Below are 224535 nucleotides of genomic sequence, written 5' to 3'. Positions count from 1 at the left end.
CGCCGCCGGCCAGCGGGAAGAACCAGCGCCAGGATTGCCAGAACCAGCCCAGCGCGATCAGGCCCAGCGCCGAGCCTGCCAGAATGCCCTGCTCGTAGACGTCCATGTCCTGGTGATACAGCCGGAAGCTGTAGCCGGCGGCGAGCAGGATCAGCAGCGCGTAGGCGCCGTCCCACAGCGAGAGCCGCTTCCACAGCGGCGTGCGTGCAAAGGAAGAAGTTGCCAGTTCCATCATGATCCCCGTGTCAGCTGTTTGATGGCGTCTAGATGACGCTGGAAGTCGCGGTCGAGATCGCGGTTATGCCGGTTTGAGGTCATCGCCACCCTGAGCTGGCGGCCGTGGATGCGCACCCACAGGCGCAGTTCGCGCACATAGAACATTAGCACGATGCCCAGCACCAGCAAGATCGAACCGAGATAGACCAGGGTCTTGCCCGGCGAGCGCGTCAGCTGCAGGCCGGACGACTGCACCTGGTCGAAGCTGTCCAGCTGCAGGAAGACCGGCGCGCCGTAGTCGCGCAGGCCGCTGCTGGCCACCAGGCCGTCCAGCAGGAAGCGGTAATGCGCGGCGTCGGCGGCCAGCGGCTTGGCGCCGGCTTTTTCGTCGGCCACCGCCATCACGTCCACCACCGCGGTCTGCAGGATGCGGATATAGGTCTGCGCCACCGCCTGGCGCTTGTCGGCCGGCACCTGCTTTTCCAGGAATTGTTCCAGGCCGGCGAAGCCGCCGTCGGCGAAGCGCTGCAGCATCACCTTGATGCCGTCCTTGAAGTCGCGCGCCAGTTTCTCGTCCGGCTTGCCGCCCTGCATGGCCTGGCGGGTGGCGCGTTCGGCGATGGCGTCGTACAGCGTCGGGTCGCGCAGCGCCGCGTAGAGGCGCATGAAGCGTTCGAGGCCCATGTCGTCGTCCAGCGGCAGGCGCAGGTACTGGAAGGGCTCGGCCGGGGTTCTGCGCACGCCGGCCATCAGGTAGCTGGCGCCGTCCTGCTGGATCGGCGACATGTAATGCATGTATTCCACTGCCTGGCCCTGCTTGTCGCGCAGCTTGAAGCTGATCGACGGGCCGAAGTTCTTCAGCTCCTTGCTCTGCTTCACTTCGCGCGCGTCGTGCATGCGCTGCAGCAGGGTGGGGTCGGCGGCGCCGGGCTTGCCGACGTTTTCGATGTTGAACACCCGCAGTTCGCCCAGTTCCAGCGTGTAGTCCTTGCCGCCGGCCTGCAGCGGCTGGCTGGCCAGCGACACTGCCCGCAACGGCTCCGGCGCGGTCTGCGGCTGCTCCAGGTTCCACTTGCGGAACAGCAGCGGCGAGCCGCCGTCGCCGAACGAGGACTGGTAGATGGCGACGCCGTCGACGATCAGCGGGTGGTTGACCTTGACCGTGGCGGCGGTGCTCTTGCCGCTGGCCTTGTCGGTCACCACGATGTCGCTGGCGAACAGCTTGGGCATGCCGCTGCTGTAGTAGTCGACATGGAATTTCTTCAGCGTGACGACGAAGGGCAGATCCTGCACCAGGTAGCCGTTGCCGGAGTCGATGAAGCCGACGTCGGCGCTCTTGCCTTCGGCGATGTTGACGTTGCCGCGGAAGGACAGGTTGGTGACCGGCAGCCGGCTGTGCTCGGGAATCTGCGCCTGCGGGATGTTGCGGGTCTCGGGCACCAGCCGGCCGGCCAGGATGCCGAGCTTAAGCGGCACGTTGCCGTCCATCAGGCCGCCGACGCAGATCACGATCAGCGCGATGTGGGCGAAGAAGTAGCCAAGCTTGCCGGCGGCGCCTTTTTTGGCGGCGATCAGCAGGCTGCCGTCGGCCTGTTCGCGCTGGCGCAGCCGGTAGCCCTGCGCTTGCAGGTAGGCCGCCAGCGTCTGCGGGTCGGCGGCCTCGGCCTCCAGGGCCTGGCTGTGCGACATGGCCGCCAGCGAGCTTTCGCCGGCCTTGTCGCGGTAGGAGCGCATCTGCTTGATGAAGCCGGGGCCGTTGCGCAGCACGCACAGGGTCAGCGACAGCACCAGGAAGACCAGGATGGTCAGGAACCAGGCGGAATGGTAGACGTCGAACAATCCAAGCTGTTCGAAGGCCTGGAACCAGAACTGGCCGAACTCGAAGGCGTAGTTGGGGTAGGGCTCGTTTTGCTTGAGCACGGTGCCGATGATGGAGGCGATGGCCAGGATGGTCAGAAGACCGATGGCGAAGCGCATCGAGCTGAACAGTTCGTACAGCGCTCGGCGAGTGGTGTTGCGGCGATGGTTTGTCATGAATAGCTAACACAAAAAGGGAAGCCGGTCCGGAGCTTCCCTTTTGAACGCGCCTGGTCGGCAAAGTTGCGTCGGCGCGCCGGGCCGCATGGCGGGCATGCGGCGCGCGGCTGGCCGGCGGCTGGCGTCACGGCTCAGCGCAGGCCGGAGATGTATTCGGAAACCGCCTTCATCTCGGCATCGGTCATGCGGCTGGCGATGTCGGCCATGATGGTGTTTTTGCGGTCGGTGCCGGCCTTGAAGTCGGCCAGCTGCTTGGCGACGTAGCCGGCGTGCTGGCTGCCCAGGCGCGGGAACTGGTCGGGCAGGCCCTTGCCGGCCGGTCCGTGGCAGGACATACAGGCCGGCACGTGGGTGGAGGCGTTGCCGACGCGGTAGATCTTGGCGCCCAGCGGCATCTGCTGCTTGTCGGCCGCTTCGCGCTCTTTCGGTTTTTGCTGGCTGAAATAGGCGGCCAGGTTGCGCATGTCGTCGTCGGACAGGCCGGCGCTCATGCCGAACATGGTGGGATTCTTGCGTTCGCCGCTCTTGAACGCCTTCAACTGGCTATACAGATACTGCGGGTTCTGGCCGGCCAGGGAGGGATTGGCCGCCGCGACGCTGTTGCCGTCCGCGCCGTGGCAGGCCGCGCAGACGGTATCCACGATCTGCTTGCCTTTTGCCGGGTCCCCCTTGGCCGCCGGAGCCGCCGCCAGCGCGGAGCCGGCCAGGGTTAGGGTTGCCATCGCCAACAGCATTTTACGTCTCATGGTCGCTCCTTTAGGGCGTTGCCCTAAAATATCTGTAAAAGTAGCAATTCCAAACCTGTTATTCTATACCAACTGATTTCAACCTTACTACCATGTCGATTTTTCAGAACGCCCGATTTTATACCACCGTCAACCACATGAAAGACCTGCCGGCCACCCGCGCCGAGGTCGCATTCGTGGGACGCTCCAACGCGGGCAAGTCCAGCGCCATCAACACGCTGGCCAACCGCACCCGGCTGGCCTATGTGTCGAAAACGCCCGGACGCACCCAGCATATCAACTTCTTCGAGCTGGGAGACGAGTGTTTTCTGGTGGATCTGCCCGGCTATGGCTACGCCGAAGTGCCGGAAGCGGTGCGCGCCCACTGGGTGGAGCTGCTGGGCCGCTACCTGCAGACGCGCCAGAGCCTGATCGGCCTTCTGTTGATTATGGACGCTCGCCACCCATTGAAGGAGCTGGATCGACGAATGCTGGAATTTTTCCGCGTCGCCGGCCGTCCGGTGCACATCTTGCTGTCCAAGGCCGACAAGATGTCGCGCCAGGAGCAGAGCAAGGTGCTGGCGCTGGTGAAGCGCGAACTGGCCGACTATCCGTCGGTCAGCGTGCAGATGTTCTCCAGCCTGAAGAAGACTGGAGTGGAGGAGGTGGAGCAGGTGGTGAAGGGCTGGTTCGACGCGCTGGAGCCGCAGCTCCCGCCGGCGGAGGAACTTTAAGCCCGGCTTGCCGCCTAAACAGCAGGTGTTCACACCTCCCGCTTGGCTCCCTGAGCGGGGCCTGGGTCGTTGATCGCCAGGCATTGCCCCGGACCGAAAGGCCGGGGCTTTTTATTGGCCGGCGGGCATGAAAAAAGGCGAAGGATGCATCCTTCGCCTTTCGCCCTGTGCCATACGGTTCAGCTGCCAGCCGCTACAGGCTGGTGATCACGGTCTCCACGTGCAGATTCTCGGCCGCGTTGCGCACGGCGTCATCCGACGGGAACGGTCCCAGGCGCACTTTGTACACCCCCTGCTGATTGACGATGCCGAGCTTGGAATCGTAATGATCGTCCAGCTCGCCCAACGTCTTCTGCAACAGCGCTTCGGCATTGGCCAGCGTGGAGAAAGTCCCCAGTTGCAGATACTTCGGATTGTCGCCTGCGCGCAACTCTCGGCTTGCCGGCTGGGTGGCCGGCTGCGCGGACGCGGAGTAGGTGTTGTCGGCTGCGGGCCAGACGCGGTCTACCGCGATCTTGGCGCTGCCCTGCTGGATAAAGCCCAGCTTGTACGCGGCGGCGTACGACAGATCCATCAAACGGCTCCTGTGGAACGGTCCGCGGTCATTGACGCGCACCACCACGGACTTGCCGTTGGTCAGATTGGTCACCCGGGCATAGCTCGGGATCGGCAGCGTCGGATGCGCCGCGGTCATGGCGAACATGTCGTATCGTTCGCCCGAGGACGTCTTGCGTCCGTGGAACTGCTTGCCGTACCAAGAGGCACGGCCTGTGGCGTGGTAAGGCTTTTCTCGCACATCGGGACGGAAGCTCATGCCCAGCGCCGAGTAAGGCAGGTTGGCCGATTTGATCAGCGGCTCATCCTGCGGCACGGCGTCGGGCACCAGATTCAGGTTGACCGGGATATGATCGGCCGGACCGTCGTTCTGGAAATAAGCTCCGTTCTTGGCGACGGTCTTCTTGTTGGTCGGCGAAGCCGACTGGTTTGTGGCGCTGGCCGTCTTCACGGTGGAACAGGCCACAAGCACGAGACTGACGAATACAAGCCACAGCCATCGGAGTACAGGTTGCATAAACCTCCCTATGCTGTTGGGCCAACCTTGCGAACTGCTATACCCCCCCTGCGAAATCGAGCTGCCGCCATGCCTCGTACACTGTCACCGCGACAGCGTTGGACAGGTTGAGGCTTCTCGACTCGGGACGCATCGGCAATCGAATCCTTTGCTGCGCCGGCAGGGCAGCCAGCACATCTTGCGGCAAGCCGCGGGATTCGGGACCGAACAGAAAAACGTCCCCGGGTTGGTAGGAAATCCGGTCATGGCGCGTAGCGCCCTTGGTCGTCGCGGCGAAAATCCGTCGTCCGTGAAGGGCCTGCAAACAGGCAGGCCAGTCTTCGTGGACCACAACGCGGGCATACTCGTGGTAATCGAGTCCTGCGCGCCGCAACTTGGCGTCCTCGAGCGGAAAGCCCAAGGGTTTGACCAGATGCAGTTCACAGCCGGTGTTGGCACATAAACGAATCACATTGCCCGTGTTGGGCGGGATTTCCGGCTGAAATAGAACAACAGTGAACATCGTTGGCAGGCTGGATTGTTCCAAGGAATCAAAATCTTGGTCAAGTTTTTGGGGAAAACGCCCGGGCCAGCACCCATGCATCGACCCGTTCCGCCCCCTGTTTTTTGAGCGCTTTGGCCAGGGAGGAGAGGGTGGCGCCGCTGGTGGCGACGTCGTCTATGATGGCAATGGAAAGCCCGTCGCAGCGGCGTTTTACGCCGAATGCATGACGCACGTTTCGCAGTCTTGCGGCGCGACCGAGCGAGGCTTGCGGCAATGTGTTGCATTTTCGCCAACACAGGTCGTCCGAAAAACGGCTGTTTATTGTAACAGCGAACGCTTTGGCAAGCTCGGAACTCTGATTGAAGCCTCTTTCCGCAAGTCTTTCATTTGCCAATGGAACGGGAATGACAAGGTCGTATTTGCAGGCTTGACAAGCGGCGAAATCGGTGAGCAGGCCGGTCAGCGTCCCGGCCAATTGTAAGCGTTTGCCGTACTTGAATGCATGGACCAGGCCATTCAGGGGGTAGCCAAACAGATAGGGAACGTGTAGCGCGTCGAAGGCCGGCGGATGACGCTGACAGTGGCCGCACAGCGCGCTGTCCGGGGTCGGTTCTGAGCAACGCGGGCAATGCGCGGCGGGCAGCCGCGGCAGCATCTGGCGGCAGGGCGGACAGAGCGCCTGCTGGCTGTCGGCCGCGCCGCACAGCGCGCATTTTTGATTAATAAATGAGCAATTGTCAATTAAGGCATTGAGCAGGTTTGACAGCATCGCTTCCGGGCTCCAAGATTTTGCGGTTCCTGCCCGAGTAGGCAGGGTGACGAACGATCCGGTTCGCCGCCAAAATGACAAACACATGTTGGAGCATAAGATGCATTCAGTGACGATGGAGTTCAAGCGCCCGGCCGCCCCGCATCCGGAAAAGGCCAATTGGAGCGTCGACGAGGTGGAGGCGCTGCTGGGTCTGCCCTTCATGGAGCTGGTGTTCCGCGCCGCCGAAATCCATCGGCAGTTTTTCGATCCGACCCGCGTCCAGCTGTCGACGCTGGTGTCGATCAAGACCGGCGGCTGTCCGGAAGACTGCGGCTATTGCCCGCAGTCGGTGCATCACGACACCCCGGTGGCCAACCAGCCGATGATGACGGTGGACGAGGTGGTCGCCGCGGCGCGCCAGGCCAAGGCCAACGGCGCCGGGCGCTTCTGCATGGGCGCCGCCTGGCGCGGCCCCAAGGACGCCGACCTGCAGAAGACGCTGGAAATGGTCAGCCAGGTGAAGGCGCTGGGGCTGGAAACCTGCGCCACCTTCGGCCTGCTGCGCGACGGCCAGGCGGAACAGCTGAAGCAGGCCGGCCTCGATTACTACAACCATAATCTGGACACCGCGCCGGACAAGTACGCCGACATCATCCAGACCCGCGAGTACGAAGACCGGCTGGACACGCTGGGCAAGGTGCGCTCGGCCGGGCTGTCGGTGTGCTGCGGCGGCATCGTCGGCATGAACGAGACCCGGCGCGACCGCGCCGGCCTGATCGCCCAGCTGGCGAACCTGGATCCCCAGCCGGAGTCGGTGCCCGTCAACAACCTGGTCAAGGTGGTGGGCACGCCGCTGGAGGGCGCGGAAACGCTGGACTGGACCGAGTTCGTCCGCACCATCGCGGTGGCGCGCGTCACCATGCCGCGCAGCTATGTGCGCTTGTCCGCCGGCCGCCGCGAAATGGACGAAGCCACCCAGGCGCTGTGCTTCCTGGCCGGCGCCAACTCGATATTTTATGGCGACAAATTGCTGACGACGGGGAACCCGGATGTGCTGGCCGACCAGGCGCTGATGCAAAAACTGGATCTGCAGGCGCTGTAAAAATAAATCTTCGCAATTTCCCGCTGTCGGCTTAAATGCAAACATATATATAGTGTGTCGTGCCGGGGTGGCTTGGCCGCCGCGGTTTGGTCAACAACGTAAAAGAGTGCAATCGCCATGCGCCTACAAGACCTGTCCGCAGCCCTGCTGGATCTGGACGCCAGCCACCGCCGCCGCCAACGCGCGTGCCTCGAGTCGCCGCAAGGCGCCGAGATCGTCGTCGACGGCGAGGAATACCTGTCTTTCGCCAGCAACGACTACCTCGGACTGGCCGACCACCCGTCGCTGGTGCGCGCGCTGCAGCAGGGCGCGGACCGCTGGGGCGCCGGCAGCGGCGCCTCGCACCTGCTCACCGGCCACAGCCAGGCGCACCAGCAGGCCGAGGAGGCGCTGGCGCGCTTCGTCGGCCGCGAGGCCGCGCTGCTGTTCGGCTCGGGCTACGCCGCCAATCTGGCGGTGATCACCAGCCTGGTCGGCCGCGGCGACGCGGTGTTCGCCGACAAGCTGAACCACGCTTCGCTGAACGACGGCTGTCTGCTGTCGCGCGCCGATTTCCACCGTTTCCGCCATAACGATCTCAACCAGCTCGAACAATTGCTGGCCGCCAGCGGCGCGCGCACCAAGCTGATCGCGGTGGACGCGGTATACAGCATGGATGGCGACGAGGCGCCGCTGCCGGAGCTGCTGGCGCTGGCCGAACGCTACGACGCCTGGCTGTACGTCGACGACGCCCACGGTTTCGGCGTGCTCGGGCAAGGCCGCGGCGCGTTGGCCGAACATGACCTCTCAAGCGAGCGGCTGGTCTATATGGCGACGCTGGGCAAGGCGGCAGGACTGGCCGGTGCTTTTGTCGCCGGCGGCCGTCTGCTGATCGAGTGGCTGGTCAACCGCGCCCGCACCTATATCTTCAGCACCGCCCAGCCGCCGGCGCTGGCCGCCGCCGTCGGCGTCAGCCTGCGCTTGATAGAGGAGGCCGGCGACAGGCGCGAACGGCTGCGGCTGCTGGCGGCGCGCTGCCGCGCGCGCCTCGACGGCACGCGGTATTCGGGCGGGGCTTCCCGTACCCCGATTCAACCATTTATCATAGGCGGCGATGCGCATGCCATGAGACTGGCTCAAGGTTTGCGGGAGCAAGGCTATTGGGTGCCCGCCATCCGCCCGCCGACGGTGCCGGAGAATGGTGCCAGGCTGCGGATTTCGCTGTCGGCCCAGCATGAGGTGTCGCAATTGGACGCCTTGCTGGACTGCATGCTGCAGCTGGCCGAAAGCTGATCGCCCGCCGCCGCGGAAATCGCCTCGGCATGCCATCGCCGCGCTGACGACGCAAGCCCGGAGTCCCGACTCCGGGCTTTCGCATATCCGGCCGCCCAGGCGGCGGCGGGGCCGCGCCGGCCTTGGGGAAGGGGCGCGGGGCGTCGCGTGCGGATTTTCCAGCTAACTCATACTACGATAACGACATGAAGAGCACGGCTGAATACCTGGAGACTCCGGAACAGGCTGCCGGACGGGCGCTGGCGCTGCTGTGGCAGGCCGGCAGCCTGGCGGCCATCGCCGCATGGGGGCAGGCGGACGGGAAATGGCGGAGGCTGGCCAGCTTGGGGGCGGCCGACGCGCTGCCGGCGGCCGAGGCCCTGGACGGCGATCGGCTGCCGGGGCCGGACGGCGGCGCGCTGGCGTTGCGCGCCGCCGGCAAGACGCTGGGATGGCTGGTGTGGCGCGGCCGGGAGCCGGCGGGAATGGCCGATGTCGCCGCCTTGTTGACCGGCCATTTGCAATGCGCCGCGTTGCGCGACGAGCAGGCGGCGGCCCGGCTCGCCAATGAAACCATGCTGGAGATCAATCTGCTGGCCGGCGAAAGCGGCGCGCCGGAGCGCATGCTGCCGCGGCTGCACCGGCTGATGATGCGCTTGATGGATGCCAGCAATTTCCACATCGCTTTGTACGACGCCGACAATGCCACGCTGCGCTATCCCTTTTACGCCGACCGGCGTGATCCGGCGCCGCCAGGACCCGACGCGGTGTTTGCCGCCGGCGCGGACAGCGGCTCGCTGGCGGCCTGGCTGATCCGCGGCGGCAAGCCGATGGTGATGAGCCAGCAGCGGCTGCTGGAAGTGTGCGGCCAGGAGGGGCTGACGCCGCCGGCGGCGTTGCCGGCTTGCTGGATGGGCGCGCCGCTGGCCGATGCCGGCGGCGAGTGGATCGGCGCGGTGGTGCTGCAGCAGTACGATGACCAGGCGCCGCTCTCCTCGGCCGAACAACTGCTGTTCATGTTCGCCGCGCGCCATGTCGGTTTCGCGCTGGACCGGGTGCTGCATCGCGGCCAGTTGGAGCGCCAGGTCTGGCTGCGCACCAGCGAGCTGGAGGGCGCCAACGCCAGGCTGCGGGCCGAAGTGTCCAACCGCCGCCGCGCCGAGCAATTCCAGGACGTGCTGTTCCGCATCGCCGAACTGTCCAATACCAGCTTGTCGCTGGAGGCCTTTCTCAGCGGCCTGCACCGGCTGCTGGCGGAAATGGTGCCGGCGCGCAACTGCATGGTCGCCTTGTACGACATGGTCAACGACCGCATCGGCTTTCCGTACTGCGCCGACGAGTACTCGCCGCCGCTGCAGCCGCGCAAACCCGGCAAGGGCTTCATCGAGCAGGTGCTGCATAGCGGCCGGCCATTGCTGGTGGACCCGTACAGCCCGCTGCAGGCGCAAATGGAAGACGTCGGCGGCATGCGGCCGCAAAGCTGGCTGGGCGTGCCGCTGTATTGCGGCCACGAGCTGCTGGGCGTGCTGGCGGTGCAAAGCTACCAGAGCGACGTGTCCTACAGTTACCGCGATCAGGAGGTGCTGGAATTCGTCGCCAACAATATCGGCGCCGCGCTGGCCAGGGTGCGCGCGCTGGAAAGCCTGCAGCAGGCCTACGCCGAACTGGAGCAGCGCGTGCGCGAGCGCACCAGCGAGCTGGACGCGGTCAACGCCCAGCTGGAATTCGACAGCCTGCACGACCCGCTGACCAAGCTGCCCAACCGCACCTATTTCGCCAAGGCGCTGCGCCGCGCCTGGGACGCCTATGCCGACGGCGGCGACCGTTTCGCGGTGGTGTTCATCGATCTGGACCGCTTCAAGCTGGTCAACGACACCCTGGGCCACCTGGCGGGCGACCACCTGCTGTTCGAGGCCGGCGCGCGCATCCGCTCCTGCCTGCGCCATTATGATTTTCTGGCCCGCCTCGGCGGCGACGAGTTCGCGGTGCTGATGTTCGGCATGGACGCGGCGGACGAGTGCGAGGTGATCGCCCGCCGCATCGTCAGCGAATTCGAGCGCGCGGTGATCCTGGCCGGCCGCGAGGTGTTTTCCACCGCCAGCGTCGGCGTGGTGCTGGCCGACCGCGAGCATTACCACAAGGCCGACGACCTGCTGCGCGACGCCGACCACGCGATGTACTGCACCAAGCAGCAGGGCCGCCAGGGCTACACCCTGTTCAGCCACCAGCTGCGGATAGACCAGGCCGACCAGCTGGCGCTGGAAGCCGAATTGCGGCGCGCGCTGGAGGAGGAAGGCCAGCTGATCCCTTACTACCAGCCTTTCATCGAGGCCAGGACCGGCAAGCTGGCGGGCTTCGAAACCTTGGTGCGCTGGCGGCACCCGCAGCGCGGCCTGATCTCGCCGGCGGTGTTTCTGCCGATGGCCGAGGAGAGCGGGCTGATCAATCGGCTGGACCGCTACATGATCAACGCCGCTTGCGCCCAGTTGCAGGCCTGGCGCGGCGAGGGCCGGGTCGGCGAGGACATCGGCCTGCACATCAACCTGTCGTCGGCCAATTTCCACGATCCCGACCTGGTCGGCTGGATAGGCGAGCGCATCGTCCATTACCAGCTGCCGCCGGCGATGCTGCACCTGGAAATCACCGAAAGCGCGTTGATCGACCAGCCGGAAACCGCGTCCAGCGTGATGCAGGCGCTGCACGGCCTGGGGGTGAAGCTGGCGCTGGACGATTTCGGCACCGGCTATTCGGCGCTGTCCTACCTGCATCGCTACCGCTTCGACGTGCTGAAGATAGACCAGTCCTTCGTGTTCGATCTGGACCGCAAGGAGGAATCGGCCGCCATCGTCCGCGCCATCCTGGCGCTGGCGCGGGCGCTGGACCTGGACGTGGTGGCCGAAGGGGTGGAGACGGCCGCCCAGCTGGCGATGCTGCAGGAGATGCATTGCAGCAAGCTGCAGGGCTTCTATTTCGCCGCGCCGGCGCCGGCCTGGCATATCGACTGGGAGCGGCTGGCGCGCTTCGAGCAGGAAATCCGCTGTGCGGCGTGAATGGTCGACCCGCTTCAACCGCTGGCGCTACGATCTGTACGCGCCGCTCTACGACAAGCTGGCGCAGGGCTTCGCCGCCGGCCGCCGCCGCTCGCTGGGCCTGCTCAATCCGCAGCCGGGCGAGCAGGTGCTGCTGGTGGCGGCCGGCACCGGCCTGGATCTGGACTTCCTGGTGCGCTGCCGTCATCTCACCGCCATCGACATCGCCCCGGCGATGCTGGAACAGCTGCGCGAGCGCGCGCGCAAGCTGGGGATGGAGGTGCGCGCCGAGCTGATGGATGCGCAGCGGCTGGATTTTCCCGACGCGAGCTTCGACGCGGCGGTGCTGCATCTGGCTTTGGCGGTGGTGCCCGACCCGCAGGCCTGCCTGCGCGAGGTGGAGCGGGTGCTGAAGCCCGGCGGCCGGGCGGTGGTGTTCGACAAGTTCCTGGCCGACGGCGCGCGCGCGCCGTTATGGCGCAGGGCCGGCAATCTGCTGGCTCGGCTGCTGGCCAGCGACGTCAACCGGCGGCTCGGCGACATCGTCGCCGTCACCAAATTGCAACCGATTCACGACGAAGAAGCGGGCCTGGGTGGTTTCTTTCGCATCGTACTCTTGCGAAAATAGCGTCTTTGCCTCATTTGTCTGTCCATGAATCTGTTTGTTGAAACGCTGGGCCAGGGGCCGGACGTGGTCATGTTGCACGGCTGGGGGCTGCACGGCGGCGTATTCGCCCGGGTGGCCGAACATCTGGCGGGGCGTTTCTGCGTCCATCTGGTGGATCTGCCCGGCCATGGCGCGTCGCCGGCGCTGGCCGGTTTCGACGCCGACGCGGTGGCCGACTTGGTCGCGTCCCATTTCCCGCTGCCCGTGCAGGTGGTGGGCTGGTCGCTGGGCGGCCTGATCGCCCAGCACTGGGCGGCGCGCCATCCCGAACGGGTGAAGAGCCTGGCGCTGGTGTCGACCAGCCCGCGCTTCGTCCGCGACGAAACCTGGCCGCACGCGCAGGAGCGCAAGGCTATCGAAGCGGTGGCCGCCAGCCTGGACGGCGCTTTCGAGCAGACGCTGGAGCGCTTCCTCGCGCTGCAGATGATGGGCGCGCCGGCGGCGCGCGACACCCTGAAGTCCTTGCGCGGCGAGCTGTTTTCCCATGGCCGGCCGCAAGGCCTGCTGCCGGCGCTGCAGCTGTTGCTGGAGGCCGACGCCCGTTCGCTGGCCGGCCGCATCCGCTGCCCGGCGGCGCTGTTCTGCGGCGCGCGCGACGCCATCACCCCGATAGGCGCCGGCCGCTGGTTGGCTGAGGCATTGCCCGACGCCGTCCTTTACGAATTCCCGCAAGCCTCGCACGCGCCCTTCCTGTCGCATGAACAGGATTTCGTGCGCGCGCTTGCCCAGCATCTGGAAGCCCAGGCATGAGTGAAGCGTTTTATACCGACAAGGCGCGGGTGCGCGCCTCGTTCGAAAAGGCCGCGGCCAGCTACGATTCGGCGGCGGTGCTGCAGCGCGAGGTGTCCGACCGGATGGCCGAGCGGCTGGAGTACATCAAGCATCAGCCGGCGGTGATTCTCGACGCCGGCGCCGGCACCGGCTACGGCGCCGCGCAATTGCGCGGCCGCTACCCGCAGGCGCGGGTGCTGGAGCTGGACCTGGCGCATGCGATGCTGCTGGCCTCGCGCGAGCGCGGCCGCGCCGGCGACGGCCTGTTGAAAAAGCTGTTCAAGCCCAGCCTGCCGTGGCAGGTAGTGGCCGACATCGAGCGGCTGCCGCTGGCCGACGACAGCGTCGACATGATCTGGTCCAACCTGACCATCCAGTGGATCAACGTGCCGGACAAGATGTTCGCCGAGCTGCGCCGGGTGCTGAAGCCCGATGGCCTGCTGATGTTCTCCACGCTGGGTCCGGACACGCTGCACGAGCTGCGCGGCGCCTTCGCCGGCGTCGACGCCGCCACCCACGTCAACCAGTTCATCGACATGCACGACATCGGCGACGCGCTGATGCGCGCCGGCTTCGCCGAGCCGGTGATGGACATGGAAAAGATCGTATTGACCTACGACGACGCCAAAGGCGCGATGCGCGACCTGAAGGCGATAGGCGCGCACAACGCCACCGCTGGCCGCGGCCGCGGCCTGATGGGCAAGGCGGCCTGGCGCAAGGTGGAAGAAGCCTATGAAAAGCACCGCCGCGACGGCAAGCTGCCGGCCAGCTACGAAGTGGTGTACGGCCACGCCTGGAAAGGCAGCGGCAAGAAGGTGGCCAAGATGACCGACGACGGCCGCCAGGTGATCGAATTCGTCAAGAAAGCGCCGCGCGCCGATTGAGCGGCAACCAGCGGCGCGCACGGGAGAAGGCTGCATGCGTGTGGACATCCGCAATGCCTGCCGCGAAGACGCGGCGAGTTTGGCCGCCCTGTCGATCCAGGTGTGGCTGAGCACCTATGCGTTCGACGGCATCCGCCAGGCGTTGGCCGACTACGTGCTGACGGAATTCACGCCGGAAAAGATGGCGGCCCTGATCGCCGATCCGGCGCGTCAGCTGCTGGTGATGGAGAAAGACGGCCATCTGCTGGGTTACGCGCAGCTGAAACTGGACGCAGCCTGCGAGGGCTGCGATGCCCCGTCGCTGGAAGCGGAGCGGGTCTATCTGGTGGAGAGCCATACCGGGCATGGCCTGGGCCGGCGGCTGATGGACGCGGCGCGGCAATGGGCGCTGGCGCAGCCCGGCCAGCCGCGGCTGTGGCTGCGCGTGTGGCACGGCAACGCGCGCGCGATCGCGTTTTACCGCCGCGTCGGCATGGCGCTGCACGGCGAGACCCATTTTGAATTGGAGGGCGCGCGGCATCTGAATTACGTGATGCTGGATCCCGCGCCCATTGGGGCGGCCATGGCGGCCGTCGATGTCTGAAAGACTGATGGAATCATGATTAGCAAGAGCATTCTACGTCCCGCGCTGCTGGCCGGGATCGCCTCCCTGTTGTCCGCCTGCATGACCGCCACGCCGCCGGAGAGCGCCGCCGTGGCCAAACCCTTGCCCAAGCCCAGGATCGCGCTGGCGCTGGGCGGCGGCGCGGTGAAGGGCTTCGCCCACATCGGCGTGATCAAGGTGCTGGAAGGGGCCGGCATCACGCCGGACATCATCGTTGGCACCAGCGCCGGCAGCGTGGTGGGCAGCCTGTACGCCTCCGGCCTCACCGGCATGCAGCTGCAGCAGCGCGCCATCGCGCTGGACCAGGCCGATCTGACCGACTGGACGCTGTCGACCAAGGGCGTGCTCAAGGGCGAGAAGCTGCAGAACTGGATCAACGCCCAGGTGGGCAACCGGCCGCTGGAAAAACTGGGCAAACCTTTCGCCGCGGTGGCCACCGAGCTGGATTCCGGCCGCCGGGTAGTGTTCCGCACCGGCAACACCGGCCAGGCGGTGCGCGCCTCGGCCAGCATCCCCAATGTGTTCCTGCCGGTGAAGATCGGCGGCAAGAGCTATGTCGACGGCGGCCTGGTCAGCCCGGTGCCGGTCAGCGCCGCCCGCGAAATGGGCGCGCAGTTCGTCATCGCCGTCGACATCACCGGCCGTCCCAAGCCCGGCCGCGCCACCGGCTTCCTGTCGATGCTGGACCAGAGCCTGAGCATCATGAACGGCCCGGCGCTGACGCAGGAGCTGAAGCAGGCCGACGTGGTGATCCACCCGAACGTGCTGAACATCGGCTCGGCCGAATTCGAAGCGCGCAACCAGGCCATTCTGGAAGGCGAGAAGGCGGCGCAGCAGATGCTGCCGCAGATTCGCCAATTGCTGCAGCAAAAGAGCCTGGCGCTGGCTAAATAAGGGAATAGGCTGGATGATGTAGGCCGCGCGCCGATGCCTCGCCCGCATCGGCGCTTACGAACACATCGCTATTGGAGTCGGCATGATCAAACTTCACGGTATTCCGCTATCGCCTTATTACAACAAGGTGAAGATCGCCTTGCTGGAGAAGGGCGTCAATTTCCAGGAAGTGGTGACGACGCCCTCGCAAGAGGACGAGCTGCTGGAAAAGAGCCCGATGGGCAAGATTCCCTTCGTCGAGATCAATGGCCACCCGCTGGCCGAATCCACGGTGATCCTGGAGTGGCTGGAGGATGCCTATCCCACCGCCTCGCTGCTGCCGCCGACGCCCAACAGCCGCGCGCTGGCGCGCGAGCTGACCGCGATGCTTGAGTTGTACGTGATGCTGCCGGCCAGCCCGCTGATCCGCCACATGCTGAAAGGCACCCGGCCGGAGCCGGAGAAATGCGAGGAGATCCGCCAGGCGCTGGCGCGCGGCATCGGCGCGGTGGCCAAGCTGGCGCAGTGCCGTCCTTGGCTCGCCGGGGAGGATTTCAGCTTCGCCGACCTCAGCGCCGCCGGCATCCTGCCGGTGGTGGCGCGCTTGAGCCAGACTTTCCTCAGCGAGGACATGACGCTGCGGCTGTCCGGTTGCGGCGAATACCTGCAGCGCTTGGGCTGTCGCCACAGCGTGGCCCGCGTCTGGGCCGACCGCGACGCTTCGCTGGCGGCGCTGATGGCGCGCCGCGACTAGCCCGCCTATGGTTTTATTGCCACATGGCGGCGGCGGAGCCGCCATGGCCGGCGTCCGCAGTTGACAGCCGGGCAGGCTTAGAGCCTAAACTCCAATCGAGTGTTTGCTCGTTTGAGGGGGCGTCGATGAAGTTTCCGGTTGAGTTGATCCTGCTGGCGCTGGTGCCGGTATTCCTGTTGTTCGTCGCCGGCGAGCTGTGGCTGCTGCGGCGCGGCGGCCGCATCGGCTTGTATGATCTGCGCGACTCGCTCTGCTGCGCCGCGCTGGGCCTGTTGCACCAGGGCGCCGACAAGCTGGCCTGGCTGTTGGTGCTGCCCCTGTACGGCTGGATCTACCAACATCACCGCCTGTTCCAGTTTTCCGATAGCTGGCTGAGCTTCTTCCTGTTGTTCCTGGGGCAGGATTTCCTCTATTACTGGTTCCACCGCGTCAGCCACCGCGTGCGCTGGCTGTGGGCGGCGCACAGCGTCCACCACAGTTCCACCCGGATGAATTTCACCACCGCTTTCCGTCAGAGCCTGATGTACCCGTTGGCGGGCATGTGGGCGTTCTGGCTACCCTTGGCCTGGGTGGGCTTTCCGCCCGAGCAAGTGGTGGCGGTGGTGCTGCTCAACCTGGCTTTCCAGTTTTTCGTCCATACCCAGGCGGTGCCCAAGCTGGGCTGGCTGGAGTACGTGTTCAACACCCCGTCGATCCACCGCAGCCACCATGCCAAGAATCCGCGCTACATCGATCACAACTACGCCGGCGTGCTGGTGGTGTGGGACCGCCTGTTCGGCACTTATGCCGAGGAGCTGGACAGCGAACCGTGCGACTACGGCACCGTGAAGCCGGTGAACAGCTTCAACCCGCTATGGGTCAGCGTGGCGGAATGGCGCGACATGCTGGCCGAGGCATGGCGCGCCGATAACTGGCGCGACCGCTGGCTGGCGCTGTTCGGTCCGCCGGAGGCGGCGGAAGAGGCGGCTTCGCGCCAGCGCGCGCGGCTGCAGGCGCAGCGTCAGGCCGCTTGAGCGGCGCGCGGCAAAAAGGCCCGGTTTTCCGGGCCTTTCGCATGGGGCTGGCGCCCGGCGCTCACATCAGCAGCTTGCCGTCTTTCGCTGGCAGGGTCTTGCCCTCCGGCTTCTCATCCATCCGCACCGTGGCGGTTTTGCCGTCCAGCGAGTAGCGGACGTCGTAGCCGACCACTTTTTCCTTGTCTACGTTTTCGGTGTTGCAGATGGTCTGGGTGCTGGTCACCTGATCGCGCTGCTGCATGCCTTCCTGCACCTTGTTGCCGGCCAGGCCGCCGGCCAGCGCGCCGATCACGGTGGCGGCCTTCTTGCCGTTGCCGCCGCCCACCTGGTTGCCGAGCAGGCCGCCGACCACGCCGCCGATCACCGAGCCGGCGATGCGGTTGTTGTCCTGCACCGGCGCCTGATGCGCCACTTGCTCCTGATGGCAGACCTGCTTGGGCTCGCTGACGGTCTGCTTGATCGGCGTGACGCCCAGCACCTTGGCATAGCTGGCGTGAACCGGCTTCGGCCTGGGCGCCGGGGCCGGAGCAGCGGCGGCGGCGGGCGCGGCCGCTTTCGGCGCGGCTTGCGCCACCACGGCGGAGGCGGCGCTGGGCGCCAGCGCCTGCACGGCCGGCGCGGATGCCGCGGCCAGCGGCGCGCTGGCCGGGATGACCGTGGCCGGAGTGGCCGGCGCCGCCGGTTTCAAGGCCTGGATGCCGGCTACCCCGATGGCGCCGAGCGCGATGCCGCCGCCCAGAATGCTGGCGATCAATATCGGTTGTTTCATTGTTATCTCCCTGATATGGCGAACGAAGCGCCACTTGCTGCTCAGACACTGCATGTTGACAGACAGTTTCCGGCGCTGTGTTCGCCATTTGTCACAGCAGGTAACCGAACGTTCGTGCCGCGCCGGATCGGGCTAGGGTGGAAATTTGCAGCTTGATGGGGTGGTTTTGGCAATTTATGGTTTGATATTGCCAATATAAGAGAATTTTATTTTTAAAATGCAATCGAATGGCATGTTTTGGGCATATATATTGTATCCAAGGGTTTGACGGCCAGCCGCGCCGGATGGTTAGATGGCGGAGCACCTGTCAGGGTGGCCTAGCTTGCCGCCCACCCCACAAGGAGAATTCACCGTGAGCGAAACCCAAACCGGTTTGAAGCGAGAGCTGAAAAACCGCCACATCCAGCTGATCGCGCTAGGCGGCGCGGTCGGCACCGGCCTGTTCCTCGGCTCGGCCAGCGTGCTGAAGTCGGCTGGCCCGTCGATGATCCTCGGCTACGCCATCGCCGGCTTCATCGCCTTTCTGATCATGCGCCAGTTGGGCGAGATGGTGGCCGAAGAGCCGGTAGCCGGCTCGTTCAGCCATTTCGCCTACCGTTACTGGGGCAAGTTCGCCGGCTTCCTGTCCGGCTGGAACTACTGGGTGCTGTACGTGCTGGTCGGCATGGCCGAACTGACCGCGGTGGGCGAGTACGTGCGCTACTGGTGGCCGAATGTGCCGACCTGGACCACCGCGCTGGTCTGCTTCGTCGCGATCAACGGCATCAACCTCGCGAACGTCAAATCCTACGGCGAGTCCGAGTTCTGGTTCGCGCTGATCAAGGTGGCGGCGGTGATCGCGATGATCGTCTTCGGCGGCTACCTGCTGCTGTCGGGCACCGGCGGTCCGCAGGCTTCGGTCAGCAATCTGTGGAACGATGGCGGTTTCTTCCCGCACGGCGTCAATGGCCTGTTCATGATGATGGCGGTGATCATGTTCTCCTTCGGCGGCCTGGAGCTGATCGGCATGACCGCGGCCGAGGCGTCCGATCCGCAGAAGACCATCCCCAAAGCCGTCAACCAGGTGATCTACCGCATCCTGATCTTCTACATCGGCTCGCTGGTGGTGTTGCTGTCGCTGTACCCGTGGAGCAAGGTGGCCGCCGGCGGCAGCCCCTTCGTGATGATCTTCGAGCAGATCGGCGCCGGCTTCACCGCCCACGCGCTGAACTTCGTGGTGTTGACCGCGGCGCTGTCGGTGTACAACAGCGGCGTCTACGCCACCAGCCGCATGCTGTTCAGCCTGGCGGAGCAGGGCAACGCGCCGGCCGGCCTGAAAAAGCTGGACAAGCGCGGCGTGCCGGTCAACGCGACGCTGGTGTCGGCGATCGCCACCTTCGCCTGCGTGATCCTCAACTACCTGTTGCCGGGCCAGGCTTTCGGCATCCTGATGTCGCTGGTGGTGGCGGCGCTGGTGACCAACTGGGCGATGATCAGCCTGACGCACTTGAAGTTCCGCCGCGCCAAGGCCGGCCTGGCGCTGGTGTTCCCGTCGATCTGGTTCCCGGCGGCCAACTGGCTCTGCCTGGCCTTCATGATCATGATCCTGGGCATCTTGCTGTTCACGCCGGGGATGGCGGTGTCGGTCTACGTGCTGCCGCTGTGGCTGGGCCTGTTGTGGCTGGGCTTCCGCCTGAAGAAAGCCGGGCCGGCCGATGGCAGGCTGGTTGGCGAAAACGTCTGAGCGCGCATGCCGGACTTGACGCCTGGGGGCGCAAACCGGCATGCTTGAACCATCATGAAGCAGATTATTTCACTCCAAAGCCGAAATTGGTGGTGGCGCGGCTAAGCCGGCGCGCCAGGAGTGTTCGTATCCGCTTTCCGGGCCGCCGTCATGGGCGGCCTTGTTGTATCCAGCTTTTCACCCCGTGCGGCGGCAAACTGTTCTGACTCAGGAGTTGTCATGCCGCGCACGCAATGGGGTTCCCGCCTCGGTTTCATTCTGGCTTCGGCCGGCGCCACGGTGGGCCTCGGTTCCATCTGGAAGTTTCCCTACGTCACCGCCATGAACGGCGGCGGCGCGTTTCTGCTGGTGTATCTGGCTTTTACCTTCACCATGGGGCTGGCCCTGCTGCAGGCCGAGCTGGCGCTGGGCCGCGCCGCCGGCTGCGGCGCGGTGGGCGCGTTCGCCCGGCTGGGATCGCCGCGCTGGAAGCTGCTGGGCTACGGCGGCGTGCTGTGCTGCTTCCTGATATTTTCCTTCTACAGCGTAGTCGGCGGCTGGACGCTGGGCTATCTGCTGCGCGCGCTGGACGGCCGGGTGATGAGCGATGACGTCGGCGCGCTGGGCGCCTTGTTCGGCCAGTACGTCGGCAATCCGGCCGAGGCGCTGCTGACCCACGCGCTGTTCGCCGGCCTGACGCTGTTGGTGGTGGCGGGCGGCGTGCAAAAAGGCATCGAACGCATGGGCAAGCTGCTGATGCCCTTGCTGTTCCTGCTGATGCTGGGCCTGATCGCCCGCGCCTTGACCCTGCCCGGCGCGATGGCAGGGGTGGAAGCGTTGTTCCGGCCGGATTTCGCCCGGCTGACGCCGGGCATGCTGGTGGAGGCGCTGGGCCTGGCTTGCTTCTCGCTGTCGGTGGGCGCCGGCTGCATGCTGGCCTACGGCTCCTACCTCGGGCCGGGCACCAGGCTCGGCAATTCCGCGCTATGGGTGACCGGCCTGACCGCGCTGACCTCGGTGCTGGCCGGTTTGATGATCTTCCCCGCCATCTACGCCTTCGGCCTGAATCCGCAGGCCGGTCCGGGCCTGACTTATATGGTGATGCCGGTGGTGTTCAACCACCTGCCCTACGGCCAGCTGTTCGCCACCGCTTTCTTCGCGCTGCTGCTGATGGCGGCGCTGACTTCGGCGGTATCGCTGCTGGAGGTGGTGGCCATCCTGCCGATAGACGAGTTCGGCGTCGGCCGGCGCCAGGCGACGCTGGCGGTGACCGCGCTGGCCTTTCTGGCCGGCGTGCCGGCGGCGCTGTCGTTCGGCCCGCTGGCGGATTGCAGGCTGTTCGGCCGCAACGCCTTCGAGCTGATGGACTACGCCGCGTCCAATGTGCTGTTGCCGCTGGGCTGCATCGGCACCGCCTTGTTCGCCGGGCGCGTGGCGTGGCCGGCGGTGCGGGACGAGCTGCGGCTGTCCGCGCCGGCTGCGCTGCTGATGCGCGTCGCCTGCCGCTGGCTGGCGCCGCTGCTGATAGGCCTGGTGTTGGCCTACAACCTATAGCAGCCAGCGCAGCGCGCCGTAGACGGCGAAGCTGACCACGATGGCCAGCAGCGTTTTGCCGTTTTTCCAGGCCACGGCGATGGCGACGATGGTGCCGGCCAGATAGGCGTTATGCCAGGACAGGTCTATGGTTCCGGCGGGCGCCAGCGCCATCGGCGCCACCAGCGCCGACAGCACCGCCGCCGGCACGTAGTGCAGCGCGCGGTTCAGCCAGCCGGGAAAGGCCAGCCGCTGGCCGAAGACCAGGAAGCTGGCGCGTATCGCCAGCGTGGCGGCCAGCATGCCGATGATGGCCGCCCAGTGTTGCCATGAGTTCATGCCGCCTCCCGTTTCTGTCCGCGTTCCAGCAGCATGCCGGCGGCGACGCCGGCCAGCGCCGCCAGCATCAGGTCCAGCTTGTAGGGCAGGCCGCGCGCCAGCAGCGCCACCGCGCCGGCCGCCAGCGCCGCGGCCAGCGTCGGCCGCTTCTTCAGCTGCGGCGCGACGATGGCGGCGAAGGTGGCCACCATCGCGAAATCCAGCCCCAATTGGTCCAGCCCCGGCACCGAGCGCCCCAGCGCCACGCCGGCCAGCGTCCATAGCTGCCAGTTCAGATACATCGACAGCGACGATCCCAGCCAATACCACTGGCCGCCGTCCGCGCCCAGGCTGCGGAAGCGGTGCTCCACCACGGCGAAGGTCTCGTCGGTGAGCCAGAACGCCAGCGGCCAGCGCCAGGCCAGCGGCCATGGCCGCGCGTAGGGCAGCAGCGTGGCGCTGTACAGCGCGTGGCGCAGGTTGACGACGAAGGTGGTCAGCCAGATCACCGGCAGGGCGGCGCCGGCGGAAACCAGGCTGACGGCGATGAACTGCGAGGAACCGGCGAAGACCAGTAGCGACATCGCCGCCGTGGCGGCGGGCGACAGTCCGGCGGCGATGGCCAGGGTGCCGAAGATCACGCCGAACGGCGCCGCACCCACCATCATCGGGATGGTGTCGCGCGCGCCGTCCAGCAGCCAGCGGCGGCGGTCGGATAAGGAAGGCATGGATGAATCCTGCGTGCGGCGGGGCCGGACATCGGCCCTTTGTTCCTGATGATGGAGCAGGCCGCCCTGCCTGTCTTGAACGATTTTGCGGGCGGCTCAGCGGGGGCGCGCGCCCACGGCCTTCTGATAGGCGGCCGGCGTGACGCCCAGCGTCTGCTGAAACGCGCGGGTCAGGTGCGGCTGGTCGGCGAAGCCCAGTTCCAGCGCCGCCGCGCCGGGCCGCATGCCGGCCGCCAGCAGCTTGCGGGCGCGCGCCACCCGCAGCTGGTTGCGCCAGGCCACCGGCGGCAGGCCGGTCTCGCGCTTGAACAGGCGGCACAATTGCCACGGCGACAAGCCGACCGCCGCCGCCAGCTGCTGCAGCGAGTGGTTGGCGGCGGGATCGTCGGCCAGCATTTGCCTGACGGTTTCCACGGGGCCGGGGGCGGATGCCGGCTCGTCCGGGCGCAGCCGCATGTATTTGACCAACACCTCGCTGAACACCGCGGCCAGCGCCGATTCGCGCCGCAAGGCGTCGCGGCTGTCGCGCAGCAGCAGGTGCAGGCTGTCCAGCCGGCGCGCGAGGCCGGGGTCGACGACGACGGTGTCGCGGAAATAGGGCAGGCCGGCCTTGCCGTTCAGGTCGGCGGCCAGCCGGCCCATCATGTCGACGCCGGGATAGAAGCCGCGGTAGGCCCAGCCGTTTTCGTGCGCGGTCTCGCCGGTGTGCACTTCGCCGGGGTTGATCAGCACCAGCGCGCCGACGCCGGCGCGGTGCAGGCCGCCGCGGTGGCGGTAGGACTGCGCGCCCAGGGTCAGCGTGTTGACGACGAATTGTTCATGGAAGTGGGGCGGGAAGGTCCGCTCGGCGTATTGCGCGTCCAGGCATTCCAGCGCGCCGAGGTCGTCGGCGCGGAACAGCTCGGAGCGTTCGGCGGAAGAGGCGGGCATGGCGCGGACCTGCGGTGGAGATCCGCCCATTGTGGCAGAGGCGGCGCGGCTTGTGCGCGCCGGCTTGTCTGGCTTAGGAGCCGGCCATGAAGGTGCGGATGCCGGAACCGACGAACTGCACGCCGATGCAGATCAGCAAAAAGCCCATCAGCCGCGTCATCACCTCGCGGCCGCCGCGGCCCAGCCGGGCTGAGATCAGCTGCGACGACTTCAGCGTCAGCCACATGCCGGCGCAGGTCAGGCCGATGGCGGCGAAGGTCATCGCGAAGGCCAGCGCCTTGGCCGGCAGCGTGGTCAGTTCGGCGATCTCGGTGGAGATGCCGATCACCACCGCGATGGTGCCGGGGCCGCTGATGCCGGGCATCGCCAGCGGGAAGAACGCGTAGTCCTCGCGTTCGCCCGATTGCTTGGGCGTCTGGCCAGGGTCTTGCGACAGGAACAGCATCCGGTAGCCCAGCACCGCCACCACGAAGCCGCCGGCGATGCGCAGCGCGCCATAGGAAATGCCGAAGGCAGCCATGATCAGGTTGCCGGCCAGCAGGCTCACCACCATGATGGCGGCGGCGAACACGCAGGCGCGGCGGGCCTGGCTGGCGCGGCCGGCATCGCTCATCTCGCGGGTCAGCGTGATGAACAGGGGAATCTTGGACAGCGGGTTGGTGATGGTGATCAGGCTGAGCAGACCGCCAAACAGGAATTGCAGCGACAACGTTTTGAACATGATGCGGGGCCGATTGAATAGCCTGCCGATTGTAGAGCGTTCCGCCAGCGCCGGATAGCGCGCGCCCGCGCTTTAAACCAGCGGCATGGCGGGGTGTGGCAGCCGCGCCGACGCCTGCGACATTTTGCCGCGCCGCCCAGTTGTTTCGTCATGGTAAAGTGGGGCGCTATTTTCTCCCATCATTCATAACGGAGTCCGCGATGAAACGTTTCGCCGCCGCCTTGTTCGGCCTGTGCCTGTCCGGCCTGGCCGCCGCCCATTCCTTCCAGCTGGGCGACATCCACATCGGCCATCCGTGGAGCCGCGCGATGCCGGCCACCAGCACCACCGGCGGCGTCTACCTGTCGCTGAAGAACCAGGGCAAGACCGAAGACAAGCTGGTGTCGGCCAGCACTCCGCGCGCGGAAGCCGCCGAACTGCACACCCACGTCAACGACAACGGCGTGATGCGGATGCGCAAGGTGGAAGGCGGCGTGGCGATCGCGCCGGGCCAGACCGTGAAATTCGCCCCGGGCAGCTACCACGTGATGCTGATGGGCCTGAAGCAGCCGCTGAACAAGGGCGACCACTTCCCGCTGACGCTGAAGTTCGAGAAGGCCGGCAGCGTCACCGTGGACGTGGTGGTGCAGGACGGCGGCGAAGGCGACAGCCACAGCCACTGAGCGTTGGCGCATTGATGGACAGCGGCTGCCCCGGCGGGCAAGCCGCTGTTTTTATTCGTCTTGCCGCGGCGTTGCGCCGAAGTTACATGGTGCTTTGCAGCAACTGTCCGTCCCGGGAGCATTCGCTTTACACCCGCGGCGGCGCTCGGCACACTGGCACCGGGTAATGAGTTTTGAACAAGACGTCATCACCGGCCGCCGGCTCCCGAAACTGGTTTTGCGCCAAGTCTGCCTATAAAAGAGAAACGATGGAGGAGCGGGTGTTCCACACCCGACAACAAGCTACAAGACAGGGGGCCGGCGTCGTTTTTCTGCGGTATGCTGTGCTTTTGTCCCGCCATCGACTTTCGTCATGACCACCTCCGTTTCCTCCCCGCTTCCCGCCGCCTTGCCCCGGGTCGTCATCCACTATTGCACCGGTTGCCGCTGGCTGCTGCGCGCCGGCTGGCTGGCGCAGGAGCTGCTGACCACCTTTGAGAAAGAGCTGGCCGAAGTGGCGCTGCGTCCCGGCAGCGGCGGCGTGTTCCGCGTCGAGGTGGACGGCGAATTGCTGTGGGACCGCAAGGCGGAAGACGGCTTTCCCGAGCTGAAAATCCTCAAGCAGCGGCTGCGCGACCGCATCGCGCCGGACAAGGCGCTGGGCCACAGCGACCGCCAATCCTGACTTTCGCCGCGATGAACGCCCCGCTGCGCAAGATCATCCACGTCGATTGCGACTGCTTCTACGCCGCCATCGAAATGCGCGACGACCCCAGCCTGCGCGAAATGCCGCTGGCGGTGGGCGGGCGGCCGGAGACGCGCGGCGTGATCGCCACCTGCAATTACATCGCGCGCCGTTACGGCGTGCATTCGGCGATGTCGTCGGCGCGCGCGCTCAGGCTGTGCCCGGAGTTGGTGATCCTGCCGCCGGACATGGCGCGCTACCGGCTGGCCAGCCAGCAGATCATGGCCATTTACCAGCGCTACACCGAGGTGATCGAGCCCTTGTCGCTGGACGAGGCCTATCTGGACGTCACCGGCCAGCCGCACGAGCAGGGCAGCGCCACGCTGATGGCCGAGGCGATCCGCCGCCAGATCCGCGAAGAGGTGGGCATCACCGCCTCGGCCGGCATCGCGCCCAACAAATTCCTGGCCAAGGTGGCCAGCGACTGGAACAAGCCCGACGGCCAGTTCCTGGTGCGGCCGCGCGACATCGACGCCTTCGTCGCGCTGCTGCCGGTGGAGAAGGTGCACGGCGTCGGCCGGGTCACCGCCGAGCGCCTGCACCGGCTGGGCATCCGCAGCTGCGGCGACCTCAGGCGCTGGACCGCGGCCGACCTGTTCCGCCATTTCGGCCGTTTCGGCGAACCGCTGCTGGCGATGGCGCAGGGGGTGGACAACCGCCCGGTGTCGACCGACCGCAGCCGCAAATCCATCAGCGTCGAGGAGACCTACGCGCAGGACCTGCCGGATCTCGCCAGCTGCCTGGGGCGGCTGGCGGAGCTGGTGGACCGGCTGCAGGCGCGGCTGGCGCGCAACGGCAATCCCGAATTCAAGGGCCTGTCGGTGAAGCTGAAGTTCGACGACTTCACCCAGACCACGGTGGAGCAGCCCGGCTACGCGCTGGGGATGGCGGCCTTCGGCCAGCTGCTGCGCACCGGCTTCGCCCGCGGCGCGCGGCCGGTGCGGCTGGTGGGAGTGGGGGTGAAGCTGGCGGACGAGCACGACCTGCCGCGCCAGCTGCGGCTGTTCGGCCGCGACGGCCGGCCGCTGCCGGACACCCAGCCGGACGGCCAGGCCGAGCTCTCCGCCGATGCCCAGCCGGACGGCGGCGGCCCGGCTAGTCGCGCTTGAGCGCCGCCGGCGCCTTGGCGGCGAAATCGCCGGCGTAGACCTCCACCAGGCTTGCCGGTTTCAGGTAGCGGCGCAGCGCGGCGTTGACGTCGGCCGGCGTGGCCTGCTGCAGCTTCCGCTCCAGCGCCGCCTGGAACGCCATGTCGCGCCCTTGGTCCAGCTGTTGGCTGAGCATGCGGCTGAGGGTGTCGTCCTGCGCCCGGGCCAGTTGCGCCGATTGCAGCAGCGAGCGCTTGGCGTCGGCCACTTCCTGCGCGCTGACGCCGTCGCGCAGCAGCCGCGCCAGCTCCTCGCCGACGCCGTGCTGCAGCTTGGCCAGGTTTTGCGGCGCGTAGATCGCGTACAGCTGCCAGCTGGCCACCGGCTGGCGGCTGTCGACGCTCAGCGCGCTGCCGGCGCCGTAGCTCAGGCCGTCCTGCTGGCGCAGGCGTTGGAACAGCCGCGACTGGCTTTCGCCGCCCAGGATGTGGTTGGCCAGCAGCAGCGCCGGGTAGTCGTCGTCGGTATCCTGCACCGCCAGCGGCAGCGCGGCCAGGTAAGCGGCATTGGCCTTGTCGGCGATCTGCAGCAGCTGCCGGCCGGCTTGCGGTTGCGGCAGCTTGTCGTCCAGCCGGCGATAAGGCGCCGCGCTGCGCCAGTCGCCGAAGCGCTGGTTCAGCTGGCGGCCGATGGCGTCGGCGTCGAAATCGCCGACCAGCGCCAGCCGCGCCTGGCCCGCGCCGTAGAAGCCGCGGTGGAAGCGCCGCAGTTGCTCCAGGCCGACCGCGTTCAGCTCGGCCAGCTCTTCGTCCAGCGCCGGGACATGGCGGATGTCGCCGGCGGGGTAGCGGTTGAGCCGCTGGCCTAGCGCGCGCGCCGCCTGCGCCTGCGGGTTGTCGCGCAGCGCCGCCAGCCGGGTGCGGTTGGCCTCGCGCAGCTTGTCGAATTCGGCGGCCGGGAAGCTGGGCTCGCGCAGCAGCCGGGCGATCAGGTCTATCAGCTGCGGCAGGGTGTCGCGCTGGCTGGTGAAGCCGACGCGCACTTCCTGGCCGCTGCCGCTGATCTGCAGCGAGGACTTGAGCTGTTCGATGCGGTTGGCGATGTCGGCCTGGCTGAGGCCGGCCGCGCCCTTGTCCAGCATGGCGGCGGTCAGCCGGCTGGCCAGGCGCTGGCCGGCCAGGCTCTCGGCGTCGCCGAAGGCGAAGCTGAAATAGCCGCTGACGGCGTGGCCGCGGGTTTGTTTCGGCAGCAGCGCGGCCTCTGCGCCATTGTCCAGCGTCAGTTTGCGGCTGCGCTGCTCGATATTGGCCGGGCTGGGGTCGAAGTTTTCGCCTTGGGCCAGCGCCGGCTTGCCCTGGTAATCCTTGACCATCGCGGCGACGTCCGGCGCGGGCGGAATCGCGCTGCGGTCGGGATGCGGGGTCGGCAGGTATTCGCCCAGCGTGCGGTTGCTGGGCTTCAGGTAGTTTTCCGCCACCTTTTGCACGTCGGCCACGGTCAGCCGCTCGATGCGGTCGCGCTCGAGGAAGAACAGCCGCCAGTCGCCCAGCGCGATGGCTTCGGTCAGCGCCAGGCTCAGCGCCTGCGGGTCGCTGACCGTTTGCTCGAACTGGTTGAGCCAAGCGGCGCGGGCGCGGTCCAGCTCGGCCTGGACGATGGGATGGCGGCGGATGTCTTCCAGCGTGGCCAGCATGACGCGGCGCGCCTCGGCCGGCTTTTGCCCCTTGGACAGCGTGGCCCAGTACGACACGTAGCCGGGCTCGGCCAGCGCCGGGCTCAGCGCCGACACCTTGACCGCGTGGCGGCCGTCGACCAGCGCCTGGTACAGCCGGCCGCTGGGGGCGTTGGTCAGGATGTGGTCCAGCGCCTGCAGCGCCGCCCAGTCCGGATGGCTGCCGGCCGAGGCGTGGTAGAGCGCGGCCAGCAGCGTGGTGTCGCCGGCGCGGCGGACCGTCACCTTGCGCGCGCCGTCGCGCTGCGGCTCTTCGGTCCAGGTGGGCGTCAGCGCGCGCGCCGGGCGCGGCACGGCGCCCAGGCTGTCACGCGTCAGCGCCAGCGCGCGCGCCGGGTCGAAGCGGCCGCTGATCACCAGCACCGCGTTGTCCGGCTGGTAATACTTGCGGTAGAAGGCGCGCAGATTGTCGATGCGCACCTTTTCCACGTCGGAGCGCGCGCCTATGGTGTTGTGGCCGTAGTTGTGCCAGTCGAAGCTGACCGCCGTCAGCTGCTTCCACAGCGCGCGGAACGGGTCGCTTTCGCCCATCTCCATTTCATTGCGCACAACCGAGAACTCGCGGTCCAGGTCTGCGCGGGCGATGCGGCTGTCCGTCATGCGGTCGGCCTCCATCCGCAGCGCCCAGGCCAGGTTGTCGTCGTCGGCGGGGAAGGTTTCGAAGTAGTTGGTGCGGTCGAGGAAGGTGGTGGCGTTGGCCTGCATGCCGCGGCGCGACAGCTCGTCCATCACGTTGGCGATGCGCGTGGTGCCTTTGAACATCATGTGTTCGAGCAGGTGGGCCATGCCGGTTTCGCCATAGCTTTCGTGGCGGCTGCCGACCAGGTAGGTCAGGTTGACGGTGATGGCGGCCTGGGAAGCGTCCGGCGCCAGCAATAGGCGCAGGCCGTTGTCCAGCCGGTATTCGCTGACGCCTTCCACGCTGGCGTAAGGGGCGGGCAATGCGGCGGCGCGGGCGGGAGCGGCCTGGCTCACGGCCAGGACCAGCAGCAGGCCCAGGGTTTGGATTCGCATGGTCTGACTCCGCGGCGCTCCCGGCGGGAGGCCGCTTGGGCAAGTGAATGGCGGGATGGCGAAGTGTATATGATATGAAGTTTGATTTGAATAAATTGACAGCTAATTGTCATTATTATGGTGGTTGCAACACACCATATGGACGCGAAGCGAAGGGATTTGGTTCCGGCGCGGCGGCCGGAACCGGAGGCAAGCTTACAGCCGGCGCAGATTGCTGATGCCCATCAGCATGCCCATGCCGATGAACAGCGTGACGGTGGCGGTGCCGCCGTAGGACATGAAGGGCAGCGGCACGCCGACCACCGGCAGGATGCCGGACACCATGCCCATGTTGACGAAGGCGTAGACGAAGAAGGACATGGTGATCGACGCCGCCATCAGCCGGCCGTACAGGGTCTGGGCGCTGGCGGTGATCATCATCGCGCGGCTGAGGATCAGCAGGTACAGCGCCAGCAGCACCACGTTGCCGGCCAGGCCGAACTCCTCGGAATACACGGCGAAGATGAAGTCGGTGGTGCGTTCCGGGATGTAGTCGAGGTGGGTTTGGGTGCCGTTGAGCCAGCCCTTGCCCCACGGCCCGCCGGAGCCGATGGCGATCATCGACTGGATGATGTGGTAGCCGGTGCCCAGCGGGTCGGTGGTGGGGTCGATCAGGGTCAGCACCCGCTTGCGCTGGTAGTCGTGCAGATGGTTCCACACCAGGGGCAGGCTGGCGGCGAACATCACCGCGCCGGCCAGGATCACCTTCCACGGCAGGCCGGCGAAGAACAGCACGAACAGGCCGGCGGCGGCGATCAGCAGCGTGGTGCCGAGGTCGGGCTGCTTGAGCACCAGCGCGCTGGGAATGGCGATCAGCAGCGCCGCGATCAGGTAATGCCACCAGCGCAATGACAGTTCGTATTTCTGGAAGAACCAGGCCAGCATCATCGGCAGCGCGATCTTGAGGATTTCCGACGGCTGGATGCGGGTGACGCCCAGGTTCAGCCAGCGGGTGGAGCCGTTGACGGTGATGCCCTTGAAATGCACCGCCACCAATAGCAGCACGCCCAGCACGTAGATCGGCGGCGCGAAGTTCATCACGCTTTGCGGCCGCATGCGGGCGATCAGCCACATCACCAGCAGCGACAGCACGGTGTAGGCCAGCTTGTTGTCTATCTTGTCGAAGGACTGGTTGTTGGCGGAGTACAGCAGCACCATGCTGACCGCGAAGATCAGCCCCAGGAACAGCATCATCCAGCCGTCCAGCGGCTCCTTGATCTGCAGCCAGATGCGCTTAATCAGGGGTGTCTTCATGCGTGTCCCCGTTTTCCATCGGTACGGTCTTGAGCAGGCCGGCCAGGTCGGTCGGCACCTTGCCCAGCAGGTAGTAATCGAACAGGCCGCGCGCCACCGGCGCGGCGGCGGCGGCGCCGAAACCGGCGTTTTCGACGATGATGGCCACCGCGATCTTGGGTTTTTCCACCGGGGCGAAGGCGATGAACCAGCTGTGGTCGCGGTATTGCTCGGCCAGCGCGGCGGCGTTGTACTTGGCGCCCTGCTTGATCGCCACCACCTGCGCGGTGCCGGTCTTGCCGGCCATCGAATACTTCAGGCCGACGCCGACGCGGGCGCCGGTGCCCGAGATCATCACATTGTGCATGCCTTCCTTGATGTAGTCGAAGTACTCCTGCGGATAGGGCAGCTGCCGGACCGGCGCCGGTTCGATCTGGCGCACCTGGCCGGTTTTGGAGTCCACCACCTGCTGCACCAGGTGCGGTTTGAACACCTGGCCGTTGTTGGCCATGATGGCGGTGGCGTTGGCCATCTGCAGCGGGGTGTAGGCGTTGAAGCCCTGGCCGATGCCGATGCTGACCACGTCGGCCGGATACCAGCGCCGCACCTCGGGCTTGTAGCGGGCGAAACGCTTGGCCTTCCATTCCTTGCTCGGCAGCACGCCGCTGGCCTCGCCGTCCAGGTCGATGCCGGTCTTGCTGCCCAGGCCGAAGGAGCCGACCACCGGGTGGATCTTGTCTATGCCCATGTCCCAGGCCAGCTTGTAGAAGAAGGTGTCGCTGGAGACGGTGATGGCGCGCTGCAGGTTGACCATGCCGTTGCCGCCCTTCTTGCTGTCGCGGAACTGGTGGCTGGAGCCGGGCAGCGTGAAATAGCCGGGCGCCGGACGGATGTCGTGCAGGCCTATGCTGTGGGTGGTGAGGGCCGCCATCGCCATGAAGGGCTTGAAGGTGGAGCCGGGCGGATAGGTGCCGCGCAGCGCGCGGTTGACCAGCGGCTTCTGCCAGTCGGTGTTGAGCGCGGCCCAGGTCTGGCTGTCGATGCCGTCGATGAACAGGCTGGGGTCGAAGCCGGGTTTGGACAGGAAGGCCAGCACGCCGCCGGTGGACGGGTCTATCGCCACCAGCGCGCCGCGGCGCTCGCCGAACAGCTTGTCGGCCATTTCCTGCAGCCGGATGTCCAGCGCCAGCTTGAGCGTGTTGCCGTTGACCGGCGGCGTGCGGCGCAGGCTGCGCACCGCGCGGCCGCCGGAGTCGGTTTCCATTTCCTCGAAGCCCACCTGGCCGTGCAGGTCTTCCTCGTACACCGCTTCCAGGCCGGTCTTGCCGATGTAGTTGCTGCCCTTGTAATTGGTGGTCTTGTCCTCGTCGGCGAGGCGTTCCTGGTCTTTCTGGTTGATGCGGCCGATGTAGCCCAGCACGTGGCTGGTCATTTCCTTGTACGGATAGTCGCGGAACAGCCTGGCCTTCACTTCGACGCCGGGAAACTGCCAGGCGTTGGCCGCCACCCGGGCGGCTTCCTCGTCGGTGAGCTTCACCTTCAGCGGAATGGCTTCGAAATTCTTGCTTTCGGCCAGCAGCTTCTTGAACAGCTTCTCGTCGCGCGGGCTGACGTCGGCCAGCTTCTTCAGCTTGTCTATGGTGGCGGCGAGGTCGGGAATCTTGCTCGGCGTCAGCTCCAGCGTGTAGGCGGAGTAGTTCTGCGCCAGCACGATGCCGTTGCGGTCGAGGATCAGGCCGCGGTTGGGCAGGATGGGCACCAGCGAAATGCGGTTGTTCTGCGCCAGCGTGGAGAAATGGTCGTGCTGCAGCACCTGCAGCCAGACGAAGCGGGCCAGCAGGAGCAGGAACATCAGGATGATCAGGCCGTAGGCGATGATCAGCCGCAGCTGAAACTCTTCTTCTTCAGTTTGCGGATTCTTGAAACGGGCGGGGCGGCGCATGGATCAGGCGGGTCTCATACCGAGTGGTGGCGATAGGGAATCAACATCAGCTTGGTCAACAGCGGCCACAGCAGCGCCCCTATCAGCGGCGGCAGGAAATAGCTCCAGCCGACGAAAGCGGAGCCGGTCAGCATCCGCACCACCACCATGATGATCTGGTTGGTCAGCATCAGGCCCAGCACCACCAGCGCCTGCTGCCCCAGGTTGAACATCACCAGCTGGCGCTGGCGGCTCAAGGCGAGAAAGGCGGTGACCGAATAGGCCAGCGCGTGCTGGCCGAACAGGCCGGCGGTGGACACGTCGGCGATGATGCCCATCATGAAGGCGATGCCGATGTTGACGCGGCGCGGCTGGTTGATCACCCAGTACAGGATCAAGAGGCCGATGAAATCGGGCAGCCAGCGGGTGCTGCCATGCGGCAGCGGCACCAGTTCGACCAGCACCGCGGCGACGAAGGTGAGCAGGATGAAGCGGCGCTTGACCGGCTTGAGCAATTCCTTGGGACGGTCCAACGACATCGGGGTCTACTCCTCGGCGGCGGCCTTTCTGCCGCCCCTGGTCTTTTTCTCTACAATCGCCGGCGCCTCGGCCGGGCGGGCGCGGGTTTCGCGGGCCTGCAGCACCAGCACGTAGCGGGTTTGCTGCACGCCGGCCAGCGGCACGGTGCTGACGCGGGTGAAGGCGGCGCCGGGATTGCGCTCCACCTTGCTCACCACCGCCACCGGAATGCCTTCCGGGAACAGCCCGTCCAGGCCGGAAGTCACCACCTGGTCGTTTTCCTTCACATCGGAGCTTTGCGGCAGATAGCGCAGCTCGACGCCGCCACCATAACCATAGAGGATGGCGCGCTCGCCGGTGCGGGCGATCATCACCGGCACCATCTGGTTCTTGTCGATGACCAGCGTCACCTCGGCGGTCAGCGGCTGCACCCGCGTCACCTGGCCCAAGAGGCCGCGCGGGTCAACCACCGGCTGGCCGGCCTGCAGCTTGGCGTCGTCGCCCTTGTCGATGATGATCTTGTACGAGAACGGGTCGCGGCCGGTGTACAGCGTCTCGGCGATCTGCGCCGAGTCGTCGCGCTGGGCGCGGATGGCGTTCAACGCGCGCAATTCGTTCAGCTCGCGCTCCAGCGTCTGCAGCCGCGACAGCTGCGCCGACATCTGCAGCTGGCGGGTGCGCAGCTCGGTGTTTTCCTGCTTCAGCTCGGTCTGGGAGGTCAGGTAGTCGCCGGCGTGGCGCACCGCCTGCGCCGGCAGGTTGACCGCGCGCTGCACCGGGTACAGCGCCAGCGACAGGGCTTCCCGCGCTTGTTCCATCAGGCCGTAGTGGCTGTCGCCTATCAATAGCGCGATCGAGGCCACTGCGCTCATCGCCAGGCGCGCAGCCGGAGGCGGCCCGGAGCGGAAAAAGCTGGGGGTGTTGGCGAAATCCATGGCCACAACCGCCGCGCCTTGACGGCGCGGCGTTCGCTCGGTTGGTTAAGGTCCGTTGCTGAAGTTTAAGGCACGTTGGTGAAAATGGTGCCGATCTTGTCCATTTTCTCCAGCGCCTTGCCGGAGCCGCGCACTACGCAGGTCAGCGGTTCTTCGGCGACGAACACCGGCAGGCCGGTTTCCTCGGCGAGCAGGCGGTCGATGTCCTTCAGCAGCGCGCCGCCGCCGGTCAGCACCATGCCCTTCTCGGCGATGTCGGCGCCCAGTTCCGGCGGGGTCTGCTCCAGCGCGATCTTCACCGCGGAGACGATCTGGTTCAGGGGCTCGGTCAGCGCTTCCAGGATTTCATTGGAAGACACGGTGAAGGCGCGCGGAATGCCTTCGGCCAGGTTGCGGCCCTTGACTTCCATTTCGCGCACTTCGGCGCCGGGGAAGGCGGAGCCGATGGTTTTCTTGATTTCCTCGGCGGTGGTTTCGCCGATCAGCATGCCGTAGTTGCGGCGGATGTAGTTGATGATGGCTTCATCGAACTTGTCGCCGCCGACGCGCACGCTGTTGCTGTACACCACGCCGCCCAGCGAGATCACGCCCACCTCGGTGGTGCCGCCGCCGATATCCACCACCATCGAGCCGGTCGGCTCTTCCACCGGCAGGCCGGCGCCGATGGCGGCCGCCATCGGCTCTTCGATCAGCTCGACGCGGCGCGCGCCGGCGGCCAGGGCGGAGTCGCGGATCGCCTTGCGCTCCACCTGGGTGGAGCCGCAGGGCACGCAGATCACGATGCGCGGGCTGGCGGCGAAGAAGCGGTTCGGGTTCACCTTCTTGATGAACTGCTTCAGCATCTGCTCGGTGACGGTGAAGTCGGCGATCACGCCGTCTTTCATCGGACGGATCGCCTGGATGCTGCCCGGGGTGCGGCCCAGCATGCGCTTGGCTTCCAGGCCGACGGCCAGGATGGACTTCTTGTTGGTGGGCGCGTCGTTGTGGATGGCCACGACGGAGGGCTCGTCCAGCACGATGCCCTTGCTGCGCATGTAGATCAGGGTGTTGGCGGTGCCAAGGTCGATGGCGAGGTCGTTGGAGAAGTATCCGGTCAGCGAACGAAACATTGGGCGATCCTGGTCAGTTTTCGTCAGGGGCGGACGCCGGCGGCGCCCGTGAATTCCAGTTTATCTGTCATAGGCCCAAGCTCCACCCGCAGGCGGGCAAAAAGCGCTGCTGTCAGCGTCGCGTGAGGGCGGGATGTGCGCCCAATCGGCTGGCCTTGAGCAGTTCTTGCCCGGTGGTCCGGGGGGGTGGAAACTGGCCTGCGTTGCTTGGCCCCGGCGCGCATTGCCGAGGCGGCGGAAAATGCCGTCAGCGCGCGTCGTGGCGCAATCTCGATCTTGGGAGAATCAAACGGGGTATGATACCCTATAAAGCTTGAAATATTAAAGGTTTTAACGAGGACGCCATGTCGCTGACGCACCAGGATGTCGCACGGATTGCCAAGCTTGCCCGCATCGATGTGAACGAGGCGGAAATCGCCGCCACTGCGGACAAGCTCAACGATATTTTCAGCCTGATCGAGAAGATGCAGGCGGTGGACACCTCCGGCATCGAGCCGATGGCCCATCCGCAGGACGTGTCCTTGCGGCTGCGCGACGACGCCGTCACCGAAACCAACCGGCGCGAGGCCTTCCAGGCGGTGGCGCCGCAAGTGGAAAAGGGCCTGTTCCTGGTTCCCAAAGTGATCGAGTAAGCCCTCTGATCGGCCCCGGCGCGCTTGGTTCCCCATCGCGGCGCCGTCCGGGCCAGACTATCCGGATAGCAAGACCAAATCGAAATGACACAAGCCACCCTCAAGCAATTGTCGCAACAGCTGGCGGCCAAGGAAGTTTCCAGCGTGGAACTGGCCGGCCAGTATCTGGACCGCATCGAGGCGCTGAATCCGGCGCTCAACGCGGTGATCACGGTAGACCGGGATAAAACCCTGGCCGAAGCCCGCGCCGCCGACGCGCGCATCGCCGCCGGCGACGCCCACCCTCTGGCCGGCGTGCCGCTGCTGCACAAGGACCTGTTCTGCCAGCAAGGCTGGAAGACCAGCTGCGGCTCGAAGATGCTGGACAACTTCGTCTCGCCTTACAGCGCCCACGTGGTGGAGCAATGCGCCGCCGCCGGCATGGTGACGCTGGGGCGCGCCAATATGGACGAATTCGCGATGGGCTCGTCCAATGAGAATTCCTTCTACGGCGCGGTGAAGAACCCGTGGGACCTGAACGCCATTCCGGGCGGCAGCTCCGGCGGCTCCGCCGCGGCTGTCGCCGCGCGCCTGGCGCCGGTGGCCACCGCCACCGACACCGGCGGCTCCATCCGCCAGCCGGCCAGCCATTGCGGCGTCACCGGCATCAAGCCGACCTACGGCGTGGTGTCGCGCTACGGCATGGTGGCTTTCGCTTCCTCGCTGGACCAGGGCGGCCCGATCGCCCAGACCGCCGAAGACTGCGCGCTGATGCTGAACGTGATGGCTGGCTTCGATGCGCGCGACTCCACCAGCCTGGAGCGCGCCCGCGAAGACTACAGCCGCGATCTGAACCAATCCTTGGCCGGCTTGAAGGTGGGCCTGCCCAAGGAGTACTTCGCAGCCGGCCTGGATGGCGAGGTGGCGCGCGCGGTCGACAACGCGGTGGCCGAACTGAAGAAGCTGGGCGCCGAGGCGGTGGAAGTCAGTCTGCCCAACACCGAGCTGTCGATCCCGGCTTACTATGTGATCGCCCCGGCCGAGGCCTCCACCAACCTGTCCCGCTACGACGGCGTCCGCTACGGCCACCGCGCCAAGGACTACAAGGACCTGGTGGAAATGTATGAAAAGACCCGCGCCGAAGGTTTCGGCGACGAGGTCAAGCGCCGCATCCTGGTGGGCAGCTACGTGCTGAGCCACGGCTACTACGACGCCTACTATCTGCAGGCGCAGAAGATCCGCCGCCTGATCGCCAACGACTTCAAGGCCGCGTTCGACCAGTGCGACGTGATCCTGGGGCCGGTGGCGCCGACAGCCGCCTTCGATTTGGGCCAGATGTCTTCCGACCCGGTAGAGATGTATCTGTCCGACATTTATACCTTGTCGGTGAACCTGGCCGGTCTGCCTGGCATGAGCGTGCCGGCCGGCTTCGCCGCCAACGGCCGCCCGATCGGCCTGCAGATCATCGGCAACTACTTCGCTGAAGCCAAGATGCTGAACGTCGCGCACCAGTTCCAGCAGGCGACAGACTGGCACGCCAAGGCGCCCGCGCTGTAAGCCGGCGGCTGCGCGACGCGAATGCGGCGTTGGGCGCGCTTGCCGTACCAAACCCGTCTGCGCGTGCCCGCCTTGTCTTCGCGCCGCTTGCGAGCAGGCTAAGAGTTTACGTTTCCAAGAGCGCGGCTGAGCTTGCGTTCTGGCATGAATAAGGATTTTCCGACCATGAAATGGGAAGTCGTAATCGGTATCGAGGTGCACGTGCAGCTCAATACCGTCTCCAAGATTTTCTCCGGCGCCAGCACCGCCTTCGGCGCCGAACCGAACACCCAGGCTTCCGCGGTGGAGTTGGCGCTGCCCGGCGTGCTGCCGGTGCTGAACCGCGCGGTGGTGGACAAGGCGATTCGCCTGGGTTTGGCGCTGGACGCCAACATCAACCAGAAGAACGTGTTCGCCCGCAAGAACTACTTCTATCCGGACCTTCCCAAGGGTTATCAGATCAGCCAGATGGACCTGCCCATCGTCGAGGGCGGCAAGCTCAAGATTCTGGTCGGCGATCAGGAAAAGGTCATCGGCGTGACCCGCGCCCACATGGAAGAAGACGCCGGCAAGAGCCTGCACGAAGACTTCCAGGGCCTGTCCGGCATCGACCTGAACCGCGCCGGCACGCCGCTGCTGGAAGTGGTGTCCGAGCCCGACATGCGCTCGGTCGACGAGGCGCTGGCCTACGTCAAGGCCTTGTACACGCTGGTGACCTGGCTGGGCATCTGCGACGGCAATATGCAGGAAGGCAGCTTCCGCATGGACGTCAACGTATCGGTGCGCCCGGAGGGGCAGAAGGAATTCGGCACCCGCCGCGAGATCAAGAACCTCAACTCCTTCCGCTTCCTGGAGCAGGCCGCCAAGTACGAAATCCAGTGGCAGATCGACACCCTGGAAGACGGCGGCAAGGTGCAGCAGGCCACCGTGCTGTTCGACCCGGACAGCGGCGAGACCCGCATGATGCGCAGCAAGGAAGACGCGCACGACTACCGCTACTTCCCGGACCCTGACCTGCTGCCGGTGCGCATCTCCGACGAGCAGATCGCCCGCATCCGGGGCGAGATGCCGGAGTTGCCGGCCGCGATGCAGGCCCGCTTCGTGGAAAGCTACGGCGTGTCCGCCTACGACGCGGCGCTGCTGACTTCCAGCCTGGCCCAGGCCGAGTATTTCGAAGCCGTGGCCAAGGCTTCCGGCCAGGGCAAGCTGGCCGCCAACTGGATCAACGGCGAAATCGCCGCGCGGCTGAATCGCGACGGCAAGGACATCGCCGATTGCCCGATCTCGGTGGCGCGCTTGTCCGGCCTGATCGTCCGCATCGCCGACAACACCCTGTCCAGCAAGCTGGCCAAGCAGGTGTTCGAAGCGCTGTGGGACAGCGAACTGTCCGCCGATGACATCATCGAGCGCGACGGCCTGAAGCAGGTGTCCGACATCGGCGCTATCGAGAAGATGGTGGAAGAGGCGATCGCCGCCAACCCCAAGGCGGTGGAGGAATTCCGCGCCGGCAAGGAAAAGGCGCTGAACGCGCTGGCCGGCCAGGTGATGAAGGCGTCCAAGGGCAAGGCCAACCCGGCCCAGGTCCAGGATATCCTGCGCCAGAAGCTGGGCTGAGCTGATTTACTCAAACAACATGCGGCTGGTTTAAGCCGCATGTTGTTTTTTAAATACAACCCTGAAACTGCTAGCGGGTAAAGTGTTTCTTTTATTGAAGATACTTGTGCGTCAGAGAGTTCCATCGGCAATTATTGCCGCCATGTTGCATCCCCTATGATCCGCAATGTTCACGTCCCACTTTTATTGGTGATTTTAAGTCACTGATTTATCACGGATTCCATTTTTACACCCGTCCGTAAGTCATTGTCGCAAAAGGCGAATTAGAGAATTCCTATGTTGACCGTGGGGCGGTTCTTTCTTATAGTGGCGAAAAGTGGGATAAAGTGGGTGAAAGTGGGGCAAATGCCCCCCGGGGCGACGGCTCCGTTTTCTCGGTCAGCGGGTTCAAATCATGATTGGTGGCGTCAGTATCCTGTCTCTCGATAGCAAGGGGCGTTTGGCTATTCCGGCCAAACACCGCGAGACACTGCTGTCCGCGTTTGGCCACAAGCTGATCGTCACCCTGGAATCCCAAGACCACCTGCTGCTGTATCCCGAACCCAACTGGCGCCCGGTCGAGGCCCGCCTGCTTGCCCTTCCCACCGGCAATCCCACTCTGAAACGCTATCAACGGCTGGTGCTTGGCCACGCCGAAACCCTGGAAATGGATTCCGCCGGCCGCGTGCTGCTGCCGGCCCGCCTGCGCGAACTGACCGCGCTGGACAAGGACGTCGCCCTGGTAGGCATGGGCAACCGCTTCGAATTGTGGAATGCCGAGGAATGGGACAGCCAGACCGCCGACGCGCTGGCCATCGACCAGGCCGACCTGGCCCAACACCTTGGAGACTTCACGCTGTGAGCACCCCCACCTTCGTGCATCGCACGGTATTGCTGACCGAAGCGGTCGACGCGCTGGCCATCCGGCCCGACGGCGTCTACGTCGACTGCACCTTCGGTCGCGGAGGCCACAGCCGCTTGATCCTGTCGAAGCTTGGCCCGAACGGCCGGCTGATCGCCTTCGACAAGGACCCGGAAGCCATCGCCGTCGCCGACCGGCTGGCGGCGGAGGATTCCCGCTTCAACATCGTTCACAACGGCTTCGAGACGCTGTCGTCGGAACTGGCGCGCCTGGGCGTGGCCGGCGTCGACGGCGTGCTGATGGATCTGGGCGTGTCCTCGCCGCAGATCGACGACGGCAGCCGCGGTTTCAGCTTCCGTTTCGACGCGCCGCTGGACATGCGCATGGATACCACTCGCGGCGTCACCGCCGCCGAATGGTTGGCAACGGCCGACGAGGCCGATATTTCTGAGGTGATCAAGACTTATGGTGAAGAGCGGTTTGCTCGCAAGATCGCAGCAGCCATTGTTGCGCAACGGGGGGAATACCCCATCACGACCACGCGCGAGCTCGCTTTGCTCGTTGGGCAAAACGTCCGTACTCGGGAACCGGGTCAAGACCCGGCTACGCGCACCTTCCAGGCGATCCGGATCTTTGTGAACCGCGAGCTGGACGAATTGAAGTCGGTGCTGCCGCAGGCGGCGCGCCTGCTGGGCGAGCGCGGCCGCCTGGCGGTGATCAGCTTCCATTCGCTGGAGGACCGCATCGTCAAGCAGTACCTGCGCGACGTCAGCAGCGAGGAAAAGCTGCCGGCCTGGGCGATGGTGCGCGCGGCCGACATGGCCAAGCCGCCTATCGCCCTGGTGGGCAAGGCGATACGCGCCGGCGACGAGGAAGTGCGCGAGAATCCGCGCGCCCGCAGCGCCATCATGCGCGTGGCCGAGCGCACCGCCGCGCCGTGGCGGGAGGCGGACGCATGAACAAGCTCAACGCGATGCTGCTGGCGATGACCGTCTTCTCCGCCTGGTCGGTGGTGACGTCCACCCACGTGTCGCGCAAGCTTTACAGCGATCTGCAGAAGGAAACCAAGTCCGGGCAGCAGCTGGAGGTGGAATACGGCCAGCTGCAGCTGGAGCAAAGCACCTGGGGCGCGCACGCGGTGATCGAGAAGGCCGCGTCCACCCGTCTTGACATGCATACCCCGGATCCGCGCCAGATCCAGGTGATATCCCCCGGAGGGAAGATTTGATGCGAGCCGGCAGCAACTACAGCGTTCGTCAGCGGCCGATGTCGGCCAGTCCGTCCCTGCGCATGACCAGCACCCGCGTGCGCTGTGTGCTGTTGATGCTGGCGTTGCTGTTTTTCGCGCTGGTCTGCCGCGCGATGTATCTGCAGGTGGTGCAGCAGGACTTCCTGCAGAACCAGGGCGAGGCCCGTTTTCGCCGCGCGCTGACGCTGGAGGCCAACCGCGGCGTGATCACCGACCGCAACGGCGAGCCGTTGGCGATCAGCACCCCGGTGCAGACCATCTGGGCCAGCCCCGCCGACATGGAGCCGGTGCCGCCGGCCAAGCTGCGCGAACTGGCCGCCTTGCTGGATCTGTCGCCGGAAGAGCTGTCGGCCAAGCTGTCCGACCGCAAGAAGGAATTCGTCTACATCAAGCGCCAGATCAGCCCGGAGCAGGCTGACAAGGTGATGGCGCTGGGCATTCCCGGCATCGCCAAGCAGCAGGAGTTCCGCCGCTTCTACCCGGCCGGCGAAATCGTGTCGCACATCATCGGTTTCACCGGCGTGGACGGCAAGGGCCAGGAAGGCGTCGAGCTTGCCCGCGAAAAGATGCTGGCGGGTAAGGACGGCCGCCGCGTGGTGTTGAAGGACCGCCGCGGCCACATCATCGAAGACGTCGCCGCGATCGAGCCGCCGCGCGACGGCCAGAAGCTGGCGCTGGCGATAGACCACCGCATCCAGTACCTGGCCTACCGCGAGATCAAGGCCGCGGTGGAAACCAACAAGGCCAAGGCCGGCAGCGTGGTGGTGCTGGACGCCCATACCGGCGAACTGCTGGCCTTGGCCAACTACCCGTCGTTCAACCCCAACAACCGCGTCGGCGTGACGCCGGAAATGATGCGCAACCGCGGCGTGATCGATCTGTTCGAGCCCGGCTCCACCATGAAGCCGCTGTCGATCGCGCTGGCGCTGGAGCACGGCAAGGCCAATCTGAACACGGTGCTGGATACCCACAGCTACATGATAGGCCCGGCCACCATCCGCGACGTGTCGCCGCAGGCCAGCCTGGGCATTCTCGGCATCATCCAGAAGTCGTCCAACGTCGGCACCAGCAAGCTCGCGCTGATGAACAGCCCGGAAGAGTTCTGGAAGCACTACGACGCGCTGGGCTTCGGCCGCGCGCCCAACACCGGCTTCCCCGGCGAGGCCAGCGGCCGGCTGCGCGACTGGCACCACTGGCGGCCGATCGAGCAGGCGACGATGTCCTTCGGCTACGGCGTGTCGGTCAGCCTGATCCAGATGGCGCGCGCCTACACCATTTTCGCCAACGACGGCGTGATGCTGCCGATCGCGCTGTACAAGACCAGCAACCCGATGCCGGGCAAGCGGGTGATCGACGTCAAGACCGCGCACGAGATGCGCGACTTATTGATCGCCAACAGCCAGCCGGGCGGCGGCGCCGTCGGCGGCCGCATCATCGGCTACAGCATCGGCGCCAAGAGCGGCACCGCGCGCAAGCTGGAAGGCCGCACCTATGTGGCCAACAAGCACCGCGCGCTGTTCATGGGCTTCGCGCCCGGCCATGCGCCCAAGGTGATCGTGGCGGTGATGATAGACGAGCCCTCCGCCGGCAAATATTACGGCGGCGCGGTGTCGGCCCCGGTGTTCTCGCAGGTCGCCGGCGGCGCGCTGCGAGTGCTCAATGTACCGCCCGACGAGCCATCCAATAACACTTTATTGCCGGAATCGACCCCCGTTCCGGCGGATTTCTGAACCATGAAGAGTCGTCTGATCGCCTTGCCGGACTGGGATCCGGCCGCGTTGAACCAGCTGGGCCTGACCATCAAGCGAGTGGAGGCCGACAGCCGCCGCGTGCTGCCTGGCGACGTATTTCTCGCCTGCCGCGGCGAGTTCGCCGATGGCCGCGATTTCATTGCCGCTGCGCTGGAAAAAGGCGCGGCCGCGGTGCTGTGGGACGACGCCGACGGCTTCGCCTGGAATCCGGCCTGGCAAGTGCCCAACCTGGCGGTGCCCAATCTGCGCGAGCGCGCCGGCATCGTCGCCGCCCACGTGCTGGGCGAGCCGGCGCGCGACCTGACCGTGGTCGGCATCACCGGCACCAACGGCAAGACCTCCATTTCGCACTGGCTGGCGCAGGCCTTTTCGCTGCTGGGCCGCAAAGCGGCGTTGATCGGCACCGTCGGCAACGGTTTTTACGGCCAACTGACCGAAACCACCCACACCACGCCGGACCCGGTGACGGTGCAGCATAAGCTGGCCGAATACCGCCGCCAGGGCGCGCACGTGGTGACGATGGAGGTGTCCAGCCACGGCCTGGACCAGTTCCGCGTCAACGGCGTGGCCTTCGCGACCGCGGTGTTCACCAACCTGACCCGCGACCATCTGGACTACCACGGTTCGATGCAGGCTTACGGCGAATCCAAGAAGAAGCTGTTCTTCTGGGAAGGCCTGAAGCAGGCGGTGATCAATGCCGACGACGCTTTCGGCCGCCAGCTGGCCGCCGAGATCGATCCCAAGATTACGCAAGTGGTGACCTACGGCCTGGAGCAGGGCGATGTCCGTCCGCTGGCGCTGGCCGCCACGCTGGAAGGCCTGCAACTGACCGTGACCACGCCGTGGGGCGTGACCGACGTGCGCACCGGCCTGGTCGGCCGCTTCAACGCCGCCAATCTGCTGGCCTGTCTGGCCACGCTGTGCGTCAACGGCGTCAGCCTGCAGGACGCCGCCGCGGTGATGGCGCGCATCCAGCCGGCGCGCGGCCGCATGCAGAGCATAGGCGGCACCCATGAGCCGCTGGTGGTGATCGACTACGCCCACACGCCCGACGCGTTGGAGAAGGCGCTGGCGACGCTGGGCGAAATCCGCCCGGCCGGCGGCCGGCTGTTCTGCGTATTCGGCTGCGGCGGCGACCGCGATCCGGGCAAGCGTCCGATGATGGGCGCCATCGCCGAGAAACACGCCGACGTGGCGGTGCTGACCAGCGACAACCCGCGCAGCGAGGACCCGCAAGCCATCATCCGCGACGTGTTGGCCGGCATGGACGCCGCCCGCGCGCACGTGGAGGCCGACCGCGAGGCCGCCATCCACTGGGCGGTGAGCCAGGCCAAGGTGGGCGACGTGGTGCTGATCGCCGGCAAGGGCCATGAGGAATACCAGGACGTCGCCGGCGTCAAGCGGCCGTTCTCCGACTTCCGCGTCGCGGAAGAGGCGCTCACCGCCTGGGGGCAGCAAGCATGATGACGCTGAGCCAAGCCGCCGACTTTGCCAAAGGCCGCCTGAGCGGCGCCGACGGCGAAGTGCTGCGCGTGATCACCGACAGCCGGCTGGCGCAGCCGGGCGATCTGTTCGTCGCGCTGAAGGGCGAGCGTTTCGACGCCCATGATTTCGTCGCCGAAGTGACGGCGAAGGGCGCGGCCGCGCTGGTGCGCGACGGCTTCGAGCTGGCGGGCGCCAGCCTGATCCAGGCCGGCGACGACACCCGGCTGGCGCTGGGCCGCCTGGCCGCCGGCTGGCGCGCCAGCCAGCCCGCGGTTCGCGTCGGCGTCACCGGCTCCAACGGCAAGACCACGGTCAAGGAAATGCTGGCCGCCATTTTGCGCGCGCACGCCGGCGCGGACGCCGTGCTGGCCACCGCCGGCAATTTCAACAACGACATCGGCCTGCCGCTGACCTTGCTGCAGCTGAAGCCGCAGCATCGTTACGCGGTGATCGAGATGGGCATGAACCATCATGGCGAGCTGCGCTACCTGACCGGCCTGGCGCGGCCGCGGGTGGCGCTGGTCAACAACGCGATGCGCGCCCACTTCGGCCATTTCGGCTCCACCGCTGAAGTGGCCCGCGCCAAGGCGGAGATTTTCGAGGGGCTGGAAGACGGCGGCGTGGCGGTGGTCAACGCCGACGACGCCAATCTGCCCTTGTTCCGCGCCGCCGCCGGCCCGCATCGCCAATTGAGCTTCGGCTTGGGCGCGGACGCCCAGATCGGCGCGCGCGCGCTGCGGATGGATGCGCTGCAAAGCCGCTTCACGCTGGTTTCCCCGCTTGGGGAGATCGACATCGCGCTGCCGGCTCCGGGCGAGCACAACGTGCGCAACGCGCTGGCGGCGGCTGCCGTCGCGCTGGCGCTGGAGGTGCCGCTGGCGGCCATCGCCGCCGGCCTGGCGGCCTTCGGCGGCGCCAAGGGCCGCCTGCAGATCAAGCAAGGTCCGCGCGGCCTGACCGTGATCGACGACAGCTACAACGCCAACCCGGATTCGATGAAGGCCGGGCTGGACGTGCTGGCCGGCCAGCCGGGGCCGCGCTGTTTCGTGATGGGCGACATCGGCGAGCTGGGCGAGGCCGCGCCGGCCTTGCATGCCGAAGTCGGGGAACATGCGCGCCTGCGCGGCATCGAACAGCTCTTCGCGCTGGGCGAGCTGTCGCGCGGAGCCGTCGCCGCTTTCGGCGCCGGCGCGCAGCATTTTGATTCGATTGACGAGTTGTTGGAGTGCCTGGATAGCCGGCTGGCGTCGGGTACCGCCGTTCTGGTCAAGGGGTCGCGCTTCATGCGCATGGAACGGGTGGTGGAACACCTGATGCACGCAAACACAGAGGGAGTATAAGGTGCTGCTTTGGTTGGCTGATCTGTTGGGCTCGCACATCCGGGCCTTCAATGTTTTCAATTACATCACGCTGCGCGCGGTGATGGCGGCCCTGACTTCGCTGGCGATTTCGCTGCTGCTGGGGCCGTGGGTGATCCGCAAGCTGACCGAATTGAAGGTCGGCCAGGCGGTGCGCAACGATGGTCCGCAAACCCACCTGGTCAAGGCCGGCACGCCGACCATGGGCGGCTCGCTGATCCTGCTGGCCATCACCATCACCACGCTGCTGTGGGCCGATCTGTCCAATAAATACGTGTGGCTGCTGCTGGCGGTGATGCTGGGCACCGGCGCGCTGGGCTTTTACGACGATTGGCGCAAGGTGGTGTACAAGGACCCGAAAGGCGTGTCCGCCAAGTTCAAGATGGCGTGGCAGTCGGCCATCGCCATCGGCGCCGGCGTGTTCCTGATCGCCACCGCCAAGCTGCCGGCGTCCACCGAATTCATCGTGCCCTTCTTCAAGACCGTCGCCTATCCGCTGGGCGCGGTGGGCTTCTGCGTGCTGACCTACCTGGTGATCGTCGGCACCTCCAATTCGGTCAACCTGACCGACGGCCTGGACGGCCTGGCCGCGCTGCCCACCGTGATGGTGTCGGCCGGCCTGTCGATCTTCGCCTACGCCGCCGGCCACGCGGTGTTCTCCAAGTATCTGGGCGTGCCCTTCATTCCCGGCGCGCACGAGGTGGTGGTGTTCTGCGCGGCGATGTGCGGCGCCTGCCTGGGCTTCCTGTGGTTCAACGCCTATCCGGCCCAGGTGTTCATGGGCGATGTCGGCGCGCTGGCGCTGGGCGCCGCGCTGGGCACCGTCGCGGTGATCGTGCGCCAGGAAGTGGTGCTGTTCATCATGGGCGGCCTGTTCGTGGTGGAAGCGCTGTCGGTGATGATACAGGTCGGCTCGTTCAAGCTCACCGGCAAGCGGGTGTTCCGCATGGCGCCGCTGCATCACCATTTTGAATTGAAAGGCTGGAAGGAGACGCAGGTAGTGGTGCGTTTCTGGATTATCACCATGATGCTGGTGCTGGCCGGCCTGTCCACGCTGAAGCTGCGCTGAGGATAGCGACGATGGATTACGCCAATCGACAAGTGATGGTGGTGGGGCTGGGAGGCTCGGGGCTGGCGGCCGCGCGCTACCTGGCCGCCCACGGCGCACGTGTCAGCGCGGTCGACGCCAATCCGTCCGCCGAGCGGCTGGCCGAGCTGGAGCGCTGGCTGCCGGGCACGCCAGTGTCGCGCGGCGAGTTCACCGCCGCCACCTTCGCCGGCATGGAGCTGCTGGTGGTCAGCCCCGGCGTGCCGCTGGCCAACCCGGCCATCGCCGCCTTCCGCCGCGCCGGCGGCGAGGTGGTGGGCGACATCGAACTGCTGGCGCGAGCGATCCAGGGCGACGGCAGCAAGGTGATCGCCATTTCCGGCTCCAACGGCAAGAGCACCGTCACCAGCCTGGTCGGCCATTTGTGCGAAGCCGCCGGCCTCGATACCGTGGTCGCCGGCAATATCGGCCTGGCGGTGCTGGACGCCCAGTTTGCGCGCGAGCAAAGCGGCAAGCGGCCGGACGTCTGGGTGCTGGAGCTGTCCAGCTTCCAGCTGGAGTCCACTTTCAGCCTGCGCGCCGACGCCGCCACCGTGCTGAACATTTCCGAGGACCATCTCGACCGCTACGCCGACCTGTTGGACTACGCCCACGCCAAGACCGCGGTGTTCAACGGCGACGGCCTGCAGGTGCTGAACCGCGACGACCCGCTGGTACGCGCCATGGTCCGCCCCGGCCACGAGGTGAAGTGGTTCTCGTTGCAGGGCGAGGCCGACTACGCGCTCTCGCGCGGCGACGGCTACCGGCTGAGTGTGGCCGGCGAAGCGGTGTTCGACTGCGCCGACATGCAGCTGCAAGGCCTGCACAACGCCGCCAACGCGCTGGCCGCGCTGGCGCTGTGCCAGGGCATAGGCCTGCCGCTGAACACGCTGCTGGACGGGCTGAAGACTTTCCGCGGCCTCGCGCATCGCGTGGAGCTGGTAGACGAATTCGACGGTGTTGCGTTTATCGATGATTCCAAGGGCACCAATGTCGGCGCCACCGAAGCGGCGCTGGACGGCATGACCCGTCCGGTGGTGTTGATCGCCGGCGGCGACGGCAAGGGGCAGGATTTCGCGCCGCTGAAGGCGGCTTGCCGGCGCGCGGCGCGCGCGGCGTTGCTGATCGGCCGCGACGCCGGCCGCATCGAGGCTGCGCTGGAAGGCAGCGGCGTCGCGGTGGAACGCTTCGACACGCTGGAGGCGGCCACGCGCCGCGCGGCGGCTTTGGCCCGGCCGGGCGACGTGGTGCTGCTGTCGCCGGCCTGCGCCAGCCTGGACATGTTCCGCAACTACGCGCACCGCGCCCAGGTGTTCATCGACACCGTCGCGGCGCTGAAGGCGGAGCGGCGATGAACCGCAACCCGGCGCGCCATTACGTGGCGATCACCCCGTTGGACGAAGCGCTGGCCTGGGCGCTGGCGCTGTTGCTGTCGATCAGCCTGGTGATGGTGTATTCGGCGTCTATCGCCTACGCGGAAGCCGACGCGGCGACGCAGAACCGCTACTTCTACCTGATCCGCCACGTGGTATTCATGGTGATCGGCCTGGCGGCGGCGTACATGGCGTTCCAGATCCCCACCGGCTTCTGGCAGAAGTATTCGGGGAAGATCTTCCTGATCGGCTTGGTGATGCTGGTGCTGGTGCTGATTCCCGGCATCGGCAAGGTGGTGAACGGTTCGCGGCGCTGGATCAACCTGCTGGTGCTGAATCTGCAGCCGTCGGAGGTGATGAAGTTCGCGGTGGTGCTGTACGCGGCTGACTACACGGTGCGCAAGAGCCACCTGTTGCACAGCATCAAGGAAGGTTTTCTGCCGATGTTCATGGCGATGGTGGTGGTGGCTTTCCTGCTGCTGCGCGAGCCGGACTTCGGCGCGCTGATGGTGGTGATGAGCATCGCGATGGGCCTGCTGTTTCTCGGCGGCATCAATATGCGCATCTTCTCCGGGCTGGCGGTGATGGCGGTGGGCGCGATCGTGGTGTTGATCATTTCCTCGCCGTACCGGCTGAAGCGGGTGCTGGGCTTCATGGACCCGTGGGACGATCCCTATGGCAAGGGTTATCAGCTGAGTCACTCGCTGATCGCGATCGGACGTGGAGAATGGTTTGGCGTGGGCTTGGGCGGCAGCATCGAAAAGCTGTTCTACCTGCCGGAGGCGCACACCGACTTCATCATGGCGGTGATCGCCGAGGAGTTCGGCTTCGCCGGCATCTGCGTGGTGGTCGGCCTGTATGCCTGGATCGTGCGCCGCGCTTTCCATATCGGCGTGGAGTCGAAAAAGCTGGAGCGCTACTACCAGGCGCTGGTGGCGCAGGGCATAGGCATTTGGCTGGGCATCCAGGTGTTCTTCAACATCGGGGTGAACATGGGCCTGTTGCCGACCAAGGGTTTGACGCTGCCGCTGATGTCGTTCGGCGGTTCGGCGATGCTGATGAATTTGATCGCGGTGGCGGTGCTGCTGCGGGTGGACTACGAAAACCGAAGGATTATGCGGGGCTATAAGGTTTAGCCCCGCATAAAGAAAGGCTGCAAGCCTTTCCAGGCGCCTTGGCGCCGTGTCCTTTGGTTTCTGCGAGCCCGAAGGGCGAAGCAAGAACCGGCGCATGATGCGCGGCAACAAGATTTAACGGAACGGATAGAAATGGCGAATCGCACGGTCATGGTGATGGCGGCAGGCACGGGCGGACACATCGTCCCCGGCCTCGCCGTGGCCAAAGAGCTGCAACAGCGCGGCTGGAAAGTGGTGTGGCTGGGCACCAGCCGCGGGATGGAGAACAAGCTGGTGCCGCCGTCCGGCATCCCGTTGGAAAAGCTGAATTTCCATGGCGTGCGCGGCAAGGGCCTGCTGGGCTCGCTCAAGGGCGCGGCGCAACTGGCGGCCGCGTTTGTCCGCAGCCTGGCGCTGATGCTGCGCCATCGGCCGGACGCGGTGCTGGGGATGGGCGGCTATGTCTGCCTGCCCGGCGGCGCGGCGGCGGCTCTGCTGTGGAAGCCGCTGGTGCTGGTCAACGCCGACGCCGGCCTGCTGCTCAGCAACAAGGCGCTGCTGCCGTTCGCCAGCAAGCTGGCCTGCGGTTTCGACGGCAGCGCCGCGCGGCAGGCCAAGGCGCTGGTCACCGGCAATCCGGTGCGCGGCGAGATCGAGAACATCGCGCCGCCGGCCGAGCGCTTCGCCGGCCGCAGCGGTCCGCTGAAAGTGCTGGTGGTGGGCGGGAGCCTGGGCGCGAAAATATTGAACGAAACGCTGCCGCAGGCGATGGCCAAGTTGCCGGCCGACAAGCGGCCGCAACTGACGCACCAGACCGGCGAGGCCAATTTCGCCGCGGTCGAGGCGGCTTATCAAGCAGCGGGCCTGCGCGAGCAAGTGGAGCTGCTGCCCTTCGTCGACGACATGCCGAAGCGCCTGGCCGAGTGCGATCTGGTGATTTGCCGCGCCGGCGCGATCACGGTCAGCGAATTGTGCGCGGCCGGCGTGCCTAGCGTGCTGGTGCCGCTGGTGGTGTCCACCACCGGCCATCAGCGCGACAACGCCGAGTGGATGGCCGAGGCCGGCGCGGCCTGGCATCTGCCGCAGAAGGAATTGAACGCCGACGGGCTCGCGGGCCTGCTGGCGAGTTTGGACAGAGACCAGTTGCTGGAAAAGGCCGGGCGCGCGCGCGCGCTGGCCCGCTCCGGCGCGGCCGGCCGGGTGGCCGACCTGTGCCAGCAGCTGGCCGGGGATAGACCGGACGCCGTAGAAGCGTCCCAGTAGAGACACAGACATGAAACACAGGGTCAAACACATACATTTCGTCGGCATAGGCGGCGTCGGCATGTGCGGCATCGCCGAGGTGCTGCACGGCCTGGGCTATACCGTGTCCGGCTCCGACATGGCCGACGGCGCCACCACCAAGCGGCTGGCGGCGGAAGGCGTGCGCGTGTTCTTCGGCCACGACGCCACTTATATCGAAGGCGCCGACGTGGTGGTGACGTCCACCGCGGTGAAGGCCGACAACCCGGAAGTGCTGGCGGCGCGCGACAAGCGCATCCCGGTGATCCCGCGCGCGATGATGCTGGCCGAGCTGATGCGCTTCAAGCAGGGCATCGCCATCGCCGGCACCCACGGCAAGACCACCACCACCAGCCTGACCGCGTCGGTGCTGGGCGCGGCCGGCCTGGACCCGACCTTCGTCATCGGCGGCAAGCTGACCGCCGCCGGCACCAACGCCAAGCTGGGCTTGGGCGAATTTCTGGTGGCCGAGGCCGACGAGTCGGACGCCTCCTTCCTGCACCTGTCCCCGGTGATGGCGGTGGTGACCAATATCGACGCTGACCACATGGACACCTACGACCACAGCTTCGACAAGCTGAAGCAGGCTTTCGTCGATTTCCTGCAGCGGATGCCGTTCTACGGCCGCGCGGTGCTGTGCGTGGACGACCCGAACGTGCGTGAGATCAAGGAGCGCATCACCAAGCCGGTGACCACCTACGGCCTCGACGATTCCGCCGACATCTACGCCGAAAACGTGCGCGCGGCGGCCGGCCAGATGCATTTCGACGTGGTGGTGAAGAACGGCACCATCACCCGCTTCCCGCTGGTGTTGAACCTGCCGGGCCGCCACAACGTGCTGAACGCCTTGTCGGCGATCGCCATCGGCCTGGAGTGCGGCGCCAGCATCGAAGCCATCCAGCAAGGCCTGGCGGAATTCGCCGGCGTCGGCCGCCGCTTCCAGCGCTACGGCGAGGTGAAGGCCAAGGACGGCGGTAGCTTCACGCTGGTGGACGATTACGGCCACCACCCGGTGGAAATGGCGGCCACGCTGGCCGCGGTGCGCGGCGCCTTCCCGGGCCGCCGCCTGTTGTTGGCTTTCCAGCCGCACCGCTACACCCGCACCCGCGATCTGTTCGAAGACTTCGTCAAAGTGCTGTCCGGAGTCGACGCGCTGCTGTTGGGTGAGGTGTACGCCGCCGGCGAAGCGCCCATCGTCGCCGCCGACGGCCGCGCGCTGGCGCGGGCGGTGCGGGTGGGCGGCAAGGTAGAGCCGCTGTTCGTCGAGAGCATCGCCGATCTGCCGCAGGCCATCGTCGATGCCGCCCGCGACGGCGATGTTGTGGTGACCATGGGCGCGGGGTCGGTGGGCGCGGTGCCGGGCAAGGTGCTGGCGCTGGTTTGACCAGGGATTTTCCGCTCGCGCCGCAGGCGCGGGCCTGTTGAGGGTAGATAGATGAAGCAGTACGGCAAGGTGGCGGTGTTGATGGGCGGTCGCTCGTCCGAGCGCGAAGTGTCGCTGATGAGCGGCGCCGGCGTGCTCTCGGCATTGCTGGCCAAGGGCGTGGACGCCCACGGGTTCGATCCGGCGGAAAAGCCGCTGGCGGCCTTGAAGGAAGAAGGTTTCGCTTGCGTGTTCAACATCCTGCACGGCCCGTTCGGCGAGGATGGCACGCTGCAGGGCGCGCTGGAAGCGCTGGGCATGCCGTATACCGGCTGCGGCGTGATGGCCTCGGCCATCGCCATGGACAAGTGGCGCACCAAGCTGTTGTGGAAGGGCGCCGGCCTGCCGATTCCGGCTTTCGAGCTGCTGGATGAAGACAGCGATTTCGACGCCATCGAAAAGCGGCTGGGCCTGCCGATCTTCGTCAAGCCGTCCAGCGAGGGCTCGAGCATAGGCGTGACCAAGGTCAAGCAGCCGGGCGAGTTGCGCGCGGCGTTTGCGGAAGCGCGCAAGTACGACGCGGTGGTGATCGCCGAGCAGTTCATCGGCGGCGGCGAGTACACCTGCGCGGTAATCGGCGACGTGGCTTACCCGACCATCAAGATCGAACCGGCCACCGAGTACTACGACTACCAGGCCAAGTACTTCCGCGACGACACGGTCTACCGCTGCCCGTCCGGCCTCGCGCCGGAAGTGGAAGCGAAGGCGCGCGAATTGGCGCTGAAGGCGTTCAAGGTATTGGGTTGCCGCGGCTGGAGCCGGGTGGACTTCCTGATGGATGAAGCGGGCGAGATCTACCTGCTGGAAGCGAATACCAGCCCGGGCATGACCAGCCACAGCCTGGTGCCGATGGCGGCGCGGGCCGAGGGCATCGCTTACGAAGACTTGTGCCTGAAGGTATTGGATACGGTGCATGTGGGATAACCATCGGCTGCTCCGGAGCCTGGCCAATCTGATGCTGGGCGCTGCAGCGCTGATGTTGCTGTACGCGGGGGGATTCTGGCTGACGCACGCGCCGGTATTCCCGGTGAAGAAGATACGCATCCAGGGGGATATGAACCGGGTGACGGCCGAGCAGCTGAAGTTCATCGCGGAGCATGAACTGGCCGGTACCTTCTTCACGCTGGACATCGACAAGACGCGCGCGGCTTTCGGCAAATTGCCGTGGGTGCGCGACGCGCAGGTGAGGCGGCGCTGGCCGGACGCGCTGGACATCACCGTGGAGGAGCATGTGGCGCTGGCGCGCTGGGGAGAAAACGGCCTGGTCAACACCCGCGGCGAGCGTTTCGACGCCGCCAGCGACGCCAAGCTGCCGGTGTTTTACGGTCCGGCCGGCGCTGAGAAGGACATGACGGCGATGCTGACGCAGATGCGTCAGTCCTTGCAGCCGTCGGGCCTGGCGCCGCGCGAGCTGTGGCTGTCGTCGCGGCGGGCGTGGAAGGTGGTGTTGGACAACCAGCTGCAGCTGGAGCTGGGCAGAAATGACGTGGTGGCGAGGGCGGAACGTTTCGCCACCTACTGGAAGAGCGAATTGGCGCGGTTGCCGTATCACATCGAATACGTCGATCTGCGCTATCCAAACGGATTCGCCGTGCGGATGCCCGATTACAAGGCGCCGCCGGTAAAGGGAAACAAGTGATTAGGCGTTGGAGCGACAGGTGAGCAAACCAAAGGAAAGCAAGAACATGCTGGTCGGCCTGGACATCGGCACCTCTAAGATCGTGGCGATCGTCGCCGAGGTGCTGGAAGACGGCCAGCTTAACATCGTCGGCATGGGACACACGCCGTCGCGCGGCTTGAAGCGCGGCATGGTGGTGAACATCGAGTCCACCGTGCAGGCGATCCAGCGCGCGCTGGAAGAAGCCGAGCTGATGGCCGACTGCAAGATTCACGAGGTGTTCGTCGGCATCGCCGGCAGCCACATCAAGAGTGTGAACTCGCACGGCATGGTGGCGATCAAGGATCGAGAAGTCACCAAGATGGACATCGACCGCGTGATCGAAACCGCGCGCGCGGTGACCATTCCGCCCGACCACCAGGTGCTGCACATCCTGACCCAGGAATACAGCATCGACGGCCAGGAAGGCGTGCGCGAGCCCTTGGGCATGAGCGGCGTGCGGCTGGAAGCCAAGGTGCACATCGTCACCGGCGCGGTGTCCGCCGCGCAGAACGTGACCAAGTGCGTGCGCCGCTGCGGCCTGGAAGTGTCCGACCTGGTGCTGCAGCCGATGGCCTCGGCCATCGCCGTGTTGTCGGAAGACGAAAAAGACCTGGGCGTGTGCCTGATCGACATCGGCGGCGGCACCACCGACATCGCCGTGTACGTGGGCGGCGCGATCCGCCACACCGCGGTGATTCCGATCGCCGGCGACCAGATCACCAACGACATCGCGATGGCCTTGCGCACCCCGACCAAGGAAGCCGAGGACATCAAGATCCAGCACGGCGTGTCGCTGGTCGCGATGGCCGATCCGGCGCAGATGATAGAAGTGCCCGGCGTCGGCGAGCGCGGTCCGCGCCAGATGTCGCGCGCGACGCTGGCCGAAGTGATCGAGCCGCGGGTGGAAGAGCTGTTCCAACTGGTGCAGCAGGAGCTGCGCCGCAGCGGCTTCGAGGAGCTGCTGTCGTCCGGCATGGTGTTGACCGGCGGCGCCAGCCTGATGCCGGGCATGGTGGAGCTGGCCGAAGAGGTGTTCCACCTGCCGGTGCGCGTCGGCGTGCCCAAGTATGTAGGCGGCCTGGCGGAAGTGGTGAAGACGCCGCGCTTCTCCACCGGCGTCGGCCTGCTGTTGTACGGCAAGGACCAGATCCAGGGTTATGCCGGCCCGCACAGCAAGGCCGAGTCGGCCGGCGTGGGGCAATTGTTCGGCAAGATGAAGGCCTGGTTCGCCGGGAACTTCTAAATGGCGGGAAAGCGCCGGCCGCATGGGCGGCGGCGCGATGATTCGGGCGTAGTAAACACGGTTAGTGGCTCATCTTATGTTGAGGAGAGGAAAATGAGCGGAATGGTATTCGAAGTGATGCAGGAAACGGCCACCACGGCCGTGATCAAGGTGATCGGCGTCGGCGGCGGCGGTTGCAACGCCATCGACAACATGATCACCGGCAATGTGCACGGCGTGGAGTTCATCTGCGCCAACACCGACGCGCAGTCGCTGCAGCGCAACCGCGCGCCGCAGAAGCTGCAGCTGGGCACCAACCTGACGCGCGGCCTGGGCGCCGGCGCCAATCCGGAAGTGGGCCGCAGCGCGGCGCTGGAAGACCGCGAACGCATCGCCGAGATGCTGCGCGGCTCCAATATGGTGTTCGTCACCGCCGGCATGGGCGGCGGCACCGGCACCGGCGCGGCGCCTGTTGTCGCCGAAGTGGCCAAGGAAATGGGCATCCTGACCGTAGGCGTGGTCACCCGTCCGTTCGAGCACGAAGGCAAGCGCATGAAAGTGGCGCAGAACGGCATCGAAGACCTGAAGAAACACGTCGATTCGCTGATCGTGATCCCCAACGAGAAGCTGATGGAAGTCCTGGGCGAGGACGTCACCATGCGCGAGGCGTTCCGCGCCGCCGATGACGTGCTCAAGGGCGCGGTGGCCGGCATCGCCGAAGTCATCACTTGCCCGGGCCTGATCAACGTCGACTTCGCCGACGTGCGCACCGTGATGTGCGAAATGGGCCTGGCGATGATGGGCTCCGCCTACGCCTCCGGCATCGACCGCGCCCGCGTGGCGGCCGAACAGGCGGTGGCCAGCCCGCTGCTCGACAACATCACGCTGGAAGGCGCGCGCGGCGTGCTGGTGAACATCTCCACCGCGCCGGGCTGCCTGAAGATGAGCGAGTACCGCGAGATCATGGGCATCGTCCGCCAGTACGCCGACGAAGAGGCGCAGATCAAGTTCGGCACCGCCGAAGTGGAGGACATGCCGGAAGACACCATCCGCGTGACGCTGATCGCCACCGGCCTCGGCCAGAAGAAGTCCGCCCGCAACGAAGAGCGTCCGGAGTACATCAAGATCGTCAAGACCGGCACCGACGACCGCGCGGTGGAAATGGTCAACTACGAAGACCTGGACGCGCCGGCCATCATGCGCACCGGCCGCCGCCGCTCGTCGCCGTCGCTGGACTTCTCCAATCCGGAAGTGAGCGAGAGCTACGACATCCCGGCCTTCCTGCGCAAGCAGGCCGACTAAGCGGAGAGACAGGATAGAGAAACGCTATTCTTGCAAGCGAATCAATCAATAAAGCATAGCTTGCCGCTATGCTAGAATCGGGTTTTCCCGTCTGGTTGAGTAGCCTGAAATGATACTGCAGCGCACGCTGAAGCAAGCGATCAGCGCCACGGGCGTCGGTCTGCATTCCGGCGAGCGGGTGAAGCTCACCCTGCTGCCGGCGCCGCCCGATACCGGCATCGTCTTCCGCCGCACCGACTTGCCCGAGCCGGTCGACGTGAAGGTGGATCCCTCGCTCGTCAACGACACGCGCCTCTCCTCCACGCTGGTGACGGACACCGGCGTGCGTGTCGGCACGATCGAGCATCTGATGTCGGCGTTTGCCGGCTTCGGCATCGACAACCTGGTCGTCGAGGTGACGGCGGCGGAAATGCCCATCATGGATGGTTCCGCCGCGCCTTTCCTCTATCTGCTGCAGACGGCCGGGGTGGTGGATCAGCCCAAGAAAAAGCGTTTCATCCGCGTCAAACAGAGCGTGATGGTGGAAGAAGGCGACGTGTGGGTCCGGCTGGACCCGCACGAAGGCTTCAAGGCCAAGCTCGCCATCGTGTTCAACCACCCGGCGTTCAATCGCGCGCCGCAGACGGTGGAGGTGGATTTCGCCCGCCATTCCTACCTAGACGAAATCAGCCGCGCCCGCACCTTCGGCTTCATGCACGAGCTGGAATACATGCGCAACCACGGCCTGGGCCGCGGCGGCAGCCTGGACAACGCCATCGTGATCGATGACGAGTACGTGCTCAATCCAGAGGGCCTGCGCTTCCCGGACGAGTTCGTCCGCCACAAGCTGCTGGACGCCATCGGCGACCTGTACATCGTCGGCCATCCGCTGATCGCCGCCTTCTCCGGCCACAAGTCCGGCCACGCGATGAACAACAAGCTGCTGCGCAAGCTGCTGGCGACGCCGGAGGCCTGGGAGTACGTCAGCTTCGACGACCCGCTGGACGCGCCGTCCAGCTTCCACTTGCTGCCGCCGCAGGAATAAGCATGTTCGGCTTCTGGCGGCTGTGGCTGCTGGCGACCATCCTGGCCATAGGCTGGGCGCTGTTGTGCTTCGCCCTCACCCACGACAGACGCCATCTGCGCCGGGTGCTGGCCATCGTCCGCTGGAGCGCCGGCCTGTTGATCATTGTGTCCTGTTTCTGGCTGATTTTCTGCCTGCTGCGTTGAGCGCCGCGGGCGTTTTCATTTGAAGGATTCGTTATGACCCGACTCACGCATTTCGATGACGGCGGCCAGGCCCACATGGTGGATGTCGGCGCCAAGGCGGCCACCGCCCGCCGCGCGGTGGCAGAGGGCGTCATCCGCATGCTGCCGGCCACCTTTGCGCTGGTGAAGGGCGGCGGCCACAAGAAGGGCGACGTGCTGGGCATCGCCCGCGTCGCCGCCATCATGGCGGCCAAGAAAACCTGGGACCTGATCCCGCTGTGCCATCCGATCGCGCTGACGCGGCTGGCGGTGGATTTCGCGCTGCTGGATGCCGAGTCCGCGGTGCGGATCGAGGTGACCGCCGAATGCAACGGCCAGACCGGGGTGGAGATGGAGGCGCTGACCGCGGTCAATGTCGGCCTGTTGACCATCTACGACATGTGCAAGGCGGTGGACCGCGGCATGGAGATCGGCGGCGTGCGGCTGCTGGAGAAAGACGGCGGCAAGAGCGGCAGCTGGCGGGCGCCGGACTGAGCGATTACTTGCCGGTCTGCGGATCCAGCTCCTGCGGGCCGGGCGCGCCGCCGGCATCGAACACCGGCGGATGGATTTCATGCCAGCGCTGGCGGCGGTTCCACTCGTAGAGGCCGCGGCCGGACTGCAGATGCAAATAGACGTGCTGGTAGCGCGAGCGCGCCAGCATGTCGTGGGTGAGCTGGTTCAGCTCCTGCACCGACACATACAGCAGCAGGGTGGCCGCCACGGCGCCGTGTTCGAAGGTGCTGGCGGCCAGCAGCAATTGCAGCTGGTGCCCGGGCGGCACATGGTAGTCCTTGCCCACCTTGGCCTCGATGCGGCAGGCGACGTCGCTGGCGTTGGCCGGCAGCGCGAACATCGAATAAATGCCCACCGCCGCCTGGCGGGCGAGATGGGCTTCCTTCTTTTTGGCGGTGCGCCGGACATGCTCGCCGGCCAGCACCTCGGTGACTTCTATCGCCAGCAGGCGGCCGTCTGGCAACCGCACGCCGACATCGGGAGCGGGGGTTTTCAGCGACTTCAGTTCGAGCGGATGCATGCCTTTTTGCTCGAGCAATCGCCTGACCCACTCCCTTTCGCGATTTTCCTGTTGGGTTTGCTGATCCATCGGCGCTTACGCAAATGCAAGGACAGATGATTCATTCTAGAACATCATCCATCCGCATTCGCGGCCGCCTCAGGAACCCTTGCGCAGCGACTTCAGCGCTTCGGCGGCGTCGCGCGGCGCGCTGTGCGACGGGCACAGCAGTTCGCGCAGTTCGCGCCTGAGCTTGTCGCCATAGACGATGTCCTGCCATATGGGCCGCATCGGCTCGATCCAGCGGTGGTTGACGCTGTCGCCGAAGCCGTAGGCGCGGTAGCGGGCGTCCTTGCACAGAATGCCTTCCACGCTGAGGTTTTCCACGCCGTTGGGGCTGAGCACCTTGCTGATGTAGCGCACCACGCCGTCCTGGCCCACGCTCAGCGTTTTGCCATCGACGAAGAAACGGTTGCTCTGCAGCCAGTCAGGCTTCACTTCCACCCAGTCGGCGGCTTGCGGGTAGTCGGGCAGCGCGTAGGCTTGCTCCTCCCAGGCTTTTTCGTCCTCGAAGGTGATGTTTTTCTTGATCCTGTCGTTGTCGGCCAGCGCCGGCAGGCTCAGGCACAAGGCCAGCGCGGCCGGCAGGGTGAGGAATGCTTTCAAGTTCGATGCTCCGGATCAGCGCGCCGTGCCGGCGCGCAGGTTGTAATGGCGGCGGCCGGTTTCGCGGCCGGCCAGGCCCCAGCTCAATTCGGAAAAGGCGATGTCGCCGCGGCTGGACACCGTCAGCAACATCGAGGCGCGGGTGCCGTAATCGCGGCCCTGGATGAAGATCGGCGACAAGGTTTTTTCCAGCGCCAGGCCGATACGGGTGTTGGGCAGCTGGCCGGGGCCGGCCGGGGTGGGGTCGGACAGCGCCGCGTAGGCCTGGTCTTCGTTGGGCACCCGCTGGAATTCGCGCAGGTATTCGGCCAGCCGCTGGCTCTTGAACCACGGCGTATCCAGCGTGGCGTTGGACAGCGTGTGGATGCCGGGCGTGACGCGGGCGATCTGCGCGGTGCGGCTGTGGAAGAAGAACAGGTCGGAGGTATGGCCGAACAGCAGATTGAACGGCGCGTAGCGGTGATGCTCGGCGCGCAGCCAGTCGGCAAAAGCGAAGGCGTCGTCGTCGCCGCTGACGAAGCGCTCCACCAGTTCGCCGCGCGAGCGCTCGGCCTTGGCCGGAAAACCGTCGCGGAAGTTGGTGATGGCGGCGAAGCGGTTGCGTCCGTCGACCATCATCCAGCTGCCGCCGGATTGCAGGTCGCGGCCGCCCAGCGTATGCGGGTACTCCGGCCACCAGTCCAGCGGCGCCGACGGGCGGGCGTAGTATTCGTCGCGGTTGGCCAAGAGGGCCAGCTGGCCCATGCCCGGCGTCTTGTAGGCAAAAGCGATGATGCACATAGTGAAGACCGATTTGGGGAAGGCTTGACGACTGGCGTAAACTATACGGCCAGAAGGCCCGCCGCAGCGCGCGGGCCCATACCCCATTCATTGTAACGCGATATGGCTCAGGACACCGGCCCATGACTCCCGACAAGCAGATTGATCTTTCCGGCCTCAATTGCCCGCTGCCCATCCTGCGCGCGAAGAAGGCGCTGGCCGATATGGCGAGCGGCGCCGTGCTGGAGGTGATCGCCACCGATCCCGGCGCGCCCAAGGACTTCGAGGCGTTTTGCCGCCAGACCGGCAACGGCCTGCTCGAATCGACCACCACCGGCGAGGGCAAGTTCCGGATGGTGCTCAAACGCAAATAAGCATGCCTGGCGACGGTGTTCCCGTCGCCATTCTTTTATCTCTAGCCACGCCAAGCCCCGACCATGCAGACACTCACCCTGATCCGCCCCGATGATTGGCACCTGCACCTGCGCGACGACGCCGCGCTGGCCGCGGTGCTGCCCGACACCTGTCGCCAGATGGGCCGCGCCATCGTGATGCCCAACCTGAAGCCGCCGGTCACCACGGTGGCCGCCGCCGCCGCCTACCGCGAGCGCATCCTGGCCGCGCGCCCGGCCGGCAGCGCCTTCGAACCGCTGATGACGCTGTATCTGACCGACAAGACCAGCGCCGATGAAATCCGCAAGGCCAAGGCCTGCGGCTTCGTCCATGGCGTCAAGCTGTATCCTGCCGGCGCCACCACCAATTCCGACCACGGCGTCACCGACATCGCCCAGGCGATGCCGGCGCTGCAGGCGATGGCCGAAGTCGGCATGCCGCTGTTGGTGCACGGCGAGGTGACCGACGCCGACATCGACGTGTTCGACCGCGAGGCGGTGTTCATCGAACGGGTGATGAAGCCGCTGCTGGCCAAACTGCCGAATTTGAAGGTGGTGTTCGAGCACATCACCACCCGCGAGGCGGCCGAATTCGTCGCCGCCGCGCCGGCCAATGTGGCCGCCACCATTACCGCCCATCACCTGCTGATGAACCGCAACGCGCTGTTCGTCGGCGGCATCCGGCCGCACCATTATTGCCTGCCGGTGCTCAAGCGCGAGCAACACCGCCAGGCGCTGGTGAAAGCGGCCACTTCCGGCTCGGCCAAGTTCTTCCTCGGCACTGACAGCGCGCCGCACGCCAAGGGCGCCAAGGAGGCGGCCTGCGGCTGCGCCGGCATGTACACCGCCAACGCGGCGATCGAACTTTACGCCGAAGCCTTCGAAGCCGCCGGCGCGCTGGACAAGCTGGAGGCTTTCGCCAGCCTGAACGGCCCGGCCTTCTACGGCTTGCCGGCCAACGGCGGGCGCATCACCCTGGCCAGGGAAAGCTGGACCGTGCCGGCCGAGCTGCCGTATCCGGGCGACGCGCTGGTGCCGCTGCGCGCCGGGGAACAGATAGGCTGGCGTTTGCTGGACTGACGGGAAAAAACGCTTGAAAAGCCGCCTATGGGCGGCTTTTTTCATTTGGTGCGATTTTTTAATGTGAATGGAAATCCATCGCGCTTTCTGCAAATCAGGGGGCGATGATATGTAAGGCTGGCGCGGTGGCGGCGCGGGTTTTTGCCATGAAATTTGCTCGGATCAGCTAATAGCATTTCACATGTCGGCATGTCGAAAGTATAAAAAACAGCGTGTAATCAAGCCATTGATTTGCATGAGTAGTCTATTGTCTGACAAAGTTGCGATGTTGAGAAAAATGAATGGCATATTATGGGTCTTGGGGCTTGAAGTATTCAAAACCCTCTGCGCATAATCTGCGGACCCACTCTGGATACAATCGAGTGAAAAAAATCCGCCGTCTTGCGATAGACAGGACGGAGACAGAACAAGGAGAGTAGAAGATGACTGACAAGCAATCGCTGAAGGCGATCGCCGCCGCCGTCGCGCTGGCCATGGCTTCCGGTTCCGTGCTGGCCGCCAAGGTGCCCGCCGGCGTCAAGCTGGCCGCCAAGCAGGAGTTCACCCGCAATACCGGCGCCGAGCCGGAAACGCTGGATCCGGTAGTGGCGGAATCCGTGCCGGCCAACACCATCACCGCCGACCTGTTCGAGGGTCTGACCACGCTGGATGTCTACGGCAAGGTTCTCCCGGGTGTCGCCGAAAGCTGGAAGGAAGTCGAAGCCAATACTTGGGTGTTCCACCTGCGCAAGAACGCCAAGTGGTCTGATGGCACCCCGGTGACCGCCGGCGACTTCGTCTACGGCTGGCAGCGTTTCGTCGATCCGAAGACCGCCTCCCCGTACGCGTCGACCTACGGCATGTTCATCGTCAACGGCAAGGAAATCGCCGAGGGCAAGAAGCCGGCCTCCACGCTGGGCGTCAAGGCCGTCGACAAGTACACGCTGGAAGTGAAGACGCCTTATCCGGTGCTGTTCCTGCCGTCGCTGGTGGCCAACACCCAGCTGGCGCCGCTGCCGAAGGCCACCATCGACAAGTACGGCAAGGACTGGACCAAGCCGGGCAAGATGGTCAGCAATGGTCCGTTCCTGCTGAAGGACTGGCAAGTCAACAGCAAGATTGTCACCGCCAAGAACCCCAACTACTGGGACGCCAAGAACGTCCAGCTGACCAAGATCACCTATCTGCCGATCGAAGACAGCAACGCCGACGTCAAACTGTTTGAATCCGGCCAGAACGATTTCGTCTACCAGTTGCCGCCGGGCACCTTCGACAAGTACAAGGCGCAGTACCCGAAGGAAATCCGCAACACCGAATTCCTGGCCCTGCGCTACTACTCGTTCAACAACAAGGATCCGCTGCTGAAGGATGTGCGCGTGCGCAAGGCGCTGTCGATGGTGATCGACCGCGACATTCTGGCCAAGAAAATCACCGCCGACGGCCAGACGCCTGCTTATAGCGTGATGGTGCGCGGCATTTCCGGCGCCGACGCCTCCACCTACGACTGGGTGAAATGGCCGATGGCCAAGCGCGTCGACGAGGCCAAGAAGCTGCTGGCCGAAGCGGGCGTCAAGCCGGGCACCAAGGTGACCTTCACCTACAACACCAACGACTATCACAAGAAGATGGCGATCTTCGCCGCTTCGGAGTGGAAGTCGAAGCTGGGCCTGAACACCGAGTTGGAAAGCCTGGAGTTCAAGGTGCTGCTGAAGAAGCGCCATGACGGCGACTACCAGATCGCCCGCAACGGCTGGAACGCCGACTACAACGACGCCACCACCTTCTTGGCATTGGTGCAGTGCAATAACGATCAGAACGAAAACAAGAACTGCAATCCCAAGGCGGAAGAGCTGATCAAGCAGGGCAGCCAGTCGCTGGACCCGGCCAAGCGCAAGCAGTTGTTCACCCAGGCCACCAAGATGATCATGGACGACTACCCGATGCTGCCGCTGCTGCAATACACCGCGCCGCGTCTGGTGAAGTCCTATGTGGGCGGCTACGGCAAGAGCCCGCTGGATCGTTACCAGGGCAAGGACCTCTACATCATCGCCCACTGAGCGTGATGCAAGCGGCCAGCGTTCGCGCTGGATGAACAGAGGCCGGAGGCCCGCCTGGCGGACTCCGGCCTGAGATGTAGATTGGCGGCGGCACGGCCTCGCGCGTTGGCGGGCGGCCGCGCTGCGCCCGCCAAGCGGAGTTCGATATGTGGTCTTATACTTTCCGACGCATTCTGGCGACGATCCCCACCTTGCTGGCGGTCATCACGGTCTGCTATCTGTTGCTGCACTTGACGCCGGGCGGCCCGTTCGACGGCGAACGCAAGGTCTCCGCCGCGGTGCTGGCCAATCTGCAGGCCAAGTACCATCTTGACCTGCCTCCGTGGCAACAATACCTGTATTACCTCAACAGCCTGCTGCACGGCGATCTGGGGGCCTCCTTCCGCTATGCCGACTGGAGCGTCAACGATCTGGTGAGCAAGGCCTTGCCGGTGTCCGCCACCATAGGCGGCGGAGCCATCCTGATCTCGCTGGTGCTGGGCGTGCTGCTGGGCACCATCGCCGCGCTGCGCCAGAACAGCGTCGTCGATTATCTGGTTATGTTGTTCGGCAATATCGGCGGCGCCTTCCCGTCCTTCGTGCTGGGGCCGGTGCTGGTGATGATCTTCGCCATCTGGCTGCCGCTGCTGCCGGCCGGTGGCTGGGACAACTTCAAGCTGAAGTTCATGATCCTGCCGATTTCGCTGTTGGTGTTCATCAACGTCTCCACTATCGGCCGCGTGATGCGCGGCAGCCTGATCGAAGTGCTGAACAGCAACTTCATCCGCACCGCGCGCGCCAAGGGCCTGCCGCTGCGCGCCATCGTGCTGCGCCACGCGCTGAAGCCGGCGCTGATGCCGGTGGTGTCGGTGATCGGCCCGCTGGCCATCTCGTCCATCACCTCGGCGGTGGTGACCGAGACGGTGTTCGGCCTGCCGGGGCTCGGCAAACTGATCGTCAACGGCGCCTCCAACCGCGACTACACGCTGGTGCTGGGCCTGGTGGTGCTGGTGACGGTGATCACGGTGGTGTTCAACCTCCTCGTCGACCTGGCTTATGCCTTGCTCGACCCCAAGATCCGCTACTGAGGGGGCGAAGGAAATGATGAAGAGCAAACAAGCGGCTGCGGCCGTAGCGCTGGAAAACGGCCTGAGCGAGGCGGCGGTCGAAGGCCGCAGCCTGTGGCGCGACGCCCGCATCCGGTTTCTCCGCAACAAGGCGGCGGTGGTCAGCCTGGTGGTGCTCAGCCTGATCACGCTGGCCTGTATCTTCGGCCCCATGCTGCTGGCCAACGGCTATGCCGATACCGACTGGGACGCGATGAGCGAGGCGCCCACGCTGCATAATATGCACTGGTTCGGCACCGACGCGCTGGGGCGCGACCTGCTGGTGCGCTGCCTGGTCGGCGGCCGCATCTCGCTGATGGTGGGCCTGCTGGCCACCATCGCCTCGGTGATCTTGGGCATAGTCTGGGGCGCCACCGCCGGCTTCCTCGGCGGCAAGGTCGACTCGCTGATGATGCGCATCGTCGACATGATGTACGCGGTGCCCTACCTGCTGATCGCCATCCTGATGGTGACGCTCTTGGGCCGCGAGTTCTACCTGGTGGTGCTGACCATCACTGTGTTCTCGTGGATGGACATGGCGCGGGTGGTGCGCGGCCAGGCGCTGGCGATCAAGTCCAAGGAATACGTCGAGGCGGCGCACGCGATCGGCGTGTCGACGCCTGTGATCATTTTCCGCCACATCGTGCCCAACCTGCTGGGCATCGTGGTGATCTACACCACGGTGACGGTGCCGGGCGTGATCCTGACCGAGTCGGTGCTGTCCTTCCTCGGCCTGGGGGTGCAGGAGCCGATGACCAGCTGGGGCGTGCTGATCCAGGACGGCGCCGGGGTGATGGACTCCACGCCGTGGATCCTGCTGTTCCCGGCCGGGATGTTGTCGCTGACGCTGTATTGCGCCAACTATATCGGCGACGGCCTGCGCGACGCGCTGGACCCGAAAGACCGCTGATCCCGCAGGATAGATGAGGCAAGCCATGAGCATTCTGAAAGTAACTAACCTCGGGGTTCAGTTCCAGACCAACGACGGCGTGGTCAACGCCGTCAACGGCGTGAATTTCGAGTTGAAAAAGGGCCAGACCCTGGGCATCGTCGGCGAATCCGGCTCCGGCAAGAGCCAGACCGTGCTGGCGATGATGGGGCTGCTGGCCAAGAACGGCAAAACCAGCGGCGAAGCGCTGTACCACGGCCAAAACCTGCTGGCGATGGGCGCGAAGGATCTGAACAAGATCCGCGGCGACCGCATCTCGATGATCTTCCAGGACCCGATGACCTCGCTGAACCCCTACCTGACGGTGGAGCGGCAGATGAGCGAGGTGCTGGAGCTGCACAAGGGCCTGAGCCGGCGCGACGCCAAAAAGCGCGCGATCGAGCTTTTGGACGCGGTGCGCATCCCGGAAGCGGCGCGGCGCATCAATATGTACCCGCACGAATTCTCCGGCGGCATGCGCCAGCGGGTGATGATCGCGATGGCGCTGCTGTGCGAGCCGGAAGTGCTGATCGCCGACGAGCCGACCACCGCGCTGGACGTGACGGTGCAGGCGCAGATCCTGACGCTGCTGAAGGACCTGCAGCGCGATTTCGGCACCTCGATCATCATGATCACCCACGACCTGGGCGTGGTGGCGGGCCTGTGCGAGAACGTGCTGGTGATGTACGGCGGCCGGGCGATGGAGTACGGCCGCGCCGACGACATCTTCTACCACCCGAGCCATCCCTACACCATCGGCCTGCTGGGCGCGCTGCCGCGGCTGGACCACGACGGCTCCGAGCTGGTCAGCATCCCCGGCAATCCGCCTAATATGGCCAATATGCCCAAGGGCTGTCCGTTCAGCGAGCGCTGCGTGCACAGCAGCGAGCGCTGCGTCGGCGAGCTGCCGCCGCTGGCCGCCAGCAGCCTGAATCCGCAGATTCTGCGCGCCTGTCACAAGCCGGCGGAAGAACTGGTCAAAGCCGCCGAGGAGGTGACGCATGTCTGAAACCGCCAAGCAGCCGATCCTGTCGGTACGCAACGTCAAGGTTCATTTCCAGGTCAAGGGCGGCGACGCCTGGCCGTGGAGCCCCAAGAAAACGCTGAAGGCGGTGGACGGGGTCAGCTTCGACCTCTTCGCCGGCGAAACTTTGGGCGTGGTCGGCGAGTCCGGCTGCGGCAAGTCCACCCTCAGCCGCGCCATCCTCAACCTGATCCCGGCGACGGAAGGCGAAATCGTCTGGATGGGCAAGGACCTGCGCCAAGGCAGCGCCAAAGACTGGCTCAGCGTCCGCAAGGACATCCAGATGATCTTCCAGGATCCGCTGGCGTCGCTGAATCCGCGCATGACCATCGCCCAGATCATCGGCGAGCCGCTGCGCGTGCACAAGCCCGAGCTGTCGGCCGACGAGGTGATGAAGCGCGTCAAGGCCATCATGAAGCGGGTGGGCCTGCGCGAGCAGATGATCAACCGCTACCCGCACGAGTTCTCCGGCGGCCAGTGCCAGCGTATCGGCATCGCCCGCGCGCTGATCCTGGAGCCCAAGCTGATCATCTGCGACGAGCCGGTGTCGGCGCTGGACGTGTCGATCCAGGCGCAGATCATCAACCTGCTGAAGGAACTGCAGCGCGAGATGGGCCTGGCGCTGATCTTCATCGCCCACGATCTGGCGGTGGTCAAGCACATCTCCGACCGCATCCTGGTGATGTACCTGGGGCGCGAAATGGAGCTGGCGCAAAAGCACGCGCTGTACGACGTGCCCTCGCACCCGTACACCCGCGCGCTGCTGTCCGCCATTCCGATTCCGGACCCGCGGCAGGAAAAGAACAAGGTGATCCAGATCCTGCAGGGCGATCTGCCCAGCCCGATCAACCCGCCGTCCGGCTGCGTGTTCCGCACCCGCTGCCCGCAGGCGGTGGAGCGTTGCGCGCAGGAGGTGCCGAAGCTGCGCAAGCTGTCGAGCGAAACGCAATCGTCCTGCCTGCTGGCCTGACGCGGACCCGTTCCGTCGCGCCGCCGCCACGCTTTGCGCTGGCGGCGGTTTTTGTTTGCGCGGCGCTGGCTGCGGCGCGCGTCAACGATTATGCTTGTAAGCCAATGGCCAAAGGAGCGGAGCGATGAGCCAACATCTCGCGGTTTCCCTGAGCTGCCGTTTCGACGTCGGCTCATGGAGCGAGCAATTGCTGCAGCAGACCGAAGGCGCCGGCGAGCTCAAGCGCGCCAGCATCGTCAACGCGCTGAGCGGCAGCCTGGAGGGACAAGGCTGGCTGGAGTACCAGCTGCTGTATCCGGCGGACGAGGGCGGCGAGGTGAGCTTCATCGGCTACGAGCGCGTGGTCGCGCGCTGGGGCGAGCGGCAGGGCAGCCTGGTGCTGCGGCATGACGGCGTGTATTCCGCCGCGGCCGGCGTCAGCGGTTCGCTGCGGGTGATGCCGGGCAGCGGCAGCGGCGATTTCGCCGGCTTGAGCGGCGACGGGCGCATCGTGGCCCGGGCGGGGGAGCATGGCGGAGAGTATCTGCTGACGCTGCAATACCGCGACTGAATCACAGGCATCACCGGCTTGTCATGCTGCCGTGGCAGTGTTTGCGGCGCAGTACTGGAAAACCATCAGTGACGCCGCCATCAGCCTTCAAGGGCTGGTGGCGGTTTTTTCGTACAGAGGGAATGATGTATCAAGGGCAGCAGGAATACGATATTGGGCTGGAATGGGGCCTGCCGGGCGTGCGTCGGCTGGATGGGCAGGCGGCGCTGTGCGTGATTGTCGACGTGCTGTCGTTCAGCACCTGCGTCGACATCGGCTGCGGCTGCGGCGCGGCGCTGCTGCCTTTTCGTCCCGACGACGAGGGTGCCGCAGCCTTCGCCGCCGAGCGCAAGGCCCAGCTGGCCGGCAAGCGCAGCCGCAACAAGCTATCGTTGTCGCCGGTCTCGATGCGGGCGCTGAGCGCCGGCAGCCGGCTGGTGCTGCCCTCGCCGAACGGCGCCGCCTTGAGCCTGGAGTGCGCGGCGGGCGAGGTGGTGGCGGGCTGTCTGCGCAATGCCGCCGCGGTGGCGGCATACGCCGGCAGCCAGGGCGCGCCGGTGCGGCTGATCGCCGCGGGCGAACGCGCACCGGACGGCGAGCTGCGTTTCGCCTTCGAAGACTTCATCGGCGCCGGCGCCATCATTCACCGGCTGACTGGCAGCAAGTCGCCGGAGGCGCAGGCGGCCGAAGCGGCGTTCTTGCTGGCCAGGCATGATTTGCTCAGCCATCTGCGCCAGTGCACGTCCAGCCTGGAACTGATCGAGCGCGGCTTCGCCGACGATATCGAACTGGCGGCGCAGCTGGATGTCAGCACCTGCGTGCCGCGTCTGCAGGCAGGCGAGTATCGCGCGCTGTGAGGCGCGGCGGTTCCCGATTCGTTTCCGGCCCGCATCGGGCGGGCCGACTTGAGGAGAATGCGATGTTGCCGGCAAAAATGGTCAGCACGACTTTCGATCTGCCCGGCTACCGGGTGGTGGCCAATCTGGGCGTGGTGCGCGGAATTACGGTGCGCTCGCGCTCGGTGGTGGGTAATTTTCTCGGCGGCTTGCAGTCGCTGTTCGGCGGCAACATCACCATCTATACCAGCTTGTGCGAGCAGGCGCGCTCCGAAACCTACGCGCTGATGTGCGAGCACGCGGCGGCGCTGGGCGCCAACGCGGTGATCGGCATGCGCTACGACGCCACCGACGTGATGGCCGGCCTGACCGAGGTGCTGTGCTACGGCACCTCGGTGCGGGTGGAGCCGCTGGACGCGGCCCGTCCGTCTTAAGCCGCCGGCTGCAAATCCAGCCGGTATAGCTGTTCGGCGCCGGCGTCGCAGAAGCGGATGGCGTCGCCGCGCTGGCCGCGCAGAAACAACAGCAGCCAGCCGCCGCCGGCATCGGGCAGCAGGCCGCCGAAGCGGAAGCCCGCCTCTGCCAGCCGCGGACGCAGCGCCAGCGCGTCGGCGCTTGGCGCCAGCTTCAGGTAGATCAGCTGGCCGGCCGGCAGGGCGGCGATTTCCGCCAGCCGCGCCGCGCTGGGCTGCGGAACGACGACTTCCAGCCGCTGGCCGTGGCGCGCCAGGCTGAGGCCGGGCAAGCGCGTCGGCGCCGCCGCCGGCGCGCCGGGACCGAAGGCCTGGCGCAGCGGCCGCAGCCATTCTTCCCATTCCGCCGGCCAGGCCAGTTCGGGCAACGGCCGCGGCCGCAGCGGCAGGCAACCCAGCACGATGCTTTCCGGCTCGGGCTTGCCGAACGGCGAATCCACGTAGTCCAGCATCAGCGCGCTGGTGTGGAAGCCCAGCGTTTGCGCCAGGTATTGGCTTTGCGGGTGCGAGCAGACTTGCTTGATGGTGAGCAGGCCGCAGCCCAGGCTGCCGGCCGCGGCGCGCAGATGGCGTCCCAGCAGGCTGGCCACGCCGCGTCCGCGCGCGTCCGGATGCACCACGTTCAAGGCCAGCTCGGCCTGGCCGGGCCGCGCCGGGTCCAGCCACAGCGTGGCATGGCCGGCCAAGCGGCCGTCCAGCAGCGCCACCGCCGAATGCCATTGCCCGCTGGCGTTGCGTTGCTCGATCTGGCTGGGCAGGTAGACGTCCGGATACACGTAGTGGTCGCCGTAGACCGCGCGGAACAGCGCGCTGACCGCGGCGGCGTCGCCGGCCTGGTAGTCGCGCGCCCAGGCGGCGGCGGGATGGCGGGCGCTCATGGCTGCGCCTCCTCGGCTTGGTAGTCGCGCAGATCCACCACCCGCATCAGCTTGCCGGAGCGCGGATGGGTGCGCATCCGCTCCGGGCTGGTCTGGACGATGTCCAGGCGCAGCTGGCCGGCCGCGCACAGCGCGGCGATGGCCGGTTGGGCGGCCAGCAAGTCCTGGCGCAGCGCCGCGCAATCCAGCTGGCGGCGGCTGGCCAGCAGCAGGCTGAGCGCGTCCCGGCCGTCCCGGCGTTCTATCGCCAGCTGCCAGGCCAACAGCTCGGCATGCCTTTCCAGCAGCGGCGCCAGTTGCGCCGGAAACAGCGACAGCGTGCCGACGCGGACGCGGTGGCCCTGGCCGGAGCGGCCCTGCAGCGCGAACTTGCGCGCCGGCCCCGGCGGCTCGCGCCAGCAGGCCAGGTCGCCGGTGGGATAGCGGATCACCGGCATCAGCCGGCGCTGCAGATTGGTCAGCGTCAGCACGCCGCAGCGGCCGGTTTCGCTGATCGGCTCGCCGCTGGCCTCGTCCAGTATCTCCACCAGGCTGTCGTCGTCGAACACCCGGTGCTCGCCGTGGCGGCAGCCGGGCTCGGCGTAGCCTATCAGGCCGGCGTCGACGCTGGCGCAGCCCACCGAGGCGATGCGGGCCCGGGGAAAAGCCTGTTTCAGCAGCGCCACTTGCTCGCCGAACAGGCTTTCGCCGCCATACAGCACGGTATCGACGCCGGCCAGCGTCTGGCCGGCATGCGCCAGGTGGTGGGCGAAGCGCAGCAGCTGCGCCGGCACGCCGGTCAGCGCGTTGATCTCATATCGGCGGATGGCGTCGGCCAGCACGGCGTCGTCGACATGGCAGGTGAACGGGAATTCCACCAGCGGCAGCGGCGCGCGCGACAGCGCGCCGTGGATGAACAGCAGGCTGGTGTAGAGGTCGCCGGCGAAGAACAGGTTGGCGACGCGGTCGCCGGCCCGCAGCTGGCGGGCGACGCCGCCGCCGAAGGCCTGGACGAAGGCTTGCCACTCGGCGCGGCTGAAGACCGACAGCTTGCCCTCGCTGGTGGAGCCGCCGGTCTTGAAGACATGGCCGTCGTCCAGCGGCGCGGTCAGCACCGGCCAGTCGCGCAGCGTTTGCGAGCCGCGCCAGTAGTGGTCGGGATCGGCTGGCGGCAGGTCGGACAGCCGCCAGCCCTCGGCGGGCAGCGCGCGGTACAGCTGGCGATAGAACGGCGAATGGCGCCGGGCGTGGTCGACGAGTGATTTCAGCTTTGGATTCATGATTGCGGCTTCGGCGCCGGCGTCCGCGGACGGCCGGCGCAAGGTTTAACGGCGCAGGTCCAGCACCAGCGGCGTCTTGCCGCTGTGCGGATGGCGGCGGAATTCGGCCGCCGGCGTCGGGGAGATTTCCAGTTTCAGCAGGCCGCCGCCGACGACTTCGCTCAGCATCGGGTCCTGCAGCAATTGGGCGCGGATGCGGTTGGGCTCGCCGTCGGCCAGCAGGCGGATGCGGTCGCAGCCGCTGTCCGCCTGGTCCACAAGCCATTGCAGCGGCAGGCCTATTTGCCGGCTCAGCTCGCCCGGATTGACGAAAATGGTGCCGACCCGCAGCAGCGCGCCGTGGCGGCCGGTGAGCTGGAAGCGGGGCGTTGCCAGGCCGCAGGCGCAGCGGCCGGGCAGCCAGCGGCCCAGGTCGCCCAGGTCGTAGCGCCGCACCCGCTGCGCTTCGCGCTCGCGCGAGGTGAACACCAGGCGGCCGATTTCGCCGGCGGCGGCGGGGCGGTCGCTGTCCTGCTCCAACACTTCCAGCCATTGGGTTTCGGCCAGCAGGTGGAATTCGCCGTCGGCGCTGCCGGGGCAGCCGTGGCCGAGCGGGCCGGCATCCACCGATCCATACAGGGCGGAGCGGATCAGCTCCACCCCGAAGCTGCCGATGTAGGCGCGCTGGCCGTCGCTGATGTGCTCGCCGCCGAAGAACACCTTGCGCACGCCGCCGTAGCCGCGCAACAGCTTGTTCTCGCATTCGAACAGCCGGTGCAAGGTGCCGGGCATGCCGACCAAGGTGTTGATGTTCTGCTCGACGATGAAGCGCGCGATCTCGCTGAAATCGTCGTCGGACGGGCCGCCCATCGGGTATTGGGCGACGCCCATGTGGTCGAGGATGGTGAAGAAGCTGAGCATGCCGCCGTACAGTTTGCCGCCGTACAGCAGGTTCATCACCCGGTCGGCGGCCGGGTCTAGCCCGGCGGCGAACAGCCCGTCGGCGGCGGCGCGCATCTGGCGGTGGTAGTCGCGATAGCTGAAGCCGGCCAGCTTGGGCGCGCCGCTGCTGCCGCCGCTGCGGAAGAACAGCTGGGCCTTGGCGTTGGCGCCCTGGCGCTGGAAGTCGGCCTTGTCCATCACCGGCAGCGCGGCCAGGCCCTCGGGCTCGGCCGGCGGCGCGTCCAGCTGGGCGTGGCCGGGCAGCGCGGCGGCGTCCAGCGTGGCCGACACCCGGCGCGACAGCCGTTGCAGCGCGTAGACGCCGTCGTGCGGCTCGCCGTCGTAGCCGTCGTGCATGCGGCCGGCCGGCGCGACGCGGCTGACCCCGGCCGCCAGCAGCGCGCGGCTCAGTTCCGGTAGGCGCGCCGCCGGGGCGATCAGGCCGCAGCTTTGCAGGCGGGTGCGCCAGGGGCGCAGGATGGCGGAGAGTTCGGCGCGCGGCGCCGGCCGCAACTGCAGGGTGCGGAACAGCGGCGACGGCGCCAGTTCATGGCGGGCGTTCCAGGCCAGCCGCCAGCCTTCGCCGTCCAGCACTTCGCCGTCCAGGCCGGCGAAGGCCTGGTCCAGCCGTAGAAAGGCCATCTGGCTGCTGATCTCGGCGGCTTCCTGCAGGTCGGGCCGCAGCGCCGGCCACTGCGGCGCGCGGCGCGCCAGCGCGGCGGCCATCCGCGCGGCGACGCCGCGCAGCGTTTCCGCGTCGTCGCAGTCCACCAGCAGGCATTGCGGGCTGGAGCAGGCCTGCTGGTCGTGGCGGCAGACATCGTCGGCCAGCGCGTTCAGCTGCGCGTCGCCGGCTGCCGGGTCGAGATAGGCGAAGCTGACGCGGTGGCCCCAGTCTATCCAGCGGCAGCCGGGCGGCAATTGCGCGCGGATGGCGGCCAGCGCGGCGTCGCCGCCCCAGGCGGACACCGCGTCGGCCTCGGCCAGCAGCGGGGCGAGCCGGTCGCTGGCGATGGGCAGCACGGCGACGCGCCGGGCCAGCCGGCCGCCGTGGTCGTGGCGCAGGAATTCGGCCAGCAGCCGCGCGCTCAGGCCCTGGTCGCTGGCGCTGGGGCGCAGCCAGTTGACGTTGCCGGCCAAGAGGCCTTCCAGCGCCGCCATGAAGGGCAGCAGCGCCGCGTTGGACGGGGTGATGTGCAGCACCAGGCCTAGCGGGCGCCAGGCTTCGAAGCGCGCTTCGCGGTAGTCGTGACGGCGCAGCGAGAACGGCCGCTCGCCCAGTTCGCGCTCCAGCTTGGCTTGCAGCGCTTCGCGGCGGCAGAAGCGCGCCAGGGCGAGGCGGCCGGCCTCGTCCAGCAGCGGGTGGCCGCCGGCGCGCGCCAGCGCGTCGGCGAAACGCTCGGCGCAGGACAGTACGGCCTCGACATCCGGCTCCGCGGCCAGGGTGTCGGCCAGTCGGGCGCGTAGCGCGGCCAGCGCGTCGTCCGCCGTGAGCTGGGCGCGCAATTCTCCATCAATCAGATACATGTTCAGGACTCCTTGATCAGTTCGGACGCGGCCATCGCGCAGCTGCGGCTCTTGCTGGTGCCGGCGCGGCCCAATAGCTCGAACCAGTCGGTGGCCAGGCCGCAGCCGCAGCTGGCCGCCGGGTGCAGCGCCGCCAGGTCGCTCAACGCCAGGCTATGGGCCGGGCTTGAGGTGATGTAGGGCGAAACCAGGTGCAGGAAGCCGGGCTCGCCGTAGGGCAGCCGCGCCAGCGTCGCGGTGTCGCGCGCCCAGGCGCGGGCCCAGCTGGGCACGTGGAAACGGTGGTTCGGGCATTCGACGTAGGGCACTGGATGCTCGACAGAGCCGTAGCCGTCGCGGCAGCGTTCGTCCGGCAGACCCAGCTGTTCGCCCAGCCGGCGGTACAGCTCCAGTTTGGGAATCGCCTGGTCGGCATGGGTTTTCCAGCCGCCGCCGAGGAAGACCAGCGATTGCGGATGCAGGGCGAGCGGAGGCAGGCCGATGTCGCGCATCCGCTCCAGCGTGAACCACAGAAAGGCCGGGAAGCCGAAAATGCGCACCGGCAGGCCTTCCGCGGCGAATTCCTGCAGCGCGCGCATCGCGCCGAAGGGATCGAACTCGTTGCCCTTGCCGGTGTGGCGCAGCGCGTAGACGGCGCGGTTGACCGGCGCGTACTTGCACAGGAACTGGTCGGTGTAGGCGGTGCCCAGCGTGATGGCGCCCGCCGGCTCGTAGCTGAGCAGCAGGTAGTTGGCCGGTTGGTCCGGGGTATGCCAGCCGTAGTGGTCGAAGATGCGGTCCACCATGCGCTGGGCGGCGCCGATGCTGCGTTCGTCGTAGCGCATCCGGCTTTTCTGGCCGGTGGTACCGGACGAAGTCAGCTCCAGCGCGTCTTCGCCGCTTGCGCTCAGCAGCAGCCGGCGCTTGAAATAGTTGGCGAAGATGGGCGGCAGCTGCGACCAGTCGGCCAGGCCGACCAGGCGCGCCGGCGTGAAGCCGTTCTGCTCCAGCCATTGGCGGTAGCCGGGGCTGCGCTCGCAGTGGTAGTCCACCAGCTCGCGCATCGCGGCGTCGAACAGGCGGTCGCATTCGGCGTCGGCGCGGTAGGGATCGTCCAGATGGCACAGCGCTTCGACATGCTTGAGTGAGGTCATGGTGCTTTACGGTATCGATGGGGAAACGGGTATCAGGCGGCGCTGGCCTGCGGCTGCGGCGCGCGCAGCAGCAGCCACAGCGGCGGCGCGGCCAGCAGCGCGGCGGCGGTGACGCCGACGGCGAAGCTTTGCGGGCTGTCGCCGGCGTTCAGCCAGGCCAGCAAGGCCGCGCCGGCGCCCAGCGTGGCGGTGGACAGAATGCCCAGCACCGCGGCGACGCTGCCCTTGGCGCTGTCGCTGGCGTACAGGGTGAGCCGGTACAGCGTGGCGTTGCCCAGGCCCAGGCCGAAGGCATAGACGGCGAGGCCGGCGGCCAGGGTCGGCAGCGTCGGATGCAGCGGGGTGAGGATGCCGGTCAGCAGCAGGCCGCAGGCCATCGGCGCCAGGGAGAGGCGCAGCAGCCGCGCCAGGCTCTGGCGGCCGGCCAGCCGGTTCAGCGCCAGGTTGCCGGCGATCACGCCGCCGAACACCGGCAGCTGCCACAGGCCGTATTCCAGGTTGCTGTAGCCCAGCTGGCGGATCAGCAGCAGCGGCGACAGGCCGATCCAGGCGATCAGCGGCAGCGTGATCAGGCCCAGCGCCAGGCTGCCGCACAGCACGGTGCGGTGGCGCAGCAGGCCGAGGTAGTTGGCCAGCGCGGCCTTCAGCCGCAATGGCGTCGGCGGCAGCGCGGGGCCGTCGCGGCGCGGCGCGCCCACCGTCTCCGGCATCAGCCGCCACAGGCCCAGCGCCACCAGCAAGGCGGCGGCGGCCAGCGCGGCGAACAGCTGGCGCCAGGACAACAGCTTCAGCAGCAAGCCGCCCAACAGCGGTCCGGCCAGCGGCGACAGCAGCGCGATATTGGCCAATAGCGCCATCAACCGCACCGCGTCCTCCTCGGCGAAGGTTTCCTGCAGCGCTGGGTAGCTGACGACGATGACGAAGCCGAGCGCGGTGCCCTGGGCGAAGCGCAGCAGGTTGAAGCTTTCGATCTGCTGCGCCCCGGCGGCGGCGGCGCAGGCGGCGGCGAAGCCCAGGACGCCGGCCAGCAGCAGCGGCCGGCGGCCGAAGCGGTCGGACAGCGGGCCGATCAGCCATTGCAGGGCGATGCCGCCCAGCAGGAAGGCGTTGAGCGCGGTGGGCACGTGGCGGCTGTCGGCGTCCAGATCGCGGGTCACTTGCAGCATGGCCGGCATCACCATGTCGCTGGCGAGGTAGGTCAGCAGTTCGAAGGCGGTGAGCAGCAGGCAGAAGCACAGCGCCTGGCGGCGGGAAATGGCGAGCAGGGGGCGAAACTTTTCGGCGGGCATGGCGAACGGCTTTCTTGCTGCGGCGGCAAAAGGCGGTGGGCGGGCATGAGGGGAGCGGCGCTGCGGCCGGGGTTGTCATGCGATCGGCGCACAGGATAGGTCAATAATGCAGATGCAAACCCTGTACTTAAGTATGGTTTCATCATGTTTATTGCTTTGAATTTATTTTTATTGGAATTAAGCGTCGCTAATTTGTATTTTTTTGGAGGCAATGATTTTCCGTTGTCGCCTTGCTGATCAGGCGGAGCAGGCCGCGCGGCGGCGGTTCGGGCCGTGACGCGACGACAAGCTTGCTGCGACGCCGGCCGGGCTCATGCTATTTTGCGGAAGCCGCGCCAGCCTGGCCGGCGGGCTTAACCATGGAATGCGATCCGCGATGAAGAAAAGATTCATGTTGCGCGCCGCTTTGTGCGGCCTGTTGCTGGCCGGCGCGGCCTGTTACGCGATGGCCGACGGCGACGCTTTGTGGCGCATCGTCGGCGAGCAGTGCCTGCCCAATCAGCAAAGCCAAGGCAAACCCGACCCCTGCGTTGAAGTGGGGCAGGGGACGGCGGTGCTGAAGGACCGCTACGGCGCGCTGCAATATCTGCTGATTCCCACCAGCCGGGTCAGCGGCATCGAAAGCCCGCAACTGCAGCAGGACGGCGCGCCGGCCTACTGGCGCGAGGCGTGGCGCGCGCGGCGCTACATGGCGCTGAAGCGCGGCGGCCCGGTGCCGCGCAACGCGGTGGCGCTGGCGATCAACTCGCAGTACGGCCGCAGCCAGAACCAGCTGCACATCCACATTTCCTGCATCGACCCCACCGTGCGCCAGCAGGTGGACGATCTGGACGACAGCCTGCCGCGGCGCTGGCGCCCGCTGCCGGTGGAGCTGAAAGGCCACGCCTACTGGGCGCGGCGCGTGGACGCCGACCGGGACGGCAATCCGCAAGGCGATCCGTTCCGCCTGCTGGCCGACGAGTTGCCCGGCGCAGCCGAGCAGATGGGGCGCTACGGTCTGGCGCTGCTGCCGGCCAGCTTCGCCGACGGCGACGGCTTCGTGCTGCTGGCAGGCCGCGCCGACCTGCTCAGCGCGAACCGCGGCTCGGCGGAGGAGTTGCAGGACCACGACTGCAAGGTGCTGGACCACTAGGCGCGGTACGGTATCATCGCGCTGCGATCGCGCGCGGCCATGTCGGCGGCGCGGCCAAGCGGGGAGAAACGCAAATGCAGCAGTGTCTGGGGCTGGTGTCGCTGGTGGTGAGGGATTACGACGAGGCCATCGATTTTTACGTGAACACGCTGGGTTTCGAGCTGACCGAGGACAGCTACCAGCCGGAGCAGGACAAGCGCTGGGTGGTGGTGACGCCGCCGGGCTCGCAGGCCGGCCTGTTGCTGGCGCGGGCCAGCAACGAGGGGCAGGCCGCCTTCATTGGCAACCAGGCCGGCGGCCGGGTGTGGCTGTTCCTGAATACCGACGACTTCTGGCGCGACTATCGGCGCTACCAGGCGGCCGGGGTGGAGTTCGTCCGCCCGCCGCAGGAGCAGGATTATGGCACGGTGGCGGTGTTCCGCGATTTGTACGGCAATTTATGGGATCTGCTGCAGCGCAAGGGCTGAGGCAGGCCAAGCGCGCCTGGCTTATTCGGCGCAGGCGCTCCTTAGCGGCCGCCTAGGCATCGCTTATTTCTTGGCCTTGGCCAGATCGGTCAGCACCCGCGACGCGGCGAACAGGCCGAAGCTGGCCGTCACCACCATGCCGGCGCCGAAGCCGGAGCAGGACAGGCCCTGCGGACCGCGCGCGTCGTCGGCATCGCAGGCCTGGGCCTGCGGGTAGACCAGCTGCTCGGTGGAGTAGACGCAGGGCACGCCCATCTTCTTGCCGTCGCGGGCGAAGCCGTGGTGGCGGCGCAGGTTGTAGCGCAGCTTGGACAAGAGCGGGTCCTGTGTCACTTCGGACAAGTCGGCCAGCTTGATCTTGCTAGGATCCATCTGGCCGCCGGCGCCGCCGGAGACGATGAAGCGCTGGCGGTGGCGCGCGCACCAGGCGGCCATCGCCGTCTTCACCTTCAGGCTGTCGATGCAGTCGACGAGGTAGTCGTAGCCCTGGCCCAGCATCGCGTCCATATTCTCTTCGGTGACGAAATCCTCGATTTCAATCACCTCGCAGGCCGGGTTGATGGCCCGCGCCCGTTCGGCCAGTGCCGTGACCTTGGCCATGCCGTACAAGGGGTCCAGCGCCGGCAACTGGCGGTTGGTGTTGGATTCGGCGACGTTGTCCAGGTCGATCAGCGTCAGTTTGCCGATCGCGCTGCGTGCCAGCGCCTCCACCGCCCAGGAGCCGACTCCGCCGACGCCCACCACGCAGACATGGGCGTTCTGGAAGCGCGCGAGCGCGTCGTCGCCGTACAGGCGGGCGATGCCGCCGAAGCGGCGGGCGAGGTCGGCTGAGTGGTCCATCGGGATAACCTGTTGCGCAAAAACGGCCAAGGATAACCAAGGCGGCGGCCGGGTGCCAGTCCCGCGGCCGGCCGCCGCGGCATCGTTTGCGGATTGGATGGTCCTAGTGTGGCGTTTTCGGCCGGCATGAAAATTTTTTTACAATCCAACTGCTTGATTGCGTGGAACCTTTTCGCTGTTGGCCGTATCTTGATCCATACGCGTCCGGTTGCCGGTGGGCGCGCGTCAGGGACCGGCAAGAAGCGCCGACGGCGCCTCCTCTGCCGGCCAACTCTCAGCATTGGGGAGATTCCGATGAAGCAGCAAAGATTCGATATCGATCTGGACAAACACTACAACGCCACCGTGGTGATCGCCTGCGAAGAATGCGGCCGCGAAACCCGCCAGCATCTGCGAACCATCGTCCCGGACCACCCGCTGCAGTGCAGCTGCGGCGCCGACATCTCCATGGCCGCGCCCGACATCCAGAAGGCCGAACGCCAGGCCGACGCCATCAGGCAATCGTATCGGATACATTGATTCCGGCTTCCTACAATTGATTCCGCAGCACCCGCCGGCCATGGCGCCGGCCATCTCGGGCCTGGGCCCGAATCCGTGAAGCACCGATAGACGCGGCGGCCATTTGGCCGCCGTTTCGCTTAGTTCGCCAGTTGGGCGTCGTATTCGCGGAAACCGTCTTCCACCGCCGGAATGATGTCGAGAAACTCGAAGTAGGGCTCGGTGGCGATCTTGCTGTCGCGCAGCGCGTCGATCAGGTAGTAGAACTCGCGGATCGACTCGGTTTCGAACAGCGCGATGTCGCTGCAGCGGCCGGTGAAGGCTTCGGCGTCGAACCAGCGCATGCGCACCGCCGGGTAGCGCTCGTAGATCGGCCGCAGCGTTTCGGCCTCGAAGCGGCGGCGCTCCGGGCGGCTCAGCCGCAGCCAGTTGGGGTGGACGCGCAGCAGCGCGAAGAAGGCGTAGGTTTGTTGCATGGCCAGAACTCCTGTGGTGTTTGGATAGCCGCTCCACTTTAAGCCGGTTTGCATGGGGCAAAAACTCGTGTTTCACTAGGCCTATGCCCGCCATTCCCCAAGCCCGAAAACAGCCGCGCCAGGCGCGTTCGCGCCATGCCGTCGCCGCCATTCTTGAGGCGGCGGCTCGCATTCTGGCGCGCGACGGCTACGCTGGCCTGACCACCAACAAGACGGCCGAGCTGGCCGGCGTCGGCATCGGCTCGCTGTACCAATACTTCCCCAATAAAGACGCGCTGGTGGCCGCGCTGCACCGCCGCCACGGCGAGGAAACGCTGGCCGCGGTGCAGGATGCGCTGCGGCGCGGCGCTGGCTGGCCGCCCCGGCGGCAGTTGGCGGAGTTGGTGGCGGCGGTGCTGGCGCTGCATCTGCGCGAACTGGGCCTGCACCGGGTGCTGGAGCGCGAATGGCCGGCCTTCGACGAGCCGCCGGCCGTCAACCCGCAGGACGCCGCGCTGCGCGACTGCGTGGCCGCCTGGCTGGCTGGCATCGGCGCCGACGCCGGCCGGGCGGAGGTGCTGCTGAGGATGGCCGACGGCCTGATCCACGGCCTGCTGCTGGACGCCGAGCCGCCGTCGGACGCGGCGCGACTGATTACCGACGCGCTGGCGGCCTGTCTGGGCCTGCCGGCGGAAACTTGATACCACCTGGGAGTGCGAATGATGAAGTGGATAGACCTGCGCAGCGATACCGTCACCCAGCCGACGCCGGCGATGCGCCAGGCGATGCTGGACGCCGAACTGGGCGACGACGTCTACGGCGACGATCCCACAGTGATCCGGCTGGAAGCGCTGGCGGCGGACAAGCTGGGCAAGGAAGCGGCCCTGCTGGTGCCTAGCGGCACCTTCGGCAACCAGCTGGCGCTGTTCACCCACTGCCGGCGCGGCGAGGAGGTGATCGTCGAGGACAACAGCCACATCGTCTGGCACGAAGCCGGCGGCGCGGCGGTGATCGCCGGCGCGCAGCTGCGCACCATCGAGGGCCGCGACGGCGTGATGGCGACGGCGGACATCGAGCGTCGCATCCGCGTCGGCGATGACATCCACGAGCCGCGCACCGGCCTGATCTGTCTGGAAAACGCCCACGGCAACGGCAAGGTGCTGCCTTTGGCGGCGATGGCCGACACCGCGGCGCTGGCGCGCGCGCACGGCGTGCCCATCCACCTGGACGGCGCGCGGGTGTTCAACGCCGCCGCCTACCTGGGTTGCGACGTGCGCGAGATCACCCGTCATGTCGATAGCGTGATGGCCTGCCTGTCCAAGGGCCTGGCCGCGCCGATCGGCTCAGTCCTGGCCGGCAGCGCCGACTTCATCGCCGCGGCGCGGCGCAAGCGCAAGCTGTTGGGCGGCGGCATGCGCCAGGCCGGCGTGATCGCCGCGCCGGGCATCCTGGCGCTGACCGAGATGGCGGCGCGGCTGCCGGAAGATCACGCCAACGCCCGCTACCTGGCCGAGCGTCTGGCCGGCCTGCCGTGCATCGACATCCGCCCCGACGACATCCACATCAACCTGGTGTGGTTCCGCTTCAACGCCGACATCGACAGCGCCGAGCTGATGGCGGCGCTGGAGGAGGCCGGTTTCCTGGCCAATCCGCCGCACCAGGGCATGATGCGCCTGGTCACCCACTGGCAGGTGGGGCGCGACGATCTCGACCGCCTGGTGGAAGCGATGCGGCGGGTGCTTTGCGACTGAGCCGCCAGAGGCGGCTATAAACAAAGCATGATCCGACGGGAGCTGGCCGCATGTGGCGACGCCTGTTGTCCGGCGCGCTGCTGGCGGCCGGTTTGTGCAATGCCTGGTCCCAGCCCGCGCGCGCTGCCGGGCTGGACGCGGTGAGAATCTACACCGACGACGATCCGCCCTACGTGATGGTGGGGGCGGACGGCAAGGTGGCCGGCGGCACCACGGTGGAAAAGGTGACGCGGGTGATGCGCAAGCTGGGCCTGCCGTTCAGCGCGCTGGAGGCGGTGCCGTGGGCGCGCGCCTACCAGGAGGCGAAGACCCGGCCGTACGCGATGGTGTTTCCCATCGCCAAAACCCGCGAACGGCTGAAGTACCTGGATTTCACCTTCAAGATCATCGACGCAGAAGTCTATTTCTACTGGCTGAAAACCCGTTCCGACATCCAGCTGGCCTCTCTGGAAGACGCCAAGAAGCATTCGGTGTGCGTGGTGCGCAACGACTACCGGCAGGAATACCTGGAAAGCGAAGGCTTTCTGCGGCTGGACGTCGCCGGCGACACCACCGACAACGTCAAGAAGCTGCTCAGCGGGCGCTGCGACCTGATCGTCTCCACCGAAACCGGCATGGTGAGCAAATTGAAGGCGCTGAACGCCGACCGGGCGCTGCTGACGCGCGGCATGCGGCTGGACAAGCTGGACAGCGCGCTGTACGCGGCGTTCAACAAGGGCACGCCGCCCGACGTCATCGCCCGTTTCCGCGCCGCCGCCGCCGAAGTGGAGTAAGCGGCCGCGCCGGGCCATTCACCTGAGGAGGAGGGCAGCCATGATCCGACGTCTGCTGTGCCTGGCCTGCATGTGCCTGGCAACCTTGAACGCGCGCGCCGAGCAACTGGCCAGCGTGCAGAGCCGCCCCGGCGTCATCGTGCGCTTCCTGCTGCTGGAGCCGGCCGGACCGGCGCGCGCCAACCTGATCCTGTTCAGCGGCGGCGAAGGCCTGCTCAAGCTGTCGGATGCCGGCGAACTGGGCGCCGGCAAAGGCAATTTTCTGGTGCGCACCCGCCAGGGGTGGGCCGACATGGGTTTTCGGGTGGCGGTGGTGGACGCGCCGTCCGACATGCCGCGCGGCCTGCTGGGCGATTTCCGCGCCAGCGCCGAGCATGCCCGCGATGTCGCCGCCGTCGCCGATTACCTGCGGCGCGGCGCGGCGCTGCCACTGTGGCTGGTGGGCACCAGCCGCGGCACCACCTCGGCGGTGGCGACGGCTTTGCAACTGCCGGAACGAGTCCACGGCCTGGTGTTGACCTCCAGCCTGGACAGCGGCCGCGGCAGCCTGTCTGATTTCGCGCTGGAGCGCTTGCGGCTGCCGGTGCTGATGATCCAGCACCGCCGCGACGACTGCCGCGCCAGCCGCGCCTACAACCTGGGGACCATCATAGACCGGCTGCGTTCCGAGCAGCCGCGCCAGCTGATGCTGATGGACGGCGGCAAGAACGAGGGCGACCCGTGCCAGCCCTGGGCCTGGCATGGCTACAACGGCATTGAGGGCCGGGTGCTGAAGCTGGCCGGCGCCTGGATGCTGTCGCACGCGAATTGAATGGCCTATCGATATAATATCGATTGGCCCACTTGCAGTGCGTTCCCGATGACCTACTTTTTATCCCGTATAGTCGCTATTGAGCAGAACGGAGAACATCAAACTTTCTCATCCGAAGAATTGAGATCTTGCCATGCTTATATTCTTCTGGGCGATGCCGGCATGGGTAAAACGACACTGTTCGAGCAGGAGAAGAAGGCGTTAGGTGAGGCGGCGCTCTACTGCACCATTCAAGACTTTTTGGATTTTTACGCAGGTCATTCGGCTGATGACTTCGTAGGCAAAACCCTGTTCATCGATGGTTTGGACGAGGCAAGGAGCCGCGGCGATCAATCGATTACCAGTGCCTTGCGCAAGTTATTGGCCAAGTTGGGCCGCCCGCGCTTTCGCTTGTCTTGCCGAGCTGCGGAATGGTTTGGCGAGACTGACAACCGGGATTTCTCCGCGCTATTGCCCTCTGGAGAAACGTTGCCGATAGCCTATCTGCAGCCGTTCAGCCGCGACGATGTTGTCCGTTACCTGCAAGCGAAAAACATAGATTCGGAAACCTTTATCGAGCGGGCCGAGCAAGCCGGCGTGGCCGAATTATTGGATAACCCGCAAACCCTGAACATGTTGCTGGCGGCGGTGGATGGCGACCAGGGTTGGCCGCAAAGCAAGAAAGGTGTGTTTGAACTGGCCTGCCGAAAGCTGGCGGAAGAGCACAATGAGCGGCATAGGCCAAAGCAGGTGCACTCGATCGACGACTTGCTGGTGGCGGCGGGTTATTGGTCGGCGGCCATGCTGTTGTCCAGCCGGAGCTGCGCCAGCCTGAATCTACCGGATGGTGCGGACCGAGTGTCCTTGCAGGCTAGCCAGGGTTTTGAGCGGCGGGAATTGCCCTTGGGGGCAGTGCTTCGGACTCGCTTGTTCCAAGGCGATGGCCAAGGCGACCACCACTATCCCCATCGCAGCGTGGCGGAGTTTCTGGCCGCGCGCTACATCGCTCAGCGTCTGGCCGAGGGCCTGCCCTTGCCGCGGGTCTGGTCCTTGTTGTGCGGAGTGGATGGCGGCGTGGTCAGCAATCTGCGGGGCCTGTACGGCTGGCTGGCCAGTCTGGCGGGGCCGGCGCATCTGCATGAGCTGATAGAGAAAGACCCGCTTGCCCTGCTGGTGTACGGCGACGCGCGTCATCTGGGCCGCGAAGCTAAGACTCGGCTGATTACCGCGCTGCGGCAGCACATCAAGCGGCATCCCCGTTTCCGGAGTGACGCTGGCCGTTGGTTAGACCAAGAGTTCGGCGCGCTGGCCACGCCGGATATGGAGGACGTCTTTCGACAACATTTGACGTCTTTTGACTCTGCCGATGAGGGCCAGCTATTGGCAGGCTGCTTGCTGAGCGCCATTGAGTACGGCAGCCCTATGCCAGCCTTGCAAGCCTTGTTGGCCAGCATTGTGCGCAATGACGACCACTGGGAGGGCGTGCGCCGTTTCGCCTTGCAGGCCCTGCTGGCGCATGAGGCGAATACGGCGGTTTGCCTGGATGTATTGGCGGCGCTGCATCGCGGAGACATCAGCGATCCGGATAGGGAGATGTTGGGTAGCCTGCTGACCGCCTACTACCCGGACAAAGTGAAGCCGGATGCGGTGCTGAAGTATTTTCAGCCTCAAGCGGATAGCCGGCTGATCGGGGACTATCGCTATTTTTGGCCAGGGAGACTGGCGGAGCGCACGCCTTTGGAGGCTTTGCCGGCCTTGCTTACGCAAGCCTTGTTGATTGATCCAGATCAGCTGGGCGATGCGTATGGCCGGCACGAGTTCGATGAAATGGTCGGCAAGTTATTTGCTAGGGTCTTGGAGGCCTTGGGCGAGAGCTTGCCTGTAGAACGGTTGAGCCAATGGCTGGATGATAGAGCGACGGTGATGCTCGGCCAGCCCGCTCGTAATGCCGCACGCGTGTGGGCGCAAGGCTACCCTGAGAAATATCAACAGCTATTGCTGTACTTGCTTAGAAGCGGGGAGACATCCCAGCCCTTGTCTAGTTTCTGGCGCGCCTTGAATTGCATGGGCCAGCCCGAGTGGTTGTGGCCGTGGGTGATGGATAGCTTGAAGCAGGACACTTGCGCCGACATCCGCCTCCCACTGCTCGACTTGGCCAAGCAGGGACTCTACGCCCCTTTGGTTCCATACGACCTGAATGATCTGTATGCCTTGAGCCAGCTGTATCCCGAATTGGCCGAGCGTCTGGACGATTTATATTGCGACCTGATCGAGAACGAATGGCAGATAAGACATTCTCGTAGGACATCGGAGTGGCAAGCGCAGGAGCGCGGCCGTTGGGAGAAAAACCACCAAGCGATTCTGGCGGAGCGAGAGCAACTGGCGAATGGGATGGTGAGACTCGATTATCTCGACTGGTTAGCCCGTCATTATTGGCGCGCTTTCCCCTATGGGCAGCCGGCCAAGCGGACCGAAACGCCTCTGAGTATTTTGACCACGGAGTTGAATGGCGATGAGGACTTGGCCCGGCTAGCCCTGCATGCCTTGCTGCAGACGCTGGAGCGCGCCGATTTGCCTAGCGGGGATGAATGGATCCAGTTGCGGCTACAGGGACAGTTGCATCGGTGCGCACTGGCTTGCATGGCGGCGGCGCGGGAGCGCTATCTGGATTCTGCCGAGCGGTTTATGGCACTGCCGGAGCCTACGCTTGAACTGCTGGTTTTGCAGAAATTGTCAGGCGAGTACGTATCAGAAACGCCATGGCATGAGGCCTTGTTGCAGGCGCGGCCGGACATCGTGAGCCGGGCCTATCTGCGCTATCTGCTCGCGATGTTGCCGACGGGGCAGCCCATGAATGGCTCCAGGGCTTTGCTCCTGGGCGACAAATACGCTTCCGTCGCCCGATTGACTGTGCCGGTCTTATTTCCATCCTTGCTGAACTCATTGCCGCAAGCGGGATGGGATGCCGTTCGCGATTTATGGCAGGCCGGTGTCAAGCATGCCGACACCTCCAGCCAGCGGCAATGGCTGGAGCGGCAATGGGAGAGCGCCCAGGGCGGGCGACGCCGCCAGGCGGACTTGCTGGCCATGGCCTTGTCGCTCGATCCGGCGGCATACGAGTCTAGGGTGAGCGGCTTTACGCGCTCCCCCGCTCGCTGTCGGTTGTTGGCGCTTGCCTTGCTAGGGTTGGAGGTTGGGAGGAACTTTGAACACTGGCCCGAGAGCCTGCTGCTGACGCAAACCGAGAATTTGGCGGCCCTTTACCCTCCGACGGATTTTATTGGGGGAAGCACGCATCGGTCTCCCTTAAATGGACCGGGACATATTATTGGAACCATGCTCCAGACATTGGCGAGTAGAACCAGCGATTCCATGGCTAGCGAGCTTGCCCGTCTGGCGGCCAAGCCGGAATTGGCGCGCTGGCGCCGGCAGCTGACGGTTGCGTTATCCGACCATCAGGCCAACCGTCGTCACGCCTTGTTCCAAATACCGACTCCCGGCCGCGTGGCGGCGACCTTGCAGGGTGGCGCGCCGAATGGCATCGCCGACTTGCAAGCCTTGGTGATGCATGAGCTGATCAATATGGCCAAGGATATTCGCGATGGCAGCGGGGAGCGGTACAAGCAGTTTTGGAGTGAGGATAGTTATGGCCGGGTAACGGAGCCCAAGATCGAGAACAGCGGCCGCGATGTATTGTTGGCCATGCTTAGGGAGCGGTTTGCGCGGCTGGATCTAAGCATTGTGGAGGAGCATCCATATGCAGACGCAAAGCGGGCGGACATCAGTTTCGAGTGCGCCAAGCTAGGCTCGCGTCTGCGCCTGCCGGTCGAGATCAAGCGCAGTATGCATGACGAGTTATGGACTGCGGTTTCGGAGCAACTGGTGCCACGCTATACCCGCGATCCGGGCAGCATGGGATATGGCGTGTATCTGGTGCTGTGGTTTGGTCAGGATAAAGTGAAACAGCCGCCCAAGCCTTTGGCTAAGCCCAGTACGGCCGACGAATTGCAGCGCATGTTGGAGGAGGGGCTGAGCGAGGTGAAGCGGCCGCTGATCCGGATTTGCGTGATCGACGTGGCCAAGCCAGCCTGAGCTGTTTCTGGCAGCGCAGCCGAGGAAGAGGAGGAGCACGCAAAATCGCCCTATCGGCAAGAACGGCTTGGCCATCGCCGTCATCTGCTCCACAATCCACCCCCATTGCCGCTGCGCGGCCCATTTACGTCGTTTTGCCTGACATGACCGATACCCACGACCCCCATCTCTGGCTGGAAAGCCTGGACTCCAAAGCCGCCGCCGACTGGGTGGCCGCGCAGAACGCCCGCACCGAGGCCGCGCTGGACGCCGATCCGCGCTTCGCCGGCTTGCGCGCCGACATCCTCGGCCATCTGCGCGACACCCGGCAGATCCCGTACTTCGCCGAGCACGCCGGTTGGCTGTACAACTTCCACCAGGACGAGGCCCATCCGCGCGGCATTTACCGCCGCACCACCCTGGACGCCTACCGCGCCGGCAGCCAGGACTGGCAGACGGTGCTGGACATCGACGCGCTGGCCGACGCCGACGAGCGCGACTGGTATCTGGACGGCGTGTCGCACTGCACGGTCAAGCCGGAGCGGGCGCTGGTGCACCTGACCGACGGCGGCGGCGACGCCAGCGTGGCGCGCGAATACGATATCGAGGCGCGGCGCTGGGTGGAGCATGGCTTCAGCTTTCCGGAAGGCAAGAACCACATCGCCTGGCGCGACCCGGACAGCGCCTTCGCCTGCCCCGGCTGGAAGGGCGCGCCGCTGACCCGCGCCGGCTACCCGCGCGAGGTGTGGCTGGTGACGCGCGGCGAAGACGGCCAGCATGGCTGGACTCAGCTGTTCGCCGCGCCGGAAGACGCGATGATGGTGGCGGCCTGGCGCTTTCTCGACAGCGACGGCAGCGCGCTCGACCTGATCGAAGCCTCCGACGGCTTCTACCGCAAGACCTACCATCTGCTGGACGGCGCGCTGGAGACCCACGCGCTGCCGTTGCCGGCCAAGGCGGAGATCGAGGCCTACATAGCCGGCGATTTCATCGTCAAGCTGGCGGAAGACTGGGACTGGCGCGGCCAACGCTATCTCAACGGCAGCCTGCTGGCGGTCAGTCTGGCCGGTCTGCTGGGCGAGGGGGCGGCGCCGCAGTTGCTGCAGGCTCCCGAGCCGCGGCTGGCGGTGGCGGCGGTGGAAACCACCCGCAGCCGGCTGCTGGTCAATCTGCTGGACAATGTGAAGAGCCGCATGCTGTGCTTCGCCAAGCAAGACGGCGCGTGGACGCCGCAGCCGCTGGCGCTGCCGGAGGACGGCGTGATCGAGATCGCCGACCAGCCCTGGCAGAGCGACATCCTCTACTACACCTACAGCGACTTCCTGACGCCTAGCGGCCTGTACCGGCTGGACGCGGCCAGCGGCGAGGGCGAATGCCTGCGCCGCCAGCCGGAGGCCTTCGATCCGGCGCCTTATGTTGCCGAGCAGTGGCAGGCCACCGCGCCGGATGGCGAACAGATTCCGTATTTCGTGGTGCGCCGCCGCGACGCGCCGTTCGACGGCACGACGCCGACGCTGTTGTACGGCTACGGCGGCTTCGAGGTGCCGATGCTGCCGTACTACATCGAAAACTTCGGCCCGCACTGGCTGGCCAAGGGCGGCGCCTTCGTGTTGGCCTGTATCCGCGGCGGCGGCGAGTTCGGCCCGCACTGGCACCAGGCGGCGCAGGGGGCCAAGCGCCAGGTCAGCTTCGATGATTTCCTGGCGGTGGCGGAAGACCTGATCGCCCGCAAGCTGACCGCGCCGGCCCGGCTGGGGATAGAGGGCGGCAGCAACGGCGGCCTGTTGGTGGGCGCGGCGCTGGCGCAGCGGCCGGAGTTGTTCGGCGCGGTGGTGTGCGAAGTGCCGCTGTTGGACATGCTGCGCTATACCGAGCTGTTGGCCGGCGCCAGCTGGATAGACGAATACGGCGACCCCGACGACGCGGCCGAGCGCGCGGCGCTGGCCGCCTACTCGCCGTACCACCATCTGCGCGCCGACGCCCGCTACCCGCTGGCCTTGTTCACCACCAGCGGCAGCGACGACCGCGTCCACCCCGGCCACGCCCGCAAGATGGCGGCGCGGCTGCAGGAGCTGGGCCACGACGCGCTGTTCTATGAAACCGACGGCGGCGGCCATGCCGGCAACGCCGGCCAGGAGGAAACCGCCAGCGAATTGGCGCGGGTGCTGGTGTATCTGTACCAGCGGCTGATGTGAAAACGGCCCGCCCATTTCTGGGTGGGCCGTTTTTCGTCGAGCCGCTGACTCGGCGCTTAACCCGGAGACAGTTCTTTTAAAAGATTCTGGGCATGGTAAGCCTTGTCCAGCAGATGCAGGATGGCGCGGCTGTCCACGGCGATGGCGCGGGCCTTGGCGTCGCTGTAGACATGGCCGCCGGCCAGACCTTCCAGATTGCTGTCGAAGATCAGGCCGACCAGCTCGCCCTTGGCGTTCACCACCGGCGAGCCGCTGTTGCCGCCGATGATGTCGGCGGTGTTGACGAAGTTGAACGGCAGGTCGGGGTTGATGGCGCGGCGTTGTTTCGCCAAAGCGTCGGCCAGTTGGAAGGGCGGGCGCTGGTCGAAGGCGCTGGCGCGGGCGTAGACGCCGCCTATCACCGTTTTCCACGGCGTGGCGACGCCGTCGGCGTCATAGCCGGCGACTTTGCCGTAGCTCAGCCGCAGCGTGCCGGTGGCGTCCGGCGGCAGGCTGTCGCCGTATAGCTTGAAGCGGGCCTGGCCCAACTGGGCGGCGGCTTGGCGCAGCGGCGTGTGGACATGGGCCTCGTCGCCGCGTTCCAGCTGGCGGCGCAGCGGATAGAGCTGGCGCGCCGCGGCGATGAGCGGGTCGGCGCTGGCGGCGATGGCGGCCGCGCCGCCGTCCAGCAGTTTTTGCCTTTCGCCCGCCAGATTGAGCTTGCTGCCGCCGATCAGGCGGCGCGCCGCCGCCGCCGGCTCCTCCTGGCCCAGCAGAATGCGCACGGCGGGGTGCGCAGCGCCCAGCTTGGCGCGCATCTGCTCCAACTGGCCGGTCAGCCGGGCGATTTCCAGTTCGGGATAGATGGGCGTATCGGCGCGGATCCAGCGCTCTTGATCCGGCAGGTCGCTGTCGCTATAGCCGTTCAGCCGTTCGCCTTCTGGCAGCTGCCGCTCGGCCGCCAGCTCCACCAGCGCGCCGGCGCGGGACAGCAGCGTGCGGTGGCCATAGCCGACGAAATAGCTTTCCAGGAAATGGCCGCGCTGGTAGTCGACGGCTTGCTCGACCGATTGCCAAGGATCGCCCGCCAGACCCGCCTGGCGATAGGCGGCTTGCAGCCCGGTTTCTTCCTGGCGCTTGGCGGCTTCCAGCTCGGGCTGGCGCAGCGCTTTATATTCGCCGCTCATCGACTTGAGCCAGTTCTCGGCGCCGAACAGGGCGTCATTGGCCTGGCGCGCCGCTTCGGGCGAGCGTGCCGCATAGCGATGCAACAGCGCCTGCTGCATTCGGGCATCCGCCAACTGCAGCGGCAAGGTCACGTCGCGGCGCAATTGCAGCTGGGCCAGCGTTTCCAGCCGGCTGGTGCGGCCGGGATGGCCGGCGACGAACACCGCCTCGCCCTCTGCCACGCCCTGGCGGGATAGCTTGAGGTAATGCGGCGGCCGATAGGGTTTGCCGTTTTGGTAAACGCGCAGCAGCGCCATGTCCAGCGCGTGGCGCGGATAGACGAAATTGTCGGCGTCGCCGCCGAAGAAGGCGGCCTGGTATTCGGGCGCGAAGACCAGCCGCACGTCCTTCCATTCGCGATAGCGGTACAGCTGGTAAACCGCGCCGTTATACAGGCTGACGACCTCGCATTTGAGCCCGCTGGCCTTGTCGCAGGCCTGTTCGGCTGCGGCGATGGCGGTTTTGCGGCGGCTGGCCTGTTGCTCCGGCGGCAGGCTGGCGGGAGAGGCGGCCTGGATGCCGGCGGTGACGTCCTGCCACGACTCCAGCACGCGGGCGGTGCCGTTGGGGCATTTCAGCTCCTGCCGCCGCTCGCGCGCCAGATATCCCTTGGCCACCAGATCGCGCTGGGCGCTGGAGAGCTGGTTCAGGCAGCCGAGCGCGACATGGTGGTTGGTCAGCAGCAAGCCGTCCGGGGAGACAAAAGAAGCGGACGCGCCGAAATCGACTGCCGCCTGGCGCAGATTGTCCAGCCAGGCCGGCGTCAGCTCGACGCCGTAGCGCTGCTTGACCTGCGCGATGGGAGGATGGTCGAAAGTCCACATGCCTTCGTCCGCGCGGGCATGGCCGGCGGCGGCCAGAAGCAGGGGCAAGAGGATTGCTGTTCGCATGATTTCGCAATGAATGATGGGCTGATTGTCATCATATCTGAATTAAATGCTAATTGAATATGGCGGGATTGTCGCGTCCCCAGGGGGCGGGTACTATCGCTTCACCGCATTGTCATGTCCGGCGCCCCTGGGCGGGGTGGCGGCATGGCCAGAAGAAATAGAGGAAACCCATGCAAATGAAGCGACTGTTGCCGTTGAGCCTGCTGCTGTGCCTGCAGGCCGCCTGGGCGGGCCCCGCCGAAGAACTGAATTACGGCGCGTATGGCATAGATCTGAAGGGCATCGATCATTCGGTGCGCATCCAGGACAATATTTCGCTGTACGCCAACGGCGCCTGGATGCGGCGGGCGCAGATCCCGGCCGAACGCTCGTCCACCGGCATCGCGGAATATCTGTATGACTTGAACCAGCAGCGCGTGCGCGAAATCATCGAGCATGCCGCCGGCGACGCCTCTTCCCCGGAAGCGGGCAAGATCGCCGCCTTGTACCAGAGCTTCATGGATGAAGCCGCCATCGCCAAGCTGGGCCTGGCGCCGCTGCGCGCGCAGCTGGATGAGATCGCCGGTCTGTCCTCCGCCGGCCAGGCGGTCGCCTATATGGCCAAGCTGCAAGGACAGCCGGTGGATACGCCGTTCCGTTTCTATGTGCAGCAGGACCCCAAGAACTCCTCTGCCTACCTGGCGGGCATCAGCCAGTCGGGCCTGGGCATGGACCGCGATTACTATCTGGGCAAATCGGCGGATTTCGCCGCCGCGCGCAAGGCGTATCAGCGCTATCTGGCCAAGCTGCTGACGCTGGCCGGCGAAAAGCGGGCCGATAGCCGCGCCAAGGCGGTATTCGCGCTGGAAGACAAGCTGGCGCGGATGCAATGGAGCAATGTCGAAAACCGCGACATCCAGAAGACCTACAACAAGGTGGCCGTCGCCGATCTGGGCAAGCGCCTGCCCGGCTATGACTGGCCGGGAATCTTCGCTGCCGCCCAATTGTCCGCCGCCAAGAATGTCAATCTGGATCAACCCAGCTACCTCGCCAAATTGTCCGGCGCGTTGTCGCATGCGCCGGTGGCGGTGCTGAAGGATTACCTGACCCTGCGCACGCTGGACGCGTATGCCGCCTATCTGGACAAGCCGTGGGTGGCCGCGCACTTCGACTTCTACGGCAAAGTGCTGGATGGCCGCAGCGCCGACCGCCCGCGCTGGAAAAAGGCGGTGTCGCTGGTGAATGAGGGCATGGGAGAAGCGGTGGGCAAGCTGTATGTGGCCAAGTACTTCACGCCGGAGGCGAAGCGCCAGGCGGATGAGCTGGTGCGCAATTTGCTCAAGGCCTACGACCAAAGCATCGATACCTTGTCCTGGATGGAGCCGGCCACCAAGCGCGAGGCCCACGCCAAACTGGCCAAGTACACGCCCAAGATCGGCTACCCGGACAAGTGGCGCGATTACGGCGCGCTGGAGATCAAGGCGGACGATCTGGCCGGCAACGTGGCGCGCATCAGCCAGTTCAATTACCAGCGCGACGCGAAGCGGCTGAACGAGCCGGTAGACCGCGCCGAATGGGGCATGACGCCGCAAACGGTGAACGCCTACTACAACCCGGCCAACAACGAGATCGTGTTCCCGGCCGCCATCCTGCAATCGCCGTATTTCGATCCCAAATTCGATCTGGCGGTCAACTACGGCAGCATCGGCGCCACCATCGGCCACGAAATCAGCCACGGTTTCGACGATCAGGGCCATCAGTTCGACGGCGACGGCAATATGCGCAACTGGTGGACGCCGGCGGACGAGAAGCACTTCAAGGAAGTGACGGCCAAACTGGTCAAGCAGTACAGCGCTTTCGAGCCGGTGAAGGGGCATCATGTCAATGGCGAGTTGACGCTGGGAGAAAACATCGCCGACAACGCCGGCCTGGAAATCGCCTACAAGGCCTACAAGATCGCGCTGGGCGGCAAGGAAGCGCCGGTGATCGACGGCATGAGCGGCGATCAGCGCTTTTTCCTGGCCTTCGCCCAGTCGTGGCGCAGCAAGAGCCGCGACGCGGCGACGGTGAAGCAGATCGTGTCCGATCCGCACACGCCCGACCTGTACCGCCCGATCGGCACGGTCAGCAATCTGGACCCGTTCTATCAGGCTTTCGGCGTCAAGCCGGGCGACAAGATGTATTTGCCGCCGGCGCAGCGCTTCCACCTGTGGTGGTGAGCGGCGGCAAAAAAAACGGCAGCGCGAGCTGCCGTTTTTCATGGCGGGGCCGGCGCTTAGAAGCTCAGGCCGGCGCCCAGATAGGCGCCGTCGGCAAGGCGGCGGCTGCGGCTGGCGTCATCGCGGCGGATGTCGAAGTAGCGGTAGCCGGCTTCCACGCTGAACGGGCCGGCCACGTTCCAGCGCACGCCCGCGGCGTAGTCGCTGACGCGGTCGACGCTGCCGCTGGCGAAGCTGCTCGGCGCGTAGTAGGCCTGGCCGAACACCTTGACCTTGGGCGCCACGTCGAAGCTGGCGCGGCCGCCTATCATCGCCGCGGTGGCGGAGCCGCTGTCCGGCGACAGCGCCATCAGCTTGCCGCCGGCCGCCACGGTCAGCGGGCCCAGCGGCAATGCGAACTCCAGGCCGGCGCCGCCGGCGCTGCCCTTGTGGTCGTGGCGCAGGTAGTCGAGGTTGAGGCCGATGCCGAAACCGTCCGGCGTGCGGGTGAGCTGCTGGGTGCCGTTGCCGGCGCCGAAGATGTAGTCGGCGGCATGGGCGCCGCCGGCCAGGCTGGTCAGCGCCAGCGCGAAAGCCAGATGTTTCTTCATGGGTCACATTCCTGAGTGGGATCAAACCAGAACAGATAGTGACCAATTGCTAAAAAACAAGTTCAGCCGGCCAGATGTTGTTCCAGCGACAGCAGCCTGGCTTTCAGCGCCGCCACCTCGGCTTCCAGCGCGGCGACGCGGCCGGTGAGGCCCACGTCTATGATTTCGCAGGGAGCCGCGGCCTCGGCCTGCTGCGGCTCGCCGCTCAGCAGATGGCACCAGCGCGCCTCGCGCTCGCCGGGCTGGCGCTCCAGCTTCATCGCCAGCGGCGGGTATTTGTCGGCCAGCGCCGCCAGCGCGGTTTCCACTTCATCCACGCTGGCAAAGCCGTAGATGCGGCCGGCGCGGGTGCGGATTTCGGCGCCGGTCTGCGGCCCGCGCAGCATCAGCAGCGTCAGCGCCGCCAGCCGCGCGCCGTCGATATTCCATTCGTAGTTGAGGCGGTGCTCGTACTTGGCGACGCGGCTGCCGGCCGGCAGTCTCTCGCCCACCAGCCGCTTGGCGATCAGCGCGTCCAGCGCGGCGCTGATGTCGGCGTCGGACAGCTGCAGCACCGGCTCGCGGCTGGTCAGCTGGTTGCAGGCGCTGGCGAGGCCGTTCAGCGTCATCGGATAGGCGTCCGGCGTCAGCGCCTGCTTCTCCACCAGCGCGCCCAGCACGCGCACTTCGATCGGGTCCAGTTGGTGCGTGTCCATACATCCTCCACTGCGAGATTCAATACGCACATCATCGCACCAAAGCCGCGCCGGGCCTAGGCGTTCAGCGCGTCTCGCGGCGCTCCAGCGCTTCCAGCTGGCGCAGGCGGCGGATTTCGCGCTTGCGGCCGTCGCGCTCTTCCTCGTCCAGCGCCCGGTACAGCGACACCGCCATGCCTATCATGATCAGCATGAAGGGCAGCGCGCTGACGATCAGCACCGCCTGCAGGCCCTTGAGCCCGCCGCTTTGCAGCAGGATCAGCGCCACCGCGGCCAGCAGCACGCCCCAGACCAGCTTGACGCGGTGGCTGGGATTGAGGTTGCCGCCGCTGGTGAACATGCCCAGCACGAAGGTGGCGGAGTCGGCCGAGGTGACGAAGAAGATGATCACCAGCGCCATCGCCAGCAGCGACAGCGCATGGCCGCCCGGCAGCTGCTCGAACATCACGTACAGCGCGGTGGAGACGTCGCTCTTGACCGCGGACACCAGGTCGGCGCCGCCGAACAGCTGCAGATCCAGCGCGGCGCCGCCAAAGGCGGAGAACCAGACGAAGCTGGCCAGCGCCGGCACCAGCAGCACGCCGACGATGAATTCGCGGATGGTGCGGCCGCGGGAGACGCGGGCGATGAACATGCCGACGAACGGCGCCCAGGTCACCCACCACGCCCAGTAGAACAGCGTCCAGTTGGCCATCCAGGTGCCCTGGGTGAACGGGCTCATCCGCAGGCTGGTGCTGGTCAGATTGCCTAGGTAGTCGCCCAGCGTGGTGGTGAAAGTGTCGAAAATGAAGCCGGTGGGGCCAAGCACCACCACCGCCAGGAACAGCAGGATGGCCAGACAGATGTTGAGGTTGGACAGCCACTTGATGCCGCGCGACAGGCCGGTCAGCGACGACAGCAGGAACAGCGCGGTGGCGATCACCACGATGGCCACGGTCAGCCAGTCGGACGGCTGGACGCCGAACAGCATCTGCAGCCCGCTCTCGATCTGCAGCGTGCCGAAGCCCAGCGTGGTGGCGACGCCGAACACGGTGGCCAGCACCGCCAGCACGTCGATGGCGATGCCGATCGGGCCGTTCACCCGGTCGCCCAGCAGCGGACGGAAGGCGGCGCTGATCAGGCCGGGCTGGCCGCGGTTGAACTTGAAGTAGGCCAGCACCAGCGCGGTCAGGCTGTACACCGCCCACGGATGCAGGCCCCAGTGGAAGAAGACATGGCGCATCGCGGCGCGCGCGGCGTCGGCCGACTGCGGCGCGGTGCCGGCGCTGGCCGGCGCGGCGAAGTGCGAGATCGGCTCGGCGACGCCCCAGAACACCAGGCCGATGCCCATGCCGGCGGAAAACAGCATGGCGAACCAACTCAGCCGCGAGAATTCGGGCTCCTCGTCCTCCTTGCCCAGGCGGATGTGGCCGAAACGGCCGAAGGCCAGGTACAGCGCGAACACCAGGAAGCCGAACACCGACAGCAGGTAGAACCAGCCGAAGCGGGAGATGGTGAAGCTCAGCCACTGGCCGGTGGCGGCGGCCATGTGTTCGGGGGCCAGCGCGCCCCACAGGGCGAACAATACGGTGAATAACAGCGATAGTCGTAAAACCATCTGCGCTCCTTGCGATGGCGGCGACGCCGAAGCCCCGCGCGGGGCGCGTCGCCGTAAGGGATGGGAAGATGGCGGCTCTAAGGCGAGCGCCGCTGGCGGGGCCGGCTTGGGCCGGGCTTTCCGCGCCGCCCGGCGGTGCGGGCGGATGATGGATGGAGCCAGCCTGTTGGCATGATCGACTGTCGCGAGATGGCGAATGGCGGTCGATCATCAGGCTGAATCCTGATGAATAATTGAATAAAATCAATCAATTGTTATTTAGACTAACATTATTAGCATTTTCTTGTAAACCTTTGGGCGGCATTTTTTCGCCGCGCGGCGGCGCGGCGGCGCCGCTTGACAGGGCGGGGCGGCTTGTCCAACCTGTCGCGTTTCATTGCCAAGCCGCCGCGGGGAGCACGGATGATCCGAATCGATATTTTGCTGGTGGAACAAGGGCTTGCCGCGTCGCGCACCGCCGCGCAGAACCTGATCGCCGCCGGCCGCGTCAGCCATCAGGGCGCGGTGGTGGCCAAGGCCAGCCAGAAGTTTCCGCCGCATGCCGAATTCGCGGTGGTCGCCGACGCGGCCGACCGCTATGTGTCGCGCGGCGGCCTGAAGATGCAGGGCGCGCTGGCGCAGGCCGGCATCGCGGTGGATGGCTGGTGCGCGCTGGATGTCGGCCAGTCCACCGGCGGCTTTTCCGACTGCCTGTTGCAATACGGCGCGCGCCGGGTGGTGGGGGTGGATGTCGGCCACGATCAGCTGCATCAGCGGCTGCGCGACGACGCGCGGGTGCGCTACTTCGAGGGCGTCAACGCGCGCGCGCTCGACCACGCCGCGCTGCTGGCCGCCAACGACGGCGATGGCTTCGACCTGATGGTCTGCGATGTGTCCTTCATTTCGCTGAGCCTGGTGCTGCCGTCGGCGCTGCCGCTGCTGAAGCCGGGCGGCCGCCTGCTCAGCCTGGTCAAGCCGCAGTTCGAGGTGGGGCGCGAAGGGTTGTCCAAGGGCGGCATCGTCCGCGACGAAAGCCTGTATCCGCGGGTGAAAGACAAGATCAACCGGGTGCTGGCCGAGCAGAACATGAAGACGCTGGCCTGGTTCGACAGCCCGATCAAGGGCGGCGACGGCAACCACGAATTCTTCGTCCACGCCGCGCGGCGCTGACAGGGGCGCGGCCCGCGCCAGGCGGGCCGGATGGCGGGCTTAGTCGACGCGGATGTCGTCGTCGTCGGTGCTGCGCACGATCAGCAGCGGGCAGTGGCTGCGGCGCAGCACGTCCTGGGCGAAGCTGCCCATGAACAGGTGGGCCAGGCCGCTGCGGCCATGGGTGCCCAGCACCACCAGGTCGGCCTGCTGCGAGCGGGCGTAGCCTATCAGCAGGTCGGCCAGGTCGTGGCCGCCTTCCCAGCTTTTTTCCAGATGGCTCAGCACATTGTGCAGGCCGGCCTCGCGCGCCAGCAGCTGCGCGCGCGCCAGCGCCTCCTGGCCTTGTTGCAGCGCCAGGTCGTAGCCGGGGTCGCCGGCGTAGACGCCTAGGCTGTCGACGGCCAGTTCGCGCAGGCTGGCGATGTGGACCAGGGTGAGCCGGGCGTCGCTGAATTTGGCGACGCGGATGGCTTCGTGCAGCGCTTTGTCGGAATTGTTGCTGCCGTCTATCGCGGCGATGATGTGGCGGTACATCTGCAGCTCCTTCGAAAAACACCGGCCAGGTGGGATGCCTTCAGCATACCGCGCCGGGCAGGCGGCGTCTCGCCGGGCGAGCGCTGGTGTTGATCCAGGGCAATGAAACAAAGGCTGCTGCATGAGACGGGACGCATATCGATGGCGCGGTATGTCGGCAGCCGACCGAATCCCCCTTCGACCCGTGCCGGCAAAACAGTTTTGTGCCAGGAGTTGTAGAGCCGCCGTTTTCTGATCGGCGGCGCCTGGCGCAAGACTGTTTTGTCGGGGTTTCTCGGGCCGCTGGGGTCGCCTGGAGTGGTCAGGGGGCTGGCGAGACAGCCTCCTGACCCGTTCGGCGGGCGGAACCGCCGTGAAAGTCATTGTCCGCGTAGCGGACTCCGCAGCGTTGTTGTCGTGGCTTACCCAGGCAGGACTAGGATCTCGATCAGACCAGAAACCCCAGGTACTGCCGCTCCCAGGTGGTGACTTGGCGATGGTAGTCGGTCAACTCCACCTCCTTCACCGCCAGATAAGCGCGGCAGAAGTCGGCGCCGAACAGCTTTTCGCCGATTTCCGCCGCCGCCATCGCCGCGCAGGCGGCGTCCAGCGTGGTCGGCAGGCTGGCGGCCTGCTGCTTGAACACATTGCCGTGCGCCGCTTCGTCCGGCGTCAGTTTCTGTTCGATGCCGGCCAGGCCGGCGCCCAGGCTGGCGGCCAGCGCGAGGTAGGGGTTGGCGTCGCAGCCGGGCAGGCGGTTTTCCACCCGGCGCGCCTCCGGGCCGGATACCGGCACCCTGAGGCCGACCGAGCGGTTGTCCAGCCCCCAGCTGAGGTTGACCGGCGCCGCCATGCCCTTGACGAAGCGGCGGTAGGAGTTGGGATTGGGGCAGAACAGCGGCATCAGCTCCGGCAGGAAGCGTTGCAGGCCGGCGATGAAGCCGAAGAACGCCGGGCTGGCTTCGCCGCCGTCGCCGCTGAAGACGTTGCGGCCGCGGCGGTCCACCAGGCTTTGGTGGATGTGCATCGAGCTGCCGGGCTGGCCGGGCAGCGGCTTGGCCATGCACACGGCGCTGAGGCCGTGGCGGTGGGCGATTTCCTTCAGCGCGGTCTTGAACAGGAAGGTGTCGTCGGCCAGCTTCAGCGCGTCGCCGTGCTTGAGGTTGATCTCGAACTGGCTGGGGCCCATCTCGTGCACGCAGGTGTCGGTGGCGATGCCCAGCGTCTCGCAGGCCTGGTATAGCTCGTCGAAAAAGGCTTCCAGTTCGCCCAGCGCGGAAAAGCCGAAGGCGTCGAAGCCGGTTTCGCGCCGGCCGCAGGGCAGTTGCGGCGGCTGGAACGGCTGCGCCGGGTCGCCGTGGGCGGCGAACAGGTAGAACTCCAGCTCCGGCGCGACGATGGGAGTCCAGCCGTGGGCGGCGTAGCGCGCCAGCAGCTGTTTCAGGATGGAGCGCGGCGCCAGCGGCGACAGGCCGCCGTCGTGGTCGACGCAGTCGCAGATCACCAGCGCGCGCGGCGTCTTGGCCCAGGGGACGAGACGCAGGGTGTCGTAGTCCGGCGTGAGGGTCACGTCCGGATCGTGTTCGCCGTAGAAGCTGTAGTCGGGGAATTCCCCGACGCAGCTTTGCAGCGGCACCGCGCGGGCGATGCGCAGCTGCTGGCCCTGGATGAAGGCCGAAGCGGGCAGGGTCTTGCCACGGGCGAAGCCGTGGACATCGGCGAAGGCGAGTTCCACATCCCTCGCCTTGCTGTGTTGCAGCCAATCGATGCGGCCTGCCGGCATGCGGGCATCAGACATACGTTTCTCCACTGAAGCGTGCTGGGGTTCCTGTCTGTCCTCAGTTTTTTTTCTTGCTTTCATGGAGCGTGCGCCCGCAGCCATTATGCCAGCCGCAACGGCGGCGGCAAGTGCCGCGATGGGTTTACAGGCGGAAGCGGCCGACGGTCTGATGCAGATTGGCGGCTTGCTGGTCGATGTCGCGCACCGCCTCCACCGCGTTGCTGACCGAGTTCTGCGTTTCCTCCACCACGCCGGCCACCTGTTCGACATTGCCGGCGATATTGGTGCCGGCCTGGCTTTGCTCGCCCATCGCCACCACCACGTTGTGGACGTTTTCCAGCGCGCTGCTGGCCTGGCGGCTGATCGAATCCAGCGTCTGCGCCGCCTGCTGCACCTGTTCCACGCCGGCCTGCACCGCCGGGCGGATTTCGTCCATCTGGCTGGAGACGTTGCCGGTTTCGCTGATCACCGCCTGCACGATGGTGCTGATCTCGTCGGTGGCGCTGGCGGTGCGCTCGGCCAGTTTGCGCACCTCGTCGGCGACGACGGCGAAGCCGCGGCCCATCTCGCCGGCGCGCGCCGCTTCGATCGCCGCGTTCAGCGCCAACAGATTGGTCTGGTTGGCGATGTCGCGTATGGTTTCGGCGATGCTGCTGATGCTGCGGCTGCGCTCGGCCAGCTGGCCGACCATGTCGCTGGCGCTGTGGATCTGGTCGGCGACCTGGCGGATGCCGTCGGCGGCGTTGCCGGCCAGCGTCTTGCCTTCGCTGGCCAGCTGGGCGGTGTCGCGCGCGCCGCTTTCGGTGTCGCGGGTGCTGGCGCTGACATGGTCTATGCTGACCGACAGCTGCTCGATGGCGGCGGCGGCCGAGGTGGTGGACGAGCTGGCGATGCCGGACACCTCGTGCACCTTGTCCATGTCGCTGGAGAGCTGGCGGCAGGAGTGGTTGATGCTCTGCGTGGCGTGGCCGATCTCTTCTATCATCCGCCTGAGCTTGCCCTGCATGTCCTGCATCGCGCCCAGCAGGCTGCCGGCGCCGCCCTTCACTTGAATGGCTAAGCTGAGGTCGCCGTCGGCGATGGCCTTCACCACCTCGGCGGCATAGGCGGGCTCGCCGCCCAGCGACTGCAGGATGGAGCGCGACATCCAGCCCACCAGCGCGCCCAGCACCACGATGCAGAGCACCGCCACCAGCAGCAGCGTGCGCGCCTCGCTCCAGAACAGCTGGTCGATGTCGTCGATGAAGATGCCGGTGCCTATGGTCCAGCCCCAGGGGTCGAAGCGGAACACGCCGTTGAGCTTGGGGAATTCCTCGGCGCCGCTGCCGGCGCGCTTGGTCTGGATGGTCAGCACGCCGTAGTGGTCCTGCTGCATCGCGTCTTCGTAGGCCTGCACGGTGGTGCGGCCGTCCGGCAGCTTGCTGCCCATGTCCACCTTGCCGACGCGGTCCTTGCTGGGGTGGAACAGCACCAGGTTGTCGCGGTTGCGGCCGAAGAAATAGATGTCGCCGACCTTCAGCGCCGACAGCGCGGCGATGGCCTGCTTTTGCGCCTCCGGCCGCGGCATGCCCTGGGTTTCCAGCTGCTGGAAGTGGCTGAGGCTGTTTTCCGCCATTTTCAGCAGATGGACGATCTGTTCGCGTTTTTCCTGGTGCAGGGTGGCGCGGGTGGAGAACAGGGCGACCGTGGAGATGCCGAGCAGCGCGATCATGCTGGCGGCGATGATGATGATCAGGCGGGTATTCAGCTGCATTTTCAATACTCTGATGGGTGAGGAACAAGCCGCCGCAAGGCGGCGACGCCCGCTGGGATGCAGCGGCGGGCGCCGACTGGATTATGCGTTTCTGTTGTTACAGTCTAGTTCAGAGCAAGAAAATCAATATTGGAAGTTTCCCTGATTCAGCGCGCCGCCGCCGCGCACGGCAAACGGCCGCTTTGGATCGCGGCGTCGAATAGCCGGTAGTCGGCTTCCACCTGATCGGCATAGGCCTGCGCGTAGTCGGCCAGCGCCTGGTCGAACTTGTCGCTGTCGCCCAGGTAGCCGGCGATCTCGGCGGCGCAGCCGCCCGATTTGGCGTGCGCGCGCGCCAGCGTCCAGGCGCAGGCCTGGCCGTAGCTGGCCAGCTCTTCGGCGGCGGCGAAGGTTTCCAGCGTCGGCGCGCCTTTCATGTCGCGCAGCTGGCGCATGTAGAAATGGCGGCCGTCGGCGCTGTGGGTCCAGCCGAGGAACAGGTCGCTGGTGGCCTGCATCAGCCGCTGGCCGAACACCACCCGCTTGCCCTGGTTGCCGTGCACGCAGTCCTGGGTGAAGGCTTCCAGCACTGACGGCCGCGCTTCTTTCAGCTGCAGGAACAGCGGCTGGTCGTAGTCGTCCTGCAGCAGCAGCGCCAGGCAGCGGGTGCCGACGCTGCCGACGCCCACCACCTTGAACGCCGCGTCCACCAGACGGAAGCGCCGCAGCAGCTCGCGGCGGTCTTCCTTCAGCGTGGCGATGTAATGCTCCAGCATGCCTTGCACCTTGGAGAGGCTGTCGGCGCCCAGCCAGTCGTCGCAGGCGGCCAGCGGGCCGCCGGCCTCGTCCAGGTGGAAGATCACCGGCGGGTTGTCGCGCAGCCGCAGCGCGCCGTCCTCGCTTTCGGTCATCTTGGGCAGCAGGCGCTCCTGGGTCTGGCTGCGCGCCTTGTCGGCCACTTTCTGCAATTGCTGGCGCATCGCCGGGTCGGGCGCGTGCGACAGCAGCTCCTCGAAGCCCACCCGGCAGTACCACAGGTCGAGCTGGCTCATCTGCGAGAAGGCGAGCAGGCGGCGGCGGTAGGTGGCTGCCAGCTGCAATACGGTGTCGCGGGCGTCGCCGGCGCCGAAGCCGCGGCTGCGCGAGGCCAGCACCAGGCTGACCGCCAGCCGCTTGACGTCCCACTCCCAGGGGCCGGGGTGGGTTTCGTCGAAATCGTTGATGTCGAACACCAACTGCCGCTCCGGCGAGGCGAAGAAGCCGAAGTTCATCAGGTGGGCGTCGCCGCAGATCTGCAGGCGCAGGCCGCTGTCCGGGCCGGCGGCGAGGTCGGCGGCCTGGATCATCGCCATGCCGCGGAAGAAGGCGAACGGCGACGCGTGCATGCGCGCGTAGCGCAGCGGCGCCAGCGCCGGCACCCGGCCTTGCGAGGTGGACTCCACCAGCGCCACCACGTCGCGGTCGGCGGCCAGCCGGCATTCGGCCTGGCTGGCGCGTGGACAGTTCTGGCGGCGGGCTTTGCCGTCGGCGTAATGCTGGTCGTACATCGGGTGGGAAACGGCAGGCATAACGGGCATCCATGGTTGCGGCGGGTGCCGATAGTGTAAACGCAGGCGGCGCGCCGCGCCGACTGAACGGCGTCGGCATTATCCACAGCTTGTTCTTGAACTATCCACATTATGCACAGGCGCTTGTGGATGTTTTTGCTTGTCCACAGGCAGGTCACGAAATGTCACGATTCCTCATCTATTGCGCACAGGCTTATCCCGACTTATCCAAATTATCCACAGGCGGGTGAGGATTTTCCGACTTGTTCACAGCCTCTTGCCGCTGCAGCTGTGGATCAGCTTTTTCCAGGCCGGGCTCAGCGGCAGGCCGTTCAGCTCCACTTGCAGCCGGCTGCCGTCGGCCTGCGGCAGGATTTCCACCCGGGTGCCGGAGGCGTCGCTGGCGGGGTTGCGCATCGCCAGGCTGTGGCTGCCGTCGCGCTCGTCGCGGCGTTCGATGAAATCGTCGGGGATGTGCAGTTTCTGCAGGCCCTGCTGCAGGCAGTCGGTCAGCTGGGCCGGCGGGCGGGAGGAGTCCAGCGCGGGGCCGCCGGCGGGGGCGGCGCGCAGCGGCGTGGTGCAGGCGAGCAGGGGCAGGGACAGGGCGAGGGACAGCAGCAGGCGGAACTTCGGCATCGGCGCGGCGCTTGTGGCGTGAGTGGAAGATGCCTTGTTGGTGGCACGGGGCGGCCGGTGGTTCCGGCCGTCCCGCCGCCAAAATGTTAAGCGATATTACGCGAAACGCTCGCCGGCCTGGCAGCCGCGCAGGAAAGCCAGCATGTCGGCGACGCGGGCGTCGCCTTCGGCCGGGGCCCAGGCGGCCTGGTCGGCGCTGTCCAGCGGCAGGTAGGGGCCGCGTTTGACTTCGAACACCACGCTGCCTGGTTCGAGCGACACCACCGAGTGCCAGGTGTTTGCCGGCATCTCGAACACGCGCGCGCCGCCCTCTCCCAGCCGGTGGCGGGCGACCACGGTTTCGCCGGCGGCGTCGAATTCGATCCAGTCCAGCGCGCCGGCCAGCACGATCAGCAGCTCAGGGCTGCCCGGATGGCGGTGCGGGCGGACATAAGTGTCCGGCTCCATGGCGATGGCCAGGCGCTGGATGGCGTCGTCCAGCTGCTCGTGGAGATTGTGGTGGGCGCGCAGGCGCGGCGCACAGGCGGCCTTGGCGGACATGGCGGCCAGGTCTGGATTGGTCAGGGTTTTCATATTTTTGGCAAAACGAGCTTATGAGGCAAAGGGGGATTATCGCGTGAATTGAGAGGGTTGTCTGATATCGCGATGGCGGAGGCGGCGGCGAGAGGAGGGCGTGGAAGTTTCATTTAATGATTTTGGCATTGAAAATTTCAATTACAGGACAATTTGAATGCTTTCCGCTTCGGCTCCGCGAGGCGAGAAAATTCCACGCAGGCCTGAACAGGGGCTGGCGTGCCAATAAAAATGAAGAGGAACATCAAGTGAACGCAAATAAAAAAGTAGCGCTGGCGCTGTTGGCTGGTTCTTTCGGTTTCGCCTCCCCGGCGCAGTCCGCGCCAAGCGGAGCCGATTCGTCGCCGACTCCATTCAGCGTGCCTTTGGCGAAGCAAGCCAATGGCTTTGTCGCGGTGAAGGCGCGGCTCAATGGCGTGGATGGCCGCTTCTTGCTCGACAGCGGCGCGTCGATGACTTGCGTAGACCGCAAGCAGGCGGCCCGGTTTGGTTTGGAAAATCAAGGAACAACGCGCACCTCGCATGGGTCCGCCGGGGCAACCGAGATCAAGCGGGTAGCCGACAAGCGGCTGGAATGGGGCGGCAGATTGGCGGCAGACAAGTTGGCTGTGTATTTGACGGATTTCGACGCGATCAACCAAGGTTTGGCCGAAGAAGGGGTTGCCGCGGTGGATGGCGTCATCGGCATGGATGTGCTGGCCGAGCAATATGCGGTGCTGGATTATGGGCAACAGCAGTTGCGTTTGGGAAAGGATGCCAAGCCGGCGGCGGCTTTTGACCGCTTGCCTTTGACGTCGCTGGGCGGCAGGCAATTGATGGTGGAGGGGGTGATCAATGGCGTGAAAGGGCGCTTCATCATCGACACCGCCGCGGGAGGGACGTTCGTCACCGACGATGCGCACGCCGCCAGGTTCCATCTGGTCCGCCAACCTGGAGCGAATCAGGTCCATGGCGTCGGCGGCAGCGTCGAAAGTCATTTCTACTTATTGGACAGCTTGCAGCTAGGCCCGCGTTTCACGCTGCGGCAGCAGAAGGTGGAGACCATGGACCTGGCCGGCGTGAACGCCTCGTTGAAAGCCAAAGGGCTGGAGGAGGTGGATGGCTTGCTTGGCGCCAATGTGCTGAATCAGGGGGCGGCCGTCTTTGACATCGGACAACAGGTTTTGCAGCTCAAGCCATTGATTTGATTTTGAGCCCGAGCCAGCCGGACCGCATGATCAACAGCTCCGGGCTGCCGGGGCGGCGGTGCGGGCGGACGTAGGTGTCCGGCGCCATGGCGATGGCCAGGCGCTGGATCCCGTCTTCCAGTTGTTCATGCAGATTGTGATGGGCGCGCAGGCGGCCTTGGCGGACAGGTCTTGATTGGTCTGGGTTTTTGTCGGCAAACGAGCGTGTGAAGCGACAGCCAATTATGATGCGAAATGAAGAGGGTTGTCTGTTGTTGTGGAGGAAGGGGATAGTTGAGCCTATCAGTGAAATGATCAACTAAACGCTTAAGAAAGAAATTGGCAAGTGGTAGAAGAGCTAGTTAATTTCTTGGATAAGTTCAATAAGAGCGGCAGAGAACTTGGCAACATCTAAATCATGAACCCATTTTTCATTTTTATGGTTTCCTTCTAATGTGATGATGCCTGATAGGTGTGACCAATCCGTTGGTTTGAAGTTTATGAGGTTGAACTGGCAGGAGGATAATAATTCATCCTGATCGATTCGGTGTGCATTTGTTGATTTTATTTTTTTTGGAATCATCTTTTCAGCGTGAATGATCTTGTTGCATGCTGTCCTTATAAGGTTTTTATTCTCATCTCTACTTAGATTTTGAGTATTGTTTAAGAACTCTCCTGATCTGTGTTTATTATTGATTCTATCTCTAACGGATCTGTAACTTTCTATGTCCGCGTGAAGGTTATCAAGCGTACGTATAGTGATAGCGATGTTGAGTAGTAGATGTGAGATCTCCCGCGTATAAAGTTCGTCACCTAGTTTCTTTTCTAAGCTAGGATTGGCTGGGTCAGAATTGTAAGAAATAATTGAATCTGCGTAAAATATGCAAAGAAGACGATAAATATTGAGTTTTATCGTCTCTTTGTCGAGCGCGTAGCGGTCTGGCTGGCTCATGGCATGAAGTAAAACTTACTGTCTGATCTGCCCGTCGCCAAGCACGATCCACTTCTGGCTGGTCAGGCCATTGAGGCCGACCGGGCCGCGAGCGTGGATTTTGTCGGTGGAGATGCCGATTTCGGCGCCCAGGCCGTATTCGAAGCCGTCGGCGAAGCGGGTGGAGGCGTTGACCATCACGCTGGCCGAGTCCACCTCGCGCAGGAAGCGGCGGGTGCGGCCGTAGTCTTCGCTGACGATGGCGTCGGTGTGGTGGCTGCCCCAGTGGTTGATGTGTTCGATCGCCTCGTCGATATCCTTCACCACCTTCACCGCCAGCACCGGCGCCAGGTATTCGGTGGCCCAGTCTTCTTCCGTGGCCGGCGCGACCTTGTCGCCCAGGATCACGCGGGTGCGTTCGCAGCCGCGCAGCGCCACGCCTTTTTCCCAGTAGGCTTCGGCCAGGCGCGGCAGCATGAATTCGGCGAAGGCGCCGTGCACCAGCAGCGTTTCCATAGTGTTGCAGGTGCCGTAGCGGTGGGTCTTGGCGTTGATGGCGATGTGGAAGGCCTTGTCCGGATTGGCGGTGTCGTCGATGTAGACGTGGCAGTTGCCGTCCAGGTGCTTGATCACCGGCACCCGTGCCTCGGCGCTGATGCGGGCGATCAGGCCCTTGCCGCCGCGCGGCACGATCACGTCGACGTATTCCGGCATGGAGATCAGTTCGCCCACCGCGGCGCGGTCGGTGGTTTCCAGCACCTGCACCGCCTCGGCCGGCAGGCCGGCCAGGCGCAGGCCTTCGTGCACGCAGGCGGCGATGGCCTGGTTGCTGTGGAAGGCTTCGGAGCCGCCGCGCAGGATGGTGGCGTTGCCGGACTTCAGGCACAGGCCGGCGGCGTCGGCGGTGACGTTGGGGCGGGCTTCGTAGATGATGCCGACCACGCCCAGCGGCACCCGCATCTTGCCCAGCTGGATGCCGGACGGGCGGTAGCTCATCTCGCTGATTTCGCCCACCGGGTCGGGCAGCGCGGCGATCTGGCGCAGGCCGTCGGCCATCGCCAGCGTGCCCTGGGCGGACAGGGTCAGCCGATCCAGCATCGCGGCGTCCAGGCCGGCCTGGCGCGCGGCGTCCAGATCGCGCCGGTTGGCGGCCAGGAGCAGGTCCTGGTCGCGGACGATGGCGTCGGCGATGGCCAGGAGCGCGGCGTTCTTCTGTTGGGTGTCGGCGCGGGCGAGCAGGCGCGAGGCCTTGCGCGCCGCCTTGCCCAGCTGCTGCATGTATTCTTTTATGTTCATGGCGGAAGGTCCCGGTGATCTCGGTGTCGGATTGGCTAGAGCTTAAACCAAAGCGCAGCCTGCATCCAGCCGCAAGGCCGCGCCGGATTGGCTATTGTCCGGCAGGCGGTTCGCGCCAGCGCTGGGCCGGCACCGTGACCGGTTTTTCCGGCTGTTCGACGAAGTGCGGCGACATGATCTGCACGCCGAATTCGTTGAAGGCGTCCAGGATTTCGCCGTGCAGCGCGTCGCGCGCGCCGGGCGGATCGGCGTCCGGCAGCAGCCGCAGTTGCAGCTCGTACTCGATGTAGAAATCCTGCAGCGCCAGCTTGCGCACCTGCGGCGCGTACGCCGGATCGGCGCCGGGGCTGCGGCGCGCGGCGAGCTCCAGCAGCGCGGTCACCTGTCGCCACGGGGTGTCGTAGCCTATGGTGACGCGGCTGGCGATCATCGCGCCGCCGCCTTCGCCATGGCGGCTGAAGTTGCTGATCCGGCCGCCCACCGCCACCGCGTTGGGCAGGGTGATTTCATAGCCCTGGCTGGTGGCGAGCTTGGTGGACAGCGCCGACAGTTCGATCACCGTGCCCTCCACTTCGCCCACCCGCACGTAGTCGCCGCGCCGCAGCGCGCGGGCGTAGATCAGCACCAGGCCGCTCATCGCGTGGTTCATCAGCCCGGCGGAGCCCAGCGTCACCATCAGGCCGAAGAACACGCTGACGCCCTTGAAGGCGTCGCTGCCGGCGCCGGGCAGGTAGGGATAGGCGACGATCAGCGCGAACAGCCACAGCGCCACCCCGGCCAGCCGGCGGGTGGCGCCGACGGTCTCGGCGTGCAGGCCGGGCAGCGCCAGCTGGCCACGTTCCACCGCGCCGCACAGCAGCGTCAGGCCGCGGCTCAGCAGCCGGGTCAGCAGGAAGATCATCGCCACCGTGGCCAGGCCGGGCAGCGCCGACAGGATGTCGTCGGCCAGGGTGGCGAGCAGCTGGTAGAAGGAATCCCCCAGCTTGCGGCCCAGCGGCCGGGTATAGGGAAACAGGCCCAGCGCGTAGCTGAGCCAGACATAGCCGGCGAACAGCGCGCATAGCAGCGCGGTGACGTCCACCAGCTGGCATTCGGCGGCGCGCAGGAAATGGCGCAGGTCGAACTTGCCGCCCAGCCAGGGCAGCCGGCCCAGCGGCTGCCGCTGCAGGCGGCGGCGCGAGACCGCGCGCAAGCGCAGGATCAGCGCCAGCAGAACGGCGAAGGCGGCGCTGGCCAGCAGCGCCAGCAAGGCGGCCTTGGCCATCTGTTCCGGCGAGCGCTGCTCCAGCGCGGCCAGCCGCTGTTCGTTCAGCCGGTCGCGCACCCGGGCCGCAGCCTGCTCCAGCGTCAATTGATCGCCGGGGTCCAGGTCGTCCGCCAACAGCGTGAACAGCGGTTTGCCGTGGATGCTCAGCGCGATGCCGCGCAGGCTGGAGTCGGCCAGCGGCGCGGCTTGCACCGGCTGGCTCAGGTCGTCCGGCGTCAGCTCGCGGATGCGCTCCAGCGTGCGCCGCAGCCGCTGCTCCGGGCTCAGCCTGGCCTGGGGGGCCAGAAACAGGAAGATCGGGCGGTTGTCCAGCACCAGGGTGCGGGCGCTGTCGGCCGGCGACGGGTTGGCGCGCGGTTCGGCGGCCAGCGCCGGCAGGCATAGCGCAAGCAATAGCAACAGGCGAAGCAGGGGCATGCGGACTCCATGACGGGCGGGTTTCGCCCATCATCGCACAGCCGCCCGCCGCCGCGCATCCGCTCAGGCCAAGCGCATCGCCAGCCGATAGCGTTGCGGGGCGAAGCGCGCGGTGAGCAGCAGCAACAGGACCACCGCGCCGGAGAGCGCCAGCCAGGCCAGCTGGAAGCTGGCGGTGACGTCGCGCAGCCAGCCGGCGGCGAACGGCGCGCAGGCGGCGATCAGGTAGCCTATTCCTTGCACGAAAGCCGTCAGCCTGCCGGCGGCCCGGCTGTCGTCCAGGTGCGACAGGGTCAGGATCATGCTGAGCGGGAACAGGCCGCCCACGCCCAGGCCCAGCAAACCCACCCACAGCAGCATCAGCCGGTCTTGCGGCAGCGCCACCATGCCGAGCAGCCCCGCCAAGGTGAAGCACAGCGCCAGCGCCAGCCAGCCGCGCAGGTCGGGGCCGCGCGCCGACAGCGCCGGCAAGGTCAGCCCGGCCAGCACCTCCATGCCGGTCATGTAGCTGAGCATCAGCCCGCCTTGCTGGCCGCTCCAGCCCAACTGCACGAAAAACGGCGGCAGCCAGGCCAGCGAGCAGGTGTAGACGGCGGTGCCCAGGCCAAAGTAGCCGGCCAGCAGCCAGGCGCGCGGCAGGCGGCCCGGCGAGGCGGCGGAGTGGGAGTGGGAGGCGTGGCCGGCCGCGGCCGGCGCGTGCCGCCACCACAGCCAGCAGCCCAGCGCGGCGGGCAGCGCCCATACCGCTAGGCCCAGATGCCATTGGCCGCTGGCTTGGGCCAGCCACGGCGCGCCGGCCGCGGCCAGCGAAGCGCCGCCCATGATGGCGGTCACGTACAGGCCCATCAGCAGCGAGACCTTATCGGGGAAGTGCTGCTTGATCAGGCCGGGCAGCAGCGCTTGGGCCAGCGCGATGCCGCAGCCGGCCAGCAAGGCGGTGGCGAGCAGGGCGGGGTAGCCGGGCGGCGGCAGGCGCAGCGCGCAGGATAGCAGGATCAGCGCCAGCGCCAGCAGCACGCCGCCGCGCGCGCCCAGCCAGGCTTCCAGCCGGCCGCCGGCGAAAGCGCCCCCGCCCATGGCGGCGATGGGCAGGGTGGTGAGCAGGGCGGCGTCGCTGAAGCGGATGCCGGTGGCGTGGCGGATCGGTTCCAGCAAGGGGCCGATCGCGGCCAGGCAGGGGCGCAGATTGAGCCCGGCCAGAATGATGGCGCAGGCCAGGGCGAGAGAGGAGCGGGTGGTGCCGGGACTCATCGTGTTCTCCGCATCAGTGTTGGCGCAAGAAGGCGAGCAGGGCGGCGTTGAAGGCGGCGGCGCTGTCCACATTGGCTACGTGGGCGGCGCCGGGCAGCGTTGCAAAGCGCGCGCCGGGCACCTGGGCCGCCATCCATTGGCTTAGCGCCGGCGGCGACACCTCGTCGCATTCCCCGGCCAGATAGAGCGCTGGCGCGGCGATGGCGGACAGGTTCTCGGCTAGGTGGTAATCGGCTAGCCCTTCGCAGACATGGGCTTGCGACGCGCCGTCCGCCTGCGCCGCCTGCGCCTGCCACTGCCAGTACAGCGCCTGCCCGGCGGGGCTGGCGCGGAAGGCGGCGTTGAGGTTGCGCGGCCAGCTTTGCTCCAGCCGTTTCAGCGGGCCGTCCGGCTCGCGCAGCGTCTGCGCCCAGCCGGCCAGCATCTGCCTGGCTTCGTCGGTGGCGGTGGAGGGGAAGCTGCAGGCCACGGTCAGGCTGCGGACCCGCGACGGTGCGTCCAGCGCCAGCTGCTGCGCCGCCATGCCGCCCAGCGACAGGCCGACGATGTGCGCTTGCGCCAGATCCAGCTGATCCAGCAGCGCGACGCAGTCGGCGGCGAGATTGGCGACGCCGTACGAGGCGTCCAGCCGCGGCGAGGCGCCGTGGCCGGCGAAGTCCGGCGCGATCACGCGGTAGCCGGCCGCGGCCAGCGCCTCCAGCTGCGGCAGCCAGGCGCGGCCGCTGTTGCAGATGCCGTGCAGCAGCAGCGCAGCCGGGCCGTCGCCGTGAGCCAGGTAGTACAGCCGTCGATTCCGGTGGGTGTAGTAAGCCATCGCGGTCTCCTAAGTGAGCCTGGCGGCGGGCGAGCCGGGGGCGGCTGGCGCCGGCGGCGTCAGGGGTGGGAAAGCGGGAAAAGAGAGGGGCTTAGCCGGGCGATTCGCCGGGGAAGCCCTGCAGCCAGAGCTTGAGCAAGCCGGCCAGTTGAGCGCGCTGCTCGGGCGCGAGCGGCGAGAGCGCGTCTTCCATGGCGGCGACGTGTCCTTCCAGCGCGCGGTCTACCCGTTCGAGTCCTGCCGGGGTCAACAAGATGCGCAGCGCGCGGCGGTCGTCGGGATTGGGTTGGCGCGTCACCCAGCCAGCGGCTTCCAGCCGGTCCAGCCGTTTGCTGACGGCGCCGGAGGTCAGCATCAGGCTGGTGTAGAGGTCGGTTGGACAGAGGCCGTCGGCGCCGCCGGCGCGGCGCAGCGTGGCCAGCACGTCGAATTCGCCGTCTTTCAGGCCGAAGGCGGTGAAGTTGTCGGCCAGCCGGTTTTGCAGGTGGATGAGGAGGCGGCCCAGCCGGCCGACCACCGCCATCGCGGAGCAATCGACATCGGGGCGGGCCTGCCGCCATTGCTCGAGTATGCTATCTAGCTTGTCCATGAATGCATCATGGCACAAATTTATCTTCCTTGGAAGTTATTCCCTTGGAAGATAGTTTCAGTGCTGCTCCGGCAGCAGCTTGGCCAGTTCGGCGGCGCGCGCCGCGGTGGCGGCCAGCGCGCAGTCGGCGGCGGCCAATGCGGCGGCGGTGCCGCCGTCCGGGTCGGCGTAGAGACGGCAGTTGGCGTCGCGGTATTGCAGCCACAGCCGTTGCGCTGCCAGCAACTGCGGCTGGCGCGGCTTGGCCAGCGCGGCCATCAGCTTGCGGTAGTTGTCGTTGAGCGTTTTGTCCTGCTTGCCATGCTCGGCGGCGATGCAGTCCTGCATGGCGACGGTGGAGACGGCGGCGTCCATGCACTGGTCGTAGGCGCGGCTGTACAGCGCGGCTTCGTCGCCGCAGGCGAGTGCGGAGGAGGATAGCAGCGCCAGCGACAGGGCGGCGCAGAGGCGGGCGTGGGTTTTCATGGCGGACCTCTTGAAGCGGTGAAGGCTGGGAATATAGCAGAAACCAGCAAAAAGCCCGGCATCGCCGGGCTGTGGTACGGGATGGAGCGCTTAGAGCTGCAGCGCGCCGGTCAGGTCGCCCGGCGGCTGGGCGCCGCGCTGATGGAAGGCCTGGTTGCGCACCTTGACGCCCTCCAGCTCCGGCAGGCCGTGCAGGCGGCTGATGAAGCGGATGATGGAGGTGGTGTCGTAGAAGGTGTGGTCGACATGGCCCTTCTTGGCGAACGGCGACACGATGATGGCCGGGATGCGGCTGCCCGGGCCCCAGCGGTCGCCCTTGGGCGGGGCCACGTGGTCCCACCAACCGCCGTTTTCGTCGTGGGTGATGATCACCACCATATTCTTCCACTGCGGGCCGCTCATCAGGTGCTGCAGCACGTTGGCGACGTGGCGGTCGCCGCTTTCCACGTCGGAGTAGCCGGCGTGCATGTTGAGGTTGCCCTGCGGCTTGTAGAAGGCCACCGCCGGCAGCTTGCCGGCCACGGCGTCGGCGATGAAGCGGTTGCTGATCGGACTATCGCCCAGGCCGCCGTCGCGCAGGTGCTCCTCGCGCGCTTTGCTGCCGGGCGCGAAGTTCTTGAAGTAGTTGAACGGCTGGTGGTGGTACTGGAAGTTGGGGGTGTCCGGGCCGCCCTTGCCTTCCAGCGCCGCCTGCCAGCTGCCGCCGTACCAGGCCCAGCTGACGCCCTGGCGCGACAGCAGATCGCCGATGGTGTCGTAGGTTTGCGGCGGCAGGGTATTGGCGTCGGCCGGGTCGGCGTAGCGTTGGTCGCCGCCTTGGGCCGGCTTGATGTAGCTGGGTTGGAACGGCGGCGCCATGGTGTTGACCGCATAGCCGTCCGGGGTGATGGCGCCGTTGTTGACGAACTGCGGCGGGCCGTCCATCGCCGATGTCGCTTGCTTCACCTTCAGCTGGTAGCCCTGCGGGCCGTCGTCCAGCACGGCGATCTTTTTGGCCGCCGCGGTGTCCTTGGCGTTGAAGTATTCCGGCGTGCGGGCGGAAATCAGGAACTGGTGGTTCAGGTAGGAGCCGCCGAAGGCCGCCATGAAGAAGTTATCGCACAGCGTGTATTGCTGGGCGATTTTCCACTGGTTGAGGTTTTTCGCGGTTTCGCTGTAGTGGCCCATCACCAGCGCGCCGGAGTCGGCCCAGGCGACGAACTGGTCGTTCTTGCCGCCGTTGATCTGCATCTGGTTCTGGTAGAACAGATGCCACAGGTCGCGGGTGATCACGGCCTCCGGCAGCGGCTGGCCGTCGGCGTCCTTCAGCGGGAAGGGGCCGTTGGGCAGGTTCTGGATCGCGTTTTCGTCTATCAGGTAGTACTTGCCGGCGATGGTCTGGCCGCGCTGCACCATGCCGCCCCAGATCTTGGGCAGATTCTTCAGTTTGGAGCCGTCGCGGTCCAGCTGGATACAGGTTTCGGCCGGCGCTTGCGCCAGCGGATGCTTCACGCCGGGGAAGTTGCCGTACAGATTGTTGAAGCTGCGGTTTTCCAGGTAGATCACCACGACGTTCTTCACATGGTGGCGCAGCTTGGCGTCCAGCGGGCCGTGGACGGCCGGCGCGGCTTCGGCGCTTTCGCTGATGGCGGCCGGCAGCGCCGCGGCGGCGCCGATGGCTGCCAGGCCTTCGAACAGGCGGCGGCGCGACGGGTCTTGCGGCGCGGCATCGGTCGGGGGATGGAGGGGATCGTGGTCTGACATGGCGGCTGTCCTGTTTCCGTTCGCAGGGGTCAAGGAAAAACAGCCGCCACTTTACTCCGCTTCCATGGCAATTTGAAAGCGTTCAGCCCTTTTGCATGGCGGCGCGCGCCTCGGCCAGCGGGCCGCGGATCTCCTCGGGCAGGAATTCGGTGAAGCGCGCCTGGCCCTGGGCCGGGCCGCGCAGCAGTTCGATCGGATCGCGGCCGTCCACGCTGCCGAGGTTGGGCGCGTGGACGAAGTAGCCGAGCAGCCGCTGCAGCCGTTCCGGCAGCTCGCTCGCCAGCTCCCGCGGCACCGCCAGGTAGTGGTTTTCCGCCTGGCGCAGCCAGCCTAGGTTGTAGCTGAGCACCACGCCGGTGCGCGGCGCCGCGCTGCGGTTGGCGCCGCCGGCGTGGATGACCGAGCCCAGGTAGATCAGCACCGAGCCGGCCTGCATCGCGGCGCGCACGATTTCGTCTTCTTGCGCCTCGCGCCCTTCCGGCCACAGGTGGCTGCCGGGCGCGACATTGGTGGCGCCGTTGTCCTCGGTGAAGTCGTCCAGCGCGTACATGCAGTTGATCATGCTTTCCGAGCCTGGCACCTTCACTGGGAACATCAGGCCGTCGCTGTGCAGGAATTGGCGCGGCTCGCCGGGGCCGATGCGTATCGCCTGGGTCAGGTTGAGCTGGTATTCGCGGCAGCCCTTCAGCAGGAAGGCGTCCATCACCTGCAGGATCAGCGGGTGGATGGCCAGCTCGCGGCAGGCCGGCACGCGGGCGATCAGGCCGGACAGCCGGCGGGTGGCGTAGCCGTAGAAGTCGCCCTGGCAGTCGGGCGAGGCGTCCAGCAGCGGGTTCAGCTGCTGGCGGAAGCGTGCCAGCGCGGCCGGTTCCAGCAATTGGTCGATGACGACGCCGCCGTCGCGCTCCAGCGCGGCGATGATGTCGGCGGGAGAATGGTCGGGCTGGAAATGTTGCAGGGCGGGCACGGCGGCTCCTTCTATTTTATTTTGAAGGGGACTATTTGCGTCGAAATGACCTTGGCTTGAAACTGGCTATTCGTACAGTCAGCCGCGGCGCTGATGTGCGATCAGCCTGGCCAAAGCCTGGCGCACCACCGGATTGTCTATGCTTTCGGCGGCCTGCTCCATGCCGTCCAGCGCGTTTTCGCTGATGGCCAGGGTCTTGGGTTTTTTCCGCCGCGCCAGCTTCAGCATCACCTTGACCTTCACCTTGGCGGCCGGGTAGCCCTGCCTGGCCAGCTGCGGCAGCAGGCCGGGCGCGCTCATGCGCAGCCGGGCGGCGACGATGCCGTTGTCGGCGTACAGCACCAGCTCGTCGTCGCGGATGCGCACCGCGCGGCAGGCTTCGGCCATGGCTTCCGGGATCAGCTTCTTGAAGGCGCGGTCCAGCGCCATCAGCTCGTTGGCGGCGGCGGTGAGGCGGGCCAGGTGGCTGTCCTGGCGGGTGATGTCTTGCAGCGGGCGTCCGGACATGGGATGGAGAGGAAACGGTCGATGCCGCATTGTAGCACCGCGCGGCGCGGGCAAAGAAAACGGGCGCCGTTGGGCGCCCGTCGTGTTCTTGGCGGCGGGAGGGTTTACTGGCCGCCCTCCACATCCTCCAGGCTGAAGGTTTCGGTGTGGTCGTTGTAGGAGAAGATCTCGGCGTAGCGGCCCCAGCTGATCACGGTGTCCAGCGTTTCTTCCGCCGCCTGGTCGGACAGCGAGTCTTCCAGCTCCTGGGCGAAGCGCAAGCGCGGCGCGCGCTGGCCGGGGCGCTCCTGCAGCACCTTGCGGATGTGGGCGGCCATCGGCACATGGCGCAGCAGGTGTTCGGCGAACTGCACCTTACGCTCCTGGGTGCCGTAGTCGGCGAACAGCTTGCCGGCGGCGGTCAGCAGGATATCGCCGTCTTTCAGCTCGACGAAGCCGAGGTGTTCCAGGATTTCCGCCACCGGGAACAGATCATCCACCTCCAGCCGCAGCTTCTCGGCGATTTCCGGCATGTCGGCCTTGCCGAAGTAAGGCGCCTGCGCCACTTCCTCGATCAGGCCGGCCATCAGGTTGGTGGACACCTCGCCGAGGTGGCTGCCGATTTCCAGCGGCAGCTTGTGCAGGGTGTGGGCGCTGCGGCGCGCGGTCATCAGCGCGTAGATGTCGTCCACCATCTTGCGGAAGGCCGGGTCCAGCCGGTTGCGGCGGTGCGGGAACGGCACCTTGATCTCGGCCACCACGCGGCCGGGATTGGACGACAGCACCAGGATGCGGTCGCACATGAACACCGCTTCCTCGATGTTGTGGGTGACGATCAGCACCGACTTGATCGGCAACTGCTTGTCGCTCCACAGGTCCAGCATGTCGGTGCGCAGCGTCTCGGCGGTCAGCACGTCCAGCGCCGAAAACGGTTCGTCCATCAGCAGCAGCGTCGGGTTGACCACCAGGCCGCGGGCGAAGCCGACGCGCTGGCGCATGCCGCCGGACAATTCGCGCGGATAGGCGTTTTCGAAGCCGTCCAGGCCGATCAGGTCGATGGCGGCCAGCGCGCGCTTGCGGCGCTCCTTGGGCTCCACGCCCAGCGCTTCCAGGCCGGCCTCGACGTTTTGCAGCACGGTCAGCCACGGGAACAGCGCGAAGGTCTGGAACACCATCGCCACGCCTTCGGCGGGGCCGGTCAGCGGCTTGCCGCGATAGTCGACCTCGCCGCTGCTTTGCTGGATCAGGCCGGCGATGATGCGCAGCAGCGTGGACTTGCCGGAGCCGGAGCGGCCCAGGAGGCCGACGATCTCGCCCTCGTGCAGCGTCAGGTTGACGTCGTCCAGCACCTGGATCTCGTCGCTGCCCTTGGCGAAGCCGCGGCAGACGTTCTTCAGCTTGAAGATTTCTTGTCCCGGGGTGGTGGTGTCGTGAGTCATGCTTGCCCCTTAGTTGAGACGGAGTTTGTTTTCGGCGATGGCGTACATCGGACGCCACAGCAGGCGGTTGAACAGCACCACGAACAGCGACATGGTGACGATGCCCAGCAGGATCTTCGGGTAGTCGCCGGCGGCGGTGGTCTGCGCGATGTAGGCGCCCAGGCCGTGCGCGACCACCTTGTCGTTGCCCCAGGACACGAATTCGGAAACGATGCTGGCGTTCCAGGCGCCGCCCGATGCCGTTATCGCGCCGGTGACGTAGTAGGGGAAGATGCCGGGCAGCATCACCTTGCGCCACCATTGCCAGCCGCGGATGCGGAAATTGGCCGCCGCCTCGCGGAAGTCGTTGGGGAAGGCGCTGGCGCCGGCGATCACGTTGAACAGGATGTACCACTGGGTGCCCAGCACGATCAGCGGCGACAGCCAGATGTCGGGGTTCAGCTTGAAGTGGACGATGAACACCACGAACACCGGGAACAGCAGGTTGGCCGGGAAGGCGGCCAGGAACTGCGCCAGCGGCTGGATTTTTTCCGCCAGCGCCGGACGCAGGCCGATCAGCACGCCCAGCGGCACCCAGACCACCGAGGCCAGCACGATCAGCAGGCTGACGCGCACCAGCGTGATCAGGCCGAGGCCGAGCACCCGCAGCACCTCCGCCACGCCCACTTCGCGGGCGATGAAGTGCACCAGGATGTTGGCGCTGTAGATGGCCAGCATCGCCACGCCGAACCACCACACCACATCGATGCCGCGCGACACCGGGGTGTGGGCTTCGGAATGGATGCCCTTGGGCAGGCTGACATTCAGCCGCAGCCGGGCGATGGTCTTGATCAGCTTGCCGAAGGGCTTGAGCAGCTGCTGGATGAAATGGGTGCGCTGGATCAGGTTCAGCACCCACGATTCCGGCGCGGATTGGCTGGCGGTGTCCTCCAGGCGGAATTTGTCAGCCCAGGCCACCATCGGGCGGAACAGGAACTGGTCGTAGACCAAGATCACCACGGTCATGGTCAGGATCACCCAGCCGACGGCGGCCAGGTTCTTGTCCTGGATCGCCATCGCCAGGTAGGAGCCGACGCCGGGCAGGGTGACGGTCTTGTCGCCGACGGTGATCGCCTCCGACGCCACCACGAAGAACCAGCCGCCGGACATGCTCATCATCATGTTCCAAATCATGCCCGGCATCGAGAACGGCACTTCCAGCTTCCAGAATTTCTGCCACGGCGACAGGCGCAGGTTGACCGAGACTTCCTCCAGGTCGCGTGGCACGGTGCGCAGGCTTTGGTAGAAGCTGAAGGTCATGTTCCAGGCCTGGCTGGTGAAGATGGCGAAGATGGCCGCGCATTCCGCGCCCAGCACCCGGCCGGGGAACAAGGCCAGGAAGAAGGTGACGGTGAACGAGATGTAGCCCAGCACCGGCACCGACTGCAGGATGTCCAGTATCGGCACCAACAGCAGGCCGGCGCGGCGGCTCTTGGCCGCCAGCGTGCCGTAAATCAGCGTGAACACCAGGGCCGCCGCCATGGCGGCCAGCATGCGCAAAGTGGTGCGCAGCGCGTATTCCGGCAGGTTGCCGGGGTCCAGCGTGATCGGCACGGTCTGCAGCGCGGTGATCGGCGCCCAGGTTTCGCGGATGCCGCTGGTGGCCAGCAACAGAAAACCCAGGATCAGCGGAAACGCGATCAGATCCCAGCGGTTGGGTATCAGCCTCCGCGCGGTGGCGGGCATGAAATGGCGGACAGCGGTGGTCATCTGGCCTCTCCGGTTTAGGGGATTGCGCTGGCCGCGGCCGGCTGGGCGGCGGGCGGCCCGCTTGTATTATGACAACTCTGGAACGGGAGGCGGCGCCATGGCGGCCATATCCGGTCCCGGCGGGAGAGCGCGGTGTCGGTTCGTTGCCGGGAACGCCCCGGTTCAGGGCATGGATGCTACCAGAGAAGGTATAAAACGGATGTGAAAAACCGGGGCGTATCGTGGGTATTTTGTGACGAAATGTACTAGGGCAAACGGTTGGGGAGGGCGCCGCCGCGCCGGCTGTCGCCGGGCGGCGGCGCGGCCGCGTCACAGCACGTTGACCACCGGGGCGCCGGCCAGCACTTCCACGGTCTGGACGCTGGCGGTGGCGGGAGATGGCGCGACGCCGCCGACCAGCTTGGCCATCTTGTGGAAGGCGCAGCTGAGCTTGGCCGGCGTCAGCGTCACCACCGCGTAGCCCTGGGCGTCGCTGTCGGCGTATTTCAGCCAGGGGTTGAAGGTTTGCAGCGTGGCGGTGAAGGTGTTGACCGTCTGGCCGTTCGCGGTCTGGTAGATCAGCGGCTTGGCCTTGGCGAAGGCCGGCACCGTGTCCACCACGTTCTTGAAATAGCTGAAGAAGGAGTTGCTGGAGATGCCGGCGGTCACCAGGTCCACCATCACCGGGGTCGGGCTGGCGGCGTCGAAGTCGTCCATCACCTGGCCGGCGAAAAAGGCGTGGATGTCGCCGGTGATGCCCACCACATTGCCGATGTTGTTGGTTTTCAGGAAGGCCATCAGCGCCTTGCGCTCGGCGTTGTAGCCGTCCCACTGGTCGGCGTTGAGGATGTATTGGTTCAGCAGCATCGACGGCGGCAGCGCGGCGTCCAGCGCCGGCTTCAGCGCGGCGGCGAATACCGGCGCGGAAATGGCGGCGCTGAAGCCGGCGAGCAAGGGCTGGGTGTTGGCGTAAGTCAGCGCCGGGGTGGCGCCGCTGACGTCGGCGGCTTTCAGGTCCAGGTACAGCGCGCCGGCCAGCTGTTGCAGCTGGGGGGCGCTTAGATTGAGGGCGAAGTTCTGCGCCAGCGCCGGGGCCAGGCCCTGCGCCAGCATGCCGGCCACCGCCTGGGTGCCGTCCACGCCCATTCTCAGCAGCGACACTTCGTTGCCCCACAGCTTCCAGGCGCCGGCGGCGCCCTGCATCTGTTGCTGCCACCAGGCGCGCTGGCTGTCGCCCAGGATGGACACCGGCTGCAGGTCGCCGCCGGCTGCGGCGATCTTGGCGGCTTCGGTGGCCGACAGCAGCGCCTGCGGCACGAAATAGCGGCTGCCGATATTGGCCAGACCGGTATTGGGGACTGAGTCTTCGGAGATGATGTGGTCGGCGCGGTACAGCCGCTGGTCGGTCATCACCAGCGTGGCCAGCTTGCCGAAATCGAAGCTGCGGTAGATCTGGATGTTCTGGAACGACGGATTGGCCAGATCGATGCTGACATCGGCCGGCGTGTACTCGAACCAGGCCTGGTTGGCGCTGCGGCGGCGCGGTGTGTTGGGGGTGTCGTCTTCGCCCGGATAGTAGACCTGGCGGTCCTGCCAGCAGTCGTCGGAGAATTCGTGGTCGTCCCAGATCGAGATCACCGGGAAGTTGGCGTGCACCGCCTGGATGCGCGGATCGGCGCGGTAGCTCTTGTACAGGTAGCGGTAGTCGGCCAGCGTGGTGGCGTAGATCGCGCCGTCGGCGCGCCGGGTGCCGTTGGGCAGGGTCAGCGGTGGATGGCGGGTTTCGTTGCCGCCGGTCTGGAAGCCGGCGCCGACGGTTTCGTAGATGTAGTCGCCGACATGCATGACGAAGTCCAGGTCCAGCTGGGCGATTTCATCGAAGGCGCCCCAGTGGTTGACGCTCCAGTCCTGGCAGGTGATGTAGGCGAATTTCAGCTGCGCCGGCGAGCTGCCGGCCGCCGGCGCGGTCTTGGTGCGGCCGGCGGCGCTGACCACGCTGCCGGTGAGGAAGCGGTAATAGTAGAAGGTGGCGGCGGACAGGCCGGTGACCTTGTGGCGCACCGTATAGTCCCAGCCGGGATCGGCGCTCAGGCTCTGATTGACCAGCAGATTGGAGAAGTCGGCCTTGTCCGACAGCTGCACGGTGACGGCGAGCGGGTTGCTGCCGTCGCCGCCGTCGACGCGAGTCCACAGCACGACGCTGTCCGGACGCGGATCGCCGGAAGCCACGCCCAGGTCGAAGCGCTTGCCGGCGGCGTTCAGGTTTCTGCCGCCCGCGCTGCTGCCGCTGTCGTCGCCTATGCATCCGCTCAGTCCGGCGCTGGCCGCCGACACCGTCAGGAAACTGCCCCACTTCAGAAATTGCCGCCTGTCCATCGTTTCTCCAGAGAATGTATGCCGCAGGTTTCGCAAAATCGCGCATTATCGCCGGCAAATATTTAAGCAGCATGAATGGTTCGGTCAATTGAATCGAGCGTTTGCTCTATTTGCGTGGCGGACGGCGTAGCCTAAAACCAACAGTTGTTTGTTACCCTGCTCTTGATGTGGCGCATGGATGCCCCCATAACCTTGTCTGCGAATGTGCTACACTTTTCAGCATTTTTTGCGGACACACTTTCCGGCCCGCTGGTTTCTGGATTCGATTACATGATCTCCTCGCTACTCAAGAAGGTATTCGGCAGCCGCAATGATCGTCTGCTGAAGCAGTTCCGCCAGACGGTGGTACGCATCAACGCCCTGGAACAGGGCCTGCAAGCGCTGTCCGACGAGGCGCTGGCCGCCAAGACCGATGAATTCCGCGCGCGCCTGTCCAAGGGCGAGACGCTGGACGACCTGTTGCCCGAAGCCTTCGCCGTCTGCCGCGAAGCCTCGCGCCGCGTGATGGGCATGCGTCACTTCGACGTGCAGCTGATCGGCGGCATGGCGCTGCACTACGGCAAGATCCCGGAAATGAAAACGGGCGAAGGCAAGACCCTGGTGGCGACGCTGGCGGTGTACCTGAACGCGCTGTCCGGCGACGGCGTGCACGTGGTGACCGTCAACGACTACCTGGTCAGTCGCGACGCCGGCATCATGGCGCCGCTGTACAACTTCCTCGGCCTGTCGGTGGGCGTGAACCTGTCGCAGATGGCCCATGACGACAAGCAGGCCGCCTACGCCTGCGACATCACCTACGGCACCAACAACGAATTCGGCTTCGACTACCTGCGCGACAACATGGTGTTCAGCGTCGAAGAAAAGGTGCAGCGCAAGCTGGCCTTCGCAGTGGTGGACGAGGTGGACTCCATCCTGATCGACGAGGCGCGCACGCCGCTGATCATCTCCGGTCCGGCCGACGACAACATCGACATGTACCAGCGCATGAACGCGGTGCCGCCGCTGCTCAAGCGCCAGGAAACCGAAGAAGGCGAAGGCGACTACTGGGTGGACGAAAAAGCCCACAGCCTGCTGTTGTCGGAAGCCGGCCACGAGCACAGCGAGGACATCCTCACCCGCATGGGCCTCTTGAAGGAAGGCGACAGCCTGTACTCGGCCACCAACATCACGCTGATGCACCACCTGATGGCCGCGCTGCGCGCCCACGCGCTGTTCCACCTGGACCAGCACTACGTGGTGCAGGACGGCGAAGTGGTGATCGTCGACGAATTCACCGGCCGCCTGATGGCCGGCCGCCGCTGGTCCGATGGCCTGCACCAGGCGGTGGAAGCCAAGGAAGGCGTGGAGATCAACCGCGAGAACCAGACGCTGGCCTCGATCACCTTCCAGAACTACTTCCGTCTGTACGGCAAGCTGTCCGGCATGACCGGCACCGCCGACACCGAGGCCTACGAATTCCAGAGCATCTACAACCTGGAAACCGTGGTGATCCCCACCAACAAGCCTATGGTGCGCAAGGACGCGCAGGACAAGGTGTACCGCTCCGCCAAGGAGAAGTACGACGCCATCCTGGCCGACATCAAGGACTGCCACGAGCGCGGCCAGCCGGTGCTGGTGGGCACCACCAGCATCGAAAACTCCGAGCTGGTGTCCGAGCTGCTGCACAAGGCCAAGCTGCCGCATAACGTGCTGAACGCCAAGGAGCACGCCCGCGAAGCCGACATCGTGGTGCAGGCCGGCCGTCCCGGCATGATCACGGTGGCCACCAATATGGCCGGCCGCGGCACCGACATCGTGCTGGGCGGCAATCCGGAACCGGAAATCAAGGCGGTGCGCGCTGACGACAGCCTGTCCGACGCCGAGAAAAACGCCAAGGTAGAGGCCATCCGCGCCGACTGGAAGCAACGCCACGCCGCGGTGCTGGAAGCCGGCGGCCTGCATATCGTCGGCACCGAACGCCACGAATCGCGCCGCATCGACAACCAGCTGCGCGGCCGTTCCGGCCGCCAGGGCGACCCGGGCTCGTCCCGCTTCTACCTGTGCCTGGAAGACCCGCTGCTGCGCATCTTCGCCTCCGAGCGCGTCGCCGCCATCATGGACCGGCTGAAGATGCCGGAAGGCGAAGCCATCGAGCATCCGTGGGTGACCCGCTCGATCGAAAACGCCCAGCGCAAAGTGGAAGGCCGCAACTTCGACATCCGCAAGCAATTGCTGGAATACGACGACGTCGCCAACGACCAGCGCAAGGTGATCTACCAGCAGCGCAGCGAAATCCTGGTGGAAGAGGACGTGTCCGACGTGGTGGTGAACATGCGCGAAGGCGTGATCTCCGACCTGGTCGACCTGCATCTGCCGCCGGAATCGTTGGAAGAGCAGTGGGACCTGGCCGGCCTGGAGAAGACGCTGGCCGCCGACTTCCTGCTGGAGGCGCCGGTGGCGGCCTGGATGCAGGCTGAAACCACCCTGGACATCGAACATATCCGCCAGCGCATCATCGATCTGGCCGCCGCGGCCTACCAGGCCAAGGTGGAGCAGGCCGGCGACGGCGTGATGCGCCAGTTCGAACGCAGCCTGGTGCTGCAGATGCTGGACAACCACTGGCGCGAACACCTGGCGGCGATGGACCATCTGCGCCAGGGCATCCATCTGCGCGGCTACGCGCAGAAGAACCCGAAGCAGGAGTACAAGCGCGAGGCCTTCGAGCTGTTCGCCGACATGCTGGAGCGCATCAAGCGCAGCGTGGTGCAAGTGCTGATGACGGTGCAGATCCGCGGCCAGGAAGACGTGGAGGCGGTGGAGCCGCACGCGCTGCCGGAGTTTGAAATGCAGCATGCCGAGCCGGGTTCGGCGCTGGGCGACGACGAGGACAATCCGCTGTCGCCGGAAGCGCTGGCCTCGCAAGGCCTGCGCATCAACCGCAACGACCTGTGCCCGTGCGGCAGCGGCAAAAAGTACAAGCAGTGCCACGGCCGTCTGGCTTGATGGCCTGAGTGGCAAAGCGAAAAGCCGGCGCGTGTGCGCCGGCTTTTTTCATGGGTGGATGATCGGAGCCAATGGCGACGAGGCTACGGGGCGTCAGCGGCCAGAGAGCGAGAGTGGCGGGCTGAGGTTGGCTAGTGCGTGTTAGAGCCGTGGCGAATGGGCTTGGGAACGAGGGCCTAGGCAGGCCCTGCTTGGCGGGTGCTGTTGGGAGAGTGTTGTCGGGAGGGGCGGAGAGAGATGGCGGAGACCATCCGCTCTCCTGGATGCGCGTCAGGAGCTGCGCTGTGGATTGGCCGCGGTACTGGCGCCGACCGGCGATTGCTGCTTGATCTGCTCATTGATCATGATCCAGCGCGGGGTGCGGAAGCGGACGATCGATTTGTACAGATAGGTGTAGCTGAGTACGAAGAGCGCGGCGAAAGCCATCAGCACGTACTTTTGGTTCCAGAACAGCATCGCTGGCAAGACGGAGCTGGAGGATAGCGCCCACAGATACGGCGAAGTCATGCTGTTGCGCTGGGTCAGGTGCTTGGCTTCTTTGGACGCCACCATCCACAGCACCACTCTTTTGTAGATGATCTGGTGCAGGTGCAGCGCATCCGGGTGGCCGATGGAGCGCTTCTGCAGGAACTTGCGGCGGTAAATGGTGAACACGGTCTCGAAGACCGGATAAATGACCACCAGCAGAGGGAACCACGGCGAGACATTGGGATGCCTGGCGATCAGTAGGATGGAAATCTCCGCGACGGCGAATCCTGTGAGGTAGGCGCCGCCATCGCCGGCGAAAATCAGGCCGCGAGGGAAGTTGAGCAGCAGGAAGCCCGATATTGCGCCTATCATGGCGAAGCAAAGCGCGATCAGGAATGAGTCGTTGACCTTGAAGGCCACGTAAGCGAGCGCCAGCAGGGTGAGAATGGCCACCGTGCCGGACAGGCCGTTGTAGCCGTCGATGATGTTGAACGCGTGAGCCACGCCGCCGGCGGCGAAAATCGTGAACAGGAAGGCCAAGGGCGCGTAGCTGGCGAGCAGGTGGTCCAGCCAGGGGATCTCGACACGGTTGATGCTGCCGTGCAGCAGGTAAAAGACTAGCGCCGCGGAGACGAAAGTGGCGAGCAGGCGAGGCAGCGGACCGATTCTTTTGGTCAAGTCCTCCGTCAGGCCAAATGCGAAGGCGGGCAGGGAGGCAAGCATGAAGTACAGCGCCTCGACGGAGGCGTGGAGTACGCCGGCGACCGTCAGTCCGACCGAAAAGCCCAGGAAGATCGGAATGCCGCCGATGCGGGGAACAGGACAGGCGTGGAATTTCTGGATGCCTGCCATATCGCTGTCAGCCGAGTATTTGCTGTGCAGGTAGTTGTAGCGCACCACCAGTATCGCCAAGATGAACGAGGTGAATAGGGCGGAGAAGAGAATAAGCAGCATAGTGTTCTGTTTCGATATCCGACTCGGGGGCCAGGCGGACTGCTGGGCCTTGGCATAACCAAAAACATCGCTAATCTGAAAACTGCCGGCGCGCCGGACCGGGTGCGCGGATGGATGTCCAGGCAACTTCCCCGCTTGGGCGCTTCAATGGTTTGGAATGGGGCCAGACGCCATTGGTTCCATAGGCGTCATGGCATTGCCATCGGTTGGTCTCGCTTTTCACGCAGCTTGCGCGGCGGCGCCATGGCAAAGCCGTGGGCGACACAGACGCTCGATAGCGAATGGCGGCGCCATCCCCGTTGATTTTCAATTGTATCGTAAAAATCCTGTTGCAGGATGGCGCATGCCGGTTGTTTGGAGCGATCTGTGGCGCAATTCTTACAGATAAGGCTTGATGGCGGTTTCCAGCCGCTTTTCATCCAGTTTTCCTGTCAACGCGGCGGCGACTTTGCCACTGCGGTCCAGCACCAGCGTGTACGGCAGGCCGCCGGTCTTGTTGCCCAGGCTGCGCATCAGATCCAGCGTGTCGTCGTTGCCCAGCAGGATGGGATAGCCGATCTTCAGCTGCTTGACGAAGGGTTCCACCTGCTCCTTGCTGTCCAGCGCCACGCCCACCACTTCCACGCCCTTGGGCGCCAGTTTCTTGCGCAGGCCGTTCAGCATCGGCATCTCTTCGCGGCACGGTCCGCACCAGGTGGCCCAGAAGTTCAGCACCGTCACCTTGCCCTTGTAGGCGGCGGTGGTGGCGGGCTTGGCGTTCAGGTCGGTGAAGCGGCTTTGCTCCAGCGTGGGGGCGGCGTGGGCGGCCAGCGGCAGCGCGGCGATCAGCAAGGCGGCGAACAGGCGTTTTGATTTCATCGGCTTATCCTGTGATGTCATTGGAATTGTCTTGCGTTTCCGCCACTTGCGGCGGACGAGACTGCTGCAAAAATTAACTTTATGTTAAAATGGTCGATTGATTCTTTTGCGGAGTGGGCATGTCTATCCTCGTCTGCGGGGCGCTCGCATACGATACCCTGTTCTCGTTCCATGGCCGTTTTGACAGCCAGATCCTGCCGGATCAGCTGCACAAGATTTCCACCACCTTTTTGGCTCCCACCATGCGCCGCGAGTTCGGCGGCATGGCCGGCAACATCGCCTACAGCCTGTGCTTGCTGGGCGAGAAGCCGATTGTGATGGGCGTGGTGGGCGAGGACTTCGAACCGTACCGGCAGCACCTGAAACGGGTGGGCGTGGATGACCGCTTCATCCGCCTGATCCGCAAGCAGTATACCCCGCAATGCTTCGGCATTGCCGACAAGGACGGCAATCAGCTGATGGCCTTCCACCCGGGCGCGATGGATTTCGCTACCGAGAACCACGTGTCCGACATTCCGGATCCGATCGAGTTGGCTATCCTGTCGCCGGGCGGTTACACCGCCTTCATCCAGCATTCGCGCGAGCTGGCGGCGGCCGGGATCCCGTTCATTTTCGATCCGGGCCAGGAGTTGCCGCTGTTGTCGCGCGACGAGATCCACGAGATCGTCGATCTGGCCAGCTATGTGGCGATCAACGATTACGAGAGCGAGTTGATGCGCGAACGCGCCGGCCTGACGGTCGACGACCTGCGCAAGAAGGTGAAGGCGTTGATCGTCACCCGCGGCTCCAAGGGCGCCGAGATCTATGTCGACGATACCGTGCACCTGATTCCGCGTGTGCAGATGCCCATCAAGCCGGTGGATCCGATGGGCTGCGGCGACGCTTTCCGCGCCGGCCTGCTGTGGGGCATCAGCCGCGGCGTGGATTGGAAGATCACTGGCCGGCTGGCCAATGTGATCGGCGCGATCAAGGTGACCACCCATGGCTGCCAGAACCATTTCTTCGATTGGGATTCGCTGAAGGATTTGTATCTGCAGGCCTATGGCGACGAATGGCCGCTGTAAGCTGTTTTTTGCTGAAAAAGCGCCGCGTTCGCGGCGCTTTTTTCATTTTCCGGCGCGATGCCGGCGGTGTCCCCGATTTGGGTTTCAGGTAAGGCTGCTGACCTACTAGAGTATAAGCATGGTCTGCTCTACTGGCATTTATGTCAGCGTATTATTGCGGGGTCGCGCGCAGCCCCGCGCGGGGCGCTCGGGGTAAACTGCAGGCCCGGAACATTCCGGACTCGTCGCATCGGCAATGGATGCGCATTGGCCAGCCGCCGCGCGCGGTGGGTGGCGTTGCGCAATTTCTGTAATGACGATGGGTTAAAGTGACGCTGGGCAATGCTTTTCCACGCAGGTGGTCGATGCCTGGCCCGCTTCGGGCCTGGGCGGCGCGCGCCCCTGACGTCGATCGTTGCGCGGCAAGAGTGAGAGGGTGGCTTGAATATGCCGGCCGCCATCCCCACCATTAATCAATTGATCCTGATGATCGTAGCTTGCAAGGGGAAGTCATGCCACCCGTTCCGCACCTGGCCACCGCACTTACCGGCCCTCTTTACGAGTTGGAAAGCCGCATTCTGGCGGCCCAACCGCAGATCGAACACTGGTTCCGCAGCCAGTGGCACGCCCACGCCACGCCGTTCTATGGTTCGGTCGATCTGCGCAACAGCGGCTTCAAGCTGGCGCCGGTGGACATGAACCTGTTCCCGGGCGGCCATAACAACCTGAATCCGGAATTCCTGCCGCTGGCGGTGCAGGCGGCGCAGAGCGCGGTGGACAAGGTCTGCCCGGAAGCGCGCAGCATCCTGTTGATTCCGGAAAACCACACCCGCAACACTTTCTACCTGCAGAACGTCGCCACCCTGGTGCACATTTTCGAGCAGGCCGGCCTCAAGGTAAGGCTGGGTTCGCTGAACCCGGAAATCACCGAGATCACCGAACTGGTGTCGGCCAACGGCGACAAGCTGACGCTGGAGCCGCTGGAGCGGCGCGGCAACCGCCTGGTGCTGTCCGACGGCTTCAATCCCTGCGTGGTGCTGCTCAACAACGACCTGTCGGCCGGCATCCCCGATCTGCTGCAAAATCTGGAGCAGACGCTGCTGCCGCCGCTGCATGCCGGCTGGGCGGTGCGCCGCAAGACCCATCATTTCGAAGCGTACAACAAGGTGTGCGACGACTTCGCGCGGCTGATTTCCATCGATCCGTGGACGATCAATCCCTACTTCTCCAGCTGCGGCGGCCTGGATTTCCACGCCCGCACCGGCGAGGAGCAACTGGCGGAGACGGTATCGCAGATGCTGGACAAGATCCGCCGCAAATACCGCGAATACGGCATCGACAACGACCCCTTCGTCATCGTCAAGGCGGACGCCGGCACCTACGGCATGGGCGTGATGAGCGTGAAGAGCCCGGACGAGGTGATCGGCCTGAACCGCAAGGCGCGCAACAAGATGTCGGTGGTGAAGGAAGGCCTGGAAGTGTCCGAGGTGATCGTCCAGGAGGGCGTGTACACCTTTGAAACCGTCAACGAGGCGGTGGCCGAGCCGGTGGTCTACATGATGGACCGCTATGTGATCGGCGGCTTCTACCGCGTCCACACCGGCCGCGGCATCGACGAAAACCTCAACGCGCCGGGCATGCACTTCGTGCCGCTGTCGTTCGAGACGCCATGTTTGCCGGACCGCAAGGGCTTGCCGGACTGCGCGCCCAACCGCTTCTACGCCTACGGCGTGATTTCGCGCCTGGCGCTGCTGGCGGCTTCGCTGGAGCTGGAAGCCACCGACCCGGACGCCTGATGCCGCAAGGCTCCGCCGGCGCGGCGGGCCATGCCATTCGTATTGGGGTAAAATATCCGCAGGGAAAGCATGTAGCGGTCCCGCATAATATTTTCAACCATGGATGGCGGTCCGCCGGCGGCGGACAAGCAGAGGCAATATGAAAAAACTGGTTTTTGCAGGTTTGATGGCGCTGGCGAACGTGTGCCTGGCGGATGGCGTGGTGGTGAAGGTGTCGCCGGTGGCGCAATATGGCGACCCGGTGCGCATCAGCAGCAATATCCGCAACGAGTGCGCGCTGCCGGAAGCGCAGGCCGCCGCCAGCCTGAAGGGGCTGGAGGAGGCTGGCATCAGCGCTGAAGCCGCGCCGGAAGACCAGCTGAAACAGTCCGGCTATTACCTGAAGTTGCGGCTGGAGAACGTGGTGTCGATGGGCAACGCCTTCATCGGCCACCACAAGTCGGTCTCCATGATCGCCAAGCTGTACAAGAACGGCAAGCTGGTGGATACCTTCACCGGCTCGCGCGACTCGATGGGCGGCATCATGGGCGGCTTCAAGGGCTCCTGCTCGGTGCTTGAGCGCTGCACGCAAACCTTGGGCAAAGACCTGGCCGCCTGGGTGAAAGGCAAACTGGACGCCTGAACCGCGCCCGCGGCGCTTACGCCCTCCATAACTGGAAAGATTCCATCATGAGAATACTGTTCATCGCCGACCCGCTGGAGCACTTCAAGATCTACAAGGACACCACCTTCGCGATGATGGAGGAGGCGCATCGCCGCGGCCACGCCATCAGCTTCGCCGAGGCGCACCAGCTGTCGGTGGAGGGCGAGCGCATCCTGGTGGACGCGCACGATCTGGCGGTAACCGACGAGCGTCCCAACTGGTACAAGCTGGGGCAAGTGCAGCGCCAGCCGCTGACCGGCTTCAGCGCGGTGGTGATGCGCAAGGATCCGCCGTTCGACATGGAGTATCTGTACGCGTCGCAGCTGTTCACGCTGGCGGAGTCGCACGGGGTCAAGGTGTTCACCAGCGGCCAGGCGCTGCGGGATTTCAACGAGAAGCTGGCGATCCTGAATTTCCCGGAGCTGATCTCGCCGACGCTGATCAGCGGCGAAGCGCACCGGCTGCGCGCCTTCGTCAAGCAGCACCAGGACGTGATCCTGAAGCCGCTGGACAGCATGGGCGGCGACAGCATCTTCCGCGTCAAGCCGGACGATCCCAACCTGTCGGTCATCATTGAAACCATCACCTGGCGCGGCAAGCGCACCATCATGGCGCAGCGCTACATTCCGGAAATCCGCGATGGCGACAAGCGCATCCTGGTGATAGACGGCGTGCCGGTGGACCACTGCCTGGCGCGCATCCCGGCCGCCGGCGAAACCCGAGGCAACCTCGCCGCCGGCGGCCGCGGCGAAGCCAGGCCGCTGTCCGAGCGCGACCGCCAGATCGCCGAGACGGTGGGGCCGGAGCTGAAGAAACGCGGCATCCTGCTGGCTGGCCTCGACGTGATCGGCAACTACCTGACCGAGGTCAACGTTACTAGCCCCACTTGCTTCCGTGAAATCATGGACCAGACCGGCATCAACGTCGCCGGCCTCTACATCGACGCGCTGGAGCGCCACTGCCAGCATTGAGGCCGGGCGCGGTCTGGCCATCCGGTCCGCCGCGCGTTACCATGCACCCCGTTTGCCGTTAACGGCGCATGCAGGCTGAGGATGGGAGTGTGACGATGGGAAAGACGCAGGAAAGCCCGTTCAAGGGCAAGACCGGCCTGGCCAGGCTGATCAACGCCTTTGGTTATTCGCTGGACGGGCTCCGGGCCGCTTTCCGCCACGAGGACGCGTTCCGCCAGTTGGTGCTGCTGGCGGTCATCCTGATCCCGATGGCCTTCATCGTCCACGCCGCGCCGCTGGCGCGCGCGCTGCTGGTGGCCAGCAGCCTGGCCACGCTGATCATCGAACTGCTGAACTCGGCGATCGAGGCGGCAGTCGACCATACCTCGCTGGAACGCCACCCGCTGGCCAAGCGCGCCAAGGACATGGGCAGCGCCGCGCAGCTGCTGGGCCTGATCAATCTGGCGGTGGTGTGGGGCCTGGTGCTGTTCGGCTGAGTCCGGGAACCCCGGCGCCTGCGCCGGTTCTGAACAATAAGGAAGCCCCGCTCGCGGGGCTTTTTTCATGATCCGAACAGGAGGGGCGACGATGATGTCTCCGCAACAGGCTGGCGCGGAAGAGGCGGTGGCGAATCTGGTGCTGTGGCTGAAGCTGGCGGTGGAGGCCGGCGGCGCGTTGGTGATCGCAGCCGGCGCGCTGTTATTGGCGATGCGCTATTTCACGCAGCGGCTGGCCGGCGGCCCGCCCGACTACAACCGGCTGCGGCTGGGTTTCGCCCGCATGCTGGCGCTGGCGCTGGAATTGCAGCTGGCGGCCGACATCCTGTCCACCGCGGTGGCGCCCAGCTGGGACCAGATCGGCAAACTGGGCGCCATCGCCGTGCTGCGCACCGCGCTCAATTATTTCCTGGCGCGGGAAATCCGCGAGGCCGAAGCCGGCCGTGCCGCCGGCTGATCAGGGCAGGCGGCGGTACAAGTAGCCGGGATAGACGCGGATGCAGCCGGGCTCCTCGGCCACTTCGCCTTGCTCGCCCAGGAATTGCCAGCGCGAATCGCGCGCGATCAGCGTGCGGTACACCGGGCTGCCGGCGCGGTAGAACATCAGGCCTTGGCCGCGGAAGGCGTCCAGCGGCAGCAAGGGCCGCTGTGAGGCCGGGATCAGCATCGCGGTGGCGTGCAACGTCATGTCGGCCAGCTGCTCGCGGTCGGCGGCGGACAGGCCGATGAAGGCGATCAGGAAGGCGACGGGCAGGATCAGGTATTGCTGATCGGCCAAGCCGAACAAGGTCAGGATGGTGGAGCCGGTGAATAGGAAGTGGCTGCTGATTTTCATGCGCGGCGATCTCAAAAACAAAACGCCGCCGGCCGGACAAGACTGAGCGTCCAGCATGCTGGGGCGGCGGCGCCGCCGATTCATGCCCGGCGGCGGATGCGTTGCGATGATAGCGCAGACTGCTTGTCTTAATGCAATAAAATCAGTATGTTGGCCATGATGCCGGCTTGAGTCCTTGCAAGCCGCGGCTTGGCGCGCGCAGGCCAAAAACGCAACGGCAGCCGTAAAAAAACCGCCCCTGGGGGCGGTTTGCCGTCGCGCTCAGGCCTCTTCGGCCGGCGCGGCTTCCTTGCCTTCCGGCGGCGCGATCTGCTCGGCGTAGCCGCATTCCTTCTGCGGGCACACCTTCTCGGTACCGCGGCGCTTGGTCACCTTGATGGTCAGGATCGGCCAGCCGCATTGTGGGCACTTCTCCGCTATCGGCGGGTTCCAGGTGGCGTACTTGCACTTGGGATAGGTGTTGCAGCTGTAGAACAGCTTGCCGTAGCGGCTCTTGCGTTCGATCAGGCTGCCGGTCTTGCATTCCGGGCATTCCACGCCGGTGTCGCGCGGCTTTTCCAGCGGTTCGATGTGCTTGCACTTCGGGTAGTTGGCGCAGCCGATGAACTTGCCGTAACGGCCCTTCTTGATGTGCAGCTCGCCGCCGCAGTCCGGGCAGGAGCGGCCTTCGATCACCGTCGGCGCCTCAGCCTCTTCCGCCGCCTGTTCCGCCGTTTCGCCCAGGTTGCGGGTGTAATCGCATTCCGGGTAGCCGGTGCAGGCGATGAAGCGGCCGCGCTTGCCGAACTTGATCGACAACGGCTTGCTGCATTTCGGGCAGGCTTCGTCCAGGCTTTCGGTGGTGACTTCGGCGCGGGAGATGCTTTCCTTCTCGTCGATCTGCTTCTTGAAGCCTTTCCAGAAGCTGTCCATCACCGGCACCCACTGGCGGTTGCCGCTGGCGATTTCGTCCAGCTGGTTTTCCAGCTTGGCGGTGAAGTTGTAGTCGACGTACTGGGCGAAGTGCTCGGTCAGGAACTTGTTGACGATGTCGCCGGTGTCGGTCGGCAGGAAGCGCTTCTTGTCCAGGATCACGTACTCGCGGTCCTTCAGCGTCGAGATGATGCTGGCGTAGGTGGACGGGCGGCCGATGCCGAACTCTTCCAGCGCCTTCACCAGGCTGGCTTCGGAGAAGCGCGGCGGCGGCTGGGTGAAGTGCTGGTCGCCGTAGAGCTTGTCCACCGGCAGCTCTTCGCCTTCGGCCAGCAGCGGCAGCTTGGCGTTGTCTTCGTCCTCGGCGTCGTCGACGTCCTCCTCGTACACGGCGAGGAAGCCGGCAAAGGTCTGCACCTGGCCGCTGGCGCGGAACACGCCTTCCCCCACCAGGATGTCCACGCTGGTGGTGTCGAACTTGGCCGGCGCCATCTGGCAGGCCAGCGTCCGCTTCCAGATCATGTCGTACAGCTTGAACTGGTCGGTGGTGAGGAAGGGCTTCACCATCTCCGGCGTGCGCAGGATGGAGGTGGGGCGGATCGCCTCGTGCGCCTCCTGGGCGTTCTTGGCCTTGCTCTTGTAGACGGCGGGGTTCTTCGGCAGGAAGTCGGCGTCCCATTTCAGGCCGATGTAGCCGCGGATTTCCTCCACCGCTTCATTGGCCAGCGCCACCGAGTCGGTACGCATATAGGTGATCAGGCCGACGGTGCCCTGGCCGATGTCCATGCCCTCGTACAGCTGCTGCGCGGTGCGCATCGCGCGGTCGGTGGTCATGCCCAGCTTGCGCACGGCCTCCTGCTGCAGCGTCGAGGTGGTGAACGGCGCGGCCGGGCTGCGGGTTTTCTTTTTCTTCTCGATGGCGCCGACCTGGGCCGGCTTGCCGGCCAGGCGCGCCAGCACCGAAGCCTGCTCGGCCTCGTTGGGAATGGCGAACTGGTCCAGCTTGACGCCGGCGAGGGTGGTCAGCTTGGCGGAGAATTTGGTGCGGCTCTTGTGGCTGTCGAGATGGACCGACCAGTATTCCTGCTGGACGAAGGCCTTGATCTCGTTCTCGCGCTCGCAGATCAGCCGCAGCGCCGGACTTTGCACCCGGCCGGCGGACAGGCCGCGGCGGATCTTTTTCCACAGCAGCGGCGACAGATTGAAGCCCACCAGATAGTCGAGCGCGCGGCGGGTCTGCTGGGCGTCCACCAGGTCCTGGGCGATCTCGCGCGGGTTCTGGATGGCTTCCAGCACCGCGTTCTTGGTGATTTCGTGGAACACCACGCGCTGGGCGGCCTTGTCCTTCAACAGTTTTTTCTTGTTGAGGATTTCGACCAGGTGCCAGGAGATGGCTTCGCCTTCGCGGTCCGGGTCAGTCGCCAGATAGACGTGGTCTACCTTGGCGACGGCGTCCACGATGGCGTCGACGTGCTTGCTGTTGCGCGCGATCAGCTGGTACTTCATCGCGAAGTCTTTTTCGGGATCGACGGCGCCGTTCTTCGGCACCAGGTCGCGCACGTGGCCGTAGGAGGCCAGGACTTCGAAGTCCGGACCCAGGTATTTCTTCAGCGTTTTCGCCTTCGACGGCGATTCGACGATCAAGAGGCTGGTGGGCATGTTATCTTTTCAATTTCAAGCCGGGGTGACCGGCGGACACATCTTGTTATATCCGTCAAACAAAACAAGAGCGCAAGGGCGCTCTTGATCACGGAAAGCCGCTTGGCCGAACGGCGGCATGTTAAGCCTCGCCGCCTGGCCTGACAAGTTATTGCATGGTGGGCTCGCCGTGCACCGCTTCCAGCAGCGCTTCGCCGAGCAGTATCGGCAGTTCCGCCTGTTGCGCCCACAACACCATCAGCACCAGCAGTTTGGCGTTGGCGACGTCCAGGTCTTCGCCGTCCAGCTCCAGCAGGCGGTCTATCACCATCTCGCGCTGCGACGGGGTCAACGCGCCGTTGTCCTCCAGAAACTGGATCAGGCCGCGCACGTCGGCGGGCAGGTGCTCCAGCTCGCTGTCGGCGTAGACGCGCAGGCCGCTGCCTTCGTCGGCGCCGGCGTAGGCTTCCACGCTGGTTTCGCCGACGCTGTCCAGCCAGTCCAGCGCTTCGCCGATGTCGTCATCGTCGAAGCCGACGGCGTTCAGCTGGCGGGTGAGGGCGTTGCGGTCGCCGAAGGCGGCGGGGTCGCTGTATTGCTCGAATAAATAGGTGAGTACGTCAAACATCGGTATTTTTCATTGGAGAACGGCATGCGTTCAGGTTCGAGCCAGCCTTTGAAAGCGGCCGCCGGCGAGGCTGGCCACCTGGCCGTCCAGCTCCAGTTCGAGCAGCATCGCGTAAACCTCCCCGGCAGTCAACCCGAGCGCGTCCGCCAGGTTCTCGGCCAGCGCCGGTTCCCAACCCATGGCGTCCAGCAGCGGCGCGGCTTTCCCGCCGTCCGGCGCGGCTTGTTCGACCTGCCGCGCCGACAGGCGGCCGACTTCGTCCAGCACGTCGTCGACGCTTTCCACCAGCCGCGCGCCGTCCTTGATCAGCTGGTGGCAGCCGCGCGCCTGCGGGTTGTGGATGCTGCCGGGAATCGCCATCACGTCGCGGTTGCTTTCCATCGCCAGCCGCGCGCTGATCAGCGAGCCGGAGGCGGTGCCGGCCTCCACCACCAGGCAGCCGCGCGCCAGGCCGGCGATGATGCGGTTGCGGCGCGGGAAGTGCCCGGGCAGCGGCCCCATGCCCAGCGGGAATTCCGACAGCAGCAGGCCTTCGGCCGCGATGCGGTGGGCCAGCGCGCGGTTGCCGGCCGGGTAGACCCGGTCGATGCCGGTGCCGACCACCGCGATGGTGGACGCGGGGTGGGCGAGCGCGCCCTGGTGGGCGGCGGCGTCGATGCCGCTGGCCAGGCCGCTGACGATGGTATAGCCGTGCGCCGCCAGGCCGGCGGCGAAGTCCTCGGCGTTGCGCTTGCCCTGCGGGGTGGCGGCGCGGCTGCCGACCACCGCCAGCATAGGCCGCGCCAGCAGCTCGCGCCGGCCGCGGGCGAACAGCAAGGGCGGCGGCGACGCCGCTTCGGCCAGTTGCGGCGGATAATCGGGGTCCAGCAGCGTCAGCAGGTGGCAGCCTTCGCCTTCGGACCAGACCTGCGCGGCCTCCACCATAGGCGCGGCCAGGTCCTGCTGCAGCGCGTCGGCGGCCTCGCGGCCGATCAGCTTTTCCGTCTGGGCGGCGCGGGCGGCGGCGGCGTGCTCGGCCGAGCCGAAGGCGTCGATCAGCTTGAGAAAGCCGACCGGGCCGATGCCGGGAGTCAGCGCCAGCTTCAGCCAGGGGGCGCTCATTCGGCCTCCGGCGCGGCGATGCCGTCGCCGACATAGATGGCGCTGGTGCTGTCCAGCACCAGCGCGTAGGAAACCTTGTCGAACACGCGGTAGACGAACAGCTTGCCGGCCTGTTCGGTCGGCAGCTGCGTGCGGCGGGGCTTGCCGTCCGGACCGTCGATCATGATGTCGCCGCCTTTCTTGTAGATGCCGAACACCAGGCCGGGCGCCATGCCGGCCTGGCTGCCCAGGTTGACCGCGACGGTTGAGTATTGCGCCGCGCCGTCTATGCCCTGGTAGGTGCTGATGATCTTGCCGCGCAGGCCTGGCGGCGGCGAATGCGGCACGTAGTTGACGAACTGCTCGCGCGGCGCGCGCACCAGATGGTCGCCGATCAGGATTTCACCGGCCACGCGCCGGACCCGCAGCGTCTGCACGTCGCGGCCCAGCTTGTCCGCCACCAAGTCGCCGCTGTAGGCGGCCTCGACGCCCAGCACCGCCTGGCTGTCGGGGTCGAGCAGCGGTTTGCCCAGCCGGTAGGCCTGCCAGGTGCCGGTTTCGCCGACGCCGCTGGCGTAGACCTTGTCGCCCTGGCTGATGCTGATGCGCTCGTCGGGGCCGGCCACCAGCCGCGGCGCGGTGGCGAATTGCGCCGGATCCACCACCAGCGGGCGGGCGAGGAAGGGTTCTATCGCCTCGGCCGGGATGCTGGCGATGGCCTGGTCCTGTTGTTCGGGCCGCGCCTGCGGCGACAGCTTGACCTCGCGCAGGCTGTCGCCGGCCAGCGACAGCCGCGGCCGGCCGTCGACGTAATCCAGTGTCAGCACGTCGCCGGGATAGATCCAGTGCGGGTTCTTGATGTCGGCGCGGTTCATCCGCCACAGCTCGGGCCATTGCCACGGGCTTTTCAGGTAGCGGGCGGAAATGCCCCACAAGGTGTCCCCTCTGGCCACCGTGTAGCGGGCCGGCGCGTCGGGTTTGACCGTCAGTTCGTCGGAAAAGGCGGGAAGAGCCAGCCCTAGAGCCAGAGCAAGCGATATAATGCGGTTACGCATGAATGAATCCCAATCTTGGTGCCGGCAGGCCCGGGGCCCGGAGCGGGGACGGAACGAAAGCTGCGTCGGATGGCTGTATTATCGGCGCGGGCGCGGCAATACGACAACTTGGAGTGAATAAATACCAATGGCGCTGTTGAACATTTTGCATTACCCGGACGATAGACTGCACACCGTGGCCAAGCCGGTGGAGGTTTTCGACGCCGCGTTGCAGCAGCAGATCGACGATATGTTCGAGACCATGTACGAAGCCAAGGGCATAGGCTTGGCGGCCACCCAGGTCGACTACCACCGCCGCTTGGTGGTGATGGACATCTCGGAAGAGCGCGACGAGCGCCGGGTGTTCATCAACCCGGAAATCGTCGAGAAGAACGGCGAAACCGTTTACGAGGAAGGCTGCCTGTCGGTGCCCGGCATCTACGACAAGGTGACCCGCGCCGAGCACGTCAAGGTGAAGGCGCTGGATCGCGACGGCAAGCCGTTCGAACTGGAGGCCGACGGCCTGCTGGCGATCTGCATCCAGCACGAGATCGACCACCTGAACGGCGTGGTGTTCGTCGAGCGGCTGTCGCAGATGAAGCAGACCCGCATCAAGACCAAGCTGAAAAAGCGCGAAAAACAGAATATGTAAGCCAGGCCGGATGGCCAGGAGCAGGCGGCGCCGCGCGACGGCGCCGCTGTCATTTAGCGGAAAGCCCTGACGATGAAACTGATTTTTGCCGGCACGCCGGAATTCGCCGCCGCCGCGCTGCGCGAGCTGATCGCCGCCGGCCATGAGATCGCGCTGGTGCTGACCCAGCCGGACCGGCCGGCCGGCCGCGGCATGAAGCTGAAGCCCAGCCCGGTGAAGGAAGTGGCGCTGGCCCACGGTCTGCGCGTCGAGCAGCCGGAAACGCTGCGCGGCAACCTGGAGGCGCAGCAGATGCTGCGCGACATCGGCGCCGAGCTGATGGTGGTGGCTGCCTACGGCCTGATCCTGCCGCGGGATGTGCTGGAGATTCCGGCGCGCGGCTGCCTGAACATCCACGCCTCGCTGTTGCCGCGCTGGCGCGGCGCGGCGCCTATCCAGCGCGCGATCCTGGCCGGCGACGGCGAAACCGGCATCACCATCATGCAGATGGACGTCGGCCTGGATACCGGCGACATGCTGAGCATCCATCCGCTGGCGATCGCCGCCGACGAAACCGCCGCCTCGCTGCACGACAAGCTGGCCGCTTGCGGCGCGCAAGCCATCGTCGAGACTCTGGGCCGCCTGGACGCGATCGCGCCGCAAAAACAGCCGGAAGACGGCGTCACCTACGCGCAGAAGCTGGCCAAGGCCGAGGCGGAGGTGGACTGGACGCTGCCGGCCGAGGACGTCGCCCGCGCCATCCGCGCCTACAATCCGGCGCCGGGCGCCTTCACCACGCTTGGCGGCGAGCCGCTGAAGCTGTGGATGGCGGTTGCCGAGGCCGGCGCCGCGGAGCCGGGCGCGGTGGTGTCCGCCGACGCCGACGGCGTGCTGGTGGGCGCCGGCCACGGCCTGGTGCGGCTGACCGTGCTGCAGGCGGCCGGCGGCAAGCGGCTGGCGGCGCGCGATTTCGTCGCCGGCAAGAGCCTGCCGGCGGGAACCCGGCTGGGCGTTTGAGTTTCCAAGCCTCTGGACCACAAAGCAGATAAGGGTAGAACATGAACGACAACTGGCTGAAGACCACGGTGCTGATGGCCGCGATCATGGCCTTGTTCGCGTTGATAGGCGGCATGATAGGCGGCAAGGCGGGGATGCTGCTGGCGCTGCTGTTCGGCGGCGGCATGAATCTGTTCGCCTGGTGGAATTCCGACCGCATGGTGCTGTCGATGTACAACGCGCAGGAAGTGGACGCCAATAGCGCGCCCGAGTTCTACGGCATGGTGGCGGAGCTGGCGCAGCGCGCCGGCCTGCCGATGCCGCGCGTCTACGTGATCCACGAGGAGCAGCCGAACGCCTTCGCCACCGGCCGCAATCCGGAAAACGCCGCGGTGGCCGCCACCAGCGGCATCATGCGCATGCTCGACTACCGCGAGCTGCGCGGCGTGATGGCGCACGAGCTGGCCCACGTCAAACACCGCGACACGCTGATATCCACCATTTCCGCCACCATGGCCGGCGCGATCTCCGCGCTGGCCAACTTCGCCATGTTCTTCGGCGGCCGCGACGAGAACGGCCAGCCGGTCGGCCTGCTGCCGCGCCTGGCGATGGCCTTTTTGGCGCCGGTGGCGGCCAGCCTGATCCAGATGGCGATCTCGCGCGCGCGCGAATTCGAAGCCGACCGCGGCGGCGCGGAGATTTCCGGCGACCCGCTGGCGCTGGCGTCGGCGCTGCAGAAGATCGAGTACTACGCGCAGGGCATCGCGATGCCGACGGCCGAGGCGCACCCGGAAACGGCGCAGATGATGATCATCAACCCGCTGTCCGGCGGCGGGGGCCTGGGCGACTTGTTCCGCACCCACCCGCACACCGCCGAACGCATCGAGCGCCTGAACGCGCTGGCGCGCGGCGCGTATTGAACGTTTATATTTGAAACAGCCATGAGGGCCAGTTCCGCGCGGGACTGGCCTTGTTTTATCGAAAGACACGCCATGCATCATATCCAGCAGTTGGCCGCGGACATTCTGGGCCGCGTCGAGGCCGGCACCACTCTGACCGAGGCGCTGGCCGCCGCCCACCGCCAGGCGCCCAATCTATCCGCCGCCGAGCGCGGCGCGCTGCAGGATCTCAGCTACGGCAGCCTGCGCCATCTGGGCGCGCTGCGGCACCATTTGCGCCAGCTGGTGCCCAAGCCGCTGCCCGAGCCGCAGCTGGAGCGGGTGCTGGTCATCGCCTTCTATCAATTGCAGCACACCCGCGCCGCCAGCTACGCGGTGGTCAACGAGGCGGTGACGCTGGCCGGCACGCTGGCCAAGGGCAATTTCAAGGGCCTGGTCAACGGCGTGCTGCGCAATTTCCTGCGCCGGCGCGACGAGCTGGTCCAGCTGGCCGAGCGCGATCCGGTGGCCAACTGCAACCATCCCAGCTGGTGGCTGCAGCGGGTGCAGGCGGCTTATCCAGAGCAATGGCGGCAGGTGATGGCCGCCGCCAACTCCCACCCGCCGCTGACGCTGCGGGTCAACCGCCGCGACGGCGCGGCGGCCGACTACCTGGCGCGGCTGCGGGCCGCCGGCATGGAGGCGGAAGCGCTGGGCGGCGAGGCGGTGCGGCTAGCCAAGCCGGTGGCGGTGCGCGAGCTGCCTGGCTTCGCCGACGGCGCAGTGTCGGTGCAGGACGAGGGCGCGCAGCGCGCCGCGCACTGGCTGGACCTGCAGCCCGGCCAGCGGGTGCTGGACGCCTGCGCCGCGCCGGGCGGCAAGACCGGCCACATGCTGGAGCTGGCCGACATCGAGCTGACGGCGCTGGACATCGACGCCGCGCGGCTGGCGCGGGTGGCGGACAATCTGGAACGGCTGGGCCTCACCGCCCAGCTGCGCGAGGCCGACGCCGCCCGGCCCGACAGCTGGTGGGATGGCCAGCTGTTCGACCGCATCCTGGCCGACGTGCCGTGCTCGGCCTCCGGCGTGGTGCGCCGCCATCCCGACATCAAATGGCTGCGCCGCCCCGGCGATTTCGCCGCGCTGGGCCGCCAGCAGGCGGCGATGGCGGACGCGTTGTGGCCCTTGCTCGCCAGCGGCGGAAAAATGCTATACGCTACCTGCTCGATTTTTCCCGAAGAAAACCAACAGCAATTGGAAAGCTTCCTGCAGCGCCACCCGGATGCGGCGTGCCCGAGGCAGGAGCAACTGCTGCCCTGTGAGCGTCATGACGGCTTCTATTACGCGCTGCTTGAGAAACATTAGCCTGCTGCTGGGCCTGCTGTGCTGTCTGATTCCGGCGGCGCAGGCGGACGCCATCGCGCCGCGCCGCGCCGAAGCCGAAGTGATGGCTGACGGCACGCTGTCGGTCAGCACCCGGTTTCTCACCAAGCTCACCCCCAGCCTCAGCGAAGCGCTGCAGCAGGGGGTGTCGCTGGGTTTTCGGCTGGAGTTCCAGCTGATCAAGCCGCGCACCACCGCCTATTACCTGAGCCTGCGCGAGTGGTTCGACCCGCACGCGCAGCTCAGTTTCAAACTGTCCTACCAGTCGCTGACCGGCCGCTACCGCGTCAGCATCGGCAGCTTGTCCAATTACTACCCCAGCCTGCGCGAGGCGCTGGCGGCTATCGGCGCGATCCAGGGCTGGCGGGTGCTCAATCCCGGCACGCTGGACCCCAGAAAGCCGGGCCAGGTGGCCGGCCAGGTGCGGCTGCTGCTCGACATCGGCGATCTGCCCAAGCCTTTCCAGATGAACGCGCTGGGCTCCGACGACTGGTCGCTGGATTCCGACTGGGTCAAGCTCGACATCAAGGACGGCGGCTGATGCGCTACGCCACCATCGCGATGGCGACGCTGGGGGCGATCCTGCTCTACCTGCTGGCCGTGGCCACCGGCAACGCCTCAAAGCTCAACGACTACTACTGGTGGGTGTTCGGCCTCAACAGCCTGCTGCTGCTGGCCCTGCTCAGCGTGGTGGGCCGCCAGCTGTGGCGCTTGCGCCAGCGGGTGAAGAACCGGGTGTTCGGCGCCAAGCTGACCCAGCGGCTGGCGCTGATGTTCGCCGGCGTGGCGCTGGTGCCCGGCCTGTTGGTGTTCACCGTGTCGGCGCAGTTCCTCACCCGCAGCATTGAAAGCTGGTTCGACGTCCGCGTCGAGGCGGCGCTGGACCGTGGCCTGGTGCTGGGCCGCAGCGCGCTCAACTACGTGCTGGACGATGTCGGCCGCAAGAGCCGGCTGGTGCTGGACGAGGTGGAGCCGCTGCCGGACAGCCAGCTGCCGGCGCGGCTGGAGCGCCTGCGCGAACAACTGGGCCTGCGCGAGGTCGCCATCTTCAACCGCGGCAGCGGCCAGATGCTGGCCTTCGCTTCCGCGTCCGCCCGGCCGCAGGGGCCGGCGCCGACGCGCGAGGCCCTGCGCGCGGTCAAGCTGCGCTCGCCGCAGCAAAGCATAGAAAACGACGGCAACAGCGGCCTGATGCTGCGGGTGCTGCTGGCCTACCGGATGCCGGACGAGCAGGTGCGGGTGCTGCAGCTGCAGCAGGCCGCGCCCGCCGACATCAGCCGCGACGCCGAGCAGATCGAAAGCGCCCGTTCCGAATACCGCCAGCTGCTGCTGGCGCGCCACGGCCTGCGCACCTTCTACATGCTGACGCTGGCGCTGGCGGTGCTGCTGGCGCTGACCGCGGCGCTGGCCTTCGCGCTGTTCCTGTCGGAACGGCTGTCGGCGCCCTTGTCCGAGCTGGCGGCCGGCACCCGGGCGGTGGCGCAGGGCGACTTCTCCAAGCGCCATCCGGTGTACCGCCGCGACGAATTGGGCATGCTGACCACGCTGTTCAACCGCATGACGCAGCAGCTGGACGAGGCGCGCCAGGTGGCGGACAAGAGCCGCGGCGAGCTGGAGGGCGGCAAGCTGTACCTGGAAAGCATCCTGGCCAACCTGTCGGCCGGAGTGATAGCCTTCGGCCGCGACTGGCAGATCCGCGCCGCCAATACCAGCGCCTCGCGCATTCTGGGGGTGGAGTTCAATCATCTGGCGGAGCACCGCTTCCCGGAGTGGGGCGAGGTGATGCCGGCGGTGGAGCCGCTGGTGGCGACCGTGATGGAGCATACCGACAGCGATGTGGAAAGCGACTGGCAGACCCAGCTGAACTATGAAACCAGCCAGGGCGAGCGCACGCTGCTGGTGCGCGGCGCGCGGCTGCCGGAGCACTCCAGCGACGGCTACGTGCTGGTGTTCGACGACATCACCGAACTGGCCCGCGCGCAGCGCGACGCGGCCTGGGGCGAGGTGGCCAAGCGGCTGGCGCACGAGATCCGCAACCCGCTGACGCCGATCCAGCTGTCGGCCGAACGGCTGGCGATGAAGCTGGCGGACAAGCTGGAAGGCAACGACGCCGACATGCTCAAACGCGCCACCGACACCATCATCAAGCAGGTCGGCGCGCTGAAAAGCATGGTGGACGCTTTTCGCGATTACGCCCGCGCGCCGCGGATCAAACTGGTCAAACTTGATCTCAATCAGGTGATCCGCGAAGTGATGACCCTTTACGAATCCAATCCTGCTGTTAAGATTGCGCTGGACGAGGTTCCGCCGATGATCATGGGCGACGCCGCCCTGCTTCGGCAAGTGTTGCACAACCTGATGCAGAACGCCCAGGATGCAGTCCTTGACGTTGGCATCCCGATGATTCAAATTAGCAGCCGACAAGAAGAAGGAAACGTGCTCGTTTGCGTCGAGGACAATGGCGCGGGCTTCAGCCCCGACATCCTCCGGCGCGCGTTCGAGCCTTATGTGACCAGTAAAGCCAAGGGAACCGGTCTTGGACTGGCCGTGGTCAAGAAGATTATGGAAGAACACCATGGACAGGTCATTTTGGGGAATGCCGAACAGCAAGGTGCGCGCGTCCTTCTCTCCCTGCCATTGCTGGAGGCCTAATGCGTAGCAGCGATATTTTGATTGTGGACGACGAGATCGGTATCCGAGAACTGCTCTCCGAGATCCTGCAGGACGAAGGTTATACCGTGGCCCTGGCGGAAAATGCCGAAGTAGCCCGGCAGTTGCGCAACCAGACGCGTCCCGCGCTGGTGCTGCTCGACATCTGGATGCCGGATTGCGATGGCGTCACGCTGCTGAAGGAGTGGGCCAAGTCCGGCCTGCTCAACATGCCGGTGGTGATGATGTCCGGCCACGCCAGCATAGACACCGCGGTGGAAGCCACCCGCATCGGCGCTTTCGACTTCCTGGAGAAGCCGATCGCGCTGCAGAAGCTGCTGACCACCGTGCAGCGCGCGCTGAAATACGGCGACATGCAGGCCAACACCTCGCTGAACCTGGACAAGCTGGGCCGCAGCGAGCCTATCCAGGAGCTGAAACGCCAGCTGGAACGCGTGGCCAAGGTCAAGTCGCCGGTGCTGTTGACCGGCGAGTCCGGCTCCGGCTTCGAACTGGTGGCGCGCTTTTTCCACCAGGGCAACACGCCGTGGGTGACGCCGGCCAAGCTGGAACAGCTGGCCGACGCGCCGCTGGAACTGCTGCAGAAGGCCAACAACGGCGTGCTCTACCTGCCGGAGATCGGCCAGTACAGCCGCCGCGTGCAGCAGGGCTTGCTGTTCCTGCTGTCCAAGCTCGATCGCTTCAACGTGCGCCTGCTGTGTTCGTGCAGCCGTCCGCTGCAGGAGCTGCTGGTGGATCCGGAGTGCGACAACCGCCTGCTGACGGCGCTGTCCAGTGTGATCGTGCCGATTCCGCCGCTGCGCGAGCACTCGGAAGACATCACCTTCATCGCCGAGCAGATCCTGGTGGAGCTGGTGGAGTCCAAGCAGGTGCCGGCGCGCAAGCTGACCACCGCCGCGCTCAACGCGATGCGCCAGTATGACTGGCCGGGCAACCTGGAGCAGCTGCGCAGCATCATCAAGAGCCTGGCGCTGACGGCGGAGTCCGACGAAGTGGACGCCGGCGAGGTCAACAAGGTGCTGGCGCAGTTCCGCCATGAAAAGCCGGTGGAGGAGTCGGGCTTCGACTTCAACATCCCGCTGCGCGAATTGCGCGAACAGCTGGAGCGCCGCTATTTCGAGTACCACATCTCGCTGGAAAACGGCAATATGAGCCGGGTGGCGCAGAAAGTGGGACTGGAACGTACCCACCTGTACCGCAAGCTGAAGCAACTGGGCATAAAGTTCGCCCGCAAGGTGGCGGAGGAGTAAATCCGCCGCCGGCCATCGACGCCAGCCTGCCGGCTGGCGTTTTGCATTTTGGAGCGCCATGACATGGAATACCCGCGCGAACTGGACGACGAGGCGCTGCTGCGCTACGGCCGCCACATCCTGCTGCCCGAGATTGATATCGAAGGCCAGCGCCGGCTACTGGCGGCGCGCGCGCTGATCGTCGGCGCCGGTGGGTTGGGATCGCCAGCTGCCTTGTACCTGGCCAGCGCCGGCGTCGGCCGCATCACCATCGCCGATGACGACGCGGTGGAGCTGTCGAATCTGCAGCGCCAGATCGCCCATGACACCGCCAGCCTGAAGCAGGGCAAGGCCGAGTCGGCGGCGCGGCGCATGCTGGCCTTGAATCCATCGATAGAAGTCCGGCCGCTGGCCGAGCGGCTGTCCGGCGAGCGCCTGATCGAGGAGGTGGCGGCGCACGACCTGGTGCTGGATTGCTCGGACAACTTCGCCACCCGCCACGCAGTCAACCGCGCCTGCGTGGCTGCGCGGGTGCCGCTGGTGTCCGGCGCGGCGGTGCGCTTCGCCGGCCAGCTGGCGGTATTCGACAGCCGCGACGCCGCCTCGCCGTGCTACCACTGCCTGTTTCCTGAGGAGGGCGAGGCGAGCGACGGCCCGTGCGCGACCTTCGGCGTGCTGTCGCCGCTGGTGGGCGTGATCGGCAGCCTGCAGGCGGCGGAGGCGGTCAAGCTGCTGGCCGGCATCGCGCCCAGCCTGGGGCGGCTGACCCTGTACGACGCGCTGCGCGGCGATTTCCGCCAGATCCGCGTGCCGCGCGACCTGGCTTGCGCGGTGTGCGGAGAGTAGGGCGGAAGCCCGGCTTTGCCGGGCGTTCCGCCTGAAGCGTGGGGGTGTTGGTAGCGGCGAAACGCCCCGCAGGGGCTTCCGCCCTACCATGGTCTACAGCTGCTGCTCGATCAGCTGGCGCACTTCGGGGAAGTTCATCACCCCGACATAGCGCTTGATGATGTTGCCCTGCTTGTCGATCAGGAAGGTGGTCGGCGCCAGCTGGATGTCGCCGAAGGCCTTGGCCACCTCGCCTTGCGGGTCCAGCGCCACGAAGAAGGGCAGCTGGTTGTGGGCGACGAAGCTTTGCACGTAGTTGGGCGGGTCGTAGCTCATCGCCACCGCCACCACGTTCAGCCCCTTGCCGGCGTATTGCTGGTGCAGCTTCTTGATTTCCGGCATTTCTTCCACGCAGCCCGGGCAGCTGGTGGCCCAGAAATTCACCAGGACCACTTTGCCTTTCAGCGCCGCAGTGCTGGTGCTGACGCCGGCGAGCGAGGTCAGCTTCACTTCCGGCGCCGGATTGCGGCTAAACAGCAGCGAATAAGCGATGCCGGCGATGGCCAGCAGCGCCAGCGCCGCGATCAGACCCTTCTTCATGTCGCGTCCCCGTCCAAGGTTCAGGCCGGTTGGGCCATCATCTTTTGCAATTGTTCCTGCAGCGGGCCTTCCAGCGCCACCGCCTTGTTCTGCTTGGCGTCGAACACCACGAAGGTGACGTCGGCCTCGGCCACCACGGTGTCGCTGCCTTCCAGCAGCACGCGCTGATGGATGACCGCGCTGCGCTTGCCTATCGACTGCACGCCGGTCTCCACCAGCAGCTGGTCGCCCATGGTGGCCGGGTGGCGGTAGTCGATGTTGATGTTGACCACCACCAGCGCCAGGCCCGATTCCAGGAACAGCGCGAGGTTGCCCTCGTCTTCGAACTGGTTCCAGCGCGCCTCTTCCAGAAATTCCAGATAGCGGGCGTTGTTGACGTGGCCGAACAGGTCCAGGTGGTAGCCGCGGACCTTGATCCGGGTGTGATGCGCCATGTGTTTCCCCTTTTGTCGTGGTGCTGCGTTATTCGGCGTCGCCGTCCAGGTTCAGCGGCACGAAAGCTTCGCGTTCCAGCGGCTGGTCCACCAGGTCGGTCAGCACGCCGTGGATTTCCAGCTTGAACCATTGTTGGAACAGGTTGGGACTGAGATTCTGCGGCCAAAGGCTGTCGTCCTCGCACCAATCGGCCAGCTCAGCTTCGAACAGCTGGCGGTATTGCGCCAGCACGAAGGCGCGCGCGTCGTCGTAGTCGTCGACGGGCGGGATCAGCAGCGCGTTGCAGTTGGCGGACAGCTGCTCCAGGCTCAGATTGTGGTCCAGGCCGCCGGGCAGGCTTTTCAGCCAGGCGAGGAAGGGCGCTTGCGGGCGGAGCAGCGCGACGCTGCGGTTGACTTCGAACATGATGGATCCTTGATTCAATGGCTGGATAACAGATTATCGCGGGTGAAGACGAAACGCTGGCTGATCCGCAGCGCCGGTCCGCGCGAAAGCGCCGCGGGAAACGGCGGAAATGGCGAGGCCAGCTCGACAATGCGGCGCGCGGCCTCGTCCAGCACCGGGCTGCCGGACGAGCGGGTGACCCGCTGCGCCTGCAGGCTGCCGTCGGCGCCTATGGTCACCTCCAGCGTCACCGCGCCGTGCAGCCCCAAGCGGCGGGCTTCGGCCGGGTAGTTGAGGTTGCCGATGCGCTCCACTTTCAGCCGCCAGTCGGCTTGATAGCGCGCCCAGGGGTAGCCGCGGGCGGCGGCGCCGATGTCGGCGCCGGCCTGGCCGCTTTCCAGGTCGCTGTCGGCGACGGCGTTGTCGCCGCCGCTGCGGGCCAGTTCTCCGACCTGTGCCAGCAGCGAGCCGGCGCTGGGCGGCCTGGCGCTGGCGGCCGGGGCGGCCGTCAGCTTGGCCGGAGCGGTTTCAGGCTTGACTATCGGGGCGGGCTTGGCGGCTGGCGCTGACGGAGGAGGCGGCGCGGCTTGGGCTTCGGCGGCGCGGGCCGGCATGGCGCTGCGGCTGAGCAGATGCCCGGCCTCGGCGGTATTGCCGGCGCCCTGATGGTCGTTTTCGGCCACGCGCGCGATGTCCGGCGGCGCCGGCGCGGGCGTGGACTGCAGGCGGATGCTGATCTGCAGCGCGCTTTCCGGCGCGGGCGCCGATGCGCCGGACGGCAGGCCGGCCAGGCTGAGCAGCAACAGGTGCAGCAGCAGCGACAGCGCCGCCATCAGCCATAGCAGGCGGCTGTTGGGCGCGGAGAGGCGGGTGCGGTACAGGTGGTCGGCCATGGCGTATTCCGGACTTTGGCGGATTTTAGCACGGCTGCAATGGCAAACGCCGCGCAAGGCGCGGCGTTGCCGATTCGGCGCAGGCCGGATGCCGGATTATTTCTCCAGCAGGCTGCGCAGCATCCAGGCGGTCTTCTCGTGCACCTGCAGGCGCTGGGTCAGCAGGTCGGCGGTGGGCTCGTCGCCGGCTTTCTCCACCACGGCGAAGATGCCGCGCGCGGTGCGGCACAGCGTTTCGTGGCCTTCCACCAGCTGGCGGATCATGTCGTCGGCCTTGGGCACGCCGTTGGCTTCCGGGATGGAGGTCAGGCGCGCGTAGTCGGCGTAGCTGCCCGGCGCGTAATGGCCCAGCGCGCGGATGCGCTCGGCCACCAGGTCCACCGCCAGCGCCATTTCGTTGTACTGCGCCTCGAACATCAGGTGCAGGGTGTTGAACATCGGGCCAGTGACGTTCCAGTGGAAATTATGGGTTTTCAGGTACAGGGTGTAGCTGTCGGCCAACAGGCGGGACAAACCATGGGCGATGTCCTGCCTGTCTTGTTCGTTGATGCCGATATCCATGACTAAGCTCCTGAGTGGCGGCTCTGCTGCCTGGCCGCGTTTTGGACTACACTTTCCGTTTTGAGCGGAAAATGGCGATGAAAACCTGGTTGCGATGCGATGAGGGCCGGGTGAGGCTGACGCTGCACGTGCAGCCCGGCGCCAGAAAGACCGAAGCCGCCGGCGAGCACGGCGATTGCCTGAAGATCAGATTGGCCGCTCCGCCGGTGGATGGCAAGGCCAATGCCGCGCTGCTGGCCTGGCTGGCCGAGCGCTTCGGGGTGGCCAGGCGGGAGGTGGCGCTGCTGTCCGGCGACAAGAGCCGCCGCAAGGTGGTGGAAATCGGCTGCGCGCTGGACGCGGCCGCGGTGCTGAGCCTGTTCGACGTTCATTGAAGGTGGCGGCCTGGCCGCGGCTTGTCGTCGACGCGGCTGTATTCGCCTTCGATCACGTCGCCGGCGCCGGCGTCCGGGCCGTGGGTCGGCCGCGGGCCGCCGGTCGGAATCTGGATGTCGGGGCCTTTTATCGGCAACAGCAACAGCACCGCCAAGGCGTCGCTGAGCAGGCCGGGCAGCAGGAACAGCAGGCCGGCCAGCGCGTAGCGCAGCGGCCACAGCAGCGAGTACAGCGAAACCTTTTCGCCCTGGCGCATCACGCTGCCCAGCGTCAGCAGCGCGCCCAGCTTCTGGTTGCGCAGCATCCACAGGCCCAGCATGGACGACAGCAGCACCAGCAGGAACACCGCCAGGCCGCCGATGTGGTCGGCCAGCGCCACCAGCACGGCGATTTCGGCGAACGGGTAGATCAGCAACAGCAACAGGAGCGCGCGCATCTTGAATACTTTTCCATCTAGCGATTGTTTATTGGTCGTCTGCAATGTACCCGATCCGCAGTTGGCCGGACAGATTGCGGCGACGCTGGTGGCGGAACGGCTGGCCGCCTGCGTCAATATCTTGCCGCCTTGCCAGTCGGTATACCGCTGGCAGGAGGCGGTGGAGCGCGCCGAGGAAACCCCGCTTTTGATCAAGACCGTCCGCGCCGCCTATCCGCGGCTGGAGCGGCGGCTGGCCGAGCTGCACCCGTACCAGGTGCCGGAGATCGTCGCGCTGCCGCTGGAGCGCGGCTTGCCCTCCTACCTGACATGGGTATCTTCCAGCGTGGTTTCAAGTGACGATGTTTGATTCGGCTGTATTGCGACTGTTTGGCGGCGGATTTCGTTCCCGCCGCCAGGCATGCGCTGAAAATATTTTTCACAGAATGGCTTGACGCTGCGGAAGGGTTTCATTATAGTTGCGGACTCTCGTGGGTCGTTAGCTCAGCTGGTAGAGCAGCGGACTTTTAATCCGTTGGTCGCAGGTTCGAATCCCGCACGACCCACCACGAGAAGCTTGTACTGCATGTTCCGGACGGGTCGTTAGCTCAGTTGGTAGAGCAGCGGACTCTTAATCCGTAGGTCGAGTGTTCGAGCCACTCACGACCCACCATCCAGACATGCGCCGTACGTTGTGCGGGTCGTTAGCTCAGCTGGTAGAGCAGCGGACTTTTAATCCGTTGGTCGCAGGTTCGAATCCCGCACGACCCACCAATCAAGCGCTTATCTGTTGTCAATGCAGTTCAGGATGGGTCGTTAGCTCAGTTGGTAGAGCAGCGGACTCTTAATCCGTAGGTCGAGTGTTCGAGCCACTCACGACCCACCACCATCCCTGCATCTCCCCGACACGCATCCCCCATGGGTCGTTAGCTCAGCTGGTAGAGCAGCGGACTTTTAATCCGTTGGTCGCAGGTTCGAATCCCGCACGACCCACCAAGAATTCATGTATCTGGCCCGATCGATCCGATCGGGCCTTTTGCGTTTCCGGCGCGCACGCTGCGCGTGCCTGGTGGCTTTCCGCTTTCAGTATTAAATAAAAATGGTTATCATTACTATTTATTTGCGCGACGGCTGGCAGGCCGCCGCGCATGTCTTTCCGCCGCCCCCGCGCGGCGGGATTCCATTGGAAGCGCCGCAATGAACACCATAATCGACACCACCCGCACCCAGGACCTGAAAGCCCGCACCCACGCCACCCACGACCAGCTGGACCAGCGCATCATGGCCAAGCAGCCGTTCGCCAGCCGCGACAACTACGCCCGTTTCCTGGACGCGCAATACCGCTTCCTGCGCGACGCCGACGCGCTGTACGACAATCCGGAGCTGGCCGAGCTGTTCCCCGACCTGGCCGAGCGCCGCCGCTATCACAGCATCGCCGCCGATCTGGCCGATCTGCAGCGGCCGCTGCCGCAGCTCCGGGACGCGCCGATCAGCGAAACCCTGGACGTCGCCACCGCGATGGGCTGGCTGTACGTGGTGGAGGGTTCCAAGCTCGGCGCCGCCATCCTGTACAAGCTGGCCGGCAAGCTTGGGCTGGACGAGAATTGCGGCGCCCGCCACCTGGCCGGCCATCCGGACGGCCGCGCCCGCCACTGGCGCGCCTTCACCGCGGCGCTGGATGGCCTGAATCTGGACGAGGCGGCGGAAGCGCGCGTCACCGCCGGCGCGGTGGCGGCTTTCGCCTGCATGAACGCGCATCTGGACCAGGTGTACGCTTGAACGAAGCCCGCCATCCCGCCGTGCGCTGGCTGTATCTGGCGGGCGGTTGCCTGATGGTGGCGCTGGGCGTGATCGGCGCCGTGCTGCCGGTGATGCCCACCACCATCTTCCTGATCCTGGCGCTGGCCTGCTTCAGCAAATCCTCGCCGCGGCTGGAGGCCAGGCTGCTGAACCACCCCAGATACGGCCCCGGGCTCAGGCGCTGGCGCGAGCAGCGCATCGTGCCGGTCAAGGCCAAATGCTTCGCCGCTTTCGGCATGGGCGTCGGCTTCATCGCATTGCTGCTGTCGCGGCCGCCGCATTGGGTGCCGTGGCTGGTGGCGGCGATCGAGCTGTCGGTGCTGTTGTACCTGCTGAGCCGGCCGTCGCGGCCGGCCGATGCCTAAGGGACGGCCAGCGTGATGTGTTCGGCTACCGGCCCCAGCGCCAGCGCCGGCAGATAGGTCAGCGCCGTCGCCAGCAGGATGGCGGCGATCAGCAGCAGCGCGAACAGCGGGCCGTGGCTGGGCAAGGTGCCGGCGCCGGGCGCGCGCCTCGGCTTGGCGGCCAGCGAACCCGCCAGCGCCAGCACCGGCACGATCACGCCATAGCGGCCGAACCACATCGCGATGCCCAGCATGAGGTTGTAGAACGGCGTGTTGGCCGATAGCCCGGCGAAGGCGCTGCCGTTGTTGTTGGCGGCCGATGTGTAGGCGTACAGCACCTCGCTCAGGCCGTGGGCGCCGGGGTTGCCGAGGCCGGCCAGCCCCGCCGGCACGCTGACGCTGATGGCCGACTGCAGCAATATCAGCGCCGGCGCCAGCAGCAACACCGCCGCCATCATCTTGGTTTCGAACGCCTCTATCTTCTTGCCCAGGTATTCCGGCGCGCGCCCTATCATCAGCCCGACGACGAACACCACCAGGATGGCGTGGATCACGATGCTGTAGAGGCCGGCGCCGGGGCCGCCGAACACCACTTCCCCGGTCTGCATCATCACCATCGGCACCATGCCGCCTATCGGCGTGAAGGAGTCGTGCATGGCGTTGACCGCGCCGTCGCCGGAACTGGTGGTGACGGCGGCGTACAGCGCCGAACCGGCCGCGCCGAAGCGCGTCTCCTTCCCTTCCATATTGCCGCCGCTTTGCCGCGCGCCATGGCTCTGGTCCACCAGGGCCGGACTCAGTAGCGGATTGCCGGCTATTTCGCTGCGCATGCAGGCCGCCGCTCCCAGCGCCATCATCAGGCTCATCGCCGCGACGATGGTCCAGCCCTGGCGGGTGTCGCCGGCCATCAGGCCGAAGGCATGGCACAGGCCGGCGGGCAGGATCAGTAGGGTCAGCAGTTGCAGGAAGTTGGTGAGTGGAGTGGGATTTTCAAACGGATGGGCGGAGTTGGCGTTGAAAAAGCCGCCGCCGTCGCCGCTCATGATCTTGATCGGCTCCTGCGAGGCCACCGGCCCCAGCGCCAGGTATTGCTGGCGCGCGCTCAACTGCTGCAGCAGCGGCCGGCCATCCGCGTCTTTCAGCGCGTTGCCGCGCGCATCCTGCAGCGGTACCCGGTAGTGGCTGGCTTCCAGCGTGGCGACGGTTCGGCCTGCCGCCAGCGTCTGCGGCACGCCCTGCTGGACGAAAATCAGCGCCAGGATGAAGGACAGCGGCAGCAGGATGTACAGCGTGCAGCGGGTGAGATCCACCCAGACATTGCCCAGCGTCGCGCTCGACTGGCGCGTCAGGCCGCGCAGCAGCGCCAGCAGCGCCGCCATGCCGCTGGCGGCGGAGAGGAAGCTTTGCGCGTTGATGCCCAGCATCTGGCTGAGGTGGCTCAAGGTGGTTTCGCCGGCATAGCCTTGCCAGCTGGTGTTGCTGACGAAGCTGACGGCGGTGTTGAAGGCGGAATCGGGAGCGACGGAGCGGAAGGATTGGGGATTGAGGGGCAGCCAGGCTTGGCAGCGTTGCAGCAGGTAGAGGAACAGGACGCCGACGAGTTGGAACAGCAGCAGGTTGATCGCGTAGTTTTTCCAGCCCATCTCTCGCTCCGGTTCCACCGCCGCCAGCCGGTAGAGCCGAGTCTCCAGCCAGCGCCCGGGGCCGGCCAGCAATGGCGGCTTGCCGGCCATGGCCAGGAACATGTAATGGCCGGCGGGTTTGATCAAGGCCAGCAGGGCCAGCAGGAACAGTCCGAGTTGCAGCAGCGAATATGTCGGCATGGGTGGGTCTCGCGGCGAAATGGGGGGCGGTGGCCGGCAGGACTGCCGGGGCGCCTTCTTGCCGCGTACTGTAAGAAAGCGCCTGTTAAAGTGAGCTAAGAATTTGCCGGCGGGATGTAAGAATGTCATCAAGGCGCGGCTTGCCGCATAATACGGCGATTGGGCGATGTGCCCCGGAGGAATGCGATGAGAATAGATAAGGCGGGCGCGCTGTTGGCGGCGGCGCTGGCATCCGGCGCCGCGTGGGCGCAGACGGCGGACGAGCAGCTGCTGGCGTCGCAGATGGCTTTTCAGCAGGCGCAAAGCCAGCAGACGCAGGCGGACGCCAGGCTGAAGGCGGCGCAGGACGCCAAGACGCTGGCCGAGCAGCGGCTGGCCGGCGCCCAGGCGGCGCTGGACAAGGCGAATGCGGATCTGGCCACTGCAGCCGCGGCGCAGAACAGCGCGCAGCAGATGCTGCAAGGCGCGACGCAGGGCCTGAACCAGGCCTGGCAGCGCAAGGACAGCGGGCAGTAGGATGGCGGGTCAGCGGGCGTTCAGCTGCTGGTAGCGCTGGATGTCCTGCTGCATCTTGCGGCGGAAGGCGTCCAATTCGCCGCGTTTGGCGCGGATCAGCGCGTCGAGATCCAGCTGTTCGTGGCGCAAGGCCTGCAGATTGTGCGTGGTGGAAGGATGCGGCGGCTGGCGCAGCTTGGCGCTCAGGTCCAGGTCTTTTTGCAGGTCGCGCTGCTGGAGCAGCAGGCCCTGGGCGCGCAACTCCAGCGCGTGATAGGCGGATTGCAGCACCGACAGCTGCCTTTCCCGGTCGGCCTTCAGGTCGGCCAGCGAGGGGTAGCTCTGAATCAGCGCCTGGTCGTGGCGGGCGGCGTCCTGCTGTCTTTGCTGCAGCAGCAGGGCGGCGGCGGCGGACGCTTCGCGCGCCTTGCGCTGCGCGTCGCTCTCTGCCGGTTTCCTGACGCTGCCCTGCTTGTTCAGTTCGGCCACCCCGCCGCTTTGGCTTTGCAGCGGCGGAGAATCGCTGTAATGCACCCGGCCGGCGTCGTCCACCCACTTGTACAGCGCGCCGCCGGCAAAGGCCGCCGCGCACGACAACAGGGTGAAAAGGCCGGCCAGACGCGTCATCAGTCGTTGACTCCGTATTGAGCGCGGTAGGCGCGCACCGCATCGAGGTGGGCGGCCAGCTCCGGGCTATGCTCGAGGAAACCCAGCAGGTCTTTCAGGGTGGCGATGGCCACCACCGGCAGGCCATGCTGCTGCGCCACTTCTTGCACCGCCGACAATTCGCCCAGGCCGCGCTCCATCCGGTCCAGCGCGATGGCTACGCCGGCCGGTTCGGCGCCGGCGGCGCGGATCAGTTCTACCGATTCGCGCACCGAGGTGCCGGCGGAGATCACATCGTCTATGATCAGCACCTTGCCCTTGAGCGGCGCGCCGACCAGGGTGCCGCCTTCGCCGTGGTCCTTGGCTTCTTTGCGGTTGTAGGCGAAAGGCACGTTGCGGCCCTGCTCGGCCAGCGCCATGCCGGCGGCGGCCGCCAGGATGATGCCTTTATAGGCCGGTCCGAACAGCATGTCGAACGCAATGCCGCTTTCCGTGATGGATTTGGCGTAGAAGCGCGACAGGCTCAGCGTGGAGGCGCCGTCGTTGAACAGGCCGGCGTTGAAGAAGTAGGGCGACTTGCGGCCTGCCTTGGTGATGAACTCGCCAAACTTCAAAACCTGCTTGTCGAGCGCAAAACGAATAAAATCCTGACGGAAATCGCTCATCCTTACTCCTTTATCAAATCGTTAACTGTTTGAACGGCTGAAAAAAAATCGCCGCAAGCATAGCACAGGAGAGTCTCTTGCTTCGAATCGTTTCCGCCAACCTCAATGGCATCCGCTCGGCGGACAAGAAGGGCTTTTTCGACTGGCTGGCCACCATCGACGCCGATTTCGTCTGCGTGCAGGAATTGAAGGCGCAGGCGGCCGACCTGTCCGAGCGCATGCGCGCGCCGGACGGCCTGACCGGCTATTTCCATTACGCCGAGAAGAAAGGCTACAGCGGCGTCGGCGTGTATGCCCGCCGCCAGCCGGACGCGGTGGTGGAGGGGCTGGGCGTGGACTGGATCGACGCCGAAGGCCGTTTCCTGCAGCTGGATTTCGGCAATCTGTCGGTGGTGTCGCTGTATCTGCCGTCCGGTTCCAGCAGCGACGAGCGCCAGCAGGTGAAGTTCGACTTCCTCGACGTGTTCATGCCGCACCTGGAACAGCTGCGCGCCGCCGGCCGCGACATCGTGATCTGCGGCGACTGGAACATCGCCCACAACGAGATCGACCTGAAAAACTGGAAGGGCAACCTGAAGAATTCCGGCTTCCTGCCGGAAGAGCGCGCCTGGATGACCGACCTGCTGGGCCGCGTCGGCTGGCGCGACGCCTGGCGCAATCTGTACCCGGACGCGCCTGGCTACACCTGGTGGAGCAACCGCGGCCAGGCCTACGCCAAGGATGTGGGCTGGCGCATCGATTACCATATCGTCACGCCGTCGCTGATGGAGCAGGCCGAGTCCGCCAGCATCTACAAGGACGAAAAGTTTTCCGACCACGCGCCCTTGATCGTCGATTACCGCCGGGAGCCGTGATGTGGGACGACGATGATGTCGCGCTGCTGACGGCGCCGGGCTGGGGCAATTCCGGCGACGCGCACTGGCAGAGCCGCTGGGAGCTGACCTATCCGCTGGCGCGCCGCGCGGAGCAGCGCGACTGGCTGTATCCGTCCCGCGACGAGTGGGTAGCCGGCCTGGCGGCGGCGGTGGCCGCCGCGCCCGGCAAGCTGGTGATCGCGGCCCACAGCCTGGGTTGCCATGCCGCGGCCGCCTGGCTGCTGCAAGCGTCGCTGCTGGAGCAGCGCCGGCTGAAGGGCATGTTGCTGGTGGCGCCGCCGGCGCTGCCGATCAGCGCGGACATCGCGCGCGCCAGCGGCGAACTGCCGGCGGGCGCGCCCTTGCCGGATTTCGCCGGTTTCGCGGCTGCCGACGCGCGGCGGCTGCCGGTTCCCGTCATCGTCGCCGCCAGCCAGGACGACCCGTTCTGCGATTTCGCCGTCGCCAAGCGAATGGCGGCGGATTGGGGCGCGGAGCTGTTCGACGCCGGCCGCTGCGGCCATATGGGCAGCCATGCCGGCCTGGGCAGCTGGCCGGCGGGCCAGCGGCTGCTGCAGCGGTTGATCCTGGGCTGATCCCGCCAGAGACGGGGGGTCAGCGTTCCACCGGCCGAGCCGGGTCGCTGCACCATTCGCTCCACGAGCCCGGATAGAGCCGGCTGCCGGCAAAGCCGGCGATCTCCATAGCCAGCAGATTCTGGCAGGCGGTGACGCCTGAGCCGCACTGGTGGACGATGGCGGCCGGATCGAAACCGGCGCCCAGCAGCGCTTCCCATTCCGCGCGCAGCTGTGCAGCCGGCTTGTAGCGCTGGCCGGCGTCCAGATTGTTCATGAAGAAGCGGTTGGCCGCGCCCGGAATGTGGCCGGCGACCGGATCTATCGTCTCGCCCACGCCGCGGAAGCGCTCGGCGCTGCGGGCGTCCACCACGGTGAAGTCCCGGCTTGCCAGATTGGCCTGCACCGCGCCGGCGTCCACCGCCTGCTGCAGCGGCGGGCGGATGGCGAAGCGGCAGGAGCGGCGCTGCGGTGTTTCGGCGTCCACCGCGCCGCCGCCGGCCTGCCAGGCGGCGAAGCCGCCATCCAATACCGCCACTTTCTCATGTCCCAGCCAGCGCAGCAGCCACCAGGCGCGCGCCGCGTACTGGCCGGCGCCGTCGTCGTAGGCCACCACCTGGGTGTCTTCGTCCACGCCTATCGCGCCCAGATCCACCGCCAGCCGCTGGCCATCCGGCAAGGGATGGCGGCCGTTGTGGCCGTTTTTGCTGCCGGACAGGTGGTAGTCCAGATGCAGGTAATGGGCGCCGGGAATGTGCGCGGCGGAGTAGGCGGCGTGGCCGTAGTCGGGCTGGTCCAGCTGGAAGCGGCAATCCAGCACCACCAGCCGTTCGGCCGGCAGGCCGGCCAACTGGGCGGGGGAAATCAGCGTGGTGTACATGGCGTGTCCGTATCGATGGGAGAGCGGCCAGCCTAGCCGCTGGAGCCGGGCGCTGGCAAGTGTGCTAGAACGTTAACATTGATCATTCAAGCGCGGACATTACGAAGGTATGCTTCACTCCGGCGCGCCATCGCGGCGGCCGACAATAATTCAAGACAATGCGTAAACGGGGAAACAATATGTTCAGTGCATTTACCATAGGCCAGCGCATCCTGCTGCTGGCCTGCAGCCTGTTGCTGGCGCTGTGCCTGGTGGGCGGCGGTGGCTGGTGGTCGCTCAACGGCATAGGCCGCGAACTGACGGTGCTGTTCGGCGAAAAGATCGCCTTCCGCCACCATCTGGACAGCATGCAGCGCAGCATGCTGCGCGTGCGCCAGGACGAGAAGAACATTTTCATCAGCATCGGCAATCCGGCGAATACCGACCAAAGCATCCAGACCAACAAGCAGCTGCTGGACAAGGAAATCGCATTGTTCAAGGACCTGGCCGGCCAGGCCAAGACGATGCCGATGGCGGCCGAGCACCAGGCGGAGTTCGATAGCATGGTGCAGGGCATAGACGGCTACCAGCAGGGCATGGAAAGCCTGTACCAGCGCATCGCCAAGGGCGAGATCACCGCGGCCAACGCCGGCGACGCCGCCATCATCCCGTTCAAACCCAAGCTGTACGCCGCGCGCGACGCGCTGAACAAGCTGACCGACCTGGCCGACCAGACCTCCAAGGAGTCCGAGGAGCAGATGGTGGCGACGATGGCGCGCACGATACAGGCGATGCTGGCGCTGGTGGTCTTCGCGCTGCTGCTGGGCGGCGGCCTGGCCTGGCTGATCTCGCGCTCCATCACCCGGCCGCTGGCAGCGATGCAGGAGCGGATGCGCCATGCGGCGGCCAATAACGACCTGACGGTGGAAATAGACCAGACCGGCCGCGACGAAGTCAGCGAGACCGGCCGCGCGCTGGCGCAATTGCTGGGCAATCTGCGCGCTTTCATCGAGCGCACGCGCGAGGACTCGGCCCAGGTCACCAGCACCGCCCGCTCGCTGTCTCAGGTGTCGCAGCGTATCGCCGACGCTTCGCGGGTGCAGACCGACGCCTCGTCGTCGACGGCGGCCTCGGTCGAGGAGATGACGGTCAGCATCAACCTGGTGGCCGACCACTCGAATGAAATGGCCGGCGAGGCGCAAAGCAGCATGCGCGAGGCGGTGAGCGGCAGCCAGGTGGCCGGAGAGGCGGCGCGCGAGATGCAGGAGATCGCGCGGGTGATAGGCGAATCGGAGGCGGTGATCGATACGCTGAACCAGCGTTCCGACGAAATCGGCAATATCGTCGAAGTGATCCACGACATCGCCGAGCAGACCAATCTGTTGGCGCTGAACGCGGCGATCGAGGCAGCGCGCGCCGGCGAGATGGGCCGCGGCTTCGCGGTGGTGGCCGACGAGGTCCGCAAGCTGGCCGAGCGCACCGCCCAGGCCACCGGCGAGATCTCGTCCAAGATCCAGGCGGTGCAGGGCGACACCACCACCGCGGTGGCCAGCATGCGCGAGGCCGCCCAGCGGGTGGGCAGCGGCGTGGCGCTCAGCGCCCAGGTCAGCGAGCGGCTGGCGCAGATACGCGAGCTGTCGTCGCGGCTGCTGGAGAAAACCAGCGAGATCGCCGCCGCGATGCGCGAGCAGAGCACCGCCAGCAACGACGCGGCCAAGAGCGTGGAGCGCATCGCCAGCATGGGCGCGGAAAACGGCCAGTCGGTGGAGGCGTCGTCCGACATGGCGCAGCAGCTGTCCCAGCTGGCGCACGGCCTGGATCAGGCTATCAGCCGCTTCCGCACCGCCTGACGGCGCTTAGCGCGCCAGCGCGGCGCGCAGCAAGCCGGCCAGGTTCGCCTGGCCATGGTCGGCGCCGTCGCGGCGCGGCGCGGCCCAGATCGGGCTGGGGAAGTGGGCGTCGTCCTCGAAGCGGGGAATCACGTGCCAGTGCAGGTGCGGCACCATATTGCCCAGGCTGGCCAGGTTGATCTTGGCCGGCCGCATCACCGCGCGCAGCGCCGCCTCCACCCGGTAGACCCAGTCCATCAGGTGGTCCCGCTCGGCCGGGGACAGATCGGTCATTTCGGCGACGTGGCCGCGCCAGATTACGCGGCAAAAGCCCGGATAGCCGGGCTCGTCCACCAGCAGCACGCGCAGCGCGTCGTCCTGGTGCAGCAGTTCGCCCTTGGCTTGTTCACATAGTTCGCAATGCATGGTCCGCCCCTGTTTTTTGAATAGACCTTTGATTTTACTCCCTGCGCCGCCGCCGGGGCAGCGGCGCGGCTCTGTTATACTCAAAGGGTCGGCGCGGCTAAAGCGCCATGCCGATGGGCAATTTCAACCATAACAGCCAGGAATCCACGTGAGTTTCGCCAACAGTCTTTTCGTCATCGCCCTTCTGATCGCGGCCAGCGCCTTTTTCTCGGTATCGGAAATCTCCCTGGCCGCCGCGCGCAAGATCAAGCTCAGGCAACTGGCGGACGAGGGCGTGGCCAGCGCCGAGCGGGTGCTGGAGCTGCAGCAGCAGCCCGGCCATTTCTTCACCGTGGTGCAGATCGGCCTCAACGCGGTGGCGATTCTGGCAGGTATCCTGGGCGAAGCCGCCTTCACCCCCTACTTCGCCACGCTGCTGCACATGGTGACGCCGGCGCAGTGGGTCGAGCACCTCAGTTTCATCCTGTCCTTCGTCACCGTCACCTCGCTGTTCGTGCTGTTCGCCGACCTGATGCCGAAGCGGCTGGGCATGGTGGCGCCGGAGCGCATCGCGCTGTTGGTGGTCGGGCCGATGCTGTTCTGCGTGCGGCTGTGCAGCCCGCTGGTGTGGCTGTTCAACGGCCTGGCCAATGTGTTCTTCCGCCTGTTCGGCGTGCCCACTGGCCGGCCGGACGACCTCACCTCCGCCGACATCGTGGCGATGATGGACGCCGGCGCCGAGGCCGGCGTGCTGCAGCAGCGCGAACATCATCTGATCGAAAACGTGTTCGAGCTGGAGAGCCGCACCGTGCCTTCGTCGATGACCGCGCGCGAAAGCATCATCTACTTCACGCTGCACGAGGACGAAGCCAGCATCAAGCAGAAGATCGCCGAACATCCGCATACCAAATTTCTGGTGTGCGACGGCGTGATCGACTCGGTGATCGGCTATGTCGACTCCAAGGACATCCTGATGCGGCTGATCAACCAGCAAAGCCTGTCGATGAAGCGCGAGCTGACGATACGCAATGTGCTGATCATTCCGGACTCGCTGACGCTGTCCGAGCTGCTGGAGCGCTTCAAGGCCTCGCGCGAGGATTTCGCGGTGGTGATGAACGAGTACGCGCTGGTGGTGGGGGTGATCACCCTCAACGACGTGATGAGCACGGTGATGGGCGACCTGGTCAGCCAGTTTCAGGAGGAGCAGATCGTCCAGCGCGACGAGCGCTCCTGGCTGGTGGACGGCGCGACGCCGGTGGAGGACGTGCTGCGCGCGCTGGACATCGAAGCCTTCCCCGACGACGAGAACTACGAGACCATCGCCGGCTTCATGATGTACATGCTGCGCAAGATTCCCAAGCGCACCGACAGCGTCGAGTTCGAGGGCTACAAGTTCGAGGTGGTGGACATCGACAACTACCGCATCGACCAGTTGCTGGTGACGCTGATTCCGCCGGCGCCGGCGGAAATCGAATCGGCGCGCTGACATTACGATTGGTTACACCCCCTTACACATGCCTCACAGACGGGCCATCGGCGGCCTGCCTAAGATGAATTCAAGGACGCGCCAAACAGCGCGCCAGACAGCAAAAACATCTCAGACACGGGAGCATGACCATGAAAAAACTGACCGCCCTCCTGCTGGCCGCCACCCTGGGCCTGGCCTCCGTCGCCACCTACGCCGCCGACGCGTCCGCTCCGGCTGCCAAGGCCGCCGCGCCGGCGCATCACAAGCATCACCATAAGAAACACCACGCCAAGAAGGCAAGCTCGGCTCCGGCCGCGCAAAAGGCCCAGGCCGCCAAGAAGCACGGCCATCATCACCATCATCACAAAAAACACCACCGCCACGTGAAGTAAGGCGGCTCTGCTGCCGGGTCGGTCCGGATGTGGAAAAAGGAGGCTGAGGCCTCCTTTTTTTATTGTCCGGCCGGAGGCGGGCAGGATGGTCTTTTTCTGTCATTATGGATTGTCAAAACCTGTACTAAATGACAGATGTTTAAATTTCCTCTTGTATTTTTCAGCAGAGATTTCGATTCTAAATACCAATGTAATACCACATGAGGCGCTCATGTCGGTGATTGCAGTGGCAAGAGCGAGCCCTCTGCCGTTATCCATCACAAGAGGAGAACCACCATGCTGCACTTCCCCCTGTCGCGCGTACTGCTGGCCGTCGGCACGGCCCTTGCGTTGACCCAGGCGGCGTACGCCGCGCCAAGCTGCTCGCCGTGGGCCAGCGGCCAGGTTTACAACGCCGGCGACTACGCCACCTACGGCGGCAAGACCTGGCGCGCCAGCTGGTGGACCCAGGGCGAAACGCCCGGCAGCAGCCAGTGGGGCGCCTGGCAGGAGCGTCCGGCCAGCGAGTGCACGCCCGGCGATCCGAGCCAGCCCGGCCAGCCCGGCAACGGCGTGCCGCCGGAACCGAAGCCGACGGTGGGCCGCAATGTCGGCTCCTACTTCACCCAGTGGGGCATCTACGACCGCAACTACAAGGTCAGCAACCTGGTGCAGGCCGGCGGCGACAAGCAGCTGACCTTCCTCAACTACGCGTTCGGCAACGTCTACGCCAACGGCCAGTGCGGCATGGTCACCAAGGCCGAGAGCGGCAACGGCGACGGCGGCGACGCCTGGGCCGACTACCAGCGTTCCTTCGCCGCCAACGAGTCGGTGGACGGCAAGGCCGACAACTGGAACGATCCGCTGCGCGGCAACTTCAACCAGCTGCGCAAGCTGAAGCTGGCCAATCCCTCGCTGAAAGTGCTGATCTCGCTGGGCGGTTGGACCTGGTCGAAGAACTTCGGCACCTTCGCCGCCACCGACGCTGGCCGCAAGGCGATGGTCAGCTCGTGCATCGACCTCTACATCAAGGGCAACCTGCCGGTGGGCGAAAGCGCCGGCGGACAGGGGGCGGCGCTGGGCGTGTTCGACGGCTTCGACATCGACTGGGAATACCCGGGCGGCGGCGGCCTGCCGACCAATAGCGTCGATCCCAACGACAAGCAGAACTACACGCTGCTGATGGCCGAATTCCGCAACCAGCTGAACGCGCTGTCCACCGCCAACAAGCGCCGCTACTACCTGACCGCCGCAATAGGCTCCGGCGTCGACAAGATCCGCAACACCGAGCCGGCCGCCTACAGCGCCTACCTCGACTGGATCAACGTGATGACCTACGACTTCCACGGCGGCTGGGAAGCCAAGGGCCCGACCAACTTCCAGTCCAACCTCTACCGCGATCCGGCGGCGCCGGTGACTGGCGACCAGGTCTACTACACCGTCGACGACGCGGTGAAGACCCTGGTGAACGCCGGCGTGCCGCGCGCCAAGATCAACGTCGGCCTGCCGTTCTACGGCCGCGGCTGGACAGGCGTGGCGGCGGGGGCCAAGGGCGACGGCCTGTACCAGGTGGCCACGGGCCCGGCCAAGGGCACTTACGAGCAGGGCATCGAGGACTACCGCGTGCTGGTGAACCGCAGCGCCAAACAGTTCAACAGCCCGATAGCCAAGCAGTTGTGGACCTACGACGGCAACGAGTTCTGGAGCTACGACGATCCGGCCACCATCCGCGGCAAGCTGGACTACGTGCGCTCGCAGCAGTTGGGCGGGGTGTTCAGCTGGTCGCTGGATGGCGACGACGCGCAGGCGACGTTGCTGAAGACCAGCGCGGAAGTGCGGCTGGACGCCGCCACCGCCGCCAAGCGCAAGGCGGCGGCCGCAGCGGCCAAGGCCAAAGCCGCCAAGAAGCAGTAAGCGGCAGACGGCAAAACGGCGGGGCCGCAGCCCCGCCGTTTTCATTGCGCCGTCTGGATCCGGTTTACAGTTCGGCGGCGGGCTTGACCAGCAGCGGCTGCGGCGTGGCGCTGGTGGCGCGCCAGGCGGCGGTGAAGTGGTCGACCACTTGCTCGCCGCTCAGCGCGAAGGCGCTGACGGTGGTGTGGCCGTCGGCGATCACAGTGGCCTGATAGCCGCGCGACACCGCGTTGCGCAGCGTGCTGTCGACGCAGAAATCGGTGGCGGCGCCGCCTATCCACAGCTTGCTGGCGCCGTGCGCCGACAGCAGCTGCGCCAGATCGGTCTCGCAGAAGCTGTCGCCGTAGCGCTTGTAGACGATGGGGTCGCCGTCCTGGCGGGCGAGGGCGGGATGCAGCTGCCAGGCGTCGGAGCCGCGCGGCAGGTCGTCTTCCTCGTGCTGGACGAAGATCACCGGCATGCCGCGCTGGCGGGCCTTGGCAATGGCCAGGTTGAGCTTGTCGAGCACGCTGTCGAGGCGGGCGGCGCGCAGTTCGCCTTCCACGACGCCGACTTGAACGTCGATGATCAGCAGGGCGGTATCGGACATCGGTTTTCTCCTGGGTGGGGGGCGGCGGTCCGCGGTCCGCGGTCGGCGTCGGCCGCGAATGCCATGTCAGGCCAAGGCTTCCGGGTTCAGCACATGGGAGGCGTCGCCCTCGAAGAAGCGGACAGCGTTGCGATGGGCGATCTCCAGGTACTGGCGGTAGCTGGCCTGCTCGGCGTAGCCCAGGTGCGGCGAGCACAGCACGTTGGGGCGCAGCAGCAGGGGGTGGCCTGGGTCGTAGATCGGTTCTTGCTCGAACACGTCCAGCGCGGCGAAGCCGGGCCGGCCGGCGTCCAGCGCCGCTTCCAGCGCGCCGGGCGCGATCAGTTCGGCGCGGCTGGTGTTGACCAGCAGCGCGTCCGGCTTCATCGCGGCCAGATCGGCCTGCGTCACACCGCCCGCGGTGGCGGGAACCAGCCGCTGATGCAGGCTGACGACATCGGCGGCGGCGAAAAAATCTGCGCGGCAGGCGGCGGCGCGGTAGCCCAGCTCCCGCGCTTCTGCGCGCGCGCGTTCGCTGCCCCATACCAACACGTCCATGCCGAAAGCTTGGCCATAGCCGGCCACCAGCTTGCCGATCTTGCCGAAACCCAGAATCCCCAGCGTTTGGCCGCGCACGGCCCGGCCTATCGGTCCCTGCCAATGGCCGGCGCGCAGGCTGTCCAGGTTTTCCGCCAGCCGGCGCCGCGCCGCCATGATCAGCAGCCAGGCCAGCTCGGCCGGCGCGTAGGGCGAGCCGCTGCCTTCCACCACCGCGACGCCGGCCGCGCTGCAGGCGGCGATATCGATATTGCGCGCCAGCTTGCCGGTCTGGCTCACCAGCTTGAGCTTGGGCATGCGCGCCAGCAGCGCCGCGTCCACCACCGTGCGCTCGCGTATCAGCAGCAGCCCCTGGGCTTGCGCCAGCAGCGCGTCGGCTTGCGGGTCGCGCGCGAGATCGCCCAGCGCGCGGCACGGGTAGTTCGGGTTCTGATGCAAGGCGGCGATCTGGCGGCTGGCCAGTTGGTAGTCGTCGGCTACCAGCAGGGATATGGCGGTCATGGCGGCTGGCATGCGGTAAAAGTCCGCATTATAACCCAGCGTCATCTTCCTGCGGAGGCTGCCTGCCCGGTCGCCGGGGCGGGAATGGCCTGGCAGACGCGGTTGCGGCCGGCCTGCTTGGCGGCGTACAGCGCCTGGTCGACGCGGTCGATGGCGGCTTCCAAGGTCTCCGGCGGCTGCCACAGGCCGATGCCCACGCTGATGGTGATGGTCAGCTTGTCCGGCGCGCCCTGCATGAGATGGCGCGCGACGATGCTGCGCAACCGTTCGGCCAGCGAGTCGTCCAGGCCGTGGCTGGCCACCAGCACCATGAATTCTTCGCCGCCCCAGCGTATCAGCAAATCGTTGCCGCGCAGCTGCGAACGCAGCAGCTCGGCGGTTTCCTGCAGCAGCCGGTCGCCCACCTGGTGGCCGTAGCGGTCGTTCGCCTGTTTGAAGTGGTCGATGTCCAGCATCAGCAGTTGCGGGATCGCGCCGATGCGCTGGCAATGGCGCAGCCAGCCGGGCAGCAGGTCGAGAAAGGCGAGGCGGTTCAGGCAGCCGGTCAGCTGGTCGGTGGTGGCCAGTTGGCGCAGCTTGCGCTGATGGCGCTGCAAGGTGGCCAGCACCGCCATCACCACCAGCAGCAGGATCGCGCTGTTGATCGCCAGATTGGCCAGCAATGAGGCGCGCAGCGGCTGCAGCGCGCGGCTTGCGTTCTGCTCCACCAGCAAATGCCAGCCCAGTTCCGGCAGGAAGCGGCTGGTCAGCAGGTAGCGGTTGCCGTCCAGGCTGTATTCCAGCCGCTGCGGCGCTTCCCGGCCGGACAATATCGCCGGGCTCAGCGCGGACAGGCCCGGCAGCTCCTGCAGCCGTTTGCCGCTTGGAAAGGCGCGCGAGCTGCTCAGCATGACCCGGCCGCCGCGGTCGATGAAGTAGATGCGGCGGCGGAAGCGCTGCTCGTGCGCGGCCAGTTGCCTGGCCAACTGATCCAGCGGCAGGCCGACGCCGATCACGCCCAGCAGGCGGCCCTGGTCGTCCAGCATCCGGTGGTTGATGAACATGGTGGCCTGGCCGCCATTGGTCATGTCGCGGTCCAGATTGATCTCATGGTCTTGCCGCATGCCGCGGCAGCGGAAATACCAGGCGTCGTGGGGGTTGGAGGCGGAGACGATCTTGTGGATGCCGCCGGCGTAGTAGTAGCGTCGGCTGCGCTCGGAAACCAGGAAGCTGCCGCTGATGCCGTTGCGGCCGTTGATCGCGCTCAGATAGCGGCTGGCGCGTTCGGGGCTGATCTCGCCGTTTTGCATCCAGTCGGCCAGAAAGGTATCGTGCGCCATCAGCGCGGCCACCGACAGCGGTCGCAGGATGCCCTGGTCTATCTGGGAAAAAATGGTATCTCCGGTCAGAGGCAGGCCTTGCTCGACGATGCTGCGGCGGATCTCGTCGCTGCTCTGCCGGTAGTACAGGCAGGCGTTGACGACGATGCCGCCCAGCAGCAGCAAGGTGACGATGATGACCAGGCGGTAGCGGGCGAGTGGGCCGGACACGCGCTTCCCTTCAGGGTGGAAATGGCGGATTGTCCTATGAAAATAGAATGCCGCGCGGCGCGCGGCAATGCCATCTCCGGATGGGACGGCCGGGAGGCTCAGCGAATGGGGATGTACAACTCGGTCAGCGAGTCCGGGTGGTCGGGCGCGAGGAAGCGCTGATCCATGTATTCGAACTCGATGCCGTCCATCGCCTCCAGGCCGGCCGCCGGCAGCCAGCTGCCGTGGATGGCGCGGAAGGTGTCGGGCAGGCCGGCCACCGGGCCGCGGTGCTGGAAGCGGGCGTAGCGCTGCGCCGGCAAGTCCACGGCGGCCATGCCGTCCGGGACGGGCGCATCCGGCGCGGTTTGCAATGCGGCCAGGTAGCGCCAGCTCCCATCGGGCAGAGGTTGGCACAGGCCGTAGCTGCTGCCGGGGCGGGCGTCGGCGATTTCATGCTCGAGCAGCAGGAAGCGGCCCCAGAGTTCGGGGATGCCGTCTTCGTCCTGCGGGCTCCAGGCGAGGCCGATGACGCGGAAGGCGGGGAGGGTGACGATGTCGGGGGTCTGCATGGCGGGAAGGCTCCAGTCGGCTTGGTTGAGGTAGCGCGCGATCTGCGCGATCTGCCCGCGCTTTTCCTCGATCTGCTGCTGCAGGCGGGCGGCATGGGCGCGCAATTGCTCGCGCAGCGCGCCGCCATCCCGCAGGCCGCCTTCCTGGCGCAGCCGGCGGATGTCTTCCAGCGACAAACCCAGCCGGCGCAGCCGGACGATCAGGCCCAGCTCCTCCACCTGCGCCGGCAGGTAGTAGCGGTAGCCGTTGTCCGCGCCGGTGAAGGCGGGGCAGAACAGGCCGATGCCGTCGTAGTGGCGCAGGGTCTTGGTGCTGAGGCCGTGGCAGCGGGCCAGTTGTCCGATGGTGAGCATGCGATGGTTTCGCGGGCAGATGCGGCCAGTCTGGACCTTGCCCTAGGGGAAAGGTCAAGACCGGCCATTTGCCGATGGGGATGGCTTGGCGGTTACAGCAGCACTCGCTCGATGCCGCCGTCGCGCGCCCGGGCCACGTATTCCGGCAGCCAGTTCTGCCCCAGCAGGTGCTTGGCGATTTCCACCACGATGTAGTCGGCCTCGGTGCCGGTGTCGTCGTTGTAGCGCGACAGGCCCTGCAGGCAGGACGGGCAGGAGGTGAGGATCTTCACCGGCTGGGCCGGCGGCCGGCCGCCGGTCAGCGCCTGCAGGTTCTTGTTGATCTCCTCCTCCTTGCGCGCGCGCACCTGGGTGGCGATGTCGGGCCGGCTGGCGGCGAAGGTGCCGGCCTCGCCGCAGCAGCGGTCGGACAGCGGCACGCCGCCGCCCATCAGCTCGTTGACCACTTTCAGCGGCTGGTGGGTCTTCATCGGCGTGTGGCAGGGGTCGTGGTACAGGTATTGCTGGCCGCTGATGCCGTCCAGCTTCACGCCTTTCTCCATCAGGAATTCGTGGATGTCGATCACGCGGCAGCCGGGGAAGATGTCCTCGAAGCGGTAGTGCGCCAGCTGGTCGAAGCAGGTGCCGCAGCTGACCACCACGGTCTTGATGTCCAGGTAGTTCAGCGTGTTGGCGACGCGGTGGAACAGCACCCGGTTCTCGGTGGTGATGGCGTCGCCCTTGTCCTGGTAGCCGGCGCTGGTCTGCGGATAGCCGCAGCACAGGTAGCCGGGCGGCAGCACCGTCTGCACGCCGACGTGCCACAGCATCGCCTGGGTGGCGAGGCCGACCTGGCTGAACAGCCGCTCCGAGCCGCAGCCGGGGAAGTAGAACACCGCTTCGGCGTCTTCGGCCAAGCGCGGGTTGCGGATCACCGGCACGATGTTGGCGTCCTCGACGTCCAGCAGCGCGCGCGCGGTCTTCTTCGGCAGGCCGCCCGGCATCGGCCGGTTGATGAAGTGGATCACCTGCTGCTTCACCGGCGCCGGGCCGACGGTGGACGGCGGCTGCTTTTTCTGCCCGCCGATCAGGCCCAGCCGCTTGCCGACGGCGTTGCCCAGCCGCTGGGCCTTGTAGCCGATGCCGACCAGGCCGCCGCGGATGGTCTTGATGGTGGCCGGGTCCTTGGCGGTGAGGAAGGCCATGCCCAGCGCGGTGCCGGGGTTGAAGGTTTTGTTGCCGGACTTGCGCAGGAAATTGCGCATCGCCACCGACACGTCGCCGAAGTCTATCTTCACCGGACAGGGTTTGACGCAGCGGTGGCACACCGTGCAGTGGTCGGCCACGTCGGACAGCTCTTCGAAGTGCTTGAGGCTGACGCCGCGGCGGGTCTGCTCCTCGTACAGGAAGGCTTCGGTCAGCAGGCCGACGCCGAGGATCTTGTTGCGCGGCGAATACAGCAGGTTGGCGCGCGGCACGTGGGTGGAGCACACCGGCTTGCACTTGCCGCAGCGCAGGCAGTCCTTGATCGAGTCGTTGATCGCGCCGATGTCCGACTGTTCCAGGATCAGCGATTCGGCGCCGAGCAAGGAAAACGACGGCGTGTAGGCCAGCGCCAGGTCCGCGCCCGGCAGCAGCTTGCCGCGGTTGAAGTGGCCGTTGGGGTCTACTTGCGCCTTGTAGTCGCGGAAAGGCTGGATTTCCGCTTCGGTGAGGAATTCCAGCTTGGTGATGCCGATGCCGTGCTCGCCGGAAATCACCCCGCCCAGCTCCCGCGCCAGCGCCATGATGCGCACCACCGCGCGGTGGGCGGTCTGCAGCATCTCGTAGTTGTCGGAGTTGACCGGGATGTTGGTGTGGACGTTGCCGTCGCCGGCGTGCATGTGCAGCGCGACGAACACCCGGCCGCGCAGCACGTGCTGCTGCAATTCGCCGATGGCGGCGCGGATGCCGGCGGCGGCGGTGCCGGAGAACAGCTGCTCCAGCTCGGCCAGCACTTCGCGCTTCCAGCTGACGCGCAGGACGAAGTCGCGCAGCGCGTGGAATACGGTGTCGGGCTGGGCGGCGGGGTCTTCGCGCGGGGCGTCCGGCCAACGGGCGGCGTAGTCGGGATAGGGCGCGTCCATGTGGTCGAGCAGCCACTGCCAGCGGTCGCGGCTGATCGCCAATAGCGACAGCGCGGCGGCGCGCCGATCGCCGATCAGCTCTTCCGACGGCAGGTTGGTGTCCATCTTGTCCACCGGCAGCCGGCCGTGGAAGTACTCGGTCAGCGTGTCCAGTAGCTCAATCTTGTTGGCGATCGACAGCTCGATGTTGATGCGCTCGATGCCGTCGCTGTAGTCGCCGAGGCGCGGCAGCGGGATCACCACGTCCTCGTTCACCTTGAAGGCGTTGGTGTGGCGGGCGATGGCGGCGGTGCGGCTGCGGTCCAGCCAGAAGGTCTTGCGCGCTTCCGGGGTCACCGCGATGAAGCCTTCGCCGTGGCGGGCGTTGGCGATGCGCACCACTTGGCTGGCGGCCTCGGCGGCGGCGTTCTCGTCGTCGGAGACGATGTCGGCGATCAGCACCATCTTCGGCCGGCCGCGGCTCTTGGCCTTGGTGGCGTAGCCGACCGCGCGCACGTAGCGCCAGTCCAGATGCTCCAGGCCGGCCAGCCGGACGCCGGCGGCCAGGCAGGCGCCGCCCGGCTGGAACAAGTCGGTGATCTCGACGATGGCCGGCGTGGCCTCGGCGACGGTGCCGAAGAATTCCAGGCAGACGGTGCGGGTATGTTGCGGCATCTTGTGCAGCACGAAGCGGGCGCTGGTGATGATGCCGTCGCAGCCTTCCTTCTGCACGCCGGGCAGGCCGGCCAGGAATTTGTCGGTGACGTCTTTGCCCAGGCCCACTTTGCGGAAGGCCTGGCCGGGAATCGCCAGCTCGCGGCTGGACACCGCGGTCCTGCCGTCGTCGGCCAGCCGCGACACGCGGAAGCGCGCCTCGGCCACGTCGTGGATCTTGCCGTAGTTGTGGCCGATACGCTCCACCAGCAGCCAGTGGCCGTCCGGATCCACCATTTTCCAACTGGCCAGGTTGTCCAGCGTGGTGCCCCACAGCACCGCCTTCTTGCCGCCGGCGTTCATCGCGATGTTGCCGCCGATACAGGAGGCTTCGGCCGAGGTCGGGTCCACCGCGAACACCAGGCCGGCGGCGGCGGCGGCTTCGGAGACGCGGGCGGTCACCACGCCGGCGCCGCATTGTATCGTCGCCTGCGGGCCGGACAAGCCGGGCAGCTCGATATGCTCTATGCCCAGGTGGCGGTCCAGCTTTTCGGTGTTGATCACCGCGCTCATCCGGTCCAGCGGCACCGCGCCGCCGGTGTAGCCGGTGCCGCCGCCGCGCGGGATGATGGTGAGGCCCAGCTCGATGCAGGCGCGCACCAGCGGCGCCATTTCCGCCTCGCTGTCCGGGCTCAGCACCACGAACGGGTATTCGACGCGCCAGTCAGTGGCGTCGGTGACGTGGGCGACGCGCGACAGGCCGTCGAACAGGATGTTGTCGCGGCGGGTCAGCCGGGTCAGCTTCTTCAACACCCGGGCGCGCAGCTCGCGGGTTTCATCGAACTGGCGGGCGAACTGTTCCACCGCCTGGCGGGCCGAAGCGATCATCTCGCCGACGCGGCCGTTGCCGTCGCGGCGCTTTTCCACTTCGTTCAGGCGGTGGCGCATCGCCTCCACCAGCGCGGACAGCCGCTTGGGGTTGTCCAGCAGGTCGTCCACCAGGTAGGGGTTGCGGTCCACCACCCAGATGTCGCCCAGCACCTCGAACAGCATCCGCGCCGAGCGGCCGGTCTTGCGCTCGCCGCGCAATGCATCCAGCAATTTCCACATCGGCTCGCCCAGCAGGCGGATCACGATTTCACGGTCGGAATACGAGGTGTAGTTGTACGGGATCTCCCGCAGGCGCTGTTCGCTGGTGATGGCTGTCATTTGTCCGCAAGCTTTGATTTATTAGAGGAATGCCTGCCAGTGTAGCCCAATGTTGCGGCGCGAAAAACCCATCCCGGATGGGGTCTTGCTTCTTGATTTGAAGAATTTTCGTGTGAATGGATATTGTTGGACAGCCTGGCGGCGGGCGCCGCCGGGCCGGGGCTCAGCGCGCGGCCAGCTGGGCGGCCAGTTGCACCGCCTCCACCAGGCTGCCGGGATCGGCGCGGCCGCTGCCGGCCAGGTCCAGCGCGGTGCCGTGATCGACCGAGGTGCGGATGATGGGCAGGCCCAGCGTGATGTTGATGCCGGCGCCGAAGCTGGCGTGCTTCAAAACCGGCAGGCCCTGGTCGTGGTACATCGCCAAGACCGCATCGGCCTGGGCCAGCTTGTCGGGATTGAACAGGGTGTCGGCCGGCAAGGGGCCGATCAGCTCGATGCCTTCGGCGCGCAGCGCTTGCAGCGCCGGCTCGATGACGTCGATTTCCTCGCGCCCCATGTGGCCGCTCTCGCCGGCGTGCGGATTGAGGCCGGCCACCAGGATGCGCGGCGCGGCGATGCCGAATTTGCGCTTCAGGTCGGCGTGCAGGATGCGGATCACTTCGAACAGCAACGGCGCGGTGATGGCGTCGGCCACCGCGCGCAGCGGCAGGTGGGTGGTGGCCAGCGCGACGCGCATGCCGCCGCCGGCCAGCATCATCACCACTTTTTTCGTGGCGGTGCGCTCGGCCAGGTATTCGGTATGGCCGGAAAACGGCACGCCGGCCTCGTTGATCACGCCCTTGTGCACCGGCGCGGTCACCATCGCGGCGAATTCGCCGGCCAGGCAGCCGTCTATCGCCGCGTTCAGCGTATCCAGCACGTAGCGGCCGTTGGCCGGGTCCAGCCGGCCCGGCGCGGCCGGCGCCGCCAGCGGCACGTGCAGCACTTCCAGCGCGCCGGCGGGGCCGATCTGGCCGGCGCGGTAGTCGGCCAGGCTGACATCCAGGCCGAGCAGGCCGGCGCGCTGGGCCAGCAGGCCGCGGTCGGCGATGACGACGCAGCGCCGCTCGGGCAGCAAGCGCGGCAGTTGCAGCGCGAGGTCGGGACCGATGCCGGCGGGCTCGCCGGCGGTCACGGCCAGGATGGGCCGGGCCGTCGGCATCACTTGTCGTCCAGGTGTTCTTCGACGAAGGCGGAATCGCGCAGCTGGCGCACCCAGTCGGCGTAAGCCTGCTCCATCTTGCGGGCGCGGATCTGCTGTTTGATCGCCATCTTCTCGTGGTCGCTGGAAACGTCCTGGTTGCGCTTGCCTTCCACCAGGATCAGGTGCCAGCCGAACGGCGAGCGCACCGGCTGCGACACTTGGCCGACCGGCAAGGCCACCATCGCCTTCTCGAAGTCGGGCACCAGGTCGCCCAGGCTGACCCAGCCCAGGTCGCCGCCCTTGGCGTTGCTGCCGTCTTCCGAGTACAGCTTGGCCATGTCGGCGAACTTGGCGCCGCGCATGATGCGGTCGCGCACCTGGTCGATGCGGGCCTTGGCGTCGGCTTCGGACACCGCTTCATTGGTGCGGATCAGGATGTGCCGGGCATGGTATTGCTCGATCAGCATCGGCGCGCCGCCGGCGCGCTTCTCCTGCAGCTGGAAGATGAAGAAGCCTTGCTGGGTGCGGATCACGTCGGTGTGGGCGCCGGTTTTCAGCTGCTCCAGGATCTGCACGAACTCCACCGGCAGCGAGGTGGCGCTGCGCCAGCCCATGTCGCCGCCCTTGAGCGCGTTGGGCGCGTCGGAGTAGGCGGCGGAAACCTTGGCGAACGGCTGGCCGGCGTCCAGATCGGCCAGCGCCTTGTGCACCTTCTGCGACAGCGCGTCGATCTGCTTGGCGTCGGCGCGTTCGGGCACGCCGACCAGGATGCTGGCCAGATGGTATTCGGTGCGGTTGGCGCTTTGCGCGCTCTTCAGCACCTGGTCCACCTCGCTGTCGCTGACCATCACCCGCGAGCCCACTTCGCTGTCGCGCAGGCGCGAGATGGTCAGCTCGCGGCGGATGTCGCCGCGCAGGCGATCCATCGTGATGCCGTCCTTGGCCAACTGCGCCTTCATGCCGGCCTCGCTCAGCTTGTTCTGCTTGGCCAGATTGGCCACCGCTTGATCGACCGCCGCGTCGTCGATGCGCAGGCCGCCGCTGGCGGCGTATTGCAGCTGCACTTCCTCGGTGATCATCTGCTCCAGCACCTGGTGCTCCAGCACGTCGCGGGCGGGCGGCGCCACTTTCTGCGCCTCCAGCTGCTTGATGGCCTCGTCGACGCGCGCCTTCAGCTCCTGCCAGGTGATCACGTTCTTGTTGACCACGGCGACGATGCGATCCACTTCGCGTACCGGGGTGGCGGGAGCGGCCAGCGCGGCTTGCATGGCGCTGGCGAACAACAGGGCAAGCAGGGTCTTTTTCATGGTCAGGCTTTATTACTCGTTAGTCTTGGTGTAACCCGGGATGGCCAGGCGCAGCGCGCTTTGCAGGCTGCCGCTGCCCAATGCTCCCAGTCCCTTCAGTTCCAGCTGGAAGAATACCGCGTTCTTGGTGGTGGTCAGGTCGGTGGCGTAGCGCTGGCTGTACAGCCGCGCCGACCAGCAGCCATCGTTGTACTCGAAGCCGGCCAGTTGCTCAATAGGGCGCTGCTGGATCAGCGAGTAATTGTAGCGGCCGATGGCGTACCAGCGCTTGGCGATCGGCCATTGCGCCGCCACGTCCACCTGGCGCAGCGGGCCGTAGGTGCCGTTGTCGTCCTGCAGCTCGTAGATGCCGTAGCGGTAGCGGATGCTGGCGACCTTGCCCGGCTCCGGGTTGTAGCGCAGCTGAACGTTGTAGCGTTGGGTGGCGTTGATGGTCGGGTTGTACTCGTAGCTGCTGTCCAACCGGAAGGTCTTGGTCAGGTCGCCGCCGGCGCTCAGCATCCAGTCATTGCCGGTATTGGTCACCTGCGGCGGCGTGCCATCTAGAACAATACTTTGCTGGCTGAAGTAGTAGCGCTTGCCGATGGCGATGCGCAGGCGCTCCAGGCCGTTGCTCTGGTCGATGAAGCGGCTGGTCAGCGCGGTGGTGATCTCGTTGGCGCCGTTGATGCGGTCGTAGCCGGAGAAGCGGTTTTCGGTGAACAGCTGCGCGAAGTTGAAGTCGTTGACCGAGGTGTCGAAGTTGGGAAGCTTGCTCTGGTCCTTGTTGGGGATGTTGACGTAGAACAGGCGCGGTTCCAGCGTCATCAGGTGATCGCGCCCCATGAAGGTGGTGTCGCGGTCGAAATACAGGCCGGCGTCGGTGCTGAAGATCGGCAGCGTGCGGCTCAGCGTGCCTTGGGCGTTGCCCTGGTAAGCGTTCAGATTGTATTCGGTGTAGTTGACGCCGAACTTGGGCCGGATGAAGCCCCAGCTGCGGTCGAAGCTCCAGGTCACGCTGGGGTAGGCGACGAAGCGGTCGCCGGTTTGCAGCGTGGGATGGTCGAAGCGGGTCAGGTCGGTGACCAGGTTGGCGGAAAATCCGCTGGGCAGCGACTGGTTGGCGTTGAAGGTCAGCTGCGGCATCCGCGCGTAGGGGATGTCGGTCGGCTGCGGGTTGATGGTCAGGTTCTGGTAGTGCTGGGTGCGCAGCGTGACGTTGCCGCCGCCGCCCTGCCAGCCCAGCGCGTAGTTCAGCCAGGCTTCGCGGTTGAGGTTGATGTTGGAGGCGATGGCGACTTGGTCGCCGAAGTCGGTGAAGTAATTGTTGTCCGATACCTGGTTGTAGTCGAGGCCGAAGGTCAGGCCGTGGCCGAAATTCTGCTGATGGCGCGCGCTCCAGGCATAGCGCGAGGTGTTGGTGACCTTGTCGTTGGGCAACTGTTCGGTGTAGATGCTGCCGTTGTAATCGGGTTCCAGATAGCGGAATTCGCCGGCCAGCATATTGCCGTGCTTGTCGTTGAAGTGCGGCGTGATGGTGGCGTCGAGGTTGGGGGCGATGTTCCAGTAGTACGGCACCGACAGCTCGGTGCCCGACGAGCCGGTCTTGAAGGTGGGCGTCAACAGGCCCGACTTGCGGTTGCCGTTCAGCGGGAAGTCCAGCCACGGCGTGTACAGGATGGGCACGCCGTAGAATTGCATCCAGGCGTTGTGCGCCACGCCTACGCCGCTGGTGTAGTCGAGGTCGGTGCTGGCGGCCCGCAGATACCAGGCGTCGTCTCCCGGATCGCAGGTGGTCATCCGGCTGCCGTAGATCTTGTACTGATTCTGGCCCTGGAAGTCCACCTGGCTGCCGTTGCCGCGCATGGTGACGGGTTTGGCGGGCTGGCCGCCGGGCGTTTTGGCCGCCGGCGGGTTCTGCCTCGACATCGAAAACACCGGATCCATGCCGGTGCCGGTGTAGTCGTCGACGTTGTAGTCGAGGGTGCTGCCGTCGATCACGTCGCTGCCGCGCGTCATGTGGAAGCGGTCGCCGGCCTTGACGCGGTTTTTGGCCTGGTAGTAGTCCAGCCAGTCGGATTCCACCTTTTGATCGTCGCGGGTGACCACCACATTGCCCTTGGCATGCAGGATCACGTTCATTTCGCCGTCAAGCTGGTCGGCGGTGACTACGGTCTGGCCTTGTTGTTTGGGCGGGGCGGGCAGCGCGATCGGCGCGTCGTCGTCGGCGCGGGCGGTCTGGGCGTTCAGGGCAAAGGCGGTGGCGACAGCCAGGGCCAGCGGAGTCAGTTTTTGTCTGTGCATGCACAAAGCCATATCGTGGGGGCTAGTGGGCGGTATAGAATCGCCCAATTCTATATCAGTACCACGACAAAGCGACATGCAAAGACTGGAACAGCTCAAGAAATGGCTGGCGCAGCAATATCCTGGTGTTGAAATCCAGGTCGAGTTCGCCGCCGCAGACGCCGACTTCCGCCGCTATTTCCGCGCGATCTGGCCCGACGGCGCCAGCCGCATCGTGATGGACGCGCCGCCTGATCGGATGAATACCGACGCCTACGTCATGGTGCGCGACGTCTTCGCGATGGTCCGGGTGCCGCAGATCCTGCTGCGCGACCGCGAGCAGGGCTTCATGCTGCTGGAAGACCTGGGCAAGATCACCTACCTGGCCGCGCTGCAGCACGACGAGCGGCCGCAGGTGCACCAGCATCTGCTGCTGGAGGCGCTGGACACGCTGGTGGACATCCAGAAGGCCAGCCAGCCCGGCGTGTTGCCGGAATACGACGAAGCGCTGCTGCTGCGCGAACTGAATCTGTTCCCGGAATGGTACTGCGCGAAAGAACTGCAAAAGCCGCTCAATTTCGCGCAGAGGCAATTGTGGGACGCCGGCGTCAAGGCGCTGCTGCCGGCGCTGCTCGCCCAGCCCAAGGTGTACGTCCACCGCGACTTCATCGTGCGCAACCTGATGCTGAGCGCCGGCGCGCCGGGCGTGCTGGACTTCCAGGACGCGGTGTACGGCCCGATCAGCTACGACCTGGTGTCGCTGCTGCGCGACGCCTTCATCGAGTGGGAAGAGCCGGTCGTGCTCGACATCGCCATCCGTTACTGGGAGAAGGCGCGCGCCGCCGGCCTGCCGGTGCCGGAGGCGTTCGACGACTTCTACCGCGCCTTCGAATGGATGGGCGTGCAGCGCCACCTGAAAGTGGCCGGCATCTTCGCCCGCCTGTACCACCGCGACGGCAAGGACAAGTACCGCGCCGAGATTCCGCGCTTCATCAAATACCTGAAGCGCGCCTGCCGCCGCTACCACGAGCTGGCGCCGTTCTACCAGTTGCTGGTGCAGCTGGTGGGCCAGGACGAAACCGACGCCGAGCTGCAGTCCAGCTACCCGGTGTTGGGCGTGAAGGGCGGCTGATGCGGGCGCTGGGAGCCGGCCTGTTGCTGATGTCCGGCTTGGCCGGCGCGGCCGGCTTGCAAGCGCGCGTCTGCCTGCCGTCGCAGGATTTGAAAATCTGCCTGTATCAGGACGCGCGGCTGGCGCCGGCCGAATTGCGTGTGTATACGCGCGGCGGCGCCCAACTGAGCCGGCTGCGGGTGGGGCGGCTGTCGGATATCCGCCGCAGCGCGCTCGCCGACGCCGGCAAGCCGGTGTTCCTGCTGGACGAAGATCATTCCGCCGGCTTCGGCTCCTATTCCGGCGTGGAGACGCGGCCGTTCACCGTGAGCGCGCGCGGCCTGCGCTTCGCCCAGCCGCCAGGCGGCGATCCGGCCAAGCCCTTCATCCTGGCCCAGGCGCTGAAAAGCGGCTGGAAGGAGAGCCGTGATGGTTTCCTGCTGGTGTCCTGCGCGCCGGACTTTCCGGCCAAGGGCAAGTGGGACGGCGAAACCTTCCGCGTCCGCTATGCCCGGCTGACGCTGCGGGACGGCCAATGGCGGCTGAGCGAGCGCAGCGAACGCGGCTTCTGGGAGAACGAAGGCGCTTTCCCGGCCGAGCGCCTGTTCCCGAAATGAGCGAGAAGAACATGAAGGCAATGATACTGGCCGCCGGCCGCGGCGAGCGGATGCGGCCCCTGACCGACCATACGCCCAAACCGCTGCTGACGGCCGGCGGCAAGCCGCTGATCCAGTGGCACGTCGAGCGGCTGGCCCGCGCAGGGGTGACGGAGCTGGTGATCAACCACGCCTGGTTGGGCGCGCAGATTGAAGACGCGCTGGGCGACGGCTCGCGCTTCGGGGTGTCCATCGCCTACTCGCCGGAGGGCGAGGCGCTGGAGACGGCCGGCGGCATCGCCACGGCCCTGCCGCTGCTGGGAGACGCCCCTTTCATCGTGCTCAACGGCGACGTGTTGAGCGATTTTCCGGTTCAGCGTCTGGTCGAGGCGGCTGGCCGTCTGGATGGCGAATCGATGCTGGCCCACCTGACGCTGACGCCCAAGGCAGGCTATAAGACCGGCCGCGACCTGACATTGCGCGCCGACGGCCGGGTGGCGGCCTGCGGCGACGGCGACACGCCATACACCTTCTGCGGCCTGGCCGCCTATCATCCGGCCTTCTTCCGCGGCGTGGCGCCCGGCGTGGCCAGCCCGCTGCTGCCGTGGCTGCTGGCCGCGATGGAGCAAGGCCGGGTCCGCGGCGAGGTGCAGTCCGGCCTGTGGCTGGACGTCGGCACGCCGGAGCGCCTGGCCGAGGCCGACCGCATCGCCGCCGGCTGGACCGCATGAGCCGGCGCATCCTCGGCATCGACCCCGGCAGCCTGATCACCGGCTTCGGGGTGATAGACGTGGTCGGCAACCAGCGCCATTACGTCGCCTCCGGCGCGATCCGCAACAAGAGCGGCTCGACGCTGGCGGAGCGGGTCAAGGTGCTGGTTGACGGCATTCACCAGGTGGTCGACACCTACCAGCCCACCGAGGCGGCGCTGGAGCGGGTGTTCGTCAACGTCAACCCGGCGGCCACGCTGATGCTGGGCCAGGCGCGCGGCGCCTGCATGGCGGCGCTGGTGCTGAAGGACCTGCCGGTGGCGGAATACACCGCGCTGCAGGTCAAGCAATCGGTGGTCGGCCAGGGCAAGGCGCCCAAGGAGCAGGTGCAGTACATGGTGGTGCGGATGCTGAACCTGTCCGGCACGCCGCAGGCCGACGCCGCCGACGCGCTGGCGGTGGCGCTGACCCATGCCAATCATAGCGGCGGGGCGATAGGCAAGCTGGCGCTGAGCGGCCTGAAGGTGAAGGGCGGGCGGCTGGTGTAGGCCGATGCCCGGCTGCGCCGGGCGTGCCGCCACGGATAGCCCGAAGCGGGCTACAGCCGAATCACAACGAATTCACAGGAAAGAATCATCATGATCGGACGCCTTACCGGCAAATTGATCGAGAAACTGCCGCCGCAGGTGGTGGTGGACGTGGGCGGCGTCGGCTACGAAGTGGACGTGCCGATGACCACCTTCTACCAATTGCCGGCGCTGGGGCAGAATACCACGCTGTTCACCCACCTGGTGGTGCGCGAAGACGCCCACCTGCTGTTCGGCTTCGCCAGCAAGGAAGAGCGGCAGACCTTCCGCCAACTGATCAAGGTGACCGGCATCGGCGCCAAGATCGCGCTGGCGGTGCTGTCGGGCATGACGGCCGACGAGCTGGCCGTCGCGGTGGCCAGCGAGGACATCAAGCGCCTGTCGTCGGTGCCGGGCATCGGCAAGAAAACCGCCGAGCGGCTGGTGCTGGAATTGCGCGGCAAGCTCGCCACCGGCGGCAACCTGACGGTGCCGGGCGGCCTGCCTTTCGCCGCCACTCCGGATGAGAAGAGCGACATCGTCAACGCGCTGCTGGCGCTCGGCTACAACGACAAGGAAGCGGCGGCGGCCACCAAGAGCCTGCCGGCGGACGTCACCGTCAGCGAGGGCGTGCGGCTGGCCTTGAAGAGCCTGATGAAGGCCTGAGGCCGCGGCATGAAAAAGCCCGCCGGGAAGGCGGGCCGATGCGGAGCGGCTCAGCCGGCCGGCAGCAGGCTGACCTGGCTGCGCACGCTCTTCACGCCGGGCACCCGCGACACTTCCTCGGCGATGCGGGAAATCGCCTCCTGGCTCGGCGCGGTGCCGCTCAGCACCACGTCGCCGTTGCTGACCTGGGCTTCCACCTTGGCGCCCAGCTGCGCTGCCTTGGCCAGCACTTCATTGACCTGGCGGCCCAGCTCGGCGTCGGCCGGGGCGGCTGCGGCGTGGCGTTCCGCCGCCGGCGCGCTGGCGGGCTGGCTCTGTTCGGCGAAGCTGGCGCCGGCGTACAGGGCGGGGATCAGGCTGGCGAGGATCAGGGTTTTGCGCATGGCAAGAGTCTCCTTGGACTGGGTGAAGGTCACTGCCGCGGTTTGGCGGATCTGCCTGTCCGCGGCGCTTGCCGGATATTCAGCAAGCCCCGTGCCAGCCTTTGGTTTTTATTTAAAATCAAGTATTTATGGTTTTTTTACGGGGCGGAATCCCGCCGCCGGGCTGGCTTTTGTCGCCTGGCGGCGACAGCGGCGGCGGCGAGATCCGGAAAAGCCTGTCCCATCAATGGTTTGGGCCTGTCGCCATCTGGCGACAAGCTCAATCGTCCTGGAACGCGGCGGCGTTCAGCTCATGCTTTTGCAGCAGCCGGTAGAACTCGGTGCGGTTGCGGTCGGCCAGCCGGGCGGCGTCGCTGACATTGCCGCCGGTCAGCCGCAGCAGGCGTTCCAGGTAATCGCGCTCGAATTCGCGGCGCGCGTCGGCCAGCGTCGGAATGGCCTGCGCCTCGCCTGCCACCGCCTTCTCCACCTGGGCCAGGGTCAGTAAGGGGCCGGTGGCCAGCACGCAGCACTGCTCCACCACATTGGCCAACTGGCGGATATTGCCCGGCCAGCGTGCGGCGGCGAGGAAGGCGAGGGCGTCCGGGGCGAAGCCCGTCACCGTCTTGCCGTAGCGCGCTGAGACCTGTTGCAGGAAATGCTGGGCCAACAGCGGGATGTCTTCGCGCCGCTCTGCCAGCGGCGGCAGCGTCAGCGCCACCACGTTCAAGCGGTAATAGAGATCCTCGCGGAACTGGCCGTCGGCGATGCGGGCCGGCAGGTCGCGGTGGGTGGCGGACAGCAGGCGGATATCCACCGGCAGCGGCCGGGCGCCGCCCACCGGCCTCACCTCGCGGTCCTGCAGCACCCGCAGCAGCTTGACCTGCAGCGGCAGCGGCATGTCGCCGATCTCATCCAGGAACAGCGTGCCGCCGTCGGCCTGGCGGATCAGGCCCTCGTGGCGGACGGCGGCGCCGGTGAAGGCGCCTTTTTCGTGGCCGAACAGCTCGCTTTCCAGCAGGTTTTCCGGAATCGCGCCACAGTTGACGGCGACGAAGGGCCGGCCGGCGCGGCGGCTGGCCTGGTGGATGGCGCGCGCCAACACCTCCTTGCCGCTGCCGCTTTCGCCTTGCAGCAGCACGCTGGCGTCGGTGGCGGCTACCATCCGCGCTTCGCTCAGCAGCTCCTCCATCGCCGGGCCGCGGCTGACGATGCCGGCGCGCCAAGCGTCGCCGGCGGCGCCGTCGCCCGCCGACAGCGTCAGGCCCTGCGCCACCTTGTCCAGCAGCAGCTGGCCGTCGAACGGTTTCTCCAGATAGCAGAACACGCCGCGGCTGACCGCCTCCACCGCGTCCGGCACGGTGCCGTGCGCGGTGAACAGAATGACCGGCAGCGTCGGATAGCGGCGGCGCGCGGTTTCGAACAGCTGCAGGCCGTCCATGCCCGGCAGCCGCCAGTCGGTCAGCAGCAGGTCGGCGCGGCGAGCGGCCAGCGCCGTCAGCGCGGCTTCGGCGCTGGAGAGCGCCTCCACCTCGTGGCCGGCGGCTTCCAGCCGCAGCCGCACCAGGCACAGCAGGTCGGGATCGTCGTCCACCAGGACGATGCGGGCGGGGGCGTTCATCGCTTGCTTCCTTCACTCAGGCCATTGGGTTTGGGCAGATCCAGCTCCAGGCGGCGCAGCGCGTCCAGTTTGGCGGCCTGGTCGTCGATGCGTTTTTGCTGGTCGCGCAATTGCTGTTGCTGGTGCTCGTTTTGGTCCTGCAGCCGGAACTGTGTCTGGGCCTGGCGCAGCTGCAGCCGCGCCAGCGCGGCGCTGGCCGGCGACAGGCTCTTGTCGGCCAGCAGTTTGTCCAGCTCGCTGGCCAGGCGGCCCGGCTCGGCGCGATTGGCGCGCAGGATTCGCAGCAGGCGGTAGCTGTCGCAGGCTTCGTAGGCCTGCCAGCGTTGGCGCAGGGCTTCGTCCGGCCAATCCAGCGCGATCAGCAGCGCGTCGCCGCCGGGGCAGTAGCGGACCGGCGCGGCCGGCGGCCGCAGCGCGCAGGCGGAAAGCAGCGGCAGCCATAACAGCGGCAGCCAGCGGCGCGGAAAAACGGGTGGGGTCATATCGGCTCCGGTTCTGGCCAGTGGAGGCGGAAGCGCGCGCCGGGGCCGTGGTCCAGCAGGCTAAGTTCTCCGCCCATCAGCTGCGCGTAGCCGCGTGCCATGGTCAGGCCGAGGCCGCTGCCGGGGCGCTCGCCGTCGGGCGCGGGGCCGCTCCAGAAAGGTTCGAAAATCTTGTCCCGGCATGCTTTGGCCACGCCCGGGCCCTGGTCGGCCATCTCCAGCCAGACCTGGCCGCGCTCGCGGCCGCAGCGCAGCGTCAGCCGGCCGCCGGGAGGGCTGTGGCGGATGGCGTTGAGCAACAGGTTGTCGACGATGGTTTCCACTTTGGACGGATCGCCGCGCACTTCGCCCGGCATGCCGTCCAGCGCCACGATCAGCCCTTTGGCCTGGCACAGCGGCTGGCAGCTGGCGAGCCTGGCCTCCAGCAAGCGGCGCAGCGAAAATGCGGAAACGTTCAGCGTGGTGGACAGCCAGGGGCCGGCGTCCCGCTTCAGCAGCGCCTCAACTCTTTGCCGCAGCGCCAGCGCATTGTTGCCCAGGATGTCGACGATGCGCCGCTGTTGCGGGTTGAGCGGGCCGGCCACTTGCTCGCGCAGCAGCGCCGCGGCTTCGTGTATCGACGCCAGCGGCGTTTTCAGCTCGTGCGACGCCTGGCGGAAGAAGCGGGTCTGCTGCTGCTCCAGCTCCACCAGCCGCCGGTCCAGCTGCTCCAACTCCCGGCCCAGCCGCTGCAGGTCGGCGGGGCCGGCCTGGCGCCAGTTCAGCTGCCGGGCGCCGCCGGCCAGCCGGGCGATGCGGCGCTGCAGGCCGCGCAAGGGGGCGTGGATCAGCAGGGTGACGATCAGCGCCAGCAGCACGGCGGCGGCCAGCGCCAGCCAGGCCAGGCGGTTGGCTTGCAGCCGCATCCGCTCGATGTCGCCGCGCCAGCTCGCTTGCCGTTTCTCGCCGGCCTGGACCAGGATTTGCTGTTGCTGTTCCAGCACGCGGCGCAGTTGGCGGAAGCGCGCCTCGCGCTGTTGGCTGTGGGCCGGCGTCTGGGCGCAGAGGGCGAGCGCGGCGTCGATGCCGGGCAGCGCCTCGGCCGGCGCATCCTGCCGCAGCGTCCGTTGCGCGCTTTGCAATTCGGCGCGGGCCTGGCTGGCGGTTTCGTCGAGTTTGCGGTCGCGCAGGATCGCCGCCTGGCGGCTGGCGCGCTCGTACTGCAGCGCCTGCTCCTGCGACAAGCGGGCGATGTCTTGCCAGCGCTGGGTTTGGCGCTGTTGGCGCTGGGCGCTGTCGGCGGCCTGGCCCAACTCGTGGCGCAGTTGCATCAGCGCCGCGGCGGGGATCAGCGCGACGCCGAGGAAGCCGGCCAGCAGCAGGCCGCGGAAGGAAAGGAAGCGGAGCATGGCATCGGGGATGAAAAACAGGGACGCGGATGCGCCCCTGTTCAGCAGACAGGCGGGCGGCCGATTGGTTCGCGGCCGCCGCCCGGGTTCAGCGCGCCGCCAGCGCCGGCTGGCTGCGCGCAGCCGGCAGCAGCGCGGGGGCCAAGTCGTCCAGCCTGGCGGCCAGGAGCGGCGCCAGCGCCGCGAACTTGTCCTCCAGCGCCTCGCGCATGGTGTCGACCAGCACCTGGGTCTGCCGCTCGATTTCCAGGTTGATCCGGTCGCCCGCTTGCTTGCCGCCCAAGGTGGTGGCTTGGCGCGTTTCCGGGATCAGCCACACTTCGAACCAGCCTTCGCGCTTGTCGATGTCGGCGATGGTCAGGCTGACGCCGTCCAGCGCCGCGTAGCCCTTGGCGAACAGGTAGCGCAAGGCGCCCGGCGGCACGCTCAGCCGCAGGCGCAGGTTGTCGCCGCATGCCTCTCGTTCGGCGATGGTGGCTTGATAGTCGACATGGCCGGATAGCGCGTGGCCGCTGTTCTCCGCGCCGTCGGCCAGCGCCCGCTCGGCGTTGACCGCGTCGCCGGCCTGGCAGCGGGCCAGCGTGCTGGTGACCAGCGTCGGCAGGATCAGGTCGAACTCGGTGTTGTCTGCCTGCGGCGGCGCCGCCACGGTCAGGCAGGCGCCGTTTACGGCGACGCTGGCGCCCTGCCGCAAGCCGTCGCAAAAGCCCGGCGGGAAAGCGAGGGTGAGCCGCCGGCTGCCGTCGCCATCCTGGACGGCAATGACGCGGGCAATGGCCTGGGTGATGCCGCTGAACATGGCGTCCTCCTCAGGCGTCTTGCCGTTGCAGCCATTCGGCCAGCTCCGCCACCGTCAGCTGCGGCAGGCCGTGCCGTGCGGCGTAGGCGTCCAGCTGGGCGCCGCGCATCATGCTGCCGTCCGGGTTCATCAGCTCGCACAGCACGCCGGCCGGGCTGAAGCCGGCCAGCCGCGCCAGCTCCACCGAGGCTTCGGTGTGGCCGCGCCGCTCGCGCACTCCGCCGGCGCGGGCGACGATGGGGTAGACGTGGCCGGGGCGCACCAGGTCGCCGGGCTTGGCGTCGGGGGCGATGGCGGCGCGCATGGTGGTGACGCGGTCGGCGGCGGAGACGCCGGTGGTCACGCCCTCGGCCGCCTCGATGGCGACGGTGAAGGCGGTGCCGTAGCGGCTGCCGTTGTCGGCGGCCATCGGCGGCAGCGCCAACTGCGCGGCGCGCTCCGGCGTGATGCACAGGCAGACGATGCCGCTGCCGTCGCGGATCATCCGCGCCATTTCCGGCACGGTGAGCATGTCGGCGGCCAGGATCAGGTCGGCCTCGTTTTCGCGGTCGGCGTCGTCGGCGACGATCACCGGCAGGCCGCGGCGCAAGGCGTCAAGCGCGGCGTGGACGCGCAGGGAAAGGATATCGGTGTGGGCGTTCATGGAAACGGTCCTCAAATAATGGATTGAGAAACACGTCCCGTGGGCGTGAAGCGGATAGCGTACGGCTATCCGGCGCGATAAACGCGCGGATACGACACAGTTTTCCCGCCGCGGGCGCGGACGGAAAGCTGGCGTCGTCTTCTTTCATCCGGACTATTACCGTCGGCTCTGGCATTTCACCAGATCTGCTGACCCCTCGCCGTGCGGCGAAGGCGCTCGCGGGCTCGGCGCTTGCGCGCCATACCGCCGGTGGGGAATTGCACCCCGCCCCGAAGACGTTGGCCGCACAGCGCGGCCAGCGGCGAGTATAGCGCGGTGTTAGAATGTCGGCAGCAAGATTTCCCCCAAGAGTCCCCGATGATAGAAACCGACAAGCTGTTCGGCGCCGCGCCGGAGCGCCGCATCGTCACCGCGCAACGCGCGTCCGAGCAGGAAGAGGCGCTGGAGCGCGCGCTGCGGCCTAAGCAGCTGGACGACTATGTCGGCCAGAAGAAGGCGCGCGAGCAGCTGGAGATCTTCATCGAAGCCGCCAAGCGCCGCGGCGAGGCGCTGGACCACGTGCTGCTGTTCGGCCCGCCGGGCCTAGGCAAGACCACGCTGGCCCACATCGTCGCGCGTGAGATGGGCGTCAACCTGCGCCAGACTTCCGGCCCGGTGCTGGAGCGCGCCGGCGACCTGGCGGCGCTGCTGACCAATCTGGAGCCGCACGACGTGCTGTTCATCGATGAAATCCACCGGCTGTCCCCGGTGGTGGAGGAAATCCTCTACCCGGCGCTGGAGGATTACCAGATCGACATCATGATAGGCGAAGGTCCGGCGGCGCGGTCGGTGAAGCTGGACCTGCCGCCGTTCACGCTGGTGGGCGCCACCACCCGCGCCGGCATGTTGACCAATCCGCTGCGCGACCGCTTCGGCATCGTCGCCCGGCTGGAGTTCTACACCGCCGATGAGCTGACGCGCATCGTCAGCCGCTCGGCCGGCCTCTTGAACGTACAGCTGTCCGATGACGGCGCCTTCGAAGTGGCCAAACGCTCGCGCGGCACGCCGCGGATCGCCAACCGCCTGCTGCGCCGGGTGCGTGACTACGCCGAAGTGAAATCGGACGGCGTGGTGACGATGGCGGTGGCCGACGCCGCGCTGGCGATGCTGGACGTCGATCCGGCCGGCCTGGACGTGATGGACCGCAAGCTGCTCTCCGCCATCCTGGAGAAGTTTTCCGGCGGCCCGGTGGGCCTGGACAACGTCGCCGCGGCGATAGGCGAATCCACCGACACCATCGAGGATGTGATCGAACCCTTCCTGATCCAGCAGGGCTATCTGCAGCGCACCCCGCGCGGACGGATGGCCACCTCCCAGGCGTATCTGCACTTCGGCCTGCCGGCGAAAGACGCCTGAGTTTGCCCGCGCGCAAGCGCGGCCGCCGGTGGGCGGCATGCGGATCGCGTACAATGCCATTATCTGCACCGTAAGCGAGAAATCATGTTCTACGTGTTGTTCGCCACCATCCTGATCGTGGTGGTTGCCGCGGCCGTCGCCGCCGCGCGTTTCTTCGACCCGGCCGTGGCCAAGATCCTCGGCCGCACCCTGGGCCAGGAGCTGGCCGACGCCTGGCGCAAGTATGTGTTCTTCGCCATTGTGGTCAGCGGCGTGTCCGGCGGCGTGCGGCCGTGGTCGCTGGAGCGCTATCTGGCGCCGCTGCCGGGCAAGGGCAGCAGCCAGCTGCAACTGGGCGGCGAGCGCTGGATGCTGGAGCTGTACACCGCCGGCATCGAAACGCTGCGCTCCATCGCCTGGGTGGTGCTGCTGTTCTTCCTGTGCGCGATGCTGGCCTATGTGATCATGCGCGCGGTGGAATTCCGCCGCCTGGAAGCGGAAGAACGCCGCAGCCATCCGGAATAGTGCCGGCATGCTGGAAGAGCGGCTGCGGGGGCTGGTTCGCGCCAGCCCCTGGCTGATGGAGGCTTTGCGCGCGGCGCGGGCGCTGCATCTCGCCGACTGGTGCATAGGCGCCGGCGCGTTGCGCAGCCTGGTGTGGGACGCGCTGCATGGCTTCGCGTCCCAGCCGTCGGCCCTGTCCGACATCGACCTGGCGCATTTCGACGCCAGCGACCTTTCCCCCGGGCGCGACGCCGCGCTGCAAGCCCGTCTGCAAGCCTCCCATCCCGGCCTGCCCTGGGAAGTGACCAACCAGGCCGCCGTCCATCTGTGGTTCGCCGATTATTTCGGCTACGCGGTTGAGCCGCTGTCTTCGCTGGAGGATGGGGTGGCGACGTGGCCAGAATACGCCACCGCGGTGGGCGTGGCGCTGAACGCCGACGACAGCCTGCGGCTGATCGCGCCTTATGGCCTGGACGACCTGTTCGCCATGCGGGTGCGCCGCAACCCGGCGCGGGCCAGCGTGGAGATCTATCGGCAGCGGCTGGCGCAGAAGCGCTATGCCGAGCGCTGGCCGCGGGTGAGGGTGGTGGAGTCGGCCTGACGACTTTTCATGGCGGTTCCGCCAGCCGGACGGGCCGGGGGGGCTGCGCGGCCAGCCCCCCGGCACCCCCAGGCCGCCCCTGCGGCCCGAGAAACCCCGACAATACAACCTTGCGCCAGGAAGCCGCCGATCGAAAAAACGGCGGCTTAAACCCACTGGTCCAAGGCGGTTTTGTCGGCACGGGCCAAAGGGGAGGAGCGGCTGCCGATCCGCCTGTCAGGCCCAGCAGGCAGCGCAAGCTCGCTTAAGCGCTTCCTAGCGCCCGATCTTCACCTGCGTCCACAAGCGGTTCAGCTCGCGGCGCGATTTCGCGTCCAGATCCTTCAAGGCCACGTACCTGCCCTTGGCCGGGTCCAGCATGATCACCGGATTGGCCTTGATCTGCGGCTTGAAGAAAGCTTCGGCCGCCTTCACCGGATTGGTGGCGCCGATCTGGTTGGAGATCTCCGCGGCGTTCTTGCCGTCCAGCATGAAGTTGATGAACTGGTAGGCCAGGTCCGGGCGCGGCGCGTCCTTCAGGATGGTCATATTGTCTATCGCCAGCACATTGCCTTCCTTCTGCGGCTGGTAGGCCAGCTCGAACGGGCGCTTGGCGGCTTTCACATCCTGTTGCGCCTGGTAGAGGTCGTTGGAATAGCCCAGCGCCACCCAGATGTTGCCGACGGTCAGCTCCTTGATGTAGCTCTGGTTGTTGAACGCCGCCCAGTAGGGCTTGGCCTTGCGGATGACGTCGGCGGCGGCCTTCCAGTCGGCGGGGTTGACGGAGTTGGCGTCGCGGCCCAGGTACATCAGCGCGGCGGCCATCAGTTCGCGCTGGCTGTCCAGCACCGTCACCTTGCCCTTGATCTTGGCCAGCAGCGCCGGGTCGAAGACCAGCGCCCAGCTATTGGCCTTGTCGGCTAGGCCGGCTTTTTTCAGTTGGCTGGCGTTGTAGCCCAGCAGCGTCAGCGACACCACGGTCGGCGCGGCATAGCGGTTGCCGGGGTCGAAGGGCTGGTTGAGCCGCAGGTAGCCGGGGTTCAGGTTCTTCCAATTGGGCAGCTTGGCTCTATCCAGCGCCTGCAGCTTGCCCTGCTTCAGCAGCGCGTTCACCGCGAAGGCGGTGGGGAACACCATGTCGTAGCCCTTGGCGCCGGCGGCCAGCTTGGCCAGCATTTCCTCGTTGTCGCCGTAGTAGTCCTGCACCAACTGGCAGCGGCACGCTTGCTCGAAGCGCTTGGCGGTGTCAGGCGACAGCGCGTTGTTCCAGTTGTAGACATGCAGCACATCCGCGGCGGATGCCGAGCCCCAGGCTAGTGTCATCAGCGCCGCGAGAGCCAGCTTGTTCATACCTTGTCATCCTTGTGTCAGATAAAAATGAAACCCCGGCCAGACACTGGCCGGGGCGGGAAAACGCGTGTGGAGCCGGGACGGCGCTTACAGCGCCACCATATTGTCGCGGTGGATCAGCTCGGGTTCGACGATATAGCCCAGCGCGCCCTCGATCTCGCGGGTGCTCTTGCGCATGATCTGGCGCGCCTCGTCGGAACTGTAGTTGACCAGGCCGCGCGCCACCTCGTTGCCGGCGGCGTCGACGCAGGCCACCGCCTCGCCGCGCAGGAAGTCGCCCTCCACCGCGCTGACGCCCACCGGCAGCAGGCTGGTGCCGCGCTCGCGGATGGCCAGCGCCGCGCCGTCGTCCAGCAGCAGGCGGCCGGACAGCTTCAGGTGGTCGGCCAGCCATTGCTTGCGCGCCGCCATGCGGCTGGTGGCGGCCACCAGCTGGGTGCCGATGGCTTCGCCGTCGGCCAGCCGCGACAGCACCTGGGCCTCGCGGCCGCAGGCGATCACGGTGGCGGCGCCGCTGCGCGCGGCGCGCTTGGCGGCCAGAATCTTGGTGATCATGCCGCCGGTGCCGACGCTGGAGCCGGCGCCGCCGGCCATCTCTTCCAGCCTGGGATCGCCGGCTTCGGCCAGGCGGATGAATTCGGCGTCCGGATGCTTGCGCGGGTCGGCGCTATAGAGGCCTTGCTGGTCGGTGAGGATCACCAGCGCGTCCGCTTCGATCAGGTTGGTGACCAGCGCGCCCAGCGTGTCGTTGTCGCCGAAGCGGATCTCGCTGGTGACCACGGTGTCGTTCTCGTTGATGATGGGCACCACGTTGAGATTGAGCAGGCTCACCAGCGTGGAGCGGGCGTTCAGATAGCGGGTGCGGTCGGCCAGGTCTTCGTGGGTGAGCAGGATCTGCGCGGTCTGCAGGCCGAAAGCGCGGAAGGCGCTTTCATAGGCCTGGCACAGGCCCATCTGGCCGACGGCGGCGGCGGCCTGCAATTCGTGCACGCCCTTGGGGCGCACGGTCCAGCCCAGGCGCTGGCAGCCTTCGGCGATGGCGCCGCTGGAAACCAGCACCACCTGCTTGCCGCGGCGCTTGAGTTCGGCGATTTCGGCGGCCCAGCGCGCCAGGGCGGCAAGGTCTAGGCCCTTGCCGTCGTTGGTTACCAGACTGGAACCGACCTTGACCACGATGCGGTCGGATGCGTGTATCACCGAATCCATCAACAGACCTCGCTATGAAAGCAAATGATTATAGAGAGGTCAGTGTACCCGAAAAAGCGCCGGGCTTGAGCCAGGTCAAAAGTACTCGCTGGGCCGGTATTCGATCAGTTGAAAGTGAGGGGATTGCTGCAGCAGTTTGGCGGCGCGTATCAGTTTTTCCCCGGCGTCGTCGCGCAGGCGGAATTCGCGCAGCTGGCTGAACTGGCGTCCGGGCAGCAACAGCAGGTCGGGGCGGCCGGCGGCGGCCGGCAGCCGCAGGCCGCGCAGGAAGCTGTCGCCGCTATGGGTGATGCTGGGCATCGCCAGCACCGGCTGCGGCAGGCCGCCGAGGATTTCCACGCCGCATTCCACTTCCTTGCCGGTGGGTTGCATCAGCACCCAGCGCACCGCGCACAGCTGCGCCGCTTCCGGCTGGTCGGGCGGATGCAGCAGCAGCGCTTCGCCGGCGCGCAGCGTCTGTTCGCGCGGCAGGCCGCGCAGCAGATAGCCGGATTCGCTGCGGTTGACCAGGGTCAGCAGGCAGGAGGACGGCGGGCTGCGCAGGCGGGCGTTCTCCTCTTCCGAGCCGGCGCCGGCCAGCTGCCAGCTGCCGTGGTTGGCGAGGTGCCAGATCGAGGAGAGGGTAGAGACGACCTCGACCACTGCCTGGCTGTCTTCCCGGCCGTGCTTGCGGCGGCGCGGATGCTGCCATTCTTCCACCAGGCCGCTCAGCAGCTGCACGACATCGCCCAGCTGCGCGGCGGCGTTGCCGCTGGCGCTCTGCAGCTGTTCCAGGCTGCGGCGCATGGTGTCCACCGCGCCGCTCAACTCCAGCATGCTGCAATGGCCGTGCAGCGAGCCGGGGGTGATCAGCAGGTGGCGCGGCGGATTGTCTTCCAGCGGGTCCAGCAGATAGCCGTGGCGGTTGTCGTTCAAGCCCGCCACCGGCAGCAGCGATACTTGGCGCGCCAGGTCGTAGATCAGCTGGCGCGCCAGGTGCATGTCGACAACCGACAGGCGGTTGGTGGAGGTCAGGCCCAGCAGCAGGATCTGGCGGTAGATGACGGCCAGCGAGTCGTCGCCGGACAGCGCCTTGTCCTGCCAGCCGCGCTCCCGCGCCAGCGCGTAGAGCTGGTGGCAGTCCAGCCAGAAGCCCGCCGGCAGCGGGCAGTAATTCTGCTGGCTGACGTTCAGGTACTGGCGGGCGGCCATCATGGTGTACAGCAGCAGTTCGATCTTGGGCTGCTCTCGCTCCAGCAGCGCGTGGCGGCCCAGCTTTTCGTTCAAGGTCTGTTTGAAGGCGATGTACAGATTGGCGAACAGTTTGACGCTGAGCACCGCCAGCAGCCGGGTCTTGGGCGAGGACAGGATATCGTTGTGCTGCGATTCGGCTTCCAGCAGCGGGTAATAGCGATCCAGCGCCTTCAGATAGAGCAGCAGCAGCTTGAAGCGCTGCGTCGGCTCCAGCGGCGTGCGCGCCAGCTGGTACAGCGCCTGGCTGAGCAGCCGGCCGCATTCCGGCAGGTCGGTGTAGGGAAGGCGTTCCAGCCAGGCCGCGACGCTGGCTGGCTGGGTGTCGACGAGTTGCGGGTCCATATCCTTCTTCGGCAAGGCGAGTGGCGGCATCCGAACAGGGCTCCGAGGCTGTGTCGCGGGACGGCGCCCGGCGCGCCGCGCTTCAGGGCAGCGGCGTTTCCGCGCCTGCCGTCTGCGAGCCGCCGGCCAGGACTTCGTCCAGCGCTGAGCAGCTCGACTCGACCAGCCAATCCATTTCTTCGTTGTTCAGGGTATAGGGCGGCATGAAGTAGACGGTCTTGCCTATCGGCCGCAACAGACATCCGCGTTTCAGCATGGCCGAAAAAAAGGCCAATGCAAAGTCGGCGCGCTCGGTGGCCACGTCGAAGGCCCAGATCATGCCGGTGTGGCGGAAGTGGCGGATGTCGGGGCGGGAGGACAGCGGCCGCATGCGGCGGGTGAATTCGGCGGCCTTCTCCCGGTTGGCGGCCAGCACGTCGTCGGCCTCGAAGATGTCCAGCACCGCCAGCGCGGCGCTGCAGGCCAGCGCGTTGCCGGTGTAGCTGTGCGAATGCAGGAAGCCGCGCGCCACATCGTCGTGGTAGAAGGCCTGGTAGATTTCGTCGCGGGTCAGCACGCAGGACAGGGGCAGGAAGCCGCCGGTGATACCCTTGGACAGGCACAGGAAGTCCGGCAGGATGCCGGCCTGCTGATAGGCGAAGAAGGTGCCGGTGCGGCCGAAGCCCACCGCGATCTCGTCGGCGATCAGATGCACCTGGTGGCGGTCGCACAGCCGGCGCAGTTCGGCCAGATAGGCCGGATCGTGCATCGCCATGCCGGCCGCGCCCTGCACCAGCGGCTCGACGATCACCGCGGCGATCTCGCCGGCGCGCTTGGCCAGCAGGTTTTCCAGCGCCGCGGCGGCGCGGCGGGCCGGGTCGGCGGCGGTTTCCCCGGGCGCGGCCTGGCGGGCGTCCGGACTGGGCGCCCGCAGGCCGGGTTTGAGCAGATCGGCGTAGGTGGACGAGAACAGCGGCACATCGGTGACGGCCAGCGCGCCGACGGTTTCGCCGTGGTAGCTGTTCTCCAGGCTGACGAAGCGGGTCTTGCCGGGCTGGCCGCGGTTTTTCCAGTAGTGGAAGCTCATCTTCAGCGCGATTTCGGTGGCGCTGGCGCCGTCGGAGCCATAGAAGGCGCGGCCGAGGCCGGATAGCGCCGCCAGGCGTTCCGACAGCTCCACCACCGGCTGGTGGGTGAAGCCGGCCAGCATCACGTGCTCCAGGCTGTCCAGCTGGCGCTTGATCGCCTGCTTGATGCGCGGCTCGCCATGGCCGAACAGGTTGACCCACCAGGAGCTGACGCCGTCCAGATAGCGTTTGCCGTCGAAGTCGGTCAGCCAGACGCCGTCGGCGCTGGCGATCGGGACGATGGGCAGGCTTTCATGGCGCTTCATCTGGGTGCAGGGATGCCAGACGGCGGCGAAGCTGCGCTCCAGCCAGGCTTGGTTGCTCATGCGATGGGCTCCGGTAGGGGGATGGCGGATGCTAGCATAGTCCGCGCCGCGGTTCCGATGTGACGAAAAACGTCAGTTTCTGCCCAGCGGCGACAGCCAGGGCCGCGCAGGGGCGCGCCGGGGCGGGCCCGCGAAGGCCTGGCATGCTTTCTGCTGGATAAGGCGGACATGCGTCGGGCGGCACGCGCCCGGAAACCCGCAGACGAGGCTGGCGGCCGAGGCCGCCGCCATTCCATTTGGCGAAGCTTGGCAATCCGGGAGTTCAATCATGAAGAGACAGCAGATCCAGCAGGGTTTCACCCTGATCGAGTTGATGATCGTGGTGGCCATCGTCGGCATCCTGGCGGCCATCGCCATTCCGGCTTATCAGGACTACACCAAGCGGGCGCGGGTGACGGAAGGCCTGGCGCTGGCGGATTCGGCCAAAACCGCGGTCACCGAGTACTACGCATCCAACAATGCTTTTGTCGCGTCAGGCACCGCACCGTATAACACTAGCTATGGGCTTGCCACAACCATCACCGGCAGTTCGGTTGGCAGCCTGTCGGTGCTGGCCAGCGGCGTGATCCAGGTCGCCTACAACAGCACGGTGTCCAGCGGTGCCCTGCTGGATCTGGTGCCTACTGTTACTTCCGGCTCGGTTTCCTGGGTCTGCACCTATACCGGCACCGGCGGCGGCACCACCGCCATCGCAGCCGCCAACCAACTGTCGGCCAACTGGGTGCCGAGCACCTGCCGCCAGTAAGCGTGGCGGCGACAGTCGCGGAGCAAGAGGCACTGCGGTGCCTCTTGATTTTTGCGGCGGGCCCGGGTTTGAGCATCAGGAGATGCGGAAGATGCGGAACAGAACGACGCAGCGCGGCTTTACCCTGATAGAGCTGATGATAGTGGTGGCGATAGTCGGCATCCTGGCCGCCATCGCCATCCCGGCCTACCAGGACTACGCCAAGCGGTCGCGGGTGGCCGAGGGGCTGGCGCTGGCCGACGCCGCCAAGACCGCGGTGGCGGAGTACTACGCCAGCAAAAGCGCGTTCGCCAGCTCCACGCCGTACAACAGCGCGTACGGGCTGTCGACGGCGTCGTCGATCACCGGCAACGCGGTGAACAGCGTGTCGGTGCTGGCCAGCGGCGTGATCCAACTGACCTACAACAACACGGTCTCCAGCGGCGCGCAGCTGGATCTGGTGCCCTCGGTCACCTCGGGTTCGGTTACCTGGGTTTGCACCTATACCGGCACCGGCGGCGGCACCACGGCCATCGGCACGCAGTTGCAGGCCAACTGGGTGCCGACCAACTGCCGGCAGTAGGCCTATGCTGCGCCATGGCATCCCCGTGCGCGGGGCCGCTGGGTATAATCATGTCATTCGATAGCCGGTGGCGCAGATGCAAGGATCAAGCCAGTTGAGCGACAAGACCGGGTGGCGCGATGCCGCGCTGTATCTGTTTTTTTGCGGCTGTTTCGTCTTTCCCTTTTTCAATTTCGCCCGCTACACGCCGCTGCAGGACTGGTGGACCAATGCCGGCGTGGTGCTCTGCGTCGGCATCGCCGGCTTGTTCGCGCTGCGCCGCGGGCAAAGCGGCGTGCGGGTGCCATTGGCGGCGGCGGCGCTGGCGGCGCTGCTGCTGTTGCTGTCCTTCAGCAATGGCTTGCTGCTGGAGAATTACCAGCCCGCCATTCTGATCCTGGCCAGCCTGGCCGCGATGCTGGTGCTGGCGGTATTCCTCGTCAACCGGCTGCGGCCGGACCTGGCGCGCGTCTGCGTCATCCTGGCCTCCTGCCTGTTGCTGGGCAGCTGCATCCAGATCGTGCTGGGCAGCATCCAGCTGCTGGACCTGGCCCGGTATTGCCGCGGCCTGGTGACGTTGAACTATCTGAACCCGACCGAAGTGATGGGCAATGTCGGCCAGCGCAACCAGTACGCGCAGTACTTGAGCTGGGGCGTGGCGGCGGCCTGTTACCTGTATGGGCGCGGCCGGCTGCGCGCCGGCTTCTGCGCGCCGCTGGTGTTGTTCCAGCTGCTGTTGATCACTTGGTGCGGCGCGCGGCTGCCGCTGGCCTACAGCCTGGGCATCTGCGGGCTGTGCTGGTTCTGGCACCGCCGCGCGCCCGGCGACGAGGCGTTGCTGCGCATGCTGAAGGCCCTGGCGGCGGCGATCATCGTGCTGGCGCTGCTGCAATTGTTCAATGAAGAGATCGTCTGGCTGCTCAACCGGCTGGGCTTGCCCATCCATGTGCAAAGCGGCTCCGAACGCCTGCTGGACGCCGGATTCGGCGCCCGCCGCCGCATCGAGTGGACCAAGGCCTGGATGGTGTTTCAGCAGCACCCCTGGCTGGGGGTGGGGCTGGCGCGCTATCCGGCGCAGTCGGTCTGGCTGGAGGCGTTTGGCGGCCTGCCCAAGTACCCGGAAGGGGTGTTGTTCACCCAAAGCCATAATCTGATTTTCCAGCTGTTGGCCGAAACCGGGCTGTCCGGCGCGCTGGTCGCGGGGCTGGGCTTGTGCGGCTGCCTGCTGCCGTTTTTCGCCCGCGGCCGGCAGAGCCCGGAAAACCTGCTGCTGATCTGCATCGCGATGATGCTGCTGACCCACAGCATGTTCGAGTTTCCGTTGTGGTACCTGCCTTTTCTGGCGATGCTGGTGACGGTGTGCGCGTTGGGTCCGGCGCCGGTTTGGCAGGTGCCCACCCGCACGATGCTGTTGCGGCTGGCCTGCGCCGGCGGCGGGGCGCTGATGATCGCGCATATCGTCAGCGGGGTGTTCATCTTCTGGAATCTGGTGGCCTACAGCCGGCCCAGCCTGTCGGCGGCGGAAAACATCCGGCGGGTGAACTACATCGAAAAAGTGGAGCGCAATCCCTTGTGGATAGACGCGGCCTCGATGGTGATGGGCAATTACCTGCTGCCGGGCCGGCGGCAGCTGGCGGTGGTGCTGCCGTTCTACGAGCAACTGGCGCGCAACCAGCCGTATATCGCCGTGCTGCAGCGGCTGAGCGTATGCCAGGCGCTGGCCGGCCAGCCCGAGGCCGCCAGACGCACGCTGGTGATGGCCATCGCCAGCTATCCCGACGAAGTGTTGAAGTTGGACGCCAGCCTGCAGCCGTGGCAAGAGCCCGAGGTGCGCGCGCTGGCCGAACTCACCAGCCGGGTGAAGGCCATCTATCTGCGGCACGGCGCGTATACCGACGCCGCGCGGATGGCGGCGGTGACGGCGGTGGCGTCGCCGGTCACGCGCAAACCGTTGTTTTGACGGGTTTGTAACGCGCGGACACATTTGACCGGTTTTGCCGGCTGTGCGCATGCGGTATGCTGCCGGCTTTGCTGTTTTCGATATCTGGTCCGCCATGACTTTTCAGAAAATATCCGAACGCCTGGCCCTGCTGGCATTGTGCCTGATCGCCATCGTGCCGTTCGCTTCCCGCGTCCATTTCGTGCCGCTGCCGCAGTGGTTCGGCGAAATCAACGTGATCTGGCTGCTGGTGGCCGCCGGCGCCTTGCTGCTGCCCGGCGGCAAGCTGTTCGACGCGGTGCCGCGAGCCGGTTGGTGGTGCCTGCTGCTGGCGGGGGTCTGGGCGCTGCAGCCGCAGCTGGTCAGCCTGATGTTCCCCGGCATGAGCTACGCCACCGCGCTGGGCTGGTTGGCGCTGGCGTTGCTGGCCTCGATCACCGCCTCCTTGCGCGGCGCTTTCGGCGAACGCGAGTTCGCGGTATGGCTGGCGCGCGCCGTCATCGTCGGCGGCCTGGTGCAGTCGCTGATCGGCGCCGCCCAGCTCACCGGCCTGGCCGCGCCGCTGGGGCTGTTCTACGATGGCTCCCACCCCACCACCAACATTTTCGGCCACATCGGCCAGCGCAATCAGTACGCCCATTACCTGATGTGGTCGGTGGTATCCGGCGTCTATCTGTTCGCGGTGGGCAGGCTGGGGCGCAACTGGCTGGTGGCGCTGGTGCTGTGGATGGCGCTGATGCTGGCCTGGGCGGGGTCTCGCACCACGCTGCTGTATCTGGTGGCGATTTCGGCATTGGCCGCGCTGTGGCACTGGCGCAGCCGCAATGAGGTTTCGCGCCGGCTGATGCTGGCGATGTGGGCTTGCAGCGGCGCGGTGCTGGCCGGCCAGTTCGCCCTGCCGCTGTTCAATCACCTGATTTCGCTGTTGACCCATTCCGACGTGGAAAACGCTTCCGGCGTGGCGCGGCTGGCGGCCAACGGCGACGACATGGGCGCGCGCCGCTTCGCCGAGATGCACAAGGCTTGGCTCACCTTCAAGGCGCATCCGCTGTGGGGCGTGGGCTGGTCGCAGTATGCGGCGGAAAGCGTGCGCCTGCAGCCGCTGCCGCAGTTCGCCGCCGCAGGCTACAACAGCGGCCTGTTCACCAATGCCCACAACCTGGTGCTGCAATTGCTGGCCGAAATGGGCGGCGTCGCCACCGCGCTGGTGCTGGGCGGCTTCGTCTGGGCGGTATGGCCGTTCTTCCGTCGCCAGGCCGAGCCGGAAGGCGTGCTGGCGCTGGCTTGCATCGCGGTGACGCTGACCCACAGCATGCTGGAGTATCCGCTGTGGTATTTCTATTTCCTGGCGATGCTGGTGCTGTTCATGGCGATGGCGCCGCGCGGCGAGTCCAGGTCCTTGCCGTTGCCGGCGCGACTGCCGTTGCTGGCGGCGCTGGCATGGGTAGGCTGGCTGTCGATCAGCACCACGCCGATGTTCTGGGAGCTGGTCAACCTGTACACCCCCACCGGCAACGCGCAGAAGGACGCCAAGCGCGCCGAGCGGCTGATCGAAATCGTCAAGACCAAGCCGCTGTTCGCCTACCACGCGCTGTACACGCTGGACGACTACCTGCCGATCACCCGCGACAATCTGAAGCAGAAGCTGGCGCTGGAAGACCGGCTGACCGAGTTCCGCCCGTATCCGGACGTGATGCTCAAGCGCGCGCAGATGGAAGTTTTGGCCGGCGAGCAGGCCAAGGCGGAACAGACGCTGCGCACCACGCTGGCCTCGTTCCCGACCTATGCCGGCCAGTTCCTGGAAACGCTGGGCGACGCCAACCCGGAATGGGAGCCGCTGCGCAAGATCAGCCGCGAGGCCTACGACAAGCTGCCGGCCAAGTTCCGCACTTTGCCGGAGTAAGCCCATCCCCGGCTAGCGGGGGGGATGAAAAAAGCCGCTCTTTCGAGCGGCTTTTCGTTTGCCGGCATTCAGGCTGCCTGCGCGCGGCTGGCGATCCAGGCTGGGAATGAATGCGCCGCTCCTGCAGCAGATGCGCCAACTCCCGGTGGCGGGCAATAAAAAAGCCGCTCATTCGAGCGGCTTTCTGCATGGGGGCGGATCAGTTGTCCAGCACCACGCCCTCGCTGAGCGCGGCCTTCATCTTGGTCAGCGCCTTGGCCTCGATCTGACGGATGCGCTCGGCCGACACGCCGAATTCGGCCGCCAGTTCGTGCAGCGTCGAGCCGCTGTCGTCGGCCAGCCAGCGCGCTTCGACGATGCGGCGGCTGCGGGCGTCCAGCGTCGACAGCGCGTACTCCAGGCCTTCCGACTGCAAGTGGTCGAAAGCGCGGCGTTCCAGCGCGCGGGTCGGCTCGCTGTGCGAGTCGGCCAGCCAGTCTATCGGCGCGTAGCTGTCCTCGTCGTCGCTGTCGGCCAGCAGGGACACGTCCTGGCCGTTCATGCGGATTTCCATTTCGCGCACTTCCTCGGGCTTGACGCCCAGGTCGGCGGCGATGGACTTGGCTTCCTGTTCGGACAGCGCGGAGAAGCCGCTCTTCATGCTGCGCAGGTTGAAGAACAGCTTGCGCTGCGGCTTGGTGGTGGCGATGCGCACCAGGCGCCAGTTGCGCAGGATGAATTCGTGGATCTCGGCCTTGATCCAGTGGATGGCGAACGAGAACAAGCGGACGCCGCGGCCCGGCTCGAAGCGCTTCACCGCCTTCATCAGGCCGATATTGCCTTCCTGGATCAGGTCGGCCTGCTGCAGGCCGTAACCGGCGTAACCGCGCGATACCGACACCACCACGCGCAGGTGCGACAGCACCATCTGCCGGGCCGCTTCCAGGTCGTTTTCCTGCTGGAAACGGGTCGCGAGCTCGGTTTCCTGCTCCGGCGACAGCATAGGGACGCTGTTTACCGCCTGGATGTACTGCTCCAGGCTGCCGCTGGTCGACGGAACGGGCAGGGCAAATGTTGTGTTCATTGCGATGGCTACCTCCTTGGGTAGTGCTATGTTAGCACTCGTATATGGAGAGTGCTAGCAATGAAAGGTTCCCGCGTCAATGATTTTAACAATCGATGCGATAGCTGAAACCTTTCACTTGGCATATCTATTTCGGCTCTACCTTGCGCAGGTGATGGTCGGCGGCGAGGCGGGCGCCCAGCATCGCCAGGAAGGCGGCCACGCCGATCAGCGCCGCCAGCTCCTGCAGATTAAGGCCGCGCAGCTCCACCCGCTCGCCGTACAGCATGGCGAATTCGCGGATGGCCGGATTGGCCAGCGCCGCCAGCCAGCTCGACAGGCCCCAGGCCAGCAGCGCGGCGAACACGCCCTGCCACAGCGCGTGGTAGAGGAAGGGCCGGCGGATGAAGCTGTCGGTGGCGCCGATCAGCTTGGACACCTCGATTTCATCCTGCCGCGCCAGAATCTGCATCCGGATCGCGTTGTGGGTCACCAGCACCAGCGCCAGGCCCAGCGCGGCGGCCAGGAACCAGGTCAGCTTCTTGCCCATGTCCACCATGCCGTACAGCCGCTTGGCCCAATGCGCGTCGAACTGCGCCATTTCCACCATCGGCAGGCCGGATAGCTCCTTCTGCAGCATTTCCATTTCGCGCGGTTCGAGCGAAATCGGGGTGACGACGAAGGCGTCCGGCAGCGGATTGCCGTCCAAGCCGTCGGACAGGCCGGACAGGCCGTTGCGCTGCTCCAGGTCCTGCAGCGCCTTGCCCTTGCTGATAAAGGTGAAGCTCTTCACCTTGGGGTGGTGCGACAGCGTGCTGTTGACGGCGGCGATGTCGGCCTCCTCGGCCGATTGCTCCATGAACAGCGTGATCTGCGGCGTGGCGGTAAGGCGGCCGACCCAGTCCTGCACGCTGCTGACCGACAGGTAGAGGCACAGCGGCAGCGCCAGCGCCAAGGCCAGCATCAGCAGGGTCAGCAGGCTGCCGAACGGTTGGCGCAGGATCTTGATCAGCGCCTGCTTGGCGCTTTGCCAGTTCAGATAGAGAAAGTGTTTCATGCGGCGAACTGTCCTTCCCTCAGGCGGATGATGCGGCGGCCGTAGTCTTCCATCAGGGTTTCGTCGTGGGCGGAGATCAGCACGGTGACGCCCACCTGGTGGAAGGACTTGAACAACTCCATGATGTCGAGCGCGTAGGCGCGGTCGAGGTTGGCCGACGGCTCGTCGGCCAAGAGGATGCTGGGGCGGTGCACCACCGCGCGGGCGATGCACAGCCGCTGCTGTTCGCCGCCGGACAGGCGGATGGGCATCATCTTTTCCTTGCTGAGCAGCCCCACCTTGTCCAGCGCGGCGCGCACGCGCTTGGCTGCGTCGCGGCGGTCGAAGCCTATGATGTCCAGCGGCAGCATCACGTTGTCGAACACGCTGCGGTCGAACAGTATCTTGTGGTCCTGGAACACCATGCCCAGATGCTGGCGTACATAGGGGATCTGGCTGCCGCGCAGTTTGGACAGGTTCTGGCCGTTGACCAGCACGCCGCCGCTGGTGGCGCGCTCGATGCCGGCGATCAGTTTCAGCAGCGTCGACTTGCCGGCGCCGGAGTGGCCGGCGAGAAACACCATTTCGCCGGTTTCGATGGTGAAGGACAGGTTCTTCAGGGCTTCGTTGCCGCCCGGGTAGCGCTTGGTTACCTGGTCGAACTGTATCATGGAGAGGTTTCCCGCTTATTGGCTGAGAAAAGCGGCCGCCTGGCGCGGCCGCGGGCGTGTCTTATTCGAACAGCGCGTCGATGTAGTCGCGGCTGTCGAACGGCCGCAGGTCGTCTATGCTTTCGCCGACGCCGATGAAGCGCAGCGGGATCGGCCGCTGCTTGGCGATGGCGGCGATCACGCCTCCCTTGGCGGTGCCGTCCAGCTTGGTCAGGATCAGGCCGGTCAGGCCCAGCGCGTCATCGAAGGCTTTCACTTGGTTGACGGTGTTCTGGCCGATATTGGCGTCCAGCACCAGCACCACTTCATGCGGCGCGTCCGGCAATGCCTTCTGGATCACCCGCTTCACCTTTTTGATTTCCTCCATCAGGTGCAGCTGCGTCGGCAGGCGGCCGGCGGTGTCGGCCAGCACGATGTCGATGCCGCGGGCGATGGCGGCCAGGATCGCGTCATAGCAGACGGCGGCGGAGTCGCCGCCCTGCTGCGCGATCACGGTGACGTCGTTGCGCTCGCCCCAGGCGATCAGCTGTTCGCGCGCGGCGGCGCGGAAGGTGTCGCCGGCGGCCAGGAGCACGCTCTTGCCCTGGCTTTGGTAGTACTTGGCCAGCTTGCCGATGGAAGTGGTCTTGCCGGCGCCGTTGACGCCGGTCATCATGATCACGAACGGCTTCTTGCCTTCGACGTCCAGCGGCACTTCCAGCGGGCCGATCAGGTCCTGCAGCGAATCCTTAAGCGCGCCTTTGAGTTCGGAAGAATCCTTCAGGCCCTTCAACGATACCCGTTCGCGCACGTCCTTCAGCAGATGCACGGTGGCGTCCATGCCCATGTCGGCGGTCAGCAGCACCGTTTCCAGCTCTTCGTACAGCTCTTCGTCTATCTTGCCGCCGCCGAACAGGCCGGCCAGCTGCTTGCCCAGGCGGTCGCGGGTCTTGGCCAGGCCGGCCTTCAGCCGCTCGGTCCAGCTCATTTTCTTCAGCGGCGTCGGCGCGGCGTCTTCGGACGAGGCCGGCGGGGCAACCGCGGCGGCGGTTTCGGCCGGCAGATCGCCGACGGCATCAGGGGCCGGCGCCGGAGCAGGCGCTTCAAGCGCGGCGGCGGCCGGACTGGCGGGCGCGGCGATGAGTGCCGGAGCGGCATCGACGACGGCTGCCGGCGTTTCGGTTTGCGGTGTTTCCACCGGCTTCGGTTTTTTCTTGAAGAAGCTGAACATGCGTAATCAGGCCAGAGATTTCGGTAAACGGCTAAATTGTATCCTCAAATGCCCTCGCGCACCGAATCGGCGCGCATGGCATTGACTGCGGATGGTTAACTTATATAAGGAATATGATGCCGTTTGTTGGCTGGCGCGCGACACTAATGCGGCGCGAGCCCGCATGATTGAGGCGGTAAAGTCCTGATCAGGTTAAACTCTGGCGCTTGTTTCAAGAGTCAAGAGCCATGAGTCAGTCACGTAACAAGGTCAGAATCATCGGCGGCGAATACCGCCGCCGCCTGCTGCCGTTTCCCGACGCCGAAGGTTTGCGTCCTACGCCGGACCGCGTCCGCGAAACCCTGTTCAACTGGCTGGGCCAGGATCTGTACGGCAAGAACTGCCTGGATCTGTTCGCCGGCAGCGGCGCGCTGGGCTTCGAGGCCGCCTCCCGTTCCGCCCGCCGCGTGGTGATGGTGGAGAAATCGCGCAAAGCGCACGAGTCGCTGCAAGCCAATCGACAGTTGCTGCAGGCCGGCGCGCTGGACGTGCAGTGCGGCGACGCGCTGCTGTATCTGAAGAACAGCCGCGAACAGTTCGACGTGATCTTCCTGGATCCTCCCTACGATTCCGACCTGCTGGAGCAGGCGCTGCCGCTGCTGTTGCCGCGGCTGGCGGAGGAGGGCATGGTGTACCTGGAAGCCAGGCTGTGGCCGGAGCAGCTGCCCGAGGGCCTGGAGCTGGTGCGGCGCGACAAGGCCGGTCTGGTGCAGTATGGCTTGCTGCGGCGCGGCGCGGCCGCCCCCGTTTTGTTGTGATCCCTGGCCGGGTCGCCGCATAAGGTTATAACCAGCGCGAACTTGCGACCCGCCGCCGCGGGTGACAGAATTCATGTTGTGGAATACTTGAGGAATTTACTATGTCTTTGATGATTACCGACGAATGCATCAATTGCGACGTCTGTGAGCCGGAATGCCCGAACAACGCGATCTCGCAGGGCGAAGAGATCTACCAGATCGATCCCGACCTGTGCACCCAGTGCGTCGGCCACTACGACGAGCCGCAATGCCAGCAGGTCTGTCCGGTGGATTGCATTCCGCTGGATCCGTCCCATCAGGAGAGCGAAGAACAGCTGCATGCCAAGTATCTGAAGATTTCCGGCAAGGCCTGAAAATCGCAAGGTCTTGAAAGCAAAGGAAACGCCCCGCCGCTTGCGGGGCGTTTGCCGTTTTGACGCGAAATAATTCAAATTTTTTCGCGAAAGGTGTTGACGGCGGGGGAGGGCATCTATAATATTCGGGTCTCTCACGGGGGGGTTACCCCAGCGGTCAACGGGTCCGGACTGTAAATCCGGCGGCTTAGCCTTCGAAGGTTCGAATCCTTCTCCCCCCACCAGAATTTGTAAGACGTTTGGCAAGTGGCAGTGTTGTGGTGTAGTGACCAGGCGGGTGTAGCTCAATGGTAGAGCAGAAGCCTTCCAAGCTTACGACGAGGGTTCGATTCCCTTCACCCGCTCCAAGCGTTTGATAGCCTGTTTTAAGGGCCCATGTAGCTCAGGGGTAGAGCACTCCCTTGGTAAGGGAGAGGTCGGCAGTTCAATTCTGCCCATGGGCACCACCAATTTACTTTGCTTGTTTCGTATTCAGGAAATTTGCCATGGCTAAGGAAAAGTTTGCGCGGACTAAGCCGCACGTAAACGTCGGCACCATCGGTCACGTTGACCATGGTAAAACCACTCTGACCGCAGCGATCACCACCATTCTGTCGAAGAAGTTCGGTGGCGAAGCTAAAGACTACTCCCAGATCGATAGCGCGCCGGAAGAAAAGGCTCGCGGTATTACCATCAATACCGCGCACGTTGAATACGAAACCGAATCCCGCCACTACGCTCACGTAGACTGCCCGGGCCACGCCGACTATGTGAAGAACATGATCACCGGCGCAGCCCAGATGGACGGCGCGATCCTGGTTTGCTCGGCCGCTGACGGTCCGATGCCGCAAACCCGCGAGCACATCCTGCTGTCCCGTCAGGTTGGCGTACCGTACATCATCGTTTACCTGAACAAGGCTGACCTGGTTGACGACGCCGAGCTGCTGGAACTGGTTGAAATGGAAGTGCGCGATCTGCTGTCTTCCTACGACTTCCCGGGCGACGACACCCCGATCGTAACCGGCTCCGCTCGTCTGGCGCTGGAAGGCGATCAGTCCGAAATGGGCGAGCCGTCGATCTTTCGTCTGGCCGACGCGCTGGACTCCTACATCCCGACTCCGGAGCGCGCGGTTGACAAGCCGTTCCTGCTGCCGATCGAAGACGTGTTCTCGATCTCCGGCCGCGGCACCGTGGTGACCGGTCGTGTTGAGCGCGGCATCGTGAAAGTCGGCGAAGAGCTGGAAATCGTTGGTCTGAAAGAAACCGCCAAGACCACCTGCACCGGCGTGGAAATGTTCCGCAAGCTGCTGGACCAAGGTCAGGCTGGCGACAACGTGGGCGTGCTGCTGCGCGGCACCAAGCGTGAAGAAGTTGAGCGTGGCCAAGTACTGGTGAAGCCGGGCTCGATCAAGCCGCACACCGAGTTCAGCGGTTCGGTATACGTGCTGAGCAAGGAAGAGGGCGGCCGTCACACCCCGTTCTTCGCTAACTACCGTCCGCAGTTCTATTTCCGCACCACTGACGTGACTGGCGCAGTTACGCTGGCCGAAGGCGTGGAAATGGTAATGCCGGGCGACAACGTGGAAATCACTGTTAAGCTGATCGCTCCGATCGCGATGGAAGAGGGTCTGCGTTTCGCGATCCGCGAAGGTGGCCGTACCGTCGGCGCCGGCGTGGTCTCCAAGATCATCAACTAAGGTTTAAAGGCCAGTAGCTCAATTGGTAGAGTATCGGTCTCCAAAACCGAGGGTTGGGGGTTCGAGACCCTCCTGGCCTGCCAATTAAGACCAGCCGGCGCTATGCGCCGGTTGGTCTTTTGTCGCATATACGCGAGAGAAGATTCGACATGGAAATGCAAGATAAGATCAAGTTGGCACTGGCTGGTCTTGTGGTGGCGGCCGGCGTTGTCGGCTTTTACCTGATACCGGAAGGTCAGGACCTGCTGCGCGCGCTGGCTTTCATCGTCTCCATCCTGGTGGCTGCCGGGGTGGTGTGGGCGTCGGCGCCCGGCAAGGGGCTGGTGGTCTACGCCAACGAGTCCATCGTCGAGGCTCGCAAGGTGGTGTGGCCGACCCGCAAGGAGGCGACTCAGGTGACGCTGATGGTGTTCGTATTCGTCGCGGTCCTGGCGCTGTTCATGTGGCTGGTGGACTCCAGCCTGTCCTGGCTGTTTTACGATGTGATTCTCGGTCGAGGTAGATAATGGCAAAGCGCTGGTATGTGGTACACGCGTACTCTGGTTTTGAGAAAAGCGTGCAAAAGGCGCTGCGTGAACGTATCGAACGTTCCGACATCGCAGATCAATTTGGTCAGATCCTGGTGCCGGTAGAGGAAGTCGTCGACATCAAGAATGGCCGCCGCTCGATCACCGAGCGCAAATTCTTCCCTGGCTACGTGCTGGTGGAAATGGAAATGACCGACGATACCTGGCACTTGGTGAAGAGCACTCCCAAGGTGACCGGTTTCGTTGGGGGAACCGGCAACCGCCCGGCGCCGATTTCCAAGCGCGAAGTCGAGGCCATCATGCAGCAGATGCAAGAGGGCGTGGAAAAGCCGAAGCCGAAGGTGCTGTTCGAAGTTGGCGAGAAGGTTCGCGTCATCGACGGCCCGTTCAACGACTTCAATGGCTCGGTCGACGAAGTCAACTACGAGCGCAACAAGCTGCGCGTGTCGGTGCAGATCTTCGGTCGCGACACCCCGGTTGAGCTGGAATTCAGCCAGGTAGAGAAGCTGTAAAATTCTGCTTGGCAAGTTTGGCGAAGGCGTGTAAAATTCTGCGCTTTCGTCCTGGGAAGCGAACACTGCTGTTCGCGTTACACCCGTTTTAGGAGTTTTAATCGTGGCAAAGAAAATTGTCGGCTACATCAAGCTGCAAGTGCCCGCTGGCAAGGCTAACCCGTCTCCCCCGATCGGTCCGGCCCTGGGTCAGCGCGGTCTGAACATCATGGAATTCTGCAAGGCGTTCAACGCCCAGACTCAAGGCGTTGAGCCGGGTCTGCCGATTCCGGTTGTGATCACTGCCTACGCGGACAAGTCCTTCACCTTCATCATGAAGACCCCGCCGGCCACCATCCTGCTGAAGAAGGCCGCTGGCATCAAGTCCGGCTCCGCCAAGGCGCACGTGGACAAGGTTGGCAAGGTAACCCGCGCTCAGCTGGAAGAAATCGCCAAGACCAAACAGCCGGACCTGACCGCCGGCGACCTGGACGCTGCTGTTCGCACCATCGCCGGCTCCGCCCGTTCGATGGGTCTGGAAGTGGAGGGCGTGTAAATGGCTAAGATCTCCAAGCGTCTGCAAGCTCTGAAGGCTACCGTTGATCGCAACAAGCTGTACGCTGTTGAAGAAGCGATTGCCCTGGTTAAAACCGCCGCCACCGCCAAGTTCGACGAGTCCATCGATGTCTCCGTGAACCTGGGCGTGGATCCGCGCAAGTCGGACCAAGTTGTCCGTGGCTCCGTGGTTCTGCCGCGCGGCACCGGCAAGTCGGTACGCGTTGCCGTATTCGCTCAAGGCGCCAATGCCGAAGCCGCCAAGGCTGCCGGCGCTGAAGTGGTCGGTTTCGAAGACCTGGCCGAGCAAGTTAAAGCCGGCAACCTGGACTTCGACGTTGTCATCGCTTCCCCGGATGCGATGCGCGTTGTCGGTCAGCTGGGTCAGATCCTGGGCCCGCGCGGCCTGATGCCGAACCCGAAGGTTGGTACTGTTACCCCGAACGTAGCCGAAGCCGTGAAGAACGCCAAGGCTGGTCAGGTTCAGTACCGCACCGACAAGGCTGGTATCATCCACGCGACTATCGGCCGCGCTTCCTTCGAAGCTGAAGCCCTGCGTGAAAACCTTTCCGCTCTGGTTGATGCCCTGGTGAAAGCCAAGCCGGCAGCTTCCAAGGGCGTGTATCTGAAGAAGATCGCCGTATCCAGCACCATGGGTGTCGGCGCTCGCGTAGATACCGCTACCGTCAACGCCTAAGCGTTGCCGGAGCATGACGGGGCGGTGAAAGCCGCCTTGTCAAAGGCTTTGGGCTGGCAGGCTTGCCTGCCAGATTGTCAAAGACCGTAGGTGCCGCAAGGCTTAATAGCGGGCTTGCTTGTTATTGAAGCCAGCATCCTACGCAGATGGTGTACCCGAACAGGCTTCTGAAAGTTCATAAGCTCATGTAGCTCAGGGGTAGAGCACTCCCTTGGTAAGGGAGAGGTCGGCGGTTCAATTCCGCCCATGAGCACCAGTTCTTTATGATGTCTCCTGATACAGGTCGCCGCTGCAAAGCGAAGCGAAAATCCTTTCGCTTCATTTCAGTCTAGGAGGTAGACCTTGAGTCTCAATATCGAAGATAAAAAGGCGGTCGTCGCTGAAGTATCTGCTCAACTGGCAGCTGCTCAGACCCTCGTTATCGCTGAATATCGGGGCATCGAGGTAAGCAGCATGACCAAGCTCCGCGCTCAGGCGCGTGAGAATGGCGTATACCTGCGCGTTCTGAAGAACACGCTGGTGCGCCGTGCTGTGGAAGGCACTCCGTTCGCCGAACTGGCTGACCAAATGGTTGGCCCGCTGGTTTACGGTATTTCCGCCGACCCGGTTGCTGCTGCCAAGGTGCTGCATCAATTTGCCAAGGCCGACGACAAAATCATCGTCAAGGCAGGTTCCTACGAAGGCAAGGTACTGTCCGCTGCTCAGGTTGCTGAGCTGGCGTCCATCCCGAGCCGCGAAGAACTGCTGTCCAAGCTTCTCTACGTTATGCAGGCTCCGGTCGCTGGCTTCGCCCGCGCGCTGGCCGCCCTGTCCGACAAGAAGCAAGCCGAAGCCGCTTAACTTATTTGATTCTTATAGAATTCAGGAGATTTTCACATGGCAATCACCAAAGAAGACATCCTCGAGGCCGTTGCTGGTCTGACCGTGATGGAACTGAACGACCTGGTTAAGGCGTTCGAAGAGAAGTTCGGCGTTTCCGCCGCTGCTGTAGCTGTTGCTGGCCCGGCCGGCGCTGGCGCTGCCGCCGCTGAAGAAAAGACCGAGTTCGACGTTGTTCTGACCGCCGCTGGCGACAACAAGGTTGGCGTGATCAAGGTTGTTCGCGCGATCACCGGCCTGGGTCTGAAGGAAGCCAAAGACCTGGTAGACGGCGCTCCGAAGAACGTGAAGGAAGGCGTGTCCAAGGCTGAAGCCGACGACGTTGCCAAGCAACTGATCGAAGCTGGTGCTAAGGCTGAAGTCAAATAATCTTCTTTGAAAAAAGAAGGTGAGGCTGGCGGAGAAATCCGCCAGCCTTATTGCGCTTGTAGTTGGCGGAAACGAAGAAGGTAAAAGCCAGCAATATACTTGGCGTGGCTGCTGACTTTTAGTTTCTTGCGCCACCCACCTCGATGGAGACTCTATGAGTTATTCGTTTACTGAGAAGAAACGTATTCGTAAGAGCTTTGCGAAACGTGCCAGTGTTCTCGACGTCCCATTCCTGTTGGCGACCCAGATTGATTCCTACACCGAATTTCTCCAGCTGGGCAAGCCGCTGGATGAGCGCAAGGATGTGGGTCTTCAGGCTGCGTTCAAGTCGATTTTCCCGATCGTCAGCCATAACGGCTATGCCAAGCTGGACTTCGCCCACTATATCCTGGGCGAACCGCCGTTCGACGTGCAGGAGTGCCAGCTGCGCGGCATCACTTTCGCCGCCCCGCTGCGCGCCCGCATTCGCCTGACGATTTTCGACAAGGAATCGTCCAAGCCGGTGGTGAAGGAAGTGCGCGAGAATGAGGTGTACATGGGCGAGATTCCGCTCATGACCACCAACGGGTCTTTCATCATCAATGGCACCGAGCGTGTCATCGTTTCCCAGTTGCACCGTTCCCCGGGCGTGTTCTTCGAGCACGACCGCGGCAAGACCCATTCCTCGGGCAAACTGCTGTTCTCGGCGCGCGTGATTCCCTACCGCGGCTCCTGGCTGGACTTCGAGTTCGATCCGAAGGACCTGCTGTACTTCCGTATCGACCGTCGCCGCAAGATGCCGGTGACCATCCTGCTGAAGGCGCTGGGTTACAGCAACGAAGAAATCCTGTCCGAGTTCTACAGCTTCGACACCTTCTACCTGACCCGCAACGGCGTATTCATGCGCGTGGTGCCGGATCGTCTGAAGGGCGAAGTGGCCAAGTTCGACATCGTGGCCGCCGACGGCAAGCTGATCGTCGCCAAGGACAAGCGCATCACCGCCAAGCACATCCGCGACATCCAGACCGCTGAGCTGGACCGCATCGAAGTGCCGGCCGACGCGCTGCTGGGCAAGATGCTGGCGCACAACGTGGTGAACCAGAACACCGGCGAAGTGATCTCCCGCGCCAACGAGGAAGTGACCGAGGAAGTGCTGGCCAAGCTGGCGCTGGCGGACATCGACCAGGTCGACGTGCTGTTCACCAACGATCTGGACCAGGGCGCGTACATCTCGCAAACCCTGCGTTCCGACGACATCCAGGACCAGCTGCAAGCCCGCGTGGCGATCTACCGCATGATGCGCCCGGGCGAGCCGCCGACCGAAGACGCGGTGGAAGCGCTGTTCCAGCGCCTGTTCTTCAGCGAAGAAACCTACGATCTGTCGCGCGTGGGCCGCATGAAGTTCAGCTCGCGCACTTACCAGTACAAATTCGACGACAAGACCCCGGAATGGTTCAAGTCGCTGATCGGCGACAAGTTCGCGTCGCGCCGCGACGTGATGGAAGGCACGCTGTCCACTGAGGACATCGTGTCCGTGATCGCCATTCTGACCGAGCTGCGCAATGGCCGCGGCGAAGTGGACGACATCGATCACCTGGGCAACCGTCGCGTGCGTTCGGTGGGCGAACTGGCCGAGAACCAGTTCCGCGCCGGTCTGGTGCGTGTCGAGCGCGCGGTCAAGGAACGCCTGAACCAGGCCGAGTCCGACAACCTGATGCCGCACGACCTGATCAACGCCAAGCCGGTTTCCGCCGCGATCAAGGAATTCTTCGGTTCGTCGCAGCTGTCGCAGTTCATGGACCAGACCAACCCGCTGTCGGAAATCACCCACAAGCGCCGCGTATCGGCTCTTGGCCCGGGCGGTCTGACCCGCGAGCGCGCCGGCTTCGAAGTGCGCGACGTGCACCCGACCCACTACGGCCGCGTGTGCCCGATCGAAACGCCTGAAGGTCCGAACATCGGCCTGATCAACTCGCTGTCCGTGTTTGCGCGCACCAACGAGTTCGGTTTCCTGGAAACCCCGTACCGCAAGGTGGTGGACAGCAAGGTCACCAACGAGATCGACTACCTGTCCGCGATCGAAGAAGGCCGCTACGTGATCGCCCAGGCCAACGCCGAGCTGAGCGAAGACGGCGCGCTGATCGACGAGCTGGTGACCTGCCGCGAGAAGGGCGAAACCATTCTGGCGACGCCGGACCGCGTGCAGTACATGGACGTGGCCACCGGCCAGGTGGTGTCCGTGGCCGCTTCGCTGATTCCGTTCCTGGAACACGATGACGCCAACCGCGCATTGATGGGCGCCAACATGCAACGTCAGGCCGTACCGTGCCTGCGTCCGGAAAAAGCCTTCGTCGGCACCGGCATCGAGCGTTCGGTGGCTGTCGACTCCGGCACCACCGTGGTGGCTCGCCGCGGCGGCGTGGTCGATTACGTCGATGCCGGCCGCGTGGTGGTTCGCGTCAACGATGAAGAAGCGACCGCTGGCGAAGTGGGCGTGGACATCTACAACCTGACCAAGTTCACCCGTTCCAACCAGAACACCAACATCAACCAGCGTCCGATCGTGAAAGTGGGCGACCACATCGCGCGCGGCGACGTGGTGGCCGACGGCGCCTCCACCGACCTGGGCGAGCTGGCGCTGGGTCAGAACATGACCATCGCGTTCATGCCGTGGAACGGCTACAACTACGAAGACTCGATTCTGATCTCGGAAAAGCTGGTCGCAGAAGACCGCTACACCTCGATCCACATCGAAGAGCTGTCCGTGGTTGCCCGCGACACCAAACTGGGGCCGGAAGAAATCACCCGCGACATCCCGAACCTGTCCGAACGCATGGCAGGCCGTCTGGATGAATCCGGCATCGTCTACATCGGCGCAGAAGTCGAAGCCGGCGACGTGCTGGTGGGCAAGGTGACGCCTAAGGGCGAAACCCAGCTGACGCCGGAAGAGAAGCTGCTGCGCGCGATCTTCGGCGAGAAGGCCTCCGACGTGAAGGACACAAGCTTGCGCGTGCCGACCGGCACCGTGGGCACCGTGATCGACGTGCAGGTGTTCACCCGCGAAGGCATCGAGCGCGACAAGCGCGCCCAGTCCATCATCGATTCGGAACTGAAGCGCTATCGCCTGGACCTGAACGACCAGCTGCGTATTTTCGACAACGACGCCTTCAGCCGTATCGAACGCCTGATCGTCGGCAAGGTCGCCAACGGCGGTCCGAAGCGTCTGGCCAAGGGCACCGTGATCGACCAGGAATACCTGGCCGGCCTGCCGACCAAGCACGATTGGTTCGACATCCGCATGAGCGATGAAGACATCGCCAAGCAGCTGGAACTGATCAAGGAAAGCCTGGCGCAGAAGCGTGAAGAATTCGACCTCAAGTTCGAAGACAAGAAGCGCAAGCTGACCCAGGGCGACGAGCTGCCGCCGGGCGTGCAGAAGATGGTCAAGGTTTATCTGGCCGTGAAGCGCCGCCTGCAGGCGGGCGACAAGATGGCCGGCCGTCACGGTAACAAGGGTGTGGTTTCCCGCATCCTGCCGATCGAAGACATGCCGTACATGGGCGACGGCCGTCCGGTCGACATCGTGCTGAACCCGCTGGGCGTACCGTCGCGTATGAACATCGGCCAGATCCTGGAAGTTCACCTGGGTTGGGCAGCCAAGGGCATCGGCGAACGCGTCGACCGCATGATCAAGGAACAGCAGACCGCTGCCGAGATCCGCGGCTACCTGGAACGCCTGTACAACGAAACCGGCCGCAGCGAGGACCTGGCGTCCCTGAGCGACGACGAAGTGCTGCAACTGGCGCAAAACCTGCGCAAGGGCATGACTTTTGCTACACCGGTATTCGACGGCGCGAAGGAAGCCGAGATCAAGCACATGCTGGATCTGGCCTACCCGGATGGCGACGAGCTGACCGACAAGATGGGCTTCAACGAGTCCAAGACCCAGATGACCCTGCACGACGGCCGCTCCGGCGAAGCCTTCGACCGCAAGGTGACCGTGGGCGTCATGCACTACCTGAAGCTGCATCACCTGGTCGACGACAAGATGCACGCCCGTTCCACCGGCCCGTACTCGCTGGTGACCCAGCAGCCGCTGGGCGGTAAGGCGCAGTTCGGCGGCCAGCGTTTCGGTGAGATGGAGGTGTGGGCGCTGGAAGCTTACGGCGCCGCCTACACGCTGCAGGAAATGCTGACCGTGAAGTCGGACGATGTGACCGGCCGTACCAAGGTCTACGAAAACATCGTCAAGGGCGAGCACAAGATCGATGCCGGCATGCCGGAATCCTTCAACGTGCTGGTGAAGGAAATCCGTTCGCTCGGCCTGGATATCGACCTGGAACGTTATTGATTGGGAGCATGGGCGCGGCAGTTTGAGGCCGCGCCTGTCCCCTGACTGGAGACGCAATGAAAGCTCTGCTCGACCTCTTTAAGCAAGTTACGCAAGAAGAAGAGTTTGATGCGATTAAGATCGGCATCGCCTCGCCTGACAAGATCCGTTCCTGGTCTTATGGTGAAGTAAAGAAACCCGAAACCATCAACTACCGCACCTTCAAGCCGGAACGCGACGGCCTGTTCTGCGCCCGCATCTTCGGGCCGGTGAAGGACTACGAGTGCCTGTGCGGCAAGTACAAGCGCCTGAAGCACCGCGGCGTGATCTGCGAGAAGTGCGGCGTCGAAGTGACCCTGTCCAAAGTGCGCCGCGAGCGCATGGGCCACATCGAACTGGCCAGCCCGACCGCGCACATCTGGTTCCTGAAGTCGCTGCCGTCGCGTCTGGGCATGGTGCTCGACATGACGCTGCGCGACATCGAACGCGTGCTGTACTTCGAAGCGTTCGTGGTGACCGATCCGGGCATGACCCCGATGCAGTACCGCCAGCTGTTGACCGAAGAGGACTTCCTGGACAAGGAAGACCAGTACGGTGAAGAGTTCGTCGCCATGATGGGCGCCGAGGCGGTGAAGGAACTGCTGAAGAAACTGGATCTGGACAGCGAGATCGAGACCCTGCGTCGCGAGCTCGAAGCCACCAATTCCGACACCAAGATCAAGAAGATCGCCAAGCGCCTGAAAGTGCTGGAGGCCTTCCAGCGTTCCGGCATGAAGCCGGAATGGATGATCCTGGACGTGCTGCCGGTGCTGCCGCCGGAATTGCGTCCGCTGGTGCCGCTGGACGGCGGCCGCTTCGCGACCTCCGACCTGAACGACCTGTACCGCCGCGTCATCAACCGGAACAACCGTCTGAAGCGCCTGCTGGAACTGCGCGCGCCGGACATCATCGTGCGCAACGAGAAGCGCATGCTGCAGGAATCGGTTGACTCGCTGCTGGACAACGGCCGTCGCGGCAAGGCGATGACCGGCGCCAACAAGCGTCCGCTGAAGTCGCTGGCCGACATGATCAAGGGCAAGGGCGGCCGTTTCCGTCAGAACCTGCTGGGTAAGCGCGTCGACTACTCCGGCCGTTCCGTGATCACCGTGGGCCCGACCCTGCGCCTGCATCAGTGCGGCCTGCCGAAGAAGATGGCGCTGGAACTGTTCAAGCCGTTCATCTTCCACAAGCTGGAAGTGATGGGCCTGGCGTCCACCATCAAGGCGGCCAAGAAGCTGGTCGAGCAGGAAGTGCCGGAAGTCTGGGACATCCTGGAAGACGTGATCCGCGAGCACCCGGTGCTGCTGAACCGCGCGCCGACCCTGCACCGTCTGGGCATCCAGGCGTTCGAGCCGGTGCTGATCGAAGGCAAGGCCATCCAGCTGCACCCGCTGGTCTGCGCGGCGTTCAACGCCGACTTCGACGGCGACCAGATGGCCGTTCACGTGCCGCTGTCGCTCGAAGCGCAGATGGAAGCCCGCACCCTGATGCTGGCCACCAACAATGTGCTGTCCCCGGCCAACGGCGAGCCTATCATCGTGCCGTCGCAGGATATCGTGTTGGGTCTGTATTACATGACCCGCGACAAGGTGAACGGCAAGGGCGAAGGCATGGTGTTCGCCGACACCAAGGAAGTGCATCGCGCTTACGAAACCCGCCAAGTCGAGCTGGCTACCCGCATCACCGTCCGCCTGAAGGAATGGGAAAAGGACGAGCAGGGCGAGTTCCAGCCGGTGATCAAGCGTTACGACACCACCGTCGGCCGCGCGATCCTGTCGGACATCCTGCCTAAGGGCCTGCCGTTCGAGCACATCAACAAGGCGCTGAAGAAGAAAGAAATCTCGAAACTGATCAACGTTTCGTTCCGTCGTTGCGGCATCCGCGACACGGTGATCTTCGCCGACCAGCTGATGTACACCGGTTTCGCCTACTCCACCCGCGGCGGCATCTCCATCTGCGTGGACGACATGCAGATTCCGAAGAAAAAGACCGAACTGCTTGGCGAAGCCAACAAGGAAGTCAAGGAGATCGAAGAGCAGTATCGCCAGGGTCTGGTGACCCAGGGCGAACGCTACAACAAGGTGGTGGATATCTGGGGCCGCACCGGCGACAAGATCGCCAAGGCGATGATGGACGAGCTGTCCAAGCAGCGCGTGCTGGATCGCGACGGCAAGGAAGTCGACCAAGAGTCCTTCAACTCGATTTACATGATGGCCGACTCGGGCGCGCGGGGTTCCGCGGCCCAGATCAAGCAGCTGGCCGGCATGCGGGGCCTGATGGCGAAGCCGGACGGTTCCATTATCGAAACCCCGATTACCGCCAACTTCCGCGAAGGCCTGACGGTACTGCAGTACTTCATCTCCACCCACGGCGCCCGTAAGGGTCTGGCGGATACGGCGTTGAAGACCGCGAACTCCGGTTACCTGACGCGTCGTCTGGTCGACGTGACCCAGGATCTGGTGGTGATCGAGGACGATTGCGGCACCACCAACGGCTTCACCATGAAGGCCGTGCTGCAAGGCGGCGACGTGATCGAAGCGCTGCGCGACCGCATCCTCGGCCGCGTGACCGCGGTAGACGTGGTGGATCCGTCCACCGGCGAAACCGTGATCGAAGCCGGCACGCTGCTGGACGAGCAGATGGTCGACTCGATCGACAGCCTGGGCATCGACGAAGTGAAGGTGCGTACCGCCATCACTTGCGACACCCGCTACGGTCTGTGCGCGAAGTGCTACGGCCGCGACCTGGCGCGCGGCAAGCGCGTCAACGCCGGCGAAGCGGTAGGCGTGATCGCCGCCCAGTCGATCGGCGAACCGGGCACCCAGCTGACCATGCGTACCTTCCACATCGGTGGCGCGGCGTCGCGAAATGCGGCCGCCAGCCAAGTGGAAGGCAAGTCCAACGGTACCGTGCGCTTCTCCAGCCAGATGCGTTACGTGGCGAACACCAAGGGCGAGCTGATCGTCATCACCCGCTCCGGCGAAGTGGTGATCCACGACGACATGGGCCGCGAGCGCGAGCGTCACAAGGTGCCGTACGGCGCGACTCTGATGGTGACCGACGGTCTGCAGATCAAGGCAGGCACGGTTCTGGCCACCTGGGACCCGCACACCCGTCCGATCATCACCGAGTACGCTGGCCGCGTGAAGTTCGAGAACGTGGAAGAGGGCAACACCGTAGCCAAGCAGACCGACGAAGTGACCGGCCTGTCCACGCTGGTGGTGATCGACCCGAAACGCCGCGCCGGCGCCCAGTCGAAGATGCTGCGTCCGCTGGTGAAGCTGCTCGACGACAACGGCAACGAAGTGAAGCTGGCCGGTTCGGACGCTTCGGTTTCGATTACCTTCCAGGTGGGCGCGATCATTACCGTTCGCGACGGCCAGGACGTGGGCAAGGGCGAAGTGCTGGCCCGCATCCCGCAGGAATCGTCGAAGACCCGCGACATTACCGGTGGTCTGCCGCGTGTGGCCGAGCTGTTCGAAGCGCGTTCGCCGAAGGATGCCGGCATGCTGGCCGAGGTGACCGGTACCGTTTCCTTCGGTAAGGACACCAAGGGCAAGCAGCGCCTGATCATCACCGATCTGGAAGGCAGCGGCTACGAAAACCTGATCCCGAAGGACAAGCACGTGCTGGTCCACGACGGCCAGGTGGTGAACCGCGGCGAATCCATCGTCGATGGTCCGGTCGATCCGCACGACATCCTGCGTCTGCAGGGCATCGAGGCGCTGGCCCGCTACATCGTCCAGGAAGTTCAGGAAGTGTACCGTCTGCAGGGCGTGAAGATTAACGACAAGCACATCGAGGTGATCATTCGCCAGATGCTGCGTCGCGTCGTGATCTCCGACAGCGGCGACACCGAGTTCATCCAGGGCGAACAGGTGGAACGCGCCGAAGTGCTGGAAATGAACGACAAGATGGTCGCGGAGGGCAAGGAGCCGGCGCAGTACGAAAACGTGCTGCTGGGCATCACCAAGGCGTCCTTGTCGACCGACTCGTTCATCTCCGCGGCTTCCTTCCAGGAAACCACCCGCGTGCTGACCGAAGCGGCCATCATGGGCAAGAAGGACGATCTGCGCGGCCTGAAGGAAAACGTGATCGTCGGCCGTCTGATTCCGGCCGGTACCGGTCTCGCGTACCATCGCACCCGCCGTCGCCAGCAACTGGGCCTCGACGCCGCCGAATCGCAGCTGTTCGACTCGGGCATGCTCAACACGGCGCTGGAAAACGACGAATAACACCGGCCTGACGGCCTAGTGTTGAAAAAACGCTGCTTCATCAACGGTTAACGTTGCTGGGGCGGCGTTTTTTATTTGACGCTTGACCGTTGACTAAAATATAATCCTCCGTCCTTTCTGGAGGCGTGTTGCCTTCAGGAAGAATCAACTAGGAACTGATAGTAATGCCAACCATTAACCAACTCGTTCGCAAGGGCCGCCTCGCCAGCACGGCGAAGAGCAAGGTGCCTGCGCTGGAAGCCTGCCCGCAGAAGCGTGGCGTGTGCACCCGTGTCTACACCACCACTCCGAAGAAGCCGAACTCGGCGCTGCGTAAAGTGTGCAAGGTACGTCTGACCAACGGTTTCGAAGTGATTTCCTACATCGGTGGCGAAGGCCACAACCTGCAGGAACACTCGGTAGTGCTGATCCGCGGCGGTCGTGTAAAAGACTTGCCGGGTGTGCGTTACCACACCGTGCGCGGTTCCCTGGATACCGCAGGCGTGAAAGACCGTAAGCAAGCCCGTTCCAAGTACGGCGCCAAGCGTCCCAAGTAATTGGGAAGGTCTCATGGCGGCCTGAGCGTTTCGTAATGGTCGTCTAGTAAGTGGCTGCTCCATTGGGTGGTCATGAGCCAAAGCTCAACTGAATAATTTAAGGAAGTAACATGCCAAGACGCAGAGAAGTCCCCAAGCGTGAAATTCTGCCGGATCCGAAGTTCGGTTCGCAGGATCTCTCCAAATTCATGAACGTTGTGATGATCGACGGCAAGAAGTCTGTAGCCGAACGCATCATCTACGGCGCTCTGGAACAGATCGAAAAGAAATCCGGCAAAAACGCCCTGGAAGTGTTCAACGCAGCACTGTCCAACGCCAAGCCGGTAGTGGAAGTAAAAAGCCGCCGCGTAGGTGGTGCAAACTATCAAGTTCCTGTTGAAGTACGTCCGTCGCGTCGTATGGCCCTGGCCATGCGTTGGCTGCGCGACGCTGCGCGCAAGCGCGGTGAGAAGTCCATGGACCTGCGCCTGGCTGGTGAATTGCTCGATGCGGCCGAAGGCCGTGGCGGCGCGATGAAGAAGCGTGACGAAGTGCACCGCATGGCAGAAGCCAACAAGGCCTTCTCGCACTTCCGTTTCTAAGCTCACCCCCACTTATTCAAGGTGTAGATCGTGGCACGGAAAACCCCCCTTGAGCGCTACCGTAATATCGGTATCTCCGCTCACATTGACGCCGGTAAGACTACTACTACCGAGCGTATTCTGTTTTACACCGGTGTGAACCACAAGATCGGTGAAGTGCATGATGGCGCCGCCACCATGGACTGGATGGAGCAAGAGCAGGAACGTGGCATCACCATCACTTCCGCCGCTACCACCACCTATTGGAAGGGTATGGCCATGCAGTATCCGGCCCACCACTTCAATATCATCGACACTCCGGGACACGTGGACTTCACCATCGAGGTGGAGCGTTCCATGCGCGTGCTGGACGGTGCCGTGATGGTTTACTGCGCTGTGGGCGGCGTTCAGCCCCAGTCGGAAACCGTATGGCGCCAGGCCAACAAGTACAAGGTTCCGCGTATCGCGTTCGTGAACAAGATGGACCGTCAAGGCGCCAACTTCTTCCGCGCGGTTGAGCAGGTGAAAACCCGCCTGCGCGGCAACCCGGTGCCTATCGTCGTGCCTATCGGCGCGGAAGATAGCTTCACCGGCGTGGTCGACCTGCTGAAGATGAAGGCCATCATCTGGGATGAAGCTTCCCAGGGCATGAAGTTCGAGTACGGCGATATCCCGGCCGACCTGGTTTCCGTTGCCGAAGAATGGCGCGAGAAGATGGTTGAAGCCGCCGCCGAAGTCAGCGAAGAAATGATGGACAAGTACTTGGGCGGCGAAACGCTGACCGAGGAAGAAATCGTTGCTGGCCTGCGCGAACGTACCCTGAAGTGCGAAATCCAGCCGATGCTGTGCGGCTCCGCGTTCAAGAACAAGGGTGTTCAGCGCATGCTGGACGCCGTGATCGAACTGCTGCCGAGCCCGCTGGATGTTCCGCCGGTTCCGGGCGAGAACGAAGACGGCACCCCGACCACCCGCGAAGCTTCCGACGACGCTTCCTTCTCCGCTCTGGCGTTCAAGCTGATGAACGACCCGTACGTGGGCCAGCTGACCTTCTTCCGCGTCTACTCCGGCGTGGTGAAGTCCGGCGACACCGTGCTGAACTCGGTCAAAGGCAAGAAAGAGCGTATCGGCCGTATCGTGCAGATGCACGCCAACGACCGTAAGGAGATCGAAGAAGTGCACGCCGGCGACATCGCCGCTGCCATCGGTCTGAAGGAAGTCACCACCGGTGAAACCCTGTGCGCGATCGACGCTCCGTTGATCCTCGAGCGCATGGAATTCCCGGAGCCGGTGATCCACGTTGCCGTTGAGCCGAAAACCAAGGCCGACCAGGAGAAGATGGGCGTTGCCCTGAATCGCCTGGCCAAGGAAGACCCGTCGTTCCGCGTGCGTACCGACGAAGAATCCGGCCAGACCATCATTTCCGGCATGGGTGAACTGCACCTGGAAATTCTGGTTGACCGCATGAAGCGCGAATTCGGCGTTGAAGCCAACGTCGGCGCGCCGCAAGTGGCTTACCGCGAAACCATCACCAAGACGGTTACCGACGTTGACGGCAAGCACGTCAAGCAGTCCGGCGGTAAGGGTCAGTACGGTCACGCCGTGATCACGCTGGAACCGTCCGGCGAAGGCCAGGGCTACAAGTTTGTCGACGAGATCAAGGGTGGCGTGATTCCGCGCGAATTCATCCCGTCCGTGGACAAGGGTATTCAAAACACCCTGTCCAACGGTATTCTCGCCGGCTTCCCGGTGGTGGACGTGACTGTGCGTCTGACCTTCGGTTCCTACCACGACGTCGACTCCTCGCAGATCGCGTTCGAACTGGCAGGCTCGCTGGCTTTCAAGGAAGCCATGCGCCGCGCCGGTCCGTGCATCCTCGAGCCGATGATGGCTGTGGAAGTGGAGACTCCGGAAGAGTACATGGGTGACGTCATGGGTGACTTGAACCGCCGTCGCGGCATGGTTCAAGGCATGGACGACGACGGTCTGGGCGGCAAGATCATCAAGGCTGAAGTACCGCTGGCCGAGATGTTCGGTTACTCCACCGACCTGCGTTCGGCTACCCAAGGCCGTGCCACCTACTCGATGGAGTTCAAGCACTACTCCCAGGCTCCGAAGCACGTCGCTGACGCTGTAATGGCCGCCAAGAAGTAATGCGCGCTGAGGCTGGTCGGCTTTTCCAATCAAGACCGACCAGCCCCGATCTAATGTTCTTTAATTAAGGATTTGTAAAAATGGCAAAAGAAAAGTTTGCGCGGACCAAGCCGCACGTAAACGTCGGCACCATCGGTCACGTTGACCATGGCAAGACCACTCTGACCGCAGCGATCACCACCATTCTGTCGAAGAAGTTCGGTGGCGAAGCTAAAGACTACTCCCAGATCGATAGCGCGCCGGAAGAAAAAGCTCGTGGTATTACCATCAATACCGCGCACGTTGAATACGAAACCGAATCCCGCCACTACGCTCACGTAGACTGCCCGGGCCACGCCGACTATGTGAAGAACATGATCACCGGCGCAGCCCAGATGGACGGCGCGATCCTGGTTTGCTCGGCCGCTGACGGTCCGATGCCGCAAACCCGCGAACACATCCTGCTGTCCCGTCAGGTTGGCGTACCGTACATCATCGTTTACCTGAACAAGGCTGACCTGGTTGACGACGCCGAGCTGCTGGAACTGGTTGAAATGGAAGTGCGCGATCTGCTGTCTTCCTACGACTTCCCGGGCGACGACACCCCGATCGTAACCGGCTCCGCACGTCTGGCGCTGGAAGGCGACCAGTCCGAAATGGGCGAGCCGTCGATCTTCCGTCTGGCCGACGCGCTGGACTCCTACATCCCGACTCCGGAGCGCGCGGTTGACAAGCCGTTCCTGCTGCCGATCGAAGACGTGTTCTCGATCTCCGGCCGCGGCACCGTGGTGACCGGTCGTGTTGAGCGCGGCATCGTGAAAGTCGGCGAAGAGCTGGAAATCGTTGGCCTGAAAGAAACCGCCAAGACCACCTGCACCGGCGTGGAAATGTTCCGCAAGCTGCTGGACCAAGGTCAGGCTGGCGACAACGTGGGCGTGCTGCTGCGCGGCACCAAGCGTGAAGAAGTTGAGCGTGGCCAAGTACTGGTGAAGCCGGGCTCGATCAAGCCGCACACCGAGTTCAGCGGTTCGGTATACGTGCTGAGCAAGGAAGAGGGCGGCCGTCACACCCCGTTCTTCGCTAACTACCGTCCGCAGTTCTATTTCCGCACCACCGACGTGACTGGCGCAGTTACGCTGGCCGAAGGCGTGGAAATGGTAATGCCGGGCGACAACGTGGAAATCACTGTTAAGCTGATCGCTCCGATCGCGATGGAAGAGGGTCTGCGTTTCGCGATCCGCGAAGGTGGCCGTACCGTCGGCGCCGGCGTTGTTTCCAAGATCATCGCTTAATCGGACCGGAGATTTTCATGTCTAGCCAAAAAATCCGCATCCGTCTGAAGGCGTTCGATTACAACCTGATCGACCGTTCCGCCCAGGAAATCGTTGAAACCGCCAAGCGCACCGGCGCCGTGGTCAAGGGTCCGGTTCCGCTGCCGACCAAGATCGAGCGTTTCAACGTTCTGCGTTCGCCGCACGTGAACAAGACTTCCCGCGACCAGCTGGAAATCCGCACTCACCTGCGCCTGATGGACATCGTAGATCCGACCGACAAGACTGTTGATGCTCTGATGAAGCTCGACCTGCCGGCCGGTGTGGATGTGGAAATCAAGCTGCAGTAATCGCTTAAGTTCAAGGGTTTGCGAGCTAAGTGCTTGCGATTCTTGAATTTTCTGTGATACATTAGCGGACTCGCCAATTTGGCGAGTCCGTTTTTGTTTTTTATGTCGTGTTTTTTATGCCGGTCAATCGCAATCGGCGCCTGAAAAAGGAAATAAACATGAGTTTAGGTCTTGTCGGTCGCAAAGTCGGCATGACCCGCATTTTTGCCGAAGATGGCGCAACCATCCCGGTAACTGTGCTGGACATGTCCGCTAACCGCGTCACGCAAATCAAAACTGCAGAAACCGACGGCTACAACGCCGTGCAGGTTACTTTTGGCTCCAAGAAAGCCAATCGCGTCAACAAGGCAGCAGCCGGTCACTTCGCCAAAGCTGGCGTTGAGGCAGGCGAAGTCCTGGTGGAGTTCGCTCTGTCGGCCGACGCTGTTTCCAGCTTCAAGCTGGGCGACGCAGTCGCAGTTGAAACCCTCTCCGTTGGCCAGCTGGTTGATGTAACCGGCACCTCCAAGGGTAAGGGCTTCTCCGGCGTGATCAAGCGTCACAACTTCTCTTCCAACCGTGCTTCCCACGGTAACTCGCGTTCGCACAATACGCCGGGTTCCATCGGTCAGGCTCAGGATCCGGGCCGTGTATTCCCGGGTAAGCGCATGGCCGGTCAGTACGGTAACGTCAAGAGCACTGTACAGTGCCTCGAGATCGTTCGTATCGACGCCGAGCGTCAGCTGATTCTGGTCAAGGGCGCGGTCCCGGGCGCCAAGAACGGCGACGTAGTCGTGCGTCCCAGCGTGAAAGCGGGTGCGTGATGGAATTGAATGTAATCAATACCCAAGGCAAGGCTGTTGGCAGCCTGCAAGTGTCCGACTCCCTGTTCGGCCGCGACTACAACGAAGCTCTGGTTCACCAAGTTGTGACCGCGTTCCTGGCGAACGCTCGCAGCGGCAATCGTGCCCAGCTGACTCGTGCTGAAGTGAAGCACTCGACCAAGAAGCCGTTCCGTCAGAAGGGCACTGGTAACGCTCGTGCCGGTATGACTTCCACCCCGAACCGTCGTGGTGGTGGCCGTGCCTTCCCGAACAAGCCGGACGAGAACTTCACCCAGAAGGTCAACCGCAAGATGTTCCGCGCCGGCATGGCGGCCATCCTGTCGCAACTGGTGCGCGACGAGCGCCTGATCATCGTGGACGAGCTGAATGTAGCCAGCCCGAAGACCAAGGAATTCGTAGGTACTGTTCAGCCGATGGGTCTGGAACAGGCTCTGTTCATCACTGGTGAACTGAACGAAAACCTCTATCTCTCTTCGCGTAACCTGCCGAACGTGCTGGTTATCGAAGCTCAACAAGCTGACCCGTACAGCCTGCTGCGCTTCAAGAAGACCGTGATCACCCGCGACGCCGTGAAGCAACTGGAGGAGCAGTGGGCATGAACCAAGAACGTCTGTTGCAAGTAATCCTTGCTCCCATCGTTTCCGAAAAGAGCACCATGATCGCTGAGAAGCATCAGCAAATGGCGTTCCGTGTTGCTACCAACGCAACCAAGCCGGAAATCAAGGCGGCCGTCGAAATGCTGTTCAACGTAAAAGTTGAAGGCGTTTCCACTGTGAACGTCAAGGGCAAGGTTAAGCGTTTCGGCCGTTCCACCGGTCGTCGCAGTGACTGGAAAAAGGCCTACGTTAGCTTGGTCGAAGGTCAAGAAATCGACCTGACCGCTACCCCGGCCGCGGCGGAGTAAGGAGATAGAGCATGCCTATCGTTAAGGTAAAACCGACTTCCGCGGGTCGCCGTGCCGTTGTCAAGGTAGTACACCCTGACCTGTACAAAGGTGCTCCGCACGCAGCCCTGGTTGAGAAGAAAAACTCGACCGGCGGCCGTAACAACAATGGCCACATCACCACGCGTCATCGTGGTGGCGGTCACAAGAAGCACTACCGTCTGATCGACTTCCGTCGCAACAAGGATGGCATCCCGGCAAAAGTGGAACGCATCGAATACGATCCGAACCGCACTGCCCACATCGCCCTCCTGTGCTACGCCGATGGCGAACGTCGCTACATCATCGCGCCGCGCGGCGTGAAGGTTGGCGCCGTGCTGCTGTCCGGCTCGGAAGCCCCGATCAAGGCCGGCAACACCCTGCCGATCCGCAACATCCCGGTGGGTACCACTATCCACTGCGTGGAACTGCAACCTGGCAAGGGTGCCCAGATGGTTCGCTCCGCTGGTGCTTCCGCAATGCTGCTGGCTCGCGAAGGCGTATACGCTCAACTGCGTCTGCGCTCGGGCGAAATCCGCCTGGTGCACGTCGATTGCCGTGCGACCGTTGGTGAAGTGGGTAATGAAGAGCACTCCCTGCGCAAGCTGGGTAAAGCAGGTGCTACTCGTTGGCGCGGCATCCGCCCGACCGTTCGCGGTACGGCGATGAACCCGATCGATCACCCGCACGGTGGTGGTGAAGGCCGCACTGGCGAAGGCCGCGTACCGGTTAGCCCGTGGGGCACTCCGGCCAAGGGCTTCCGTACCCGTCGCAACAAGCGTACCGACAACATGATCGTACGCCGTCGCTATTCCAACAAAGGGTAATTGACAATGGCACGTTCGCAGAAAAAAGGCCCGTTCGTTGACCTGCATCTCCTGAAAAAGGTAGATGCGGTACGGGCAACCAGCGACAAGCGTCCGATCAAGACCTGGTCCCGTCGTTCGACCATCCTGCCGGACTTCATTGGCTTGACCATCGCTGTACACAACGGTCGCACTCACGTTCCCGTCTATGTTTCTGAAAACATGGTCGGCCACAAACTGGGTGAATTCTCGCTGACTCGCACTTTCAAAGGCCATGCT

Annotated in this window: 209 protein-coding genes, 10 tRNA genes and 1 riboswitch (2 of these 220 cut by a window edge); of the genes, 128 read left to right on the top strand and 91 right to left on the bottom strand. The window is 65.6% G+C overall.

The features are described 5' to 3' along the window. The 3 genes from ccsB to U6115_RS22665 form a co-directional block, all read right to left on the bottom strand. Positions 1-232, bottom strand: the beginning of a protein-coding gene (gene ccsB, locus U6115_RS22675) for a c-type cytochrome biogenesis protein CcsB (protein WP_043571959.1). It extends 914 nt beyond the left edge of the window; 232 of the gene's 1146 nt are visible here — the first part of the coding sequence; it begins with the start codon at positions 230-232; its stop codon lies off the left edge, out of view. Continuing rightward, positions 232-2250 (bottom strand): cytochrome c biogenesis protein ResB, encoded by a 2019-nt coding sequence (locus tag U6115_RS22670; protein WP_043571688.1) that lies wholly within the window; start codon positions 2248-2250, stop codon positions 232-234. Before U6115_RS22670 ends, ccsB begins: the two co-directional genes overlap by 1 nt. Before the next feature lie 134 nt (positions 2251-2384). Further along, positions 2385-2999 carry a c-type cytochrome gene (locus U6115_RS22665; protein WP_043571690.1) on the bottom strand — a complete coding sequence of 205 codons (615 nt, stop codon included), beginning with the start codon at positions 2997-2999 and terminating at the stop codon, positions 2385-2387. A 92-nt stretch (positions 3000-3091) separates the two neighbouring features. Between U6115_RS22665 and yihA the strand changes: the two genes are divergently transcribed. After that, positions 3092-3712 (top strand): ribosome biogenesis GTP-binding protein YihA/YsxC, encoded by a 621-nt coding sequence (gene yihA / locus U6115_RS22660; protein ID WP_043571693.1) that lies wholly within the window; start codon positions 3092-3094, stop codon positions 3710-3712. Between the two features lie 193 nt (positions 3713-3905). Here yihA and U6115_RS22655 read toward each other — a convergent pair whose 3' ends face one another. The 3 genes from U6115_RS22655 to U6115_RS22645 are packed head-to-tail and all read right to left on the bottom strand — an operon-like array spanning position 3906 to position 6037. Next, positions 3906-4784, bottom strand: coding sequence for a septal ring lytic transglycosylase RlpA family protein (locus U6115_RS22655; RefSeq protein ID WP_043571695.1), 879 nt, complete (start codon positions 4782-4784; stop codon positions 3906-3908). Between the two features lie 37 nt (positions 4785-4821). After that, the gene (gene trmL, locus U6115_RS22650; protein ID WP_043571697.1) at positions 4822-5286 is read right to left on the bottom strand and encodes a tRNA (uridine(34)/cytosine(34)/5-carboxymethylaminomethyluridine(34)-2'-O)-methyltransferase TrmL; all 465 of its coding nucleotides are present in this window, start codon (positions 5284-5286) and stop codon (positions 4822-4824) included. A gap of 40 nt (positions 5287-5326) precedes the next feature. Continuing rightward, positions 5327-6037 (bottom strand): ComF family protein, encoded by a 711-nt coding sequence (locus tag U6115_RS22645; RefSeq protein ID WP_076098100.1) that lies wholly within the window; start codon positions 6035-6037, stop codon positions 5327-5329. A 100-nt stretch (positions 6038-6137) separates the two neighbouring features. Between U6115_RS22645 and bioB the strand changes: the two genes are divergently transcribed. The 10 genes from bioB (at position 6138) to U6115_RS22595 (ending at position 16967) form a co-directional block, all read left to right on the top strand. Next, entirely contained in the window at positions 6138-7121 is a 984-nt protein-coding gene (bioB, locus tag U6115_RS22640; protein ID WP_043571961.1) for a biotin synthase BioB, read from the top strand. A 117-nt stretch (positions 7122-7238) separates the two neighbouring features. After that, entirely contained in the window at positions 7239-8393 is a 1155-nt protein-coding gene (bioF, locus tag U6115_RS22635) for an 8-amino-7-oxononanoate synthase (RefSeq protein WP_043571699.1), read from the top strand. A gap of 185 nt (positions 8394-8578) precedes the next feature. Further along, positions 8579-11422 carry a putative bifunctional diguanylate cyclase/phosphodiesterase gene (locus U6115_RS22630; protein WP_047237944.1) on the top strand — a complete coding sequence of 948 codons (2844 nt, stop codon included), beginning with the start codon at positions 8579-8581 and terminating at the stop codon, positions 11420-11422. Beyond that, entirely contained in the window at positions 11412-12029 is a 618-nt protein-coding gene (locus U6115_RS22625) for a class I SAM-dependent methyltransferase (protein ID WP_043571704.1), read from the top strand. Before U6115_RS22630 ends, U6115_RS22625 begins: the two co-directional genes overlap by 11 nt. A gap of 24 nt (positions 12030-12053) precedes the next feature. Further along, positions 12054-12818 (top strand): pimeloyl-ACP methyl ester esterase BioH, encoded by a 765-nt coding sequence (bioH, locus tag U6115_RS22620; protein WP_043571706.1) that lies wholly within the window; start codon positions 12054-12056, stop codon positions 12816-12818. Further along, positions 12815-13723, top strand: a complete 909-nt coding sequence (gene bioC, locus U6115_RS22615; protein ID WP_043571708.1) for a malonyl-ACP O-methyltransferase BioC — start codon at positions 12815-12817, stop codon at positions 13721-13723. The genes bioH and bioC overlap by 4 nt, the downstream gene beginning before the upstream one ends. A gap of 34 nt (positions 13724-13757) precedes the next feature. Next, on the top strand, positions 13758-14306 hold the full coding sequence (locus U6115_RS22610) for a GNAT family N-acetyltransferase (RefSeq protein WP_047237946.1): 549 nt from the start codon (positions 13758-13760) through the stop codon (positions 14304-14306). Positions 14307-14321: 15 nt separating this feature from the next. Then, a complete protein-coding gene (locus U6115_RS22605) occupies positions 14322-15221 on the top strand; it encodes a patatin-like phospholipase family protein (protein ID WP_099049597.1) in 900 nt (299 codons plus the stop codon). An 82-nt stretch (positions 15222-15303) separates the two neighbouring features. Further along, positions 15304-15954: a glutathione S-transferase gene (locus U6115_RS22600; protein ID WP_043571712.1), complete on the top strand. Its 651-nt coding sequence runs from the start codon at positions 15304-15306 to the stop codon at positions 15952-15954. A 125-nt stretch (positions 15955-16079) separates the two neighbouring features. Further along, entirely contained in the window at positions 16080-16967 is an 888-nt protein-coding gene (locus tag U6115_RS22595; RefSeq protein WP_043571715.1) for a sterol desaturase family protein, read from the top strand. 61 nt (positions 16968-17028) lie between these two features. Here U6115_RS22595 and U6115_RS22590 read toward each other — a convergent pair whose 3' ends face one another. Further along, positions 17029-17739, bottom strand: a complete 711-nt coding sequence (locus tag U6115_RS22590; RefSeq protein ID WP_052877897.1) for a glycine zipper 2TM domain-containing protein — start codon at positions 17737-17739, stop codon at positions 17029-17031. A gap of 352 nt (positions 17740-18091) precedes the next feature. Here U6115_RS22590 and U6115_RS22585 point away from each other — a divergent pair, with 352 nt between their 5' ends. After that, positions 18092-19462, top strand: a complete 1371-nt coding sequence (locus tag U6115_RS22585; RefSeq protein ID WP_043571717.1) for an amino acid permease — start codon at positions 18092-18094, stop codon at positions 19460-19462. Between the two features lie 219 nt (positions 19463-19681). Beyond that, positions 19682-20995 (top strand): sodium-dependent transporter, encoded by a 1314-nt coding sequence (locus tag U6115_RS22580; protein WP_043571718.1) that lies wholly within the window; start codon positions 19682-19684, stop codon positions 20993-20995. Here the strand turns inward: U6115_RS22580 and U6115_RS22575 are convergent. The 4 genes from U6115_RS22575 to U6115_RS22560 all read right to left on the bottom strand — a co-directional run bounded on the left by U6115_RS22575 (position 20990) and on the right by U6115_RS22560 (position 23671). Further along, positions 20990-21313 carry an AzlD domain-containing protein gene (locus U6115_RS22575; protein WP_043571720.1) on the bottom strand — a complete coding sequence of 108 codons (324 nt, stop codon included), beginning with the start codon at positions 21311-21313 and terminating at the stop codon, positions 20990-20992. The two genes, U6115_RS22580 and U6115_RS22575, sit on opposite strands and share 6 nt — an antisense overlap. Continuing rightward, positions 21310-22020: an AzlC family ABC transporter permease gene (locus U6115_RS22570; RefSeq protein WP_043571722.1), complete on the bottom strand. Its 711-nt coding sequence runs from the start codon at positions 22018-22020 to the stop codon at positions 21310-21312. Before U6115_RS22570 ends, U6115_RS22575 begins: the two co-directional genes overlap by 4 nt. Positions 22021-22116: 96 nt before the next feature. Next, on the bottom strand, positions 22117-22950 hold the full coding sequence (locus U6115_RS22565) for a helix-turn-helix domain-containing protein (protein WP_043571727.1): 834 nt from the start codon (positions 22948-22950) through the stop codon (positions 22117-22119). A 73-nt stretch (positions 22951-23023) separates the two neighbouring features. Next, on the bottom strand, positions 23024-23671 hold the full coding sequence (locus tag U6115_RS22560) for a MarC family NAAT transporter (RefSeq protein WP_043571730.1): 648 nt from the start codon (positions 23669-23671) through the stop codon (positions 23024-23026). A 200-nt stretch (positions 23672-23871) separates the two neighbouring features. Here U6115_RS22560 and U6115_RS22555 point away from each other — a divergent pair, with 200 nt between their 5' ends. The 3 genes from U6115_RS22555 to dinB all read left to right on the top strand — a co-directional run bounded on the left by U6115_RS22555 (position 23872) and on the right by dinB (position 26166). After that, on the top strand, positions 23872-24333 hold the full coding sequence (locus tag U6115_RS22555) for a copper chaperone PCu(A)C (protein ID WP_043571732.1): 462 nt from the start codon (positions 23872-23874) through the stop codon (positions 24331-24333). Positions 24334-24685: 352 nt separating this feature from the next. Beyond that, the gene (locus U6115_RS22550) at positions 24686-24997 is read left to right on the top strand and encodes an Rdx family protein (protein WP_043571734.1); all 312 of its coding nucleotides are present in this window, start codon (positions 24686-24688) and stop codon (positions 24995-24997) included. An 11-nt stretch (positions 24998-25008) separates the two neighbouring features. Next, positions 25009-26166 (top strand): DNA polymerase IV, encoded by a 1158-nt coding sequence (gene dinB, locus U6115_RS22545; protein ID WP_052257884.1) that lies wholly within the window; start codon positions 25009-25011, stop codon positions 26164-26166. Here dinB and U6115_RS22540 read toward each other — a convergent pair. From U6115_RS22540 to U6115_RS22515, 6 genes are all read right to left on the bottom strand, one after another. Further along, complete coding sequence (locus U6115_RS22540; protein ID WP_043571736.1) at positions 26153-28891, bottom strand: M16 family metallopeptidase; 2739 nt, start codon at positions 28889-28891, stop codon at positions 26153-26155. The two genes, dinB and U6115_RS22540, sit on opposite strands and share 14 nt — an antisense overlap. A 195-nt stretch (positions 28892-29086) precedes the next feature. Then, positions 29087-30184, bottom strand: a complete 1098-nt coding sequence (gene rodA / locus U6115_RS22535; RefSeq protein WP_043571738.1) for a rod shape-determining protein RodA — start codon at positions 30182-30184, stop codon at positions 29087-29089. Continuing rightward, entirely contained in the window at positions 30165-32105 is a 1941-nt protein-coding gene (mrdA, locus tag U6115_RS22530) for a penicillin-binding protein 2 (RefSeq protein ID WP_043571741.1), read from the bottom strand. The genes rodA and mrdA overlap by 20 nt, the downstream gene beginning before the upstream one ends. Before the next feature lie 14 nt (positions 32106-32119). Further along, positions 32120-32623: a rod shape-determining protein MreD gene (gene mreD, locus U6115_RS22525; protein ID WP_043571742.1), complete on the bottom strand. Its 504-nt coding sequence runs from the start codon at positions 32621-32623 to the stop codon at positions 32120-32122. A 6-nt stretch (positions 32624-32629) separates the two neighbouring features. Continuing rightward, on the bottom strand, positions 32630-33538 hold the full coding sequence (gene mreC / locus U6115_RS22520; RefSeq protein ID WP_043571745.1) for a rod shape-determining protein MreC: 909 nt from the start codon (positions 33536-33538) through the stop codon (positions 32630-32632). A 65-nt stretch (positions 33539-33603) separates the two neighbouring features. After that, positions 33604-34647, bottom strand: a complete 1044-nt coding sequence (locus U6115_RS22515) for a rod shape-determining protein (protein ID WP_011137903.1) — start codon at positions 34645-34647, stop codon at positions 33604-33606. A gap of 344 nt (positions 34648-34991) precedes the next feature. Here U6115_RS22515 and gatC point away from each other — a divergent pair, with 344 nt between their 5' ends. From gatC to moaC, 21 genes are all read left to right on the top strand, one after another. Continuing rightward, a complete protein-coding gene (gatC, locus tag U6115_RS22510; protein WP_043571747.1) occupies positions 34992-35279 on the top strand; it encodes an Asp-tRNA(Asn)/Glu-tRNA(Gln) amidotransferase subunit GatC in 288 nt (95 codons plus the stop codon). An 84-nt stretch (positions 35280-35363) separates the two neighbouring features. After that, positions 35364-36815: an Asp-tRNA(Asn)/Glu-tRNA(Gln) amidotransferase subunit GatA gene (gene gatA / locus U6115_RS22505; RefSeq protein ID WP_043571749.1), complete on the top strand. Its 1452-nt coding sequence runs from the start codon at positions 35364-35366 to the stop codon at positions 36813-36815. A 165-nt stretch (positions 36816-36980) separates the two neighbouring features. Then, positions 36981-38408: an Asp-tRNA(Asn)/Glu-tRNA(Gln) amidotransferase subunit GatB gene (gatB, locus tag U6115_RS22500; protein WP_043571969.1), complete on the top strand. Its 1428-nt coding sequence runs from the start codon at positions 36981-36983 to the stop codon at positions 38406-38408. 394 nt (positions 38409-38802) lie between these two features. Then, positions 38803-39249: a division/cell wall cluster transcriptional repressor MraZ gene (gene mraZ / locus U6115_RS22495; RefSeq protein ID WP_043571751.1), complete on the top strand. Its 447-nt coding sequence runs from the start codon at positions 38803-38805 to the stop codon at positions 39247-39249. Next, the gene (gene rsmH / locus U6115_RS22490; protein WP_043571753.1) at positions 39246-40208 is read left to right on the top strand and encodes a 16S rRNA (cytosine(1402)-N(4))-methyltransferase RsmH; all 963 of its coding nucleotides are present in this window, start codon (positions 39246-39248) and stop codon (positions 40206-40208) included. Before mraZ ends, rsmH begins: the two co-directional genes overlap by 4 nt. Further along, positions 40205-40477 (top strand): cell division protein FtsL, encoded by a 273-nt coding sequence (gene ftsL, locus U6115_RS22485; protein ID WP_043571755.1) that lies wholly within the window; start codon positions 40205-40207, stop codon positions 40475-40477. The genes rsmH and ftsL overlap by 4 nt, the downstream gene beginning before the upstream one ends. Further along, complete coding sequence (locus U6115_RS22480; protein ID WP_043571757.1) at positions 40477-42228, top strand: peptidoglycan D,D-transpeptidase FtsI family protein; 1752 nt, start codon at positions 40477-40479, stop codon at positions 42226-42228. Before ftsL ends, U6115_RS22480 begins: the two co-directional genes overlap by 1 nt. 3 nt (positions 42229-42231) lie before the next feature. Further along, positions 42232-43713 carry a UDP-N-acetylmuramoyl-L-alanyl-D-glutamate--2,6-diaminopimelate ligase gene (locus U6115_RS22475; RefSeq protein ID WP_043571759.1) on the top strand — a complete coding sequence of 494 codons (1482 nt, stop codon included), beginning with the start codon at positions 42232-42234 and terminating at the stop codon, positions 43711-43713. Then, the gene (locus U6115_RS22470) at positions 43710-45074 is read left to right on the top strand and encodes a UDP-N-acetylmuramoyl-tripeptide--D-alanyl-D-alanine ligase (protein ID WP_043571761.1); all 1365 of its coding nucleotides are present in this window, start codon (positions 43710-43712) and stop codon (positions 45072-45074) included. The genes U6115_RS22475 and U6115_RS22470 overlap by 4 nt, the downstream gene beginning before the upstream one ends. 1 nt (position 45075) lies before the next feature. Then, entirely contained in the window at positions 45076-46161 is a 1086-nt protein-coding gene (gene mraY / locus U6115_RS22465) for a phospho-N-acetylmuramoyl-pentapeptide-transferase (RefSeq protein WP_043571763.1), read from the top strand. 11 nt (positions 46162-46172) lie between these two features. Continuing rightward, positions 46173-47534, top strand: a complete 1362-nt coding sequence (gene murD, locus U6115_RS22460; RefSeq protein ID WP_043571765.1) for a UDP-N-acetylmuramoyl-L-alanine--D-glutamate ligase — start codon at positions 46173-46175, stop codon at positions 47532-47534. Beyond that, positions 47531-48688, top strand: coding sequence for a putative lipid II flippase FtsW (gene ftsW / locus U6115_RS22455; RefSeq protein ID WP_047236411.1), 1158 nt, complete (start codon positions 47531-47533; stop codon positions 48686-48688). Before murD ends, ftsW begins: the two co-directional genes overlap by 4 nt. A 132-nt stretch (positions 48689-48820) precedes the next feature. Next, a complete protein-coding gene (gene murG, locus U6115_RS22450; protein WP_043571767.1) occupies positions 48821-49930 on the top strand; it encodes an undecaprenyldiphospho-muramoylpentapeptide beta-N-acetylglucosaminyltransferase in 1110 nt (369 codons plus the stop codon). A 10-nt stretch (positions 49931-49940) separates the two neighbouring features. Next, a complete protein-coding gene (gene murC, locus U6115_RS22445; RefSeq protein ID WP_043571769.1) occupies positions 49941-51332 on the top strand; it encodes a UDP-N-acetylmuramate--L-alanine ligase in 1392 nt (463 codons plus the stop codon). 51 nt (positions 51333-51383) lie between these two features. Next, positions 51384-52295 carry a D-alanine--D-alanine ligase gene (locus tag U6115_RS22440; RefSeq protein ID WP_043571771.1) on the top strand — a complete coding sequence of 304 codons (912 nt, stop codon included), beginning with the start codon at positions 51384-51386 and terminating at the stop codon, positions 52293-52295. Next, positions 52285-53010: a cell division protein FtsQ/DivIB gene (locus tag U6115_RS22435; protein ID WP_043571774.1), complete on the top strand. Its 726-nt coding sequence runs from the start codon at positions 52285-52287 to the stop codon at positions 53008-53010. The genes U6115_RS22440 and U6115_RS22435 overlap by 11 nt, the downstream gene beginning before the upstream one ends. 19 nt (positions 53011-53029) lie before the next feature. After that, the gene (ftsA, locus tag U6115_RS22430) at positions 53030-54274 is read left to right on the top strand and encodes a cell division protein FtsA (RefSeq protein ID WP_043571776.1); all 1245 of its coding nucleotides are present in this window, start codon (positions 53030-53032) and stop codon (positions 54272-54274) included. A gap of 93 nt (positions 54275-54367) precedes the next feature. Beyond that, complete coding sequence (gene ftsZ / locus U6115_RS22425; protein ID WP_043571778.1) at positions 54368-55555, top strand: cell division protein FtsZ; 1188 nt, start codon at positions 54368-54370, stop codon at positions 55553-55555. 112 nt (positions 55556-55667) lie between these two features. Beyond that, positions 55668-56579 (top strand): UDP-3-O-acyl-N-acetylglucosamine deacetylase, encoded by a 912-nt coding sequence (lpxC, locus tag U6115_RS22420; protein ID WP_043571973.1) that lies wholly within the window; start codon positions 55668-55670, stop codon positions 56577-56579. A gap of 2 nt (positions 56580-56581) precedes the next feature. Then, entirely contained in the window at positions 56582-56764 is a 183-nt protein-coding gene (locus U6115_RS22415; RefSeq protein ID WP_043571780.1) for a hypothetical protein, read from the top strand. 33 nt (positions 56765-56797) lie between these two features. Continuing rightward, a complete protein-coding gene (moaC, locus tag U6115_RS22410; protein ID WP_043571782.1) occupies positions 56798-57277 on the top strand; it encodes a cyclic pyranopterin monophosphate synthase MoaC in 480 nt (159 codons plus the stop codon). A gap of 4 nt (positions 57278-57281) precedes the next feature. Here the strand turns inward: moaC and U6115_RS22405 are convergent, their stop codons facing one another. The 3 genes from U6115_RS22405 to U6115_RS22395 all read right to left on the bottom strand — a co-directional run bounded on the left by U6115_RS22405 (position 57282) and on the right by U6115_RS22395 (position 59243). Then, entirely contained in the window at positions 57282-57818 is a 537-nt protein-coding gene (locus tag U6115_RS22405; RefSeq protein ID WP_043571784.1) for a hypothetical protein, read from the bottom strand. A gap of 138 nt (positions 57819-57956) precedes the next feature. Further along, positions 57957-58463, bottom strand: a complete 507-nt coding sequence (locus tag U6115_RS22400) for a CNP1-like family protein (RefSeq protein WP_043571786.1) — start codon at positions 58461-58463, stop codon at positions 57957-57959. Between the two features lie 15 nt (positions 58464-58478). Beyond that, the gene (locus U6115_RS22395; protein ID WP_043571789.1) at positions 58479-59243 is read right to left on the bottom strand and encodes an NRDE family protein; all 765 of its coding nucleotides are present in this window, start codon (positions 59241-59243) and stop codon (positions 58479-58481) included. 122 nt (positions 59244-59365) lie between these two features. Here U6115_RS22395 and U6115_RS22390 point away from each other — a divergent pair, with 122 nt between their 5' ends. The 10 genes from U6115_RS22390 (at position 59366) to U6115_RS22345 (ending at position 68536) form a co-directional block, all read left to right on the top strand. Continuing rightward, entirely contained in the window at positions 59366-59596 is a 231-nt protein-coding gene (locus U6115_RS22390) for a sulfurtransferase TusA family protein (protein WP_043571791.1), read from the top strand. 63 nt (positions 59597-59659) lie between these two features. Beyond that, positions 59660-60694, top strand: a complete 1035-nt coding sequence (gene pyrC, locus U6115_RS22385) for a dihydroorotase (protein WP_043571793.1) — start codon at positions 59660-59662, stop codon at positions 60692-60694. A 422-nt stretch (positions 60695-61116) separates the two neighbouring features. Continuing rightward, positions 61117-62730: a peptide ABC transporter substrate-binding protein gene (locus tag U6115_RS22380; RefSeq protein ID WP_043571795.1), complete on the top strand. Its 1614-nt coding sequence runs from the start codon at positions 61117-61119 to the stop codon at positions 62728-62730. Positions 62731-62876: 146 nt separating this feature from the next. After that, positions 62877-63797 carry an oligopeptide ABC transporter permease OppB gene (oppB, locus tag U6115_RS22375; protein ID WP_043571798.1) on the top strand — a complete coding sequence of 307 codons (921 nt, stop codon included), beginning with the start codon at positions 62877-62879 and terminating at the stop codon, positions 63795-63797. Positions 63798-63810: 13 nt separating this feature from the next. Further along, complete coding sequence (locus U6115_RS22370; protein ID WP_080770131.1) at positions 63811-64725, top strand: ABC transporter permease subunit; 915 nt, start codon at positions 63811-63813, stop codon at positions 64723-64725. 25 nt (positions 64726-64750) lie between these two features. Beyond that, positions 64751-65752: an oligopeptide/dipeptide ABC transporter ATP-binding protein gene (locus U6115_RS22365; RefSeq protein ID WP_043571802.1), complete on the top strand. Its 1002-nt coding sequence runs from the start codon at positions 64751-64753 to the stop codon at positions 65750-65752. Then, complete coding sequence (gene oppF / locus U6115_RS22360) at positions 65745-66737, top strand: murein tripeptide/oligopeptide ABC transporter ATP binding protein OppF (RefSeq protein WP_043571804.1); 993 nt, start codon at positions 65745-65747, stop codon at positions 66735-66737. The genes U6115_RS22365 and oppF overlap by 8 nt, the downstream gene beginning before the upstream one ends. A gap of 124 nt (positions 66738-66861) precedes the next feature. Next, on the top strand, positions 66862-67287 hold the full coding sequence (locus U6115_RS22355; protein WP_052257885.1) for a DUF3224 domain-containing protein: 426 nt from the start codon (positions 66862-66864) through the stop codon (positions 67285-67287). A 122-nt stretch (positions 67288-67409) separates the two neighbouring features. Continuing rightward, a complete protein-coding gene (locus tag U6115_RS22350) occupies positions 67410-68123 on the top strand; it encodes a 2-phosphosulfolactate phosphatase (protein ID WP_197465967.1) in 714 nt (237 codons plus the stop codon). 62 nt (positions 68124-68185) lie between these two features. Then, entirely contained in the window at positions 68186-68536 is a 351-nt protein-coding gene (locus U6115_RS22345) for a YbjQ family protein (RefSeq protein WP_052257886.1), read from the top strand. On the opposite strand, the gene U6115_RS22340 is transcribed toward U6115_RS22345, so the two are convergent. The 5 genes from U6115_RS22340 to U6115_RS22320 are packed head-to-tail and all read right to left on the bottom strand — an operon-like array spanning position 68533 to position 75582. After that, positions 68533-69453 (bottom strand): GNAT family N-acetyltransferase, encoded by a 921-nt coding sequence (locus tag U6115_RS22340; protein WP_043571808.1) that lies wholly within the window; start codon positions 69451-69453, stop codon positions 68533-68535. The two genes, U6115_RS22345 and U6115_RS22340, sit on opposite strands and share 4 nt — an antisense overlap. Further along, positions 69450-70712 (bottom strand): phenylacetate--CoA ligase family protein, encoded by a 1263-nt coding sequence (locus tag U6115_RS22335; RefSeq protein WP_043571979.1) that lies wholly within the window; start codon positions 70710-70712, stop codon positions 69450-69452. Before U6115_RS22335 ends, U6115_RS22340 begins: the two co-directional genes overlap by 4 nt. A 45-nt stretch (positions 70713-70757) precedes the next feature. Further along, positions 70758-73160, bottom strand: coding sequence for an acyl-CoA reductase (locus tag U6115_RS22330; RefSeq protein WP_043571809.1), 2403 nt, complete (start codon positions 73158-73160; stop codon positions 70758-70760). Between the two features lie 2 nt (positions 73161-73162). Then, positions 73163-74293, bottom strand: a complete 1131-nt coding sequence (locus U6115_RS22325) for a LuxE/PaaK family acyltransferase (protein ID WP_043571812.1) — start codon at positions 74291-74293, stop codon at positions 73163-73165. A gap of 32 nt (positions 74294-74325) precedes the next feature. After that, positions 74326-75582: an MdfA family multidrug efflux MFS transporter gene (locus U6115_RS22320; protein ID WP_043571814.1), complete on the bottom strand. Its 1257-nt coding sequence runs from the start codon at positions 75580-75582 to the stop codon at positions 74326-74328. 391 nt (positions 75583-75973) lie between these two features. Between U6115_RS22320 and U6115_RS22315 the strand changes: the two genes are divergently transcribed. Next, positions 75974-76714, top strand: a complete 741-nt coding sequence (locus U6115_RS22315) for a CDP-diacylglycerol diphosphatase (RefSeq protein ID WP_230623317.1) — start codon at positions 75974-75976, stop codon at positions 76712-76714. A 74-nt stretch (positions 76715-76788) separates the two neighbouring features. Further along, positions 76789-77181: a VOC family protein gene (locus U6115_RS22310; protein WP_043571818.1), complete on the top strand. Its 393-nt coding sequence runs from the start codon at positions 76789-76791 to the stop codon at positions 77179-77181. Between the two features lie 63 nt (positions 77182-77244). On the opposite strand, the gene U6115_RS22305 is transcribed toward U6115_RS22310, so the two are convergent. Next, the gene (locus U6115_RS22305; RefSeq protein WP_043571820.1) at positions 77245-78021 is read right to left on the bottom strand and encodes a tRNA threonylcarbamoyladenosine dehydratase; all 777 of its coding nucleotides are present in this window, start codon (positions 78019-78021) and stop codon (positions 77245-77247) included. 294 nt (positions 78022-78315) lie between these two features. Between U6115_RS22305 and U6115_RS22300 the strand changes: the two genes are divergently transcribed. Then, the gene (locus tag U6115_RS22300; protein WP_043571822.1) at positions 78316-78540 is read left to right on the top strand and encodes a hypothetical protein; all 225 of its coding nucleotides are present in this window, start codon (positions 78316-78318) and stop codon (positions 78538-78540) included. 119 nt (positions 78541-78659) lie between these two features. On the opposite strand, the gene U6115_RS22295 is transcribed toward U6115_RS22300, so the two are convergent. Then, positions 78660-78995, bottom strand: coding sequence for a darcynin family protein (locus tag U6115_RS22295; protein ID WP_043571824.1), 336 nt, complete (start codon positions 78993-78995; stop codon positions 78660-78662). 83 nt (positions 78996-79078) lie between these two features. Here U6115_RS22295 and U6115_RS22290 point away from each other — a divergent pair, with 83 nt between their 5' ends. From U6115_RS22290 to U6115_RS22265, 6 genes are all read left to right on the top strand, one after another. Further along, complete coding sequence (locus U6115_RS22290; RefSeq protein WP_047258125.1) at positions 79079-79675, top strand: TetR/AcrR family transcriptional regulator; 597 nt, start codon at positions 79079-79081, stop codon at positions 79673-79675. Between the two features lie 18 nt (positions 79676-79693). Then, a complete protein-coding gene (gene ltaE, locus U6115_RS22285) occupies positions 79694-80725 on the top strand; it encodes a low-specificity L-threonine aldolase (RefSeq protein ID WP_230623318.1) in 1032 nt (343 codons plus the stop codon). A gap of 50 nt (positions 80726-80775) precedes the next feature. Further along, a complete protein-coding gene (locus tag U6115_RS22280) occupies positions 80776-81498 on the top strand; it encodes a substrate-binding periplasmic protein (RefSeq protein WP_080770133.1) in 723 nt (240 codons plus the stop codon). 40 nt (positions 81499-81538) lie between these two features. Next, positions 81539-82309, top strand: a complete 771-nt coding sequence (locus tag U6115_RS22275; protein ID WP_043571828.1) for an alpha/beta hydrolase — start codon at positions 81539-81541, stop codon at positions 82307-82309. A gap of 48 nt (positions 82310-82357) precedes the next feature. Next, on the top strand, positions 82358-86380 hold the full coding sequence (locus U6115_RS22270; RefSeq protein ID WP_059184234.1) for an NACHT domain-containing protein: 4023 nt from the start codon (positions 82358-82360) through the stop codon (positions 86378-86380). 143 nt (positions 86381-86523) lie between these two features. Next, positions 86524-88554 carry a prolyl oligopeptidase family serine peptidase gene (locus U6115_RS22265; RefSeq protein WP_043571833.1) on the top strand — a complete coding sequence of 677 codons (2031 nt, stop codon included), beginning with the start codon at positions 86524-86526 and terminating at the stop codon, positions 88552-88554. Positions 88555-88610: 56 nt separating this feature from the next. Here U6115_RS22265 and U6115_RS22260 read toward each other — a convergent pair whose 3' ends face one another. Further along, positions 88611-90632, bottom strand: coding sequence for a S46 family peptidase (locus U6115_RS22260; RefSeq protein WP_181243188.1), 2022 nt, complete (start codon positions 90630-90632; stop codon positions 88611-88613). Between the two features lie 194 nt (positions 90633-90826). Between U6115_RS22260 and U6115_RS22255 the strand changes: the two genes are divergently transcribed. Further along, positions 90827-92848 (top strand): M13 family metallopeptidase, encoded by a 2022-nt coding sequence (locus tag U6115_RS22255; protein WP_043571985.1) that lies wholly within the window; start codon positions 90827-90829, stop codon positions 92846-92848. A gap of 56 nt (positions 92849-92904) precedes the next feature. Here the strand turns inward: U6115_RS22255 and U6115_RS22250 are convergent, their stop codons facing one another. The 3 genes from U6115_RS22250 to U6115_RS22240 all read right to left on the bottom strand — a co-directional run bounded on the left by U6115_RS22250 (position 92905) and on the right by U6115_RS22240 (position 95730). Next, positions 92905-93438 carry a YfaZ family outer membrane protein gene (locus U6115_RS22250; protein WP_043571837.1) on the bottom strand — a complete coding sequence of 178 codons (534 nt, stop codon included), beginning with the start codon at positions 93436-93438 and terminating at the stop codon, positions 92905-92907. A gap of 62 nt (positions 93439-93500) precedes the next feature. Further along, positions 93501-94133, bottom strand: a complete 633-nt coding sequence (locus U6115_RS22245; RefSeq protein WP_043571839.1) for a YceH family protein — start codon at positions 94131-94133, stop codon at positions 93501-93503. 64 nt (positions 94134-94197) lie between these two features. Then, on the bottom strand, positions 94198-95730 hold the full coding sequence (locus U6115_RS22240) for a glycine betaine uptake BCCT transporter (RefSeq protein ID WP_043571840.1): 1533 nt from the start codon (positions 95728-95730) through the stop codon (positions 94198-94200). A gap of 402 nt (positions 95731-96132) precedes the next feature. Here U6115_RS22240 and U6115_RS22235 point away from each other — a divergent pair, with 402 nt between their 5' ends. Beyond that, positions 96133-96879 (top strand): TlyA family RNA methyltransferase, encoded by a 747-nt coding sequence (locus U6115_RS22235; protein ID WP_043571843.1) that lies wholly within the window; start codon positions 96133-96135, stop codon positions 96877-96879. A gap of 39 nt (positions 96880-96918) precedes the next feature. Here the strand turns inward: U6115_RS22235 and U6115_RS22230 are convergent, their stop codons facing one another. From U6115_RS22230 to U6115_RS22205, 6 genes are all read right to left on the bottom strand, one after another. Next, entirely contained in the window at positions 96919-97395 is a 477-nt protein-coding gene (locus U6115_RS22230) for a universal stress protein (protein ID WP_043571844.1), read from the bottom strand. 427 nt (positions 97396-97822) lie between these two features. After that, positions 97823-99172, bottom strand: a complete 1350-nt coding sequence (locus U6115_RS22225) for a glutamine synthetase family protein (RefSeq protein ID WP_052257888.1) — start codon at positions 99170-99172, stop codon at positions 97823-97825. Positions 99173-99296: 124 nt separating this feature from the next. Next, on the bottom strand, positions 99297-100907 hold the full coding sequence (locus tag U6115_RS22220) for a methyl-accepting chemotaxis protein (protein WP_043571849.1): 1611 nt from the start codon (positions 100905-100907) through the stop codon (positions 99297-99299). Positions 100908-101053: 146 nt separating this feature from the next. Next, on the bottom strand, positions 101054-102454 hold the full coding sequence (locus tag U6115_RS22215; protein WP_043571850.1) for a DUF2252 domain-containing protein: 1401 nt from the start codon (positions 102452-102454) through the stop codon (positions 101054-101056). Between the two features lie 246 nt (positions 102455-102700). Then, complete coding sequence (locus tag U6115_RS22210; protein WP_043571852.1) at positions 102701-103069, bottom strand: hypothetical protein; 369 nt, start codon at positions 103067-103069, stop codon at positions 102701-102703. Positions 103070-103165: 96 nt separating this feature from the next. Then, positions 103166-103642, bottom strand: coding sequence for a WbuC family cupin fold metalloprotein (locus U6115_RS22205; protein ID WP_043571855.1), 477 nt, complete (start codon positions 103640-103642; stop codon positions 103166-103168). 116 nt (positions 103643-103758) lie between these two features. Between U6115_RS22205 and U6115_RS22200 the strand changes: the two genes are divergently transcribed. After that, positions 103759-104829 (top strand): aspartyl protease family protein, encoded by a 1071-nt coding sequence (locus U6115_RS22200; RefSeq protein ID WP_080770135.1) that lies wholly within the window; start codon positions 103759-103761, stop codon positions 104827-104829. Here the strand turns inward: U6115_RS22200 and U6115_RS22195 are convergent. From U6115_RS22195 to U6115_RS22130, 14 genes are all read right to left on the bottom strand, one after another. After that, complete coding sequence (locus tag U6115_RS22195) at positions 104813-105127, bottom strand: WbuC family cupin fold metalloprotein (RefSeq protein ID WP_197465966.1); 315 nt, start codon at positions 105125-105127, stop codon at positions 104813-104815. The two genes, U6115_RS22200 and U6115_RS22195, sit on opposite strands and share 17 nt — an antisense overlap. Positions 105128-105166: 39 nt before the next feature. Further along, positions 105167-105760, bottom strand: a complete 594-nt coding sequence (locus U6115_RS22190) for a hypothetical protein (RefSeq protein WP_146008413.1) — start codon at positions 105758-105760, stop codon at positions 105167-105169. A 15-nt stretch (positions 105761-105775) separates the two neighbouring features. Continuing rightward, positions 105776-107035, bottom strand: coding sequence for a glutamate-5-semialdehyde dehydrogenase (locus U6115_RS22185; protein WP_043571860.1), 1260 nt, complete (start codon positions 107033-107035; stop codon positions 105776-105778). A 91-nt stretch (positions 107036-107126) separates the two neighbouring features. Beyond that, complete coding sequence (locus U6115_RS22180) at positions 107127-108719, bottom strand: mechanosensitive ion channel family protein (RefSeq protein WP_043571862.1); 1593 nt, start codon at positions 108717-108719, stop codon at positions 107127-107129. Positions 108720-108782: 63 nt separating this feature from the next. After that, positions 108783-109970 (bottom strand): cyanate transporter, encoded by a 1188-nt coding sequence (locus U6115_RS22175; RefSeq protein WP_043571864.1) that lies wholly within the window; start codon positions 109968-109970, stop codon positions 108783-108785. Positions 109971-109983: 13 nt separating this feature from the next. After that, positions 109984-110784, bottom strand: a complete 801-nt coding sequence (locus tag U6115_RS22170; protein WP_043571866.1) for an alpha/beta fold hydrolase — start codon at positions 110782-110784, stop codon at positions 109984-109986. A 91-nt stretch (positions 110785-110875) separates the two neighbouring features. Then, positions 110876-111373 carry a MarR family winged helix-turn-helix transcriptional regulator gene (locus tag U6115_RS22165; protein ID WP_043571868.1) on the bottom strand — a complete coding sequence of 166 codons (498 nt, stop codon included), beginning with the start codon at positions 111371-111373 and terminating at the stop codon, positions 110876-110878. Between the two features lie 57 nt (positions 111374-111430). Continuing rightward, positions 111431-111838: a lysozyme inhibitor LprI family protein gene (locus U6115_RS22160; protein WP_043571869.1), complete on the bottom strand. Its 408-nt coding sequence runs from the start codon at positions 111836-111838 to the stop codon at positions 111431-111433. A gap of 90 nt (positions 111839-111928) precedes the next feature. Then, positions 111929-113581, bottom strand: coding sequence for an acid phosphatase (locus U6115_RS22155; protein ID WP_043571871.1), 1653 nt, complete (start codon positions 113579-113581; stop codon positions 111929-111931). 82 nt (positions 113582-113663) lie between these two features. Further along, complete coding sequence (locus U6115_RS22150) at positions 113664-114548, bottom strand: phytanoyl-CoA dioxygenase family protein (protein ID WP_052257889.1); 885 nt, start codon at positions 114546-114548, stop codon at positions 113664-113666. Between the two features lie 78 nt (positions 114549-114626). Next, positions 114627-115055 (bottom strand): DUF721 domain-containing protein, encoded by a 429-nt coding sequence (locus U6115_RS22145; protein ID WP_043571873.1) that lies wholly within the window; start codon positions 115053-115055, stop codon positions 114627-114629. A 104-nt stretch (positions 115056-115159) separates the two neighbouring features. Continuing rightward, the gene (locus U6115_RS22140) at positions 115160-116473 is read right to left on the bottom strand and encodes an ABC transporter ATP-binding protein (protein WP_043571875.1); all 1314 of its coding nucleotides are present in this window, start codon (positions 116471-116473) and stop codon (positions 115160-115162) included. A gap of 9 nt (positions 116474-116482) precedes the next feature. Further along, positions 116483-118222: an ABC transporter permease gene (locus U6115_RS22135; RefSeq protein WP_043571877.1), complete on the bottom strand. Its 1740-nt coding sequence runs from the start codon at positions 118220-118222 to the stop codon at positions 116483-116485. A 309-nt stretch (positions 118223-118531) separates the two neighbouring features. Further along, positions 118532-120577, bottom strand: coding sequence for an alkaline phosphatase D family protein (locus tag U6115_RS22130; protein WP_043571879.1), 2046 nt, complete (start codon positions 120575-120577; stop codon positions 118532-118534). A 270-nt stretch (positions 120578-120847) separates the two neighbouring features. Here U6115_RS22130 and secA point away from each other — a divergent pair, with 270 nt between their 5' ends. After that, positions 120848-123559, top strand: a complete 2712-nt coding sequence (gene secA / locus U6115_RS22125; protein WP_043571882.1) for a preprotein translocase subunit SecA — start codon at positions 120848-120850, stop codon at positions 123557-123559. Between the two features lie 270 nt (positions 123560-123829). On the opposite strand, the gene U6115_RS22120 is transcribed toward secA, so the two are convergent. Both U6115_RS22120 and U6115_RS22115 read right to left on the bottom strand, forming a co-directional pair. After that, entirely contained in the window at positions 123830-124981 is a 1152-nt protein-coding gene (locus tag U6115_RS22120; RefSeq protein WP_052257890.1) for an MraY family glycosyltransferase, read from the bottom strand. A 378-nt stretch (positions 124982-125359) separates the two neighbouring features. Beyond that, entirely contained in the window at positions 125360-125839 is a 480-nt protein-coding gene (locus U6115_RS22115) for a TlpA family protein disulfide reductase (protein WP_043571883.1), read from the bottom strand. A gap of 119 nt (positions 125840-125958) precedes the next feature. Here U6115_RS22115 and U6115_RS22110 point away from each other — a divergent pair, with 119 nt between their 5' ends. The 6 genes from U6115_RS22110 (at position 125959) to U6115_RS22085 (ending at position 131225) form a co-directional block, all read left to right on the top strand. Continuing rightward, positions 125959-126903, top strand: a complete 945-nt coding sequence (locus U6115_RS22110) for a carbohydrate kinase family protein (protein ID WP_043571885.1) — start codon at positions 125959-125961, stop codon at positions 126901-126903. Between the two features lie 491 nt (positions 126904-127394). Then, the gene (gene gshA / locus U6115_RS22105) at positions 127395-128678 is read left to right on the top strand and encodes a glutamate--cysteine ligase (protein WP_043571886.1); all 1284 of its coding nucleotides are present in this window, start codon (positions 127395-127397) and stop codon (positions 128676-128678) included. 139 nt (positions 128679-128817) lie between these two features. Continuing rightward, a complete protein-coding gene (locus U6115_RS22100; RefSeq protein WP_047243103.1) occupies positions 128818-129300 on the top strand; it encodes a hypothetical protein in 483 nt (160 codons plus the stop codon). Positions 129301-129347: 47 nt separating this feature from the next. Beyond that, positions 129348-130292 carry a glutathione synthase gene (gene gshB / locus U6115_RS22095; protein WP_043571888.1) on the top strand — a complete coding sequence of 315 codons (945 nt, stop codon included), beginning with the start codon at positions 129348-129350 and terminating at the stop codon, positions 130290-130292. Positions 130293-130387: 95 nt separating this feature from the next. Beyond that, positions 130388-130768: a diacylglycerol kinase gene (locus tag U6115_RS22090; RefSeq protein WP_043571890.1), complete on the top strand. Its 381-nt coding sequence runs from the start codon at positions 130388-130390 to the stop codon at positions 130766-130768. 91 nt (positions 130769-130859) lie between these two features. Then, on the top strand, positions 130860-131225 hold the full coding sequence (locus tag U6115_RS22085; protein ID WP_080770137.1) for a DUF1622 domain-containing protein: 366 nt from the start codon (positions 130860-130862) through the stop codon (positions 131223-131225). Here U6115_RS22085 and U6115_RS22080 read toward each other — a convergent pair whose 3' ends face one another. The 5 genes from U6115_RS22080 to U6115_RS22060 form a co-directional block, all read right to left on the bottom strand. Then, a complete protein-coding gene (locus tag U6115_RS22080) occupies positions 131226-131603 on the bottom strand; it encodes a hypothetical protein (RefSeq protein WP_043571893.1) in 378 nt (125 codons plus the stop codon). Between the two features lie 261 nt (positions 131604-131864). Then, entirely contained in the window at positions 131865-134174 is a 2310-nt protein-coding gene (gene topA, locus U6115_RS22075) for a type I DNA topoisomerase (protein ID WP_043571895.1), read from the bottom strand. Between the two features lie 148 nt (positions 134175-134322). Beyond that, positions 134323-134781: a Smg family protein gene (locus U6115_RS22070; protein WP_043571897.1), complete on the bottom strand. Its 459-nt coding sequence runs from the start codon at positions 134779-134781 to the stop codon at positions 134323-134325. Positions 134782-134811: 30 nt separating this feature from the next. After that, positions 134812-135882: a DNA-processing protein DprA gene (gene dprA, locus U6115_RS22065; protein WP_043571899.1), complete on the bottom strand. Its 1071-nt coding sequence runs from the start codon at positions 135880-135882 to the stop codon at positions 134812-134814. After that, a complete protein-coding gene (locus U6115_RS22060) occupies positions 135879-136916 on the bottom strand; it encodes a LysM peptidoglycan-binding domain-containing protein (protein ID WP_043571901.1) in 1038 nt (345 codons plus the stop codon). The genes dprA and U6115_RS22060 overlap by 4 nt, the downstream gene beginning before the upstream one ends. Positions 136917-137043: 127 nt before the next feature. On the opposite strand from U6115_RS22060, the gene def reads away from it, so the two are divergent. The 8 genes from def (at position 137044) to U6115_RS22020 (ending at position 145528) form a co-directional block, all read left to right on the top strand. Then, positions 137044-137547 carry a peptide deformylase gene (gene def, locus U6115_RS22055; protein WP_043571904.1) on the top strand — a complete coding sequence of 168 codons (504 nt, stop codon included), beginning with the start codon at positions 137044-137046 and terminating at the stop codon, positions 137545-137547. Between the two features lie 72 nt (positions 137548-137619). After that, positions 137620-138543 carry a methionyl-tRNA formyltransferase gene (gene fmt / locus U6115_RS22050; RefSeq protein WP_043571906.1) on the top strand — a complete coding sequence of 308 codons (924 nt, stop codon included), beginning with the start codon at positions 137620-137622 and terminating at the stop codon, positions 138541-138543. Between the two features lie 41 nt (positions 138544-138584). Continuing rightward, on the top strand, positions 138585-139442 hold the full coding sequence (htpX, locus tag U6115_RS22045; protein ID WP_043571909.1) for a zinc metalloprotease HtpX: 858 nt from the start codon (positions 138585-138587) through the stop codon (positions 139440-139442). A gap of 72 nt (positions 139443-139514) precedes the next feature. Next, on the top strand, positions 139515-140765 hold the full coding sequence (rsmB, locus tag U6115_RS22040) for a 16S rRNA (cytosine(967)-C(5))-methyltransferase RsmB (protein WP_043571995.1): 1251 nt from the start codon (positions 139515-139517) through the stop codon (positions 140763-140765). Further along, on the top strand, positions 140752-141324 hold the full coding sequence (locus tag U6115_RS22035) for a DUF4390 domain-containing protein (RefSeq protein ID WP_230623319.1): 573 nt from the start codon (positions 140752-140754) through the stop codon (positions 141322-141324). The genes rsmB and U6115_RS22035 overlap by 14 nt, the downstream gene beginning before the upstream one ends. Further along, positions 141324-143435, top strand: coding sequence for a sensor histidine kinase (locus tag U6115_RS22030; protein WP_043571911.1), 2112 nt, complete (start codon positions 141324-141326; stop codon positions 143433-143435). Before U6115_RS22035 ends, U6115_RS22030 begins: the two co-directional genes overlap by 1 nt. Then, positions 143435-144703, top strand: coding sequence for a sigma-54-dependent transcriptional regulator (locus U6115_RS22025; protein WP_043571914.1), 1269 nt, complete (start codon positions 143435-143437; stop codon positions 144701-144703). The genes U6115_RS22030 and U6115_RS22025 overlap by 1 nt, the downstream gene beginning before the upstream one ends. Before the next feature lie 63 nt (positions 144704-144766). After that, positions 144767-145528, top strand: a complete 762-nt coding sequence (locus U6115_RS22020) for a HesA/MoeB/ThiF family protein (RefSeq protein WP_173427799.1) — start codon at positions 144767-144769, stop codon at positions 145526-145528. A gap of 93 nt (positions 145529-145621) precedes the next feature. Here U6115_RS22020 and U6115_RS22015 read toward each other — a convergent pair whose 3' ends face one another. From U6115_RS22015 to U6115_RS21995, 5 genes are all read right to left on the bottom strand, one after another. Then, positions 145622-146107 (bottom strand): TlpA family protein disulfide reductase, encoded by a 486-nt coding sequence (locus U6115_RS22015; protein WP_043571916.1) that lies wholly within the window; start codon positions 146105-146107, stop codon positions 145622-145624. Between the two features lie 20 nt (positions 146108-146127). Continuing rightward, positions 146128-146541 carry an acyl-CoA thioesterase gene (locus U6115_RS22010; RefSeq protein WP_043571918.1) on the bottom strand — a complete coding sequence of 138 codons (414 nt, stop codon included), beginning with the start codon at positions 146539-146541 and terminating at the stop codon, positions 146128-146130. A 28-nt stretch (positions 146542-146569) separates the two neighbouring features. Then, a complete protein-coding gene (locus U6115_RS22005; RefSeq protein WP_043571920.1) occupies positions 146570-146947 on the bottom strand; it encodes a hypothetical protein in 378 nt (125 codons plus the stop codon). A 14-nt stretch (positions 146948-146961) separates the two neighbouring features. Beyond that, complete coding sequence (locus U6115_RS22000) at positions 146962-147819, bottom strand: energy transducer TonB (RefSeq protein ID WP_047258138.1); 858 nt, start codon at positions 147817-147819, stop codon at positions 146962-146964. Positions 147820-147915: 96 nt separating this feature from the next. After that, on the bottom strand, positions 147916-148380 hold the full coding sequence (locus tag U6115_RS21995) for a Dps family protein (RefSeq protein WP_043571921.1): 465 nt from the start codon (positions 148378-148380) through the stop codon (positions 147916-147918). A gap of 77 nt (positions 148381-148457) precedes the next feature. Here U6115_RS21995 and U6115_RS21990 point away from each other — a divergent pair, with 77 nt between their 5' ends. Continuing rightward, positions 148458-148754: a DUF167 domain-containing protein gene (locus U6115_RS21990; RefSeq protein WP_043571923.1), complete on the top strand. Its 297-nt coding sequence runs from the start codon at positions 148458-148460 to the stop codon at positions 148752-148754. On the opposite strand, the gene U6115_RS21985 is transcribed toward U6115_RS21990, so the two are convergent. Further along, positions 148748-149191, bottom strand: coding sequence for an FxsA family protein (locus U6115_RS21985; RefSeq protein ID WP_043571925.1), 444 nt, complete (start codon positions 149189-149191; stop codon positions 148748-148750). The two genes, U6115_RS21990 and U6115_RS21985, sit on opposite strands and share 7 nt — an antisense overlap. Position 149192: 1 nt before the next feature. On the opposite strand from U6115_RS21985, the gene cutA reads away from it, so the two are divergent. The 8 genes from cutA to U6115_RS21945 all read left to right on the top strand — a co-directional run bounded on the left by cutA (position 149193) and on the right by U6115_RS21945 (position 151335). Then, positions 149193-149540, top strand: coding sequence for a divalent-cation tolerance protein CutA (cutA, locus tag U6115_RS21980; RefSeq protein ID WP_043571927.1), 348 nt, complete (start codon positions 149193-149195; stop codon positions 149538-149540). Between the two features lie 123 nt (positions 149541-149663). Beyond that, positions 149664-149739 (top strand) — tRNA-Lys (locus U6115_RS21975). Between the two features lie 28 nt (positions 149740-149767). Further along, positions 149768-149843, top strand: a tRNA-Lys gene (locus U6115_RS21970). 25 nt (positions 149844-149868) lie between these two features. Beyond that, positions 149869-149944: transfer RNA gene (locus tag U6115_RS21965), tRNA-Lys, on the top strand. A 36-nt stretch (positions 149945-149980) separates the two neighbouring features. Continuing rightward, positions 149981-150056: transfer RNA gene (locus U6115_RS21960), tRNA-Lys, on the top strand. A 34-nt stretch (positions 150057-150090) separates the two neighbouring features. Further along, positions 150091-150166, top strand: a tRNA-Lys gene (locus tag U6115_RS21955). 201 nt (positions 150167-150367) lie between these two features. After that, entirely contained in the window at positions 150368-150949 is a 582-nt protein-coding gene (locus U6115_RS21950; protein WP_043571929.1) for a biliverdin-producing heme oxygenase, read from the top strand. Beyond that, positions 150946-151335 (top strand): YbaN family protein, encoded by a 390-nt coding sequence (locus tag U6115_RS21945; RefSeq protein WP_043571931.1) that lies wholly within the window; start codon positions 150946-150948, stop codon positions 151333-151335. Before U6115_RS21950 ends, U6115_RS21945 begins: the two co-directional genes overlap by 4 nt. Here the strand turns inward: U6115_RS21945 and kdpA are convergent. Then, a complete protein-coding gene (gene kdpA, locus U6115_RS21940; RefSeq protein ID WP_043571932.1) occupies positions 151332-153137 on the bottom strand; it encodes a potassium-transporting ATPase subunit KdpA in 1806 nt (601 codons plus the stop codon). The two genes, U6115_RS21945 and kdpA, sit on opposite strands and share 4 nt — an antisense overlap. Positions 153138-153323: 186 nt before the next feature. Here kdpA and U6115_RS21935 point away from each other — a divergent pair, with 186 nt between their 5' ends. Then, positions 153324-153653: a hypothetical protein gene (locus tag U6115_RS21935; protein WP_043571934.1), complete on the top strand. Its 330-nt coding sequence runs from the start codon at positions 153324-153326 to the stop codon at positions 153651-153653. Between the two features lie 9 nt (positions 153654-153662). Here the strand turns inward: U6115_RS21935 and U6115_RS21930 are convergent, their stop codons facing one another. Beyond that, positions 153663-154259 (bottom strand): DUF4124 domain-containing protein, encoded by a 597-nt coding sequence (locus tag U6115_RS21930; protein ID WP_043571935.1) that lies wholly within the window; start codon positions 154257-154259, stop codon positions 153663-153665. After that, positions 154259-154903, bottom strand: coding sequence for an orotate phosphoribosyltransferase (pyrE, locus tag U6115_RS21925; RefSeq protein ID WP_043571937.1), 645 nt, complete (start codon positions 154901-154903; stop codon positions 154259-154261). Before pyrE ends, U6115_RS21930 begins: the two co-directional genes overlap by 1 nt. 77 nt (positions 154904-154980) lie before the next feature. Between pyrE and U6115_RS21920 the strand changes: the two genes are divergently transcribed. Continuing rightward, positions 154981-155757: an exodeoxyribonuclease III gene (locus U6115_RS21920; RefSeq protein ID WP_043571939.1), complete on the top strand. Its 777-nt coding sequence runs from the start codon at positions 154981-154983 to the stop codon at positions 155755-155757. Then, on the top strand, positions 155757-156353 hold the full coding sequence (locus U6115_RS21915; protein WP_043571941.1) for an alpha/beta hydrolase: 597 nt from the start codon (positions 155757-155759) through the stop codon (positions 156351-156353). Before U6115_RS21920 ends, U6115_RS21915 begins: the two co-directional genes overlap by 1 nt. 19 nt (positions 156354-156372) lie before the next feature. On the opposite strand, the gene U6115_RS21910 is transcribed toward U6115_RS21915, so the two are convergent. Next, the gene (locus U6115_RS21910; protein WP_043571943.1) at positions 156373-157212 is read right to left on the bottom strand and encodes a sulfurtransferase; all 840 of its coding nucleotides are present in this window, start codon (positions 157210-157212) and stop codon (positions 156373-156375) included. A 179-nt stretch (positions 157213-157391) separates the two neighbouring features. Between U6115_RS21910 and U6115_RS21905 the strand changes: the two genes are divergently transcribed. Further along, a complete protein-coding gene (locus U6115_RS21905; RefSeq protein ID WP_052257892.1) occupies positions 157392-159041 on the top strand; it encodes a methyl-accepting chemotaxis protein in 1650 nt (549 codons plus the stop codon). 6 nt (positions 159042-159047) lie between these two features. On the opposite strand, the gene U6115_RS21900 is transcribed toward U6115_RS21905, so the two are convergent. After that, entirely contained in the window at positions 159048-159446 is a 399-nt protein-coding gene (locus U6115_RS21900; RefSeq protein WP_043571945.1) for an HIT family protein, read from the bottom strand. A gap of 148 nt (positions 159447-159594) precedes the next feature. On the opposite strand from U6115_RS21900, the gene paeA reads away from it, so the two are divergent. From paeA to U6115_RS21885, 3 genes are all read left to right on the top strand, one after another. After that, positions 159595-160911 (top strand): polyamine export protein PaeA, encoded by a 1317-nt coding sequence (gene paeA / locus U6115_RS21895; RefSeq protein WP_043571947.1) that lies wholly within the window; start codon positions 159595-159597, stop codon positions 160909-160911. A 131-nt stretch (positions 160912-161042) separates the two neighbouring features. Further along, positions 161043-161285, top strand: coding sequence for a hypothetical protein (locus tag U6115_RS21890; RefSeq protein ID WP_043572005.1), 243 nt, complete (start codon positions 161043-161045; stop codon positions 161283-161285). 276 nt (positions 161286-161561) lie between these two features. Further along, complete coding sequence (locus U6115_RS21885) at positions 161562-163178, top strand: glycosyl hydrolase family 18 protein (RefSeq protein WP_043571949.1); 1617 nt, start codon at positions 161562-161564, stop codon at positions 163176-163178. A 64-nt stretch (positions 163179-163242) separates the two neighbouring features. Here U6115_RS21885 and U6115_RS21880 read toward each other — a convergent pair whose 3' ends face one another. The 8 genes from U6115_RS21880 to U6115_RS21845 all read right to left on the bottom strand — a co-directional run bounded on the left by U6115_RS21880 (position 163243) and on the right by U6115_RS21845 (position 175899). Continuing rightward, complete coding sequence (locus U6115_RS21880) at positions 163243-163767, bottom strand: cysteine hydrolase family protein (protein WP_047236200.1); 525 nt, start codon at positions 163765-163767, stop codon at positions 163243-163245. 66 nt (positions 163768-163833) lie between these two features. Further along, positions 163834-164805, bottom strand: coding sequence for a D-2-hydroxyacid dehydrogenase family protein (locus U6115_RS21875; protein WP_043579654.1), 972 nt, complete (start codon positions 164803-164805; stop codon positions 163834-163836). Positions 164806-164846: 41 nt separating this feature from the next. Continuing rightward, the gene (locus U6115_RS21870; protein WP_052258329.1) at positions 164847-166334 is read right to left on the bottom strand and encodes a sensor domain-containing diguanylate cyclase; all 1488 of its coding nucleotides are present in this window, start codon (positions 166332-166334) and stop codon (positions 164847-164849) included. A 98-nt stretch (positions 166335-166432) separates the two neighbouring features. After that, entirely contained in the window at positions 166433-167239 is an 807-nt protein-coding gene (locus U6115_RS21865; RefSeq protein WP_043579640.1) for a MerR family transcriptional regulator, read from the bottom strand. Positions 167240-167331: 92 nt separating this feature from the next. Next, a complete protein-coding gene (locus U6115_RS21860; RefSeq protein WP_043579638.1) occupies positions 167332-171186 on the bottom strand; it encodes a DUF3683 domain-containing protein in 3855 nt (1284 codons plus the stop codon). A 163-nt stretch (positions 171187-171349) separates the two neighbouring features. After that, positions 171350-172327, bottom strand: a complete 978-nt coding sequence (gene pdxA / locus U6115_RS21855) for a 4-hydroxythreonine-4-phosphate dehydrogenase PdxA (protein WP_043579636.1) — start codon at positions 172325-172327, stop codon at positions 171350-171352. Continuing rightward, positions 172327-173616, bottom strand: a complete 1290-nt coding sequence (locus tag U6115_RS21850; protein WP_172670347.1) for a peptidylprolyl isomerase — start codon at positions 173614-173616, stop codon at positions 172327-172329. The genes pdxA and U6115_RS21850 overlap by 1 nt, the downstream gene beginning before the upstream one ends. A gap of 12 nt (positions 173617-173628) precedes the next feature. Beyond that, positions 173629-175899 carry an LPS-assembly protein LptD gene (locus tag U6115_RS21845; protein ID WP_043579631.1) on the bottom strand — a complete coding sequence of 757 codons (2271 nt, stop codon included), beginning with the start codon at positions 175897-175899 and terminating at the stop codon, positions 173629-173631. Between the two features lie 76 nt (positions 175900-175975). Here U6115_RS21845 and amgK point away from each other — a divergent pair, with 76 nt between their 5' ends. The 5 genes from amgK to ruvA all read left to right on the top strand — a co-directional run bounded on the left by amgK (position 175976) and on the right by ruvA (position 179527). Beyond that, a complete protein-coding gene (amgK, locus tag U6115_RS21840) occupies positions 175976-177010 on the top strand; it encodes an N-acetylmuramate/N-acetylglucosamine kinase AmgK (RefSeq protein WP_043579629.1) in 1035 nt (344 codons plus the stop codon). Next, entirely contained in the window at positions 177010-177606 is a 597-nt protein-coding gene (locus U6115_RS21835) for a hypothetical protein (protein ID WP_043579627.1), read from the top strand. Before amgK ends, U6115_RS21835 begins: the two co-directional genes overlap by 1 nt. An 11-nt stretch (positions 177607-177617) precedes the next feature. Then, positions 177618-178316 (top strand): N-acetylmuramate alpha-1-phosphate uridylyltransferase MurU, encoded by a 699-nt coding sequence (murU, locus tag U6115_RS21830; protein WP_080770320.1) that lies wholly within the window; start codon positions 177618-177620, stop codon positions 178314-178316. Then, positions 178313-178843: a crossover junction endodeoxyribonuclease RuvC gene (ruvC, locus tag U6115_RS21825; RefSeq protein ID WP_043579623.1), complete on the top strand. Its 531-nt coding sequence runs from the start codon at positions 178313-178315 to the stop codon at positions 178841-178843. Before murU ends, ruvC begins: the two co-directional genes overlap by 4 nt. A 90-nt stretch (positions 178844-178933) precedes the next feature. Then, positions 178934-179527, top strand: a complete 594-nt coding sequence (gene ruvA, locus U6115_RS21820; RefSeq protein WP_043579622.1) for a Holliday junction branch migration protein RuvA — start codon at positions 178934-178936, stop codon at positions 179525-179527. 50 nt (positions 179528-179577) lie between these two features. On the opposite strand, the gene U6115_RS21815 is transcribed toward ruvA, so the two are convergent. The 6 genes from U6115_RS21815 to ribB form a co-directional block, all read right to left on the bottom strand. Then, positions 179578-179910 (bottom strand): BON domain-containing protein, encoded by a 333-nt coding sequence (locus U6115_RS21815; RefSeq protein ID WP_047243119.1) that lies wholly within the window; start codon positions 179908-179910, stop codon positions 179578-179580. 259 nt (positions 179911-180169) lie between these two features. Continuing rightward, positions 180170-181510 carry a sigma 54-interacting transcriptional regulator gene (locus U6115_RS21810; protein WP_043579619.1) on the bottom strand — a complete coding sequence of 447 codons (1341 nt, stop codon included), beginning with the start codon at positions 181508-181510 and terminating at the stop codon, positions 180170-180172. After that, positions 181507-181992, bottom strand: a complete 486-nt coding sequence (locus U6115_RS21805) for a hypothetical protein (RefSeq protein ID WP_043579612.1) — start codon at positions 181990-181992, stop codon at positions 181507-181509. Before U6115_RS21805 ends, U6115_RS21810 begins: the two co-directional genes overlap by 4 nt. Further along, entirely contained in the window at positions 181989-183380 is a 1392-nt protein-coding gene (locus U6115_RS21800; protein ID WP_043579610.1) for an ATP-binding protein, read from the bottom strand. Before U6115_RS21800 ends, U6115_RS21805 begins: the two co-directional genes overlap by 4 nt. An 88-nt stretch (positions 183381-183468) precedes the next feature. Next, the gene (locus tag U6115_RS21795; RefSeq protein ID WP_043579608.1) at positions 183469-184179 is read right to left on the bottom strand and encodes a riboflavin synthase subunit alpha; all 711 of its coding nucleotides are present in this window, start codon (positions 184177-184179) and stop codon (positions 183469-183471) included. Positions 184180-184189: 10 nt separating this feature from the next. Further along, positions 184190-184822, bottom strand: coding sequence for a 3,4-dihydroxy-2-butanone-4-phosphate synthase (ribB, locus tag U6115_RS21790; RefSeq protein WP_043579606.1), 633 nt, complete (start codon positions 184820-184822; stop codon positions 184190-184192). A gap of 132 nt (positions 184823-184954) precedes the next feature. Further along, positions 184955-185103: riboswitch (FMN riboswitch) on the bottom strand. Between the two features lie 76 nt (positions 185104-185179). Here ribB and ruvB point away from each other — a divergent pair. The 3 genes from ruvB to U6115_RS21775 all read left to right on the top strand — a co-directional run bounded on the left by ruvB (position 185180) and on the right by U6115_RS21775 (position 187301). Then, a complete protein-coding gene (gene ruvB, locus U6115_RS21785; protein ID WP_043579604.1) occupies positions 185180-186217 on the top strand; it encodes a Holliday junction branch migration DNA helicase RuvB in 1038 nt (345 codons plus the stop codon). A gap of 84 nt (positions 186218-186301) precedes the next feature. Next, on the top strand, positions 186302-186721 hold the full coding sequence (locus U6115_RS21780) for a hypothetical protein (RefSeq protein WP_043579601.1): 420 nt from the start codon (positions 186302-186304) through the stop codon (positions 186719-186721). 7 nt (positions 186722-186728) lie between these two features. Continuing rightward, positions 186729-187301, top strand: a complete 573-nt coding sequence (locus U6115_RS21775) for a nucleotidyltransferase family protein (protein WP_197465970.1) — start codon at positions 186729-186731, stop codon at positions 187299-187301. A 255-nt stretch (positions 187302-187556) separates the two neighbouring features. Here U6115_RS21775 and U6115_RS21770 read toward each other — a convergent pair whose 3' ends face one another. From U6115_RS21770 to U6115_RS21755, 4 genes are all read right to left on the bottom strand, one after another. Further along, positions 187557-188630, bottom strand: coding sequence for an ABC transporter substrate-binding protein (locus tag U6115_RS21770; RefSeq protein WP_043579599.1), 1074 nt, complete (start codon positions 188628-188630; stop codon positions 187557-187559). An 87-nt stretch (positions 188631-188717) separates the two neighbouring features. Then, on the bottom strand, positions 188718-189836 hold the full coding sequence (proB, locus tag U6115_RS21765) for a glutamate 5-kinase (RefSeq protein WP_043579597.1): 1119 nt from the start codon (positions 189834-189836) through the stop codon (positions 188718-188720). Positions 189837-189911: 75 nt separating this feature from the next. Further along, positions 189912-191411, bottom strand: a complete 1500-nt coding sequence (locus tag U6115_RS21760) for a hypothetical protein (protein ID WP_043579595.1) — start codon at positions 191409-191411, stop codon at positions 189912-189914. Positions 191412-191493: 82 nt separating this feature from the next. Next, complete coding sequence (locus U6115_RS21755; RefSeq protein ID WP_043579594.1) at positions 191494-192843, bottom strand: adenosylmethionine--8-amino-7-oxononanoate transaminase; 1350 nt, start codon at positions 192841-192843, stop codon at positions 191494-191496. Positions 192844-193111: 268 nt separating this feature from the next. On the opposite strand from U6115_RS21755, the gene U6115_RS21750 reads away from it, so the two are divergent. From U6115_RS21750 to U6115_RS21735, 4 genes are all read left to right on the top strand, one after another. Beyond that, complete coding sequence (locus U6115_RS21750) at positions 193112-193588, top strand: pilin (RefSeq protein WP_043579592.1); 477 nt, start codon at positions 193112-193114, stop codon at positions 193586-193588. Positions 193589-193679: 91 nt separating this feature from the next. Beyond that, complete coding sequence (locus U6115_RS21745; RefSeq protein ID WP_052258328.1) at positions 193680-194150, top strand: pilin; 471 nt, start codon at positions 193680-193682, stop codon at positions 194148-194150. A 94-nt stretch (positions 194151-194244) separates the two neighbouring features. Next, positions 194245-196089 carry a PglL family O-oligosaccharyltransferase gene (locus U6115_RS21740; RefSeq protein ID WP_043579582.1) on the top strand — a complete coding sequence of 615 codons (1845 nt, stop codon included), beginning with the start codon at positions 194245-194247 and terminating at the stop codon, positions 196087-196089. A gap of 94 nt (positions 196090-196183) precedes the next feature. Then, positions 196184-197971: a PglL family O-oligosaccharyltransferase gene (locus U6115_RS21735; RefSeq protein ID WP_043579580.1), complete on the top strand. Its 1788-nt coding sequence runs from the start codon at positions 196184-196186 to the stop codon at positions 197969-197971. 199 nt (positions 197972-198170) lie between these two features. On the opposite strand, the gene rpoH is transcribed toward U6115_RS21735, so the two are convergent. The 4 genes from rpoH to ftsY all read right to left on the bottom strand — a co-directional run bounded on the left by rpoH (position 198171) and on the right by ftsY (position 201930). Further along, positions 198171-199034, bottom strand: coding sequence for an RNA polymerase sigma factor RpoH (gene rpoH, locus U6115_RS21730; RefSeq protein ID WP_043579577.1), 864 nt, complete (start codon positions 199032-199034; stop codon positions 198171-198173). A 127-nt stretch (positions 199035-199161) separates the two neighbouring features. Further along, positions 199162-200070 (bottom strand): permease-like cell division protein FtsX, encoded by a 909-nt coding sequence (ftsX, locus tag U6115_RS21725; protein ID WP_043579575.1) that lies wholly within the window; start codon positions 200068-200070, stop codon positions 199162-199164. Continuing rightward, complete coding sequence (ftsE, locus tag U6115_RS21720; RefSeq protein WP_043579573.1) at positions 200067-200720, bottom strand: cell division ATP-binding protein FtsE; 654 nt, start codon at positions 200718-200720, stop codon at positions 200067-200069. The genes ftsX and ftsE overlap by 4 nt, the downstream gene beginning before the upstream one ends. A 61-nt stretch (positions 200721-200781) precedes the next feature. After that, positions 200782-201930 (bottom strand): signal recognition particle-docking protein FtsY, encoded by a 1149-nt coding sequence (gene ftsY, locus U6115_RS21715; RefSeq protein ID WP_043579571.1) that lies wholly within the window; start codon positions 201928-201930, stop codon positions 200782-200784. 227 nt (positions 201931-202157) lie between these two features. Here ftsY and rsmD point away from each other — a divergent pair, with 227 nt between their 5' ends. The 26 genes from rsmD to rpsS all read left to right on the top strand — a co-directional run. Beyond that, positions 202158-202727: a 16S rRNA (guanine(966)-N(2))-methyltransferase RsmD gene (gene rsmD, locus U6115_RS21710; RefSeq protein WP_043579569.1), complete on the top strand. Its 570-nt coding sequence runs from the start codon at positions 202158-202160 to the stop codon at positions 202725-202727. A gap of 101 nt (positions 202728-202828) precedes the next feature. After that, positions 202829-203080 (top strand): YfhL family 4Fe-4S dicluster ferredoxin, encoded by a 252-nt coding sequence (locus U6115_RS21705; RefSeq protein ID WP_043579568.1) that lies wholly within the window; start codon positions 202829-202831, stop codon positions 203078-203080. Between the two features lie 138 nt (positions 203081-203218). After that, positions 203219-203304, top strand: a tRNA-Tyr gene (locus tag U6115_RS21700). A 49-nt stretch (positions 203305-203353) separates the two neighbouring features. Further along, positions 203354-203427 (top strand) — tRNA-Gly (locus U6115_RS21695). A gap of 24 nt (positions 203428-203451) precedes the next feature. Next, positions 203452-203526: transfer RNA gene (locus tag U6115_RS21690), tRNA-Thr, on the top strand. 39 nt (positions 203527-203565) lie between these two features. Beyond that, on the top strand, positions 203566-204756 hold the full coding sequence (gene tuf, locus U6115_RS21685) for an elongation factor Tu (RefSeq protein WP_101527486.1): 1191 nt from the start codon (positions 203566-203568) through the stop codon (positions 204754-204756). 7 nt (positions 204757-204763) lie between these two features. Beyond that, positions 204764-204839 (top strand) — tRNA-Trp (locus tag U6115_RS21680). 66 nt (positions 204840-204905) lie between these two features. After that, complete coding sequence (secE, locus tag U6115_RS21675; protein WP_080509332.1) at positions 204906-205262, top strand: preprotein translocase subunit SecE; 357 nt, start codon at positions 204906-204908, stop codon at positions 205260-205262. Continuing rightward, complete coding sequence (nusG, locus tag U6115_RS21670) at positions 205262-205795, top strand: transcription termination/antitermination protein NusG (RefSeq protein ID WP_043575240.1); 534 nt, start codon at positions 205262-205264, stop codon at positions 205793-205795. Before secE ends, nusG begins: the two co-directional genes overlap by 1 nt. Positions 205796-205898: 103 nt before the next feature. After that, positions 205899-206330 carry a 50S ribosomal protein L11 gene (rplK, locus tag U6115_RS21665; RefSeq protein ID WP_043575242.1) on the top strand — a complete coding sequence of 144 codons (432 nt, stop codon included), beginning with the start codon at positions 205899-205901 and terminating at the stop codon, positions 206328-206330. Then, on the top strand, positions 206331-207026 hold the full coding sequence (gene rplA / locus U6115_RS21660) for a 50S ribosomal protein L1 (RefSeq protein WP_043575245.1): 696 nt from the start codon (positions 206331-206333) through the stop codon (positions 207024-207026). A 181-nt stretch (positions 207027-207207) separates the two neighbouring features. Further along, positions 207208-207282 (top strand) — tRNA-Thr (locus tag U6115_RS21655). 86 nt (positions 207283-207368) lie between these two features. Further along, positions 207369-207866, top strand: coding sequence for a 50S ribosomal protein L10 (gene rplJ / locus U6115_RS21650; RefSeq protein ID WP_043575247.1), 498 nt, complete (start codon positions 207369-207371; stop codon positions 207864-207866). 36 nt (positions 207867-207902) lie between these two features. Continuing rightward, the gene (rplL, locus tag U6115_RS21645) at positions 207903-208274 is read left to right on the top strand and encodes a 50S ribosomal protein L7/L12 (RefSeq protein WP_043575249.1); all 372 of its coding nucleotides are present in this window, start codon (positions 207903-207905) and stop codon (positions 208272-208274) included. 154 nt (positions 208275-208428) lie between these two features. Beyond that, entirely contained in the window at positions 208429-212604 is a 4176-nt protein-coding gene (gene rpoB, locus U6115_RS21640) for a DNA-directed RNA polymerase subunit beta (protein WP_043575251.1), read from the top strand. A 56-nt stretch (positions 212605-212660) separates the two neighbouring features. Next, entirely contained in the window at positions 212661-216857 is a 4197-nt protein-coding gene (rpoC, locus tag U6115_RS21635) for a DNA-directed RNA polymerase subunit beta' (RefSeq protein WP_043575253.1), read from the top strand. Positions 216858-217021: 164 nt separating this feature from the next. Next, a complete protein-coding gene (gene rpsL / locus U6115_RS21630; protein WP_047238069.1) occupies positions 217022-217393 on the top strand; it encodes a 30S ribosomal protein S12 in 372 nt (123 codons plus the stop codon). A gap of 110 nt (positions 217394-217503) precedes the next feature. After that, positions 217504-217974: a 30S ribosomal protein S7 gene (gene rpsG / locus U6115_RS21625; protein WP_021479140.1), complete on the top strand. Its 471-nt coding sequence runs from the start codon at positions 217504-217506 to the stop codon at positions 217972-217974. Between the two features lie 30 nt (positions 217975-218004). Continuing rightward, positions 218005-220104: an elongation factor G gene (gene fusA / locus U6115_RS21620; protein ID WP_043575259.1), complete on the top strand. Its 2100-nt coding sequence runs from the start codon at positions 218005-218007 to the stop codon at positions 220102-220104. Between the two features lie 80 nt (positions 220105-220184). Continuing rightward, positions 220185-221375: an elongation factor Tu gene (gene tuf, locus U6115_RS21615; RefSeq protein ID WP_101527487.1), complete on the top strand. Its 1191-nt coding sequence runs from the start codon at positions 220185-220187 to the stop codon at positions 221373-221375. Between the two features lie 17 nt (positions 221376-221392). Continuing rightward, entirely contained in the window at positions 221393-221704 is a 312-nt protein-coding gene (rpsJ, locus tag U6115_RS21610) for a 30S ribosomal protein S10 (protein ID WP_011137734.1), read from the top strand. A 158-nt stretch (positions 221705-221862) separates the two neighbouring features. After that, positions 221863-222507: a 50S ribosomal protein L3 gene (rplC, locus tag U6115_RS21605; protein WP_043579376.1), complete on the top strand. Its 645-nt coding sequence runs from the start codon at positions 221863-221865 to the stop codon at positions 222505-222507. Continuing rightward, positions 222507-223127, top strand: coding sequence for a 50S ribosomal protein L4 (gene rplD / locus U6115_RS21600; protein WP_043579378.1), 621 nt, complete (start codon positions 222507-222509; stop codon positions 223125-223127). Before rplC ends, rplD begins: the two co-directional genes overlap by 1 nt. After that, positions 223124-223432, top strand: a complete 309-nt coding sequence (gene rplW / locus U6115_RS21595) for a 50S ribosomal protein L23 (RefSeq protein WP_043579379.1) — start codon at positions 223124-223126, stop codon at positions 223430-223432. Before rplD ends, rplW begins: the two co-directional genes overlap by 4 nt. Positions 223433-223443: 11 nt before the next feature. Continuing rightward, on the top strand, positions 223444-224277 hold the full coding sequence (rplB, locus tag U6115_RS21590; RefSeq protein ID WP_076098370.1) for a 50S ribosomal protein L2: 834 nt from the start codon (positions 223444-223446) through the stop codon (positions 224275-224277). Between the two features lie 6 nt (positions 224278-224283). Beyond that, positions 224284-224535, top strand: partial view of a 30S ribosomal protein S19 gene (gene rpsS / locus U6115_RS21585; RefSeq protein WP_011137729.1) — the 5' portion only. The gene runs 27 nt beyond the window's last position; only the first 252 of its 279 coding nucleotides appear in the window; it begins with the start codon at positions 224284-224286; its stop codon lies off the right edge, out of view.

The sequence above is a fragment of the Chromobacterium subtsugae genome (assembly GCF_035919665.1).
GTDB classification, from domain to species: domain Bacteria; phylum Pseudomonadota; class Gammaproteobacteria; order Burkholderiales; family Chromobacteriaceae; genus Chromobacterium; species Chromobacterium subtsugae.
The sequence above is the reverse complement of the archived record's forward strand: the minus strand, read 5'-3'. Positions and strand labels throughout refer to the sequence as shown.

What these genes read in the sequence shown, in the direction of transcription:
- U6115_RS22370 (WP_080770131.1), top strand. Translation starts at nt 63,811, where the DNA reads ATGATGAAGAGCAAACAAGCGGCTGCGGCCGTAGCGCTGGAAAACGGC.
- bioH (WP_043571706.1), top strand. Translation starts at nt 12,054, where the DNA reads ATGAATCTGTTTGTTGAAACGCTGGGCCAGGGGCCGGACGTGGTCATG.
- U6115_RS22610 (WP_047237946.1), top strand. Translation starts at nt 13,758, where the DNA reads ATGCGTGTGGACATCCGCAATGCCTGCCGCGAAGACGCGGCGAGTTTG.
- U6115_RS22390 (WP_043571791.1), top strand. Translation starts at nt 59,366, where the DNA reads ATGACTCCCGACAAGCAGATTGATCTTTCCGGCCTCAATTGCCCGCTG.
- U6115_RS22645 (WP_076098100.1), bottom strand. Translation starts at nt 6,037, where the DNA reads ATGCTGTCAAACCTGCTCAATGCCTTAATTGACAATTGCTCATTTATT.
- U6115_RS22435 (WP_043571774.1), top strand. Translation starts at nt 52,285, where the DNA reads ATGTGGGATAACCATCGGCTGCTCCGGAGCCTGGCCAATCTGATGCTG.
- def (WP_043571904.1), top strand. Translation starts at nt 137,044, where the DNA reads ATGGCGCTGTTGAACATTTTGCATTACCCGGACGATAGACTGCACACC.
- U6115_RS22185 (WP_043571860.1), bottom strand. Translation starts at nt 107,035, where the DNA reads ATGAACATAAAAGAATACATGCAGCAGCTGGGCAAGGCGGCGCGCAAG.
- U6115_RS22250 (WP_043571837.1), bottom strand. Translation starts at nt 93,438, where the DNA reads ATGAAGAAACATCTGGCTTTCGCGCTGGCGCTGACCAGCCTGGCCGGC.
- yihA (WP_043571693.1), top strand. Translation starts at nt 3,092, where the DNA reads ATGTCGATTTTTCAGAACGCCCGATTTTATACCACCGTCAACCACATG.
- kdpA (WP_043571932.1), bottom strand. Translation starts at nt 153,137, where the DNA reads ATGCCGACATATTCGCTGCTGCAACTCGGACTGTTCCTGCTGGCCCTG.
- U6115_RS22230 (WP_043571844.1), bottom strand. Translation starts at nt 97,395, where the DNA reads ATGTACCGCCACATCATCGCCGCGATAGACGGCAGCAACAATTCCGAC.
- U6115_RS22190 (WP_146008413.1), bottom strand. Translation starts at nt 105,760, where the DNA reads ATGAGCCAGCCAGACCGCTACGCGCTCGACAAAGAGACGATAAAACTC.
- murG (WP_043571767.1), top strand. Translation starts at nt 48,821, where the DNA reads ATGGCGAATCGCACGGTCATGGTGATGGCGGCAGGCACGGGCGGACAC.
- trmL (WP_043571697.1), bottom strand. Translation starts at nt 5,286, where the DNA reads ATGTTCACTGTTGTTCTATTTCAGCCGGAAATCCCGCCCAACACGGGC.
- U6115_RS22540 (WP_043571736.1), bottom strand. Translation starts at nt 28,891, where the DNA reads ATGCGAATCCAAACCCTGGGCCTGCTGCTGGTCCTGGCCGTGAGCCAG.
- U6115_RS22015 (WP_043571916.1), bottom strand. Translation starts at nt 146,107, where the DNA reads ATGAAGAAGGGTCTGATCGCGGCGCTGGCGCTGCTGGCCATCGCCGGC.
- U6115_RS22555 (WP_043571732.1), top strand. Translation starts at nt 23,872, where the DNA reads ATGAAACGTTTCGCCGCCGCCTTGTTCGGCCTGTGCCTGTCCGGCCTG.
- U6115_RS22245 (WP_043571839.1), bottom strand. Translation starts at nt 94,133, where the DNA reads ATGGACACGCACCAACTGGACCCGATCGAAGTGCGCGTGCTGGGCGCG.
- U6115_RS22340 (WP_043571808.1), bottom strand. Translation starts at nt 69,453, where the DNA reads ATGAGCGCCCGCCATCCCGCCGCCGCCTGGGCGCGCGACTACCAGGCC.
- U6115_RS22265 (WP_043571833.1), top strand. Translation starts at nt 86,524, where the DNA reads ATGACCGATACCCACGACCCCCATCTCTGGCTGGAAAGCCTGGACTCC.
- U6115_RS22365 (WP_043571802.1), top strand. Translation starts at nt 64,751, where the DNA reads ATGAGCATTCTGAAAGTAACTAACCTCGGGGTTCAGTTCCAGACCAAC.
- U6115_RS22120 (WP_052257890.1), bottom strand. Translation starts at nt 124,981, where the DNA reads ATGCTGCTTATTCTCTTCTCCGCCCTATTCACCTCGTTCATCTTGGCG.
- U6115_RS22665 (WP_043571690.1), bottom strand. Translation starts at nt 2,999, where the DNA reads ATGAGACGTAAAATGCTGTTGGCGATGGCAACCCTAACCCTGGCCGGC.
- U6115_RS22025 (WP_043571914.1), top strand. Translation starts at nt 143,435, where the DNA reads ATGCGTAGCAGCGATATTTTGATTGTGGACGACGAGATCGGTATCCGA.
- rplD (WP_043579378.1), top strand. Translation starts at nt 222,507, where the DNA reads ATGGAATTGAATGTAATCAATACCCAAGGCAAGGCTGTTGGCAGCCTG.
- U6115_RS21805 (WP_043579612.1), bottom strand. Translation starts at nt 181,992, where the DNA reads ATGACCCCACCCGTTTTTCCGCGCCGCTGGCTGCCGCTGTTATGGCTG.
- U6115_RS22670 (WP_043571688.1), bottom strand. Translation starts at nt 2,250, where the DNA reads ATGACAAACCATCGCCGCAACACCACTCGCCGAGCGCTGTACGAACTG.
- U6115_RS22600 (WP_043571712.1), top strand. Translation starts at nt 15,304, where the DNA reads ATGATCAAACTTCACGGTATTCCGCTATCGCCTTATTACAACAAGGTG.
- rpoB (WP_043575251.1), top strand. Translation starts at nt 208,429, where the DNA reads ATGAGTTATTCGTTTACTGAGAAGAAACGTATTCGTAAGAGCTTTGCG.
- U6115_RS22275 (WP_043571828.1), top strand. Translation starts at nt 81,539, where the DNA reads ATGATCCGACGTCTGCTGTGCCTGGCCTGCATGTGCCTGGCAACCTTG.
- U6115_RS22335 (WP_043571979.1), bottom strand. Translation starts at nt 70,712, where the DNA reads ATGAATCCAAAGCTGAAATCACTCGTCGACCACGCCCGGCGCCATTCG.
- U6115_RS22255 (WP_043571985.1), top strand. Translation starts at nt 90,827, where the DNA reads ATGAAGCGACTGTTGCCGTTGAGCCTGCTGCTGTGCCTGCAGGCCGCC.
- U6115_RS22470 (WP_043571761.1), top strand. Translation starts at nt 43,710, where the DNA reads ATGATGACGCTGAGCCAAGCCGCCGACTTTGCCAAAGGCCGCCTGAGC.
- U6115_RS22580 (WP_043571718.1), top strand. Translation starts at nt 19,682, where the DNA reads ATGCCGCGCACGCAATGGGGTTCCCGCCTCGGTTTCATTCTGGCTTCG.
- U6115_RS22655 (WP_043571695.1), bottom strand. Translation starts at nt 4,784, where the DNA reads ATGCAACCTGTACTCCGATGGCTGTGGCTTGTATTCGTCAGTCTCGTG.
- U6115_RS22350 (WP_197465967.1), top strand. Translation starts at nt 67,410, where the DNA reads ATGATGTATCAAGGGCAGCAGGAATACGATATTGGGCTGGAATGGGGC.
- U6115_RS22155 (WP_043571871.1), bottom strand. Translation starts at nt 113,581, where the DNA reads ATGTCAGACCACGATCCCCTCCATCCCCCGACCGATGCCGCGCCGCAA.
- U6115_RS22060 (WP_043571901.1), bottom strand. Translation starts at nt 136,916, where the DNA reads ATGCGTAACCGCATTATATCGCTTGCTCTGGCTCTAGGGCTGGCTCTT.
- U6115_RS21760 (WP_043579595.1), bottom strand. Translation starts at nt 191,411, where the DNA reads ATGGACCCGCAACTCGTCGACACCCAGCCAGCCAGCGTCGCGGCCTGG.
- U6115_RS22320 (WP_043571814.1), bottom strand. Translation starts at nt 75,582, where the DNA reads ATGCCCGCCGAAAAGTTTCGCCCCCTGCTCGCCATTTCCCGCCGCCAG.
- murD (WP_043571765.1), top strand. Translation starts at nt 46,173, where the DNA reads ATGGATTACGCCAATCGACAAGTGATGGTGGTGGGGCTGGGAGGCTCG.
- U6115_RS21875 (WP_043579654.1), bottom strand. Translation starts at nt 164,805, where the DNA reads ATGACCGCCATATCCCTGCTGGTAGCCGACGACTACCAACTGGCCAGC.
- topA (WP_043571895.1), bottom strand. Translation starts at nt 134,174, where the DNA reads ATGCCCACCAGCCTCTTGATCGTCGAATCGCCGTCGAAGGCGAAAACG.
- rpoH (WP_043579577.1), bottom strand. Translation starts at nt 199,034, where the DNA reads ATGAACACAACATTTGCCCTGCCCGTTCCGTCGACCAGCGGCAGCCTG.
- amgK (WP_043579629.1), top strand. Translation starts at nt 175,976, where the DNA reads ATGCAAAGACTGGAACAGCTCAAGAAATGGCTGGCGCAGCAATATCCT.
- rpoC (WP_043575253.1), top strand. Translation starts at nt 212,661, where the DNA reads ATGAAAGCTCTGCTCGACCTCTTTAAGCAAGTTACGCAAGAAGAAGAG.
- U6115_RS22070 (WP_043571897.1), bottom strand. Translation starts at nt 134,781, where the DNA reads ATGTTTGACGTACTCACCTATTTATTCGAGCAATACAGCGACCCCGCC.
- U6115_RS22355 (WP_052257885.1), top strand. Translation starts at nt 66,862, where the DNA reads ATGAGCCAACATCTCGCGGTTTCCCTGAGCTGCCGTTTCGACGTCGGC.
- U6115_RS21990 (WP_043571923.1), top strand. Translation starts at nt 148,458, where the DNA reads ATGAAAACCTGGTTGCGATGCGATGAGGGCCGGGTGAGGCTGACGCTG.
- U6115_RS22605 (WP_099049597.1), top strand. Translation starts at nt 14,322, where the DNA reads ATGATTAGCAAGAGCATTCTACGTCCCGCGCTGCTGGCCGGGATCGCC.
- U6115_RS22090 (WP_043571890.1), top strand. Translation starts at nt 130,388, where the DNA reads ATGGGAAAGACGCAGGAAAGCCCGTTCAAGGGCAAGACCGGCCTGGCC.
- U6115_RS22590 (WP_052877897.1), bottom strand. Translation starts at nt 17,739, where the DNA reads ATGAAACAACCGATATTGATCGCCAGCATTCTGGGCGGCGGCATCGCG.
- secA (WP_043571882.1), top strand. Translation starts at nt 120,848, where the DNA reads ATGATCTCCTCGCTACTCAAGAAGGTATTCGGCAGCCGCAATGATCGT.
- U6115_RS21850 (WP_172670347.1), bottom strand. Translation starts at nt 173,616, where the DNA reads ATGAAAAAGACCCTGCTTGCCCTGTTGTTCGCCAGCGCCATGCAAGCC.
- U6115_RS22565 (WP_043571727.1), bottom strand. Translation starts at nt 22,950, where the DNA reads ATGCCCGCCTCTTCCGCCGAACGCTCCGAGCTGTTCCGCGCCGACGAC.
- ruvA (WP_043579622.1), top strand. Translation starts at nt 178,934, where the DNA reads ATGATCGGACGCCTTACCGGCAAATTGATCGAGAAACTGCCGCCGCAG.
- ribB (WP_043579606.1), bottom strand. Translation starts at nt 184,822, where the DNA reads ATGAACGCCCACACCGATATCCTTTCCCTGCGCGTCCACGCCGCGCTT.
- U6115_RS22550 (WP_043571734.1), top strand. Translation starts at nt 24,686, where the DNA reads ATGACCACCTCCGTTTCCTCCCCGCTTCCCGCCGCCTTGCCCCGGGTC.
- U6115_RS21705 (WP_043579568.1), top strand. Translation starts at nt 202,829, where the DNA reads ATGTCTTTGATGATTACCGACGAATGCATCAATTGCGACGTCTGTGAG.
- U6115_RS22405 (WP_043571784.1), bottom strand. Translation starts at nt 57,818, where the DNA reads ATGCATCCGCTCGAACTGAAGTCGCTGAAAACCCCCGCTCCCGATGTC.
- ftsE (WP_043579573.1), bottom strand. Translation starts at nt 200,720, where the DNA reads ATGATACAGTTCGACCAGGTAACCAAGCGCTACCCGGGCGGCAACGAA.
- U6115_RS21865 (WP_043579640.1), bottom strand. Translation starts at nt 167,239, where the DNA reads ATGCTCACCATCGGACAACTGGCCCGCTGCCACGGCCTCAGCACCAAG.
- U6115_RS21800 (WP_043579610.1), bottom strand. Translation starts at nt 183,380, where the DNA reads ATGCTCCGCTTCCTTTCCTTCCGCGGCCTGCTGCTGGCCGGCTTCCTC.
- U6115_RS22440 (WP_043571771.1), top strand. Translation starts at nt 51,384, where the DNA reads ATGAAGCAGTACGGCAAGGTGGCGGTGTTGATGGGCGGTCGCTCGTCC.
- gatA (WP_043571749.1), top strand. Translation starts at nt 35,364, where the DNA reads ATGACACAAGCCACCCTCAAGCAATTGTCGCAACAGCTGGCGGCCAAG.
- gshA (WP_043571886.1), top strand. Translation starts at nt 127,395, where the DNA reads ATGCCACCCGTTCCGCACCTGGCCACCGCACTTACCGGCCCTCTTTAC.
- mraZ (WP_043571751.1), top strand. Translation starts at nt 38,803, where the DNA reads ATGATTGGTGGCGTCAGTATCCTGTCTCTCGATAGCAAGGGGCGTTTG.
- U6115_RS21985 (WP_043571925.1), bottom strand. Translation starts at nt 149,191, where the DNA reads ATGCGCGCGCTCCTGTTGCTGTTGCTGATCTACCCGTTCGCCGAAATC.
- U6115_RS22130 (WP_043571879.1), bottom strand. Translation starts at nt 120,577, where the DNA reads ATGGACAGGCGGCAATTTCTGAAGTGGGGCAGTTTCCTGACGGTGTCG.
- rplW (WP_043579379.1), top strand. Translation starts at nt 223,124, where the DNA reads ATGAACCAAGAACGTCTGTTGCAAGTAATCCTTGCTCCCATCGTTTCC.
- proB (WP_043579597.1), bottom strand. Translation starts at nt 189,836, where the DNA reads ATGGATTCGGTGATACACGCATCCGACCGCATCGTGGTCAAGGTCGGT.
- U6115_RS21755 (WP_043579594.1), bottom strand. Translation starts at nt 192,843, where the DNA reads ATGAGCAACCAAGCCTGGCTGGAGCGCAGCTTCGCCGCCGTCTGGCAT.
- bioF (WP_043571699.1), top strand. Translation starts at nt 7,239, where the DNA reads ATGCGCCTACAAGACCTGTCCGCAGCCCTGCTGGATCTGGACGCCAGC.
- U6115_RS21885 (WP_043571949.1), top strand. Translation starts at nt 161,562, where the DNA reads ATGCTGCACTTCCCCCTGTCGCGCGTACTGCTGGCCGTCGGCACGGCC.
- bioB (WP_043571961.1), top strand. Translation starts at nt 6,138, where the DNA reads ATGCATTCAGTGACGATGGAGTTCAAGCGCCCGGCCGCCCCGCATCCG.
- rplB (WP_076098370.1), top strand. Translation starts at nt 223,444, where the DNA reads ATGCCTATCGTTAAGGTAAAACCGACTTCCGCGGGTCGCCGTGCCGTT.
- U6115_RS22310 (WP_043571818.1), top strand. Translation starts at nt 76,789, where the DNA reads ATGCAGCAGTGTCTGGGGCTGGTGTCGCTGGTGGTGAGGGATTACGAC.
- ftsL (WP_043571755.1), top strand. Translation starts at nt 40,205, where the DNA reads ATGAACAAGCTCAACGCGATGCTGCTGGCGATGACCGTCTTCTCCGCC.
- rpsL (WP_047238069.1), top strand. Translation starts at nt 217,022, where the DNA reads ATGCCAACCATTAACCAACTCGTTCGCAAGGGCCGCCTCGCCAGCACG.
- ftsX (WP_043579575.1), bottom strand. Translation starts at nt 200,070, where the DNA reads ATGAAACACTTTCTCTATCTGAACTGGCAAAGCGCCAAGCAGGCGCTG.
- U6115_RS21890 (WP_043572005.1), top strand. Translation starts at nt 161,043, where the DNA reads ATGAAAAAACTGACCGCCCTCCTGCTGGCCGCCACCCTGGGCCTGGCC.
- gatB (WP_043571969.1), top strand. Translation starts at nt 36,981, where the DNA reads ATGAAATGGGAAGTCGTAATCGGTATCGAGGTGCACGTGCAGCTCAAT.
- U6115_RS22110 (WP_043571885.1), top strand. Translation starts at nt 125,959, where the DNA reads ATGTCTATCCTCGTCTGCGGGGCGCTCGCATACGATACCCTGTTCTCG.
- ftsW (WP_047236411.1), top strand. Translation starts at nt 47,531, where the DNA reads ATGAACCGCAACCCGGCGCGCCATTACGTGGCGATCACCCCGTTGGAC.
- U6115_RS22480 (WP_043571757.1), top strand. Translation starts at nt 40,477, where the DNA reads ATGCGAGCCGGCAGCAACTACAGCGTTCGTCAGCGGCCGATGTCGGCC.
- U6115_RS22005 (WP_043571920.1), bottom strand. Translation starts at nt 146,947, where the DNA reads ATGTTCGAAGTCAACCGCAGCGTCGCGCTGCTCCGCCCGCAAGCGCCC.
- U6115_RS22080 (WP_043571893.1), bottom strand. Translation starts at nt 131,603, where the DNA reads ATGAAAATCAGCAGCCACTTCCTATTCACCGGCTCCACCATCCTGACC.
- U6115_RS22175 (WP_043571864.1), bottom strand. Translation starts at nt 109,970, where the DNA reads ATGAGTCCCGGCACCACCCGCTCCTCTCTCGCCCTGGCCTGCGCCATC.
- U6115_RS22300 (WP_043571822.1), top strand. Translation starts at nt 78,316, where the DNA reads ATGAAGCAGCAAAGATTCGATATCGATCTGGACAAACACTACAACGCC.
- rplL (WP_043575249.1), top strand. Translation starts at nt 207,903, where the DNA reads ATGGCAATCACCAAAGAAGACATCCTCGAGGCCGTTGCTGGTCTGACC.
- fmt (WP_043571906.1), top strand. Translation starts at nt 137,620, where the DNA reads ATGAAACTGATTTTTGCCGGCACGCCGGAATTCGCCGCCGCCGCGCTG.
- U6115_RS22085 (WP_080770137.1), top strand. Translation starts at nt 130,860, where the DNA reads ATGATGTCTCCGCAACAGGCTGGCGCGGAAGAGGCGGTGGCGAATCTG.
- mrdA (WP_043571741.1), bottom strand. Translation starts at nt 32,105, where the DNA reads ATGCGCCGCCCCGCCCGTTTCAAGAATCCGCAAACTGAAGAAGAAGAG.
- U6115_RS21900 (WP_043571945.1), bottom strand. Translation starts at nt 159,446, where the DNA reads ATGCATTGCGAACTATGTGAACAAGCCAAGGGCGAACTGCTGCACCAG.
- U6115_RS21845 (WP_043579631.1), bottom strand. Translation starts at nt 175,899, where the DNA reads ATGCACAGACAAAAACTGACTCCGCTGGCCCTGGCTGTCGCCACCGCC.
- rplA (WP_043575245.1), top strand. Translation starts at nt 206,331, where the DNA reads ATGGCTAAGATCTCCAAGCGTCTGCAAGCTCTGAAGGCTACCGTTGAT.
- tuf (WP_101527486.1), top strand. Translation starts at nt 203,566, where the DNA reads ATGGCTAAGGAAAAGTTTGCGCGGACTAAGCCGCACGTAAACGTCGGC.
- U6115_RS22020 (WP_173427799.1), top strand. Translation starts at nt 144,767, where the DNA reads ATGGAATACCCGCGCGAACTGGACGACGAGGCGCTGCTGCGCTACGGC.
- nusG (WP_043575240.1), top strand. Translation starts at nt 205,262, where the DNA reads ATGGCAAAGCGCTGGTATGTGGTACACGCGTACTCTGGTTTTGAGAAA.
- ltaE (WP_230623318.1), top strand. Translation starts at nt 79,694, where the DNA reads ATGATGAAGTGGATAGACCTGCGCAGCGATACCGTCACCCAGCCGACG.
- U6115_RS22200 (WP_080770135.1), top strand. Translation starts at nt 103,759, where the DNA reads ATGATTTTGGCATTGAAAATTTCAATTACAGGACAATTTGAATGCTTT.
- U6115_RS22325 (WP_043571812.1), bottom strand. Translation starts at nt 74,293, where the DNA reads ATGACCTCACTCAAGCATGTCGAAGCGCTGTGCCATCTGGACGATCCC.
- U6115_RS22115 (WP_043571883.1), bottom strand. Translation starts at nt 125,839, where the DNA reads ATGAAATCAAAACGCCTGTTCGCCGCCTTGCTGATCGCCGCGCTGCCG.
- U6115_RS21950 (WP_043571929.1), top strand. Translation starts at nt 150,368, where the DNA reads ATGAACACCATAATCGACACCACCCGCACCCAGGACCTGAAAGCCCGC.
- moaC (WP_043571782.1), top strand. Translation starts at nt 56,798, where the DNA reads ATGACCCGACTCACGCATTTCGATGACGGCGGCCAGGCCCACATGGTG.
- secE (WP_080509332.1), top strand. Translation starts at nt 204,906, where the DNA reads ATGGAAATGCAAGATAAGATCAAGTTGGCACTGGCTGGTCTTGTGGTG.
- U6115_RS22575 (WP_043571720.1), bottom strand. Translation starts at nt 21,313, where the DNA reads ATGAACTCATGGCAACACTGGGCGGCCATCATCGGCATGCTGGCCGCC.
- U6115_RS22475 (WP_043571759.1), top strand. Translation starts at nt 42,232, where the DNA reads ATGAAGAGTCGTCTGATCGCCTTGCCGGACTGGGATCCGGCCGCGTTG.
- U6115_RS22140 (WP_043571875.1), bottom strand. Translation starts at nt 116,473, where the DNA reads ATGACTCACGACACCACCACCCCGGGACAAGAAATCTTCAAGCTGAAG.
- ftsY (WP_043579571.1), bottom strand. Translation starts at nt 201,930, where the DNA reads ATGTTCAGCTTCTTCAAGAAAAAACCGAAGCCGGTGGAAACACCGCAA.
- U6115_RS22570 (WP_043571722.1), bottom strand. Translation starts at nt 22,020, where the DNA reads ATGCCTTCCTTATCCGACCGCCGCCGCTGGCTGCTGGACGGCGCGCGC.
- U6115_RS22160 (WP_043571869.1), bottom strand. Translation starts at nt 111,838, where the DNA reads ATGAAAACCCACGCCCGCCTCTGCGCCGCCCTGTCGCTGGCGCTGCTA.
- U6115_RS22305 (WP_043571820.1), bottom strand. Translation starts at nt 78,021, where the DNA reads ATGGACCACTCAGCCGACCTCGCCCGCCGCTTCGGCGGCATCGCCCGC.
- U6115_RS22290 (WP_047258125.1), top strand. Translation starts at nt 79,079, where the DNA reads ATGCCCGCCATTCCCCAAGCCCGAAAACAGCCGCGCCAGGCGCGTTCG.
- U6115_RS22000 (WP_047258138.1), bottom strand. Translation starts at nt 147,819, where the DNA reads ATGGCCGACCACCTGTACCGCACCCGCCTCTCCGCGCCCAACAGCCGC.
- U6115_RS22380 (WP_043571795.1), top strand. Translation starts at nt 61,117, where the DNA reads ATGACTGACAAGCAATCGCTGAAGGCGATCGCCGCCGCCGTCGCGCTG.
- gatC (WP_043571747.1), top strand. Translation starts at nt 34,992, where the DNA reads ATGTCGCTGACGCACCAGGATGTCGCACGGATTGCCAAGCTTGCCCGC.
- U6115_RS22220 (WP_043571849.1), bottom strand. Translation starts at nt 100,907, where the DNA reads ATGCAGCTGAATACCCGCCTGATCATCATCATCGCCGCCAGCATGATC.
- rodA (WP_043571738.1), bottom strand. Translation starts at nt 30,184, where the DNA reads ATGAAGACACCCCTGATTAAGCGCATCTGGCTGCAGATCAAGGAGCCG.
- U6115_RS22205 (WP_043571855.1), bottom strand. Translation starts at nt 103,642, where the DNA reads ATGAAAACCCTGACCAATCCAGACCTGGCCGCCATGTCCGCCAAGGCC.
- U6115_RS22330 (WP_043571809.1), bottom strand. Translation starts at nt 73,160, where the DNA reads ATGTATCTGATTGATGGAGAATTGCGCGCCCAGCTCACGGCGGACGAC.
- U6115_RS22560 (WP_043571730.1), bottom strand. Translation starts at nt 23,671, where the DNA reads ATGTTCAAAACGTTGTCGCTGCAATTCCTGTTTGGCGGTCTGCTCAGC.
- U6115_RS21750 (WP_043579592.1), top strand. Translation starts at nt 193,112, where the DNA reads ATGAAGAGACAGCAGATCCAGCAGGGTTTCACCCTGATCGAGTTGATG.
- ftsZ (WP_043571778.1), top strand. Translation starts at nt 54,368, where the DNA reads ATGAGCGGAATGGTATTCGAAGTGATGCAGGAAACGGCCACCACGGCC.
- pdxA (WP_043579636.1), bottom strand. Translation starts at nt 172,327, where the DNA reads ATGCCGACGGCCCGGCCCATCCTGGCCGTGACCGCCGGCGAGCCCGCC.
- bioC (WP_043571708.1), top strand. Translation starts at nt 12,815, where the DNA reads ATGAGTGAAGCGTTTTATACCGACAAGGCGCGGGTGCGCGCCTCGTTC.
- U6115_RS22010 (WP_043571918.1), bottom strand. Translation starts at nt 146,541, where the DNA reads ATGGCGCATCACACCCGGATCAAGGTCCGCGGCTACCACCTGGACCTG.
- pyrE (WP_043571937.1), bottom strand. Translation starts at nt 154,903, where the DNA reads ATGAGCGATTTCCGTCAGGATTTTATTCGTTTTGCGCTCGACAAGCAG.
- U6115_RS22145 (WP_043571873.1), bottom strand. Translation starts at nt 115,055, where the DNA reads ATGTCCGGACGCCCGCTGCAAGACATCACCCGCCAGGACAGCCACCTG.
- mreD (WP_043571742.1), bottom strand. Translation starts at nt 32,623, where the DNA reads ATGTCGTTGGACCGTCCCAAGGAATTGCTCAAGCCGGTCAAGCGCCGC.
- dprA (WP_043571899.1), bottom strand. Translation starts at nt 135,882, where the DNA reads ATGAGCGCCCCCTGGCTGAAGCTGGCGCTGACTCCCGGCATCGGCCCG.
- mreC (WP_043571745.1), bottom strand. Translation starts at nt 33,538, where the DNA reads ATGGATTTCGCCAACACCCCCAGCTTTTTCCGCTCCGGGCCGCCTCCG.
- U6115_RS22180 (WP_043571862.1), bottom strand. Translation starts at nt 108,719, where the DNA reads ATGCCCCTGCTTCGCCTGTTGCTATTGCTTGCGCTATGCCTGCCGGCG.
- U6115_RS22215 (WP_043571850.1), bottom strand. Translation starts at nt 102,454, where the DNA reads ATGCCTGCCGTTTCCCACCCGATGTACGACCAGCATTACGCCGACGGC.
- U6115_RS21815 (WP_047243119.1), bottom strand. Translation starts at nt 179,910, where the DNA reads ATGCGCAAAACCCTGATCCTCGCCAGCCTGATCCCCGCCCTGTACGCC.
- rpsJ (WP_011137734.1), top strand. Translation starts at nt 221,393, where the DNA reads ATGTCTAGCCAAAAAATCCGCATCCGTCTGAAGGCGTTCGATTACAAC.
- oppB (WP_043571798.1), top strand. Translation starts at nt 62,877, where the DNA reads ATGTGGTCTTATACTTTCCGACGCATTCTGGCGACGATCCCCACCTTG.
- U6115_RS22595 (WP_043571715.1), top strand. Translation starts at nt 16,080, where the DNA reads ATGAAGTTTCCGGTTGAGTTGATCCTGCTGGCGCTGGTGCCGGTATTC.
- U6115_RS22030 (WP_043571911.1), top strand. Translation starts at nt 141,324, where the DNA reads ATGCGCTACGCCACCATCGCGATGGCGACGCTGGGGGCGATCCTGCTC.
- U6115_RS21835 (WP_043579627.1), top strand. Translation starts at nt 177,010, where the DNA reads ATGCGGGCGCTGGGAGCCGGCCTGTTGCTGATGTCCGGCTTGGCCGGC.
- U6115_RS22630 (WP_047237944.1), top strand. Translation starts at nt 8,579, where the DNA reads ATGAAGAGCACGGCTGAATACCTGGAGACTCCGGAACAGGCTGCCGGA.
- U6115_RS21910 (WP_043571943.1), bottom strand. Translation starts at nt 157,212, where the DNA reads ATGTACACCACGCTGATTTCCCCCGCCCAGTTGGCCGGCCTGCCGGCC.
- U6115_RS22270 (WP_059184234.1), top strand. Translation starts at nt 82,358, where the DNA reads ATGACCTACTTTTTATCCCGTATAGTCGCTATTGAGCAGAACGGAGAA.
- tuf (WP_101527487.1), top strand. Translation starts at nt 220,185, where the DNA reads ATGGCAAAAGAAAAGTTTGCGCGGACCAAGCCGCACGTAAACGTCGGC.
- U6115_RS21995 (WP_043571921.1), bottom strand. Translation starts at nt 148,380, where the DNA reads ATGGATATCGGCATCAACGAACAAGACAGGCAGGACATCGCCCATGGT.
- rsmB (WP_043571995.1), top strand. Translation starts at nt 139,515, where the DNA reads ATGCATCATATCCAGCAGTTGGCCGCGGACATTCTGGGCCGCGTCGAG.
- rsmD (WP_043579569.1), top strand. Translation starts at nt 202,158, where the DNA reads ATGAGTCAGTCACGTAACAAGGTCAGAATCATCGGCGGCGAATACCGC.
- ruvC (WP_043579623.1), top strand. Translation starts at nt 178,313, where the DNA reads ATGAGCCGGCGCATCCTCGGCATCGACCCCGGCAGCCTGATCACCGGC.
- U6115_RS22240 (WP_043571840.1), bottom strand. Translation starts at nt 95,730, where the DNA reads ATGGTTTTACGACTATCGCTGTTATTCACCGTATTGTTCGCCCTGTGG.
- dinB (WP_052257884.1), top strand. Translation starts at nt 25,009, where the DNA reads ATGAACGCCCCGCTGCGCAAGATCATCCACGTCGATTGCGACTGCTTC.
- U6115_RS21915 (WP_043571941.1), top strand. Translation starts at nt 155,757, where the DNA reads ATGTGGGACGACGATGATGTCGCGCTGCTGACGGCGCCGGGCTGGGGC.
- U6115_RS22165 (WP_043571868.1), bottom strand. Translation starts at nt 111,373, where the DNA reads ATGGACAAGCTAGATAGCATACTCGAGCAATGGCGGCAGGCCCGCCCC.
- U6115_RS21745 (WP_052258328.1), top strand. Translation starts at nt 193,680, where the DNA reads ATGCGGAACAGAACGACGCAGCGCGGCTTTACCCTGATAGAGCTGATG.
- rpsG (WP_021479140.1), top strand. Translation starts at nt 217,504, where the DNA reads ATGCCAAGACGCAGAGAAGTCCCCAAGCGTGAAATTCTGCCGGATCCG.
- murU (WP_080770320.1), top strand. Translation starts at nt 177,618, where the DNA reads ATGAAGGCAATGATACTGGCCGCCGGCCGCGGCGAGCGGATGCGGCCC.
- U6115_RS21905 (WP_052257892.1), top strand. Translation starts at nt 157,392, where the DNA reads ATGTTCAGTGCATTTACCATAGGCCAGCGCATCCTGCTGCTGGCCTGC.
- U6115_RS22235 (WP_043571843.1), top strand. Translation starts at nt 96,133, where the DNA reads ATGATCCGAATCGATATTTTGCTGGTGGAACAAGGGCTTGCCGCGTCG.
- U6115_RS21780 (WP_043579601.1), top strand. Translation starts at nt 186,302, where the DNA reads ATGTTCTACGTGTTGTTCGCCACCATCCTGATCGTGGTGGTTGCCGCG.
- U6115_RS21930 (WP_043571935.1), bottom strand. Translation starts at nt 154,259, where the DNA reads ATGACGCGTCTGGCCGGCCTTTTCACCCTGTTGTCGTGCGCGGCGGCC.
- U6115_RS21770 (WP_043579599.1), bottom strand. Translation starts at nt 188,630, where the DNA reads ATGAACAAGCTGGCTCTCGCGGCGCTGATGACACTAGCCTGGGGCTCG.
- U6115_RS22515 (WP_011137903.1), bottom strand. Translation starts at nt 34,647, where the DNA reads ATGTTTCGTTCGCTGACCGGATACTTCTCCAACGACCTCGCCATCGAC.
- U6115_RS22295 (WP_043571824.1), bottom strand. Translation starts at nt 78,995, where the DNA reads ATGCAACAAACCTACGCCTTCTTCGCGCTGCTGCGCGTCCACCCCAAC.
- U6115_RS21810 (WP_043579619.1), bottom strand. Translation starts at nt 181,510, where the DNA reads ATGAACGCCCCCGCCCGCATCGTCCTGGTGGACGACGATCCCGACCTG.
- pyrC (WP_043571793.1), top strand. Translation starts at nt 59,660, where the DNA reads ATGCAGACACTCACCCTGATCCGCCCCGATGATTGGCACCTGCACCTG.
- rplC (WP_043579376.1), top strand. Translation starts at nt 221,863, where the DNA reads ATGAGTTTAGGTCTTGTCGGTCGCAAAGTCGGCATGACCCGCATTTTT.
- U6115_RS22210 (WP_043571852.1), bottom strand. Translation starts at nt 103,069, where the DNA reads ATGCCGAAGTTCCGCCTGCTGCTGTCCCTCGCCCTGTCCCTGCCCCTG.
- oppF (WP_043571804.1), top strand. Translation starts at nt 65,745, where the DNA reads ATGTCTGAAACCGCCAAGCAGCCGATCCTGTCGGTACGCAACGTCAAG.
- ruvB (WP_043579604.1), top strand. Translation starts at nt 185,180, where the DNA reads ATGATAGAAACCGACAAGCTGTTCGGCGCCGCGCCGGAGCGCCGCATC.
- U6115_RS22415 (WP_043571780.1), top strand. Translation starts at nt 56,582, where the DNA reads ATGTTCGGCTTCTGGCGGCTGTGGCTGCTGGCGACCATCCTGGCCATA.
- U6115_RS22170 (WP_043571866.1), bottom strand. Translation starts at nt 110,784, where the DNA reads ATGGCTTACTACACCCACCGGAATCGACGGCTGTACTACCTGGCTCAC.
- U6115_RS21795 (WP_043579608.1), bottom strand. Translation starts at nt 184,179, where the DNA reads ATGTTCAGCGGCATCACCCAGGCCATTGCCCGCGTCATTGCCGTCCAG.
- U6115_RS22345 (WP_052257886.1), top strand. Translation starts at nt 68,186, where the DNA reads ATGTTGCCGGCAAAAATGGTCAGCACGACTTTCGATCTGCCCGGCTAC.
- U6115_RS21775 (WP_197465970.1), top strand. Translation starts at nt 186,729, where the DNA reads ATGCTGGAAGAGCGGCTGCGGGGGCTGGTTCGCGCCAGCCCCTGGCTG.
- U6115_RS22395 (WP_043571789.1), bottom strand. Translation starts at nt 59,243, where the DNA reads ATGTGCATCATCGCTTTTGCCTACAAGACGCCGGGCATGGGCCAGCTG.
- U6115_RS22225 (WP_052257888.1), bottom strand. Translation starts at nt 99,172, where the DNA reads ATGTCTGATGCCCGCATGCCGGCAGGCCGCATCGATTGGCTGCAACAC.
- U6115_RS21935 (WP_043571934.1), top strand. Translation starts at nt 153,324, where the DNA reads ATGAGAATAGATAAGGCGGGCGCGCTGTTGGCGGCGGCGCTGGCATCC.
- htpX (WP_043571909.1), top strand. Translation starts at nt 138,585, where the DNA reads ATGAACGACAACTGGCTGAAGACCACGGTGCTGATGGCCGCGATCATG.
- U6115_RS21735 (WP_043579580.1), top strand. Translation starts at nt 196,184, where the DNA reads ATGACTTTTCAGAAAATATCCGAACGCCTGGCCCTGCTGGCATTGTGC.
- U6115_RS22315 (WP_230623317.1), top strand. Translation starts at nt 75,974, where the DNA reads ATGTTGCGCGCCGCTTTGTGCGGCCTGTTGCTGGCCGGCGCGGCCTGT.
- U6115_RS22100 (WP_047243103.1), top strand. Translation starts at nt 128,818, where the DNA reads ATGAAAAAACTGGTTTTTGCAGGTTTGATGGCGCTGGCGAACGTGTGC.
- murC (WP_043571769.1), top strand. Translation starts at nt 49,941, where the DNA reads ATGAAACACAGGGTCAAACACATACATTTCGTCGGCATAGGCGGCGTC.
- U6115_RS21860 (WP_043579638.1), bottom strand. Translation starts at nt 171,186, where the DNA reads ATGACAGCCATCACCAGCGAACAGCGCCTGCGGGAGATCCCGTACAAC.
- U6115_RS21880 (WP_047236200.1), bottom strand. Translation starts at nt 163,767, where the DNA reads ATGTCCGATACCGCCCTGCTGATCATCGACGTTCAAGTCGGCGTCGTG.
- U6115_RS22280 (WP_080770133.1), top strand. Translation starts at nt 80,776, where the DNA reads ATGTGGCGACGCCTGTTGTCCGGCGCGCTGCTGGCGGCCGGTTTGTGC.
- gshB (WP_043571888.1), top strand. Translation starts at nt 129,348, where the DNA reads ATGAGAATACTGTTCATCGCCGACCCGCTGGAGCACTTCAAGATCTAC.
- U6115_RS22135 (WP_043571877.1), bottom strand. Translation starts at nt 118,222, where the DNA reads ATGACCACCGCTGTCCGCCATTTCATGCCCGCCACCGCGCGGAGGCTG.